Origin of the sequence: Rhodococcus sp. NPDC060176, assembly GCF_042728675.1 — a bacterium.
In the GTDB taxonomy this organism is placed as follows: domain Bacteria; phylum Actinomycetota; class Actinomycetes; order Mycobacteriales; family Mycobacteriaceae; genus Rhodococcus_F.
This window is the reverse complement of the sequence record NZ_JBHWYS010000007.1, coordinates 57,672-288,357: the sequence shown is the minus strand read 5'-3', so window position 1 is coordinate 288,357 and position 230,686 is coordinate 57,672. Positions and strand designations below refer to the sequence as shown.

The window sequence follows — 230,686 nt, the reverse complement described above, 5'->3', positions numbered from 1 at the left end:
CAGCGTCGCGCCGGGCAGGTTGGGTGGCCGTGACGAGTACGACGGCGTTAGCCACCTGGGCCGTGCTCGGCGGGACGTCGCTCGCACGCACCGGCGACGACATGGCCGCGAGGTTGGATGCCTCACGCGTCGATGGCGACCTGACGGCAGCGCGTGAGCTTCTCCCTTCACTGTGTGGACGTGATCCCTCGGTGCTTGGCGAAGAGGGCCTCACACGAGCTGCACTGGAGTCGGTCGCCGAGAACACATCCGATGCGAGCGTCGGCGCATTGTTCTGGGGCGCAATTGCGGGCGTGCCAGGTCTGTTCGCGTACCGCGCCGCCAACACACTCGACGCGATGATCGGTTACCGCTCCGAGAAGTACCTCAGATTCGGGTGGGCCGCGGCGAGGTTCGACGACTTGGTCAACATCGTCCCCGCTCGGCTCACGGGAGCGCTGACGGCCGCGTGTGCACCGGTGGTGGGCGGCTCGGTGCGGGAATCACTGACAGCGTGGAAACGCGACGCAGCGGCTCATCCAAGCCCCAATGCGGGCGTCGCGGAAGCGTCGGCGGCAGGGGCATTGGGCATTTCGCTGGGAGGTCGGACCGAGTACGCGCACGGCGTGGAGATGCGGCCTGTCCTCGGCGGTGGGCCTGCGCCTGCGCCGAACGATCTGCGCCGCGCGTCGAGGCTTTCGTCGGCGGTGCAGATCAGTGCAGCAGTGGTGGCAGCGGGTATTTCAGCGGGTATTGCCGTATCGATCGGCAAGTTTGGCTTCCTGCGCCGTCAGCGGCACTGACTCCGGTTCCGGCTTCTTACGGCGGGTGAAGGTACGAGCCGGTTCAGCGGGGGGTGCGGCAGGCGCGGACGCCGTTGCCTCTGGGGTCTTCTCGGTAGCGGCGTCGTCGGTCGCAAAGCCCTCGACAGCTGCTTGAGCTGCCTTCTCCTTGCGACGTTCGCGCCACTCCGCGCGAATGAAGTAGGCCAGTCCGAGCGGCGCCATGATGCCGAAAGCCAACCATTGGAACCCATACGAGAGGTAGGGACCCGCGTCGAGTTGGGGGAGCGGAATCGTGCCGAGACCGCCGGGCTGGTCGGGTTCGAGCTGGATGTACGCGTCGATCAGGTCCGTTCCGATGAACTCGCCGATAGGTTGTGCGTCGATGGAGTAGACCTGCTTCGCGCCGTCCTCGAACATCGGAACTCTGCCGGGCGCAGTACCTTCCGAGAGGCGCACGCGGCCGTTGAGCGTCACCGGATCGGTCGGCGGCGCAGCGATGGGAGGTGCCTCGGCGCCGTTGATCGGCCGAACGTATCCGCGATTGACGAGGATCGTGCGACCGTCGTCCAGGCGGAAAGGCGTCAGGATCTCGTACGAAGGCGCGCCCTCGATGGACTGCAGGCGGACGAGAATGTCGGCGTCGGGCAGATAGGAACCTGCCGCGGTGATGTTTCGCCATTCGTCGTCCGGTGCGATCGTCGAATCGGAGATGACATCACCGATCGGCACGGTTTCCGCGTTGATCGAGTTCGAGATCAGATCATTGCGATGCTCGGTCTTGGTGTTCTTGCCGAGCTGCCACGGAGCGAGCACGGTGAAGCACAGGTAGGCGAAGAGCCCGACCACAGCTGCCAGTACCAACCAACCGGGCCGCAACAGGAATTTCAGTCTTCGCACACGTCCACGGTATCCGTTGCCCGAACGGGAGTGAATTTTGCTCCGGGTTCAGGCCCGCTGGCGGATCCAGTCGAGTATGTCGGGAATGGCCGCTTCGATCTGGTCTCGAACCAGTTCGAAGTCCTCCTGATCCCCGTAGTACGGGTCTGGGACAGATTCTCCGTCCGCCTCGGGGTCGAACGATCGCAGTAGCCGCCGCCGCTCGGTGGGCACGCCGAGATGAGCAAGCTCACGTTCGTGGCCGGTGTCGAGGGCGACGACCAGATCGGCCGCCAGATGATCTGCATTGACCTGCGCGGCGCTGTGGCCCGTCGGATATCCGGCCGCGCGGAGCACGACGTTGGTCCGCTCGTCGGCCTCGCTACCGGTGTGAAACCCCTCGGTACCGGCGCTGCTCACACGAACCCTGTCAGCGAGACCTTCACGGCCCAGATGCGCGAGCAAGATCTTCTCTGCCATCGGAGACCGGCAGATATTGCCGGTGCACACGAAAGTCACATGGAGCGGTTCAGGCGCGGCCATCGAGTAGTCCTCCCAGTTCGGATGCCGACGATACGGAGCAAAGAGCTTGCCGCGCTTCCTCGGCGGAACCGTAGCCCCATTCGACGACGACGGTGGGAATGCCGTATTTCGCGGCGCCGAGTACGTCGTGATCACGATCGCCGATCATGAGCACGTCGGGGGTTCCGCCGTCGGCGGCGAGGACGGGAGTGATCCCGAGTGAGGTCAGCGAGTGCGCGATCACGTCCGGCTTCGCCCGGCGGGTTCCGTCGTCGCTCGCCCCGCCGATGAACTCGAAGTGCTCGGCCAGGCCGAAATGTTCGAGGATGCGAATGGCGAACCGTTCCGACTTCGAGGTGGCGACGGCGAGCCGGGTCCCGTTCGCGCGAGCCTTGCCCAGGACGACGTCCATGCCCTCGTACACCGAGTTCTCCTGCCACCCGGTCGCGTCGTATCGCTCGATGTACGCGGCGATCGCCCGGTCGACGTCGGCCGGGGTCATGCCGAGTGATCTGAAGGTGTCGACCATCGGCGGGCCGATGACCGATGCCAGCATCTCCTCCGTCGGCTCCGGATGGCCGACACTTGCCAACGCATGTCGGAAGCCGCCGTGAATGCCGGGAGCGGAATCGGTGATGGTTCCGTCCAGATCGAACAGAACTACCGGAAAACGGTCGAGGGGTGATGTCGTCACGGCACTCATTGTCCCGGACGGCGGGGGTGATGTCCGCGCGCAGTGCCCGACCGTAGGCTGGCCGGGTGAGTACCGGAACGGTTGACCTGGAGAGCTTGCGACATCACGGAGATGTCGAAGCCGAGCCCGGGTTGCTCGATTTTGCCGTCAACGTTCAAGGCGCCGGCCCACCGCAGTGGCTGCGGGATCGGTTGGCGGCGCGGCTGTCGACGCTCGGTTCCTATCCGTCGGCTGCAGCGGAACTGAAGGCCCGCGAAACCGTCGCGCAGCGGCACGGGCGCCGACCCGAAGAAGTCTTGCTGCTCTCTGGCGGTGCCGAGGGTTTTGCGATGTTGCCGCGCCTGAATTCTCGCTCGGCAGCACTGATCCATCCGTCATTCACCGAGCCGGAACTGGCGCTGCGAGAGGCCGGTGTACCGGTGACGCAGGTGATTCTGGAGCCGCCTTTCGAGCTTCGGGCTGCGCAGGTACCGGAATCCGCGGACCTTGTCGTTCTGGGTAATCCGACCAATCCGACGTCCGTGCTTCACCCCGAGGCCGATGTGTTGGCACTGCGTCGGCCCGGCCGGATCCTGGTGGTGGACGAAGCCTTCGGCGACGCGGTCCCCGGCGAAACGGAGAGCGTCGCGGGTGTCGAGTCGGCGGATGTACTCGTGCTTCGCAGCCTGACAAAGACGTGGGCGCTCGCCGGATTGCGGTGTGGGTACGCGATCGGCTCTCCGGATCTTCTGGCTCGATTGGCGCACGGTCGAGCGCACTGGCCACTGGGCAGTCTGCAGATCGAAGCCATCACGGCGTGCTGCGAACCGTTCGCGGTCGAGCAGTCGAGGATCAAAGCCGAAGCGATTGCCGCAGACCGCCGAGACATGGCCCGGCGACTGACCGAGATCGGGGTTGCCGTGCACGAACCCGCTGCGGGGCCGTTCGTGCTCATCGACCTCTGCGACGGTGCCGCGATGCGAGAGCACCTGCGTGCCCGCGGTATCGCCGTCCGCCGGTGCGACACCTTTCCCGGGCTCGGGCCGGATCAGTTGCGTGTGGCGGTCCGTCCAGCCGAGCAGGTCTCGGTTCTGATCGAAGCGATGAAGGAGATCTTGTGAGCGGCCCAACTCTTGCGGACGTCATAGCCGTGCTGGAATCCGCCTATCCGCCTGCCCTGGCGGAATCGTGGGATTCGGTCGGCCTGGTCTGCGGCGATCCGGCCGACGCCGTCACGAGAGTGGTTTTTGCGGTGGACCCGACCGAGGCCGTGGTCGACGACGCCATCGCCTCCGGCGCCGACCTTCTCATTGTTCACCATCCACTGTTGCTGCGTGGGGTGGATACCGTCGGTGCTCACACCCCCAAGGGCGCGTTGGTCCACAAGCTCATCAAGGCCGGGTGTGCGCTGTTCTCGGCGCACACCAATGCGGACTCCGCCGACCCCGGAGTATCCGACGCTCTGGCGCAGGCTCTGGGCCTGACCGTGCTGCGCCCGATCGAACCAAAGCCGACGCAGCCGCTCGACAAGTGGGTCGTCATGGTTCCGGTGGAGAATGCGCCGGTCGTGCAGGACGCACTTTTCGAGGCGGGGGCGGGCCGGATAGGTGACTACAGCCAGTGCAGTTGGACCGTCACGGGTACGGGTCAGTTCCTTCCGGCCGACGGTGCGAATCCGACGATCGGGACTGTCGGCGCTGTGGAGCAGGTTCGCGAGGATCGGGTGGAAGTGATTGCCCCGCGCGGAAAGCGAAGCGCGGTGCTGGGCGCACTGCGGACTGCCCACCCGTACGAGGAACCGGCCTTCGACGTCTTCGAACTTGCAGCGTTCCCCAGTTCGCTCGGTCTGGGTCGGGTAGGTGAGCTCGAGCACCCCGAAACTTTGCGGGAGTTCACTGCGCGAGTGGCGCGCTCACTGCCCTCGACCGAGTGGGGCGTTCGCGCCGCTGGAGATCCAGACGCGACCGTTCGTAAGGTGGCGGTCTGCGGCGGTTCCGGCGACTCGTATCTGGACGTGGTGGCGGGACTGGGCGCCGACGTCTACGTCACTGCGGACCTGCGGCATCATCCCGCGGACGAGCATCTTCGCGCCGGTGGCCCGGCACTGGTCGACGTCGCACACTGGGCGAGCGAATACCCCTGGTGTGCGCAGGCGAAATCTGTGCTCGACGCCGCGTTTGCCGACAATCCGGGGTGGGAAAGCCGGGTTTCGACAATTCGCACCGATCCGTGGTGTTTGAGTGCGCATTAGTGCAGGGCTGTGCAAGGTACGGTTGCACGAACAATTCAAGAGCAGTTCTTCGAGAGCCGTCCTTCGCGAGCACTGCCGACATCGGACTTACAGCAGGAGTTATACAGCGTGAACGTCGAACCACAGGTGCAATCCAAGCTTCTCGACCTCGCCGGGGTGGATGCTGAGCTCACTCGGATCACCCACCGACGCGGAGCGCTTCCCGAGCAGCAGGAAGTCGAACGTCTCGAGGCCGAGCGAATCAGCCGCAAGGATGCGTCCGTAGCCGTCGAGATCCAGATCGACGACATCGATCGCGACATCCGCAAGCTCGAGGGCGAGGTCGACGCTGTTCGTCAGCGCGAGGACCGTGACCGCACGCTTTTGCAGAGCGGGTCGGTCGGGGCGAAGCAGCTCACCGAACTCGAACACGAACTCGGCAGCCTGGTTCGGCGCCAAGGACTCCTCGAAGACGAGTTGCTCGAAGTGATGGAGCAGCGTGAGGCGTTGCAGGCCGATCACGATCACGCCGGTGCCCAGCTCTCTCAGGCCGAAGAAGAACTGATCGACGCCAAGCGTCGCCGCGACGATGCCGTCGCTGATCTGGACAAGGCGCAGGAGCGTTGCGCCGCCGATCGTGAACGACTCGTCGGCGAATTTCCCGCCGATTTCCTCGCGGTGTACGAGAAGCAGCGCACCCTGGGCGGACCGGGCGCAGCACTTCTGCAGGCCCGCCGATGCGGCGCTTGCCGGATCGAGATCGACCGCGGTGAGATCTCCCGAATCGCCGCGACGCCGGCCGACGTCGTCGTTCGTTGCCCAGAGTGCAATGCAATCATGGTGCGTACCAAGGAGTCCGGTCTGTGAGTCTCTCGCAGGTCATCGTCGAGGCCGACGGTGGATCGCGGGGCAATCCCGGTCCGGCCGGCTACGGAGCTGTGGTGTTCGACGCCTCGCGCTCGGTGTTGGCCGAACGCAAGGAAAGCATCGGAATCGCGACCAACAACGTCGCCGAGTACCGCGGACTGATCGCCGGGTTGACCGCTGCCGGTGAACTCGGCGCGTCGACGGTCGACGTCCGTATGGACTCGAAGTTGGTCGTCGAGCAGATGTCCGGGCGCTGGAAGGTCAAGCACCCGGACATGATTCCGCTGCAGCGACGTGCGGCCGAGTTGGCGACGCAGTTCTCACGAGTGACCTACACGTGGATTCCGCGCGGCGAGAATTCTCATGCCGATCGTCTTGCCAACGAGGCGATGGACGCGGCTGCCGGCATCGAAACCGGCCCAGTCGCACCTTCGGCCCCCGCACCTGCTGGACCCGCCGCGCCGTCCGAAGATACGTCGGAGCCGCAGATCGCCGGCTCGCCGGGATGGATCGCTACCACCGGCAAGCCCACACGAATGTTGTTGCTGCGTCACGGCCAGACAGCGATGTCGGTCGATCGCCGCTACTCCGGTCGCGGCAATCCGGAGCTCACGGAACTGGGCCGAGCGCAGGCCGCCGGCGCTGCCGGACGCTTCGGAAACCGCGGCGGTATCGACGCCATCGTCTGCTCACCCCTCGGCCGAACCCGCGAGACGGCAGAGGCATCAGCCCGCGTGCTCGGCCTACCCGTCATCGAGCACAAGGGTTTGATCGAAACCGATTTCGGTGACTGGGACGGACTCACGTTCCGTGAGGCAGCCGAGCGTGACCCGGAGCTGCATCGCGAATGGCTCTCGGACACTTCGGTGCGCCCACCGGGCGGCGAGAGCTTCGACGAGGTGCGAGAACGAGTCCTCGCCGCGCGCGACGACCTGATCGCGACCTACGGCGGCGCAACGCTGTTGGTCGTCTCTCACGTCACCCCGATCAAGACTTTGGTGCAGTTGGCTCTCGACGCCGGGCCGTCGTTGCTCTACCGGTTGCATCTGGATCTGGCGTCGCTGAGCATCACCGAGTTCTATCCCGACGGGGGAGCATCGGTGCGGTTGGTCAACGACACGTCACACCTGCGCTGAAAAGCCCAGACGGCTGATCAGCTGCAGATCAGATCACCAACCACAGGGCACTCACCGCGGCGAGCAGCGTCAGCGGCGTCGTGATGACCCCAAGGAGGGTGAACGTCGCCAGCGTGGGCGGTGCGCCCGCGCTGGTGGCAACTCGTCGCCAGAGCATCGTTGCCAGTGAACCCACGTAGGTGAGGTTGGGGCCGAGGTTGACGCCGATCAACATCGCAAGCACCAGAGCTGGAGGTGCCGCCGTCCCGAGCGCGGCGATCATCAGCAGCGTCGCCGGCAGGTTGTTGACGAGATTGGACGCAACCGCCGCTACCGCGGCGACAAAGAGCAGTGAACCGTAGCTGGTGTCACTGGGGAGGATCTGCGCAATCCATTCGCCCACGGGCCCGTTCGCGACTCCGGCGACGATGATTCCGAGAACGAGGACAAACGCGCAGAACCAGAGGTCGGCAGCGTAGACCATCTTGGCGGCGGTCGTACGGTGCCGAGCCAGAGCGATCGCTCCCAGAACACCGGCGCCCACCACAGCGATCCAGGCGGGTTCGATCCCGAAGAAACCTGAAACCGCGAAACCGAGAAGCGTCATAGCGATCACCGTCAGCGGCAGAATCGGCGCGGGCGAGGAACTTTTACTTGCCGGTGGCTCTGTGTTTTCGGAGCGGACGAGTTCGGATCGGAAGAACAGTCGGAAGATCAGATATTCGACAGCGATCGTCACGACCCACGGCAACGTCATCAACGCGGTGAAGTGCAAGAACGTCAAACCTGTTGCGGCAAATGCGATGAGGTTGGTCAGGTTGGACACCGGCAGCAGGGTCGACGCCGAATTCGACAGGTGCGCACTGGCATAGGAATGCGGCCGGGGACTTGCTCCGATGGATCGTGCGGCCGCGATCACCGCGGGTGTCAGCAGCACGACGGTGGCGTCGAGGCTCAGGACCGCCGTGGTCAGGGCGGCGGCGCCGAACACATAGATCAGCAACCGGTGCGGATCGGCGAGGGATTTTTGCTGCAGGACCTGGCTGACCCAGCGGAAGACACCGAGAGCGTCCGCGGCGTGAGCGAGAACCAGCACGGCAACGAGGAACACGACGGTAGGCGCCATGCTCGTCAGTTCTTCGCGGGCTTCGTCGAGAGTGACGACACCGGTCAGGAGCACGATCACGGCTGCTGGGCCGGCAACGGTGATTTCGGGAAGTCCGCGTGGACGCACTATCGCAAAGACGAGTACGGCGGCGACGAGCAGGATGGGAAGAAGAGTCACGCGGTTGTGCTCCGCGTCGGGGCGAGCGTCATTTGAGCAGTTTGTAGAGCGTGTTCAGGTTTCGGGTTGTCGTGAACGCCTTGAACTTCGGTTTGCCGGTGTTCTTGCCGAACGCGCTCTTGACAGTCTGGCCCTTCTCGACCTCCCAATACAGGACCCCGTCGCCGGCCGCGACCCGTTCGACCGAGGCATCGAGTTGCGCTGCCGCAGCGCTCAATTCCTCGAGGACTGCCGGCTCGGAGGCAACCATCGCGTACGCGTGCCAACCTTCGCGTTCGCGCTCGAACGGATAGTTGTCCACGATCGCCTGCAGTGCCGGGATGTCGAGGACGAATACCCAAGCCTCGTAGCCGAACTCACGGGCCAGGGCGGATTCGATCTGCTTCTTCAGTGAAAGTATCTCGGTGCTCGGACTGTCGAACAGCACGTTGCCGGAGGCCAGGACGGTTTTCACGCCTTCGAATCCGAGGTCGGTGAAGACTCTCGCGAGGTCCACCATCTTGATGTTGATGCCGCCCACGTTGATACCGCGTAGCAGGGCCACGTACCGAGTCATAAGGTGACCATAGTGCCGGCCGCCGACAGGCGCCCGGTAGCATACGGGGGCGGACGAGTTGGCCGGGCGGCCGCGGCTTCTGGAACCAGCGCGTACCGCGCACAGGCCTGGGGCCGAGGAAAGTCCGGACTCCACAGAGCAGGGCGGTTGTTAACGGCAACCCGAGGCAACTCGCGGGACAGTGCCACAGAAAACAGACCGCCTGCCTTTCGAGGCAGGTAAGGGTGAAACGGTGCGGTAAGAGCGCACCAGCACCTCGGGTGACCGGGGTGGCTAGGTAAACCCCGCCCGGAGCAAGGTTGAAGGTCGCATCGCTCGCGGTGCGGCTGCGCAGGTGTTCGAGGGCTGCTCGCCCGAGCCTGCGGGTGAACCGCTCGAGGCACCCGGCGACGGTGTGCCCAGATGGATGGTCGCCACTCGGCACTTCGGTGCCGCAGGACAGGATCCGGCTTACACGCCGACTCGTCCGCCCGCGATCTGCACAGTGAGAAAAAGAAGACCCCCACCGGATCGGTGGGGGGTCTTCTTTGTTCGAAAAGCTGTCAGACAGGCTTGATGACCAGCAGCGTAGCCCAGTACGTTGCCGCGTCATGGCCCATGAGCGGGAGGAGGTAATCGTAAAGAATTGCGGACATGCGCACTCCATTTTCTGTTCGTAGCTTGTGTTGGGCATTCAAGCAGAACTCACCGTTCGAATGTCCGGTTCTCACCTGCCAGGCCAAGTAGAAAGAATATCAGTCTCACAGCGATCTACAAGCTTCTATCTCACTCTGATGTCACACTGTGGATATGACTGATGAAGATCGACTCTGGTACTTCGACGTGTCCGACGGTTCTGTCACGCAGGGAAAGGGTGCGTCCTCGCTGACGAGGATGGGGCCGTACCCTGATCGGGACTCTGCCGAGCACGCTTTGAAGATCGCTGCCGAACGCAACAAGGCGGCCGATCGGGCAGACGAAGACTGGAACAACTGAGCCTGGAACAACTGGGACCGGTACAGCTGCTACACCGGCCCGAACCGATCATGGAGGATGCGTGCCCGCAAGTCGAATGATGGTGCAGGGAATCGACTTCGGAGTGGTTCGGGCGGAGTTCGATTTGCCAGGAGCATTCTCGGCCCCGGCGCAAGCCGAGGCCGAGAATGCCGTGGATCGTTTCGGCGACGGGCGTGTCGACGAAACGGCAATTGCCTTCGTGACCATCGACCCGCCCGGATCGATGGATCTCGACCAGGCAGTGCACATCGAGAAGACTTCGACGGGTTTTGTGGTGCACTACGCGATCGCGGATGTCGCGGCAGTAGTGACGCCGGGCGGCGCCCTCGACATCGAAACCCGCAAGCGGGGCCAAACTTTCTATCTCCCGGACGGTTCCGTCCCGCTGCATCCTCGTGCGTTGTCCGAGGGTTCTGCGAGTCTGCTGCCGGACGTGGTTCGCCCCGCCGCGCTGTGGCGGATCGAACTCGACGCGCAGGCCGAGCCGACGTCGTGGCAGGTGAGACGCGCTTTGGTGAAATCGGTGGCACGTCTGGACTATTCGACCGTGCAGCGCGATGCCGACGCGGGAACCTTGCATCCGTCGATCACGGCGTTGCCCGAGTTCGGCCGTCTCCGTAGTGCCTCCGCGATTGCCAGGGGAGCAATCGAGCTGAAATTGCCCGAACAGTCAGTGGTTCGGGAGCAGCCCGAGGACGAGTCTTCGGGCCGCTGGCGGATCGAGTTGGAGCCGCGCACCGAAGCTGACGACTGGAACGCCGAAGTCTCGCTGCTCACGGGCATGTGCGCCGGGCGCATGATGATCGACGCAGGTATCGGGTTGCTTCGCACCCTGCCGCCGGCCGAGGAGTCCGCGGTTCGGACCCTGCGGAGAACTGCAGTGGCGCTGGGTATCACGTGGCCGGAGGGTCACAGCGTCGGGCAGATTCTTGCCGGCCTCGATTCGAGTGAGCCGTCGACGATGGCGCTGATGTCGGTTGCGCCGTCGTTGCTGCGCGGGGCAGATTACGCGGCCTTCGACGGCCAACTACCGGAGTTGACGGTGCATGCGGGGATCGGCGCGCCCTACGCTCACGTGACTGCTCCGCTGCGCCGCTTGTCCGATCGCTTCAGCACCGAGGTGTGTCTGGCGATCACAGCTGGTACGCCGGTACCGGAATGGGTGCGCGCTGCCCTTCCCGAGTTGCCCGACATCATGAGTGGGTCCGACTCACTGGCGAACAAGGTCGACCGCGCGTGCATCGATCTCACCGAATCCACCTTGCTCGACGGCCGGATCGGCGAGGTTTTCGACGCGGTGGTGATGCGCGCCAAGGACGGAAAGCGCTCGGCGGAAGTATTTGTCCCGTCGGTCGCGGTGATCGCGAAATGCGTCGGAACGCCCGACGACGGTGAGCGCGCGAAGGTGCGGCTCACCGCCGTCGACACTCTCAAAAGGACGGTGGAATTCACGTTCCCGGCGTAGGGAGTTACCGGTAAGAATCGGTGGCTTCCACCAGGTGATGCACGATGCCGGGCTCCATGGCGGAATGTCCGGCGTCGTCGACGATCACGAGCTTGGATTCGGGCCACGCCTTGTGCAGCGCCCAGGCGCTGGTGGCCGGGCAGACGACGTCGTAGCGGCCCTGGACGATGGTCCCCGGAATGCCCTGCAGTGCGGAGCTTTTGCGTAGGAGTTGGTTCTCGTCGAAGAACCCGCCGTTGACGAAGTAGTGGTTCTCGATGCGGGCGAAGGCCAAGGCGAACCTGGTCTCGGAGTTCTGTTCGATCTTGTCTGCCTGTGGGTACAGGTAGCTTGTCGATCCTTCCCAGGCAGACCAGGCGATGGCTGCGCGGGCCGCGACGTCGGGGTCTTCGGAATGGAGCAGTTGGTGATAGACCGCGACGAGGTCTTCGCCGCGCTGCGCCTCGGGTACCGGTTCGAGGAATTTGTCCCAGCGCTCCGGAAAGATGTTTCCCGCGCCGCCGTTGTAATACCAGTCGATCTCGCTGCGACGCAGGAGGAATATCCCGCGGAGGACGAGTTCGGTGACACGCGTGGGAAACGCCTCGGCGTAGGCGATGGACAGTGTGGAACCCCAGGACCCGCCGAAGACCATCCACTTGTCGATCGAAAGATGTTCGCGCAGCGCTTCGATGTCGCCCAGCAGCTTGTCCGTCGTGTTCACCGACAGATCGGCGCCGTCGGCCACATGCGGGGTGGATCGACCGCAGCCGCGCTGGTCGAGCAGAACGATGCGGTAGGCGGCCGGATCGAAGAACTGCCGTACCGCCGGTTGCGCGCCGCCGCCGGGACCGCCGTGCAGGAACACCACCGGCTTGCCGTCTGGATTTCCGCTGACTTCCCAGTACATGCTCTGGCCGTCACCGACGTCGAGGAAACCGGTCACAAACGGCTCGATCGGAGGATAGAGATTCCGAAGAGCAGACGGCTGTGCTGATGTTTCGGTCATCAGAAGCCCACCAGGCCGGAGGCGAGATCGGGGATCTCGAGTGCGGAAATCGCGCCGGTACGGACGTCGGGGCACGCGGCCGAGGTTGCCGCGTCGATACTTTCGCGGTTCTGGGCGAGATCGAGCAGGTTGATGCCGTTCTGCGTCGCCCACGTGATGACGATCGTGTTCAGTCCGCCCTTGCCGAGCGTCGGGGTGACGGTACGCCAGTTCTGCAGCTGCCCTTCCATATCCGAGCACAACTGCTGGACCTGCGCGTCGGTGAAGGTGGTGCCGGACGCGGACGTTGTTGCCGGCGCCGTCGTGGTGGAACTCGCGGGCGTAGTACTGCTGGGCGCGGGAGAGTTGGTGGACCCTCCCGCGCATCCGCTCAGCACCGTGACGAGAGCTGCCGCGCCGACTACAGCTGCGGCAGTAGAACTTCGACGGTTACCGATCATTGAACGCACCCCTGGCTGGTTGAGAGACAGGCGGCGTTCGCCGGTCTCGGATCAGAAACTGTGTTCTGCGGCCGGGAATGCGCCTGTGCGAACTTCTGATGCATAGGCTGCGGCTGCGGAACGCAGTTCGTCACCGACGTTACCGAAACGCTTGACGAACTTGGCTGTCTTACCGCTCGTGTAACCCGCCATGTCCTGCCAGACGAGTACCTGAGCGTCGCATTCGGAACCGGCCCCGATGCCGACGGTGGGGATGGTGAGTTTGCGGCTGACCTGGCCTGCGATCTCGGCCGGGACCATTTCCATGACGACGGAGAACGCTCCGGCTTCCTGGACTGCAATGGCGTCCGCCACAAGCTGCTCGGCCGCGTCGCCGCGACCCTGGACGCGGAAACCGCCGAGCGAGTTCACGGACTGCGGGGTGAATCCGACGTGAGCCATGACGGGGATGCCGGCCGAGGTGATAGCCGCGATCTGCTTGCTCATCCGTTCGCCGCCCTCGAGCTTGACGGCGTGTGCGAGGCCTTCCTTCATGAATCGCGTCGCAGTCGCCAGGGCTTGCTCGGCCGAACCTTCGTACGTGCCGAACGGGAGATCGGCGACGACGAGTGCGTGCGGAGCGCCGCGCACGACGCCGCGAACGAGCGGAAGCAGTTCGTCGACGGTGATCGGCACGGTGGTGTCGTAGCCGTAGACGACGTTGGCGGCAGAGTCGCCGACCAGCAGCACCGGGATGCCTGCGTCTTCGAAGATGCGTGCCGTCGAGTAGTCGTAAGCGGTGAGCATCGACCAGCGTTCGCCGTTCTGCTTCATCTCGGCGAGGTGGTGAATGCGCGTCTTACGCTTCGGTGCATCGGTAGAGCTTGCAGTGGGTACAGAACCATAGAGAGGTGTTTCGGACATCGTTGTCCCTTTCTGGCCTCGAGGCCCTGAGCGTTGATCGCCTTCGGGTCCCCGGGTGTGGGTGATGACGTGTTCAGTCTGCCACCGGACGTCGCCGACACGAATAGCTGACAGGGTGCAATGGGTCACATCACCGCGCGCGTACCAGGTATGCGCCGAAACGAGGCGAACCGCTGGCTACCGAGGTTTCCTGGCACCATCAATGGCATGTCGAAGTTCGTTCGCCTCTCCGGTGCCCTCGCCGGAAGCGCAGCAGTGCTCGTGTTGGTTGTCGGTTGCACCAGTTCGGAAGGCGCGTCCGAATCAGTGGAATCTGCTGGTTCTGCCGCGTCCGCGGTGCCGTCCGGCCTCGAGAAATTCTACGAGCAGACGCTCGACTGGGGATCGTGCGACAAATTCGTCGAAGAAGGAACGGCGCCGCTGGGGCGTGGGGTCGACTGCGCCGAGGTGAGCGTTCCCGTCGACTACGCGAATCCGAACGGCGACACCGCGAAGGTAGTGATCTCGCGTTCGAAGGCCACCGGTGACCGCATCGGTTCGCTGTTGCTGAACCCGGGCGGACCGGGTGGGTCCGGACTGTCGATGGCGACGTCGGGTTCGGGCACCGAATTGCAGGAACGCTTCGACATGATCGGTTTCGATCCGCGGGGAATCGGTGCGTCGACCCCGCAGGTGCGGTGTCTGACGCCGGAGGAGATCGATGCGGAGCGTGCAGAGGTCAACGTCGACATGACGCCGGAAGGTATCGCCCTCGCCGAGGCGGACAGCAAGGACTACGCCGCCAAGTGTGCCGAGCGGACGGGTAGGGAGTTCCTCGCCCACGTCGGTACCTACGAGGTAGTGCGGGACATGGACGTCATTCGGGGCGTTCTCGGTGATCCGAAGATGAACTACCTCGGGTTCTCGTACGGCACCCGGCTCGGATCCACTTACGCCGAGACCTTTCCGCAGAACGTTCGAGCGATGGTCCTCGACGGCGCGCTCGATCCCGAGCAGGATCCGATCGACGAGGTGGTCTTGCAGGGGCAGGGTTTCCAGGGCGCATTCGACGCCTTTGTCGCCGACTGTGTCTCGCGAACGGACTGCCCGTTGGGTGACGATCCGGCGCAGGCGCAGGCACGCTTCCAGGCACTCGTCGATCCGCTGATCGAGAAGCCGGCGGAGACCACCGATCCACGCGGGCTGAGCTATTCCGACGCGATCACCGGCGTCCAACAGGCCCTGTATTCGCCGCAGTTGTGGACTCCGTTGCGTGGAGGTCTGTCGAGTCTGGCCGACGGACGCGGCGACTCGCTGCTCAATCTCGCGGACATGTATGAAGGCCGTGAAGACGACGGCAGCTACTCCAACATCAACGACGCGTTCAACGCCATTCGCTGCGTGGACGATCCGGCAACCACCGACCGCGCCGAAGCCGGCGAATCCGACACTCGGTACCGCGAGGCGGCGCCGTTCCTCGACGACGGACGGGGGACCGGTCAAGCACCGCTCGACCTGTGCGCGTTCTGGCCCGTTCCGGCAACCGGCAGCCCCCACGCGCTCGACCCCCAGGCGCTCGCTGACGCCGGTCTGCCGCAGCTGGTCGTCGTATCCACGACGCAGGATCCGGCGACCCCGTATCAGGCCGGAGTGGATCTCGCGAAGCAGTTGGGCGCCGCCCTCATCACGTTCGACGGAACCCAGCACACGGTGGTTCTGGACGGAAACTCCTGCGTCGACGATGCCGTCGTCGACTACTTCGTTTACTTGAAGGCTCCGGAAGAAGGTCTCACATGTTAGCCGGCGCGAGGCCGTACGCTGCGCCTATTCGATGGTGACCAATCACTCTGTTAACCGGGACCACTGATGTAACACAGATTTAACGTGGCTTGCTTAGTCTCGCGTGCATGGATCGCCAAAAAGAATTCGTGCTTCGTACCCTGGAAGAGCGCGACATTCGGTTTGTCCGCTTGTGGTTCACCGATGTTCTCGGGTACCTCAAATCGGTGGCGATCGCCCCCGCCGAACTCGAAGGTGCCTTCGAGGAGGGAATCGGATTCGACGGTTCCGCCATCGAGGGATTCTCGCGAGTCTCCGAAGCCGACACCGTCGCCCGACCCGACGCTTCGACATTCCAGATCCTGCCGTGGGCCCACAAGGACGGTGCGCAGCATTCCGCGCGCATGTTCTGTGACATCACGATGCCCGACGGTTCACCGTCGTGGGCAGATCCGCGCCACGTCCTGCGTCGCCAGTTGAGCAAGGCCAGCGATTTGGGCTTCAGCTGCTACGTTCACCCGGAAATCGAGTTCTTCCTGCTGGAAAACGGTCCGATCGACGGCACCCCGCCGATCCCGGCCGACTCGGGTGGATACTTCGATCAGGCCGTCCACGATTCGGCTCCGAACTTCCGCCGCCATGCCATCGACGCACTCGAGTCGATGGGCATCTCGGTCGAGTTCAGCCACCACGAGGCCGCGCCGGGGCAGCAGGAGATCGATCTGCGCTACGCCGACGCACTCTCGATGGCCGACAACGTCATGACGTTCCGGTACGTCGTGAAGGAGGTCGCGATCGGTGAAGGCGTGCGGGCGAGTTTCATGCCCAAGCCGTTCAGTGATCAGGCCGGCTCCGCGATGCACACCCACATGAGCTTGTTCGAAGGCGATACCAACGCCTTTCACAATCCTGACGATCCGATGCAGCTCTCCGAGACCGGCAAGGCATTCATCGCCGGCATCCTCGAGCACGCCAACGAGATCAGTGCGGTCACGAACCAGTGGGTCAACTCGTACAAGCGGCTCGTTCACGGGGGAGAGGCTCCCACCGCCGCGTCGTGGGGCCCGTCCAACCGATCGGCTCTCATCCGCGTCCCGATGTACACGCCCAACAAGGCGTCCTCGCGCCGCGTCGAGATCCGTAGCCCAGACTCGGCTTGCAACCCGTATCTGACCTTCGCGGTCCTGCTTGCTGCCGGTCTTCGCGGCATCGAGAAGGGCTACACCTTGCCGCCCGAGGCAGAAGACGACGTGTGGTCGTTGACCTCCGCCGAGCGTCGCGCCATGGGTTACAAGGAACTGCCGAGCAACTTGGACAGCGCTCTGCGCGAGATGGAGAAGTCGGAACTGGTGGCCGAAGCACTCGGCGAGCACGTCTTCGATTTCTTCCTGCGCAACAAGCGTCGTGAGTGGGAGGAATACCGCAGCCACGTGACGCCGTTCGAGCTCAAGACCTACCTCGGTCTGTGACGGTGAAACCGCCCGCTGCGAGATCAGCAGTTCCAGGACCGGGTCGTCTCGGGCTGGTCGAGCCCACCGCCGCCGACGAGTTGCGTCAGCTCGGTTGGGTCGACGCCGAGAGCATCGAACTCTTGTGGTCGCTTTCGCGTGCCGCGAACGCCGATCTAGCTCTGCGCACTCTTGTGCGGATCAAGGACGGGCTCGGCGACGGGTGGCGTGAACTCGATCAGGCATTGCGCAAGGACAAGAGCCTGCGCGGCCGTTTGTTCGCGCTGGTGGGTGCGTCGTCGGCATTCGGCGATCACCTGGCGGCGGATCCGATCGGTTGGAAACTGCTCGACGGCACCGCTCTGCCGACCAAGGACGAGGCGACTGCGGCCTTGCTCGAGGCCGTGGGTGCCACGCTCGACGAAGGCGCCACCGAAGGCTCATTAACCTACCGTGCCTCCGTGACCGGACCGGAAGCTGTTGTGGCTCTGCGTAAGAGCTACAAGGATCAGCTGATGCTTCTGGCCGCGGCTGATCTTGCAGCGACCGTCGAGAACGAACCGGTGGTGCCGTATCAGACTGTGGGGCATCAGCTTTCCGACCTGGCTGACGCTGCGCTGACCGCTGCACTCGCGGTAGCCATTGCAACGGTGTGCCCTGAGGGTAGTTGTCCGATCCGGCTCGCAGTGATCGCCATGGGCAAATGTGGAGCGCGCGAGCTGAACTACGTCTCCGACGTCGACGTCGTGTTCGTCGCCGAACCGGCCGACGCGACGGCAAGCCGCGTTGCCGGTGAGATGATGCGTATCGGAACCTCCGCATTCTTCGAGGTCGACGCTGCGCTGCGTCCCGAAGGTAAGCGCGGAGAACTGGTTCGCTCGCTCGAATCCCACATCACGTACTACAAGCGTTGGGCCAAGACCTGGGAGTTCCAAGCGCTGCTCAAGGCTCGTCCGATGACGGGCGACATGGAGTTGGGCCGCCAGTACTCCGAGGCGATGAGCCCGATGGTGTGGATCGCCTCCGAGCGCGAGGACTTCGTCCCCGAAGTTCAAGCCATGCGTCGACGCGTCGAGGAAATGGTTCCCCCCGAACTACGTGAGCGTGAACTCAAACTCGGCCGCGGAAGCCTGCGCGACGTCGAATTTGCCGTCCAGCTCCTGCAATTGGTGCACGGACGGGCCGACAGTTCGTTGCACGTGCAGAGCACTGTCGATGCACTGACCGCCTTGGCCGCGGGTGGATACGTCGGCCGCGACGACGCCGCGAACCTGACCGCGTCGTACGAATTCCTGCGTCTGCTCGAGCACCGTCTGCAGTTGCAGAAGCTCAAGCGCACGCACACTCTGCCGCCGCCGGACGACGAGGAAGCGCTGCGCTGGTTGGCGCGCGCCGCACACATGCGACCCGACGGTCGGCTGGATTCCCTCGGAGTCCTGCGCGCCGAGATCAAGCGGAATTCGCATCGTATTCGCCGCCTGCATGCCAAATTGTTCTACCGCCCGCTTCTCGAATCGGTAGCGCGGATGGACAAGGAAGCGCTGGTCCTGGGGCCCGAAGCCGCGGTGAGGCAGTTGGCCGCTCTCGGTTACACGGCGCCCGAGCATGCACTCGGACATCTGACCGCACTGACCAGTGGCGCTTCGCGCAAGGGTCGGATTCAAGCGCTCCTGCTGCCGACGCTGCTCGAATCCCTCGCGGACACACCTGATCCCGACGCCGGTCTGCTCGCCTACCGCAGGCTCTCGGATGCGCTCGTCGACCAGACGTGGTTCCTGCGCCTGCTCCGTGACGAGGCTGCGGTCGCCGAGCGTCTGATGACCGTGCTGGGCTCGTCCGCGTACCTACCCGACCTGCTCATCAAGGCTCCCGACGTGATCCGCTTGTTCGCGGATTCACCGAGTGGACCGCGCCTGGTCGAGCCGAAGCCAGAGGATGTCGCTCGCGGGATCCTCACCGCCTCCGGTCGACACAGTGATCCGAATCGCGCTGTTGCCGCGGCCCGCTCGCTGCGCCGACACGAACTTGCCCGCATCGCTTCGGCCGACATCCTCGGCATGCTCGATGTTCCCGCGGTCTGTAAGGCGCTGTCCTCGGTCTGGGCTGCGGTGCTCAACGCGTCGCTCTCCGCTGTGATCAAGGCCAGCGTCACCGAACTCGGGACCGAGGCTCCCGCCAGTTTCTCCGTCATCGGCATGGGCCGATTGGGCGGCGGGGAACTCGGCTACGGATCCGATGCGGACGTTCTGTTCGTGTGCGAACCCCGCGAGGGCGTCGACGAGACCGTTGCGGTCAAGTGGGCCAACAGCATTGCCGACAAGGTGCGCAAGCTTCTCGGGGCTCCGAGTACAGATCCACCACTCGAGGTCGACACCGGGCTGCGCCCGGAAGGTCGCAACGGACCGATGGTACGAACCCTGGAGTCTTACGACGCGTACTACGCGAAGTGGGCTCAGGCGTGGGAGATTCAAGCACTCCTTCGTGCGCACCCGGTGGCCGGTGATCCTGAATTGGGACTGCGGTTCCTGCACATGATCGACAAGACCCGCTACCCCGAAGGCGGCGTCAGTGACGCGGCGGTGCGCGAGATCCGGCGCATCAAGGCGCGCGTCGATTCCGAAAGGCTTCCTCGCGGAGCCGATCCGGCAACGCACACCAAACTGGGTCGCGGCGGTCTGGCCGACATCGAGTGGACTGTGCAGTTGCTGCAGCTGCGGCACGCCGACCAGATCGAGACGCTGCACAACACGTCGACGCTGGAGACTCTCGACGCCATCGGCGCCGCGGAACTGCTCAGCGAAGGCGACGTCGAACTGCTACGTGACGCCTGGATCACCGCAACGAAGGCACGCAACTGCCTCGTTCTGGTCCGCGGTAAGCCGACCGATCAGCTTCCCGGTCCCGGACGCGTCCTCGCGGCCGTGGCGCAGGTCGCCGGATACGGCGACGACGCAGGGGAGTTCCTCGACAATTATCTGCGCATCACGCGTCGAGCAAAAGCTGTGGTGGAGAGGGTGTTCGGCGGCGAGTAGCGCTCTCGCTCAGTCCTGCCGGATCGACGCGTTCGCGGCGAACTTACGCACTTCGGCGTCCTGCCACACGTGGGCGGGAACGCCGCCGCCGAGGAGCTCGCGCGCGAGCGCTGGTTGCCCGCCGATCGGTGCGTCGCTGCCCGCGATGATCATGTTGCCGTAGCGGCGACCCTTGAGCATTGCGGGATCAGCAATGATCGCCATGTGTTCGAACTGTGCGCCGATGGTCGCGGCCTCGGTCCGAGCGCCCTGCAGATCCGGGGTGTCGCCGCAGTTGACGATGTAGATACCGCCCGGGGCAAGTATGCGTCGTACGTGGGTGGTGAATTGAGCCGTCGTCAGCGGAGTCGGAGTTGTGCTGCCGGCGAAGACATCTCGTATCACGATGTCGCGGGTGGACTCGGTGAGAGTTTCCGTGACGGCGCGGGCCTCGCCGACGCGAATGCGCAGCAGTGGTGCGCGCGGAAGGTCGAACCAATCGCGCACGAGTTCTGCCAGAGCGCCGTCGATTTCGACCACCACTTGTCGTGCGTCGGGGTAAGTGGCGGCGAAGTACCTGGCCATGGAGCAGGCACCGCCGCCGAGATGCAGGACCCGCAGACGCTCGGCCTTGTCACGTTCGGAATCGACCAGATGCGCGATCCACCGCATGTATTCGAAATCGAGCACCGTGGGATCCGCGACGTTCACGTGGGAACTGGGCACTCCGTTGATCTGGATGATCCAACTGTCGTCGGAGTACTGATCGCGGACAAGCTCGCACGTCCCGGTATCGATGGGGAAAGTGCCGGCGACGGGACCGGACTCGCCTCGCTCGGGAGCACTGCTGCGAGTTCTGGTCTTGCGAGTTCCCTTGGCCACTGTGTCCATGTTAGCCGTGCGCCTTTTTGCTAGCGCCCACTACCAAAAAGGCGCACAGACCGGCAGTATTCTCGAGCTACTTCAGGCACACTCGTACCTGGAGTGTGATCGGTGACACAAATGCCGGCGCGTTCTTTCGTCGTCCGTGCATCACGAAGAATTTCGAGGAGTGCAGGTGAAGGTCAAGGCAGCGGTAGTCAAGGCGCCAGGTCAGGCATGGGAGATCGAAGAGGTCGAGCTGGGCGACCCGGTCTCGGGTGAGGTACAGGTCCGACTCGCCGCATCGGGACTGTGCCATTCGGACGAACATTTGCGCACGGGCGCCAGCCCGTTGCCCTTCTTCCCGGCCTTGGGCGGCCACGAAGGCGCCGGAGTGGTGACGAAGGTCGGCCCGGGTGTCACGAGCGTCGAAGAAGGCGACCACGTGGTTCTCGCCTTCATCCCGGCGTGTGGACGTTGTCCGTCTTGCGCGAAGGGTCTACAGAACATCTGCGACGAGGGAGCCGGCCTGTTGACCGGGCAGGCGATCTCCGACAAGACGTACCGCGTCACCCTTAACGACGAGCCGGTCATCCAGATGTGCCTGCTCGGAACATTCTCGCCGTACGTGACCGTCAACGAGGCGTCGGTGATCAAGATCGAGAAGGACATCCCGCTCGACAAGGCGGCCTTGCTCGGCTGCGGTGTCGCCACCGGCTGGGGATCGGCCACCGCGATCGGTGGAGCCAAGGTCGGCGACACGGTGGTGGTCGTCGGCGTCGGCGGCGTCGGAATCAACTCGGTGCAGGGTGCGGCGTCCGCCGGAGCACGATTTGTGATCGCGATCGATCCCGTCGAGTTCAAACGCGACAAGGCAAAGGAATTCGGCGCCACACATACGTTTGCCTCACTCGAGGAAGCGCTACCGGTGATCGGCGAGATCACCTGGGGCAAGATGGCCGACGTCACCGTGATCACCGTGGGCGAGATTCACGGCGACATCATTCAGCCCGCGCTCAGTGCGACGGGCAAGGGTGGCCAGGTTGTTGTCGTCGGAATGGGGCATTACGCGGATTCGCAGGTGACGCTCAGTCTCTTCGAGCTGACCCTTCTGCAGAAGCGTTTGCAGGGAGCCATCTTCGGCGGGGTCGGGCCACGGTCCCAGATTCCCAAGTTGCTCGATCACTACCGAAGCGGCGCACTCAAACTCGACGAGTTGGTGACCAAGACCTACAAGCTCGAGGAGATCAACGAGGGTTACGCCGACATGCTGGAGGGAAAGAACCTGCGCGGCATGATCGTCTACACGGAGGACGATTACTGATCGTTTCCCTTTGCCTGAAGGCTCCGGCCCGGCACCACGCTTCGTGGTGTCGGGCCGGAGCCTTCTGCCCCCACGCACATTTCTGTCGATCGATGCGTCGATCGCGCCCGTAGTGGGCACTCGCAGGGTGAGGAAGTCGGGCAGCGTGTCCGGGCCTCAGTCCACGACTCGACAGAGAAGAGCAGAACATGCCCTACATCACCACCTCCGACGGAACCGAGATCTATTACACCGAGCACGGCACCGGCCGGCCGATCGTCCTGAGTCACGGGTGGCCGCTGAGTTCCGACGCATGGCAGGTCGAGATGAAGCTGTTCGCCGACGCAGGCTACCGGACAATTGCCCACGATCGTCGAGGACACGGTCGCTCCTCGAAGACGTACACCGGCAACGACATGGATACCTATGCCAAGGACCTGGCTGAGCTGATCGACACCCTCGACCTGAAAGACCTGATCCTGGTTGGCCATTCGACCGGCGGCGGAGAAGTGGTCCGTTACGCGGCGCAGCACGGCAAAGGGCGCGTCGCCAAGGTGGTCACTGCCGGCGCCGTTCCACCGATCATGGTCCAGTCGGACAGCAACCCCGAAGGCACACCGATCGAGGTGTTCGACGGAATCCGCAAGGGCGTGCTTGGGGACCGATCGCAGTTCTACAAGGACCTCAGCGAGAGCTTTTACGGCGCGAACCGCGAAGGCTCCGATGTCTCGCAGGGAGCGAAGGACGACTTCTGGCGACAAGGGATGTTGGTTAACCTCGCCGCGGCCTACGACTGCGTCAAGGCATTTTCGGAGACTGACCAGACTGCCGATCTCGAATCCATCGACGTTCCGATCTTCATCGCTCAGGGGGACGACGATCAGATCGTGCCGATCGGCGCGGCGGCGGAGAAAGCAATCAAGCTGGTGAAGAACGGCACGCTGAAGGTATATCCGGGTGCACCGCATGGGATCTACGGCTCGTATCAGGAGACCCTCGACCAGGACATTCTCGCCTTCATCGAGGACTGACGTCAGCGAGGCGGAAGGACCGGAGTCGGAAGGAGCGGAGTCGGAAGGACCACAGTCGGAAGGATCAAATTGCCATGACCACACACGTTGCTTCGCTTCGCCATGGTCCCAGCGTCTTCGAGAACGAACTCGGCTCGATCTCGCAGCTCGACACGAGTTCGTTGCCGATCCTGTCCGGTCTGTCGATCAAACGAATTGTTCTCGGCCCCGGCGCGATCCGCGAACCACAATGGAACGTCAACGCGAACCAGATCGCCTACGTCACGAGCGGAACTGTCCTTGTCTCGATGTTGGGCAATGCCGACGAGTTCGCAAGTTTCGTGGTGCGAGCGGGGCAGATGTATCACGTCGAATCCGGCGCGATTTATCACATCGAGAATGTCGGCGAGGGGGAGGCGGAGATCATCGCTGCCCTGCGTAGTTCTCTGCCGCAGCACTTTTCGTTGCAGAGTAGCGTCAGCGCAATGTCGAACGCGGTGCTCGGCAACACGTACGATCTCGCCGCATCAGCCTTCGATGTCTTCGGTAGAGCCGATGCATCCCAGATAGTTCGGCGGGACGGCCCCGCCGTCGTTCCCGATACCGCCGGCCTTCCCAACGTGCATCTCTTCGATCTCGAAGGCCAGATCGCCCCTCTCGCCTATGCGTACGGACAGGCGAAGGTGGCGCGCAAGCAGTATTGGGCGGCGCTGGAGGATCTTTCGATGTACTCGTTGACTATTCGCGAGAGTGGGATGCGTGAGCCACACTGGCATCCCGTCACTGCCGAGATGGGATACGTGCATCGTGGTCATGGACGGATGACGGTTCTCGATCCCGACGGGTCACTCGACACCTACCTACTGGCGCCCGGTCAGGTGTATTTCGTTCCGCGTGCCTATCCCCACCACATCGAGGTTCTAGGCGACGAGGAAATCAACTTCCTCATCTTCTTCGACCAGCCGACGCCGGGCGACATAGGCTACCGTGCAACGGCTTCCGCGTTCTCACGCAGCGTTCTCTCGGCCTCCTTCGGCGTTCCGGAACGCGATCTGCCGCAATTTCCTTTCACCCCGATCGATCCGCTCATCGTCTCGCGGAACAATCCGATCGACCAGGACTGACCGGCAAGGACGCCCATCATGACCAGCACGCTCACCGTGACCGATCACGGGACGACGCTCGACTTCACGTACGAGGATGCCCTCCGCTATCACGGTCCGCAGGCCCCGGGCGGCGTGGCGCATGCCTACAAGGTTCTCGAGCGCGCTCTCGGTGTGTTCGGTGGGGAAGGCTCCGTCGAGCGTCGCGAGCTGGTCGTCACCACCGCACACGGCGGACCAGGAGTGCGCGATGCGTTCGAGTTGGTCACGCGCGCGGTGACAGAAGGGAGGTACACCGTCGACAGTTCCCTGGCCAGACCTGAACGTGGAAATGCACTCGCACTGTATGTATTTCGGGTCGACTACCGCGGCGCGAGCGTCACGCTGACTGTTCGGGAGGGATTTGTCGTCGAAGAGTTCATCACTCTCGCCCGCAAAGGTGACCGGACGGTCGAAGACGAGGCGCGGCTGACAGTGCTCAAGCAGGAGATGGCGGACCGAGTGATGTCGAGCCCGGCCGAGAGCGTGTACGACGTCGAGGACACGCTCTCGGTCTGACCGGCATGCTCAGGTGTGGTCCACCCATCGCAGTAGTGCGTAGAGGAAACGCGTCGACCCGGGCATGAAGTTATTTCCGTGGTGATAGGTCGGATCGAGCGTCGTCGCGATGATCCGGCCTGCGGTCGAGGTGGTGTCTTCGAAGAGCATCATTCCGGCGTCGTGCGGGTTGCCGTTGTCGTCGCTCTCCTCCGAGACCAACAGGGGAACGACGTCGGAGTCGGTGTGCAGAAGCCCGTGGTGGTGCCAGATCACGGATTTTGTGGTCAGGTACTTCCATGATGTGTGATCGTGGCTGCGAGTGCGGATCATTGGATCTTCTCCGGTTCGCCACCACCAGAAGTTAGTCGGGCGAGGGGTCCACGTCACACCGGGAAGCCAAGTGTGGGCGGCATTTTCACCGAGGACGACGAGGGTCCCACCGCGATCTGCCACGCTCAGGAACTCGTCGGCATGCGCGCGGAGCAACTCGGGATGCAGACGGTCGGAGAGAATCAGCGTCTGCACCTCGTCGAGATCACCCGGCCCTAGGTCGGGGAGGTAGTGGAAGTCCGGTTGGTAGGCGACCACCGCTGGATCCTTGATGGTCTGCAGGTGAAAATGCGATCCGCCGTGCACGATCGCGAGCCCGCGAGTCGAGAGGGGAGCGCGATCGGTGCGGTTGAAGGCTTCGAGTGTGGTCATCGGAGATCCGTTCCGTCGCCTTGGGCAAGCCAGGCGAGTAGCTGGGGGAAGACGCGTGACGAAGTGTTGGGATCATACTGGTAGACACTGAGATCGATACCGCCATGGACCAGCACTTCGCCGCGGCCGAGGCGGTAGACGTAGTCGACCGGGAGACCGGCTCTGCCGATGTAGTTGGTGACTATTGCCGTGTCCGGCAGGTTCTGGCTGTACCCGCGGCCGTAGAAGCCGGACACCTCGCGCCGGAAACTGAGATCGACGGGATCGACACCCTCCCACACGGGGTGGGGGCTTCCGGCGGAGATGGCAAGGTCCTTCGGTCCCGAATACTGGAGTTTGCGCCACTGACCGAGGTCCGGCAGGAAATCGGTGAGCGGATGACCCATCACAGCGATGCGGCCGCCATTGGCGACGAAGTCCGTGAGAATCTCGCGTCGACGTTCGAGGTAGATCTGATCACAATTGCCGTTCACGATCAGTCCTCGGACACGCGAGAGGTTCAGTGAGTCGAGTGAGTAGACATCGACATCGGCGATGATCGCGGTGGTGTCGGTACCGCCGGCCATGCCGGCATTGGAACCCATCACCAAGTGAAGTACAGGGGTGGTGACTGGGTCTGTGACCGTGTCACTTTCGGTAGTCATGCCAGTGAGCTTCCTTCGAGGTGTGAGTCATTGATGACTTTCGCAAAATTGTCGTAGCGGGTGTAGACCACGGTGCGTGGGGAGTCGCGGTCGAGGACAACCTCTGTGGCAACGTCGATACCGTAGAGACGGGTCAAGTTCTTTCCTGTCACCAGTTCCGTCACCTCGCCGCGTACGATTTCGTCCGGGCCGTACATGATCACGGCGTCTCCGCCGAGGTGCAGCGCATGCTCGGGATGGTGTGTGGTCAGCAGGATTCCCATGCCCTCGGCCGCGAGCTCACGGAGAAGTCCGAGAACCTGTGCCTGATTTCTCAGGTCCAGCGCCGAGACGGGCTCGTCGAGAATCATGAACGTGCAGTCCGTGGCGAGCGCACGGGCGATGAGTACCAATTGGCGCTGACCTCCGGACAGTTCGGTTAACCTCGCGGAAGCCAGGTGTTCGATTCCCACCCTCTCGAGGACTCGGCGAGTGAACACGAGGTCCGATTTGCTGGGTGTTCCGAAGGTAGAGACCTTCTTTGCGCGTCCCATCAGAACCATGTCGAAGACTGAGTAGGCGAAGGTTGACGGGCTTGCTTGAGGCACGTATCCGATGTTTGGGTCGCGCAGAACGCGACCCTCCTCGGGGCGCGTCAATCCGGCGATGCATCGAAGGAGCGTCGTCTTGCCCTTACCGTTCGGTCCGAGGATCGAGGTGATCGAACCCGAGGCGATGGTGAGATCGGTGTGGCGGAACACCCAGTCTCGCTGAGGAAATCGGAATCCGAGGTCCTGGAGTTCAAGCATTAACGAACCCCTGTCTGCTCGACTTGCGGAGGAGGACGACAAATACCGGTGCACCGATGATGGCCGTGAGAATCCCCAGCGGGATCTCACCTGGACTGATAGTGCGCGAAAGCGTGTCGATCACCGTCAGGTAGGCAGCGCCGAGAACAAACGTCGTCGGCATCGAGATGCGATGGTCCGGCCCCACCCACAGCCGGGCAAGATGCGGTACGACCAGGCCGACCCATCCGATCACGCCGGAGACGGCTACTGCTCCCGCGGTCATGAACGCAACCATGACCAGCAGCAGCATGCGTAGACGGTGGGGTTTGACGCCCAAGGAGGCAGCGTCGTCGTCGCCGAGGGAGAGTATGTTTACTCGCCACCGCAGACCCAAAATGACGGCGCTTCCGAGAAGGATGGGAATTGCGGCGATCACTACTTTTCCCATATCGGCTGTGGCGAGAGAACCCATGAGCCAGAAGACGATCGAGGGCAAAGTGCTGTACGGGTCGGCCAGATAGGTGATCAGTGAAACCAGTGCGGAGAAGAACGCGCTGGTGACCACCCCGCCCAGGACGATCATGAGAATTGAACTTCCGGAACGCGTTTTGCCGATTGCGGAGACCATGAGAAGCGCCGCGATACCGAACAGGAATGCTCCACCGACAAGAAACGTGGAACCGAGGCCTAGCATGAGAACCAGTACCCCACCGAACGAAGCACCGGAAGAGACACCGAGCACCTGGGGACTGACCAAAGGGTTTCGGAACACAGCTTGTAGGGCGGATCCGCCGAGCGCGAGGCCCCCTCCGACGAGCATTCCGAGGAGCAATCTAGGAAATCGCACGCCGAGAACAACTTGAGCCTCGACGTCGGTCCACGTTTGCTCGAGCGGAATGACGCGATCGATGAGGATTCGAGCTACCTCGTTGACCGGGATCGTGTACCGGCCCAGCGCCAATGCGCAAAGCCCGACGACAAGAATCCCGACGGTCAGGACGATGGGAACAAGAAAAGCCTTGTGATTGCGTTCTTTTCGCGGCATTTGTGCGGGCAGCGTGCCCTCAAGAGCGGAACGCGTCATAACCGTCGCTCACCGAGTTGGCTTCGAGGTGCAGAATACGATCGATCTCGATATCGGTGACCGTGTAGGCGTACAACGCGGAATACGTGGCGCGAATGCGACTGCGGAGGTCGAGATCCAGACTGGAGTCGGGGTAGAAGATCTGCGCTACCCACAGCCACATCAGATTGGATTCGTTGCACGGCGGGTCCCACGAGAATCCGCCGATCGGAGCCTTGTATACCCGCTTGTTCTTCACTGCGGTCAACGATGCCCAGTTGGGGTCGTCGTAGACGTCCTGAGGAGTCGCGGCATCGAAGTTGCCGAGTACCAGTACTTCCGGATCCCAGGTCAGAATCTGCTCTTTGGTGACGGCGACGCTTGTTCCCTTACCTGCGCCTCGGGCGACGTTCTTTCCTCCGGCAAGGGTGATCCAGAAGTCCATGTACGTGTTGTCGGCGGAAACTTTGGTTTCGGGGGTGCTGTAGAAGTACATCGCGCGCGGAGCCTTGGCCGAGTTCGCTGTCGCAATCGATTCGACGGTCTTGCGGTCGTTCGACATCGAGGCGAGGATCGCCCGCGCTTCTTCCTTCTTGTCGAGCAGATCGCCGAAGATGTTGATCCAGGCTTCGAGGTCCTCTTGCGTTCCGTATTTGAGCAGGATGACCTTCAGTCCGGCGTTGCGTAGCGGAGCAACGATGTCGTCGCCCTTGTCGCCCCACTGGATGACGACATCGGGGTTCAACGACAGTATCTGTTCGACGTTCGGAACGAAGTCGGGTCCGGAAACTACTGGTGTATTGAGGAATTCGGGGAACATCGTAGCGAGCATGCCGTTCTTGGCAAGTGAGATGGCGCTCGAATTGACACCGACGTTGCGTGATATCGATTGATCGGAGCCCGCGATCATCGACGGCACCGGGATGATGGCCGACGCGATTCTTCCGACCGGAGTGTCGAAGGTGATGGTGTTCTGGTACTGGTCGACGACCGTGAACGGACTGGACGTGCCCTCGGTCTCGGATGCCGAGTCGACCGGGGTTCGGTTCGAGCACGCCGTGGCACCGAAAGCGCCGAGCGCGGCCGCTGCCACGCCCATCGATCTGATCAGTTGGCGGCGCGTCAAGGCGCTTCCGAGTGGGGACGAGTTCTGCAACGCACGCATGCTTTCTCCGAAAAGTATTGTCACGGTGATGGATACCGAAAACTGAAATCAATTCCTAGATTCAGTTAGGCTAGCATACGTTTACTAAGGCTTGACTACCCTAATGCGTGTTTTGGGCGACATGCGAAAGCCCGCACGACTTCCATTGTGGGGAGTCGTGCGGGCTCGACTGTCTGAGGTCAGCGGCCGGCGAACATCCTTATCCGCTGGTCGCGGCTGCGCTCGAGATGGTTGCGCATCTGTCCACGTGCGGATGACTCGTCCCTCGCGCGGATGGCGTTCAGGATCTCTTGATGCTCCGAATTGAGCAGGTCCGGTTCGCCGTAGTTCGACGGCGGTCCGCTGTCGTAGATTCGCAATTGGGTGGTGAGGCGGATCAGCAGTGAGGTGATCGTGGAATTGTGGGCGGCCTGCCAGAGGGCTTCGTGGAACTTGAAGTTCCCGGACCGAACCTCGGTGCCTTCTGTTGCAGTGCAGCAGAACTCGTGCAATCCGTCCAGGCGGGCAAGGTCGAGATCGCTGTGACGGAGTGCGGCCGCGCCGGCGGCTTCCGATTCGAGGGCTACCCGCGCCGCGTAGATCTCGATGACGTCTTCGGGCGTGCCGGAGCGGACCCGAAAACCGCGGGCGGCTCGTTCGAGTAGGCCGTCGTGTGCGAGCCAGTTGAGTGCCTCACGGATCGGGGTGCGGGATGCGCCGTACGATTCGCACAATTGAGTCTCGTGCAGCGGAGCGCCCTGGGGGAACTTGCCGGCCAGGATGTCGGCACGCAGGCGCAGGTACTGCCGCGAGGTCTGATCGGACCGCCCGAGCGCAGCCTCCGGCACCAGTAGATCGGTGGTGCTCGTATCGGCGTCGAGATCCATGTGTCCCCATTCCTGTGCATGCAAGTAGAGCGCGTTCGATTATGCCATCGACGACGAGTGAGTACTTGCGTATACGCTAGTACTCATTTAGGTTCGTGATTGTTCGTTTCCGAGGGAGAGGGTCCGAAGTGGCTGGAGAGACCGCGTCGCCGCTGGTGGGTGCCGCTGAACTCGACGCGATGCTGCGTGAGGGAGGCGTTTCTGTGCTCGACGCGACGGTTCATTTTCCTCCCGCACGATTCGATGGCGACTACCGACCTGAATCCGGCTACGACGGCTGGGTCTCCACGCACATCCCGGGTTCCCGGCACGTCGACCTCATGGACGTCTTCTCCGATAGGGAAGCGGCGCTGCATTTCACGCGTCCGTCACCGGAGCAGTTGGTTACCGATCTTCAATCGAGCGGTATCGAGCCGGGTGCGGCAATCGTGATCTACGACCAGGGATCGACCACCTGGGCATCACGGCTCTGGTGGGTGTTTCGCAACGCCGGCATCGAAGCAAGAGTCCTCGACGGTGGCCTCGCCGACTGGACGCGACTCGGCTTTGCTCTCGTGAGCGGCGACGACGTAACCCACACGTCGGCGTCGGCGCGTTGGAGCGTGACGGATCTCGGACTGTGGGTCGATCTACCGCGGGTTGCCTCACTGTCCTCCGGAGAAGAAGCCGGAACGCTGGTGTGCGCCCTGGCAGCTGAGCAGTACGAGGGAACGGAGAAGACGCGATACTCGCGACGCGGACATATTCCGTCAAGTGTGAATCTGTCCGCGAAGAGCCTTCTCGACGCCGACGCCCGGATGCTTCCGGTGGACGAAGTTTTGTCGAGATCGGCCGACGTTCTGCCAGCCGTCACCGAGCAAGTCGTGATCTATTGCGGCGGTGGAGTTTCGGCGTGCTTGACCGCACTTGCACTGATTCGAAGCGGCCACGAGGATGTCAAAGTCTACGACGGCTCGTTGGAGGAATGGACTGCAGATCCGACCCTGTCGATGGTTGTCGGCAGTGAGCCCGGTGGCGCGATTGCGGATGTTCGATGTCCGCGGTCCTGAATCGCCGCAGTCCCCAATTACTTCCCGTCCTGAAGGAATTCTCATGTCTGACACTGTCTCTGTCGAAACCGTCGCGTCGGCGATCGACGCACTCCGCGATCAGGTACCGCTCGTTCAATCGCTGACGAACATCGTTTCGGCAAACTTCTTGACCAACGTCCTGCTCGCTGCCGGCGCAAGCAATGCTCACATCGACAATGTCCACGAAGCGGGTGGGTTCGCTGCCGTCGCCGGGGGAGTTCTGGTCAACCTCGGAACGCCGGACGACGGGACTGCCGAAGCCTTCCTGATAGCCGCAGAAGCGGCCCGAACTGCCGGTACGCCATGGGTTTTGGATCCCGTCGGTGTAGGCGGACTGCCCTGGCGGAGCGGTATCGCTGTGGACCTGCTGCGCTTTCACCCCAACGCCATCCGAGGGAACGCGTCGGAGATCATCGCGCTTGCCGGACTCGGTGGCGACACTCGCGGCGTCGACAGTGCCTCGGACTCCGTCGATGCCGTGCCGGCCGCACTGTCTCTTCTGAAGCATGCCGACGCAGTGTCGGCATCAGGACCGGTCGACTACATCGTCGGACGTGATGCGGGCGGTGACACCCGGGGCATCCGAGTCTCCGGTGGCAGCGCACTGTTGCCGCGCGTGACCAGTACCGGTTGCTCTCTGGGCGGACTTGTCGCCGCCTACCTCGCCGTGACGCCGACCGCGCTGGACGGATTGGTTGCTGCGCACACGCATGTTGCCGTGGCATCGGAGATCGCCGAGGAGAATGCCTCAGGCCCAGGGTCTTTTGCAGTCGCATACCTCGATGCGCTCTACACCGTGAATGCGGACACCATCCGCTCACGTGCCCGAATCGAATCGTTCGACCTGCCGGCTGGAGTGCAGAACTGATGGGCGTCAAGACATTTTGGTATCTCACCCAGGCCGACGGGGACTACCCGTGGAGCCCTGGCGGACTGTATCCCGTGGACGGGGCCAGGCAGATCGAGCTCGCGAAGACCATCGACGACGGCGGATTCGAAGGTGCTCTGGTTGCCACCTGGCCGAACGATCCGTTCATCTCGGCGACCTGGGCCGCAGCGCACACCACGCGCATGAAGTTCCTCGTCGCTGTCTACGCGAACATGACTCCGGCGCGCCTGCTGGCGGAGAAGGCATTGACCTTCGACGCCTTCAGCGGTGGCCGACTGTTGATCAACTCGGTCAACGGACGCGAGAACATCCTGACCAAGTACGACATGAACGTGCCCCACGACGAGCGTTACGAGTTGGGGGAGCAGTACTGGGCAGACTTCCGCCGCATCTACTCCGAAGGGACCGAGTCGAACTTTCCCAACACGCCGCTGCGTATCGATGCGCCCGTAGGGCATCAGGTTCCGCTGTGGGGTACCGGTGATTCGCCTGCAGGCCTGGCGAATTCAGGCAAGGTTCTCGATACCTACTTGGCGATGCTGCGCGAAACTTCGTTCATCGAGGACAAGTTCTCTGCCGCACGGGTGGCGGCGGAGGCCGCCGGACGCGAATTCACCGACTTCGGTGCGCTCACCGGAGTGATCGTTCGCTCCACCAAGGCGCAGGCGCACGACCGGTTCCGCTCCTTGTTCGAGAAAACAGGCGTCGAGCAGATCGCCCATGTCTTGGACAACGCAGTGCGTCGTCGTACTCAGGGGAAACAGGACCTCAAAACTTTCACTGCTCGCGACGCACAGCGACAGGGCTGGGCGGACAAGATTGCAGCCGGCCGACTTCCGGAACCGGAGGAGTTGTACGTCGGTGACGGTCTGTACGCGGGTATCACGGCGTGGTCGCCGCTCGACATCTTCGGCACCGGGTCGTCGGCGGTGTACTACGTCGGTGATCCGGATTCGATCACGGACTCGGTGCGCACGCTTCGCAGCCGAACCGGTTTGACTGCACTGATTCTGGCGGGCTGGCCGCTGATCGAGGAAGCGAAGTGGGTTGCGGAGTATCTTGTTCCGCGATTCGACGAACTCAGCTGACAGCGCGTTGCAGGATCGTGGCACCGAGACCTAACGTGTCACGGAGAAATGCTGCAGCAGTGTCAATTTCATCCGCAGTGCATTCGAGAAGGATTTTGACTTCCACGTCCTTCTTGACGATGTCGGCAATAACAGCCACGGCAACAACGCCGGTTCCGACGGCCGAGCCTCGGAACAGATCGATCCCGTCGCCGTCCGCGCTGACCGTGCCGTCGAGATAGCCGTAATCGAGCGGATAGATCGCCGTAGGGTACCGCGGGTGTGCCGACCCGCGGGGCCGTTCGATCACGACGGTCGACGTGGCAGCCAGGTGATCGAGGGCCGAGAACAGATCTTCGTTCATCCCTACCGGTGCTCGCGCAGTAGCTGAGTCGGCGTCAGACCGGCCAGCGCTCGCGTATCGCGCGCGAGGTGGGCTTGGTCGGCGTATCCGGCGCGGCAGGCCAGCGAGGACAACGTGAGATCTGCGCTGCGGCTGAGAGCTAGTGCATTCTGCATGCGTTGTACCTTCTGAATCAGCTTGGGGGACAGCCCGACCGACGACGTGATCGAGCGTCGAAAATGACGTTCGGAAACACCGAGGTCTGCGGCGATCTCGCGGACCGGGGTCGTAGGTGAGGCGATGAGCGCGCAATAGCCTCGTTCGATTCCGTAGTCCGGTTCCAGTCCCCGCCACAGCTGGTCCAGCAGATTGGCGTCGACTGCCTCGTGGCGAAGGGCGTCGGCAAGCACCCGAGCTTGTCGGGAAGTCAGGATGTCGTCGAAGGCGATCTTCGAATCCTGCACCGCGTCGGCCGCGGCGCCGAGCAGGCTCCGCAGAGCGGGTGGTTTGATGCGGATGCCCCACATCGTCGTACCGGCGGCGACCGAAACCAGATCGGCACCGGTGGCCGGTCCGACGAGCCACGACCTTCCGTCGCTGTCGACGATGAAGTCGGCGCAGAGATCGGGAAGAATGCGCTTTGCCTGCGTGGACGTATCGGATTCGGTAGTGCTCTTCCACGTGCAGCTGAAGAGGTCGGTCGAACCGGTGATCCGATTCTCGACATAGGTGTGGCCGTTTTGTTCAAGACTCGACGCTGCCGTCCGACTACCGTCACGAGGGAAGGTGTCAGTGCCGGTCATCAGATCATCGTCACACACTCGCCGATCACTTCTCGACCCGAAACAGGAGAAATACCGTGTCCGTCTCTCCGAGACTCGATCTCGTCGGAATCGTCACCAACGATCTCGCTCGTTCCCTCGCGTTCTACCGAACCCTCGGGCTCGACATTCCGGAAACACCCGCGGATGCTCCCCATGTGGAGTTCACGTTCGACAGTGGGCTTCGGCTGGCGTGGGACGCGCTGTCCACCATCGCAAGCTTCGATCCTGACTTTGCTGTCGGGGAGGGGCGACACCCTGTCGCGTTGGCGTTCGATTTCGGCACCCCCGCTGCCGTCGACGAGGCGTATCAGCGCATCGCAGCCGACTTCCCAGGACACAAGGCGCCGTTCGATGCCGTGTGGGGGCAGCGTTACGCCGTTCTTCTCGATCCCGACGGCAATACGGTGGATCTCTTTGCCGCGCTCTGATTTCGAACGACGCAGGCCTCGACCGAATATCGGTCGAGGCCTGCGGTTGTCGGTGATCGAGTAGTTGTCAGTTCACCAAGCGTTCAGGGTGTCGAGGATCTGGCCTCGGGCCTTCCACAGTTCTGCACCCCAGTACGGCCACGAATGAGTGCCGTTGGCCGGGAAGCTGTATGTTGCCGGAATTCCCAGGGAGTTCATGCGCAGTTGGAATGCCCGTGAGTTCATCAAGGCAAGGGCCTCGAGCCCGATGGCACTACCGGTATTCACGAAGTCGACGGGCCGACGCGGTTGATCGAACTGCCCGGGCAGGCCGCTCGCGGCGGAGATGTACAGCGAGAGCCCAGCCAGATCGGGTGCAAACACGAAGGGGTCGTTGCGGAGCCAAGCGGGGTTCCATGGCGGTCCCCACATGGCATCGACATTGAAGGACCCTGCGCTGACCATGGCCACGCGGATTGCTTCACGCATGCCTGGAGCCGAGATGTTGAGGTATCCCGAGAGCGATCCGGCGAACTTGAACTGATCGCGGTGATAGGCGGCGAGCGTCAGTGCCGCGCTGCCACCCATGGACAATCCGAGCACACCGTTGTTGGTTCGGGAGACTCCGCGCGATTCCAGATAGGCGGGAAGTTCCTGGGTGAGGAAGGTTTCCCATTTGTACGTGACCGGTTGGCGATTCAAATTGCTGTTCGCATACCAGTCGGAGTAAAAGCTGGACTGCCCGCCGACCGGCATGACCAGGGTGACGTTGTCGCCGCGATACTGCTCGAGAGCGTTGGTCTCGAAACTCCATGCGTTTCGGTCGTCGCGTGCACGCAAACCGTCGAGAAGGTAGAGAGCCGCGTTGCCGCCGCGCGAAGCCCACTGGATCTGAACCTTGATCGGGCCCATCGAGGAGTCGACGAATACGTCCTCGTAACCACCGGCCGGGGCGGTCCGAGCAGGTGCCGCGCTTGCTACTGATCCGCTGATCAGGCCTGCGGTCAGGGGGAGCGCGAGTGCTGTCGCTGCGAGGCCGAGGATCCGACGCCTGATTCGTTTCGAAATTCGCTTCTTCGAAGAATCTCGGTTGTTTGCAAGATCCCTGCGTACCTCGTGCATAAATCACTCCCGCCCCAAAGGTGCTTGCACACCGAAATCCGACCGAGCCCCCCGAGGCACGGAATTCCTGATGACACTAAGTGGTCAGTATTGGCCCCGACGGCTCCGTTATCGGTTCGTTATCAAACTGGTCCGATTTACGAAGTGCCGTCAGGAGTCGTCTACCGGAGGTTGAGCGTCGATTTTCCAACCTCCTCGAATCAGATGTTCCCGTACCCGAGCGACATCCGATTCGTGCGGCATGTCGTCGGTGACTTTGGTGATGAGGACGCCGATGTCGATCGGATCGACCGGAATCGGAAAGTCGATCGGATCGACAGGGACCGGAAACTCGGCGACGAGATCGTCGGCAAGAACGGCGATCTCTGCGTCGGACAACTGCCGCCGGAGCAGGGCCATCAATGGGACGTAGTCCTGCTCCGGCACACCGTTCGGATACCCGGCACGCAGCCAGCCGAGTATCGAAGCCAGAAGTGGTGGAAGGCTCAACGGAGCGAGCTTCAGTCGTTGTCGAGATCAGCGAGTGGCCACCCGGCGGCAGCCAGGACCGAGGCAACGCGCGCGATGTCCTCGTCCGAGGGCGTCTGGCTCGTCAGATCTGCGATCTGAGCGCTGATCTCGTCGCTCGAGATCACCTGGTCGCTGTTGACGTCGCTCAGTTCTGCGAGTGCAGCGCCGATGGCAATGTCTCGAATTTGCGCGTCCGAGAGCTTGCGTCGTAGCAATGCGACCAGCGGAATGCGGTCCTTGGGCGGTATGCCTTCGGGGTAGCCGGCGCGAAGCCATTCCAGAATGGATTGAGGAAGGGATGGAGTCGGTGCAGTCACGGTGATGTCTTTCCGCTCGTGAGGTCGCACGGGATCAGAAGATCTCGATGCCGAATGTGTGGCTGAGGAAGCCCTGCATGATGAAGAGGATTCCGGTGACGATCGCGATGAGCACTACCGCGAAGCACACCACTGCGCCTGCCACGGCCAACGGACTGCGAGCCGTGACTGCAGTGCTCCCGCCCCCACTGCCACGTTGCCCGGCGTCGAGGGATTTCAGGCCGATCGCGAAGATCGCCGGGAGTCCGGCGCCCAGCAAGAGGCCGACTAGTACGACCTGCCAGAGCGAGTCGACGGTGTTTTTCAAGATATCCATGTCGATTCCCTCTTTCAGGCTTTGACGTCGGTGGTGACGCGGGCGTCCGGACCGGGGACCTCTGCGGGTACCAGGCCACCGTCCCATTCGGCGTTGACATTGCTCGGATCGATGGGTTCCTTGCGGGAGCGCACGTACATCCAGCCGGCCAACGCGATGAGCACGGCGAAGACGACCAGGACACCGGGTAGGCCGCCGACGATGTCGGCCAGTCCCCAGCACAGAGCGCCGACGATCGCAGCGGACGGGAGAGTGATCAACCAGGCGACCGCCATACGTCCGGCGACGCCCCAACGAACTTCGGCGCCCTTGCGTCCCAGACCGGTTCCCATGATGGAACCCGTCGCCACATGGGTGGTGGAGAGAGGAAGACCTAGGTGGCTGGACGTGAGAATGATTGCAGCAGAGGACGCTTCGGCTGCCATTCCCTGCGGTGCAGCGATCTCGACAAGTCCCTTGCCTAGTGTGCGGATAACTCGCCAACCACCGAGGTAGGTTCCGGCAGCGATCGCGAGCGCGCAGGTGAGCTTGACCCAGAACGGCATGTCCGCGTCGGCGGAAATGGTTCCGTGGGCGACTAGGGCGAGGAAGATGACGCCCATGGTCTTCTGAGCATCGTTGGTGCCGTGGGCGAGGGAAACGAGCGAAGCCGAACCGATCTGGCCGAGTCGGAAACCTTTGTCCTTGGTTTCCTCACCGACGTTGGAGGTGATGCGGTAGATGAGCCAGGTTCCGGCCGCGGCAACCAAGCCGGCTACGACGGGGGCGAGAACTGCGGGGATGACAACCTTGCTGAGGACGCCGCTCCAGGCGACACCGCTCATTCCGAGAGATGCGATGGCGGCGCCGATCAGACCGCCGAACAGCGCATGCGAGGAACTCGAGGGGATACCGAGCAACCACGTTGCCAGGTTCCAGATGATGCCGCCGACAAGGCCGGCGAAGACGATGGTGAGCAGCGCTTGGCCACCCACATTTCCGAGGTTCACCACGCCCTTGGCCACGGTGGCAGCAACCTCTACCGAGAGGAAAGCTCCGACCAGGTTCAAGGAAGCAGACAGAGCGACTGCCACCTTGGGCTTGAGGGCTCCGGTTGCAATCGACGTGGCCATAGCGTTGCCAGTGTCATGAAAACCGTTGGTGAAGTCGAACCCCAGAGCGGTTACGACGACGACGAGGAGAACGATGAGTTCCGCATTCACGAGAAGTCATGTTCCAACATCGGCGGGCCGCAAATCGACCTGAGATGGGGTCGTTCCGCGACATTTCCACCACTCGGCACTTGTTGTTCATCTTCGTCCGGATAATTGTCCGTTTTGAAACTCCTGGGGTAGAGAAAATTCATTCGCGTGCATGGTCGTGGAGTTTCTGGAGGCATACGCCAATTGTCGGACGGACGTATTGGGTTCTGGACTTCCTCGAAATCGGGTAAGGCGAAGCGGCTGCGGAACAACACACGGGTTACCGTCGTGCCATGCAACAATCGCGGGAAGGTTGTCGACGGCACTTCGCCGGTCGCCGGGACCGCGCAGTTGGTGAGCGGTGGAGCAGAATTCGACGAGATCCGCAGCAAAGTCAAGGCGAAATACGGTGTGATGGTGCCTATTTCGAAATTCTTCAACACTCTCGGTCACATCGGTAATGGCCCGTTCCCGTATGGCGATACCGGCGTGATCATTTCCGTCGATGCATAGTCGGCGTTGTGCACCGGAGTAGCCTGAAGGTATGGAACCCACGACCGGGCGCCTCTGCCTGGCGGTTCCACGAATCCTCCGTCAAGGAGCCTCGTCATGGCGCACATCAGCACTCTCGACTATGCAAGGGAAGCGCCGCAGCGCCATATCGGGCAACATTTCCCTTCGCCGACGCGGACCCCGCGGTTCCTGCTTCGCGGGCAAGGTGCCGTCAAGGCACCTGTGGACGGCGCGTGGTTCCCGTGGACCACGAACGTCACGGCGGAGCTTCACGATCTGATATCCGCACTTTCGTTGCGGCTGGGGCCGATCGCGAGGGTTGCGTTCGACTGGAACACGATTAGTAGCGCGCAGCGACGTATCGACGAAGTCGACGGACTGGAAGTGCGGGGTCCCTACCCTGGCCAGCCCCACGATTTGATGTATCTCGACGACATCTATGGTCGTCAGCTCGTTTTGATGATGATTCCGCCGTACACGGATCCGGACCGCGCGTACGAGGTCATGCGGCGGTTGGTGGATCCTTGCCGCAGCGAAATTTATCGGGTGCAGTGAGATCTTTCTGAAGGGCGGAGTCGAATTCTTCGATTCCTGAACATGCGTCCAGTTTGTCTGATTTGATGGTTCTCGTAACCACAGACTCAGGCGCATTCCTTCCGGTCAGCGCTTGGGCGCGGCAGCTTGACTCCCTGCCGTGTCGTCGGTCCGGCATGTCCACCGCCCTCCCGCTGTGTGTGAGCGCCGGACCGAAGGAAGCCCCACCCTCCCCACGGGGGTGGGGCTTCCTCCCTGTTCGGGCTGAACTGCGTTCGTATCGCCGAGTCCGCCGGGTTGTTCGGCAGTTCGGGACGCACCGGTCCGTAGCATCGCCACTGTGAACATTTCCCTACTCGGTGCAGCTGGGCTTCAGGACTGCGCCGACAGTGGAATGGACTGCATGGACGGATTCGGGGCATTGGTTCTTCTGTACGGCGGCGGATTTATTCTCGCCTCGATATGGATTTCCCGTGCCTTGTCGGAACGGCCGATGTGATCATCGCCGGGTTGAGTGCATGGCTTGCTTACCGACGCTCTCGTCAAATCTCGAAAAAAGGTCGGTCCGGATCCAGCCCCCTACTGGACCTGAATGAGACTGACATTTTCACTGAGACCGCACGAAGCCTTGAAACTATGTGGCATCCTGCCGTTCCAGCCAGTTCAAGATCGCTTGGTTGGTCTCATCGGGTCTTTCTTGCTGGATCCAATGACCGCAGTCGAGATTGACTACTTCCACATTGGGCACGAACTCTGTCAGGTTCTCTGCCCTCGCGATCGCGTCACGGTCGCCGTAGATCATCAGTGCGGGCTGTTGGATGATCGGGTCCACCTCCGCCAACAAAAGCCAGTTGCGGTCAAGGTTCCTGTACCAGTTCACACTGCCCGTGAATCCTGTCGATTCGAAGGCGGAGACGAAAACGGCCAATTCGCTCTCGCTCATCAGAGGCTCACCGAGTGGCGTCTCTGCTCTGGCGAGATCGATCAGAGCCATACCCGGCTGAGGCTCCTGGAGGGGTTCGTCTTTCCGGTACAGGTTGCGGAGGAACCGGAAGGTGTTGTCTTCGAACACGGCGTCCGCGACGCCCGGCTGTCGATTGAAGTGAACGAAGTAGAAGTCACCGCCAAGCACGGCTTCCATGAACTCGATCCAGGGCTGCTCTCCGCGATCCTGGTAGGGCAGGCTCAGGTTGATCACTTTGTTTACCCGGTCCGGGTGCAACAGGGTCAGGCCCCACACGACAAAGGCGCCCCAATCGTGACCGACAAAGGTGGCATCTTCGTAGCCGTAGTGATCGAGCAGTGCGATGAGATCTCCCGCCAAATGTTCAATGTCATAGTCCGTCACGTCGGTCGGACGTGATGAGTTGCCGTAGCCGCGCTGGTTCGGGACGATGACGTGGTAGCCCGCCTCGACGAGGGCGGGCACCTGGTATCGCCAAGAATAGGCGTGCTCTGGCCATCCGTGACACAGCACGATGGGTTTCCCGGCATTGTGTCGCCCTGCTTCGAAGACTTCGAGTTCCACGCCGTTGAGCGGGATAAGGACGGGCCTGGGGAAGTCGGATGGATTCACGGATGCTCCTTCGAGTTGAGTACCGATCTTGTGTCTGGATCGACCGGTTGCTCAGACGATAGGGAGCATCGTGGACACATAATGTCCTAGATCGCTGGCAATCTGAAGATATGCGGAACGATCCCACAGGCCGAGCACTGCAACTGCTCTCGCTCCTTCAGACCCATCGTTTCTGGCACTGTGCCGAACTTGCCGCACGACTCGATGTCACGCAGCGGACCGTGCGCCGCGACATCGATCGCCTACGGGACCTTGGCTATCCGGTCGATTCCACGTCCGGAAAATACGGGGGCTACCGACTTGCGACGGGGGCGCACGTGCCGCCCCTGATCCTCGACGATGACGAGTCCGTGGCGGTTGCCGTCGGACTGCGCTACGCCACCGAGGCCGCCATCGGAGGCATCGAAGAATCGTCGCTGCGCGCGCTGACGAAGATCGAGACACTCCTGCCCCATCGATTACGCCGACGTGTGTCGGCACTGCATTCGAGCGTCAGTTCCGTGCGGCGGGCAGATGACGACGTCGTCGACCCCGAAGCACTCAGTGTGCTCGCTGCGGCATGTCGCGACCATGAGCACGTTCGCTTCGACTATCGGCGAGGTGATGGCGAGAGCAGCAGACGGCTCGTCGAGCCGCACCGCCTTGTCACGGCGGGACGTCGTTGGTATCTCGTAGCGTGGGACCACCATCGTGCAGACTGGCGAACCTTTCGACTGGACCGGCTCTCGGAGCCCTGGCTGGCAGGCAGTCATTTCACGCCACGTGAGATCCCGGGCGGTGACGCGGCAGGCTTCGTCGCGAGATCAGTCGGCTCGCCGCCTCGTCACCACGATGCAAAACTCGCCATCGAAGCCACGTTCGCCGACCTCGAGGGCGTACTCAGATGGATTGACCACACACCGATCGAGGTGGCAGCGGACCGCTGCCTTGTCCAGATCCGCAGCGAAGATCTCGGCAGGCTTGCCATGACGGTTGCGCGCATTGCGCTCACCGCCCCAGTGGTGGTCATCGAACCAACCGAGCTCGCCGACACCGTCAGTCGGCTCGCCCGTCACCTCAGGGTCTCGCCACCATGACAGAAGAGGATTGCGCGACAAGACCATTCATGCCCGGACTGCCGCGGGGACGTGCTCCCTGCGCAGGCCCCTCGTCTACCGAGACACGTATCCGTTTCCCTCTGAGCTTGGAGAGTAAGTGACCGATTCGAAATCATCGCCACCGGCTTCCGTCCACCCCCCAACGTGGAAGTTCGACTACCCGATCATTCACGCCGAGACTCGGGAACAGTGGCGAACCTGGTTGACGGACAATCACACGTCAGCCCGAGGTGTGTGGTTGTGCTCCTGGCGTACCACCACCAGCCGACCACGCTGCCCCTACCCTCAGGCCGTCGAGGAAGCCATCTGCTTTGGTTGGATTGATTCCACCAACACCATTTTCGACGAAGAGCGCAATTTGCAACTGTTCACGCCGCGTAGACGCAAGAGTTCCTGGACCCGACTCAACCGCGAACGCGCAGCCGAGATGGAGGCGCATGGCCTCATGACCGCTGCTGGTCGCCGTGCCATTGTCGCCGCGAAATCCACCGGTTGGTGGACGATTCTCGACCAAGTCGAAGACCTCGAGGAACCACTTGACTTGCACGCGGCGCTGGACCGAGACCCGCAAGCTCGAAGCAACTGGGACAGTTTTCCGCCCAGCGCCCGCAAACAGATGCTGTGGTGGATCGTCAGCGCCGCTCGAGACGCAACAGGGGCAGGTCGAATCGCCCATATCGTCAACAGAGCGGCGATCGGTCAACGCGCCCGCGGCTGATCCGCGATTCGCCCGCGTCCGGTATGAAGGCCGGTCATCATTTGCCCGAGAGGGTCTACATCGGCGCAGAATCCAGCCACAGACGTTCTCTGGGCTGGCGAGGTCGATATCTGGTTCTCGATCATCACACTCTGAGCCGGCGGCGAGCTTTTGTGCGCTCCTCAGAATCCTGTCCGTGCTCTTGCCACCTAACTCAGGGTCAAGCAAGTGGATTCCTCGACCACCGTGTGGCGGACACATTTGATCGGACCGAAACAAGTGCACCCGCCCCACAGACGCGGGACGGGTGCACTCGGTATTCGCAGGTCTGACTTACGTCAGGATGCGGATCACACGTCGTAGTAGAGCTCGAACTCGTACGGGTGCGGACGCAGGTTGACCGGAGCGATTTCCTGCTCACGCTTGAGCGAGATCCAGGTCTCGATCAGGTCGGTGGTGAAGACGCCACCCTCGGTCAGGTACTCGTGATCGGCTTCGAGGCGGTTGATGACCGTCTCGAGGCTGGTCGGAGCCTGCGGGATGTTGCGAGCCTCCTCCGGGGGAAGCTCGTAGAGGTCCTTGTCGACCGGAGCCATCGGCTCGATCTTGTTCTTGATGCCGTCCAGGCCGGCCATCATCTGTGCAGCGAAGTTGAGGTACGGGTTACCCGAGGAGTCGGGTGCGCGGAACTCGAGACGCTTTGCCTTCGGGTTGTTGCCCGTGATCGGGATACGGACAGCTGCCGAGCGGTTGCGCTGGCTGTAGACGAGGTTGATGGGGGCTTCGTAGCCTGGCACCAGACGGTGGTACGAGTTGATCGTCGGGTTGGTGAAGGCCAACAGCGACGGAGCGTGGTGCAGGATACCGCCGATGTAGTGGCGAGCCATGTCCGAGAGGCCTGCGTAGCCGGACTCGTCGTGGAAGAGGGGCTTGCCGTCCTTCCACAGGGACTGGTGGACATGCATGCCCGAGCCGTTGTCACCGAAGAGCGGCTTCGGCATGAAGGTCGCGGACTTGCCGTGCTGCCAGCAGGTGTTCTTGACGATGTACTTGAACAGCTGCAGGTCGTCGGCCGCTGCGAGCAGCGTGTTGAACTTGTAGTTGATCTCCTGCTGTCCGCCGGTGCCGACCTCGTGGTGGCCGCGCTCGAGCTCGAAGCCCGCGTTGGTCAGGTTGGTGGAGATCTCGTCGCGCAGGTCCACGTAGTGGTCGTACGGAGCGACGGGGAAGTAGCCGCCCTTGGCGCGAACCTTGTAGCCGAGGTTCGGGGAGCCGTCGGCGTTGGTCTCTGCGCCGGTGTTCCAGGAACCGGAGATGGAATCCAGCTCGTAGAAAGCGGAGTTCATGCCGGAGTCGTAGCGAACCGAGTCGAAGATGTAGAACTCGGCCTCGGCGCCGAAGAATGCGGTGTCCGCGATGCCGGTGCTGACCAAGTACTCCTCGGCCTTGCGGGCAACGTTGCGCGGGTCGCGGCTGTAGGACTCACGGGTGAACGGGTCGTGCACGAAGAAGTTGATGTTGAGGGTCTTCGCCTTGCGGAAGGGATCGATCTGCGCCGTGGTGACGTCGGGAAGCAACATCATGTCGGACTCGTGGATCGACTGGAATCCGCGGACCGAAGATCCGTCGAATGCGAGGCCGTCCTCGAACACGTCCTGGTTGAAAGCAGACGCCGGGATCGAGAAGTGCTGCTGGACGCCGGGCAGGTCGCTGAACCGAATGTCGACGTACTCGATGTTCTCGTCCGCGATGTACTTGATGACCTCTTCGGCCGTGGTGAACGCCACGCTTGTGCTCCTTAAGTCGCTTCAGCCAAGTGATGTCGGTTGAATCCGTCGAGGCAGACGGTAGGGAGCTGGTGTTGCCCGCTCGTCAACCCTTTGTTTCGGCAGTGTTACGCGTCGCAGCATCCTGGGGATTTCCGAAGTCCATGTGACCGGCCACACAGTTAAAACCCGGCAAATCTGGACTACGGTGCTGCGACGCCTATCCTGGACAGCATGGCACGAATCACCGGAACTTGGCTCTCTGGGCCTGAAGCAGCTTTGCCGAAGAATGCGGACGGTCGTGAGCAGTCTTATCGCGGCGAGTTTCTCGGCTTCCCCCAGGAGGGCCCCGGATCGCTGGTCGGTTCGGGCCGTCGTATCGCCGCACTGTTGGTGGATTGGGTTATGGCCGTGGGAGTGGCCTCGCTCATCACCGGCGACTTCTTCGACGGTATGACCTCCACGATCACGTTGATGGTGTGGTTCGCCGTCGGCGTCGTCACCGTGGCGCTGTTCAACTTCACACCGGGGCAATTCGTACTCGGACTTCAAGTTGCGCGAATCGAAGGCCCGATCCGAGTGGGCTTCGTGCGCGCGCTCGGGCGTCAGGCACTTCTCGTGTTCGTGATTCCCGCGACGATCACCGACATCGACGGTCGCGGTATGCAGGACCGCGCGACCGGCACTCTGCTCGTGAAGTCGCGCTGACACGAACTTCTCGAACGAAGAAAGACCCGGGTCCCTATGGGCCCGGGTCTTTCGTTTTGCTGTGGGGGAGTGTCAGCGACGACGAATGGTTCGCTGCATTCCCTTCATCTTCGCGCCTCCGGGCATCGGGCCCTTGGGAAGCGCTGCTCCGCCGCCGCGTGCGCTGAGCGCAGCGAGGCGACCTTCGATGTTGTCCATGCGCTTGGTGTCGATGTTGCGCGGCAGCTTGTTCAGGTAACGCTGGAGCTGCGAGAGCGGAACCTGGCCTTCGTCGTTGCCGATGATGATGTCGTAGATCGGGGTGTCGCCGATGAGGCGCGCAGTCTTCTTCTTCTCCTGCGCGAGGAGGCCCTTGACGCGTTGCGGCGAGCCCTCTGCGACGAGGATGACACCCGGTCGTCCGACGACGCGGTGAACGGCGTCGAGCTGGGTGGTGCCGGCGACGGCGTTCGTGACGCGCCACGCGCCCTGCATGTTGTCGAGTGCCCACGCGGCGGCGCCGGCCTGGCCCTCAGCCTTCTTGTACACCGATTTCTGGACGCGGCGACCGAAGATGATGAAGGCGCCGAGGAGGCCGAGAACGATGCCGATCGGCAGCAGGAACCACTGAAGGCCCCAGATGAGACCGACCAGGAAGAAGACCAGAGCCGCACCCACCAGGGTGCCGATCATCAGCGGCAGAAGGAGCTTGTCGTCCTTGCGCTGCATCTGGAACGCCTGCCAGAGCTGAGTTCTGCGTTCCTTGGAAGCCTGCTTGCGGGCAGCCTTCGCTGCAGCCTTTGCCTCTTTGGTGGGTTTGCCCTTACCGGATTTGCTGCCGTTCGCCATGTACCCAGGATACGTCCATTGCTGTGCGCCTTTACTAACCGCCCGCGGTTAATAAAGGCGCACAGCAAAAAGTGGATCAGCGATTCAGGCGCGCCATGAGTGAGCTGGCTTCCTGGGAAGCGTCGCCGCCTTCGGTGAGATGGCGCTGTGCCTCGGGAAGTTCGCGGCCGTGATGTGCCATGGCCTGCGCATACAGGCGGCCGGCGCGGTACGACGAGCGAACCAACGGACCGGCCATGACGCCGGCGAAGCCCATCTCTTCTGCAGCCTTCGAGTGTGCGACGAACTCCTCGGGCTTGACCCACCGCTCGACGGGGTGGTGCCGGGGTGAGGGGCGCAGGTACTGGGTGATGGTGAGGATGTCGCAGCCGGCGGCGTGGAGATCGACCATCGCCTCGGTGACTTCTTCCGGGGTTTCGCCCATGCCGAGGATCAGGTTGGACTTGGTGACCAGTCCGTACTCTCGTGCCGCAGTGATGACGTCGAGGCTGCGCTGGTACCGGAAAGCGGGACGGATCCGCTTGAAGATGCGGGGAACGGTCTCGAGGTTGTGTGCGAGCACCTCGGGACGAGAGGCGAAGACCTCGTCGAGCAATTCAGGCTTGCCGTTGAAGTCGGGAACCAGGTTCTCGACGCCGGTGCCCGGGTTGAGTTCGTGGATCTTGCGGACGGTTTCGGCGTAGAGCCAGGCGCCGCCGTCGGGGAGGTCGTCGCGGGCGACGCCGGTGATCGTGGAGTACCGAAGTCCCATGGCCTGAACGCTTTCGGCGACGCGACGGGGCTCGTCGCGGTCGAGGGCTTCGGGCTTGCCGGTGTCGATCTGGCAGAAGTCGCAGCGGCGTGTGCACTGCTCGCCGCCGATCAGGAAGGTGGCTTCGCGGTCTTCCCAGCATTCGTAGATGTTGGGGCAGCCCGCTTCCTCGCAGACGGTGTGCAAACCTTCACGCTTGACCAGGCCCTTGAGCTCTGAGTATTCGGGGCCCATCTTTGCTCGGGTCTTGATCCAGTTGGGTTTGCGTTCGATGGGCGTCTCCGCGTTTCGGATCTCGAGACGGAGCAGCTTACGTCCTTCTGGGGCGATAGTCACGACAGTGATCCTACGCCCGGTGATTACTGCAACGGGGTTCGGGCGAGCCCGTCAGCTGTACTGAACGGTAGTAAAAGTCGGAGTAGGCGAGGCGCTTTCGAAGGTGACGCGCTCGACGTTGCATTCGGTGACGGGCATGGTTCCGTCGAGAGCAGCGATCACGGCCATGGTGACGGCGGGAGTGACCTCGTCCACTGTGACGTCGCGACCGAGTTCGTGTGACAGCGTCGTCACCCCCGCGTCACGGATTCCGCAGGGAATGATGTTGTCGAATCCGGTCAGCACCGAATTGCAGTTCAGGGCGAAACCGTGCAGCGCGACACCACGTTGAACGCGAACGCCGATGGCTGACACCTTGCGTTCGGGCTTCCATTGCCCGTTGGCGAGTTCGGCAGGCAGCCAGACACCCGAGCGGCCGTCGATCCGCCCGCAGTTCAGGCCGAGGTCCGTGCACACCGTGATCAGTGCTTCCTCGATGCGTCGTACGTATCGCACCACGTCGATGGGCTCGGCCAACTTCACGATCGGATACCCGACCAGTTGACCGGGGCCGTGCCAGGTGATCTTCCCGCCGCGGTCGACATCGATGACCGGTGTGCCGTCGACGGGTCGATCTTCCGGTTCCGTGCGTCGCCCAGCCGTGTACACCGGGGGATGTTCGAGGAGGAGGAGCGTGTCTGATCCGATGTCGTCTGCCCGCATTGCCGCGAGCTCACGCTGACGGTCCCACGCGGTGTTGTAGTCGATCGATCCGAGTTGCTCGACGGCGATCGGCAGTTTCGAGAACCGGGCGGAGACGGCAGCGCTGCTCATGGAAGTAGAGATTACGCCCGACTTCGGACTCAACCCAGTGCGGCCGCCAGCGCTTCGCCGATCGTGTTGTGGCGGAAGGAGAATCCCGCCTTTTCCAAAGCTGCGGGAATGGCGCGCTGGCCACCGAGGATGCCGCTCTTGGCGAATTCTCCGATCAAGGCTTCGAGAGCGAACCCGGGCACGATCCACGGCGCCGGACGGTGAACTGCGCGGGACATGGCGTCGTTGAACTGGGCGTTGGTGACAGGCGCCGGGCCGGTCAGGTTGACGGGACCGGAGAGTTCGGGATTGGTGAGCGCGAACTTGATCGCGTCGCACTCGTCCTCGAGTGAGATCCACGGAAAGTACTGACGACCGTTGCCCAGTCGCCCACCGAGACCGAACGAATAGATCCGCCGAAGTCGACCGAGCATGCCGCCGTGGGGTGAAATCACGACGCCCGAGCGCAGATTGACGACGCGAGCACCCGCCCTGCACGCGGGCTCGGTGGCAAGCTCCCAGTCTCGACACGTCGTGGCGAGAAAGTCGGTGCCTGCCGGCGAATCCTCGTCGACGATCTTGTCGCCGGTGTCGCCGTAATAGCCGACGGCGCTGGCGTTGGCGAGGACGGGAACCTTCTGGCTCGCGACAGCTTCGGCCAAGACATCGGTGGCAACTATGCGGCTGTCACGGATCGCTTGCTTGTAAGAACCCGACCACCGTTTGTCGCCGATGCCGACACCACAAAGGTTCACGACGGCGTCAGCGCCTTGCAGGACGGAGAGGTCCAGACGGTCGTGGTCCGGGTCCCAACGCGATTCGTCGGGGCCGGCGGTCGACCGTCGCACCAGACGTACCACGTCGTGGTTGTCGGAGCGCAACGATGACACCAAGGCCGTTCCGATCAAACCGGACGAGCCGGCGATGACTACTCGCATTCGGAAAGCCTCCTTCGATTCAGCCTGCTTCGATATCCGAACGTATATCTCCGACCGTACTGAAAAAGCCGGGGCGCCACCTCCTGATGGAGATGACGCCCCGGCTGGAAGAGCAGTTGCTTACAGGCCCAGATCAGCTTCGAACGAGGCTTCTTCCAACCGCTGCTTCACGGTGGTGAGGAATCGGCCGGCGTCGGCGCCGTCGACGAGACGGTGATCGTAGGTCAGCGGCAAGTAGATCATCGAACGAACGCCGATGGACTCGTTGCCGTTCTCGTCGGTGACCACCATCGGACGCTTGACAATAGCGCCGGTTCCGAGCATGGCCGCCTGCGGCGGTACCAGGATCGGGGTGTCGAACAGCGCGCCCTGGCTGCCGATGTTGGTGATGGTGAAGGTGCCACCCGAGAGCTCGTCCGGCTTCAGGCCACCCGAGCGTGCACGCTTGGCGATGTCGGCGATGGCGCGGGCCAAGCCGGCCAGGCCGAGATCGCCGGCGTTGTGGATGACGGGGGAGAGCAAGCCCTGATCGGTGTCCACTGCGATGCCGAGATGCTCGGCGTCGTAGTAGGTGATCTGCTTGGCAGCTTCGTCGTAGCTGGCGTTGATGTTCGGGTGCGACTTCAGTGCCTCGACGACTGCCTTGGCGAAGAACGGGAGGAACGTCAGGTTGACGCCTTCGCGCTCGATGAAGCCGGCCTTGGCACGGGCCCGCAGGGCGACGATCTTGGTGACGTCCACCTCGAAGGTCTGCGTGAGCTGAGCGGTGTTCTGCAGCGACTCGCGCGTCTTGGTGGCCGTGATCTGCCGAATACGGTTGGCCTTCTGCGTGGTTCCGCGCAGGTGTGCCAGTTCCGGTCGGACGCCGGCAGCTGCGGATGCAGCCGGTGCGGCCGCGGGAGCAGCAGGAGCAGCGGCTGCGGGTGCGGGTGCCTTCTTGGCCTCCGCAGCGGCGAGCACATCCTGCTTGCGGATACGGCCGCCGACGCCGGTGCCGGTGACGGTGGCGAGGTCGACGCCGTTGTCCGTTGCGAGCTTGCGCACGAGCGGGGTGACGTAGGGGCTGCTGTCACCCGAAGCTGCGGGTGCAGCCGCCGGTGCGGGAGCCGCAGCGGGCTTCGGTGCGGGTGCGGCCGCAGGCTTGGGTGCTTCAGCCTTCGGGGCCTCAGCCTTCGGGGCCTCAGCCTTAGGTGCTTCGGCCTTCGGGGCCTCGGCCTTGGGAGCGGGCGGTGCTGCGGGCGCGGCGGGAGCAGCCTTGGGTGCCGGAGCCGCGGCGGGTGCGCCGGATCCGACGACGGCCAGCTGGCCACCGATCTCGACAGTGTCGTCTTCCTGCGCATTGATCTCGAGCAGGATTCCGGCGACGGGCGACGGGATTTCGGTGTCGACCTTGTCGGTCGAGACTTCGAGCAGCGCCTCGTCGACGGCAACTTCGTCGCCGACGGCCTTGAGCCAGCGGGTGACGGTGCCTTCGGTGACGGACTCGCCGAGGGCGGGCATCGTCACGGCGGTACCTTCAGCGGAACCGCCGGAAGCAGCGGGTGCCTCGGCGGCGGGAGCTTCCTCGACGGGAGCTTCGGCAGCCGGAGCTTCCTCGGCGGGAGCTTCTTCTGCGGCCGGGGCGGGTGCCTCTGCCGCGGGAGCTGCGGCTTCGCCGGCCTCACCGATCTGGGCGAGCTCGCCACCGATTTCCACGGTGTCGTCTTCCTGCGCGACGATCTTGGTCAGGACGCCGGCGACGGGAGACGGAATCTCGGTGTCGACCTTGTCCGTGGAGACTTCGAGCAAGGGTTCGTCGACTTCGACCGTGTCTCCTTCCTGCTTGAGCCACCGTGTGACAGTTCCCTCGGTGACGCTCTCACCTAGGGCTGGCATCTGGACGGAGAAGGCCATGTCTTTTGACTCCTCGACAGTTGTGTTCGGGTTGTTGAATTTTGTCGACTTGTGGTCGTAATGCATTGTGCTCGAGTGGCGCGCGACGTGCGGCTACTTGTAGCTATTTTGCCGATGTCGACGCGCGGACGCGGCGTCACCGTCGTTCATCTTTCCATTGATACGCCGGGCGTGTCCGATGAGGGGGATGCCGTCCGTTTCGGGTGTGTCGGCTACTGGCGAGTAGGTATGCGTCGGGGGTCCGGCTGTAACGTCGTAAGCGGACCAAACGGTATGTCGTGCGCAGGCACAACGGACATTGCCTGGCAAACTTGACATATCGCCGGGGTGCATCCGCGGCGTCGGTACCGAGGAGCGTACGACCGTGGGACTGTTCGATCGTTTCAAGCGTCCGCCGAGTGCGGCTCAGGCCGCAGCACAAAGTGATGCGGATCATCTGGCGAACTGGGCGCACTCACATGAAGGCGTCGAGGCGTACGTGGAACCTCAGACGACGGTGACCGAGGTGACCGTCGTCCTCGTCGCGAAGGACGGGGAGTGGACTCGTCGTCGTGTCGGCGGCGAACGCGGTGCCCGCAAATTGGGACAGGACTTGAAGATCCCGGTCTACGACGTCCGAAAAACGGGATATCCGCAGCGTATGCGTGATCACGACGAGCGTAAGCGAATCGAACGCAAGCGTGCCCGCGAGCAGGAATTGCGCGACGGCGCCTGAACTGCTGTGCGCCTTTATTAACCGCGGGGGGTTAATAAAGGCGCACAGCAAGGGTCAGCCGTTGACCGCAATGTCCTCCAGGACCGAGATCATCGTGCGAACCGGAACTCCGGTGCCGCCCTTGCCGGTGTAACCCCACGGTCCTGACGTGTTGTACGCCGGACCCGCGACGTCGATGTGCGCCCACTGGACACCCTCGGGAACGAATTCCTTGAGGTAATGAGCTGCGACCAGCATGCCGCCCCAGCGGTGCGGGGTGACATTGGCCATGTCGGCGACCTTGGAGTCGAGATCTCCACGCAGTTCCTCGGGCAGCGGCATGGCCCAGCCGTTCTCGCCCACGTTCTGCGAGATGGATGCGACGCGGTCACGGAACTCGTCCGTGCCCATGACGCCGGGCGTGCGGTTGCCGAGCGCCACCATCTGTGCACCGGTCAGGGTGGCGGTGTCGATCATGTAGTCGGGGTTGTCCTCACCCGCGCGAACCATCGCGTCGGCAAGGATCAAACGGCCCTCGGCGTCCGTGTTGACGACCTCGATGGTGATTCCGCCGTACTGGGTCAACACGTCGCCGGGACGCTGCGCGGTCGCGGACGGCATGTTCTCGGCCATCGGTACGTATGCGACGACGTTGACGGGCAGGCCGAGTTTGGCGGCAAGCACGACGGTGGAGATGACGGCTGCGGCGCCGCCCATGTCCGAGGTCATGTTCTCCATTCCGGCGGCGGGCTTGATGGAGATTCCGCCGGTGTCGAAGGTGATGCCCTTACCCACCAGTGCGACCTTGCGGGCGCCACGCTTCTTCGACGCGTATTCGAGGCGGACGAGACGCGGCTGGCGTGACGAGCCCTTGCCGACGCCGATGATTCCGCCGTAGCCACCCTTTTCGAGTGCCTTCTCGTCGAGAACCTGGACGGTGAGCCCGGCCTCGACGCCCAGTGCCTTGGCACGCGCGGCGAACTCGGCGGGGTAGAGGTGGCTCGGGGGAGTGTTGACGAACTCGCGTGCGGTGGCGACGGCCTCGGCGATGGCAGCCGACCGTGCCAACGTTGCCTTGGTCTCCTTGGCGCGCGGCGACGGCACCAGAAGTTCGACTCGGGCAAGTGGCTGCGAATCGGGACCGGGAGCCGTCATGGACGACTTGAATTCGGTGAAGCTGTACGCGCCCAACGCAAATCCCTCGGCGGTTGCACCGAGATCGAGGATCGAGAGCGTGGTTGCGACGGTGTCGATGCCGGACAGCGAGCGAGCTGCGGCGCCGGCGGACTTGCGGATCTGCTCACTGCCGAGCTTGTCGGCGGAGCCGAGTCCGACGGCGAGGACGCTGGTGACAGACAGTGCGCTCGGTGCCGGGACGCGGGTGAGCTGCTCGGGCTTGCCGGTGGCGCCGACGGCGATGAGGCTGTCGAGGATCTCGGCGAGCACGTCTTCGGCGACGATGCCTTCGCTGAGTGCGATTTCGGGGCCGTCCGGACCCGACGTCAGGCCGACAACCAATATCTCTGCGCGCTTGGCGACTGTGCCGGCGAGAACGAGGTCGGGTCCCAACGATCGGGCTGTGCGAGTGCTCAAGGTGTCTCCTGTGAGGTGAGTGCGATGCGTCCGGTTCTGGCGGATGCCTGAGTCGATGTTAGGCCCTTGGCGGATTCCGGACGGGGGATCGTCGCGGCCAGGTGAGCTCTCACTGCGGACATGTTTCGATCGGCGAAGTCCGATAGGTTGTGGGCCATGACCGACGAACAACTGTTGCAGGGCCCGATCCACCCCGTCCACGTCGAACTCGGCGCGACGTTCGCGCCGTTCGGGGGGTGGCAGATGCCGGTTTCGTACGCGGGCGTCGTGGCCGAACACACCTCTGTGCGTGAGAATGTCGGACTCTTCGACGTCAGTCACCTCGGCAAGGCCGTCGTGCGTGGGGCGGGCGCCGCGGAATTCGTGAACTCCGCACTCACCAACGATCTGAACAAGATCGGACCGGGTAAGGCTCAGTACACGTTGTGCTGCAACGAGTCCGGTGGCGTCATCGACGACCTCATCGCGTACTACGTCAGCGACGACGAGATCTTCCTCGTCCCGAATGCGGCCAACACCGCGGACGTCGTTGCGGCTCTGGTCGCCGTCGCACCCGACGGAATCACCGTCGAGGATCAGCATCGTGCGTACGGAGTGCTGGCGGTGCAGGGTCCGAAATCGGTGGCGGTTCTGACGGCTCTCGGGCTTCCCACCGAGATCGAGTACATGGCGTACGAAGACGCGGAATGGAACGGAGTGCCCGTGCGTGTGTGCCGCAGTGGTTACACCGGTGAGGTCGGCTACGAACTCCTGCCGCGCTGGGAGGACAGCGAGCCGTTGTTCCGCGCGCTTCTCGAGGCAGTCCGCGCCGAGGGTGGGCAGGCCGCCGGGCTCGGAGCCCGCGACACTCTTCGTACCGAGATGGGCTATCCGCTGCACGGGCACGAGCTTTCGCTCGAGATTTCCCCGCTCGAAGCGCGCTGCGGATGGGCGATCGGTTGGAAGAAGCCGACATTCTGGGGCAAAGAGACCCTGACCGACGAGAAGGCCGCCGGTCCGGCCCGCAAACTCTGGGGGATCAAGGCTCTCGACCGCGGTGTGCTGCGGGCCGGCCTCGGTGTTCTGCGTGACGGCGAGGCAATCGGCGAGACCACCTCCGGAACGTTCTCACCGTCGCTCAAAGTGGGAATTGCGTTGGCGCTCCTGGATTCCGGCGCCAATATCGCAGCCGGCGACGAGATCGAAGTCGACGTCCGTGGTCGTGCTCTTCGGTGCGTCGTGGTGTCTCCTCCTTTCGTGGAGACCAACACCAAGTAGAGAGCTTTTTCACGTTCGATAGGATTGCGCCCATGACAGGTGCCGCCGATTTCGTTCGTGTTCAGAGCTCGTCCCCGAAGTCCGACGCCGAGCGCCGTGACATTCTGGCGGCGCCCGGCTTCGGGCGGCACTTCACCGACCACATGGTCTCGATCGACTACACCGCGGGCAAGGGCTGGCACGACGCCCAGGTGTTGCCGTACGGAAACATCGAGCTCGATCCGGCCGCAATGGTTTTGCACTACGGACAGGCCATCTTCGAGGGCCTCAAGGCATACCGTCAGCCGGGTGGCGAGATCAGTTCGTTCCGCGTCGAGGCCAACGCCGAGCGTTTCGCGGCATCTGCGCGCCGTCTGGCCATGCCCGAACTGCCGGCACAGATGTTCGTCGATTCCATCACCGAACTGATCGACGTCGATCTCGACTGGGTTCCCGCTGCCGGCGGCGAGGACGCGCTCTACCTCCGTCCGTTCATGTTCTCCACCGAAGCCGGACTCGGTGTCCGTCCCGCTGACGAGTACCGCTACCTGCTGATCGCATCGCCCGCCGGCGCGTACTTCCCGCGCGGCGTCAAGCCGGTCAGCGTGTGGCTGTCCACCGAATACGTTCGCGCGGCCCCCGGTGGCACCGGCGCGGCCAAGTTCGCCGGCAACTACGCCGCTTCACTCCTCGCCCAGGCGCAAGCCGCCGACGAGGGTTGCGACCAGGTGGTGTGGCTCGACGCCATCGAGCGCACGTACGTCGAGGAAATGGGTGGAATGAACCTGTTCTTCGTCTTCGGCTCCGGTCCCGACGCTCGCCTCGTGACGCCGTCGCTGTCCGGATCATTGCTGCCCGGCATCACGCGCAACTCGCTGCTCGCCCTCGCCGCCGATTCCGGCTTCTCCGTCGAAGAGCGCAAGATCAGCACCGACGAATGGCGCACCAAGTGCAAGAGCGGTGAAATCACCGAGGTCTTCGCTTGCGGCACAGCAGCAGTCATCACTCCTGTCGGACGCGTCAAGTCCGCCGAGGGCGAGTTCACCATCGCAGACGGCGAGCCGGGTGAAGTGACGATGGCACTGCGCGACACCCTCACGGGTATCCAGCGCGGCACCTTCGCCGACACCCACGGCTGGATGACCAAGCTTCACTGATCGCTGGTTCGTTCAGCGAGCAACCGCTCGCAGAAGAACTGCAGAATCTCGTCTCGTGCGACGGTGGTGGGTGATCCGGCCTCGTCGACGAGGTGCGCTGTCACCACGCTGTGTGGATTGGCAATGACGTGTTCGAAGAACGGTGACGTTGCCGCGTTGGCCGCTTCGTCGGGCAGAACCTTCCCGACGAAGCGCTTACCCAAGGCCGCCCTGTAGGCCGCGAATCGTTGTGCGCGGCAGAACGGGTCGCCTTGAAAGCGGTAGGCAAGCACCGTGAGGTCTTCGGCCTCGAGTCTCGAGCGCACGGCGTCGAGTTCTTTGGGCCCGCTGTCGGTTTCGCCTGGTCGATCGAGCGGTAACGACGGTTGGGCGAGAACCGGCGCAATGACCGAGGGTTCGAGCATCATTGACAGCGCGAAGTTACCGGTGAAGCACATCCCGATCACACCGACTCCAGGGCCACCGCGCTCCTCGTGGGCCGAAGCGGCGAGTGAACGCAGCCAACGGACCGCTGGACTCGGTTCGTCGGCAGCGAGAGCGCGGAACTCTGCGCTGACGCAGGCTCTCTTGAAAACGGAGACTCCCTCGTCCACTGTGGGAACCGCGCCGTCTCGGCCGAAAAGCGACGGAACAAAGACCGTGAAACCGGCGTCGCGCACCCAGCGGGCGAATCGCGCAACATGCGGGCTGATGCCCGGCATTTCCGGCATGACGATTACTGCGGGTCCGGTGCCAGCCACGTACACGGACTTCGACACCGCGTCGATCGTGATGGTTCGCCGGTCGAAGTCTTCGAGCGGATCATCTTTTGTCATGCTTCGGTTCGGCACGGCGGGCCCTCTCAATTGGTCGAAGTTTCTCCTCTGCACAGTCTTTCGGTGCGGGATCAACTACAGAAGAGGGCGGTTCGCCACGTTTTCGGGCGGGCTCGCCACACGCGACTTATCCAGTGCCGCCGTCGCGGAACCGCTTTCGGTAGTCCGCCGGGCTGATTCCGACACGGTCGGCGAACATTCGACGGAAGGTTCCAGGATCCTGATAACCGATGTGTCCCAAAATCTTTCCGAGTGACCAATCGGTGGATTCCAAGAGGCGTTTGGCCTTTCGCACCCGTGCACGCTGCAGGTAGGCGCGCGGCGATTCCCCGGTCTCGTCGTTGAACTTCCGAAGCATTGTTCGGGTGCTCACGCGAAAAGCAGCCGACAGCAGATCCAAGTCGTAAGGCTCCGCTATCCGTTCGACCAACCAGCTTCCGACGGCCTCGGCAAACTGGGTGTGCTTCACGGGCAGCATCGAGTCGACAACGTACGGAGATTGACTGGTTCGGTTCTCCGGCGCCAGAGTAATTTTTGCCGTCGTTCGCGCAATCTTGTCGCCGAGATGCTCGCGCACGAGTGCTGTGGCGAGGTCGAGCGCTGCAGTGAACGCCGCAGTGGTGGTGACGCCGTCGTCATCGACGATCAGCGAATCGGTTCGAACCGTCGCATCGGGATATCGACTCGCGAGGTCGGCACCGTACAGCCACGACGTAGTAGCGCGGCGCCCGTCGAGAAGTCCGGCCTCGCCCAGCAGATATGCGCCGACGCACACTGACGACACACGAACGCCCCGCGCCTCGCAGGCACGGATGAACTCGATTTCTCTGTCCCACAGCGACAAGCGCGTCGCGGGATCTTCGGACGGTACAAGTTCGAACCCCGGCACCACCAGGTGATCGATGTCGTGATGCCCCTCCTGTGCGCCGATCGAAAATCCGCCCGCCGCAACGACGGGCGAGCCGGACGCGGCGATGACCGACACCTCGAATGGGTCGGTGGACGCTCCATCGGCGACGCGATTGGCGATCAGCAGAAGATCCGTGAAAACGAAGATCTCGGCCGCCAGGCAACCCTCGTACGCCAGGACTCCGACTCGCACGACGTCAGATCACAGTCCGAGAGTGAGGCCGACGGCCGTCAGCGTCACCGTGAGTTCGAGCGCGAATCCGAGAACATCGCCGTTGAGTCCGCCGAATCTCCGGACGCAGTGACGCACACACAGCACACTGATCAGCAGCGCCGACGTGGTGACGAGAGGGCCGAGCCACCACCGGTCAGTGGCAAAAGCAGAAACGGCGATCAGCGGAACCGACCATACGAGCGCGGCCCACAGCGGCTGCGAATCGGCGACGAGCGCACCGAATCCGCTCGGGCTCGACGCGAGAACGCCTCGGCGGCAGGCAAAAACGACGGCGACTCGGCCTGCAGCGACAGATACGAGGACCGCGATCCACTGCGTGGGGGAGTCGGCAACAGCAAGGACGCCGAAGGAGACCGATTGCAGACCAAGGAAGATGAACAGTGCGGCGACCCCGAAGGGTCCGGCGCCGCCGCTGTGCATGACTTCGCGGGCGCGCTCCGGTGGACCGTAGCAACCCAATCCGTCGACGGAGTCCGCCAGTCCGTCGACGTGCATCCCGCGGGTTCCGAGAGCGAGTGCGCCGACCGTCAGTAAGCCCGCGAGGAAGGGATTCAGGCCGATGCTGGTTGCGCCCCAGAGTAGAAACGTAGCGGCAATGCCGAGAGCGATTCCGGTCAGCGGAGCGGCGGTGATGGCGCGACGGCCGGCAGTTCGATCGATGTCGGAGGGGCCACGAACCGGAACGACCGTCAGCCACGAGAAGGCCAGCGGCACTCCGGACAGCGGGCCCGCCACGCTCACTCCGCCGTATCGGTCTTGGTCAGGTCGATCGACTCCGGTTCGTCGGCAGGTGCGCTGCCCTGAGTGCTGACACCGGCTTCGGAGAATGTCGCCATCTTGCTCAGGATTGCCACTGCGCCCTGAAGAATCGGGAGAGCTGTGACTGCGCCTGACCCTTCGCCGAGTCGCATGTCGAACTCGACGATCGGTTCGAGACCCATTCGCGTCAACGCGATGGTGTGTGCGGGTTCCGTGGAGCGGTGCCCGGCGACCCACCATTCACGTGCGCCGAAAGCCAGCTCGTCGGCGACCATGGCGGCTGCGGTGACGACGACGCCGTCGAGGATCACCGGCGTACGACGCGACGCTGCCTGGGCCAGGAAGCCGGCCATCGCTGCGAGGTCGGCACCCGAAGACGTGCGCAGCAGCGCGACTGTGTCGCGAACGTGCGGACGAGCGCGTCGGAGAGCATCGCGAATCGCGGCAGTCTTGCGGATCCACCCGGCGTCGTCGATACCGGTACCTCGCCCCACGACCGCCACGGGTTCGCTGTCCGTCAGGGCGGCGATGAGCACGGTAGCGGGTGTGGTGTTGCCGATGCCCATGTCGCCGGCGATGAGAAGGTCTGCGCCCCCGTCGATTTCCTCGTCCGCGATCGCTCGGCCGGCAGCGATGGCCTGGAGGGTTTCCTCGTTCGACATGGCGTCTTCGCGGTCGATGGACCCGGAAGACCTGCGTACCTTGTGGTTCGAGACGGCCGGATCGGTATCGCCGTCCACCGCGATGTCGACGACGCGAACGGTGGCGCCGGCAACCTCGGAGAGGACGTTGACTGCCGCGCCGCCCCCGAGGAAGTTGGCGACCATCTGTGCGGTCACTTCCGGGGGATAGGCGGAGACACCGTTGCGGGCGATTCCGTGATCACCGGCGAAGACGACGACGCGAGGCCGAGCGAAAGCATGTGGAGGACAAACTCCTTGGCATGCCGATGCCCAACCGGCGAGAGCCTCCAGGCGGCCCAGTGAGCCGGCCGGCTTGGTCAGGTCACGCTGACGTGCGTCGGCCTGCGCGCGCACGTCGCGGTCGGGCGGGGTGACAGGTTCGAAGTCGGCGCTACTGGCAGGCGCGACGTCAGGGTTGGATTCTGGGTCGGCAACTGGATTCGCCCCTGAATTGGCCCCTGAATTGGCGTCGGTACTCACATCGTGCCTTCCGGTTGTGCAGCAGTATCTTTCAAGACGAGCGGTAACCCTGCAACCACTAGTACGACACGATCGCACACCGCGGCGATACGAGCGTTGAGAGTGCCGATCTCGTCGCGGAACAATCGTCCTGACCGGGTCTCGGGAATCACGGCCAACCCCACTTCGGGGCTGACCAGTACCAAGGATCCGCGGTAGTTCTCGACGCCGGCGACAAGGCTGTCCGCAGCGGGCGTGATGGTGCCGCGCGGTGCGTCCCAGGCGCTCTGACGGTCCAGTTCCGTGGTCAGCCACGTTCCCAGATCGTCGACCAACGTCGCTGTGTGTGAATCGCTTTCGAGCTGCGCCGCGAGGTCACCTGCATCCGCGGTCTCGACGGTCGACCAGTGAGAAGGCCGTCTGCTCCGGTGCTGATCGATCCGGCTTTCCCAGTCGGCGTCGGAGTTATCGCGCTTCGCTGTCGCCAGGTACCGGATCGGTGCCGAATCTTCGGGTAACTGGCCTGCACAAACCAAATCCTCGGCGTGCGCGGACTTACCAGACCGCGCGCCGCCGAGGACCAAAGTTCTATACGTGTTCGTCACACTCAGATTGCGTCGCCCGGCCCCACGCGAGGCTTCGGTGCGCGCAGCTTACGGATCTGCGACGCGCGAACGAACGCGTACCAGCCGAGCTTGAATCCGCCGTCGGTGCTGTCGGGGAAGCGCTCGGCGACGCGGTTGTTGATCATGCGTCCGAGCCAGATGCCTTCACCGACCATGAAGAGCATCATCACGAGCATTGCCAGCGTGACGATCTGCTGGAGCGCGGGCGTGACGAACATTGTCATGATGAGGATCAATGCGAGCGGCATGAACAGCCCGACGAGGTTGCGGCGAGCATCGATGAAGTCACGGACGTAGGCGCGAACCGGGCCCTTGTCGCGGGGGAGCAGGTACTTGTCCTCGCCGGCGAGCATGCGGGCGCGGCGGTCTGCGGACGATGCGCGACGCTCGGCGGCTTCGGCCTTGCGGTCCTCCTTGGAGCCGCGGGTCGCCTTGCGGCGGGCGCGGGCTTCCTTCGCGGTCAGCGGGGCAGGCGCAACCGGGCCACGCCTCTTCGCCTCGGCGTCACGACGCTTGGGTGTTGGGCGGCCCTTGCCCACCTGCTCGATGGGCGCCTCTTCGGAGGCCGAGGATGCCTCAGTGCCCTCGACGTCACGTTTGTCGGAGTTGTCTGAGTCACCGCGGCGTAGCAATTTCACACCTCCAGGCTATTGGATAAGTGCACGGTCTGGGAAACCGACCTCGGTCTTTCTGAAAATCACAATCGCGCAAGACGCTTAAACGCTCGAGAAACCGAAACATCGGGGTCATTCGGCACTCTTAGACTTCGGTTATGCGAGTAATAGTTGCTCCAGATTCATTCGGCGAGACCCTGACCGCCGTCGAGGCGGCCGAGTCCATTTCTGCCGGTTGGCGACGCGGCCGACCCGATGACGACATCGTCACCGCTCCACAATCGGACGGGGGACCGGGATTTGTCGACGTCTTGGCCGCGGCGGGGGGCGACATCCGGTCCGCGCGAGTATCCGGACCGCTGACCGCGGGCGTCGACGCGAAGTGGCTGCTCGATTCGGGCACGGCGTACATCGAGTCGGCCGAAGCAGTCGGGCTCGGCCGACTCGGAGGTCCGCCGACGCGTGCGAGCGCACTCGCCGCGCACAGTCGCGGTGTCGGAGAACTGATCGCGGCTGCGCTCGAGGAAGGCGTGAAGACGATCGTCGTCGGACTTGGTGGGAGTTGCTGCACAGACGGGGGACGTGGACTGGTGGAGGCGCTGGGCGGCCTGGAGGCTGCAACGGCGGCTGCGGCGGGCGTTCAGTTGGTCGCGGCCACCGACGTCGAACACGTACTTCTCGGCGAGCACGGTGCGGCAGCGGTGTTCGGCCCGCAAAAAGGCGCCGACGCCGAGGCAATCGCCGTCCTCGAAGCGAGAAATGCGATGTGGGCAGAACAGTTGGAGTCCATCAGCGGGAAGGGAGTGTCGGATCTTCCTGGCGCCGGCGCCGCAGGTGGTATCGGTGCTGCGCTGTTCGCGCTCGGTGCGCAGCGGGGATCCGGGGCCGACGTCGTCGCCGATCGGACCGGGCAGGCAGCGCTATTGGAGTCTGCCGACCTGGTGATCACCGGCGAAGGCAAGTTCGACCACCAATCGCTGCGAGGCAAACTCGTCACAACGCTCGCTTCGGCCGGGGCAGCGCACGGCGTTCCGACGCTCGTTTTTGCCGGCCAGGTGACGCTCGACGAGCCGGACTATGCGTCGACCTCGATCGTCGAGGCGAAATCGGTGACAGAGTTCGCGGGTTCGGTGGAACGTGCGATGAACGAAGCGTCGGCGTGTCTCGAGGGACTCGCCGAACATACGGCGCGCGAGTGGAACATCTGGCGCGGTCAACAGAGCGCAGAATCCACCAGCGTCGACGCGCCGTTGCCGTGACGGGAAGACCGGATAGGATGAAGACGAATCGCACCCGGTAAGGACTGGCGGGAATAAGTCGGCAGCGGCGTACCGTTGAAGCGTTCACGGGTTGGTACGAACATTAGGGAGAGCCCATGACTGTGCAGAACGAGACCGCCACCCACGGCGTCAAGATGACCGAGGCCGCATCCGCCAAGGCGAAGGCACTCTTCGATCAGGAGGGTCGCGACGACCTCGCGCTGCGTATCGCAGTGCAGCCCGGCGGCTGTGCCGGACTGAAGTACCAGCTGTTCTTCGACGACCGCACGCTCGACGGTGACCTCACCGTCGACTTCAACGGCGTCAACCTGGTTGTCGACCGGATGAGCGCGCCGTACGTCGAAGGTGCGTCCATCGACTTCCTCGACACCATCGAGCAGCAGGGCTTCTCGATCGACAACCCCAACGCAACAGGCTCCTGCGCCTGCGGTGACTCGTTCAACTGAGTCCGTCGATCACAACTCAATTCGCAAACAACTGACGCGGAACCGACATTCGGTTTCGCGTCAGTTGTTTGTGGTGACTCGTACCCAGGCGGTTCCGATCTGACGGCTCGGGTGCCAAAGACGGCGCTACGGGCAGTAACGTGAACTTTTGCTCCTCTTTCATTCTTGTACTCACTTCGCTGAAAGGCCACGATCCGTGACTATTGCGGTAACCGGTTCCATTGCCACCGACCACTTGATGCGCTTTCCCGGCCGCTTCGCCGATCAGCTCCTCGCCGATCAGCTCGCCCACATTTCGCTGAGCTTCCTGGTGGACGACCTCGTGATCCGCCGCGGCGGCGTCGGCGGCAACATCGCCTACGCAATGGGCGTGCTCGGTGGATCGCCGTTGCTCGTCGGTGCGGTCGGCGCGGACTTTGCCGAATACCGCACCTGGCTCGAGGACAACGGCGTCGATTGCAGCGCGGTCCGCATCTCGGACAAGGCACACACCGCGCGTTTCGTGTGCACCACCGACGAGGACATGGCGCAGATCGCGTCGTTCTACCCCGGCGCGATGAGCGAGGCCCGCGAGATCGAACTCGCAGCAGTGGCCAAGACCGCGGGTGCGCTGGATCTTGTGCTGGTCGGCGCAAACGACCCCGAAGCAATGGTTCGCCATACCGACGAATGCCGCCTGCTCGGAATTCCGTTCGCAGCTGATCCGTCGCAGCAGCTTGCCCGCCTGTCCGGTGACGAGGCCAAGGCGCTCATCCACGGTGCGAAGTACTTGTTCACCAACGAGTACGAGTGGGGTCTGCTTCAGCAGAAGACGGGTCTGAGTGAGGAAGAGATCCGCGCACAGGTCGGCATCCGCGTCACCACCCTCGGCTCCAAGGGTGTGGAAATTGTTGATGCCGAAGGTAATTGGGTGCGCGTCGACGTAGTGCCCGAGACGGGCAAGGTTGATCCGACGGGTGTTGGCGACGGCTTCCGTGCCGGCTTCCTGCTCGCACACGGCGCTGGTCTGAGCTTCGAGCGTGCCGCCCAGCTGGGATCGCTGGTCGCTGTGTTGATCCTCGAGACCGTCGGAACCCAGGAGTGGGTGTTCAACCGCGACGAGGCCCTCAAGCGTCTCACCGAGGCGTACGGCAGCGCGGCAGCGGACGAGATCGCAACGATTCTGCCCTAGGGGGCTGCGCCCCGTGAGTGGTTGAGGAGTCCGGAGACTCCCTAACCGCTCACGGGGCCGAAGGCCTAGATATTGACCGGGTACACCGGTTCCTGGATCTGCGGCACGATGCGCTTCTCCACGAAGATTCCGTGCCAGACCATGAAGGTCAGGACGGTCCACAGGCGTCGGCTGTGGTCCGAAACGCCCTCGCGGTGATCGTTGAGCATCTTCACGACGGCCTGCTTGTCGAAGATGTGGTCGGTTCCCGACTCTTCGATCTGCAGATGTGCCCAGTCGAAGAGTTCGGTGCCGCGAAGCCAGTGGCGCAGGGGAACCGGGAATCCGAGCTTGGCGCGGTGCAGAACATGGTGCGGCACAATACCTTCCAGGGCCTGACGCAGCGCGTACTTGGTTGTGTCCTTCGTGATCTTCTGATCGAGCGGAACGCGTGAGGCGACGTCGAAGACCTCGGGATCGAGGAACGGCACACGCAGTTCCAGCGAGTTGGCCATCGTCATCTTGTCGGCCTTGACAAGGATGTCGCCTCGCAGCCACGTGAACAAGTCGAGATGCTGCATCCGGGCAACCGGATCCCAGTCCCGAGACTGCGCGTAGATCGGTGCGGTGACGTCCCGGTGAGTCCACTCGGGTCGGAAATCGCGCAGGACGGCGCGAAGCTGAGCGTCGTTGAAGCTACGAGCGTTGCCGTAGTAGCGCTCCTCGAGCGTCAAGGAACCGCGGTTGAGCAGACTCTTGCCGCGAGTGCCGTCCGGGATGCGTTCGGACAACTTGCCCGCGGCCCGACGCAATCCCTTGGGGAGGTACTCGAAAGGCTTGAGCGACAACGGTTCACGGTAGATCGTGTAGCCGCCGAACAGCTCGTCGGCGCCCTCGCCGGACAGCACCACCTTGACGTGCTTGCGAGCTTCCTTCGCGATGAACCACAGTGGAATCAATGCCGGATCGGCCACCGGGTCGTCGAGGTACCAGACGATCTCGGGAATGGCGGCGGCGAACTCGGCGGGGGAGACCACCTTGACGACGTGCTTCGCGCCGATCGCTTCGGCGGATTCTGCAGCAACGTCGACCTCGGAATAGCCCTCTCGTTCGAAACCGGTCGTGAAAGTGATCAGGTTGGGGTTGTGACGCATCGCCAGCGCCGCGATGGCAGTGGAGTCGATACCGCCGGACAGGAACGAACCGACGGTGACGTCGGCGCGCATGTGCTTGGCAACCGAATCCTCGAGTGCCTCGGCGATTTCCTGGTAGCGCGCCTTCTCCGTGCCCGGCGCAAAAGGCTTGGCCGGGAACTTCGGCGTGAAGTACCGCGTGAACGTGGGCTCCTCGCCCGGACGCACCCGCGCGAAGCTGCCCGATTCCAGGCGTCGGATCTGCTTGTGCAGTGTTTCCGGCTCCGGTACGTACTGCAGAACGGTGTAGTGCTCGATGGCGCGCGGATCCAGTTCGGTACCGATGCCGATCAGGTCGGTGAGTTCGAGCAGGCTCTTCTTTTCGCTGCCGAACGCGGTGCCGCCGCCGCCGGTCGCGATGAACAACGGCTTGATACCGAACGGATCGCGCGCGATGAACAGCTCACGTGTGTCGGTGTCCCAGATCGCGAACGCGAACATTCCGCGCAGGCGCCGGACTGCATCTTCACCCCAGTAGTGGAATGCAGCGACGATGGCTTCCGAGTCACCCTCGGTGAAGAACTTCGCGTCGTGGTCCTTGACCAGCTCGGCGCGGATCTCCAGATAGTTGTAGATCTCGCCGTTGAACGTGAGCGCGTAACGCTCCGGATTCTCCGGCGGGCCCCAACGCAGCGGCTGGTGGGAATGAGCGATGTCGATGATCGCCAGGCGGTTGAACCCGAAGACGAGGTGGTCGTCATTCCACGTCCCGTGTTCGTCCGGCCCGCGGTGACGAAGGCAATGCATCGCCTGGTCGACCCGCGAGACGGCGTCCTCGCTGGTTCCGCCAGATGTCAGTAGCCCGAGCAGTCCACACACAGCGTCCGGTTCCTCGATTCAGAATTTTTCGTACAGAAGGCTCCCGGACACGAGTGTCGGGGAGAGGTCAACGAACTCTTGTCGAAAGTATGCCGCAGATCGACGTCTCTGCCGATCGCGGCGGAATGAATCGACGTGATGTGCGTCGCCCAAACGACCTGAGCCGTTCCTGAGCAGCACCTGAGAGAGCTGTGTGACGTCCGCCGCGACACGGGCGAGGACCCGAGGATGGATAGCGCCCGGCTTTGGTCTACGCTGCGTAGTAATTGGGCCTTCCCTCCGGGCATGCCCTAGTTGAATTTTGTGGCGATCAGGAAGGCGTGAACGTGGCGCAAGGTCGGATCCTTCGGCGAGCGGGGCTGGCAGTATCTCTGGGCATTGCTGCCTTGCTGCTGTCGGGTTGCTCCATCGACAACGAAGTGCTTCGTTTCGGGTGGCCTTCGGGCATCACCCCAGAGGCGACGCGCATGCGTGAGCTGTGGACGTGGTCGGTTGTAGCCGCCCTCGTCATGGGTGTGCTGGTGTGGGGGTTGGTCTTCTGGGCCGTCATCTTCCACCGTAAGAAGAAGGACTCGCCGGAATTCCCGCGTCAGACGGCATACAACGTGCCGCTCGAACTCGGTTACACGGCAGTTCCCTTCGTCATCATCGCGGTTCTCTTCTACTTCACCGTCATCGTTCAGAACCATGTTCTGGACAAGACGGACAACCCTGACGTCGTCGTAGACGTCACGGCCTTCCAGTGGAACTGGAAGTTCGGCTACCGCTCCATCGAGTTCGGTGACGGTTCCGCCAAGTACAACGGAATCGACGTCGAGGCCGAAGAGGCTGCCAAGACCGAGGGCTCCACCGTGAACGAACACGGCGAAGAAGTTCCCGGCCCGATCCACGGCAACAGCACCGAGGACCTGAGCTACCTGCACTACGACAAGATCGAGACCGTCGGCTCCAGCCAGGAGATCCCGATCCTCGTTCTGCCCACCGGCAAGCGAATCCAGTTCGAACTCGCTTCCTCGGACGTCATCCACGCATTCTGGGTGCCCGAGTTCCTGTTCAAGCGCGACGTTCTCCCGAACCCCAAGGAGAACCACTCGGACAACATCTTCCAGATCAGTGAGATCGAGAAGGAAGGCGCGTTCGTCGGGCGTTGTGCAGAAATGTGTGGCACGTTCCACGCGATGATGAACTTCGAGGTTCGTGCGGTTTCGCCGGAGGACTTCGCCAAGTACATCGAACTGCGCAAGGGTGACGCGGAGGGCAAGGGTGGTCTGACGACCGCTGAGGCTCTGCAGGCAATCGGTCAGTCGCCGGTGGCTACGTCGACCACGCCGTTCAACACCGACCGCGAGTACCGTCAGGCAACCGTCGCCACTGCAGGCAACTGAGCCGGCCAGCCTCTTCACTGAACAAGGACAAGTGCTGATATGAAGATCGAAGCCAAGCTCTTCGAGATCCTGACGATGTTCTTCATTCTCGTCGCGATCATCTACGGAGTGTTCACCGCTCTGTCACGCACAGGTATCGAGTGGGCCGGACTGACGGCCATCGTCCTGTCTGCAGGTCTGACGCTCATCGTGGGTACCTACTTCCGCTTCGTTGCTCGTCGTCTGGATACCCGTCCAGAGGACTACGACGACGCTGAAATCTCGGACGGTGCAGGAGAACTGGGCTTCTTCAGCCCGGGTAGCTTCTGGCCGATCCTGCTGGCCGCCGCTGCTGCTCTGGCGGCAGTGTCGCTGGCGTACTTCCAGCCGTGGCTCATCGCAGTCGCAGTTGTGTGTGTGCTGGCCGCTGCTGCCGGCCTGGTGTTCGAGTACTACACCGGACCCGAGAAGCACTAGTTTCACCTGCACTCGAACAGAGGCGCCGAATCCATCCGGATTCGGCGCCTCTGTTGTCGTTGATGCAGGGTTGTCGTTGATGCAGGTGTAGGGCGGACAAGCTTGCCGAGTATCAACGGCTGTCGGTCAGACGTGGAGTAGGTACTCGAGGTCGTAGCGGTGTAGACCATCGACGACCTCGAGCTCGAGAGTGCCCGAGATACACTTCAATTCGCCGGTTCCGGACCCCGGCACGATCTCGTACAGGAGCTCCTGCGTTCCGTCGATCATCTGACCGAACTGCTGCAGGGCGAACGACCCCACCGCTTCGTCGACTTGCCCGGTGACAACCTCCAATGCGACGTACCCGGCTTCACCGTGTGTCGGGTCGCCCGCGGACAGCATGAGGCCGGACGACGTACCTTCGATGCCGCCGACGAATGTCTTGTCGAACTCGAAGCGGCCGACGCGTCCGGCGAGCTCAGGATCGGCAGGGCGGAGATCGATCTCGAAGGTGCCGCGCGCATGGGATGTCATGGTCCGAGTATCTCACCAGGCGGCAACGCCTCGTGGGGACTCTCGAGAACGTGCGACACTTCGCCTATGATCCTCGAACATGCCGTCCTGCAGGTCGATCCGGCGCAGTCAGCGCAATTCGAGTCCGCGTTCGACGTGGCCCGCGCCATCATCTCCGAGGTTCCCGGATTCATCAGGCTGCGGCTCTCGCGCTGCGTGGAAGCGCCGGAACGGTACCTCCTGCTCGTCGAGTGGGAGGACTTGGAGTCTCACACCATCGGGTTCCGTCAGTCCGCGGGATACGAGAAGTGGCGAGAACTTCTCCATCACTTCTACGAACCGTTCCCGACGGTCGAGCACTATTCGTCCGTCTTCGAGGTCTGAGATTGGGCGTACTGCCCTTCACACCGGCCGCATACGGCGAACCGGGGGAGTGGCAGAACACCTGGTGGTTCTTCGAACTGAATCGCTCAGAGAACGAGTGAGGCCCCGAACCGGAATCCGGTTCGGGGCCTCACTGGTCAGCTGTCGTTCTTAGTGGAGTTCTCCACTGGAACCGTTGGTCTTGCCGTTGGTTCGGTTCTGGTAGTCCAGAAGGATCTGAAGCTGCTCGTGCTCAGCTTCGTGATGAGCGGCTTCGAGAGCCTCGCTCTCCTCGACCGGGTCAGCGGTGATGAGGCTACCGCTACCGGGCTTACCGGCGAGGCCGAGCTTGTTCATCTTCTTCGGGACAGCTGCACCCTGGTACTCGAGCGGGATCGGGTGTCCGTGCTCGTCGACGGGGCCGAGCGGCTGGTGGATCTCGATGTACTGGCCGTTCGGCATCCGCTTGATGATGCCGGTCTCGATGCCGTGCTCGAGGACTGCACGGTCACTGCGTTGCAGGCCGATGCAGAACCGGTACGTCACGAAGTACGCAATGGGCGGAAGGATGACCATGCCGATACGGCCGATCCACGTCATTGCATTCAGCGAGATGTGCAGGTGGTACGCGATGATGTCGTTGATGCAGGAGATCGTGAGCACCAGGTAGAACGCGATGGACATTGCACCGATAGCGGTACGGACCGGCACGTCGCGCGGGCGCTGCAAGATGTTGTGGTGAGCGTCGTCTCCGGTGAGGCGCTTCTCGATCCACGGGTACGCGATCAACAGTGCGAACACGAGACCCATGATCAGGGCGACGGCGAACACAGCGGGGATCGTGTAGCGGTTGAACAGGTAGATCTCCCACGCCGGCCACAGTCGAGCAAGGCCGTCCGTCCACATCATGTAGATATCGGGCTGGGAACCAGCCGAGACCTGAGACGGGTTGTACGGACCGATGTTCCACACGGGGTTGATCTGGAACAGACCGCCGAGCAGTGCGAGCACGCCGAAGGTCATGGCGAAGAACGCGCCACCCTTCATCGCGAAGACCGGGAGAATACGAACGCCGACGACGTTCTGTTCCGTACGGCCGGGGCCGGGGAACTGCGTGTGCTTCTGGTACCAGACCAACGCGAGGTGGCCGGCGATCAGGGCCAAGATGATGCCCGGGAACAGCAGCACGTGCGCGACGTAGAGGCGCGGAATGATGAGGTCGCCGGGGAAGTCGCCGTCGAAGATCAGCCAGTGCATCCAGGTACCGACGATCGGGATACTCATCGTGATACCACCGAAGGCGGCGCGGAGGCCGGTGCCCGAGAGCAGGTCGTCGGGGATGGTGTAACCGAAGAAGCCTTCGAACATCGCCAGGATGAGCAGCAGGCAGCCGATGACCCAGTTCGCTTCACGCGGGCGGCGGAATGCGCCGGTGAAGAAGATGCGAGCGAGGTGAACGATGATCGACGCCGCGAACATCAGTGCAGCCCAGTGGTGAATCTGGCGAACGAAGAGACCGCCGCGCACCTCGAAGGAGATGTTCAGGGTCGTCTCGTAGGCGCGAGACATCGTCACACCGCGTAGCGGCTGGTATGCGCCCTGGTAGACGACGTGTGCCATCGACGGATCGAAGAACAGCGTCAGGAACACACCGGAGATCAGCAGGATCACGAAGCTGTACAGCGCGATCTCGCCGAGCATGAAGGACCAGTGCGTCGGGAAGACCTTGTTGATCTGCCTGCGCATGCCTGCAGCGAGGTGGTAGCGGGAGTCCATAGCCTCCGCGTGTCCAGCCGCTGCCGCGCTGATCTTGGACGGTTTGGTTGTTGTTGTGGTCACGGTCGACGCTCCCAAAATGCCGGGCCGAGTGCTTCGATGAAGTCACCGTCGGCGACCAGGAAGCCCTCTTCGTTCACTGTAATAGGCAACTGCGGAAGTGCGCGAGCAGCGGGACCGAAGATCGGCTTGCCGTAGGTCAGTGCGTCGAACTGCGACTGGTGGCAGGGGCACAGAATACGGTTGCTCTGCTGTTCGTAGAGCGAGGTGGGGCAACCCAGGTGGGTGCAGATCTTCGAGTAGGCGAAGTAGTCGCCGTAGTTGAAGCTTTCCTGGCCCTTGCGCTTGGTGACACGCGCGGTGTCTTCCGTGCGCAGGCGGATGAGCATCACCGAGTTGCGAATGCCGCGCAGTGCTGCGAGCAGAGCATGCTCGTCGCCACGGTCGGACTCGCGGAACGGGAAGACCGTTTCCATCGATCCGGCATCGAGATCTTCCGGGCGAACGAGGACGATGTCCTCGGGACGGCCGGTGTCACGACGCAGGTAGATGGTCTCGCCCGGGTAGTTGGGGGTCCAGCCGGACACCCACAGGGGTGAGTCGTCGCCCTTGGCCCACGGGTTCTTGATGAGTCCGCCGAGAGGCATGACCATCATGACGCCGAGTGCGCCACCACCGAACATCAAGCTGCGCTTGATGGCCTTGCGGCGGGGGAGGGTGGACGTATCGAGGGTGTCACCGAGTTCGGCAACGATCGTGCGACGATCGACCTCTGTGGAACCACCGTCGTGGCGATCCTGGATCGAAACCTCTTCGGGGATGAACTTCTTCGTGAACTGAACGGCACCGATACCGACGCCGAGGATCGCCAGACCCATGGTCAGGCCGATCAGCGGGGTGTACAGGCTGTACTTGCCGTAGTTCTCGTCACCGGCACCGGCGTACTCCCAGGGCCAGAACAGGTAGATCGCGATGAACGCGATCGCCGAAACGCCGGCGAGGCCGAACCAGAAGGCGACGTTGCGCTCTGCGCGCTTCTCCGCCCTGGTGCCCTTTACCGACCAACGATCACGGCGGTAGACGACGTCGACGCCATCGAGATTGGTACCCAGCTTGACCAGGTCGTCGCGTGACATCGCGTCGAGCTCTTCATCTGTGTACTTCTTAGGCGTATCGCCGCCATGCTGGCCAGCGTCGCTCATGACCTTGCTCCGATCCACAATGCTGCACCGACGACAGCGATGATTCCGACGGCCCACATGGCGAGACCCTCAGAGGCCGGACCGAGGCCACCGAGCCCGTACCCACCGGGGTCCTTCGACTCGCCCGACGACTTGACGTAGGCGATGATGTCCTTCTTCTCCTCGATCGTCAGCTGACGATCCGAGAACTTCGGCATGTTCTGGGGGCCGGTAACCATGGCAGCGTAGATCTGCTGCTCGCTGGCCGGATCCAGGACCGGGGCGTACTTGCCCGAGGACAGTGCGCCGCCGCGGCCGGTGAAGTTGTGGCAGGAAGCGCAGTTGAGCCGGAAGAGCTCACTGCCGCGTCCGATGTCGCCACCGCGCAGCGAGGACTGGGCGATTTCGCCGTTCTCGTCGCGGATGAGCGTCGGGCCGCCGCCGTTGGCCTGGATGAAAGCGCCGAGGGCGTCGGTCTGCGCAGCATCGAACTTGGGGTCCTTGCGTGCAGCCTGGGCCTCGTTGCGAGCTGCGGGCATACGACCAGAGGAGACCTGGAAGTACACGGCTGCTTCGCCGACGCCGATGAGGCTGGGACCGCGGTCCTGCACGCCCTGCAAGTTCGCGCCGTGGCACGTGATGCATGACGTGTCGTAGAGCTGCTTGCCTTCACGAATCAGGGCTGCTGAATCGTCACTGGCGGTCGCAACCTGCGGAGCTGGTGTCAACGCCGAAGCGAGGAAACCTGCGCTGATCAATCCCATCATCAATACGAGCGCGCCGGTAACGCGCCGGCGGATTTTCCGCTGGCGACGCGACTTCGCGGCATTCGCTGAGTTATCGGATGCGGGAGGGGGGGATGAACTCATCTGTATCCCTTTGGTATGTCGGGACGGAACTGGACGTCAGGGGCTGCCTGGGGCGTACAGCTGATTAACGGATGAAATAAATCGTGGCAAACAGCGCGATCCACACGATGTCGACAAAGTGCCAGTAGTACGAAACAACGATCGCGGCGGTGGCCTGGGCGGGCGTGAACTTGCTGACCCGGGTACGTGCGATCAAGAAGACGAAGGCGATGAGACCGCCGATGACGTGCAAACCGTGGAAGCCGGTGGTCATGTAGAACACCGAGCCGTACACGCTGCTCGAAATCGTGGTGCCCTCGTGCACAAGGTGGTAGTACTCGTAACCCTGGCCGGAGACGAAGAACGCCCCCATGATCAAGGTGATGGTGTACCAGCGACGAAGTCCGAAGACGTCGCCACGCTCAGCCGCGAAGACACCCATCTGGCAGGTGAACGAAGATGCGATCAGCACCAAGGTCACCGGCACGGCCAGATACAGGTTCAATTCGGTTGGCTCCGGCGGCCAATTTCCGTTCGCCTGAGCTCGTGCCACGAAGTACATGGCAAAGAGTCCTGCGAAGAACATGAGCTCACTTGACAACCACACGATGGTGCCAACGCTGACCATATTCGGCCGGTTCAGCGAGTGCACGCGTTGGGTGATTGCCGATCCTGAAGTCCCTACTGCGCTCGTCACAGACAGAAGTATGACGCTTCGTCGTAAGAGACGACCACTCGGGTCCACCATCGGCGCGTCGCTCGGCTCGAGTTCGCGGGATCGGGCGGCGAACGCGCTGGTGGCGTGGTCGGAATATGCTGGCGCGATGGCAGCTACACACAAGAGTAGACCGTGGTTCCTGAGAATTTTCGGCACAAAGATTCCGACGCCGCTCGACGCGGGGCGGTCGGATCTGGTCGTCGTCGCCGAGGGCTTCGACGACGCCGAGGCGAGTTCGACCGCTCTCGAACGTGCCGGCTCCACCGAGCCGAAGTTCCGGGCGGAGTCCGAAGTGGTTCTGCGGCACCATCTGGACCTGCCGGAGGGTGCGGTTGTCGATGCCGAGAACATCGTCGCCCAGGACGGCTATGTGCGAGGCGTGAGTCGGCCCGAGGACGTGGCTCAGGCGGTCGAGAATTCGGTTCGCGTCATCTTCGAGCGTGTCCAGGTGCTGGACGCCCTGCATTGCTCCCAGGAGCGATCACGAATGGCCGGTCTGGCCCAGCGACTGGGTGGTTCGGTAGCCGGGTGGGATGCGCTTCAGCCCCCACCCCTTGCGGAGGCGACACCCAAGCGCGGCCGCCGAAAGTCCTGAGCGGCCCTATTCGGTGTCCTCGCTACCTCACTGACTAGGCTGCGAGGGTCAGAGACAGCACGTAAAGACAGCACGAAATCCAGCCCACATGAACGACAGGGGACCAAGGCACTATGGCCGGCACCGACGCATCCAACGCCGTGAACGTCGATTCGAGTGCAGTGGTGCGGTCCTGGCCGATGATTCTCGGATTGCTCACGGACGGCAGTGACTTGTCGGAGGCGGACTCCCGTTGGGCGATGGGCGAGATCATGTCGGACAACGCCACTTCCGCTCAGATCGCAGCTTTCGGCGTCGGGCTGAAGATGAAGGGCGAAACTCCTGCGGAGTTGGAAGGGCTCGCTGCCGCGATGCTCGAACACTCCCGGCGCGTGCCGGTCGATTCCGACGTCGTCGACATCGTCGGTACGGGCGGTGACCGCTCCAACACCGTCAACATCTCGACGATGGCCTCGATCGTGGTTGCCGCGTCCGGTGTGCGAGTTGTCAAGCACGGCAACCGCGCTGCTTCGTCCAAGAGCGGCGGAGCCGACGTGCTCGAGGCGCTCGGCGTTCGCATCAACCTCGGGCCGGAGCAGGTGGCGAGGTGCGTCGAAGAGGTCGGCATCGGCTTCTGCTTCGCGCCGGTCTTTCATCCCGCACTGCGCTTTGCAGCGGTGCCCCGCAAGGAAATCGGCATCCCGACGGCGTTCAACGTGCTCGGTCCACTGACCAATCCGGCTCGCCCGCGCGCCGGCCTGATCGGGTGCGCATTTCCGAAGCTGATCTCGGTTGTCGCGGGAGTACTTGCGCAGCGCGGCAATTCGGCATTGGTGGTGCGCGGAGACGACGGACTCGACGAGCTGACCACCTCCACGACTTCGACGGTCCACATCGTCGGCGGCGGAAGTGTGCGAACCGTCACGCTGGATCCGCGTGATCTCGGAATCGACCGCGTTCCTCTCGAGGAGTTGCGCGGAGGAGACGCCGAAGTCAACGCCACGGTCGCGCGAACGCTGCTCTCCGGGCAGAAGGGCCCCGTCCGGGACGCGGTCTTGCTGAATGCGGGAGCAGCCATCGCGGCATTCAACGGTGTCGGCGACGACCTCGAGGGTGCGATCTCTGCCGGGATGGACGCCGCCGCTGCCGCGATCGACAGCGGCGCGGGCGCTGAACTGCTTCACAAGTGGGCGGCACTCACCGCCGATCTGGCTGACCAAGCCTGATCGACGTCAGTCGAAGAGGCGTCGATCAGGCTCGGTCGACGGGCTACTCGCCCAGAGAGAAACCGGCTTCGACGTCAGCGCTGGAGAACGACTGGAATGCAATGTGTGTGGCGGTTCGGAGAACACCGGGCACCTTGTTGATTCCTCCGGTGACCACGTCGGCGATCTGGGCGTGGTCACGTACTTTCACGATGGCGATCAAGTCGACGTCACCTGCGCACGAGTAGACCTCGGTCACTCCGGACAGGTCGGCGACGGCCTGAGCGGTTTCCGGGATCCGGGCGGACTCGGCGTGAATCATGACGATGGCGTTGATCATTTCTCTCCTCGATTTCCCGGCGGGTTGTGATGACCCGGTGGTTTCGATCGAGCTTAGGGGTGCCGCCCCGCCGTTACGTCATCGATGTTCGGATTCGGTACCGGCTCGCGCGAGTCGGCACCAGGCTTCCCACTTGCCGGCGCCGCCCACCGGTTCGACGTAGCCGGATGTCGCCGACACGATTCGGACACCGTCCGATCCGAGCCATCTGGCGATCAGTCCCAGTTCTTCGGGCGAGGCGCCGCGAAACGGGGCGTCGTCCGGCAACACGGTTTCGGCGGCTGCTGTGATGGCGTCGACGACGGGCATCGGGTGTGTTCCGCGCCCGGCGAGTCCCGCGGAGGCGAGCCGTCCGGATCGGATCACGGACAGCTCCCAGCCGCCGTCCCCCGTGGGGCGGGCGAGAACGAGTTGTTCGATCGCCGCGACTGCGGCGAGCCGCTGTGTTCGCCGCACTGCGGTAGCGACTGCGACGGTTCGGTCACGCAGACGAGCAGCATTCTCGAACAACGCGTGTGCGGACAGCTCGTCGATCCGCGCCTGCATCTTTTGGAGAGGAGCGTCGTTGGTCCCCCGGAAGAAACCACGCACAGCCTCAGGGGCCGCCGCGTAGTCCTCTGCAGTGATTTCCGGGGCCCAGGAGGCCGGACACGCTCCCAATTCGCGAGCGGGGCAGTCAGGGCCATGGACGGCGCCCCGCCCCAGTCGCTTGGTGCAGGTGCGTAGCCGACTGAACTCTGCGACGGTTTCGGCGACGTCTACTGCATCGGCGCGAGAGGTGAACGGGCCGATCGACTCGGCCGTCGGCGTGCGAACCACGGACAATCTCGGGAATGCCTCGTCCGTCATGGTGATCCACCAACCGCGCTTGGGAAACTTGGAGCGGCGGTTGTACGGCGGCGCATGCGCGCTCAGCAGGCGCAGTTCGCGGACCCCGGCTTCCAAAGCATGCGCGCACTCGACGTGGTCGACGCGAGTGGCCAGCGCGACCATTTCCTTCATACGGCCGCGCGTCTCCGAACCGGTGAAGTAATTGCGGACGCGGCGTCGTAGATCGGTAGCAGTTCCTATATAGAGGGCTTCGTCCGAAGGACCTCGGAAAAGGTAGACGCCGGGGCTTCTCGGCAGGTCGGCGGCAAAGGACCGTTTGGCCCGTTGATGCGACGAAATATTTGGCAGGTAGTCGACGAGTTCGCTGTAACTGTGGACGCCCTGGTTTCCGACCCTGTCGATCAGTCCGTGGAGGACGTCGACGGTCGCACGCGCGTCGTCGAGAGCCCGGTGCGTCGGCTGGGTGGTCACTTGGAAGAGATGGGCGAGTGCGGAGAGCTTCACCGAAGGTGCTTCGTCGCGTGTGAGTACCCGTCGGGCGAGTTTGACGGTGCACAGGACACGGAATGCCGGCCACGGGCGTGCGCTGCGTGACGCCGCTGCTTTGAGGAAGCCGATGTCGAACGGCGCGTTGTGTGCCACCAGCACCGCGCCCTCGGCGAACTCGAGAAATGCAGGCAGGACACGCTCGATCGGCGGTGCGCCGATCAGCATGGCCGTGGTGATTCCGGTCAGCTCGACGATGTACGGCGGAATCGACCGGCCGGGGTCGACGAGTGTGGCCATTTCACCGAGTACCTCGCCGCCCCGGATCTTGACGGCGCCGATCTCGGTGATGGAGTCCTGGTCGGCGCTTCCACCTGTGGTCTCGAGGTCGACGACGACAAACGTTGTCTCGCTCAGCGGTGTGTCCAACTCGTCGAAGCTCAGTTGCCGCCCGACGTCGAATTTCTCCCCGTCGGAGAACGGGGGCGGAGACGGAAATTCTCGGGCCGAGGCGGGACTCACATCGCAGACAGTAGAAGGACCCCCCGACAGGAATTGGCGAGTGCTGACGCGGAATGCGGTTCACTCCGACTTCCATTGGGAAAGCAGCGGATCGACCCCCGACAAAAGTATGAGAGACGAGGATCACACTTGTGGTGGGAACTCGCGAATGCGGCCTTGCGCCTACTTGCCGGTAGGGCGATTCGTGAGGTTGTTGCTACGACGATCAGTCGCCGAAAATGCTGGATTGATCGAAACAGGTTCTAGTTTCAAGTAATCGGCGTTGAACTGCAGGGAAGATCGGATTGTCGGGTTTGGTGACCCTTGCCAGTGGGTATCAAGCGCAGGTTTGCGGGCCAGGTGAGCCTCGCCGAACAGACCTGTTGTTATCTCTTCGTGACCCGTTGGGAGTATCGCGGGCGCGGCAGCACGATTTCCGGCGAATCGGACGCGATTGTCACGAAGCGGTCGACATCGTCGCGATCATTTCGTAACCTTCCTGAGACCTAACGAAGTCTTGCCGGACCAAACAGGACCGGCATCGTCAGGAACCGCCTAATCGGGATCTCCGCGAGGAACCCGAACCGGGAACCCAAGTTTCCACTGGGGTGAATCCCGCCTGGGGTGCAGCACGCACGATCGCTGCAGACCACGCGGGTAGGGCTGATCTTCCCAGCCCGAACCCGTCAGCTAACTCGGTCGGCGGATGAATGGAAGAAATGGAGCACCCCTTAAGTGGCGTCACAGAGTTTCAAGCGTTCAGCGCAGTTGGCAGTAGCCGGCGCGCTTGCAGTCGGTGCATTTGCTGCAACCGCTGCACCTGCCTCGGCAGACCCCATCACGATCCCCGGCGTCGGCACCTTCGAGGTTCCGGGCGTTTCTATTCCTCAGTTGCCGGTCATCCCGGGCATCACCGACATCGCACCGGCCGCACCGGCCGCTCCCATCTCCAGTGTTGGTGAGCAGGCAGTTCGCGCCGCCGAGAGCAAGCTGGGCTCCCCGTACGTGTACGGCGCATCCGGCCCGGACGCATTCGACTGCTCCGGACTGGTCCAGTGGGCATACAAGCAGGCCGGCCTGAACCTGCCCCGCACGAGCTACGACCAGGCTGCAGCCGGCGTTGCCGTTGCGCAGTCCGATCTCCAGGTCGGCGACGTGATCTCCTTCTACGGCGGATCGCACTCGGGCATCTACGCCGGCAACGGCAATGTCATCCACGCGTCGACCGCTGGTCAGCCCGTGAAGCTCGCACCGGTGTCCTCGATGCCGTACGACGGTGCGCGCCGTTACTGATTTCTGATCACGCTCGACGGCTGTCTCCGGTAGGCAGTCGGAACGATCCGCCGCTGCAAGGCGGCGGAGCTCGGGGGAGCTCCGGATCTTCGAATGTGGGCCTCGAATCTTCTGATTCGAGGCCCACATTTTTGGTTTCTCGACAATCCGCCAGTACTTCACCCCGACACGCCTACCGGCGAGTAGACACAAACGTATGCCGTTCCGTAACCTTACCGAGACATTGCGCGGCCGAGACAGGTACTGTGGATAGTTGACAGCCAGCTAACAGATCGTCGACCGGTCCCGGTCGACGTCGCTTCATCGAGACGGAGAGTTGCATTCCGTGGTTTCATCGAAAAACAACAGTCGAGTACGCGCCGCATTGACAGTGGGAGTGCTGGCGTTCGGACTCGTCGCAGGGCCTTCGATGCAGGCCGGTGCCGACCCCGTCATCACCAATCCGACCGAGGCACTCGACAAGCTGGGTGAGCTCTCCCGGGTATCCGAGCAGACCAACGAAGCGCTGCACAACGCGCAGATCGATCTCGACGCGAAGCTGGGCGTCGCGAACGATGCGGACGCGCGATCGGCAGCCGATCAAGGCCTTCTCGACGCGGCTTCGGCACGCGTCGCCGAGTTCGCTCCGGCGGTAAACCGCATTGCCACAGCCAATTACCAGGGTGCGCGGACCAATCGCCTCTTCGCTTTGATGGTGAGCGATTCGCCGCAGCAGTTGCTCGACCAGATGTCCGCGCTCGACGTGATCTCCAACGACGCCGCAGTGCAGGTCTCCCAGTTCAACCAAGCTACTGCCGATGCGCGTGCTGCCTCGGAAGCGTCGAAGCGATCGGCCGAAGAGGCTCGCACCGCCGCCGATCAAGCCCGTGCACTCAGTGACGACTTGCAGCGCAAGCAGAGTGAACTGCAGACGCAGATCGCCGATGTGACCAAGGCATTCCAGAACCTCACCGATGCCGAGCGTAACCAACTGAGCGGTACGCCTTTCCCGCCGGACGTCGATCTCAGCAAAATTCTAGCTAACTTGACGCCAGGTTCTGGCGCCGCGGCGCTCCAGGCAGGCCTGACCCGTATCGGTGATCCGTACGTCTGGGGCGCAACCGGCCCGAACGAGTTCGACTGCTCAGGTCTGGTGGTCTGGGCCTACAAGCAGATCGGGAAGTCTCTGCCCCGTTCGAGCCAAGCGCAGGCGCAGGGCGGTGTTCCGGTCTCGAGGGACCAACTACAGCCCGGTGACGTCGTGACTTTCTACAGCGACAACTCGCATGTCGGTATCTACGCCGGCGACGGAAACATTCTGCATGCGTCGACGTTCGGCGTACCGGTAAAGGTTCAGTCGATGGCAGGCATGGAGTTTTCCACTGCGCGTCGTTACTGACGGCTTGCTACGTCCGGGCGACGTGTGGCCAGCCGCCGTGAAGCGTCGAGTCGAGTTCTCCTACACTCGGCACCGTGCCGACTGAACCGATGACGACGCCCGACGTCGGCGCAGATCGAAAACGCCGTTGGGAGTACCCAGCTCTCGTGGCACTCGGTGTTGCCGTGGTGCTCGTTCTCGGATTGACGATCTTCCTGACGAACAGGTCCGATTCCGACGAAAATGCAGCCAGCGAACAGGATGCCGAACGAACCGCTCAGGTACAGGCCTTTCTCGATGCCTGGGCTGCGGCGCAGATGTCCGACGATCCGTCAGGGCTGGCGAAGTTCGTCGACGATGCCGCCGCACCCGGTGTGCTCGAAGCGGAAATTCGACGAGCCACCGCAGCGGGAGCGCTCGACTTCTCCGACTGGGGATACGAGATTCCCAGCGGCGGCCTGACTCCGGCGCCGCGAACCGGTGCGCCGGACGGAGACGTCGAAGTATGGAATGCGCAAGTCCTGTTGCGGTACGCCCTCGACGGCGTCGATGCGTTACCCACTCGCAAGGGCGTGTCCATGACGCTGGCGAAACGCGCTGATCAGTGGTCGGTTCTTGCTGACGGGGCGATCGTCGGGCTGGACGGAGCCCGAACGACGGGCGAATCCTGGAACGGCCCTTGGGACTTCGGCCCGCTGGCCGTCGCCGAAAATTCTGCGGGTAACGCGCTGGTGATCGGGCATCCGGGTCAGCAGGCGTTTGTCGATGCCTTGGCGTCCGATGTGGACTCGGCCATCGAGAACACGACGCAATTGTGGGGTCCATGGTGGTCCGAGCGAGCGGTGCTCATGGTGGCTGGGTCGGCGGAGGAATTCACCGCGCTGGTCGGCTCCCATCACGACGGCGCTTCGATTGCCGCAGTGTCGGTCGCGGATGCGACGGCGGACGGGTCTTCCGACGTGAGCGGCCAGCGGGTGGTTTTCTCGCCTGCCGCGGCTTCGAGGTTGACCGACATCACCAGGCGAACGGTGTTGCGCCACGAACTCATGCACATAGCCGCCCGATCGAAAACCCGTGACGGGTCACCGATGTGGGTGTTGGAAGGGTTCGCCGAATACGCGGGCAACCGCGGCTCCTCGCGGGCCTGGGGCGAGATCGCGCCGACTCTGGCAGCAGCGGTACGCGCCGGCGATACTCCTACCGAGTTTCCGGACGACACGCAGTTCGGCGGTGTACCGGTCGTGAGTTCACTGGCGTACGAATCGGCGTGGTCGATCAACGCGTACATCGCTGATCGATTCGGAGAGGCCAAGCTGACCGACCTCTTTCGGGCCCTGGCCTCCGGAAAGATGACGGCCGAAGACCTCGACTCGCGGATCAGAGCGGTGCTCGGCGTCGGAACCGAGGAACTACGAACCGGATGGGTCGACTGGACCAACAGCCATCTGGGCTGAGTAGTCGGCGGTACGGTCGTTCGCGGCTGGGTCGTTCGTAACTGCGAGGTGACCTTGTCACGTCTCCACGAACCGGGTGCCCTACGGTGGACGGATGCGCCGGACCCTCTTGGTGACCAATGATTTTCCTCCCCGCCCCGGAGGTATCCAGTCTTATCTCCACACGTTCGCAGGGCATCTGCCGGCGGACAAGTTGGTGGTGTACGCGCCGCGGTGGCGGGGCGACTCCCACAAGAAGTTCGACGCGGCACAGCCTTTCGAGGTCGTTCGGCACCCGACGACGCTGATGCTGCCCTCGCCTTTTGTCGCTCGTCGGGCCGCGAAGCTGGTCAAGAAGCACGACTGTGAGTCGGTCTGGTTCGGTGCGGCGGCGCCGTTGGCATTGTTGGCGCCGGTTGTTCGGCGCGCGGGAGCGAGCCGAGTGATCGCTAGTACCCACGGCCATGAGGTCGGATGGTCGATGATTCCCGGTGCGCGGCAGTCGTTGCGCGTGATCGGTGATCACACGGATGCTGTGACGTTTGTCAGCAAGTACACCCGTGGACGGTTCTCGGCGGCTTTCGGCCCGCAAGCGGCACTCGAGCACTTGCCGTCGGGCGTCGACACGTCGGTATTCCACCCGGACTCGGTCGCCCGCGCAGAACTGCGCAAGCGATATGGGCTGGGGGAGCGGCCCACGATCTTGTGCTTGTCGCGGCTCGTGCCCCGCAAGGGCCAGGACATGCTCATCAAGGCGCTTCCGGCCATTCGCAAGAGCATCGACGGGGCGGTACTGGTGATAGTCGGCGGTGGGCCCTACGAAGACCACCTCCGTCAACTGGCGCGTAAAACCGGGATGGACGATCACGTCGTCTTCACCGGCACGGTGCCCGCCGCGGAGTTGTCGGCTCACCACACGATTGCCGACGTGTTTGCGATGCCGTGTCGTACGCGAGGCGCCGGCTTGGACGTCGAAGGATTGGGAATCGTCTACCTCGAGGCTTCGGCGACCGGCGTTCCAGTCATCGCCGGGCGCAGTGGTGGCGCTCCGGAAACGGTGCAGCAGAACAAGACCGGGCTCGTGGTCGACGGCACCTCGGTTCGTGACGTGGCCGAATCGGTGATCGAGGTTCTGTCCGATCGTGATCGAGCGGCCGCGATGGGAGCAGCCGGCCGGGCGTGGGTTGCCGAAGAATGGAAGTGGGACACGCTCGCTTCGAAGCTGCGTAATCTCCTCGGCTGAGCTACTGCGGACTCGAACGCCAACGGCCCGCACCGAATTCGGTGCGGGCCGTTCACTGCGGCGGAGACCTAACTGTCGAAAAACTACTTGGCGTAGATCTTTTCGATGTCCGCGGCAAAGCTCTCGTGCACGACGTTGCGCTTGAGCTTCATCGTGGGCGTGAGTTCGCCTGTGTCCTCGGAGAAGTCGACCGGAAGAATGCGGAACTTCTTGATCGCCTCGGCGTGTGAGACGAGCTTGTTGGCCTCGTCGATGGCGTCCTGGATTTCACCGACCAGTTCGCCGTCCGAGACCAGGTCGGCAGCTGTGGTTCCCGCGGCCTTGTTGTTGCGCTCGTTCCAGGCGGGGAGAGCCTCGGCGTCGATGGTGATGAGAGCGCCGATGAAGGGCTTCTGGTCGCCGACCACGATGGCCTGGCTGATCAGCGGATGGGCACGAAGGGAATCTTCGAGCTGAGCGGGAGAGACGTTCTTGCCGCCTGCCGTGACGATGATTTCCTTCTTGCGTCCGGTGATGGTGATGTAGCCGTCCTTGTCGACGGTGCCCAGGTCGCCGGTGTGGAACCAGCCGTCCTCGATCGACTCGGCGGTCGCCTTCTCGTTGCGCCAGTAACCGGTGAAGACCACGGGTCCCGAGAGGAGGATCTCGCCGTCTTCGGCAACGCGAACGGAGTTGCCGGCCAAGGGCTTTCCGACGGAGCCGACCTTCTGGGCGCCGATGGTGTTGACGGCGAACGCTGCGGTGGTTTCGGTCAGTCCGTAGCCCTCGTAGATCGTGACGCCGATACCTCGGAAGAAGTGGCCGAGTCGAGCGCCGAGAGGTGCGCCACCGGAAATGGCCAGCTGGCACTGTCCGCCGAGTGCAGCGCGCAGCTTCGAGTAGACGAGCTTGTCGAAGAGGGCGTGCTTGGCTTTGAGGACGATGCCGGCGCCGCCCTTGTCCTGGGCCTCGCTCCAGGCAACCGCAGTGTCTGCGGCCGCGTCGAAGATCTTGCCCTTGCCGTCGCCGTGCGCCTTGGCACGTGCGCTGTTGTAGACCTTCTCGAATACACGCGGCACCGAGAGGATGAAGTCGGGCTTGAACTCACCGAACGTCGGAACGAGGTTCGGGATGTCGCTCGTGTGCCCCAGCGTTGCACCGGCATCGAACGACGCGATGCTCACTGCGCGAGCGAGAACGTGCGCGAGCGGCAAGAACATCAGGGTGCGAACACCGGGAGTCTTGAGCAGCGTGCCGAGGTTGGAGTCGAGGATGCCTTTCGACTCGGCAATGAGGTTGGAGTGCGTCAGCTGGCAACCCTTGGGTCGGCCTGTGGTGCCCGAGGTATAGATCAGGGTTGCGGGATCGGAGGCCTTCAGTGCAGCGACGCGGGCGCGGACGTCCTCGTCGGAGATGTCGACGCCCAGTGCTGTCAGTTCCTCGACAACACCTTTACCGCCCGCCGCGGCATCGATCTGGTAAACCGAGCGGAGCGCGGGTGCGGCTGCAGCGACGTCCTTCACGGTCGCGGCGTGCGTGTCGTTCTCGACGATGAGGTCGATTGCCTCGGAGTCCTCGAGAATCCAACGAACCTGCTCGGCTGCGGAGGTTTCGTAGATCGGAACCGTCACGCCACCGGCTGCCCAGATTGCGTAGTCGACGAGCGGCCATTCGAAGCGAGTCGCCGACATGAGGCCGACGCGGTCGCCCTGCTTGACGCCGATCGCGATGAGCCCCTTGGCGACGGCGGTCACCTGAGCGGCGAAATCGCCTGCAGTGACATCGACCCATGCGTTTCCGACTTTGCGCTTGTAGACAACCGCCGCCGGCTTCGTCTTCGCGAAGGCGAAGACCGAGTCGACCGCGGAGGCATCCTCGGGAATGGTGAACGTCTGGGGTGCGCTGAACTCAGGCACGAAATACCTCCGACACTGCGAAATACTGACGAGTAGGGTTTTCGTCTCCTACTGTAGTCGCATGTCCGACGCAGTTGTGGCCAGGCTTACAGTCTGTCCGGTATGTAGTGGTGCGACACCCCTCGACGCTTCGCCGACGCGATATGTGAAGCTACTTCGGTGAGCAGCATTCAGGTCGCAGACCAGACTTTCATCGCCGCCCCGCCCGAGCGGGTCGCCGAACTGTTGTCCTCGCGTGCGCGGTGGCGTCGCTGGTTCAGTGATATTGCGCTCGAAGTCCGGGAAGATCGTGGCCCCGCAGGATTTCGCTGGGGAGTGTCCGGTCAGCTGGTCGGCACCATGGAGGTGTGGCTCGAACCGGTCATGGACGGGACGATCGCGCACTACTTCCTGCACTGTGAGCCGGTCGGCGTATCACCGTCCGATCTGGCGACCCTCGACCTCGCCGGGATGAACCGAAAGCGTCGGGTCGACGGCAAGGTCATGTCCTTCGAGCTCAAGCGCGAACTCGAAGCAGGACGTGCCGCCGGAGTGGCACCGGCCTGATAATCGAAGCAGTGCAGGTTCTGGACTCTTGACGAAGGAAGGTAGCGCAGTCGTATGGCCGAGAAGACCAAGGGGTTGATCAGCATCGACGCCCCTGCCGACGCCGTGATGAACGTCATCGCCGATTTCGCGCAGTACCCCGAATGGGTGGCCGCGGCGAAGTCCGTCGAGGTGACGGCGCCGGGGCAGGGCGGCCGCGCGGACCGAGTACGTTTTGTCCTCGACGCGGGAATGGTGAAGGACACCTACGAACTGCAGTATTCGTGGGCGCCGGACGGTATGGCGGTGAGCTGGGAGCTGATCTCGGGTGAGATCCAGAAGTCCCAATTCGGTTCGTACACACTCGAACCCGGCCCGAATGGCACCACCTCGGTCACCTACGAGTTGACGGTCGACCTGACGATTCCGATGATCGGGCTGTTCAAGCGCAAGGCCGAGAAGATCATCACCGACACAGCTCTGAAAGAACTGAAGAAGCGAGTCGAGGGCTGAGTGCCGGAGCAACGATCGCGCGTCCAACTGTTCGTCGGTAAAGGCGGAGTAGGCACGACGACGCTTGCCGCAGCGACTGCTGTGTCGGCTGCGGCCGACGGGGCGAGAGTGCTGCTCGTGTCGATCGATCAGGCGGGTTCTCTTGCAGACGTCCTGGGCGTGCCGAATCCGCGAACGACCACATCTCTCACCGAGCGTCTCGATGTCCGGCAACTCGACACGTCAGCGCTCCTCGAGGACAAGTTCCGAGGATTGTCGGGGTTGATCGACGCTGCAGGAACTTTCGGAGCGGGAGATCACGAACACGGTTCGTCGTTCGAGGGCTTGGAACCGGAAGAGTTGACGGGATCCCTGGGCGTCCAGGACATACTCGGGCTCTCCGAGATCGTCGACTTCTCGGACAGCGGCGACTACGACCTGGTGATCGTGGACTGCCCGGCCGCAGCCGAAGCGCTGCGGATCCTCGGGTCGCCGTCGATGGTGTCGGAGTACCTCGAGCGAGTGTGGCCGCGGCACAGGCGGATGGTCGCCGTGACGGGCACGGACATGCGATTGCTGTTGCTCGTGTCCGTCATCGAACGGGTGCTCGCGTCGGTGGATCGAATCGCAGTGCATCTCACGGATCGGGAGAACACCAGCGTCCGTGTGGTGACGTCGGCGGATGGCGTGTCGGTCGCGGCGACTCGTCGGACGTTGTCAGGGCTGGCTCTCGCAGGTTTGCGAGTGGACGCGATTGTGGTCAACAACCTTGTCCCGCAGTTCAACTCGCCAGTTGCAAAGAGTGTCGACGATTCGCCAGCAGCGCAGTGGCTCGCTTCGATCCGGGCGTCACAAGAACTCGTCGTCGACGAATTTCGTGGATCAACCGATGGAATGTCCGTCACAACGGTCGAACGCGCCCGCGTCGAACCGGTAGGGTTGGCGGCTCTGGGCGAGATCGCGGCCACCTTCGAGGGTGAAACGGGCACTTTCGACACCGTCGATACCGCGGACAACATCGTGGTCTCGTTGGAGTCGGGGGCCGGAGTCGATTCGGTGTACGTGATGCGGATGTACCTTCCGCTCGTGGATCCGTCGTCGTTGTCGTTGGGCCGGGTGGAGGACGATGTGCTGGTGGGAGCAGACGGCGTACGACGCAGAGTTCGTTTGGCGTCGGTGCTGCGTCGTTGTGTCGTGAACGGGGCGGAGTTGGACGGCAGTTATCTGATCATCCGGTTCAGCCCGGATCCCGCGGTGTGGCCGGTATGAGCGAAGAGCACGAGCGCCTCGTCGCGGAATTTCGCGCGCTGGCGGATACCGTTCTGACACGGCTGGAACCGATGTTGCAGAAGGCTGCCGCAGCAACGGCCGACGTTGCGAGTGACTCGGCGTCCACGGACACGCAGCCGGTGTTCACCGGCTGCAGTTGGTGCCCGGTGTGCGCCCTCGCTGCACTGGTTCGCGGTGAGCACCACGAACTGCTGGCATTTCTCGCGGGTCAGGCAGCAGCGTTCCTTGCGTTGCTGCGCGAGATTCTCGACGAATTTCTCGGGGGGCCGTCCGGCCCGGATCGTGGACCTGACAGTGGTGCGACGACATCAGGGGCCGAGCGAACTCGGACGGCAGCATTTGTCCCGATCAACGTGACGGTCAAGGACTGACTTAGTACCCCGGGTAGAACGAACGGCTCGCGTTGAGCACAATCGACACAATGGTCACCGACGCACGAGGCACCGATACCGGGTGCGCACTCCAGCGGGCGCCGCTCGCGCGGGAATTGTCGCGATGAGCGCGCGCCGCTTGAAAGCGGTCTCCGACTCCTCCATGGACGACATCTTGACGGTCGGCATCGACGTCGGCGGGACGAGCATCAGGGCCTCCGTCGTGGACGTGGACGGACAAGTGCTCGAGATGATTCAAGCTCCGACTCCGCAGTCGGCGAGAGCTCTCGAAGACGGTCTTGATCGCGTCGTGCGAGAGTTGGTCACCAGGCACGAGGTATCGGCCGTGGGGTTGGCGGTCGCCGGGTTCATCACGTCCGATCGAAGCTCGGTACGCTTCGCGCCGCACTTGCCGTGGGTGGACGCCCCTGTCGGAAGCGACTTGAGCAAGCGACTCGGACTGCCGGTCGTTCTCGAGCACGACGCCAACGCAGCAGCATTCGCCGAACATCGATTCGGCGCGGCCGCAGGGGGCCGCAATGTCGTGATGGTGGCAATCGGGACCGGAATCGGCGGCGCGCTCCTGATCAACGGCGAGCTGTACCGGGGGAGTCACGGCGTCGCCCCCGAACTCGGCCACATCCAGGTCGTGCCAGGCGGGCGGCAATGCGCGTGTGGCAAACGTGGGTGCTGGGAGCGCTATTGCAGCGGAACGGCGCTCGTGGACACGGCAATCGAACTGCTTGCCGCCGACCCGGCCGCGTCGACGGTTCTGGCGCGTGAGGTAGCGGTGGATCCGGGTTCCCTCACCGGTCGCCGGATCGCGAACGCCGCGCAGGACGGTGACCCACTCGCGCTGGCGACCATCGCCGAGTTCACCCGTTGGCTGGCCGTCGGATTGGCGATGGTCGGCGACGTCTACGACCCCGATCTGGTGGTGATCGCCGGCGGCGTCGCAAGTTCGGCCCCACTGTTTCTCGACGACGCCCGTGAGCAGTACGCGACATTGTTGACGGGCGCGAAGCACCGCCCGCTGGCACGAATCCGTTCGGCTCAGCTGGGCGAAGCCGCGGGGATGGTCGGCGCCGCAGCCTTGGCTCGCTCGGTAGTGCCTCAGGATCTCGGTGGGGTCGACGGCGCTGGAACCACATCTGCCGGACTGTGATCGGCGCGATCCTGCAGGGGCGTGTGTAGCGGGGGTTACGGGTCGGCAGTAAGGTCGTACTCAGCGAAATTCAGTTGTGAATGGGAGGGACGCCGTGTGGTATTGGCTCTTCAAGTATGTGTTGCTGGGGCCGATTCTCTGGCTGCTCGGGCGTCCGACGGTCAAGGGTCACGAGAACATTCCGACTGACGGAGCGGCCATCCTGGCCAGTAATCACCAGGCGGTTCTGGACTCGTTCTACCTTCCGCTTCGCGTCAACCGCCGCATCACGTTCCTTGCCAAGAGCGAGTACTTCACCGGTTCCGGCCTGAAGGGCGCTTTTCAGAAGTGGTTCTTCACCGCGGTCGGTCAGGTCCCCATCGACCGAACCGGCGCGGACGCCGCGCAGGATGCGCTCAACGCCGGTCTCAAGGTTCTCGGTTCGGGCAGTCTGCTGGGTATCTACCCCGAGGGAACGCGCTCGCCTGACGGTCGCCTCTACAAGGGCAAGACCGGAATGGCGCGCCTCGCGCTCGAATCGGGTGTCAAGGTGATCCCGGTTGCGATGGTCGGTACCGACAAGATGAATCCGATCGGCTCACGGATGTGGCGCCCCGCCAAGGTCACCGTGATTGTCGGCGAACCCATCGATTTCTCCCGCTTCGAAGGCATGGGCGGAAACCGCTTCGTCGAGCGCGCTGTGACCGACGAGGTGATGTACAAGCTGATGAAACTCTCCGGCCAGGAGTACGTGGACATCTACGCGGCGAGCCTGAAAAACCAGGCGCCCACGAAACCCGAAGTTGCCGTCGACGTTTCGTCGGAAAACGGTGAGTCGGTTGTTGATCTCGTGACCTCGGCGGAGTCGAAGGAAGCCTCGAAGACCGACAAGGATTCGGTCCGGGACGCACAGGCCAGCTAGAGATTTCCCACATCTGCCGCACGCGCATTGGCTCCAGGGCCTGCGCGTGCGGCATAGTTTTCGGACGTGCGCTACTTCTACGACTGTGAATTCATCGAAGACGGTCGAACCATCGATCTCGTGTCCATCGGCGTTGTCTGCGAGGACGGCCGGGAGTACTACGCGGTCTCGACGGAGTTCGATCCCGCCCGCGCCGGTAGTTGGGTGCGCAAGAACGTGCTTCCGAAGTTGCCGCAGCCGTCGTCGCCGCTATGGAAATCACGCGAGAAGATCCGCGACGACCTACTGAAATTCTTCGTTCCGCGGCCGATGGTCGTTCCGGAACTTTGGGCGTGGGTCGCCGCCTACGACCACGTCGCGCTGTGCCAACTGTGGGGCGATATGACCGAACTACCGCAGTCGATGCCGCGCTACACCCGCGAACTGCGACAGTTCTGGGAAGACAACGGCAGTCCTGTCCTCCCGTCAGCGCCTGCCGACGCACACGACGCACTTGCCGACGCCAGGCACAACCTCGTGAAGTTCGACGCGATTTCGGCAGCACGTTCACTTCGCTGACCGAGGTTTCGGTGCGCGAGAAGTGTCCCGATTGGGCTGCGATCGAGAGCCTGTGTGACGCGCCGACGGGCGAGCGAATATCCTGTAGAGGTGAACTGGACTGTCGACGTGCCGATCGACCGCTTGCCCGAACTCCCGCCGCTGCCTGCCGGACTGCGTAAGCAGCTCGACGAGGCGCTCGCGAAGCCCGCTGCTCAGCAGCCCTCGTGGCCCGCTGACCAGGCCGCCGCCATGCGGACTGTGCTCGAGAGCGTGCCTCCCATCACGGTGGCCAGCGAAGTCGAGGCGCTGCAAGAGCGTCTCGCGCAGGTCGCGCGTGGCGAGGCATTCCTGCTCCAGGGCGGTGACTGCGCCGAGACCTTCGCGGACAACACCGAGCCGCACATCAAGGGAAACATCCGCACGTTGCTGCAGATGGCCGTCGTGCTCACCTACGGTTCCTCGATGCCGGTCGTCAAGGTCGCTCGCATCGCCGGTCAGTACGCCAAGCCGCGTTCCGCCGACATCGACTCGCTGGGTCTGAAGTCCTACCGCGGTGACATGATCAATTCGCTCGTCGCCGACGAGGCAGTCCGCGCGCACGATCCTTCACGTCTGGTGCGTGCATACGCCAACGCCAGCGCCGCGATGAACCTGGTTCGCGCACTCACCGGCGCCGGCATGGCCGACCTGCACAAGGTGCACGACTGGAACCGTGAGTTCGTCGCAGCGTCTCCCGCCGGCGCACGCTACGAGCAACTCGCTGCCGAGATCGACCGCGGCTTGCAGTTCATGAACGCGTGTGGCGTCACCGATCCGAGCCTGCACCAGGCACAGATCTTCGCCAGCCACGAGGCTCTGGTTCTGGACTACGAGCGCGCGATGCTGCGTCTCGACAACGACAGCGATCACCCCAAGCTCTACGACCTGTCGGCTCACTTCCTCTGGATCGGTGACCGCACCCGTCAGCTCGACGGCGCGCACATCGCCTTCGCCGAGTTGGTGTCCAACCCGATCGGTCTCAAGATCGGTCCGAGCACGACGCCGGAAATGGCGGTGGAATACGTCGAGCGCCTCGACCCCACCAACAAACCGGGTCGACTGACCTTGATCTCGCGCATGGGTAACGGCAAGGTCCGCGACCTGCTGCCCGCGATCATCGAGAAGGTCCAGGCCACCGGCCACCAGGTCATCTGGCAGTGCGATCCGATGCACGGCAACACGCACGAAGCCTCCACCGGATACAAGACGCGCCACTTCGACCGCATCGTCGACGAGGTTCAGGGCTTCTTCGAGGTCCACAACGGTCTCGGCACGCATCCGGGTGGCATCCACGTCGAGCTGACCGGCGAGAACGTCACCGAGTGCCTCGGCGGCGCACAGGACATCTCCGACCTCGATCTCGGCGGTCGCTACGAGACGGCGTGCGATCCGCGACTGAACACGCAGCAGTCGTTGGAGCTCGCCTTCCTCGTGGCGGAGATGCTGCGAGGCTGACACCTCGCCCGTACTGATTCGCCGGTAAACGCCCTCACCCGCTCGCGCAGGTGGGGGCGTTCGCTATTTCGTGAATCGCGTGACAAATCGGCGCTGCCACGGCATTTCGACGGCGCGAGGTGAGTAGTGCGCGCGAACGTACGCGGTGGCGTCCTGACTCGGCACGCCGTCCACGACGGCGAGAGCGGCCAATGCTGTTCCGGTGCGGCCGTATCCACCACCGCACGCGATCTCGACTCGTTCGGTTTCCGAACGCACCCACGCTTCCTGCAGGGCGCTGCGCAGCGCAGCCGGATCGCTCGGCAACCAGAAATCCCGCCAGCGGACCCACACCGAATCCCACTCGGTAGCGGGAGGTTCCTTACCGGTCAGGTAGACGCCGAAGGTGGGGAGAGGTCCGGAAGGAAGTGGATTGCGGAGTCCTCGACCCCGGATCGATCGTCCCGACGGCAGGTCGAGTATCCCTAAGCTCTCGGGTTCCCATGTGACCATGAATTCAGACTAGGCCGAAGCGAACTGTCAGGGAATTGCGACGACGCTGATGTCGGTGCCCTTGGCAACGAGGTCGTTCTTGACGCTCTGGCTGATGATGACCGAGCTGTCGTTCTGAGTGAGCTGACGCACGGTGATCTCGAGGCCGAGGCGGCCGAGTTCTTCGCGTGCGGAGGAGACGGAGCGGCCGATCAGCGAGGGAACCTTGACGGAGTCGGAGATCAGGAGAACAACGGAGGTGCCGGCGTTGACGGAGGACCCGCCAGCGGGATCGGTGCCGATCACGTTGCCGCCCTCGACGGCGTCGTCGAATGTTGTTCTGGTGGTGCTGACGGAGATGCCAACCTTGTCGAGGGCGGCGCGTGCGGCGTTCTCGGACATGCCCTTCACATCGGGAATGTCGACTGGCGGTGACCCTTTGGACGTGATGACCTTGACCGAGGAGCCAACGGCAACTTCAGTTCCCGGTGCCGGGTCGAGGGCTGCCACGCCGCCGATCGGGATCTTGGAACTGAAGGTGTCCCCGCCGTCGACCGCCACGAGGGTGCGGTCGGAGAGTTGTGCGCCCAACGCCGTGACGTCGCCGCCGGCCGGAATGGGTGGGACCGTCGGACGCCCGAGCGAAGTCAGGAGCGCGACGGTCGAGCCTTTGGTGACCCTGGATCCGGAGGCCGGATCTGTCCCGAACACCGTGTCGATGGGTTGGGCATCGGAGTACTGACCCTGGACGTCGGGAGTGAGCCCGGCGTCCTGCAGGGCGGTGACCGCAGTGTCCTTGGTCAGCCCGTCGATCGAAGGAACGGCTGTGTAGCGGCCCGAGCCCATCCACCATCCGCCGAAGCCCAATGCAAGCGCGAGGACCGCGATGACGAGTAGCCAGATCAGGGTGGCTCGCCGCGATTTGCGTCGTGCCTCGACAAAATGAGCATGTGGATCGTGGGGCTCCAGTTGGTCGTCGCCGAAATCGGAACCGTCGTCGAAATCCGAGTCGCCGTCGACCGTCGCCGGACGAGCAGTTTGAGCGGTGACCGCGCGAGTGTGCTGGATGCCGCCGGGGGGAGGGGAGCCCGTGCCGAGCGCCGTCGTGGCTGCGGCAGCAGGGGCAACGCCGGACGCCAACACCGTCGTGGCAGCAGAGTTCGGGTGCGCAGCAGCGTTCGGGCGCGCATCCGTGGGGGGCGCCGGCGCCGGTTGTGGCCGAGCCGGGGCAACCTGTGCGCTTTGGTGCTGGGCGCTTCGGCGCGGCGCCGGAACGCGATACGACGGAAGCTCCAGTTGTTCGCTCACGCTGCGAAGTGCAGCTGCCATCTCACCGGCGTCGGCGAAACGATGTGCCGGCTCGCGATGAGTGGCTTCGGCAACCAGGCGATCGAACTGCGCCGGTACACCGGGGATGCGGGAACCGGGGCGCGGGACATCGTCGTGGATGCGTTGGTAAGCGATGGAGAGCGACGTATCTCCGGTGAAAGGGGTTGTACCGGTGAGAAGTTCGAACATCAACACGCCGGTGGAGTAGACGTCGCTTCGAGTGTCGGCAATTCCGGACGTCACCTGTTCCGGCGACAGATAGGCCGCGGTGCCGAGGATCACGCTGTTGGATGTGGTGGTTGCTGCCGCGGCCGCACGCACCAATCCGAAGTCGGCGATTTTCACTTCACCGGTGTCGGAGATGAGGATGTTCTCCGGTTTGACGTCACGGTGAACCAGTCCCGCTCGGTGCGCGACCGCCAGCGCGTCCAGGACAGGCGCTACGACCGCTGCAACGGCGTGAGGCGGCATCGGTCCGCGCTCACGGAGGAGTTCGCGCAAAGTTCCACCGTCGACGAGTTCCATCACGAGGAACACGTGATTGCGATCGCTGCCCTGGTCGTAGACGGCCACCAGGGCCGGATGCTTGAGCCGGGCCACGGCCCTGGCCTCGAACTCGAAACGAGTCAGGAACGCTGGATCACCGGCGAACTGCGGGTCCATCACCTTGATCGCGACAGGTCGATCCAACCGTGTATCGAGGCCTCGATACACGGTCGACATACCGCCGCGCGCGATCGGTGCGTCCACTCGATAGCGGCGCTCGAGCATTTCGCCGATCAACCCTCGACCTCCGTAATGACTGTTCCTCCGTATTTACGATCTGCGTGTGTACGATCTGCGTGTTTACGATCTGTGTGGTGGCTATCGGCAAGTAAGTGGTTGTATGCGGCGCAATGGCCCCCGCCGTACGGGCGCCGATTCACGGTCACCGCGCATTCCCGGTTACTGATACGCCGCATCCCGTCCATCGTAGCCAGCGATACCGACGCGGAAGTCTCGAGAACGTCACAGAGCGTATTGACCGAACCGGAGCGACGGTTTCGAGCACGCCGCCGGGCGGTACACAGCGGGCACGCCGGACCGGATAAACTTCCCGCGGTGAGCGCGATTCCTTATTGTGATGATGTCCTGGATTCTTCGGTTTCCCTGTTTCAGCTGGTGGATGTGGCGAAGAACGTCGGGTTGCCGGTGAGCAAGGTTCACCAGTTGCTTCGCGATCACAAGATCGTCGCAGTCAAGCGTCACGGTGTCCTCGGTGTTCCCGAAGTGTTCTTCGGCGAGGACGGCCAGATCGTCAAGTGGCTGCCCGGTCTCCTGGCGGTGCTGCACGACGGCGGCTACACCGACATCGAAATCCTTCGCTGGTTGTTCTTGGCCGACGACTCCCTGCCGGGCCGCCCGGTAGACGCGCTGCACGGTCATCTCGCGCGTGAGGTCATCCGCCGCGCGCAGGCGATGGCTTTCTAACTTGCCGGCTTTCTGACAACTCACCCACTGCGCATTCAACCGCGCCGGATTTTCGCCGCGTACGTAGCCGACCGGACGAGACCGGGCGCCGCGACCCGAAGCCGCGTGCGTCCGGGAACGGATACTCGTCGATGCAGGATCCGGAAGTCGGCGCGCTCGACCTGATCGAGAATTGCTCCGTACAACACGAAAGCTGTGTGAATCGACGGCTGGACTCGCCGGTCGAGCATCGGGATTCCGGATTCGGCAGACCGATACCGTCCTCGCGTCACGGCAATGAAGTGTGCCAGTGCACGCTTGACGCGAACGTCCACCGTGCCGGTTCTGCGCCCGTGCTCGAGCATCTCGATGTCGACGCCGAATGCGGCGAACTCGCTTGCCGGTAGATACAGGCGTCCGCGGTCGAGGTCTTCGCCGACGTCGCGGATGAAGTTGGTCAGCTGAAACGCCTCACCGAGATTCGACGCGGGCACCACTGCTTCCTGCTGCGGAACGCTCACTCCGAGAATCGGGAGCATCTGCAAACCGATGACGACGGCCGAGCCGTACATGTACTCGCCCAATTCGTCCATGGTGTTGTAAACGGGTCGAAACTTCGCCATGTCGGGGGCGTCCATCCGCATGGACTCGAAGAAGGCTTCGAAATATGTACGAGGAATGTCGAACGTCTTCACGGCGTCGGCGAAGGCCGGCAGTACCCGGTTCAGGTCCGCGGGAACCGTCGCCGGGAGGTCACGGATTCCGGTGGCGTGCAGTGCCGTGAACGTCGCGCGTTCGACGTCAGCGAGGACAGTGCCGCGTTCATGTGGACCCGACGGCTCGTCCACGATGTCGTCGACGACGCGAGCAAATGCGTAGAGGGCATGAACTGCGCGGCGTCGTGGCTCGGGTAGCAACCGGGCGGCCAGAAAGTATGTGCGGCCGTGTTCCTTCGTCACGCCCTCGCAGAATCCGTAGGACGCGGACAGTGCGTTCATGACAAGTGGATCGCGCGGATCAAGGCGCCGAGGTCGCCGAGGCTGGTGTAGAGACTTCGGCCGGTTTTTCATGACGGCGACCACGAAGTCGGAGTGGGTCTTCCGTCTGCAAGGACATCGCCGCGATCACGGCGGCGAAGACGGCCAGAGCCACATGCGGGAAGGTGTACAGGCCGATGGATCCGTCCGGCTGGAACACGAGCATCAGCCAGGTGGACAGGCCGGTGAGTACAGCGAGGGTGGTCGGCGACATTGCGAAACCGGCCGCTACTGCCAGCGGCCAGGAGTAGTACCAGGGGAGTGCGGCGGGGGAGAGAACGACGATGGCGACCATCACGATCACGATGCCCATGACGGCGTCGCGCTCGGTCTTGCGGTAGCGCCACCACACGGCGGCGATGATCGCGATCAACACGACTGCCGAGATGGTCCGGGAGACTTCGAGGATGTCGTTGAAATGGTCGCCGGCGAACCAGGAGGTGGCCATGGTTCCGATGTGCGCCACGATCGTGGGCAGCGAGAGCCAGTTGATGATCTTTGCCGAGCCGGAGAGCGCTGTTGTCCAGCCGAGGCCGACGCCGGCAATCAGTGAGGTGGATCCCAGTACTGCCACGAACACCGCGAAACCGGCACCGGCCGTCTTGACGAACGACCGGATCGGTGACGCCGGTTCGCGGCCGGCGGCCGCGGCATCCTCCCGCTCGTGGATCATCCAGATCCAGACGATGAACGGAAGCGCGACGCCCGCGGTTGCCTTGATCGCGACGGCGAGTGCAATCAACCCTATTCCGAACAGATGCTTACGTTCGAGAGCGAGCGCGATGCCTGCGGCCATGAGGCCGACCATGAGCATCTCGTTGTGAACGCCGCCGATCAGGTGGATCAGGACGAGGGGATTGAGTACTGCGAGCCACAGAGCGATCGAGGTGTTTCCGCCGAGCTTCGTCGCGAGATGGGGGACGGCCCACATCATCAGGGCGAGTCCGGGGAGCATCGTGATCCGCAACAGCATCGTGCCCGCGATGACGTTCTCACCGGTCAGACGAACAATGGCGTCGGCGAGGAGAAGGTGAACCGGCCCGTACGGAGTAGTAGTCGTCGTCCACACGTTGGAGACGTTGTCGAGCAGGATGCCCGGATTGACGACGGGCCCGACGGCGTACGGGTCGAAGCCGTTGCGCAACAAGGCGCCTTGTGCCAGGTAGGAGTAGGCGTCGCGGCTGAACATGGGAACCGCGAACAGCAGCGGAAACGTCCAGACCGGGACGACGTAGCGCAGACCGCGCAGCGAGACTTCACCGCGCAGGGTCGAGCGGCCCAGTCGAACCCAGGCGCCGATCATGCAGAGAACACCGATCCACACGATTGCCGCCGACAGGATCGATCCGTGTCCGAAACGTAGCCAGGACAGATGCATCGACTCGAGCAGCGGATCCTGGCGCCGGACGCTACCGGCGCCGAATCCACCGAAAGTGATCATGACTGCGCCGAAGAAACCGAGCAGTGCACTGTGACCTTCGGGAGTCCGAAGGAAATTGGCGGCCCTTAGGTGCCACGGTATTTCAGTGGCTGCGGCAGAGGACGTCATCGGTGCAGGTTCCTCCCCCGAGGAGATCGGTGTCGATCGGCGCGTGCAGCGCCCGAGTCGGTGAATCGTGGATGAATGGTCGGTTACGAGGGGCTAGTTTAGTTGCTCGCACGAGTGCCCACCGCGCTGGCTCGCTCGCGTGTACCGGTAATACGTTCGGCGGCGAGCCGACCGGACAGCAGAACGGTCGGTACTCCTACCCCCGGAACGGTTCCCGACCCGGCGAGAACGACGTTGTCGAAGCCGCGGGCGAGGTTCTTGCGTCGGAACGGCCCCGTCTGGGTGAAGGTGTGTGCCGCCGCGAACGGACTACCGGCGGCCATGCCCTTCGCGAGCCAGGTCTGCGGGGTGTCGACGTGATCGATCTCGAACGACTCGACCAGTCCCGTGTAACCGCGTTCCTGCAGCGTAAGGAGGATTTCGCGAACGTAGGGCATGCCGAGAGTCGACCAGTCGAGCGGCGCACTGTCCAGATTCGGGCACGGCGCGAGGACTGACAACGGTTCACGGATCCGGCCGTCTCGCGAGAAGGCCAAGCCCGGATCGGTCTGTGCCGGTCGGGTGACGAGCAGTGACGGATCACTCATCAGTTGCCCGCGGCCGCGGCGTGCCGTGATCTCGGCGAAGGTACGCTTCCACGCCTCGCCGAAGTCGATCATGTGGTGTCGCTGCGCGGGCCATCCGTCGGCGACCGCAGAGGAAACAGTGCCATGAATCACGACCGCGGACGGCGATGTACGCACTCGGCGCGGGCGGAATCGGGTATGTGGGCGCAAGAGCGAGTCCGTGACGGCCATGTCGGGAGTGAGGACAGCGGCGTCACAGTGGAAGCGCTCACCGTCGCGTGTGTGAACGGCTTGCACGCGCCGATCGCTCACTTCGAGGCGTTCGACAGTGCGGCCGAGATGCAGAATTCCACCGGCCTCGGTGAAGGCGTCGGCCATGGACTCGGCGATCGTGCGCATCCCGCCCTCGGGGAAGTAGACGCCGAGCGAGGTATCCATGTGCGCGATCGCCCCGTACACCGCGAGGGCTCGAGACGGAGCAACGCCGGCATACAGCGCTTGGAAGGTGAAGATCCGCCGAAGGCGAGGGTCGCGGATCTTGCGATCCACCTGCCCACCCAGTTTCCCGAATCCTCCCAGCGCGACGAGTCGGCTCAGATCCTTGACCGCGGCACGCGAATTGACCAGTCCGAGGGGAGAATCGAAGTCGGCGTCCATGAAGCGATCGAATTCGGCGTCGAAGATTCGGTTCAGCCATCGGCGCAGCACTCGATATCGCTGCGCTTCTTCCGGCCCGCAGACGCGGGCTACTTCGGCAGCCATGTCTTCGGGATCGGCGTGAACGTCGAGAGCGGTGCCGTCCGCGAATCGCGCGTGGTACGTCGGATCGAGCTTGTGCACAACGAATTTGGGGTTCGTCGAGTCGGGGTCGGCGCCGACGGCGGCAAGGGCGTCTTCGACGAGTTCGGGCATCGTCAGCACGGTGGCGCCGTTGTCGATGCTGTAGTCACTGCCTTCGTAGATGCCGACTCGTCCACCGACCGAACTGTTGCTCTCGAGAATCGTGACTTCGCGCCCGGCGCCCCGCAGATACAACCCTGCAGACAGTCCGGCGAGTCCGGCGCCGACGATCACGACCCGATCGGTCGGCGAGCTGACAGTTCGAGTGCGGTGCACGTCTGCCACGGTCAGTAGCTTCGCTTCGTGGCCGCGACCGCCATGTCGGTGAGACGAGCCTTGGCCTGCGCCGTTGCTGTGCTTGCACCGAGAGCGTTCGACGCTGCCTCGACGAGAGTGTCGATCTGCGTCTCGACGTCGGTGACGGCGCCGAGATCGGTCATCACCTCGCGCAGGGTGTCCACTTCGTTGTCGGTCAGGTCGGTGCCGATTCCGTTGCGAAGTAGTTCGGCCGCCGCCGGGTCCTCGGCGTCGGCGCGGGCGAGTGCCATCGCGAACAGCACAGTGCGCTTGCCTGCAATGAGATCGTCGCCCGAGGGTTTGCCCGTGACGGACGGGTCTCCGAACACTCCGAGTAAGTCGTCGCGAAGTTGGAACGCGATACCGATGTCCGTTCCGAACGTGCGGTAAGCGTCGATCAGCTCGGCGTCAGCACCGAACAGTGCGGCGCCGAGGTGCAGTGGGCGTTCGATCGTGTACGCGGCGGTTTTGTAGCGGTTGACCCGCATGGCCGCCTCGACGGTTTCGTCACCGCGGGCTTCGTTGCTGATGTCGAGGAACTGGCCACCGAGCACCTCGGTGCGCATTGCCGACCAGACCGGGCTGACCCTTGCGGCCGCCTCGGGGCTGATCCCGGATTCTCGGATCATGTCGTCCGCCCAGGCCAACGCCAGGTCGCCGAGCAGAATGGCGACGGCCTCGCCGAAGTGCGCGGAGTCGCCGCTCCACTTCTCGCCGCGGTGCTGGTCCTCGAATTCGACGTGAACGGTCGGGAAGCCGCGCCTGGTCGTTGATGCGTCGATGATGTCGTCGTGGACGAGCGCGCAGGCCTGAACCAGTTCGAGGGCCGCGCACGCACGAATCACCGCGTCCGCGTCGCTCCCGTTCGGGTCGCCTCCGGCGCCGAGCCAACCCGTCCAGGCGAACGACGGCCGGACCCGCTTTCCCCCACGCAGGACAAAGGCCTCGAGGGTATCGACGGCCTTCTCGTATCCACCGCCGATGTTCGAGACGAGTTCGCGGCGTGAAGCGAAGAAGTCGCGGAGCGCTCCTTCGAACAGGCCTGGCAGTTCGAGTGAGGTCGGATGCGGTGCGGTGTTGGTCGAACTCTGTCCAACGCGCGCGGTTCCTGCGGACAGGGTGGCCTCCAAGATCGGTATGTTCTCGCGCCGGAGGGTTACACGGAAGCGAGCTTGGAGCCCAGCTTAGTGGGGGTTGGAATCAACGGCGGGTCGGGCCGTGAACTGCGTGATCCTGACATTCGGGATGCGCAGTCCTGGGCGATGAGCTTGTTTGCGGCTGGAAAACATATGCTTGACCGGTGACATTCGATCCAGTCAGGGGCCGCTCCAGCGAGGGGTGGGCCACCCGAACACCGTCGATCGTCGATCGGATCGCTTCCTCGACAGGTAGCCGCATTCCGTTCTCGGTCGAGTTTTCGCCGCCACGCGACGCCGACGCCGAAGCGCGCCTGTGGCGTGCGGTGCGTACCTTCGAGCGGCTCGGACCGGCATTCGTCTCGATGACGTACGGCGCAGGCGGGTCGACGCGCGATCGAACAGTGCGCGTCACCGGTGAACTGGCCGAAGAGACGACCCTGCTGCCGGTCGCTCACCTGACTGCGGTGTCGCACAGCACCGACGAACTTCGTGCCATGGTCGGTGCCTACGCCGATCGTGGGATCAGCAACATCCTCGTGTTGCGCGGCGATCCGCCCGGCGATCCGCTCGGCGAGTGGAAGAAGCATCCCGAGGGCGTCGAGTACGCCGAGGAACTCGTGCGGATGGTCCGTGACCTGGGCGACTTCCACGTGGGTGTGGCGTCGTTCCCCGAGGGCCACTACCGCGCTCCGGACTTGGCATACGACACGAAGTACCTGGTGTCGAAGCTGCGTGCCGGCGCGGAGTACTCGATCACGCAGATGTTCTTCGACGTGGAGGACTACCTGCGTCTTCGTGACCGGGTCAGTGCGTACGACGCGGAACAGGGCGCCAAGCCGATCATCCCGGAGATCATGCCGGTGACCTCGCTGCGTTCGGTGAGGCGCATGCTCGAACTGTCGGGCTCGTCGCTGCCTCCCGCCCTCGAACGTCGATTCGACGCCGCGGCTGGAAGCGGTCCGGAAGAGAACCGTGCAGCGGTCCGTGAACTCGGTATCGATCTGGCCACCGAGATGGGTGAGCGGTTGATCGCCGAAGGCGCTCCGTGCCTGCACTTCATCACGTTGAACTTCGCGCGTGCCACCAGCGAGGTCCTCGATCGCCTCGGTCTCACCCCCGACACCTCGGTCGGGACAGCACAAGCCGTCTGATCTCCGATTGCCACGCTCGACGACAATCGAGCGGGGCAATCGCCAGGCGTTACTTCGCGGTGTTCTTCGGATTCTTGTTGTCTGCTTGCTTCGTGCCAGGCGTCTTCATGGCCGGTGCTTTCGCGGCGGGCGCGCGCTTGATCGGTGCTCGATTGCGCGCCATCCAGGCCATCGCACCGACGATAATCGCGACACCGAGCGCCAGCCCGGCCATGATTCCTGCCCACCCGGCGAAGCTTCGGGTGCTGGGGTCCGCGTAGTTGACCTCGGCGCGCATCGTGGACACCTCGCCGGCGGGCAAGGTCCACGACACCCGGGAATCGCCGTCTCGTGTTCCGTTGGTCGTGCCGACCCGTGCCGGGAAGGCGATGCTGACCTGGACGTCGGCGCCCTGAGTTGGAACCGTCTTCAGGTCTGCCTTGCCGTCGAGTGTGACGGTGTCCCCGGATCGCTTGAGGGTGATCTGGAACGACCCGGACCCCTCGGCGTACATGGAGCCCAGTTGGGCGACGTCACCGAAGGACAGATCGCTGAAGAACGCCTGGCTGCCGACGTATCCGTCCTTCTTGTACTCCTGAACCCGTATCTTGTCCTCCAGTGACGAAGGTGGGGTCAGCTGCGGACCCTTGTCCGCCTCGTTCGCCGGAATAGCAGCAGCTACCACCTGTCCGGTCACACGATCGTTCGCGGACACTCCCATCGACACCTGCACGCGGATGCACCCGGCAAGCAAGGGAACAAGCATCAGGGCGAGCGCGGCAACCGTCAGGAAACGTTTCCGACTGGTCGGCTTGGCGGCGGGATCGGTGGACTGTTGCACAGTGGTCATCGTGCCAGCCGTGGCGTAGCCAGTCATCGAGGCGGGGGCGTGTCGGCGGATGAAGTTCGGCGGGTGACCTTCACGACCTGCTCGAACGACGCATCCAACGACCAGTCGCACCCCGGCGGCTGTCCGACAGTGCGATTCGAGCGGCACTGCGACCACTGGCTCCGGACACCCCACCACCGGGATGCGTCGACGCACCGGTCAGATACAACCCGTCTGCTCCCGGAACGCGATGCCCGGACAGTTCCGGAAGCGGTCGCCACAACATCATCTGATCGAGTGACATCTCGACGTGCATGACATTTCCACCGATCATCCCCAATTCCGACTCGATGTCGCGGGGAGTCTGAATGAAGCGGTCGAGGACGGAATCAGCGAATCCGGGCGCGACGGCCTCCAACTCGCCGACGATCCGGTCGGCCTCCGCCTCCGCGACCGACGCCCAATCACGACGTCCGCTGAGGCGATACGGTTGCCACTGTGACCACAGTGTCACCTGATGTCGGCCGGACGGGGAGATCGTGGGATCGATTCCGCTGAAACTCATTCCGAGAACCGCAGGGCGGGGAGGAAGTTCCCCCGCCAGCGCTGCGCCGTGTGCAGTGCGCAAGTGGGCGCGATCGGAAACGAGCAATTGCAATCCCGACGTGCTTTCCTGCGTCGTGGCATCGCCGCGGTAGGACGGAAGCGCCGATGTTGCCAGTCGCAGTACCGCGCCGATACCGGGGCCTACCCTGATGCGGCGACGCCATCGTTCGAGCGTCTCGCCGTCGAAGCCGCCGCGGCCCAGGAGTTCGAGCGTGGTGAGGATGTGGCACCCGGCAATTACCTTGCGAGCGTGAATCTCTCGACCGTTCTCGGTCGTGGCGGTCCAGTGATTCGAGTTAGGGCGGATCGACGCCACACCGTCACCGAGTGAGATTGCGGCGCCGTCGACAGCCATGCGGGAGGCCAACGCAGCACTCAGCGCGCCACTCCCGCCGACTGCCCGCCCGGGAGGCAAGACGTGCATGAGGGCCGCGAAGCCGACCATCGGAGCGGTTCCCGGTTCCGACATCGGAGGCCCGGACTGGGCGCCGAACCACGCCAATGCAGCCTTGAGTGCCTCGCTGTCGAAATACTCGTCCAGCAGTGCGTCGCCGGGCGCGAGGAACTGCCGCGAGAGTTCGCTGTTGCCGCGTGCGGTGGCGAGACCTCCGAACGCACCGATCAGGTTCGATCCCGTGGGCGGCGCCGAAAACGCTTTCATGACGTGTCGACTGCGCTCCGACCAGACTGCGACGAACCGTCGATACGAGTCGGCGTCCTTTGTCCCGCAAGCTCGTTCGATGGACCGGCAGGTTGCGTCGAGGTCGCGGTGAAACACGATGCCCGGCCCGTCGGTGCCCGGCGCAGGCGGCGCGAACGCCCACGGGTCACAGTCGATGTAGCGCAGCCCGTGCGCGGCGAGTCCGAGCTCCTCGATGATGCCGCTGTGTCGAATCATGAGGTGCGCCGACGACCCCCGGTCCACCTTGTATCCGGGAAATCGTTCGACGGTCGAGACGGCGCCGCCGAGAACCGTGTCCTTCTCGAGCACCTCGACCGACCAACCCTCGCGTGCGAGGTAGGCGGCCGAAACGAGGGCGTTGTGTCCGGAGCCGACGACGACGGCGTCGAGAAGTGCGCTCACAGCGGCAGTCCGCGGCCGAGGACCGCGAACGGTCGGTTGTCGCCGGCAAAACGAAATCTGCGGAGCACGTCACGAAAGCCGAGGCGACGGTACAGCCGCCAGGCACGGTTGTCCTCTTCGTACACCTCGGGGGTCGACAACAGAACACTGCGTTCGGGTCGCTCGGCGAGGAGGTGGCGCAAGAGCGATTCGCCCAACCGGTGACCTTGTCCGTTCGGATGCACGTGAAGTTCGGTGAGTTCGAAGTAGTCGCTCAGAATCGCATCGATCTCGCTCTGGGGGCGACCCGAGCGCCGAAGCCCGTGCAGAACCTGCTGATGCCACCACTGGTCCGGGCTCCCGCGATACCCGTAAGCGATGCCCACCAGTGGCAGATTTTCGTGCGACGGTTGCTGGGGAACGGCCAATGCGCCGACGGCTTTCCAGCCAGGCCGGTTCGCATGCTCCTGCCACATCGGTGCGCGATGGAACTCGGTTCCTCGCGGATAGTCCATCGCTGTGACGTACACGGCCAGTGCCTCGTGGAGTCGACTCGCGAATTCTTCGCGGTCGAGGTCGACCGTATGTGGTGTCCAGGCGATCTGCGGGTCGACCGGTCTCACCTCTTCTCTTGACGGCGTGTCGGTGGGTGCAGTTATATTGAATAGGTCGAACAGATGTTCGATGTGGGTGATCCGGAGATGCCCGAAGGGAAGCGGGCATCTCCGGCCCACCTGGTCTTGGATCCTTACGGTGCAGGAGGTGCCCCGATGTCCGAGCGTGTGAAGCCTGAACGTGTGAAATCCGTACGAACTCTTCCTGCCGAGTTGTCGAGTCCGTCGGAGGCCGCAATCTCTCGATTGCCTATGTCGGCGCGGCGGTCGTTCGGTGCGACGGCCACCAGCCACGGCACTGCTCAAGTGGGAAAGTCCGGTGTGGCATGGGGACTGCTTCGGAAGGCGGATGCGCTTCTGGAGGAAGCGATCGGGGCGGGCGATCCTGCCGACCGGTTCCGGTGTGCTTACCTGGCGGCGCTGCGTGGTGCCGGGGCCGTGTTGGCAGCGGCTCCCGCCGGTGCCGGCTCGAAGCGTAAGCGAACTGGAAACGCGTGGGTCCTGATGGACGCCGCGGCGCCCGCGTTCGGTGCGTGGTCGAAGTTCTTCGCGGGGTGGTCCGCTACGCGTGCGGCCGTGGAAACCGGTGTGTCGATCGTGATCACAGACTCCGATTCCGACGCATTTTTTGCCGAGGTCGGTCGTTTTCTCACAGCCGTCGAAGATTTCATCGGTCAGGACACGTCCGCGCATTTGCAAGCGTCGTGAACAAATGGTCCGTCCCGGCAGTCATTTCCGGGGAAGTTCCTGGTCTGCGCGGGCAAATGGAGCCGAATCGGGGTCCTTCGGCACGAATACGTACGCTTGTGGCGGAACTCGTACCCGGAGTTGGTGGTCCGAGACCTAAACTGCTCGTATTATGAAAACAGGTAATCGTCCAAGTTGATTACCCGCCGCCTCACACCGTGAGGTGGTTGCCAAACTTCCAGTGCCGGGGGAGGTACCGTGCCACTCTCCGAGCACGAGCAGCGCATGCTCGATCAGATCGAGAGCGCTCTCTATGCCGAAGACCCCAAGTTCGCCTCCAATGTGAGGGGCGGCCGTATGCGGGCGCCGTCGAGTAGACGGCGATTCCAAGCAGCGGCTCTATTCGTGCTGGGTCTGGTCCTGCTGATCGCGGGGGTTGCCCTCCCGCTCAAGCCGGGCGGTTTTCCGATCATCAGCCTGTTCGGTTTCTTGTTCATGTTCGGCGCAGGGGTGTTGTTCCTCTGGGGTGGTGGACGTAAGTCCGCAGCAGCTGCCGACCCCGCTTCCGAAGGCGGCAATCATCCGTCCGGTCCGCCGGGCAGGGGTGCTGCCGGTGGTTCCGGACGGGGACGCGGCCGGAAGTCCGGCGGCGGATTCTCGTCGCGGATGGAAGATCGATTCAAACGCAGGTTCGAGCAGGACTAGCTCTCCCACCCTTCTTCGGGGCGTACTTCGAGAGTGATGCAGTTCGGACATGACGCCCTTTGCAGGGCACGAACGACCACACGTGTGGCGGTCGGCAACCAAGGTTGCCGACCGCCACACGCGTTGGTGTGGGTGTTGTCGTGCGCGCTGGCGGGGTTGCCGGCGAATCAGTGACGCGCGAGCGAATCACTCGCCACCCTGGCTGCCCAACAGGCACGCCCACGGGCATCCTCCACTTCGCTCCACCCGGCCCTCCACTTTCCTCCACCCTGGTCGAACTGCGACGCACGACCAGACCTCGTCCAGCTCACGCCTATTCGAAAACCGTGCTTGTACTGCGATTATGTCTGGGGGAGCGTCAAATCGTGGCGTGAAGGGTCGATATGACGGTGGTGTGGGCCGGGACACGGTTGCAAATTTCCCCCACGTCTCCCCACCTGCGCTGACCTGCTATTTATCAGCAAATGATGCTGAATAGGGACCATGTGCTCCTTGTTTGTGGGGGAAAGTGGGGTACTGTGGGTTCGGGCGGAGAGCTGAAGCACGATCCGCTCGATAGGGAGGGTTTCAGCGCAAGCTCGCAGGAGGTGTCGAGTGTTCCTCGGTACCTTCACGCCGAAGCTCGACGACAAAGGTCGGCTCACGTTGCCGGCAAAGTTCCGAGACGAACTGGCAGGAGGATTGATGATCACCAAGAGTCAAGATCACAGCCTCGCCATTTACCCCCGGGACGAGTTCGTCAAGCTCGCTCGAAAGGCAGCGGCAGCTCCACGCAATGATCCGGCAGCTCGGGCGTATGTACGTGCCCTGGCCGCCGGCACAGATGAACAGCACGCCGATGCCCAGGGGCGAATCACCCTCTCGGCTGATCATCGGCGTTACGCAAACCTGTCGAAGGAATGCGTAGTGACCGGCTCCGTCGATTACCTCGAGATCTGGGATCTAGCAGCCTGGGAGAGGTATCTCGGAGACAACGAAGAGGACTACTCGCAGGCAACAGGCGAATCTCTCAGCGAGATCGTCTAGGCGAAGAGCCCCCGGCGAATGCCGCGAGGCCTCTGCCCGGAAAGACCCTGACGCACTTCCCCAGCGCCAGGTTCTCCTTCGGGCAGGGACCTCGAAGCATTCGCCTTCTCGAACAGTCATCGCCTTCTCGGAAAGTCAGCACCTTTTCGAAAAGTCATCGGAAATCATGAAAGTAGGAGCCGGAGCAATCATGGTGGATCACGAGGTGAACGAACCCTCGGATGCCGATGGCTTCGCGCACGTCCCTGTACTTCTGCACCGCGCCGACGATCTTCTCGGCCCTGCCATCACCGCCGTCGGTGACGGTGGAGCGGGCGCATACATGATCGATGCGACGTTGGGGCTCGGTGGCCACTCCGAATTCTTCCTGGGCAAGTACCCGGGCCTTCACCTCATCGGTCTCGATCGCGACACCAACGCACTCCGGATCGCTTCCGAGCGTCTGGCGCCATTCGCGGACCGAACGACGTTCGTGCACACCACGTATGACGGGATCGAAGACGCGCTCGAACAGGCCGGTCTGCCGTCGACGGAGTCGGTTCACGCGATCCTCTTCGATCTGGGTGTGTCGTCGATGCAGCTGGACGAAGCCGACAGAGGTTTTGCGTACTCGATCGACGCCCCTCTCGACATGCGAATGGATCAGACGGTCGGGCTGACCGCGGCAGAGGTTCTCAACACCTACAGCCACGGCGACCTTGCTCGCATTCTGAGCACGTACGGCGAAGAGAGATTCGCCGGAAAGATTGCGTCCGAGGTCCTTCGGCAGCGTGAGCGTGAACCTTTCACCACCAGTGCAGCTCTGGTCGAGTTGCTGTACCGGACAATCCCGGCAGCCACGCGACGTACCGGTGGACACCCGGCCAAGCGCACCTTCCAAGCGCTGCGGATCGAAGTCAATGCCGAGTTGGACTCGCTTCGTGCAGCGGTGCCTGCCGGGCTCGACGCACTGGCAGTCGGTGGACGAGTGGTGTTCATGTCCTACCAGTCGCTCGAGGATCGAGTTGTGAAGGCGGAGTTGGTTCCCCGCTCCAAGTCCACCAGTCCTGAGGGTCTGCCGGTCGAGTTGCCGGGAATGGGCCCGGAGTTCCGCATTCTCACCCGTGGCGCAGAACGTGCGTCCGAGCAGGAAATCGAAGAGAACCCACGATCAGCTCCGGTGCGTTTGCGTGCCGCAGAACGCATTTCCAGGAGGCGAGCATGAGTGGTCAGGGCAAATCCGGTGCAGCGCAACGCGCATACGAGAAGCGCACCGCACGGGCGGCCGGTCGGACCGGAACTGCCGCTGCTGCCGGCCCGTCGATCTCTCCTCGGGCGATGCTCAAGGGACGAGTACCGTTCGTGGCCTCCGTCATCGGACTGCTGTCGATCGGTCTTGCGATGACCCTGCTGCTGACCACTCGCGCTGCTGAGGATTCGTACCAACTCAGTGATGCGCGTGCTTACAACCAGTCTTTGGTCGAGCAGAAAGCAGCGCTCGAACGTGACTTCCAGTCGCGTAACTCGGCTCCGGAGTTGGCAAATCAGGCCAGCGCTCTCGGCATGGTCCCGGCCAAGGATCCTGCACGCCTGGTGGTGCATCCGGATGGTTCGGTCGAGGTCGTCGGAACGCCGACGCCCGCGACTGCCGGAGCTATGCCACCGCTCGATGCGCCCACGTCGGTCCCCGCACCGACCTCGACGCCACCGCGCACCACGCCGCCGGTAGTCCCGGGAGCCACGCCGAGCGTTCCTAATAACACGCGAAACCTCGCGCAGAGTGAACAATTGGTTCCTGTGATCCCCACGACGACAGCACCCGCCACCACGACGGCGGTGCCTGCTCCGCCTGAGGAACGTCGGTGAGTCAGAACTCCCGTAACAACCCCGGTCGGCGTCCGCGCCGCTCGGCTACCGCCTCCTTCCCGTTTCGCCAGCGAGTCGGTCGTATCACCATGTGTGGTGCGCTCGCCGTTGCGGCATTGCAGCTCTTGTGGATTCAGGGCATCGATGCGCCGAGTCTGGCCGCGGAATCCGCTAATCAACGAACCACGACGCAGGTTGATCCCGCCGTACGCGGCTCGATTACCGACCGCAACGGAAATCCTCTCGCGTTCACCATGGAAGCCAAGGCGCTGACCTTCCAGCCGGTGCGGGTACGCAAGGAACTGGAGGAAGCGCGCGCCAAGAGCATCGAGCAGGGCGTCGAGGGCGCCAAGCAGGCGCCGGAAGTGAGCGATCGCCTCGCTGAGATCGCAGCCGGAATCCACGCCAAGCTCGGCGATACCGTTCCGGAAAAAGATCTGCTTCAGAAAATGAACAGCAACGAGACCTTCACCTACCTCGCGCGCAGCGTGGACCCGGCAGTTGCAGCCGAGATCTCGGACAAGTTTCGGGAGGTCGGGCTCGAGCGTCAGGACATCCGCGAGTACCCCGGTGGCTCTCTGGCCGCGAATCTCGTCGGCGCGACCGGTTGGGACGGGCACGGGTTGCTCGGCCTCGAAGATTCGATGGACTCCACACTCGCCGGAACCGATGGATCCGAGACCTACGACCGCGGTTCGGACGGGGCAGTGATCCCCGGTAGCTGGCGTGACAAGCAACCGGCCGTCAACGGTTCGGGTGTCGAACTGACCATCGATTCGGATCTCCAGTTCTACGTTCAGCAGCAGGTTCAGATTGCCAAGGACAAGTCAGGCGCAAAGAACGCTTCGGTTGTGGTCATGGACTCCAAGACGGGGCAGGTGTTGGCCATGTCCAACGACAGCACCTTCAACCCCGCGATCGGCATCGACAAGAACGCGCCGACAGTCGAAATGGGCAATCCGTCGGTCAGCACACCGTTCGAACCTGGATCGGTGAACAAGATCGTCACCGCTGCAGCGGCCATCGAGGACGGTAAGACAACTCCGGACGAAGTTCTGCAGGTCCCGGGCAGCATCACGATGGCCGGTGCCACAGTCAAGGATGCGTGGGATCACGGTGTGGCTCCGTACACCTCTACAGGCGTGTTCGGAAAGTCCTCGAACGTCGGTACCTTGATGCTCGCTCAGCGAGTGGGCGAGGATCGCTACGCAGACATGCTGAACAGGTTCGGCCTCGGACAACGCACCGACGTCGGACTTCCCGGCGAGAGCGCGGGCAGCGTTCCGAGTCGCGACCAGTGGTCCGGCGGAACCTTCGCGAACTTGCCGATCGGTCAGGGTCTGTCGATGACAACCTTGCAGATGACGGGGATGTATCAGGCTATTGCCAACGACGGTGTGCGAATTCCGCCGCGGATCGTGAAGTCGACTGTCGATTCTTCCGGCGCTCGAACCGAGACGCCGCAACCCGAGGGCGTCGAGGTGGTCAGCGCCCAGACAGCCTCGACGGTTCGGGACATGTTCCGATCGGTCACTCAGGAAGACACCGGCAACCAACGAGGAACGGGTGTTGCCGCGGGCGTCGAGGGATATCAGGTCAGCGGCAAGACGGGCACCGCGCAGCAGGTGGATCCCGCGTGCAAGTGCTACTCCAACTCCAACTACTGGATCACCTTCGCGGGAATCGCGCCCGCGGACAACCCTCGATTCGTGATCGGAATCATGCTCGACGCCCCGGTTCGCGGCGTGGACGGCGGGGGCGGTCAATCGGCAGCGCCGTTGTTTCACAACATCGCCTCGTGGATGTTGCAGCGTGACAGTGTTCCGATGTCGCCGGACCCCGGTCGCAAGTTGGTGTTGCAGGCGGACTGATTGCGGGGTGTGGGGTTCGACACGGTCTTCGGGTTAATCCCGGACACGGTAATCTCAAACGCCGCAGTAATCTCATTCATTGCAGTGCGCCCTACCTTGCTTGCGCTGCGATCGCCATAGACCGACGACCGACCAACGACCGCCGTAGACCAACGACAATTCCCAGGAGTCGAGTGACAGTGCCGAATCGTTTGCAATCGTCGAACTCGGACGGCGCTCCCGGGACGCGTCCGACACAACCGGTTGCTACCGCGGTCACGGCGCTGTCCGAACTGTCCGGGGCTCGCCTCGAATGGGTCGGACAACCGGGATCACAGTCACCGGAGGTGGTCGTCAAGGGTGTCGACCTGCGTGCGCAGGGAATCGTGACCGATGACCTCTTCGCTGCTCTGCCCGGTGCCAGGACGCATGGCGCTCAGTTCGCCGTCGACGCTCTGGGGCGCGGTGCGACCGCGATCTTGACCGACGAGGCCGGCCTGGAATTGATAGAGGCCGCTGACAAGGCGCCCGACCGTCCCGTTCCGGTTCTGGTTCATCCGAATCCGCGGGACGTGCTCGGCGAGATCTCAGCGGAAATCTACGGCCGACCTTCAGAGAAGATGCAGGTCGTCGGCATCACCGGCACGTCCGGCAAGACCACGACGTCGTACCTGCTCGAAGCAGCGATTGCCGGAGCCGGCCGCAAGCCCGGCCTGGTGGGCACCATCGAGACTCGCATCGACGGCCGCCGGGTCCCCAGCGCGCTGACCACGCCGGAAGCTCCGCAACTGCATGCTCTGTTCGCCGTGATGGCGGAGCAGGGGATCGACACCGTCGTCATGGAGGTGTCCAGTCACGCGCTCGCTCTCGGACGCGTCGACGGCATCCGCTTCGACATCGGCGCTTTCACCAATCTTTCGCAGGACCACCTCGATTTCCATCGGGACTTCGAGGAGTACTTCCAGGCCAAGGCTCGGTTGTTCGATCCCGAGTCGACGGTGCGAGCCGAGCATGCCGTCGTCTGCGTCGACGACGTATGGGGTCGACGGATGGCCGAGTTGGCCGCGACCGACGCGAGCGATGCAGTGACCACGGTCTCGACCTCGACGGCCGAGGCCGAATGGAAAGTCGGTGCGGTCGAGGTTGCCGAGGACGGCTCACAGACTTTCGAGTTGGTCGGGCCCGACGGACAATCATGGCCGGTCTCGCTTCGCCTCCCCGGGCGATACAACGTGGCCAACGCTGCGCTGGCGTTGACCGTCAGTTTTGCTGCCGGCCTCGACCCGGACGCCGCTGTTCGGGCGCTCGGCACTGTGGATGTCCCCGGACGAGTTCAGCGGATCGACCGTGGACAGAGCTTTCTCGCTGTGGTCGACTACGCGCACAAGCCGGCAGCGCTCGAAGCCGTGATCGCCACGCTGCGCAACCAGGTTCCCGGCCGAGTTGCGGTGGTGGTCGGTGCGGGCGGAGATCGCGACGCCGGCAAACGGGCTCTCATGGGTGAAGCGGGTGCGCGAGGTGCAGACCTGCTGATCGTCACCGACGACAACCCACGTTCCGAGGATCCGGCGAAGATTCGTGCTTCGGTGATGCAGGGCGCCATGGACGTGCCCGAATCGGAACGCGGCGAGGTTCGTGAAGTGGGGGACCGGGCGACCGCGATCGAGCAAGCGGTCCGGTGGGCAGAGCCAGGAGATGTCGTCCTGGTTGCAGGCAAAGGCCACGAAGTAGGTCAAGAAATCGACGGGGTCAAGCACCCGTTCGACGACCGCGAGGTGTTGGGCGAAATGATCGGCCGATTCGCGATCAACACAGCACATGGAGGCAAGTAATGATCCCGATGACGCTCTCTCGGATCGCCGAGATCGTCGGAGGAACCCTGCACGACGTCGACGATTCGTCGACGCAGGTGACTGGAACCGTCGAATTCGATTCGCGCAAGGTCAGTCCAGGTGGGCTTTTCCTCGCACTACCCGGCGCACGTGTCGACGGCCATGATCACGCGGAAGCTGCGGTGGCGGCAGGCGCCGTCGCGGTACTCGCGGCGCGGCCGGTCGGAGTGCCGGCGATCGTCGTTCCTTCGGTGCCGAACGACGGTCCCAGTGCGGTGATGCTGCTCGAACACGACACCGACGGATCCGGGGCCGCAGTCCTGCACGCCCTCGGTCTTTTGGCCCGAGCAGTCGTCGACGAACTGGCAACTGATGGAACAGCAACTGATGGTGGGCTGACGCTGGTCGGTGTCACCGGTTCTGCGGGCAAGACCTCGACCAAGGACCTGATTGCAGCGCTGTTGCGCGAGCGCGGTGAGGTGGTTGCGCCGCCCGGATCGTTCAACAACGAACTGGGTTTGCCGTGGACGGTCCTCCGCGCGGACGCGAAGACTCGCTTCCTGGTCCTCGAGATGTCGGCACGCGGGGTCGGCCACGTCGGCGAGCTGACCGAGATTGCGCCGCCGAAGATCGGCGTCGTTCTCAACGTGGGTACCGCTCACCTCGGTGAATTCGGTTCGCGTGAAGCGATCGCTGTCGCCAAAGGTGAACTGGTGGAAGCACTCCCGTCGGCAGCCGACGGTGGCGTCGCGGTCCTCAACGCCGACGACCGCATGGTCGCCGCAATGGCGAGCCGGACCAAAGCCCGGATCGTATTCGTCGGCCAGTCGGAAGACTGCGACGTTCGGGCGACCGACGTGGTCGTCGACGACCAGGCGCGGGCTTCCTTCACACTGAACTGTTCGCAGGGTTCGGCGCGTATTCGTCTGGCCGTGCACGGCGAACATCACGTGAGCAATGCTCTTGCCGCTGCGGCTGTCGCGCTCGAGAACGGCCTCGCGGTTGAAGACATCGCGCGTGTCCTCGAGGGCACGAAGGCAGCGTCCGCGAGGCGAATGGAAGTTACCGAGCGCGCCGACGGCGTCACCGTTGTCAACGACAGTTACAACGCCAATCCCGATTCCATGCGCGCCGCCCTCAAGGCGTTGGTGTCCATGGCACGATCGGATCGGCACTTCGGGCGTCGAAGCTGGGCTGTGCTCGGTGAGATGGGTGAACTCGGGCCGGAGTCGGTGGTCGAGCACGACGCGATCGGTCGCCTTGCCGTCAGGCTCGACGTCAGCAAGTTGATCGTCGTCGGAACGGGCCGCACCTCGCGTGCGATGCATCAAGGAGCGGTGATGGAGGGGTCGTGGGGTGACGAGTCCGTCGTCGTGCCCGACGCAGCTGCGGCAATTGCCATCCTCGAAGCAGAACTCGAACCCGGCGATCTCGTACTGGTGAAGGCGTCCAAGTCGGTTGAACTGTGGACGGTCGCCGAAGCGATTCTGGCCGCAACGACAGGCGCCGACGGCGAGAACACCGGCAGCGAGAACCACACTGGTGACGAGAACACTGACGGCGAGAACAGCGGGGATTCGCAGTGATCCAGATTCTTCTCGCCGCAGGCATCGCGCTCGCGGTCTCCATCATGCTCACGCCAATCCTGATCAAGGCGTTCTCGAAACAAGGTTTCGGGCAGGAGATCCGAACCGAAGGTCCGGCCAGTCACCAGGCCAAGCGCGGCACCCCCACCATGGGCGGCGTCGCGATCCTGACCGGAATCTGGGCCGGCTATCTCGGCTCGCACCTCATCGGTCTCGGCATGGACAACGCGGAGGGGCCATCGGCGTCCGGGCTCCTCGTTCTGGGTCTGACCACAGCTCTCGGCGGAGTCGGTTTCCTCGACGACTTCATCAAGATCCGCAAGCAGCGCAATCTCGGACTGAACAAGACAGCGAAGCTGGTCGGACAGTTCGTCGCAGCAATTGCCTTCGGTATCTTGGCCCTTCAGTTCCGCGGTGACGACGGGCTGACTCCGGGCAGTGTTCATCTGTCGTACGTTCGTGACATCGCCACCGTCTCACTCGGTTCCGTGGTCTTCATCGCGTTCTGCTACCTACTGGTCAGCGCCTGGTCCAATGCCGTCAACCTGACCGACGGCCTGGACGGTCTGGCCGCCGGGGCGATGAGTTTCGTTCTCGGCGCCTACGTCATCATCACGTTCTGGCAGTTCCGCTACTCGTGTGAGACCAACCCGGGCAAGGGTTGCTACGACGTCCGCGATCCACTCGATCTTGCGGTGCTCTGCGCGGCCGGCGCCGGCGCGTGCATCGGTTTCCTGTGGTGGAACGCCGCACCTGCCAAGATCTTCATGGGCGACACCGGTTCTCTTGCCCTCGGCGGCATGCTCGCGGGGTTGTCGATCACCACCAGCACGGAACTGCTGATGGTTGTCATCGGCGCACTGTTCGTCGCGGAGGCCGCGTCGGTGGTGATCCAGGTAGCGGTGTTCCGGTCCAGCCGACGGCGGGTGTTCCGAATGGCACCGTTCCATCACCACTTCGAACTCGCCGGGTGGGCTGAAACCACGGTGATCATCAGATTCTGGTTGCTGGCGGCTATCGCGTCGGCAATCGGATTGGCACTCTTCTACAGCGAATACCTCGCAGCGCTCGGAGGCTGAAAACCATGACCAGCTCAGCGGATTCCGAGAACGATCTGTCCTGGCTCCGCGGTACGCGAGTGCTGGTCGCCGGTGGGCGGGTGTCCGGTCAAGCCACCATCGAGCCTCTTGTCGCACTCGGCGCCGTCGTGACGGTTGCCGATTCGACTCTGGACTTCGCGGAGCGCTGCGCCGAACTCGGCGCGGACATGGTGACCACCACCTCGATCGAGGATGCCCCGGATTCGATCACCGACTACGGGCTCGTTGTCACCAGTCCCGGCTTTCGTCCGGATGCACCGATCCTGGCAGCCGCCGCCGGTCACGGGATTCCCATTTGGGGAGACGTCGAGTTCTCCTGGCGCGTCGACCACAGCGGGCACTTCGGCTCGCCGCGCAAGTGGCTCGTCGTGACGGGGACCAACGGAAAGACCACGACGACGTCGATGCTGGCCTCGATTCTCGACGCCGCCGGAGTTGTCGGCCGCGCCTGCGGGAACATCGGGCTGCCGATTCTCGACGCGCTCGCCGAGACGTCGCCGCGCGTGGAGTACCTCGCTGTCGAACTGTCCTCGTTCCAACTGCACTGGGCGCCTTCGGTGCGTCCGGATGCCGGCGTGGTCCTCAACGTCGCCGAGGATCACCTCGACTGGCACGGCGGAATGAGTGCGTACGCCGAGGCCAAGTCGCGGGCATTGAGTGGAAAGGTCGCGGTGGTCGGCCTCGATGACGCAATCGCGTCCGAGCTGGGAACTCGCGCCACTGCAGACAAAGTCACCGGGTTCAGATTGGGTGAACCGGGCGAAGGAGAACTCGGTGTCGACGGGGGATACCTCGTCGACAATGCGTTCGGCGATCACGTCCGCTTGGCCGAAGCGGCGTCCATAGATCCGGCCGGCCCCGCCGGCGTCATGGACGCGCTGGCCGCCGCCGCCTTGGCACGGGCACTCGGATTCGACGCAGGCGTCGTCGAGCGCGGTCTGGCCGCACACAAGGTCGGCCCACACCGCGGGGCGCTGGTCGGTCGTGTGGGGTCCGTTGTGTACATCGACGATTCCAAGGCCACCAATCCGCACGCGGCCAGACCGTCGATACTCGCGCACGATCGCGTCGTCTGGGTTGCAGGCGGTCTACTCAAGGGAGCAAGCGTCGACCAGTTGGTGAGCGAAGTCGGCCCGAGACTCTCCGGCGCTGTCCTTCTCGGCCGTGACGCTGGTGTGATCGAGGACGCGCTCGCGCGACACGCGCCCGATGTTCCCGTGGTGCACGTGATGTCGGGGGACGATGCATTGGTGAGCGAAAACAGCAGCAACTCGACTCTCACCATCCGGCTGCCGTCGGGTGCCGACGCGGATGCCGTCATGGCCGCAGTGGTCGTCGAAGCTGCCGAATTGGCATCCCCAGGTGACGCCGTCGTACTCGCGCCGGCCGCCGCCTCTTTGGACATGTTTGTCAGTTACGGGCATCGCGGTGACAGCTTCGCCGCCGCAGTAGCCGCGCTGCCCGATCCGTATACAGATTCGCCTGGCGAAGCCGGGAACCTGCGATGACCAAGGGTCCCAAGACCCGAATCGGTGCCTGGTTGGCGCGGCCGTTGGCGTCGTTCCACCTGGTGGTGACGATTGCCACGATGTTGACTGTCTTGGGGCTCGTGATGGTTCTGTCGGCGTCGAGCGTCGAGCAGTACGTGTCCGGCGGCTCGGCATATTCGTTGTTCACCCAGCAGTTGATCTTCGCGATTCTCGGGGCGGTGCTCTTCTACGTCGCGCTGCGGATTCCGGCGAGAGTGCTCCGGCAGTATTCGTTTCCGCTGTTCGTCGTCGTGCTGATCATGCTGGTACTCGTCCTGATTCCGGGAATCGGCACCGAAGCGCAGGGCGCGCGTCGCTGGTTCAACGTCGGCGGATTCTCGGTGCAGCCCTCGGAAATCATGAAGGTCGCGTTGGCGATCTGGGGCGCCCATCTGTTGGCCTCGAGGCGAGCGGACGACCGATCCGTGAAGTCGATCCTGATTCCGCTCGTACCCGCCGCGATGCTGGTCTTCGCGCTGGTCGTCGCGCAGCCGAACCTCAGTACGACCATCGCATTGGGAATCATCGTCGGGGCCTTGCTGTGGTTCGGTGGGCTGCCACTGAAGCTCTTCGGCTCGATCGCGGTGACGGGCGTTGTCGTGGCAGGCGTGCTGGCCATGACGGCCGGTTATCGTTCCGATCGAGTTCAGGCCTTCTTCAACAAGAGCGATGACCTGCAGGGCAACAACTACCAGGCCAAGCAGGCTCTGTATTCCCTCGCCGACGGAGGCTTGCTCGGACGCGGACTCGGGCAGAGCGTCGCCAAATGGAACTACCTGCCGAACGCTCACAACGACTTCATCTTCGCGATCATCGGCGAAGAGCTGGGATTTGTCGGCTGTGCGGTCGTGATCGGGTTGTTCGCCGTATTCGTCTACACGGGATTGCGCATCGCAGCCCGCAGCATCGATCCGTTCTGGCGGCTCCTGTCCGCCACCGCAACTACCTGGATCGTCGGCCAGGCAATGATCAACATCGGTTACGTCATCGGACTGCTGCCGGTGACCGGACTCCAGTTGCCCTTGGTCTCCGCCGGCGGTTCGTCCTTGGCGATCACGTTGTTCATGTTCGGTGTCATCGCCAATGCAGCGCGCCACGAGCCCGAAGCAGTTGCTGCTCTGAACTCCGGGCAGGACGGCAAGATCTCGAAGTTGCTCAGACTGCCGAAGCCCGTGCTGTACCACCCGCCTTCAGGGGGCCGGCCGATCCGTCGACCGAAGCCCGCACGGCAGATCGAACCGGCACGCGGACGCGACGGCCGGCGCGCGATCGAGACGGGCGATCGACGCAAGCGGGCAGATCAAGGCGCTCGTGCTTCCGCGGATTCCACCCGAGGTGCGGCCGCTAGGTCACGGAAGCGCACCGCGGGAGGGCAGAATGGTCAGCGTCGGCAGGCGCCGACACGTAGGGCACAAGATCCACGAGAAGTTCGAGAGCGAGGAATTCGTAGGTGAGCGGCAACAAATCGGCTCTGTCGGTAGTGGTGGCAGGGGGAGGCACGGCTGGTCACATCGAACCCGCTCTTGCGGTCGCGGACGCGGTCAAGGCCGCTGCGCCCGACACCAGGATCACGGCACTCGGGACTGCGCGTGGTCTCGAAACCACCTTGGTGCCTGCCCGCGGCTACACACTCGAGCTCATTCCGCCGGTTCCGCTTCCTCGTAAGCCCACGATGGATCTCGTCAAACTTCCGACACGCATCCTCGCGTCGGTGCGCAAGACCCGCGAGGTACTCGATTCCGTCGACGCCGACGTGATCGTCGGCTTCGGTGGCTACGTCGCGCTTCCGGCGTACCTTGCCGCCCGTGGTGGTGTTCTTCGGCGCCGACGCAAGATTCCGATCGTCATCCACGAAGCAAACGCCAGTGCCGGAATCGCGAACAAGATCGGTGCTCGCCTGGCGACGCGCGTGCTTGCCGCCGTTCCGGGGTCGGGTGTGAAGAACCGCGGCGATCAGGACGCCGAGATCGTCGGCATTCCGGTCCGGGCGTCGATCGCCAATTTCGATCGAGCGGGACTTCGTTCGCAAGCGCGCGAGTACTTCGGACTGCCGCAGGACGGTCCCGTTCTACTCGTCTTCGGCGGATCGCAGGGCGCGAAGTCGCTCAACGACGCGGTCTCCGGCGCTGCCCAGGAACTCGCGAAAGCGGGAATCTCGGTGTTGCACGCACACGGACCCAAGAACTCCCTCGAGGTCACGCAGTACTCGGAGACGGCACCGTACGTGGCTGTTCCTTATCTTTCGCGGATGGATCTCGCGTATGCGGCAGCCGACGCGACCATCTGTCGTTCTGGTGCGATGACGGTCGCCGAGGTCTCGGCGGTCGGGCTTCCGGCCGTTTACGTTCCGCTGCCGCACGGCAACGGTGAGCAGGAGCTCAACGCGAAACCCGTTGTCGCAGCAGGCGGCGCGATCATCGTCTCCGACACCGACCTCACGCCGACGTTTGTCGCCGGTACCGTCGTCCCGATGCTCAGTGACAGCGCGCGCCTCGAAAAGATGAGCAGTGGCGCTGCCAACGTCGGACACCGTACGGCGGCAACCGAGATCGCACGGATCGTGCTCGACATCGCGGCAAAGGAAAACGCCGTCCAGGAAAACGCAAGGGGAAACCGATGACCGCGCTGCCCGCCCACCTCGAGCGAGTACACATGGTCGGAATCGGCGGTGCCGGCATGTCCGGCATCGCGCGAATCCTGCTTTCCCGCGGAGGCCTCGTCTCGGGTTCGGACGCGAAGGAGAGCCGTGGAGTCCTGGCGCTTCGTGCACGCGGGGCGCAGGTCCGGATCGGTCATGACGCCGATGCTCTCGACCTGCTACCAGGCGGACCGACCGTCGTCGTCACGACTCACGCGGCCATCCCGAAGGACAACCCGGAACTCGTCGAGGCCGCTCGCCGCGGAATCCCGGTGATCCTTCGGCCGGCCGTCCTTGCATCACTGATGCAGGGCAATCGCACCTTCCTGGTTTCGGGTACACACGGCAAGACGTCGACGACCTCGATGCTCGTGGTCGCCCTGCAGCACTGTGGTTTCGACCCCTCGTTTGCCGTTGGCGGAGAGCTCAACGAAGCGGGAACGAATGCCCATCACGGCAGCGGTGACGTCTTTGTCGCCGAGGCGGACGAAAGTGACGGGTCGCTCCTGCAGTACGACCCCAACGTCATCGTCGTGACCAACATCGAGGCCGATCACCTCGACTACTTCGGCAGCGTCGAAGCGTATGTGCAGGTGTTCGACGATTTTGTCGACAAGCTACGCCCGGGCGGGCTCCTGATTGTCTGCCTCGACGATCCAGGATCGGCGGATCTCGCGAAGCGAATCGTGGCCTCGGGTCGTTCGGACATCCGGGTACTCGGTTACGGGTCCGCGGATACGCAGGAAGTGGAGGCGGGCACTGCCTTCGAGCCTGTCGACGGTGTCGAGGTCGGAGTCCGACTGCTGGGCTTCCACGCACACGACGTCGGCGGAGTCCTGCAGTTCCACCTGGCGGGGGAGAGCGCTGCGCGAACCGTGCGGATGGCAGTGCCGGGTCGGCACATGGCGCTCAACGCGCTGGCCGCTCTGCTGGCCGCCCGTGACGCCGGCGCCGAGACGGAGGAAATCGTCGAAGGGCTCGCAGGATTCGGTGGTGTCCACCGCCGGTTCCAGTTCACCGGTCGCGAGCGTGGTGTCCGGGTGTTCGACGACTACGCCCACCATCCGACCGAAGTTCGCGCGGTCCTCGGCGCGGCCGCGGATCTGGTTCGACCGGAAGACGATTCGTCGTCGACCAATTCGGCAGCCGGGCGTGTAATCGTGGTATTCCAACCTCACCTCTATTCGCGCACAGCCGCGTTCGCCGAGGAGTTCGCGCAGGCACTGGACTTGGCCGACGAGGTAGTTGTTCTCGACGTGTACGGCGCTCGCGAAGAGCCGATGCCGGGCGTCAGCGGTGCGCTGGTCGCTCAATCGGTCACCAAACCTGTTCACTATCAACCTGATCTGTCCCAGGCGCCGAAGCAGGTCGCGGCGTTGGCTCACCCCGGCGACATCGTCATCACGATGGGTGCCGGTGATGTGACCATGCTCGGCAAACAGATCCTCGATGCTTTGCGTTCGGCGCCGCATCCCGCGCCGCGATGACACCCGACGCACGAAGTCGGCGCGGGCGTCGAGATCCTCGAGCCAGACAAGCCACCAGTACGCGTCGGCGCAGTACTCGCACCGAATCGCGATACTCGACGCGGTCGACGGAGCCGGCTCCCGAACCCACACCGACTCGTAAGTGGTTCAAGCGACCGCTGATCATGGCACCGCTGGCAATCGTGCTGGTGGTGGGAATTGCGCTGACGGCCTGGTTGTCTCCGGTGCTCTCGGTCCGGGGCACCGAAGTTCTCGGTGCGACGACCGTCAGTGAGGAACAGATCCTTTCACTCCTGGCCGTACCGACCGGTCAGCCGTTGATGCGGGTCGATACCGGCGCAGCTGCCGCACGTGTCGCGACGATTCCGAAGGTGGCCTCGGCCCGGGTGCAGCGGATGTATCCGTCGACCATCCGCGTCACGGTCACCGAACGGGTACCGGTCGTCTTCGTCGACTCACCCGAGGGCGCACACCTGCTGGACGAGAAGGGCGTCGACTTCGAGATGGGCGTCCCACCGCCTGGGGTTCCGCGTCTGGTGACGCCGACACCCGGGTGGAACGACGAGCCGACGCTCGCCGCACTCGAGGTGTTGTCGGTGTTGCCGCCGGATCTGAGGTTTCAGGTGGGAGAGGTTGCCGCTCGGTCGATTTCGAGTGTCTCGCTGACCCTGCTCGACGGTCGCGTCGTAAACTGGGGCGGTGTCGAGCACTCGGATCGTAAGGCTGCCGTGACGCTTCCGCTGTTGACCCAGCCGGGGCAGACGTACGACGTGTCCAGTCCCGATCTTCCGACGGTGCGATAGCGCACGGTGCGCTCGTGCGTCAGTGCGTGGCAAATACTTCGGTGTGTCTCGGCGCGCCTAATGGCGGAACGCGACGACGGTGCATAGCGTTTCGTTTCAGATCGAATACTTGACATAACTCTAACCCTGTGGTTGAGGTTTAGGGTTTATCTCGAACAGTAACAAAGCCCCAGCAGTAAAAAGACAGCAGCTCTGACAAGCAGCGTGAAACACGACACGGAAGGCGAGAGCCGATGACGCCCCCGCACAACTACCTCGCCGTAATCAAGGTCGTCGGCATCGGCGGCGGCGGCGTGAACGCAGTCAACCGCATGATCGAACAAGGACTCAAGGGAGTCGAGTTCATCGCGGTCAACACGGACGCGCAAGCCCTTCTGATGAGTGACGCCGACGTCAAGCTCGACGTCGGTCGTGAATTGACCCGTGGCCTCGGCGCCGGTGCTGATCCCGAAGTGGGTCGCAAGGCAGCCGAGGATCACAAGGACGAGATCGAAGAGGTCATCAAGGGCGCCGACATGGTGTTCGTGACCGCAGGCGAGGGTGGTGGCACCGGAACCGGTGGTGCCCCTGTCGTGGCAAGCATCGCCCGGAAGCTGGGCGCACTCACCGTCGGTGTCGTGACACGGCCGTTCTCCTTCGAGGGCAAGCGTCGTGGGGGACAGGCGGATACCGGAATTCAGGCGCTCCGCGAGTCCTGCGACACGCTGATCGTCATTCCCAACGATCGCCTGCTTCAGTTGGGTGATGCCGCAGTCAGCCTGATGGACGCGTTCCGCAGCGCCGACGAGGTTCTCCTCAACGGCGTCCAGGGCATCACCGACCTCATCACCACCCCGGGTCTGATCAACGTCGACTTCGCGGACGTCAAGGGTGTCATGTCCGGTGCCGGCAGTGCATTGATGGGCATCGGTTCCTCCCGTGGTGAGGGGCGCGCGATCAAGGCGGCGGAATCCGCGATCAATTCGCCTCTCCTCGAAGCATCGATGGAAGGCGCCCGCGGCGTTCTGCTCTCGATCGCCGGTGGCAGCGATCTCGGCCTCTTCGAGATCAACGAGGCGGCGTCGCTGGTGCAGGAAGCTGCCCACATCGACGCCAACATCATCTTCGGAACGGTCATCGACGATTCGCTCGGTGACGAGGTTCGTGTGACGGTCATCGCTGCGGGATTCGACGGTGGAGCTCCGGCTCGTCGTCCCGTGGAGTCGACCGCGCAGGGACGTGGAGCGATCGGCGCGGGGCGTGCAGGTGAGGTCGGCCGGTCACCGGTTGCCGCCGAACCTGCTGGCGAGCAGCCGATTTCCGCAGCGCGCGAGACCATCGGTTCGGGCAGCTTGCCTCCGATCGGTGGCCCACGCCATGCGCCGGTCCAGGAAGACGAGGGCGACGACGACGTCGACGTGCCCGTCTTCATGCGTCGCTGACGTAGGGCTACAAACAGTTTCGAGAACAGGGTGCCCGGAATTTCTGGGTACCCTGTTCTTGACTGGATGTCCGGTCACGTCTGAGCCGGACGACACTTTCGACGTTTGTGAGCACACTTATCTTGAGTACCGAGAAGTCGACCACCCGCACCCGCATTCGCCGCGTCGTGACCAGCCGAGCCGGTGGTGTTTCCGCGTCGCCGTACGAGTCGTTCAATCTCGGCGATCACGTCGGAGACGATCCGGCAGCCGTCGATGCGAATCGCCGTCGTCTGGCACGCGAAATAGGCGTCGAGCCTGACCATCTCGTGTGGATGGAACAAATCCATTCGCGCAATGTCACCGTAGTGACGGAACCGACCGACGAGGTCGTTCCGGTGACGGATGCTCTCGTCACCACCGTTCCCGGCCTGGCGCTCGCCACTCTCAGCGCAGACTGTGTTCCTGTACTTCTTTCCGACGAGGAGGCCGGTGTCATCGCGGCTGTTCATGCCGGACGGATCGGTGCCCGCATCGGTATCGTCCCGCGCGTCCTCGCGGAGATGGTGCGACAGGGCGCGGACGTCTCGCGTATCGGCGCCTTCCTCGGTCCGGCGGCGAGCGGACGCCAGTACGAGGTTCCCGCCGCGATGCGTGCCGACGTGGAAAAGCACTTGCCGGGCAGCGCAACTCGCACCGAGAAGGGCACACCGGGACTCGATCTGCGTGCGGGACTGCGTAAGCAGTTGCTCGCCGCGGGTGTGTCCGGTGTCGCCGAGGACCCGCGATGCACGATCGAGGACCGCGCGCTGTTCAGTCATCGCCGAGAATCACTGACCGGACGTCAAGCTGCAGTGATCTGGATGGAAGCGCCCGCAGCGCAGGAAACCGTCTAGGCAGAAAATGCGACAGACGGAAATGCGGCTGACAGAAATATCGACGGCACTCGACTCGGTGAGGGCGCGACTGGCCGCCGCGTGCCTTGCCGCCGGTCGCGAAGTTTCCGACGTCGCACTGCTGCCAGTTACCAAGTTCTTTCCGGCGTCCGACGCCCGGATCCTGTACGAACTTGGCTGCCGTGAATTCGGTGAGTCTCGTGAGCAGGAAGCAGTGGAGAAGGTCGCGGGTTTCGACGGCGCTGCTCGCAACGGTGCGATCGACGATCCGGTTCGCTGGCACATGATCGGGCAGTTGCAGCGCAACAAAGCTCGGTCGGTAGCGAAGTGGGCCTACGCAATTCACTCGGTCGACAGTGCGCGGTTGGCTGATGCACTCGATCGGGCGGCGCTCGGCGCTTTGGCCGACGGCGAGCGCAAGGCGCCGCTGCGGGTGCTCATCCAGGTAAGTCTCGACGGAGACCCTGCGCGTGGCGGAGTTCCGACGGGGGAGTTAACCCCTCTTGCCGAGCGGATCGAATCAGCCGAAGGTCTCGAATTCGCGGGACTGATGGCCGTCCCGCCACTTGGATCAAATCCGGACGAGCAGTTCGAAATCCTCCGCAGGGCACATCTTTTGATTCTCGAATCGCATCCACGGGCAACCGAACTCTCCGCCGGTATGACCGGCGATCTGGAGGCTGCAGTGCGCCACGGTTCCACGTGCGTGCGTGTCGGAACCGCACTGCTCGGCTCACGACCAGTAATCTCGAGGTGATCGCTCAGGTGATCGCCCAACCCGTCCACACCGCTGCGACCGGTCGCAGTCGGATTGATTCCGCCGCGCCAAGGAAGGTCGATCAATGAGCAACCTGCATAAGTTCAAGGCTTACTTCGGCATGGTTCCCCTCGATGACTACGAGGACGAATACGTGGAGGAGCCCGATCAGGCTCGCCGCGCACCCCGTCGTAGTCACGACGGCTATGCCGAGCGCGACGACCGCGAGTTCGTCGAACCTGCCTTCTCGAAGGCGAGCTACGCGCCCAGTCGTCGTGACGAAGAGGACGCGGAGTTCGATCGTTACGATTCCCGGCCCCGCGTCGACACCGTTCCAAGTCGCAGTAGCCGCCCGGCGATGGCGCCGCGTCCGGCCAGCCGCGGCAACCTTGCGGTCGACGCGCGCGCCGAGCGACCCGAAGCGCGACGTGCGCCGGTTGTCGACGACGGCGGCCCGCTCGCCAAGATCACGACACTGCGTCCGCAGAGCTACGCAGAGGCCCGCACCATCGGTGAGCGTTTCCGCGACGGCACGCCCGTCATCATGGATCTGGTCGACATGAGCAACGCCGACGCGAAGCGTCTGGTCGATTTCGCGGCCGGCTTGGCGTTCGCATTGCGTGGTTCTTTCGACAAGGTAGCCACCAAAGTGTTTCTTCTCTCACCGGCTGACATCGACGTTTCCGCTGAGGAACGTCGTCGGATCGCCGAGACGGGTTTCTACAGCCAGAAATGATGGTCTCGACCGCAGTCCGGCCCCTGAGCAGGGGTGACGTGAGCACATTCGAACGGCGGCCCGTCTCGGCGGGCGCCGCATTCGGACCCATCGCCGGCCGTTACAAGACGGACTCGATGCGGACCGGTTCCGGAATTGCTGCGGTGTGTCTGTTTTGGACACAACGCAGAAGTCAGGCAGAGTGAGGGTGTGGACGCGCTTCTCTCTGTGATCTATCTGGTGCTGGTTGTCTTCTGGCTGTTGCTGATCGGCAGAGTGATCGTCGAGTTCGTTCGTTCGTTTGCCAGAGATTGGCGACCGACCGGATTGGTCGCAGTCATTCTCGAAACCATTTTTACGATCACCGATCCTCCGGTGAAACTGCTCCGCAGATTGATCCCCCCGATCAACCTCGGTGGAGTTCGCTTGGATCTATCCATCATGGTCTTGCTTTTCATCGTCATCATCCTGATGTCGGTTGTTCGCTGAGCGCAGTCCGAGTGTGTGGTGTGCCAGAATGGAACCCATAACTCATACGGTGGTTCGCCACTACGTAGACTGTGTTGCAACTGAATGCTTGCTAGACCGCCAAATGACGCGTGAAGGGATCCTTCCATGCCGCAACTGACTCCAGCTGACGTGCACAACGTTGCGTTCAGCAAGCCGCCTATCGGCAAGCGTGGCTACAACGAGGACGAGGTCGACGCATTCCTCGACCTCGTCGAACAGGCGCTGTCGCAGCTCATCGAAGAGAATGCGGACCTGCGCCAGCGCGTGGGTGAGCTGGATCAGGAGCTCGCGTCTGCCAAGAAGTCGCCGGCACCTGCTCAGCAGGCAGCACCCGTCGCAGCGCAGCCCAAGCCTGAGCCCGCTCGGGTCGTCGAACCGCCCAAGCCTGCACCCGTTGCAGCTCCGGTTCCCGCCGCCGCTGCCGTTGCAGCGCCGCAGAGTGGCGACACCCACATGCAGGCCGCAAAGGTCCTCGGACTGGCTCAGGAGATGGCGGATCGCCTCACCAACGATGCCAAGACCGAGTCCGAGCAGCTGCTCGGCAGTGCTCGCACCAACTCCGAGCAGCTCATGAGCGAGGCTCGCAGCAAGGCCGACGGCATGATCGCGGATGCGCGCAACAAGTCGGAGGCAATGCTCACCGACGCTCAGACTCGCTCCGAGACCCAGCTTCGCCAGGCTCAGGAGAAGGCAGACGCTCTCAAGGCGGACGCCGAGAAGAAGCACACCGAAATCATGGCGACCATCAACCAGCAGCGTTCGGTCCTCGAAGGCCGTATCGAGCAGCTCAAGACGTTCGAACGTGAGTACCGGGTGCGCCTGAAGTCCTACCTGGAATCGCAGCTCGAAGAGCTCGAACAGCGTGGCTCGGCCGTTCCGGTCGACGGTGGACAGGATTCCTACAGTCCGTCCTTCGCCAAGGGAAACAGCTGACCGAGAGCGCCCCGTCGGCTCAGCTATCGGACCGGACAAAGGTTGATACGTGCTGGTCGTGACGTTGGTTCTCGCGGGAGTTGGCTTCGCGCTCCTGATCGTTGCCCTGACCACAGGGTCGCTGATCTGGGCGTGGGCATGTATCGCGATTTGTGTAGCAGGTGCCGTCCTCCTGCTGGTCAGTGCGCTGACCAGCAGGAAGGCGGTTCCTTCGTTGGATGACCCGGTATCGGGTAGCGGGATGTCGTCGCCTTACGGCCGAGCCGAGAGTTCCTCGGATTCCTCTACCGGTGATGCAGCCGCTGCCAACGATGACAATCCGGGCAACCATGGCGAATCGTCGGGCGGCAAGTCCTAGGCCCTACCGGTAAGTGCTAGGCAGTACCGACACGTCCCAGGGCAAGTATTAGACTGTCGATCACGAATACCTGGCTTTGATCCGGCAATCACCGGGGAGCTTTCGGAAGAACGGTTCTCTACGCTTTCACGCGTGCCGAGAACCCAGTAGAACCGAACGGGTGAGCCCGTCACAGCTCGATCGAGTGGCACCTCGAGATCCAAGCGCGGATCTGCGGGGTGCAAACGGGGTGGTACCGCGGTGTCGGCGCACAAGCGCCACGTCGTCCCCGTGCCGAGTCCGACTGGCACGAGGAGATCGCCATGGCGAGTAACGGGTATCCCAAAGTCGACTACGGTGTCCCCGCCGACACCGGGGTCAAGTTCCCCGATCTGGAACAGAAGGTCCTGAAACAGTGGGACGACGACGACACCTTCCGGGCATCGGTTTCCAATCGCGACGGTAGCGAAGAGTTCGTTTTCTACGACGGACCGCCATTCGCCAATGGTTTGCCGCATTACGGCCACCTGCTGACGGGGTACGTCAAGGATCTGGTGCCGCGCTTCCAGACCATGCGTGGACGCAAGGTCGAACGACGCTTCGGCTGGGATTGCCACGGCCTTCCCGCAGAACTCGAAGCGGAGAAGCAGCTCGGAATCAAGGACAAAGCCGAGATCGAAGTCATGGGTCTGGCCAAGTTCAACGAGTACTGCAAGGCCTCGGTGCTCAAGTACACCGACGAGTGGCGCGACTACGTCACCCGCCAGGCACGTTGGGTCGACTTCGACAACGACTACAAGACCCTGGACGTCGACTTCATGGAGTCCGTCATGTGGGCCTTCAAGGAGCTGCACGACAAGGGCCTGATCTATCAGGGCTTCCGCGTGCTGCCCTACAGCTGGTACGAGCAGACTCCGCTGTCCAACCAGGAGACTCGCCTCGACGACGCGTACAAGATGCGTCAGGATCCCGCCGTCACGGTCGACATGCCGCTGGTCGCTCCCGGTTCACCACTCGACGGCGCAAACGCGATCATCTGGACCACGACTCCGTGGACGCTGCCGTCCAACTTGGCCACTGCGGTGCACCCCGAGGTCGACTACGTCCAGGTGCTCGGCGAGGACGGAAAGCGGTACGTACTCGCCGAAGCGCGGTTGGGTCATTACGCTCGCGAGCTGGGGGAGGACCCCGAGGTCGTTTCCCGTCACAAGGGCGCCGAGTTGGTCGGACTGTCGTACACACCGCCGTTCGACTTCTTCCTCGGACATCCGAACGCGCACGTCGTGCTCTCGGCCGACTACGTGACAACCGATTCCGGAACCGGAATCGTCCACCTCGCACCGGCTTTCGGTGAAGAGGATATGGACGTGGCCACAGCCAACGGTATCGAGGTCGTGCAGCCACTCGATCCGGGTGGAAAGTTCACCTCGATGGTTCCGCCGTACGAAGGCCTGATGGTGTTCGACGCCAACCCGGTCATCATCAAGGACCTCAAGGCCGCTGGAAAGCTGCTGCGGCACGAGACGATCGAGCACTCCTACCCGCACAGTTGGCGCAGTGGGCAGCCGCTCATCTACATGGCGGTTCCCTCGTGGTTCGTCGCGGTCACCAAGTTCCGCGATCGCATGGTCGAGCTGAACAAGGACATCACGTGGGTGCCCGAGCACATCCGTGACGGCCAGTTCGGCAAGTGGCTCGAAGGTGCACGCGATTGGAACATCAGCCGAAACCGCTACTGGGGCAGCCCGATCCCGGTGTGGGTGTCGGACGATCCGCAGTACCCGCGCACAGACGTGTACGGTTCGCTCGACCAGTTGGAGGCAGACTTCGGTGTGCGTCCGACCGATCTGCATCGCCCGATGATCGACGACCTGGTCCGCCCGAACCCGGACGACCCGACCGGGAAGTCGATGATGCGCCGCGTTCCCGAGGTGCTCGACTGCTGGTTCGAATCCGGTTCGATGCCGTATGCGCAGGTGCATTACCCATTCGAGAACCGTGAATGGTTCGAGGGTCATTTCCCGGGCGATTTCATCGTCGAGTACAACGGGCAGACTCGCGGCTGGTTCTACACGCTGCACGTACTGGCCACCGCACTCTTCGATCGTCCGGCGTTCAAAACCGTTGCCGCACACGGAATCGTGCTCGGTGACGACGGACTGAAGATGAGCAAGTCCAAGGGCAACTACCCGGACGTGAAGGAGGTGTTCAACCGCGACGGCAGCGATGCGATGCGATGGTTCCTGATGTCCTCGCCGATCCTGCGTGGTGGAAACCTCATCGTGACCGAGCAGGGCATCCGTGAAGGCGTACGTCAGGCTTTGCTCCCGCTGTGGAACGCCTGGAGCTTCCTGCAGTTGTACGCGCCGGAATCCGGTGTGTGGCGTACCGATTCGGAGAACATCCTCGATCAGTACATTCTCGCCAAGCTCGCCACAACCCGCGACGTGATCACCGAGGCACTCGAGGTCAACGACATCGCCGGCGCGTGCGACGAGCTTCGGTTGTTCTGTGACGCGCTCACCAACTGGTATGTGCGACGGTCTCGTTCGCGGTTCTGGGATGAGGATCGCGACGCAATCGACACCCTGCACACCGTGCTCGAAGTCGTGACGCGACTCGCTGCGCCGCTGTTGCCGCTGGTGTCCGAGGTGATCTGGCGCGGACTGACCGGGGAACGCTCGGTTCACCTGGCTGATTGGCCGGAGGAGTCGGAGCTCCCCGCGAACCCCGAGTTGGTAGCGGCGATGGACGACGTACGGACCGTGTGCTCGACGGTGCTGAGCCTGCGCAAGGCGCAGAATCTGCGTGTTCGTCTTCCGTTGCCCGAGGTCACGGTTGCGGCGCCCGACGCCGAGCGTCTGCGTCCGTTCCTCGGACTGATCGCCGACGAGGTCAACGTCAAGAAGGTCGATCTGACCGATGACGTCGACGTGCACGGGCGCTTCGAAATCGCGGTGAATGCGCGTGCTGCCGGCCCGCGTCTGGGCAAGTCCGTTCAGACCGTCATCAAGGCGGTCAAGGCGGGTGACTGGACCGAGAACGCGGACGGCGTCGTGGTTGCGGCCGGCATCGAACTGCTGCCCGAGGAGTACACGCAGAAACTGGTTGCGGCCGAGCCGGATTCGACAGCTGCACTGCCGGACGGTGCGGGACTCGTCGTACTCGATTCCGTCGTGACGGAAGAACTCGAAGCCGAGGGTTGGGCGAAGGACCGTATCCGTCAACTGCAGGACGCACGCCGCGCCGCCGGTTTGGATGTCTCGGACCGGATCAAGGTCGTGCTCGAGGTTCCGCAGGACTGCAAGGAGTGGGCCGAGCGTCATCGGGAATTGATCGCCGGTGAGGTTCTGGCAACCTCGTTCTCGGTGGGCGAAGCGGGAGATGACGCCGTCGATCTCGGCGACGGTATCCGCGCTGCGATCACGAAGGTCTAGTACCGACTCAACTACTCCGGTTCCCCGATGAATATCTACATGTCGGGGTGCCGGAGTAGTTTGCTCTCATGGGTACGAGCAAGGAAACCGTGGCGCGCATTCTCGAGCAGTTGGAACCGCTCGACGTGCGGGCAAGGGCGATGTTCGGCGAGTACGGATTGTATTGCGACGAGAAGATCGTGGGCTTGATCTGCGCAGACGCACTGTTCGTCAAACCTACCGAGGTCAGCGCTGAGTTCGGATCAGAGAGCGATCTGGCTCCGCCGTATCCGGGGGCGAAGGATTACTACCGGGTTCAGGAAGAAAAGCTGCAGGACATCGATCATCTGCACGCCTTCATCCAACGGACAGCCGACGTATTACCCCTGCCGAAGAAGAAGACGCCCAAGAAAAAGGCACGGACTTAAATTCGGCGCCCACTTCTGAGAGAACCGTAACTCCCGATGAATCAAGATGACCCCACACGAAGTCGCAGGTGGGTGCTGCATCTCGACATGGACGCGTTTTTCGCCTCCGCAGAGCAGTTGACCCGTCCCACGCTGCGAGGTCGCCCGGTGCTGGTCGGCGGCTTGGGCGGGCGCGGGGTGGTGGCCGGGGCAAGTTACGAAGCGAGAGTTTTCGGTGCGCGATCGGCAATGCCGATGCACCAGGCGCGCCGCATGGTCGGCGGCGGAGCGGTGGTATTGCCGCCACGGATGTCGTTGTATTCAGTTCTCAGCAAACGCACGTTCGACGCGTTGCGCCTTCGAATGCCGATCCTCGAGCAACTGTCGGTGGACGAGGCTTTCGGGGAACCGGTGGAGTTGGCCGGTGTCGGGGCCGACGAGGTCCGCGCGTTTTGCGAGGATTTGCGGGAGTTGATCAAAGCCGAGACCGGGTTGGTCGCCTCGATCGGCGCCGGCGCAGGCAAGCAGGTGGCCAAGATTGCGTCGGGACTGGCAAAGCCCGACGGCGTCGCAGTGATTCCTCCCGGGATGCAGCACGAGTTGCTCGATCCGCTTCCCGTGCGAAAGCTGTGGGGGATCGGCCCCGTCGCCGAGGAAAAACTCAAGCGTCTCGGCATCGAAACCATCGGTGGGTTTGCCCGCACACCCATAGCGGAGGTGGCGTCGATACTCGGAACCACTGTCGGTCCGGGGTTGCATCGGCTTGCGCAGGGGATCGACGACCGGCCGGTCGCCGAGCGTGCCGAATCAAAGCAGATCAGTGCGGAATCCACGTTCGCCGCCGACATCGTCACGATGGCGCAACTGCGCGCGGCCGTCGAAAGTAGTGGTCGTGCAGCATTTTCCAGGCTGGAGAAGGACGGAAGAGCCGCCCGTACCGTCGTACTGAAGCTCAAGAAGTCCGACATGAGCATCCTGACTCGGTCCGTGACGTTGCCGTTTGCCACCATCGACCGCCAAATCCTTGTCGCCACCGCGCAGAAACAGGTCATCGACCCGCAGGAGTTGGGGCCGATTCGCCTGGTCGGTGTGGGATTCGCCGGTTTGTCCACGGTTCGCCAAGGATCACTTTTTCCCGAGTTGGATCAGGACGTTCCCGGCTATCCGGTCGAGACTCTCACCGGCGCTCTCGATGAGGCCGAACTCGACGCTCCGGTGGCCGCACGTGTCCCTCAGCGCTACTGGCACCCCGGTTTGGACGTCAAGCATCCAGAATACGGACACGGTTGGGTGCAAGGCGCGGGGCACGGTGTGGTGACGGTTCGCTTCGAAACCCGTTCCAGCGGAACGGGAATCGCCAAGACCTTCGCCGAATCCGATGAGGTGCTCGAGGTTGCAGATGCGGTCGACAGCCTTCTCTGAGGATGTCCTTAGACTTTTTCCGCTTACCGTTGGGTAATGTTGTCGACGATCCTCGAGCAAGCACGTTGTTCGACTGACGCTCGAATGTGAACACCCGAATGGATAGGACTGAGAAGTTGAAGCTTCAGAAGATGACCGTTGCAGCCGTGGCGATCGCAGCAGCCCTGACGATGACCGCGTGTGGCTCCGACGACAAGGAGGCCTCACCCACCACGACGTCGAAGACGACGACCACCACCTCGGCACCTTCGACCACCGTTGAACTGCCGACGTCTGCTGAGCTCAACGGCAAGGTCGCTCAGGCACTCGACGAGAGCGTTCCGGCCGCAGACAAGGTCAACCTCGTCCAGGGCGCCGAGCAGGATCCCGAGCTGATCAACCAGGTCGCCGCTGCCGCCAAGGCTGCCGGCGCGCAGGTCGAGATCCTCGACCCGGTCACCGACACAGGCAGCGAGACGGCAGCCGCTTCGCTGAACATCGTCGTCAACGGCCAGCCGCTGCAGCAGGGCCTGCAGGCCTCGTTCGTCTACGAGGACGGCGTCTGGAAGCTCTCGAAGACCACCGCTTGCCAGATCGTCGGCGTTGCAGGTCTGACCTCGCCGGCTTGCGCTGCTTGATCTCTCGGTAGCACCTGAAACACAGAGCGGCCGTCGACTTCCGAAAGGGAGTCGACGGCCGCTCGTTTGTGCGATGAGCGACGTCAGTGATGGAATCCCTCGGTTACGCGCGGCCGCGGCATCGGGCTGTCCAACTCGTCGAGGAACGCGGTTTCCTCCTCGATGATGCGCAGCAGATTGGCCGCCAGGTCCATGCTCAGCCCGTTACGAACCACGATGCGCTGCACTGTCAGATCCGCGAGATCATCGGGCATGGGATAGGCCGGCACCAACCAGCCCTTGCCGCGGAGTCGGTCCGACAGGTCGTACAGCGTCCAGTTGGACGTGTGCCCCTCGGCGAGGCGCCACGCGAAGACCGGGATGTCGGACCCGTCGTTCCACAGCTCGAAGGCGTCGAGTTTCCCGATCCCTTCGGCGAGGAACTTCGCCACCTCTTGCGAGGACTGCTGGATCGCGCGATAGCCGTCGTGACCGAGACGCAGGAACAAGTAGAACTGCAGAATTACTTGAGCGCCGGGGCGCGAGAAGTTCAGTGCGAAGGTCGGCATGCTGCCGCCGAGGTAGCTCACTTTGAAGACGAGGTCGTCGGGAAGTAGATCCTGTGATCGCCAGACCACCCATCCGAGGCCCGGGTAGACGAGTCCGTACTTGTGCGCCGAGGTATTGATGGAATGCACGCGCGGTAGTCGGAAATCCCATTCGAGTTCGGGCTGGAGGAACGGTGCGATCATCGCACCGGAAGCGCCGTCGACGTGGATGGGGACGTCGAGGCCGGTTTTCTCCTGGATGGCGTCGAGCGCCTTCGAGATTTCCAGGACAGGCTCGTACATACCGGTGTAGGTGACACCCATGATCGCGACGACACCGATGGTGTTCTCGTCGACGTACTTGTCCAGATCATGACCGTCGAGGGTCCGATGTTCTTCGCTGATGGGTACGTAGCGCGCTTCGACGTCCCAGTAGTTGCAGAACTTCTCCCAACACACCTGTACGGCGGAACTCATGATCAGATTGGGTTTCTCCGTGGACTTACCCGCGGCCTTTCGCGCGTGCTGCCAGCGTCGTTTCATCGCGAGGCCACCCAGCATGCAGGCTTCGGACGAACCGATCGTCGAAGTGCCGATTGCGTCCTTGGGAGAGGGTGAGTGCCAGAGATCGGCAAGGATGCGCCAGCAATAGGTTTCGATCGCGGCGGTTTGCGGATACTCGTCCTTGTCGATCATATTCTTGTCGAACGACTCGGTATACAGCTTGGTTGCGTGGTCGTCCATCCACGTGCTTACAAACGTCGCGAGATTGAGTCGCGCGTTGCCGTCGAGCATCGTTTCGTCGTGGACGATCTGATAGGCGGTCTCGGGAAGCATGCCGTCGGGTTCGAGTGTGTATTTCGACGCAACCGAATCCTCGCCTGGCCTCGAGAAGATCGGATTGACGGCTACGTAATCGGTGTGATCTGACCTTCTGGGTTCCGGCATGAACTCTGGCTCCTCACATCAGTGTGTCGCGTTGGTCTGTTTCGTACCTACTCTCACCGTTCAGTGTGGACGGGCAGTTGTCAAAGGGTCTGTGGTCCCGAATCATTCGCGAGTCGCCCGGACCGGGCAGGGGCCGCTCGCTGCTACGGCGTTTGCGCGCGCAGTCGATCCACAGCAGCCGAGGCCATCGACTGCAGAACGTCGGGTGCGATCGGACTCGGCGCCGTCGCGGACACCTGTGTCAACGTCGTCCCTACGGCTGCGACTATCGCATCGGCCACCAAGGTGAATCCGCCACTCTCCGTGATGATTCGGTAGGCGAAAGATGCGTCACCGACATTCGGCGCCGACGATCCACCGGCGCGATAGGTGATTTTCGTTCCGTCGGCATCTGTTCCCGAATACTCTGTGCACCCGGCCAGAGTCGTCTGCAATTTCTCGAAAGCTGCTGCTGCCGCAGTGCCGTCGGCGTACGAAGCCGAGTCCTGATCGATGCTCGTGAAATCGGGGCCGGTGAACATGTCGGAGAGGTCGGCGACGGATCCGGTGGCCTGGGTGGCTATCGGCGCCAGAACCTGAGCGCACACCGCCGGATCGGTGCTCGACTTGTCCGCCTCCGAACTCTCCGACGCCGGTGCGAGGCCGAGGTCGTCGACCGGATCGGGAACTATGTCGAAGTCCGCGGGTAGTTCGGAGAGGGTGAGCGCTGCGCGTTGCAGGCCGTCACGGTCGAGGGGTGCCCCGCTCAGTGGTGCGGCCGGAGCAACCGTGAACGGCGCCAAGCCGACCTGGGGTGCGGAAACCTGCGTAGTCGTATCGCTGCTGGGGGATTCGTCCGAGCCGCAGCCGGTCACGACGAACAGTGCTGCCGTCGCCGTCAGGCCCAGTGAGAGAAGCGATCGACTGTTCACGATTCCCACCGAATGCTGTTCGAGATGGTCTGCCGGATCACCGAGGAACTGTCCGGATCGCCGTACGCCTGGTCTCCGCCGACGGTCATCTGTCCGTCGATCGGCAAGGGGAGTGCGAGGTCGACGGTGAGGTTTCCGGCGCCGGCCATGACGTACTGATCGATGTTCAGCGTTCCGGCGTCACCGGCCAGGTTCCAGACCGGGCTCTGCGGGGTCTGCGATACGTCCACGGCGAGCGAGAGCCGATTGCCCTCGCGTGCGGTGAGAGTGACGGTGGTTGTCTGGTCGAGCAGGATTTCACTGCTGACTTGCTGGCGAACCACCCAACGCGCGCCGACACCGACGGGAGCGTCGGGAAGTGCAACGGTCCGGTACACCGCTTGGCCGAGCGCCTGCTCGATCGCGGCGCGGGCGGCATTGGCCGAGTTTGCGGACGGCTTCAGCCGTAGGGCGGTGATGGCGCCCGAATCCGTGACGGACAACCCGGCCGCAGATCCGTCCGCTCCGCTCAGTGCTGCCTGCAATGTTGCATCCGGCGAAGTCATCGACGACAGCGTCAGGTCTACGACCGCGGTGGGATCGTCGGCTGTCACGTTTGCCGAGAGCGGAATCGTGATCTCCGGTGACGAGAAATCCTGCGCCGGCTGTTGATCGATCTGCTGACTCACGACGGCCTGGGTGACGAGCGTCGCCGTCTGCGTGGTGCCGACAGGCAAGTTCGTACGCAATACCTCGCGCGGCTCGCTTCCCGCATCGAGTACTTCGACCGTCGCGGCGGTCACCGGAACAGTGACTTCACTCGGCGAGGAGGTCGGAGTGTTCGGGGGTTGATCCGAGTCGCCGCAAGCGGTGAGAACGGTGGTGAGAGCGAGGGCAGCGAGGGCGAACGGAACGCGTCGGCCGGTCGTGGACAGCAGTGGCACGCGCTCCAGGCTAGCCGCAGTTGCAGAGTGCGTGACCCGGTGCGGTGAACATGAGGGATGATGGTTGCGTGAGTACAGACCACCCAGACCGAGATGTCAACGCGGAGGATCAGCCGATTACCGAAATCTCGAAGGCCGACGAGCCCGAAACCGTGAAACCGGAAGCCGCGAAATCGGAAGACGGTGACCTGGCGGTTGCGCCGGTCGCAAAGCCCCGCCGGCTGACCATGCTCATTGCCATCGCCGCTGTCATTCTGCTCTCGGACATTCTCACGAAGGTGTGGGCTGTCGCCGCGGTCAAGCCGGGGCAGCCGATCGAAATCATCGGTGACGTGGTCACATTCACGATGGTGCGCAATCCGGGGGCAGCGTTCTCGATGGCGACGTCGATGACGTGGATTCTCACCCTCGTCGCAATCGGTGTGGTCATCGGTGTGATCAAGATCGGTCGCACGCTCCGATCACCGTGGTGGGCGCTCGGTCTCGGCCTGGTTCTCGGTGGCGCGCTGGGTAACCTCGTCGACCGATTCTTCCGCTCTCCCGGAATCATGCGCGGACATGTGGTGGACTTCGTCTCCGTCGGCTGGTGGCCGGTGTTCAACATCGCGGATTCCGCGATCGTCTGTGGCGCGATCCTGCTCGTCGTCCTGACACTGTTCGGCTTCGAACCCAACGGTGAACGTCTGCGTGATCACAAGACGGACGACAAGAAGCTCACCGATTCGAAGGCAGCAGCCGAGGGGGAAACCAAGTGAGGGAATCCCGTTCGATGCCAGTGCCCGACGGCCTCGACGCCATGCGCGTCGACGCGGGCTTGGCGCGCCTCCTCGGACTCTCGCGCACCGTGGTCGCGACACTCGCGGAGGAAGGCTCGGTACTCGTCGACGGTGTCGCTGTCGGCAAGTCCGATCGTCTGACCGCTGGGTCATGGCTCGAGGTCGTCTTGCCCGAACCACCGCGGCCCTTGACCATCGAGGCGACGCCGGTCGAGGGGATGGAGATCCTCTACGCCGACGACGACGTCGTGGCAGTCGACAAGCCCGTCGGAGTTGCTGCGCACGCCAGCGTCGGTTGGACAGGACCGACCGTCATCGGTGGACTCGCCGCGGCCGGTTTCCGCATCTCGACGTCCGGTGCCCACGAGCGCCAGGGAATCGTCCACCGTCTGGACGTCGGTACGTCGGGCGTCATGGTGGTTGCCACGTCCGAGCGCGCGTACACGCTGCTCAAGCGGGCATTCAAGCAGCGGACAATCGACAAGCGCTACCACGCTCTCGTGCAGGGACACCCCGACCCGAGCAGCGGAACCATCGACGCCCCGATCGGACGCCACCACGGTAACGACTGGCGGTTCACGGTCACGGCCGACGGCAAGCCCAGCGTCACGCACTACGACACCATCGAGGCGTTCCAGGCCGCGAGTCTGCTGGACGTGCACCTCGAGACCGGTCGTACACACCAGATTCGCGTGCACTTCTCGGCATTGCGCCATCCGTGCTGCGGCGACCTGACGTACGGCGCGGACCCTCGACTTGCCGAAAGGCTCGGCCTCGAGCGCCAGTGGCTGCACGCCGTGTCTCTAGGATTCGCACATCCGGCGGACGGTCGCTGGGTCGAGATCAAGAGCAAGTACCCGAAGGATCTCGAACACGCACTCGAAGTTCTCCGGTCCTCATGACACCGCGCGGGCTTGTTCCCGCGTTGGCCGTCGTCGCAGTCGTGGCGGTGGTCGGTGTGGGGTTTGCGAATCCCACACCGACCCCGCCGATCAGGACGGACACTCTCGGTCCGGACAGTGGGGAAGCTGTGCCGGACTACCTCGATCGAGCGCGAGATTCTGTTGCGTCGGCCGACGGGCCGGTGTGGGCCTTGATCTCGTTCACGAAGGCACTCACCGTCGACGAGGTCATCACGACGACCAGCAGCTCTCAGGTTTCGAGTGTTCGCGTGTCCGATGTTCGGGTGGCGAGGGTCATGTTTCGAGTACCGATCGAGCGCGTCCAGACGCCGCTCATGTCCGTGCCCGTTCCCGACAACGACGAGGCAGTGCGCAGATCGCCCGGTGTTGCAGCTACGCGATTGGTCGCGCTCGGCGGCGACACCGATCGCCAGCAACAGGTGGCGCTCGCGTCGGCGAAGCAATTGTCCGCCGGATGCGCCTGCGCGGTGGGTGTGCTGGTGCGAGCTACTCCCGAAGGACTTGAAGCGATCGGACGTGAGTCGAATGTCCGTGCAGTGGAGGCATTGCCGTCCGACGCCTCGCCGTGGTTCGCGGCTGTTCGCCCCTTGCTGCCGGAGTACGTGGACGTCGTTGCTCCCGGCCCCGACGACGGCCCGGTCCCGTGAGCGAGGACAAACGCGGTAGATCCGGTTCGTCCTCGGGGATCTTCTACGGAGTAGCGGCTTTCCTGTTGTGGGGAACGTTCCCGGCTTTCTTCGGGCTTCTCGACTTCGCAGATCCGGTCGAGATCCTGGCGCACCGAGTGGTGTGGACCCTTCTGCTGATGCTGATCGTGTTGGCCTGCGCCGGCCGCCTCGGGTCACTTCGCGGAATCAGCGCACGCACCTGGCTCCTGGTCACTGCCGCCTCAGCGGCAATCGCGGTGAATTGGGGGACGTACATCTATGCCGTGGTGTCCGGCCGCGTCGTGGAGGCCGCCCTCGGGTACTTCATCAACCCGCTGGTTACCGTTCTGCTCGGCGTCGTGATTTTCCGCGAAAGATTGCGCCGCGCTCAGATCGCCGCCCTGGTCCTCGCCGCGACGGCAGTAGTCGTGATCACGGTCGACTTCGGTAAACCGCCGATCGTCGCATTGGTGCTCGCCGGTTCGTTTGCCACCTACGGGTTGGTCAAGAAGGTCGTTCCGCTCGATCCTCGAACCAGTTTGACCGCCGAGGGAGTTGTAGCCGCACCCTTCGCGGTCGGGTACCTCGTTTTTCTCGGCCTGACCGGAGCCGGCGCCTTCATCAGCAGCGGCGCCGGACACAGCCTGTTGCTGCTCGCGGCCGGCCCGGTCACCGCGCTGCCACTGCTCCTTTTCGGTGTCGCCGCTCAGCGAGTTCCGTTGGCGACGATGGGCATGCTGCAGTACCTCACCCCGGCGCTGCAGATGGCGTGGGGCGTGGCCGTCATGCACGAGGACATGCCGGCGTCACGGTGGATCGGCTTCGTTCTGATCTGGGCCGCGCTGGTGATCTTCACGACAGACACCTTCGTCGCAAGTCGGCGTTCTCGGCGTTCGATGAGGTCGAGCGTCGAACCTGAGGTTCCGGTCACGTGATCCGAGGCGGCACGCTGCGACTCCACGATGGCGGTCGCCGAACGTGTCGGCAGCGCGGCATACACTCGATCTCGCTCCCAGACCTTCAGAGAGGCGCACGTGGCTGACTCGTTCGTACATCTTCACAATCACACCGAGTACTCGATGCTCGACGGTGCGGCCAAGGTCGGCGCCATGTTCGAGGAGGCCGCTCGTCTCGAAATGACCGCTGTCGGCATGACCGACCACGGAAACATGTACGGCGCCAGCCAGTTCTACAACGAAGCCAAGAGCGCCGGCATCAAGCCGATCATCGGCATCGAGGCCTACATCGCGCCGGAATCCCGCTTCAACACCAAGCGAGTTCTGTGGGGAGACCGCAGCCAGAAGTCCGACGACGTCTCCGGTAGCGGCGCGTACACCCACATGACGATGGTGGCCGAGAACGCGACCGGGCTCCGGAACCTCTTCAAGCTGTCCTCGCTCGCGTCCATCGAAGGCCAGCTCGGCAAGTGGCCCCGCATGGACGAGGAGCTCATCGCATCGCACGCCGAGGGCATCATCGCCACCACCGGTTGCCCGTCGGGTGAGATCCAGACGCGTCTTCGTCTCGGTCACGATCGCGAAGCTCTCGAAGCTGCCGCGAAGTGGCAGGAGATCTGGGGACCGGACAACTTCTTCCTCGAACTGATGGACCACGGTCTCTCGATCGAGCGCCGTGTGCGCGAGGGCCTGCTCGACATCGGCAAGCAACTCGGTATCCCGCCGCTTGCCACCAACGACTGCCACTACGTCACCAAGGACGCCGCCGAGAACCACGAGGCGCTGCTCTGCATCCAGACCGGCAAGACGCTCTCGGATCCGACGCGCTTCAAGTTCGACGGCGACGGCTACTACCTCAAGTCCGCTGCCGAGATGCGCGCCATCTGGGACAACGAAGTTCCGGGGGCATGCGACAACACCGTTGCCATCGGCGAGCGCGTGCAGTCGTACGAGGACGTCTGGGCGTTCCACGACCGCATGCCGATCTTCCCGGTCCCGGAGGGCCACACGCAGCAGACCTTCCTGCGCGCCGAGGTGATGCGCGGGCTGGACCGCCGCTTCCCGAGCGGACCTCCGCAGGAGTACCTCGCCCGCGCCGATTACGAGATCGGCGTCATCAACGAAATGGGCTTCCCGGCATACTTCCTCGTGGTCGGCGACCTGATCAACCACGCCAAGGACGTCGGGATTCGCGTCGGACCCGGTCGAGGGTCGGCTGCCGGTTCGTTGGTGGCCTACGCGATGGGTATCACCAACATCGACCCCATCCCGTACGGGTTGCTGTTCGAGCGATTCCTCAATCCCGAGCGCGTGTCCATGCCCGATATCGATATCGACTTCGATGATCGCCGTCGCGGCGAGATGGTTCGCTACGCGACGGACAAGTGGGGCAACGACAAGGTCGCCCAGGTCATCACCTTCGGCACCATCAAGACCAAGGCAGCCATCAAGGACTCGGCTCGCGTCCAGTTCGGCAAGCCGGGCTTTGCCATCGCCGATCAGATCACCAAGGCACTGCCGCCGCCAATCATGGCCAAGGACATCTCGGTTTCCGGTATCACCGATCCGAAGCACGAGCGGTACAAGGAGGCCGTCGAGGTTCGGGCGCTCATCGACTCCAGCCCGGACGTCGCGAAGATCTACAAGACAGCGGTGGGTCTGGAAGGGCTGATCCGTAACGCCGGTGTGCACGCCTGCGCGGTCATCATGTCGTCCGAACCGCTCACCGACGCTATCCCGGTGTGGAAGCGCGCCCAGGACGGCGCCATCATCACCGGTTGGGACTACCCCTCGTGTGAAGCCATCGGTCTGCTCAAGATGGACTTCCTCGGCCTGCGAAACCTCACGGTCATCGGTGACACCCTCGAGAACATCAAAGCCAACCGCGGCATCGACCTCGACCTCGACACGTTGCCGATGGACGATGCGGCAACCTACGAACTGCTCGCCCGCGGTGACACTCTCGGTGTGTTCCAGCTCGACGGCGGCGGTATGCGCGAGTTGCTGAAACTGATGCAGCCCACCGGATTCGGCGACATCGTGGCCGCATTGGCGCTGTATCGACCGGGACCGATGGGTGTGGACGCCCACATCTCGTACGCCAAGCGCAAGAACGCCCTGGAAGACGTCAAGCCGATTCACCCCGAGTTGGAGGAGCCGCTCGCGGAGATTCTCTCGGAGACGTACGGCCTGATCATCTACCAGGAGCAGATCATGCAACTGGCGCAGAAGGTGGCCGGCTACACCCTGGGGCAGGCCGACTTGCTGCGTCGCGCCATGGGTAAGAAGAAGCTGTCCGAACTGGAAAAGGCCTACGCCGGGTTCCGTCAGGGAATGTTGGACAACAACTTCAGTGAGGCGGCCATCAAGGCGCTGTGGGACACCGTCCTTCCCTTCGCCGGCTACGCGTTCAACAAGTCGCACTCCGCCGGATACGGTCTCGTGTCGTACTGGACTGCGTACCTCAAGGCGAACTACCCGGCCGAGTACATGGCCGGTCTGCTCACCTCTGTCGGTGACGACAAGGACAAGTCCGCGATCTACCTCGCCGACTGCCGCAAGTTGGGCATCACCGTGCTTCCGCCGGACGTCAACGAATCGCGAGTCGACTTCGCGACCGTCGGCGACGACATCCGTTTCGGCATGGGGTCGGTGCGCAACGTCGGCGCCAACGTCGTGGCCTCGATCATCAAGGCGCGTACCGAGAAGTCGAAGTTCACCGATTTCTCCGACTACCTCGGCAAGATCGACGCGATGGCCTGCAACAAGAAGGTCACCGAATCTCTCATCAAGGCCGGTGCTTTCGACTCGTTGGGTCATCCGCGCAAGGGTCTGATGTTGGTTCATGCCGACGCCATCGATTCCGTGATGAGCACCAAGAAGGCGGAGGCGATCGGCCAGTTCGACCTCTTCGGCGGGGCTGAGGCCGACGAGTCGATCACGTCGGTGTTCGACGTCAAGATTCCCGAGGAAGAGTGGGACTCCAAGCATCGCCTGGCACTCGAACGAGAGATGTTGGGGCTGTACGTCTCCGGCCATCCGCTCAACGGCGTCGAGCACATTCTTCGGCAGCAGTCCGACACGTCCATCGCCGCGATACTCGAAGGCGGCGTTCAGGACGGCGCCCAGGTCACTCTCGGCGGCATCATCGCCTCGGTGGATCGCCGGGTCAACAAGAACGGTCTGACCTGGTGCATCGTGCAACTCGAAGATCTCGTGGGTGGAATCGAGGTGCTGTTCTTCCCGCAGGCGTACGCCGTGTACGGAATGGACATCGCCGAGGATGCCATCGTGTTGGTCAAGGCTCGCGTCTCGATCCGTGACGATCGGATGTCGCTGATCGGCAACGACCTTGCGGTGCCTGATATCTCGGCGATCGGGGTCGCGCGTCCGCTGTCGGTCTCGTTGCCGCTACGACAATGCACCAAGGACAAGCTCAGTGCTCTCAAGCAGGTGCTGACCAGGCATCCGGGAACGTCCGACGTACATGTCCGGCTGATCGGAGGAACCGAAATCAGCTTGTGGAAGGTCGACGACGTCCTTCGGGTCGAACCGTCCTCAGCGCTGATGGGTGACCTGAAGGCATTGCTCGGACCGAGCTGTCTGACGGTCTGACCGCCGACCGAGCGGACCTGAATCGAACGAAGGGGCCTTGCTGCTGATGCGGCAAGGCCCCTTCGTGGTCCGCCAGAGATCGGGGAGTGCGGTGATCAGGTGGTGCGTGAGTAGTGAACACGTCGCGTCCACCAGGTGATCACCGTTGCTGTTGCGGCAGTCAGTACGGCCACCTGCATCGACTGCGTGACGGCACCTGCGCCGACGAACAGCACGAAACCGACTACGAGAGCTTCGATCTTGTACAGCGGCCACCGAGTCCCGGCCAGATCGACGCAATGGTCGGGTGAGGGGCGGGATTCGCGAGTGGAGATATCTGCGGTGGTCATCTCGTCCCTTTCCCGGTGCAGTCTTTTTCACGAAGTGGCGCGGCTAGCTGATACGGCTGTTCGAAGCTGTGGTTTCAGAGTAGCCAGAGATGAGAGTTCGGGCAAGCGAACTTTATTGATCGGCCGCTCACTTAATCGATCAACCAGGGGAGTGCGCCGACGACGGACCTGGTCGGCGTGGTTCGGTGGCCAAGGCAGTCGAGTGGGTGTTCACTGGTACACATGCCAATCACAGGTGAGTACGAACCCAGTCCAGCGTCGTGGGCCGCCGATCAGGTCGCACGCATCGAGAACTCCGGCGGCACCGAGGGAAACGACATGAACGGCATGCCCGTCGTTGTTCTCACGACCATCGGGGCAAAGTCCGGCAAGGTCAGGAAGACGCCGCTGATGCGCGTCGAGCACGACGGTTCGTATGCCGTAGTGGCTTCGCTTGGTGGCGCCCCGAAGAATCCGGTCTGGTACTACAACGTCATAGCGAATCCGCACGTCACGCTGCGTGACGCGACGCAGGTCTTCGACCTCGTAGCTCGTGAAGTCACCGGAGAAGAGAAGGCGGTCTGGTGGGAGCGCGCTGTCGCTGCGTACCCCGACTATGCCGATTATCAGACGAAGACCGATCGTGAGATCCCGGTGTTCGTGCTCGAACCCAAGTAACGCAGTCCTCACGAAACGGCAGTCCACAAGAAGCACTGCATAAATCACAAGTAAATCGTCACTCGCGGGGTCGGCGATCCCGACGCCCGTGAGTGTGTCATGGAGGTCTGATGAGTCCGAAAACCGTTGCAGATCAATTGGTTCAGCAGCTCGTCGACGCGGGTGTCAGTCGGATCTACGGAATTGTCGGTGACAGTCTCAATCCCATCGTCGATGCGGTTCGTCGCACCGGTGGTTCCGAAAAGGGCGGAATCGACTGGATACACGTCCGTCATGAGGAAGCAGCCGCATTTGCCGCCGCAGCAGATGCCCAGATCACCGGAAAGCTCGCCGTGTGTGCAGGATCCTGCGGCCCCGGAAACCTTCACCTGATCAACGGCCTGTACGACGCTCATCGTTCGGGCGCCCCGGTCCTCGCGATCGCCTCACACATCCCCAGTGCGCAGATCGGTATGGGCTACTTCCAGGAGACGCATCCCGAGCGGATCTTCATCGAATGTTCGAGTTACACCGAACTCGTCAGCACGCCAGTGCAATCACCCCGCGTGGTGCAGTCCGCCATTCAGCATTCGGTCGCTCGAAACGGCGTCTCGGTGATCGTGCTTCCCGGCGACATTGCCGACTGCCCAGCCGAAGGCGCCCCGCCGACACTCGTCGAAACGCGAAGGCCGACAGTCGTTCCGGATGCCGGTGATGTGAAGGCGTTGGCAGATGTGATCAACGGCTCGCGCAAAGTCGCGATCTTCGCCGGCGCCGGTGTTCGAGACGCACGCGCAGAAGTATTGGCGCTGGCCGAAACCGTCGGCGCTCCCATCGGGCATTCACTGCGTGGCAAGGAATGGATCCAGTACGACAACCCGTACGACGTCGGGATGACCGGATTACTGGGTTACGGTGCGGCGCACGACGGTATCCACGGCGCCGATCTCCTGCTCCTGATCGGTACGGACTTTCCCTACGATCAGTTCTTGCCCGACGACGTTCGCACTGCTCAAATCGACATCGCGGCGGAGCGGTTGGGGCGTCGAACCAGCCTGGACCTGGCCGTGCACGGTGACGTCGCGAGTACTTTGAGTGCACTCATTCCGCAGCTCGATCGAAAGGCCGACCGCGGATTCCTCGAGGACACGCTCGCCAAGCACAACACTCTGATGACCAAAGTGGTTGGTGCATACACGGATCCGGTCAAGCAGCGCACGCCGATTCACCCCGAGTATGCGGCCTCGATCCTCGACGATCTGGCTGCGGACGACGCAATCTTCACCGCCGACACCGGCATGTGCAATGTGTGGACGGCACGCTACCTCAATCCGAACGGATCGAGACGTTTCATCTCGTCGGCACTGCACGGATCCATGTCCAATGCACTCCCGCATGCGATGGGTGCAGCATGGTCCAGCCCGGGGCGACAGGTCATCTCGGTGTCGGGCGACGGTGGATTGTCGATGCTGCTCGGTGAGTTGGTCACCGTCGCCATGTACAAGTTGCCGGTCAAGATCGTGGTGTTCAACAACTCGACGCTCGGAATGGTCAAGCTCGAGATGCTGGTCGACGGCCTTCCGGATTTCGGGGTCGACGTGCCCGCGGTCGACTACGCGGCGGTCGCCGCTGCGCTCGGAATCTTCTCGCGGCGCATCGAGAATCCTGCCGACATCGAATCCGGTCTGCGCGCGGCGCTCGATCACGACGGCCCGGCCCTCGTGGATCTGGTGACCGATCCGCTGGCATTGTCGTTGCCGCCCACCATCACCGGCGGTCAGATGAAGGGCTTCGCCTTGGCGATGTCGAAGATGGTGATGAACGGCGGCGTCGGCGAGGCAGTACAGATGGCCAAGTCGAATCTGCGGAACGTGCCACGTCCCTCGCAGTTGGATCCGCGCGGCTGACCTGCCCCCCGCCCTGCCTCGCCGACGATGCGGGGCGGGGTGGTGGGAAGGTTGATCCCCGACGTGCGAAAATGGCGGAGTGTCTAACTCGCCCGATGTCGTAGTAACGAAGTCCACCGTCCCCGCGCTCGACGCGCGGGAGATCGACGCGGCCATCGAGCGAATTCAGCACGTCATTGCGGCGACACCCTTGCAGTACAGCGACCGTCTGTCGGCGTTGACCGGCGCACACGTGTACCTCAAGCGTGAGGACCTCCAAGGCGTTCGTTCGTACAAGATTCGCGGCGCGTACAACCTGATCGCGCAGCTCAACGAGGCCGAGCGCGCGGCAGGCGTCGTGACCGCCAGTGCCGGCAACCATGCACAGGGCGTTGCCTTCGCTTGCCGAACCATGCAGATCAAGGGTCGGATCTACGTGCCGGCCAACACGCCCAAGCAGAAGCGTGATCGCATCCGCGCTCACGGCGGAGCGTTTGTCGAACTGTTCATGATCGGTGAGACCTATGACGCCGCCGCCGCTGCGGCCGCAGAGGACGTAGCCGAAACCGGTGCAACCATGGTTCCGCCGTTCGACGACGTGCGCACCGCTGCGGGGCAAGGAACCATCGCAGCCGAGATCCTCACGCAACTCGACGCACCTCTCGACACGATTGTCGTGCCGGTCGGTGGGGGCGGTTGCATCGCGGGCATAGCCACCTACCTGCACGAGCGGTCGCCGAAGACGTCGATCGTCGGGATCGAGCCGTCCGGGGCCGCGTCCATGACGGCCGCGCTTGTTGCCGGCGGCCCGGTGACCCTTCCCGACGTCGATCCGTTCGTCGATGGTGCCGCCGTCAAGCGCATCGGTGACGTTCCCTACGAGGTCGTCTCACGTCTGGGTGCTGCCGTCGTGTCACACGCGTCGTTGCCGCTCGTCGCTCGTCAACTTCAGACGCGGTCCGGTTCGGGATCGTTTGTCGTCAATCAGATCGACGAAGGCGCTATCTGCACGGCGATGCTCGAGCTGTACCAGAGCGAGGGCATCATTGCCGAACCTGCGGGCGCGCTTTCCGTTGCGGCACTGCAGAATCTGACGTTCGAGCCGGGCTCGACTGTCGTGTGCCTGATCTCCGGTGGCAACAACGACGTCTCCCGTTACGGCGAAATCCTCGAGCGTTCGCTCGTTCACCTCGGGCTCAAGCACTACTTCCTGGTCGACTTTCCGCAGGAACCGGGAGCGTTGCGCCGGTTTCTCTCGGACGTGCTGGGGCCGGACGACGACATCGCGCTCTTCGAGTACGTCAAGCGAAACAATCGCGAAACGGGTGCCGCGTTGGTGGGTATCGAACTCGGTTCCGCCGACGGTTTGGCGTCGTTGCTCGAGCGGATGGAGCACGCGCCGATGCAGTCCGAGAGGCTGGAGCCGGGAAGCCCGGCGTACCGCTATCTGACGTAAGGGACGCCCCCGGTCAGGGCCGCAGTCGCTCGACCACCTGTCGATGCAGTTCGGGGTCCGGCTGGGGGAGTCCGAGCATGGCTGCCAGATACAGGCCGTCACCGACGAGTCGGATGATCTCGGCCTGCACCGGGTCGGCGATCTCGGTCTGAAGGCCCTTGTCCCAGCTTCGCATCACATGGGTGACGGCCTTCTGGATTTCGTCGTGTTGTCCGTCGACTGTTCGGAGCGCGGCAATGATCGAGCGAAAGAGCGAGAGTTCTTCGCTTTCGTTCGCATCGGGGATCTGCAGGTAGAACTCGGTGACCGTGGTACCGCCGGCTACGGCGTCGTCGAGTTGCTGATCCGAGCGTTCCCCGAGTCTGCGGACCATGGCCGCGAGGAGGGCTTCCTTGCTGGGGAAGTGATAGAGAAGTCCGCCCTTGGAAACCCCGGCTTCGGCGGCAACGCCTTCGAGCGTGACTTGGGCGACGCCGCTGACCAGCAGCAGCTTCTCCAGTGCGTCGAGAATTCGATCGCGAGTGTCGGCAGCCATGTGATGTGACCCTACCCGGAAATAACTTTACCGCTCAGACGGTTCACTGTTACCGTAGACCTACTGTACCGGCTGGACGGTGCAGTGAATTTTTTTCGGAGAGAACTCAGAGAAAGTCGCAGGGGAGCAATGTCAGTGTCGGCAGATCACACGTCTGCAATCAATCCCGACGAGGTTCGGGCGACAAAGCGTGACTGGGCGGGCTTGATAGTCCTTGCCTTTGCTGTGTTGCTCATCGCAGTCGACGGCACGGTGCTCGATCTTGCGCTTCCGTTCATCAGCGCCGACCTCGAACCGAGCAGCACGCAGTTGCTGTGGATCATCGACGTCTATTCGTTCGTGCTCGCCGGTCTGCTCATCACCATGGGTACGCTCGGCGACCGGATCGGTAGGCGGAAACTGCTCCTGATCGGCGCAGTCGGCTTCGGTCTCGCCTCGATCATCGCCGCTCTCGCTGTCAGTCCCGAGATGCTCATTGCCGCCCGCGTGCTGCAAGGTATCTCCGGTGCAACGCTGATGCCGGCCACCCTCGGTCTGATCCGCACGATCTTCGTCAACCCGCGTCAGCGCACCGAGGCGATCGGCGTCTGGGGCGCGATGGCAGGTGGCGGTACCGCGGCCGGCCCGTTGGTCGGTGGTTGGTTGCTCGAGCACTTCTGGTGGGGCTCGGTCTTCTTGATCAACATCCCGGTCATGATCGCGCTGGTCGTGCTCGGCCCGATCTTGATTCCGGAGTCGAAGGACCCCAATCCGGGTCGATTCGACCTCGTCAGCGCTGGTCTGTCGATGGCGACCATGCTGCCGTTGGTGTACGCGGTCAAGGAATCCGTGGTGCACGGCGTCAGTATCACGTTGCTGGTGATCGGCCTTGTGGGTCTCGCGGCCGGCTACGTGTTCGTGCGTCGTCAGCGGATGCTGAAGGATCCGATGTTGGATCTGAAACTGTTTGCCAACGCGTCGTTCTCCACCGCCGTCATCACCAACCTGCTCTCGATCTTCGCGCTGGCAGGTGTCCTGTTCTTCGGTTCGCAGTACCTGCAGTTGGTGCTGGGTAACTCGGCGCTCGACGCCGGGTTGCTGATGCTCCCGGGTATGTTGCTCAGCGCATTCACCGCGGTTGCGGCGGCTTGGTTGATTCGCCGGTGGTCGGTGTCTCACGTGCTCAGCGCAGGCCTCGCGGTTGCCGGTATCGGCGCTGTGATGCTGCTCGCCCTCGGGGTGGACAGCGGGCCGTTGATGTTCGTGATCGGCTTCGGTCTGGCCGGTGCTGGTGTCGGTGTCGCGTTGACGTTGACATCGGATCTCGTGGTCAGCTCGGTGGAACCCGAACGCGCCGGCGCTGCGTCCGCTGTGTCGGAGACCGCGTACGAACTTGGCATCGCGCTCGGCGTGGCGATCCTGGGCAGCGTGGTGATGGCGATCTTCCGCAAGGGAATCGACACCTCGATGCTCGAAGCAGATCAGGCGCACGCTGCACAGGGCACACTCGGCGGTGCCCTGCAGGAGGCAACGTACCTACCGGGTGAACTCGGTTCGGTGCTTGCCGATTCCGCGAAGTCGGCGTTTGTCGACGGTATGCACGTTGCTGCCGGTGCAACAGCTTTGGTTCTGTTCGTCAGTGCCGCATTGGTGTTGCGGATGCTGCGGAGTACACCAGAGAACGCGAAGCGTTAGCGCGTGAAACAGTAGAACGCGAAGCGTTAATACCGGAATCTCGAGAGTTAGTCAGCTTTCGAGTACGACGAACGAGTGCCCAGGCACGACGGTTGCGGACGCGGTCTCGTCCTGTGTCGGCGGATCCCACCAGAGGATGGGGGTTCCGCCGGCCGGGACCGAGGCCGCGTCCGTTCCCAGATTGCACACGATCTGTAAAGCGCCGCGGCGTAGGGTGATCCACTGTTTGTCCTCGTCGTAGTCGACGTGCAGGTTCCCGAGCCAAGGGTCGGTGATCTCGATTCGCTTCTTGCGCAGGGCCAGTAGATCGCGATAGCACGCGAGGACGCGCGCGGGCGTCTCGTCGGTTCGCTCGCTCCAGTCCAGTTTCGACCGCAGAAATGTCTGGGGGTCTTGTGGATCCGGAATGTCGTCGCTGTTCCAACCGTGGGCTGCGAACTCAGCCTTGCGGCCCTTGGCGGTGGCCTCCCCGAGTTCCGGTTCCGGATGCGAGGTGAAGAACTGGAACGGGGTAGTGGCTCCCCATTCTTCGCCCATGAACAGCATCGGCGTGTACGGCGAGAGCAGGACCAGCGCCGCCTTGATCGCCAACTGTCCTGGCGTCAGATAGGCGCTGGGGCGGTCACCGATCGCGCGGTTGCCGATCTGATCGTGGGTGCACGTGTATGCGAGCAGAGCGCTGGCCGGCTGATGGGTGATGTCGATCGGACGGCCGTGAACCCGCCCACGAAATGAAGAATACGTTCCGGCGTGGAAGAAACCGCGCCGCAATGTATTTGCCAGGGATTCCAAAGATCCGAAGTCGGCGTAGTAACCCTGGCGTTCGCCAGACACGGCCGTGTGAATGGTGTGGTGGACGTCGTCGTCCCACTGCGCGTCCAAGCCGAACCCGCCCGCCGCGCGCGGCGTGATGAGAGTGGCGTCGTTGAGGTCGCTTTCGGCAATCAGCGTGAGCGGTCGACCCAGATGGGCCGACAGTGTTTCCGTTCGGACCGCGAGTTCCTCGAGGATGTGCGTTCCGGTGTGGTCGACCAATGCATGGACGGCATCGAGACGTAGGCCGTCGATGTGGAAGTCGCGCATCCATCGCAAGGCATTGCCGATGATGTACTCGCGAACCTCGCCCGACGCAGGACCACCGATGTTGATCGTTCGGCCCCACGTGTTCGCGCCGTCCGCGATGTAGGGACCGAATCGTTCGAGATAGTTGCCCGACGGGCCCAGATGGTTGTAGACCACGTCCAAGATCACGCCGAGCCCGCGTTCGTGGGCCGCATTCACCAAGCGTTGCAATCCGTCCGGACCACCGTAGATCTCGTGGACCGTGTACCAGAGCACACCGTCGTAGCCCCAGTTGTGAGTTCCGTTGAAGCCGTTGACCGGCATGATCTCCACGAACCCGACGCCGAGGTCCACCAGGTGATCGAGACGTTCGATCGCGGCGTCGAAAGTTCCTTCGGTGGTGAACGTTCCGATGTGCAGTTCATAGACGGACGATCCTGGGAGCTGCCGCCCGGTCCACTGAGAGTCGGTCCAGGACGCCTCGTGCAGTTGGTGCAGTTGGGAGAGAAGGTGCACGCCTTCGGGCTGGCGTGGTGACCGCGGATCCGGAAGGATGTCGCCGTCGACGACAAATCCGTAGCGAGCCTGGTTGTCGCAGTCGACCTCGGCTCGCCACCATCCGTCGTCCGTGCGGTCCATGTCGTGAGTGATGCCGTTGACTTCGACCCGGACCGATTCCGGTGTGGGCGCCCAGACCTCGAAAGTATGCACACGATCAGCATGCCTTGTTCGGTCGGATGTGGCAGCCCAGCAGAGTCGAATCCGTCCTGCTCGTAGCCCGTCGTCGCGAAGAAGGTGGGTGCGAGGCCCTGACTTTTCATACCTGTCGAGTACTCGCCCGTCTCCGGATGACGAGAGGCAGCGCCGTATTTCCGAGCCGGATCATTCGTCGGCGGGCTCGATGTGTTCGGCACCGATGACCGAAAGCCGGTATTCCTGTGCATCCTGCTCGGTTTCGAAATCCTTCTCTTCGAGAAGATTTCGATCAGCGTCGAGGTATCGGTAGGTCGTCATCCCTCCACCGTGCCACTGTTGTCCGATTCGTGCTCGGATACCGGGTAACTTTCGTCGACGACCGTTTGAATGAGTCTCCCGTAGTGCCGGACCAGATCTTTCGACGACAACGAGTCCTCTCCGAGGAGGTCGAGAGTCCGCATACCCGTGGCCAGCCCGAGCATCAGTGAAGCAACCAGTTGGCTGCGCACCAGATCGGGCGATGTGTCACCGATGTGTCGTGCAATCCCGTGTACGTAGCGTTCCTTGATCTCGGCCCGGGCGGCGTCCGGGTCCGGGGCTTCGTGCACGAGTATGGCGAGCATCGCCCATGGATCAGTTTCGTCGGCTTCCCTGCGGCCGACGAGCTTCTCGACCAATCGGTAGCCGACGTCAGCGGAGGAATCGGCGTTCGGGGCCTCGTCCATCGGAGGTGTGGATGGAATTGCTGCCGAATACAACCGAGCTTTGCTGCCGTATATCTTCATGACCAAGGCAGGGGAGTAGCCGGCCGCGGCTGCGACGTCCTTGATCTTCGTCGATGAGTATCCGCGTTCTGCGAACAGTGCTTTCGCTGCTGTGAGGATGGTGTCTTCGGCGGTACTCATGTCGGGATCTTCTCATGGCTGGATGTTCGTACGGTCGGATGTTCGTGCGGTCGGTTTCCTCATGCGGTCGTCAGTGGCTCCGCGTCGACGGGAACGTCGAAGTCGATGACGGTGGACTGTGCGATAACGGCGATCTGACGTGCCAGTGTGCCGTGTCCGCTCTCGGTCAAGGCGGTCAGGATGTATCGACCGGAAGTGGGGAGCGCGATTTCGTAGTGTCCAGTTCCGTCGGTGACTGTGGAAGCGACGAACTCGCCAGTGGGTTTCGTCAGGGTGACGACGGTTCCCGAAGTCGTTCGGCCACCAACGCTTACGCTGCCGGCGATTGTGAGCCTCTCGCCGAGCTCTACGGTGTGCGTCGATTGCGAGTTGTCGAAGCAGATCACCTGTGACCTCGGGGACCAGCCGTCAGCGCTCGTCACCACCAGGTACCGGCCGGGCTGAGGTAGCGCGAGGGAGAAGCTGCCCTCGTTGTCGGCACGACTCCAATCGATCGGTCGCCCTTCCAAGTCCATCACGGTGACAACTGCCTGCCGGATCGGTCGGCTGTCCGCTCGAACGACGCGACCGGCGACCACGATTTCGGTATCGCTCGCCGCAGCGTCCGGAAGTTCGAAACCTTCGGGGGTTACCGGGCGAAGTGCCGTTTCGGGTTTTGCACCGCGACGCGGAATGAATGCGGCCGCAGCGGTCGCCGCCACTGCTGCGAGGGCGGCGAACCAGAATATGTTCTTGAAGGCGTCGATCGACGGAAGTCCTTCACCAGGTCCGGACGAGATGACCATCGAGGTGAGCATGGCGGCCACCACGGCGCTCGAGACCGAGGTGCCGACCGAGCGAAGGAGTGAGTTGAGGCCGTTTGCCGACGCGGTTTCGGTGATCGGGACCGAGCGCATGATCAACATCGGCATCGCGGAGTAGGCGATCGCAGTTCCGATACTGACCACCGCCGCGCTGATCACGATCAATGCGATCGACCCGGTCAGGAACACTCGCGCGATGTACGCGAGCGCGAGCACCGTGCCGCCGACGATCAGAGTGATCTTGGCGCCGAATCGTTTGGTGACGTTCGCGGACACCGGAGCGAAGAAGACCATAGCGAGGCCTGCCGGAATCATGCACAGCCCAGCTGCCATCACTCCCAGCTCGAAGCCGTACCCGGAGATTTTCGGCATCTGCAGCTGTTGAGTGGTCGAGAGGTTGTTCGCGTACATCGAGAAGCCCACGAGAATAGAGGCGACGTTGGTCAGTAGAACCGGCCGCTTGGCCGACGTCCGCAAGTCGACCATCGGTTGGGTAACCCGGAGCTCGTAAGGGAACCACAGCGCGAGCGTCACGATCCCGATGACGAACATCAGCAACGTCGGTTCACTGGTCCATCCCCAGCGGGCGCCCTTGGAAATGGCCAGAAGAAGTGCGGCAAGTGAAACCGAGAGCATGACCGCGCCGACGAAGTCGAACTTGCCACGGGTACGAACACTTGATTCCGGGACTACGACCGCTACGGCGATAGTGAGGACGATGCCCACGATTGCCGAGAGCCAGAAGATGGCCGGCCATCCGAGATGCTCGTAGATCAACCCGGCGAGCGGGAGTCCGAATGCCGCGCCGACCCCGAGAGTGGCACTCATCAACGCGGTCGCCGACGCCACCTTCTCCTTGGGGAGTTCGTCGCGCATGATGCTGATCCCGACCGGAATCATCGAAATTGCAAAACCTTGAAGCCCGCGCCCGATGAGCAACGCAACGAAGTTGCCGCCGATCGCTGCGACCAGTGATCCGATCACAATTGTCGTCATCGAGACCAACATCATGCGTCGTTTGCCGAACATGTCTGCCAACCGGGTCACGATCGGGGTGGCCACAGCACTGGTCAGCAGGGTGACGGTGACAAGCCACGAAGCGTCGTCGGTGCTGACGCCGAAAATCTTCGGAAATTCAGGCAACAGTGGAATGAACATCGTTTGTTGCAGTGCGACCACGGTGCCGGACAGACAGAGGATTGCGGTGATGAGCCGACTCGAACGGCGAGGGGTTGGAGACGAGTGCAATGCCAACAGTCTTGTCCTTCACGAGGAGTGGGGTGAACGAGAATTCACCCCAGAGTGAACCACTGTTCACCCTAAAATGTCACGTCGGCAGATTGTGTCTTCGGTCACGGCGATGGCGTCGCAGGTGGTTTCCTTGCCGGTTTCGCGGGAACAACGGAAGTGGTGTTCTGTGCCTGCGCTGGGCGGGCGGCAAGGAGGAGTGATGCGTGCCGAAGTTGGTGACCGCCTTCATGTTCAAGGGCGAGTTGTCGGTCAGTCCGAAGTGACCGCCGAGGTCCTCGAAGTTCACGGCGATGACGGGGGTCCGCCGTATCTGGTGAGATACGACAACGGGCACGAGGCGCTCGTGTTTCCCGGTAGTGACGGTTGGATCGACCATCCCGGAAAAAGCTCCTGATCTGCATAGTTCTTTCCCTGCATGGCTGTTGCATCGAATGCGGCTAGAGTGTGCGCAATGGAGGGCAAACGCCAATATCACTCCCGTGTGCGCGAGGCCTCGGCGCAGCGAACCCGAGAACTCATTCGTGATGCGGCACAGGCTCTGTTTGTGCGAGACGGGTACGTCAGCGCCACTGTCAAACAGATTGCCGACGCCGCCGGCGTGGCCAATCGGACCGTGTTCACAGCGTTCCCCGGTGGAAAGCTCGAGATCTTCGAAGCGGCGCTAGCCGAGGCTCTCGACGCCGATCCGGTTCCTCTCGGCGCGCCGAGTTCGGCCTCGGACCCTGACGACGTTCGGCGGATCGTCTCCCAGATCGTGGCGCAGGGCATCGGGCTGCTCGAACGCGCCGGTGCGCTCATGATGGTCACAGTGGAATCCTCCGGTGCCGATTCCGATATGCGTCGTCTGTCCGAGGAATCAGCCGAGCAATCGGCAGTCAACGCGATGTCGATAGCGGAGGGCCTGTCGGAGCACGGTTTGCTGAGGCCGGAGATTTCGCTCGACAAGGCTGCCGGAATCCTTGCCGCCTTCGTCTCGCCTCAGCTTCACCAGCAATTGCGTCGTGTCAGCGGTTGGGACGTCGACGCGTATCGAACGTGGCTCGAGTTCAACATTCGTCAGAATCTAATGTACTAATCGGTCTGTTTTAGTTAGCATGGCGAGGGTTTTTTATACTCGGGAGGAATCGCCAGCGTGCCCTATGCCTTGTTCGGCCTCATTACGATGCTGCTCTGGATCTTTTGCATCGTCGACGCGATCACGAGAGACGACGCTTATATCCAGTACCTACCCAAGGTCGTCTGGATTCTGATCATCATCTTCCTTCCCACGCTGGGTTCGGTGTTGTGGCTGGTGGTCGGTCGCGCGCAGAACGCACCGCGTGGGTACGTCGGCCCAACCGGTTACGGCGAATACGAGCGTCCGGGACGCGCGGTGGCCCAAGATCCCGCGGCGGACGAAGCCTTCCTGCGTCAGTGCCGCGAGCGGGCGGAGGAGCAGCGGCGAATCGCCAAGCAGCAGCAGAGGCGCGACGGCGACGCCGATCGGATTTGAGTTACCGGTACGTCATGAGCTGGTCCAGTACGAGACGAAGTGGCGGCCATGATGTTCGGCCACGACGGGTCACCGCATAGGCAGTGAGGGTGACAGGCGGATCGATGAGTGGTTCGACGTGCACGCCTTCGCGAGTCTTGCGTTCGAGAGGCATCAGTCCGACGCCGTAACCGCTGAGGATCAAGAGTTCGACCAAGTCGAGACTGTCGATCTGGTGAGTGATCCGAGGGGTGAATCCCGCAAGCGATGCGAGAGTTCGGACGGCTCGCTCGTCTGCAGTGTTTCGTGAGTTCACTATCCACGGCGTGTCTGCGAAGGCGCGGAGATCGATCCCGGATCCCCCGGACTCGTCGGGAGTGTTCGCGTTGTCGGGAACGCACAGTCCCCACGGCGTAGACCAGAGCGGAATTGCTTCGAGTAGAGGGCTAGGCGACGCGGGGGCGAGGTTGTAGTCGTAGGTCAGTGCGAGGTCGAGGTCGTCGCGTTCGAGGAGTGCAAAGGCCTCAACTGGTTCGTATTCGGAGATCCTCACGTCCACCTGCGGATGGCTGTGTTTCAGGCTTAGCGCAACCGGGAGCATCGCCGTTCGGATGGCAGTCGCGAACCCGCCGACTCGCAAAGTTCCCACCGGTTCTGCGTCCGGATCGAGGTCCAGCCGGGCGGCGTCGAGAGCGGCCAGGATCGTGACGGCATGATCGGCAAGTCGTTGCCCGGCAGGCGTGAGGCGGACGCGTCGGCCTTCCGGCTCGATCAACGCAGTGCCGGTTTCCGTAGTCAGGGCCGCGAGCTGTTGGGACACCGTCGACGTCGTGAGGTTGTGAGCTTCGGCGACGGCGCGCATCGAACCAAGACGCGAGAGTTCGAGGAGGAGATGGAGTCGACGGGTTTCCATCCTTCAATCATTCACTAATCGTGAACATTATGTGGGTCAAAATCGCGTGGACGCGAACGGTCGCTGTCCCGTTCAATTCAGCTATGGAAACGAGAGCGCGAGCCGGCGTCGGCCTGGCTGTTCTGGCGATGTTGTGCGTGCAGCTCGGCCTCGCTGTGTCGGTGGGTCTGATCGATCAGCTCGGCGCGGATGGGGCGGCGTGGGTGCGCCTTGCCTGGGCGGGCATCATTCTTCTGATCATCGTCAGGCCCCGGCCGTCCGCGTTCACCCGCAAGGCGTTTCTGGCCTGCGTGGTCCTCGGTGTGGTCACCGCGGGGATGACGCTCCTGTTCATGGCGGCCGTGGAGCGCCTTCCGCTGGGAACGGCAAGCGCGTTGGAGTTCTTGGGTCCGCTGACAGTTGCATTGCTGCGGGGGCGTGGCCGCGTTCTGTGGCCGGTTCTGGCCGGCGCCGGAGTAGTGCTTCTGACCGAGCCGTGGGCGGGAACGGTCGACCTGGTCGGCGTGGCTTGTGCACTCGGCGCCGCACTCTGCTGGGCGATGTACATTCTGCTCACCCAGCGTGTCGGCGACGAGGTTGCCGGTATCAACGGGCTGGCGGTGTCGATGGCGGTTGCCGGACTGGCAGCGACAATTGCCGTGGGGCACTCGGCTATTGGGCGACTGACCCCGCACCTGATTCTCGTGGGACTCGGGCTCGCGATTTTGCTGCCCGTCGTCCCCTTCGTCTTGGAGATGGTCTCGTTGCGCCGGCTCTCCACGGCGGCGTTCGGCACGCTGATGAGTCTCGAACCTGCGTTCGCTCAGCTCATCGGTTTGGTTGTGCTGCACCAGGTCCCGAGCATTCTGGCGGTGGCCGGTATTGCTTGCGTCGTCGTCGCCGGTGTGGGCGCGGCCCGAGGTGGTGCTCGAGGTGGTGCTCGGGACGGGGCTCAGAAGCCGGCTGACCCACCCTCCGATTCCGAGCGAACGTACCTTTCGGCGCCTTCATGAGACCGAGAGTGCCGTTCGCTCAGCGGGAGTTCGCCGCCTCGATCGCGCCATCGAACAGGTCGGCGACCTCGCCGAGGGAGTCGAGAATCGGCTGACCTGATTGTTCGACGCGAGCCCGAACCAGCGAACCCTCGAGCGCCGACACCGCCAGGACGGCAAGGCGCTCCGCTCGGGTGCGCGCGACACCGGACCCGATCAGTGAGTCGCGCAGTAGCGATGACCACTGTCGGTAGACCGCCTGCCCGGCGGTGGTGACGCTCTCCGAATCGGGGGCGAGCTCCAGGAGCACCGTCGTGATCGGTGAGCCTTCGTGGAATTCGGATTTGCTCACCCATTCGACTAGTAACCGCGCGTACTCGCGTAGAAGCGACCCGGCGTCCGGTTGGCTGTCGGCGAGTTCTGTCAGAGTATCGGTTACCAACTGCCCGCCGACGCGAACGACCTCCGCGCCGATCTGCTCTTTTCCGCCGGGAAAATAGTGGTAGAGCGAACCTTTCGGGGCTCCACTCGACTTGAGGATCTCGTTGAGTCCTGTTGCCGCATACCCCTGGCGGCGAAAAAGATCGGCCGCTGCTCGGACCAGCGCTTCGCGGTGTTTCGGGGGAGTTGCCACGAGTTGGAGCTTAAACACCCCGGTGATCCACCACAATCTATGTAGACTGGTCTACATGGAAAATTCTGAAATGCTCGAACAGTTGCGCGCGGTCAACGCCTCGGCGGCTTTCAACCGTTGGGCCGGATTCGAAGTCACGGAGGCAGAACCGGGTCGCGTCTGTCTGCGGCTCGAATGGCGTGAGGATCTGGGCCAGTACTCGGGACACCTGCACGCTGCGCTCGTGGCGGGACTCGTCGACACCGCGTGCGGATTTGCTGCTTTCACCCAGGTAGGTGTCGTGGCGGCGTCCAACTGCGCGGTCAATTTCGTGAGTCCGGGCGTCGGAACCGCATTTGTCGCCACGGCGCGCTCGGTCAAGGCCGGGCGCAAGCAGGTGTTCGTCACTGCCGAGGTACATGCCGAACGCGAAGGCGAATCGGTGCTCGTCGCGTTCGGCACCACCCTGTTGGTTCCACTCGCCCTTAAGGCCTAGGCAAGACAGAGCTGAAGGTCACGGAACGAGGATGAACTTGCCGGCGGGGTGCGAACTCTGCAACTCGGTGTGAGCGAGTGCCACGTCCGCGAGCGGGAAGGTCTTGGCGATCTTCACGATGAGGTGTCCGGAACCGGCTTGTTCGACAAGTTCGGATCGTGCCTTCAACCGGGCTTCGGCGCTCGCCGGATTACCGCCGCCGACGGAAGCGAAGCCGTCGGTCTGAGCTCGCCCGAACGCGACAATGGTGACGATGCGACTCCTGTCGGTGACCAAAGCCAGAGATGCATCGACGGCTTCGTCCGTTCCGGCGGTGTCGAACGCCGCATCGACGCCATTCGGTGCGAGTTCACGAACACGCGCTTCGAGTCCTTCGCCGTAGAGCACCGGCGTCGCGCCGAGTGAACGCACGTAGTCCTGATTGGAGGCTCCCGCGGTGCCGATCACGGTGGCTCCACGAGCCACTGCCAACTGAACGGCAATCGCGCCCACACCGCCGGACGCGCCGTGGATGAGGACGGTGTCCCCGGAGCCGACTCGAATGGTGTCGAGGGCGTCGACTGCAGTTCCGCCGACAAGAAGGAGGCCGGCCGCCTGTTCCCAGCTGATGCCGGCGGGCTTCGCGGTGATCGAGGAGACCGGCACGACTACCTGTTCGGCGTAAAGACCGTTGCCAGGGCTGACGATCACCTCGTCGCCGACGGCTACGTCGGTGACACCGTCACCGACGGCCGAGACGACACCCGCAGCCTCGCCGCCGAGGTGGATCGGAAGTTTCTCGGGGTCGGTGCCGAAAGCGCCGCTGTAGAGCTTGAAGTCGAAGGGGTTCACGCCGATCGCTTTGACATCGACCAGGACTTCTCCTGATCCAGGCGACGGTAGATCCACGTCAACGAGCTTCAGGACCTCGGGCGTTCCGTATGTCTGCGCTACAACAGTTTTGGTCATGTGTCGCGCAACCGTCCTCGGGGAAGCGATATTCCCCGAGGACGGGAAAAACTCGAGAAGATTCGATCAGCGGATCAGCGTTCCCAGATCCAGTGGCATCGCGATCCCCGTGATGTGGTGGGCTTCGTCGGAACCGAGGAACGCTACGGCGGCGGCAATGTCCTCGGGCTGGCTGACGGGATCGGGCAAGGTTTGCATGAAGATCGGGCCGAGCGTGTGAGCGTGTGCGTCGATGAGTGGCCTCATGTCGGTCATCTGCATACCGGTTTCCACGCCGTGCGGGTGAATCGTGTTGACCCGAATGTTGTACTGCCCCAACTCCGAGGCCATCGTCTTCGCCAGGCCGGTGATGCCGTGTTTGCTCGCGACGTAGTGGGCGAGGAAGGGGAGCCCGCGCAGGCCCGCCACGGAACTGGTGAAGATGATCGAGCCGCCGGTGCCCTGTTCGATCAGGTGCGGGATTGCTGCCTTTGCGGTGTGGAAGACGCCGGTCAGGTTGACGTCGAGCGTTTCCTGCCACTGCTCGGGCGTGATTTCCCACGACATGTTGGCCGAGCAGATTCCGGCGTTCGCGACGACGACGTCGAGGCGCCCCAATTCGTTGATGCCGGCTTCGAGCGCCGCCGACAGCGCAGCGAAGTCGCGGACGTCTGTTTTGGTGGCGACAATTCGACGGTCCAGTGCCTTGACCAGTTCGACCGTTTCGGCAAGGTCGTCTTCGGTGGCGCCGGCATACGAGGTGGATTCGAACTGAACACACGCATCGACGGCGATGATGTCTGCGCCCTCTTCTGCCAGACGGACCGCTTCAGCGCGCCCCTGACCGCGGGCTGCCCCGGTGATGAAGGCGACTTTCCCGGTGAATCGACTGGCAGTCATGCTCAAACCTCCGAATAGTGGTGACAATCTGCTCTTCGGAAGTTAGCGCGACGAAGTTCTTTTCGGGCGGGAATGTCCAGTCAGCGGAAATCGCTCAGCGCGCTCCGGTCAACAGCGCACAGGGCCCGGCGGCGAAAATGTCCCGCGCATCCGCGGACGTGACGGGCCGTCCGCTCAAAGCATCGACCCAGTCGCCATCTGGCAGGTCGACTCGCGTATCTCGCCAACCATGCGCCGAGAGTCCGAGTGAATGCCGCGTCGCCAGAGCAATGACTCTGGCCGATTCGCCGACGGGGCCGCGCGAGAACCCGACCAGATGACCGGACGCGGAACCCGAAGCGAATATCGGCCGATATTCACCGCGGTCGAACCACGAGGGATTCGCGCGCCGCAGAGTCAGCGCCGTGCGAACGAGGTGCAACTTTGCGGCTCCCGTCGCGTCGATCGTCGCGGCGTCGGCTTCGAGGAGTGATCGCCTCGCTCCGTAGTCGACAAGGCGCCGGTTGTCCGGATCGACCAACGAGTCTTCCCACAGCTCAGTGCCCTGATAGACGTCGGGAACGCCCGGCCCGAGGAGTTGGAGCAGCTTTTGGCCCAAAGAGTCCGACCAGCCGTGACGAGCGATCCGGCCGACGAACTCGCTGACCGAATCGCCGACCGGACCGTCGATCACCTCGTCGATCCACCTGTGCACCTCCGATTCGAAGCCGGCGTCCGGATCGTTCCAGGAAGTCTTCGCGCCGGATTCGCGGACAGCCTTCTCCGCATAGGCGTGTATACGCTCGCGCAACTCGGGAACCGAGGCCGCGGAACGACCGTCGGCCGGCCACACGCCGATGATGTTCTGCCACAAGAACAATCCGGTCAGTGGATCAGGGCTGGGGCAGACGTCTTCCCAGTCGCGAAGAAGCCGGGACCACAGGGTCGGCACCTGGGACAGAACACCGATTCGCGCCCGCACGTCCTCGCCGCGTTTGGTGTCATGAGTGGACAGACTCGTCATCGCACGCGGCCACTGCTTCGCTCGGTCTGCGTTGTGGAGATGGAATTCGGCGACGGAGACAGCAAGCGATGCCGGGTTGCCGCCGACTTCCTGACGCGAGACCAGGCGCGCCGTTCGATAGAAGAGTCGATCTTCGACGGACTTGGCCATGACAGCGCCGCACACCTGCTGGAAACGAACCGCTGCTTCACCGCCGTTGACCAGCGCTTGCGCCAACACGTTGAACGCTGCTTCATGCCCAGGGGCCAACTCGTGCATGTCGCCGACGATACGAGCGGCCAAACCGGCAAGGGGACTGTAGTCGGATCGATACACCGGCATCCGGGCGATCGCGACGACAACTGCGTCGTTCAGTTCGGTCTCACTGCAACGACTTCCGGTTTCGCGCTGGATTGCGCGCACGAGCCTGCGAACCTCGGGTGCCAGGTCACCGCGCCCGGTGTCGCGTTTGAACTGACGTTCGGTGTGATGCAACCATGCGCCGTCCCCGTCGTCGCCGGTCAAATCTGCAGAGAGTTCGGTCAATTCGAGTTCGGCGGCGGGATCGACGAAGATGCCGCCCAGTTGATTGAGGGCGTCGTATCCGGTGGTGCCGTCGATCGGGAGCAGCGGATCGAGTGGTTCCGTGTGGCCGAGGATCTTCTCGATCACAAGCCACTGCTCTGGTCCGAGCAGTGCCCGCAGACGCCCCAGATACTCTGCCGGATCGGCGAGTCCGTCCGGGTGATCGATGCGAACTCCGTCGATCAGTCCTTCGTCGACCCACGACTTCAGTTCCCGATGGCAGAGTTCGAAGACTCGGGGATCCTCCTGGCGCAGGGCAGCGAGTTCGTTGACGGCAAAGAACCGTCGGTAGTTGATGATTCCGGCGTTCCACGGGACGAGTCGGTACGACTGCCTGGCGTGGACCTCCTGTGGGGATCCGAATTCGGTACCGGCCGCGACAGGGAAGCGGTGCTCGTAGAACGCGAGAAGTGTTTCCTCGCCATCTTTTTCGACAGTCAGGGCTTCGAGATCGTCTTGGCTGCCCAGTATCGGGAGCGAAAGTTTTCCGTCGGCTCCGTCGGCTCCGTTGTCCTCGGCCCAGTCGATGTCGAAGAAATCCGCGTACTCCGACCCCCGTCCATGCGTGAGAACGTCCCACCACCAGGCATTTTCGCGTGGTTTGGCAACCCCGACATGGTTGGGGACGAGATCGACGATCAGGCCCATTCCGTGTGCCCGGGCCGCGTGCGACAACTCCACCAAGGCCTCGCGGCCGCCGAGTCCAGCGGACACGGTTGTCGGATCCGTGACGTCGTAGCCGTGCGTCGACCCGGACGTTGCCGTGAGGATGGGGGAGAGATAAAGATGCGAGACCCCCAACCCCTCGAAGTAGTCCACCAGTGCGGCCGCATCACGAAGGGTGAACGCGTCCGGGCGCAACTGCAGTCGGTAGGTGCTGGTTATCGGGGCCATGTGCACGTCTCCCTCAGGCGGTTCTACGAAGTACCGTCAATGCTCGCGCTTTTACATCCAGTGTTGTGCCGGCTTTGATCACGGTGTCGCTCTCACCGGTCGGGATCGACGTGTCGAGCACGACAGTCCACTCCGACGCGTAGTCCGCGTTGGGGGTGGAGAATTCGAGATCCTCGTAGTGGGCGTTGAAACAGAGGAGGAACGAATCGCCGGTGACGCGCTCGCCGCGGTAGTTCGGTTCCGGGATCGCGTCGCCGTTGAGAAAGACAGCTAACGACTTGCCGAAACCGCTGTCCCAGTCGGCCGGAGTCATTTCCTCGCCCGACGGCGTGAGCCAGGCGATGTCGCGACTCTGATCGCCACTTCGAATGGGTCGGCCCTCGAAGAATCGACGACGCCGGAATACCGGGTTCTTGGCGCGCAAGGCAATTGCGCGCTTGGTGAACTCGACGAGGTCCGCGTTGGTTTCCGCGAGAGTCCAATCCATCCAGGACAGTTCCGAATCCTGGCAGTAGACGTTGTTGTTCCCCTGCTGAGTTCGACCCATCTCGTCGCCGTGAGCCAGCATCGGGGTGCCTTGACTGAGCATCAGCGTTGCGAGAATGTTCCGGCTCTGGCGTCCGCGCAGTTCGAGGATCTCCGGGTCGTCGGTGGGGCCTTCGACGCCGCAGTTCCAGGATCGGTTGTGTGACTCGCCGTCGTTGTTGTTCTCGCCGTTGGCTTCGTTGTGCTTCTCGTTGTACGAGACGAGGTCGTGCAGGGTGAAACCGTCGTGGGCGATGACAAAATTGATGCTCGCGCCGGGGCGTCGTCCGGTTGCCTCGTAGAGATCAGAGGAACCGGTGAGGCGGGAAGCGAACTCGCCCAGGGTTGCCGGCTCACCGCGCCAGTAGTCGCGGACGGTATCGCGGTACTTGCCGTTCCACTCGGTCCACAGGCCGGGGAAGTTGCCGACCTGGTAACCGCCTTCGCCGACGTCCCACGGCTCGGCGATCAGCTTCACCTGACTGACGATCGGATCCTGTTGCACCAGATCGAAGAAGGCGGAGAGTCGGTCCACGTCATGCAGTTCACGGGCGAGTGTGGAGGCGAGGTCGAAGCGGAAACCGTCGACATGCATTTCCGTGACCCAGTACCGCAGCGAGTCCATGATCAGCTGCAGAGTGTGCGGATGACGGGCGTTGAGGCTGTTGCCCGTTCCGGTGTAGTCCATGTAGAGCGCTTCGTCACCGTCGACCAGGCGGTAGTAGGCGGCGTTGTCGATACCGCGGAAGCTGATGGTCGGCCCCATGTGGTTGCCCTCGGCGGTGTGGTTGTAGACCACGTCGAGGATCACTTCGATACCCGCCTGGTGGAAGCTACGCACCATGGCCTTGAATTCCGCTACGGCCGCATCGGGTTTTGCCGCCGAGGAGTAGTCGGTGTGCGGGGCGAGGAAGCCGAAGGTGTTGTAACCCCAATAGTTTCGCAGCCCCTGGTCGAGCAGCACCTGGTCGTGCATGAACTGGTGGACCGGCATCAGTTCGATCGCCGTGACACCCAGATTGGTGAGGTGCTCGATGATCACCGGATGCGCGAGTCCGGCGTAGGTGCCACGCAACTCCTCCGGAACTCCGGGGTGCGTCGCGGTCATGCCCTTGACGTGCGCTTCGTAGATGACCGTCTCGTGGTACGGACGCTTCGGTGAGCGGTCGGATGCCCAGTCGAAGAACGGATTGATGACGACGGTCGACATCGTGTGACCGAGCGAATCATGTTGGGGGAAAGGGATGGTGGCGGGTTCGTCGACCAGCGGTTCCGGGTCGAAGGGTTCGGGGTCGGAGCCCAGGGCCTCGTCCGACTCTTGATCGCCGGTGGAGCCCTCGTCTTCGTCCTCGAGGTCCACCTCGGTCGATGTAGCTTCAGTCGACACGCCTTCAGTCGACACACCTTCAGTCGGTTCAGCTTCGGCCGATTCGGCTTCCGAACTCGTCTCGTCGGTAACTTCTTCCGACTCCACCGCAGGAGTGTCGTCGTCCGCTGAAGGTTCGGGATCACCCGCCGACTCGACGTCGTAGGAGAACAGTGAACGATCTCCGTCGAAATCTCCGTCGAACGCTTTTCCGTACGGGTCCAGCAGGAGCTTGCTCGGATCGCATCGCAGACCTGCCGCCGGATCGTACGGCCCGTGCACGCGGTAGCCGTATCGCTGACCGGGGGATACCGACGGAAGGTACGCATGCCAGACGTATCCGTCGACCTCGTCCATCCTGACGCGGGTTTCGGTTCCGTCCTTGGCGATCAGGCACAGTTCGACAGCTTCGGCGACCTCGGAGAAGAGCGAGAAATTTGTTCCCGCGCCGTCGTAGGTTGCACCGAGTGGGTACGCACTGCCAGGCCATACCGGGATGGGAGTGGCTGAGGGCGCGCTCGGCGGTTGATCCATGAATCAGACCCTATCGGGTGCAGCCGATCGAATCTCGTCGACTGTCTACGCCGCTGATCACCGTTTTGCCTGGCTGCGGGCGGTTGCAAGCATTCCGGCTGTGATCTGTTCCACCTCTGCCTCCGAACAGAGGTAGGGCGGCATCGCGTAGACGAGGTTTCGGAACGGTCGTAGCCAGACGCCGGCGTCGACGGCTGCATCGGTCGCGCTCTGCATGTCGACCGGCTGCTCGAGTTCGATCACTCCGATTCCGCCTTTGACGCGGACGTCGACGACCCCGGCAATGGTGACCGCTTCGGCGAGGCCGCGAGCGAGACCATGTTCGAGGGCAGCGACGTCACGCCGCCAGTCCATCGCGAGCAGGAGTTCGGTCGACGCGACCGCGACGGCGCACGCAAGTGGATTGCCCATGAAGGTGGGGCCGTGCATCAGCCCGCCGCCCTCACCGGCGGTGATGGTCTCCGCTACCTCCGTGGTGCACAGCGTTGCCGCCAGACTCATGTACCCGCCGGTCAGTGCCTTGCCGACGCACATGACGTCGGGACTGACGCCGGCGTGATCGGCGGCGAACAGTTCTCCGGTGCGTCCGAATCCGGTGGCGATCTCGTCGAAGACCAAGAGGACTTGGTACTTGTCGCAGAGGTTACGTAGGTCGATCAGGTACGCGGGGTCGTGGAAGCGCATTCCGCCGGCGCCTTGGACTACCGGTTCGACGATCACTGCGGCCAGCTCGTCGTGATGCTCGGCCAGTAGCGCTTCCAACTCCTGCACGTACTCGGGGAGATAGTCCCCCGGGGGTGTCTGGGCGAAGACCTGAGGGCGAAGGACGTCGGTCCAGAGAGAGTGCATGCCGCCGTCGGGATCGCAGACGCTCATGGGGGTGAATGTGTCACCGTGGTATCCGCCGCGCCAGGTCATCAAACGATTTTTCGACGGCTTTCCGAGGCTCCGCCAGTACTGCAGGCACATCTTGACTGCGACTTCGACGGCCACCGAACCGGAATCGGAGAGGAACACCTTGTCGAGGTGAGGTGGTGTGATGTCGACGAGCATTCGCCCGAGGCGAGCGGCGGGTTCGTGCGTCAGTCCGCCGAACATGACATGGCTCATCTTGCCCAGCTGCCGCGCGGCGGCGGCGTCGAGTACGGGATTGCGGTAGCCGTGAATGGCGGCCCACCACGAGCTCATCCCGTCGACGAGTCGCCGGCCGTCGGAGAGCGTGAGGGTGGCCCCCTGGGCAGAGTCGACGATCAGCGGACGAGTCGACGCGGGAAACGATCCGTACGGGTGCCAGAGGACATCGGCATCGATGGCGGAGACGTCATGGGGATCAAGTCCGGTTGTGAGCACGGATGCACCCTAACCATTGAGTTGAACGGTGTTCAAGTATGGTCGGAAAAGTGAACACCTCGCTGAATTGGCTCACTGCCGTCGAAGCGGACCGTAGGGCCGCTGGACTGCGCCGCGAACTCCGTCCGCGCACGGTCGACTCCCCGCTGATCGACCTGGCGTCGAACGACTACCTCGGACTCGTGCGGCACCCCGACGTGATCGAGGGCGCAACGGCGGCGCTGCGCCGTTGGGGCGCAGGCGCCACGGGTTCGCGTCTGGTCACCGGCACCACCACCGAACACGAACTGCTCGAAGTCGAACTGGCCGAGTTCGTCGGGGCGGACTCCGGTCTCGTGTTCTCCTCCGGATACACCGCCAATCTCGGCGCGGTGACGGCCCTCTCGGGGCCCGGGTCGTTGATCGTCTCCGACGCAGGATCACACGCCTCGCTCGTGGATGCCTGCCGACTCTCACGCGCGCGGATAGCAGTTGCCCCGCATTCGGACGTGAACTTTCTCGCCGACACGCTGCGCACCAGATCCGAACAGCGAGCGCTGGTCGTCACCGATTCGGTCTTCAGTGCCGACGGAGATCTCGCTCCGCTGCGGGAGATGCATCAGGTGTGCCGCGAACACAGTGCGATTCTGCTGGTCGACGAGGCGCACGGCATCGGTGTGCGCGGTGCCGGTGGACGCGGACTCGTTCACGAGTCGGGCCTGGCCGGTGAACCCGACATCGTCGTGACGGCGACGTTGTCGAAGTCGCTCGCCAGCCAGGGCGGAGTTGTACTCGGCGACAACAAGATCCGCGCGCATCTCATCGACGCGGCAAGAACGTTCATCTTCGACACCGGTCTCGCACCGGCTGCCGTCGGCGCGGCCAGGGCTGCACTCGCCGTCCTCCAGCGCGAGCCGACGCGAGCGCTCGACGTCCTTGCCCGGGCGACCGAACTCGCCGACGTCACCGGGGCCCCATCGCCTGAATCTGCCGTCGTCTCGGTCGTTCTCGGTGATCCGCAACGGGCGTTCGATGCCGCGTCGGCGTGCCGGGACCAGGGGCTGCATGTCGGATGCTTCCGGCCACCGTCGGTTCCGGAAGGAACGTCGCGCTTGCGCCTGACTGCACGAGCAACGCTGTCCGCTGCCGAAATGGAGCAGATCTCACTCGTACTGCGCGAAGTATTGGCAGGTGCCCGCGCATGAGCATTCTCGTAGTGACCGGAACGTCGACCGACGTGGGGAAAACAGTGGTGACGGCAGCACTGGCCTCGGTGGCCCTGCAGTCCGGAAAGTCGGTCGCTGTGCTCAAACCGGCGCAGACCGGCGTCGACGTCGACGGTGCGGGTGATCTGGCCGAGGTCGACCGTCTGACCGGTGGCGGTGTGACGCTGGTCGAGTTGGCGCGGTATCCCGAACCTTTGGCGCCCGATACTGCTGCGCGTAGAAGTGGTCTCCCGTTGTTGGCGCTCGACGACGTGGTCCGGGTCGCTTCCGACCTGGACGCCACTCACGACCTGACTCTGATCGAAGGCGCCGGCGGCTTGCTGGTCCGGTTGGGGACGGACGGATTCACCGCGCGTGATCTTGCCGCCGCTTTGTCAGCGCCGGTCTTGCTGGTGGTTGCCTCCGGCCTGGGCACGCTTAATCACACTGCTCTGACAGTGGAAGCGCTCGGGGCATCCGGCGTGGACTGCGCCGGGTTGGTGATCGGTTCGTGGCCGCAGGAACCGGACCTGGCCGAGAGGTGTAATCGCGAGGATCTGGTCTCGGTCAGCGGCGTCCCCCTTGTCGGAGCAATGCCGGCCGGTAGCGGCAGCGTGAGTGCCCGAGAGTTTGCTCAGACAGCTTGGGCCGCGCTCGGCAAGTCTCATTTGGCCAACTAGAGCCGTAACGTCCGATTTGTCTGCATCGATAGCCAAGGCACAGCGGGGCGCCTTGAATTCGGCGTCCCTCGCGTACGATTCCGGTCGGTATATTTCGGCCGGCGTCTTGGGCGACCCAGAGTCCTGGGCCCGAGTCACCCGATCGTGGTTGTCGAATTGTGAGTTGGTCAGTCGAATGTAGGTGGTGAGTACGGTCGGAAGATTATCGTCATCGGCCGTACGCCGCGCAGTGCTCATCGGTGTTGTCGTCTTCGTCTCGTGCCTGGTCGGAATTCTGAGCCGCCAACCCGGCACGCTTGCTGTCTTCTGGCCGGCCAACGCGCTGCTGCTCGGGATTCTCTTTCGGTCACCGCGTTCCGCGACACCGCTCACCTGGATCTGCGCAGTGGCAAGTTATGTCGGAGCCGACCTGATCACCGGCGGGGCGTGGGAGTCCACGGTGTGGCTCAACGCGGCCAACGTCGTCGGGGTCGCGAGCGCCTTCTACGCCTTTCGCTGGGTTGACGGTGAGGACCGTCGTCTGACCAGTATTCAGTCTGTCGGATATCTCGTGTCGATGACGGTCGTCGGCGCGTCGATGGCAGCGCTCGTCGGCGGAATCGCAAACCGCGTGCTGTTCGGCGGACAGTGGTGGGACGGCTGGTTGCTCTGGTTCTCGAGTGAGTTCGTCAACTACATGACCATCGTCCCACTGGTGCTGACGTTCCCCTCGCTTCGGCGAGTTGATCGAGACCCGAAAGCCGTTGCCGCACTTGTGCGTCGATCAATCGTTCCGACAGCGCTCCTGGCGGTCTGCATCATTTTGGAGTGGGTGATCGGCGGCGCCGGAGCGATCGCGTTCGCCATGCCGGCGCTCGTGACTGCAGCCTTGCTCACCAATGTTTTTGTCACGTCGATGCTCACAGCCGTATCAACTGCCTGGACGTTGGTGCTGACGGCCGACGGTCATCTCGGATTGTCCAGCGAAGGCCTCTCGCCCGTCAGCGCGTCGGTCCAGATCGGATTGTCGCTGCTGGCGGTAGCGCCGATCGCGGTGGCATGTGTGATCCTCGAGCGCCGCCGCGCGCTCGAAGCGCTGACGCAAGCCGTGACCCACGACGATCTCACCGGTGCGTTGCGTCGGGACGAGTTCTTCCGGCGAGGCGGCGGCGTGACGGGTGCGACCGATCCGCGTCGACGCTCCGGACGTCCGGTCAGCGTCCTGATGATGGATCTGGATCACTTCAAGCTGGTGAACGACAACCTCGGTCACCGCGCCGGCGACACCGCGTTGGTGAGTTTTGCCGATCAGGTCCGGCGGCACCTCGACGACAAGCATCTGTTCGCCCGCTTGGGCGGCGAGGAGTTCGTCGTTTTGATGACAGGTGTCGATCTGGAAGGTGCAACCGCAACGGCCGAGATGATTCGACGCGCGCAGGCGGAGAATTCGTCAGCTGTGTTGGGCGACTTCGGGCCGACCGTCAGCATCGGTGTCGCGTGTTCACCTCACGGCGACGCAGATCTGACGCAATTGGTCGACGGCGCCGACGAAGCCTTGTACGAAGCGAAGAAACTCGACCGGAATCGAACGGTCTCGCTGACGCTCGGAGAAGTCACGTAACCCGTGCGGACCCGCAGTGTTTGCAGGTCCGCACGGGCTGGTGGTGTCGAGCGATTCAGAAGAGGTTGATCAGTGCCGGAACGCTGAACAGGGCGACGTAGTAACCCATGAACAGGACACCGCCGTGAATCTTGAACAGACGCCCGAGAAGGCCACCGACCAAGCCGACGGTCACGGTGATCAGGAGGCCCAGGATGCCGCCCTCCCAGATGCTGATGACGACGACGAGTCCCGTGAACACCGCGATCACAGCTTCGTGACTGATGTGCTTGACCACCGCTGACGCAGCGCGGTACGCGTAGTTCATGGCAAACGGATATGCGATGACTGTTGCCGTGACCACTGCCAGCAGGCCGTAGAGCAGGAACTCCCACTGCGTCAGGTACGTGGAGAGATTGTTGATCACTCCGGTTTCCTGATTGGTCTCGAAGACCGGCGGAGCGTTGAAGAGAGGTGCCGCGGGTCCTGCCGCGAGCGGGCTGAGCGGAAGGCCGAACGCCACGAGCGGGATGAGGGTTTCCGCGATGTAGGTGGATTCCGTCGTACCGTTTTTCGCCGAGACCATCGTGGTCAGTCGGTGATAGCCGTTCTTGATTCGCGCACCTACCAGCTCACCCATCAGAACGGTCATGGCGACGGGGCTGAAGACGAACGTTGCGCTCGATACCGTGGAAGCGGCTGCGGTGTAACCGATCTGCTTGCGATCGAGGACCTTCAGGGGATTGGGGAAGTACCCCTTCCATCCCTTGATGTCCGGGGCCAGTGCAACAGTTTTGGGTTCACTGCGCTCCATGTCCTTACGGGTCGACGGACCCAAGGTCAGTGCGAGGTCCGCGATCAGCGGCCCGACTGCGATGGCAAGGAAGTAGCTGATGTTGAGCGACACATCGTAATTCGACGTCAACGCGCGGGCACCGAGGATCAAGATCACGAAGGGAACGAGAGCGACGACCCCGGCCCAGCGGCCCGGCGAGGCGTAGGCGATACCGATGGCGGCGACCAGGAACAGCCAGGGTGCTATCGACTGAACAGTGTCGGCGAACGGCGCGAGGATAGTCGCGAACAGCACGGCAACCGGCACAGCGACGAACGCCGAGATCACTGCTCCCGAGATCGCCTTGCGGAGTGCGATGTGCGGGATGCCGAGTGAGCGCATCATCTGCGCCTCCGGCAAAAGCGGAATCGCCATCGTGTCACCGGGAATGCCCAGCAGCATCGTCGGCACCGCGTGCGTCATGTGTTTGGCGATCGCGCCGGAGAGGAAGAACGTGAACACCGCGGCCGGGGGAGCGCCGAGCAGGATCACGAGCAGCGTCAGTGGCGCGATGGTGGCGGTCTCGTCCGTGCCGGAAATCAATCCGATGAACGTGAATGCGACCGCGCCGATGATGCCGAAGAGAACGGCAATCAGAATTTCGTTGGTCAGGACCGAACTCATGCGCGCCCACCGTCCTTCGGTGCGTTCGAGGCCGGTGCGTGCTCGGCCGGTGCGTGCTTGGCCTCGGCGGCGGCGAAATGGTCGTACAGACCGAGTTCGCGAAGTTCCTGTTGGCTCTGTTCCGGGATGTCGGCGAGAGTGCCCAGGCCCTGGCGCTGTTCACCCATCATCGTGATGACGCCGTCGATCGACTCCGCGTCGGCGGCCGCCAACGCGACTATCCTCTTCGGCTTGATGAAGATTCCGCAGACGACGCCGGCGAGCAGGCAGGCCGCGATGCCGACCAGCAGGCTGTACGCCTGGGCCAACGACGGTTCACCGACGACCCGTTCGAACAGTGCCTGGGCCGCGAGAAGGGCCGAAGCGCCGACGACACTGCCGACCAGGACGGAGATCGCGAGGTGTCGACCGTTGACGGTGTCGCCCCAGACTTCGAGGTACGTCTGCTGCTCGGTCGGTTCGGTGGTGGTGGTCGGCGTCGTTGCCGACTGCGGTGGTGACATCAGTTTTCTCCAGTGTCATGCATGGCGAGAGGCTTGCGAGGTGGGGGACTTGCGAGATGAGGGGCTTGCGCGACGAGTGTCAGGTGCGTGCTGCGCGGAGGGCGCTGACAACTCGGGACGGACTCGGGTGTCCGATCTGTTCCGCCATCCAACTGCTTGTGTCGGTAAGGGAATCCAGGTCGATGCCGGTGTCGATCCCGAGGCCGTGGAGCATCCACACCAAGTCCTCGGTGGCGAGATTTCCGGTCGCGCCCTTGGCATACGGGCACCGTCCGAGACCGCCTGCGGAACTGTCGAATTCGGAGACACCCGCAGTCAGCGACGCGTAGACGTTCGGCAGTGCCTGGCCGTACGTATCGTGAAAGTGCATCGCGATCTGCGAAGTGGGGATGCCACGTTCGCGGATCGCACCGAGTAAGGCGAGCACATGGCCAGGCGTGCCGACGCCGATGGTGTCGCCGAGAGAGAGCGACGTGGCACCGCAGTCGATCAAGGCTTTCGCGATGTCGGCGACACGCTCGACGGGCACGGCGCCTTCCCAGGGGTCGCCGAAGCACATCGAGATGTACCCGCGGACGGGAAGTCCCAGGGCTCGCGCGGCGGCAGTGACCTCGGCGGCCGCGGCGATTGCGCCGTCCACCGTAGAGTTGAGGTTGCGTCTCGCGAATTCTTCTGTGGCGCTGACGAATACGGCAAACTCGCTCGCTCCGGCGGCAACGGCCCGCTCGAGACCTTTCCGGTTCGGGACAAGGACGACCGTGCGTACCGAGTCCGGCAGGTGCAGCCGACCCATCAATTCTTCCGCGTCGGCAAGTTGCGGGATCCATCGAGGCGAGACGAAGCTCGTCAATTCGACGGTGCGGGAACCGGCCGCGACCAGGCGTTCGATGAACTGGGCCTTCGTCTCGGTCGGGATCACTGCCGTTTCGGCTTGAAGTCCGTCGCGTGGTCCGACTTCGTAGACCCGGACCGCGGTCGGTAGACCCGTCGCCGACACTCGATGAGGCGCCGGCTTCCACACTGGTGATCCTGCAACTGTTTCGGTCATCGTGGTCAGTTTCCGCCGCGGATCTCGGCGAGAACCTTCTCGGCATGTTCGACGCGAATGCTTTTGTCCGCGATCAGGCGTGCAACCACGGCGTCGATCTCGCTCTTCTGGGCTCCGGCGGTGGCAGCGATGTTGCGGGCGTGTAGTCCCATGTGCCCGCGCTGGACACCCTCACTGGCGAGAACGCGGACAGCAGCCAGGTTCTGTGCGAGGCCAACTGCCAGAATGATGCCGGCGAGTTCTTCGGCGCTCTCGACGCCGAGCATCTTGATTGCGGCCTGTGCTACCGGGTGCACCTTGGTGGCGCCGCCGACGAGGCCGACCGGCATGGGTAGCTCGAGGGTACCGACGATGTTGCCGTCGGCATTCTTCTCGAAATGCGAGAGTGAGGAGTAGATTCCGTCGGCGTTGACTGCATGGGAATGGCACCCGGCTTCGACTGCGCGCGTGTCGTTTCCAGTCGCCAACACCACGGCGCTGACGCCGTTCATGATGCCCTTGTTGTGTGTCGCGGCGCGGTAGGGATCCAGCTCTGCCAAGCGTGCGGCATGGATCAGGTTGTCCACTACCTCTGCACCGCCGATCAATTCGGCGTCGAACACGGCACGAACGCGCGTCAGCCGCAGATCTGCCTTGTTGGTGAGAATGCGAAGAACGACGTGCCCGCCGCCGATCTCGGCTACTCGATCCGCGATTGCCTCTGCCATCGTGTTGACAGCGTTGGCGCCCATCGCATCTCGTACGTCGACGTGAAGGTGGAGGACGACGTAGGCGGCCTTGTCCGAGGACACGATGCGAACCGAAATGTCCTTCACGCCACCGCCGACGCTGACCAGCTTCGGGTCCTGCTCGTTGGCGAGTGCAATGATTTCTTCACGTGCCTCGAGGAGTCGGATGCGGGCAGCTGCCGGATCCACGACGTCGACGAGTTGAATCTGGGCTTGCATGATCGGCTGGGTGCTCGAGACGTGAAAGCCCCCGAGTCCGCGTGCGATGCGAGCAGCGTTACTCGCGGCGGCGACCACCGACGGCTCCTCGGTGGCGAGGGGGATCAGGTAGTCCGTGCCGTTGATCGTGAAGTTGGTGGCCACGCCGACCGGGATGCCGATGACGCCGAGGACGTTTTCGACCATGCGATCGGCCTGATCGATGGTGAGGCCGTCGGCAGCGTCGTAGACCGCGATGTCTGCTTCGGTCAAGTCGGTCTGGCGAACGATCTCGGCGCGCCGTGCGGCGACGTCGTAGGACCGGAAATCGGCGATGCGGCTGTTGGTTGATCGGCTGTTGGTTGATCGGCTGTTGGTTGATCGGCTGTTGGTTGATGACACGGGGGGTCGTCCTCCTGAAGTGGTTCTGTGCTCCGCTTCACAGTAGGGAGGTTGATGCCTGCCAGACCACGTGCTCACAACACATCGATCGGTCGAAATTGTAGTGTCATGCACCATCGTCGCCGTCGTTGATGTCGCTTCCACCCTCTTCGGCTCCCACTTCTCGAAGTTCGTCGAGCCTCGTCGCCATGGACACGCGAAAGAAGTTCTCGTCTTCACGCCAGGAGTGACCGAGGAGCGTTCGGATGCGGTCGAGTCGCTGAACGACGGTGTTCGGGTGGTAGTTGAGTGCGCGGGCAGCCTTGGTCGGGCTCCCGTCGTTTCGGACCAGAGCCCGAAGGGTCGCCGTGAGATCGGTGTCCTTGTCACGGTCGTAGGCGAGTACCGGGCCGATTACTTCGTCGACGAATTGATGGAGTGATTCCGGATTCTCCCCGAACAGAACGGTGTACGGCAGGTACGACGCAGTCGTGACCGCGCCGTCGGTCTTGCCCAACGCCGATAGCAGGCGGGCGGTGCGCAGCGCAGAGGTGAAGCGCGCCGGGAGTTCTTCGGGGCGCTCCGCCGTTGCCGGCGCAATCACTACAGCGTGGGGTCCTACCGAACCGGTGATCTGGCGGTGAACGACGGTCGCCGCGGCTGCAGGGTTCCCCGAGCGCGAGACCACCGCGATCAATCCGGCGTGCTGCGACGCCAAAGCTCCGGCCGGCAGACTCTGCCCGATTGCACGGAGCGCCGCGGTGCGGAGTTCCGGAGCGACCGACACCACGAGGACGGTGTCGAGTTCGCCGAGGGAGATACCGAGGTTGCGGGTCCGACGTTCGAGATCGCGCCTCCGCTCGGGCGCAGTGCTCAACAGGTCGGCGACCAGTTCGTCACGTGCGCGCCGATCCGCTGCCGCTGCCGCCGAGTGTTGCAACACGAGAATCGCTGTAACCTGAGCTGCCCGTTCCACGGTCCTGAGTTCGACGGGTCCGATCGGCGCATCCGATCGATTCAGCAAGATCGCCCCGAGGAATGATTCTCCGGCGGTGACGGCGCTGACGAGTTGGATCACGGTCTCGCTGTTATCGGCGACAAACGTGCATCGGCCACTGCGGCGACTCTGGTCGATGGCATCGGACACGGCGCGAGGTAGCGACAACGGCGCCGTCGTGATCTGCTCACCCGACGATGTGACGAGAGGGCGTAGCTCGTTGTCGACGACGACGGTGCTGCGCTCGAGTGCGCTGCTGAGAGTTCGTGCAACCTGGGCGTAGCCACCGCCGCGGAGAACGGCATGGATCAGATCCTGGTGGACGATGTTCGATTTGTCCCGCGCGGACACGTGCTCGCGCAGCTCGTCGAGTGCTCGCCCGGTCTCGGCGGCGGATTCCTCGGCGCGGTCCAGCGCCCGTGCGGTTTGCAGGACTACCGAGGCGTGATCGGCGAGAGCAGAGAGCAGGGCGATCTGATCTGCGGTAAATCGTCGTTCCCGGCGGTCGGCGGCAAACAGGACGCCGAGGATCTGGCCGTCCGAGAGCATCGGCACACCGAGAATCGCCACCAGGCCCTCGGCGACTATCGCGGCATCGACCACCTCGTCGTGCCGCGACTGCGTGTATTCGCTGTAGTTCTGGACCCACTGGGCCGCACGAGATTCGGCAATCGCGCTGACCAAGCCGGCGCCCGCAGGAACCTGCAGATGCTGGAGTTCCGGCGAGACCGCGCCGGCCGTCTTTCGAACATTCAGGTCGCGCGTGATCACGTCGAACTCGGACAGGTACGTGACGTCGGTACCCATGATGTCGTGTGCGCGGTTGACCAGTCTCTGCAGCAGTGTGTCGACGTCGCGAACCTGCGCAAGCTCGCGCGCACTCGAATAGAGGACCGCCAATTCGTTCTCGCGGCGGCGCAGTCGACGAAATTCCGACCGACTGGCCCGGATGCGGGCCGCGGTCTCCGTGATCTCCGTTGTGCCAAGGCCGAATTCGGAAAGTGCCTGTTCGACGTGTTCGTCTCCGACAGCGTCGGATGTCACGTCGAACAGTGCGGCAATCTCGTTGGGGTCCGAGTCGGAGTCTGAATCAGGGGCGGTCACACCGAACAAACTACAGACCGGTGGAACCGCCGAATTCGTCGAGCGCCGAGGATTTGTGATTGTTGTTCATCCTTAACGTATTTCGATCCGTTCTCGTCTCTCCCGTCTCCGTGCGCAGTGTGTCGAGTTCCTTCTCGAGCGCGCTGACTTTTGTCTCGAGGGCGCCTATTTTGCGGTTCAAGGCTTGGATGCTCGCCATGCACACGCCATTCGCATCGACAGCCGAGATACGACGGGTGTTGGATCCCAAGCCGAAAATCGCCGCAAAATCCTGCGCCATCGGACCCAGATGACGGATCGACTTGTGGTCGAAACCGTAACTCCACGTGCTTATTCGAAGGGCTGTCAACCTGTCGAGCACATCCTGGGCGCTGGTCGGAACAACCGCGTCCGTGTGCACGCCCCGTCGTCGCGTGGCCCGTGAGAACACCCAGTGCGCGGGATGGCGCATCGCGGCGTTCACTCGAGTGCTGACTCCAACGCCGAGGTATTCAGTGCGCTCGCCGTTTTCAGTGCGCTCGCCCTCGTCAGGCGGTGAGTTCACGTCGTGCGGTTTTGACGGTCTTGTCGCTCAGCAGAATTCCCGCTCCTGCGCCGAGCAGTCCGAGGCCGATTCCGACAGCAGCGCTGCCGAGGCCCAAAGCAATTCCCAACATGATTCCTCCAAAAATTGTGCGGTGAATTGAGGGGCCAGGTGTCCGACGAAAGTGCTGCCGACCTGCTCCGCGCTCATCTTTCACATTGCTCCGCTGTGCGGTCGATGACAACCCGTCTGGACCGAATTTCTCGTGGAAAACACAGGCGTGCAAGACTGGGTGAAGAACTGCTGAGTCATCGGCGTCTTGTCGGCGCCGTACGGGCGGCAGTATTTAAGTAGCCATCGACCGATCTCTAACGCAGGTTTATCTGCGCGCGGCAACGATGACCAGGCAAAAGGGTGGCATGTGAACGAATCGAACAGTGGCTTGTTTTCCGACCTCAGTGCGTCGGAGCCCGTTGTCGACGCAAAAAGCGCCGAGCAATTGGCGGCCGAGCGTGAAACTGCGGCAGCGGAACGCTCCAATACCGACACCGCTGAACAGCGGCAGTCACAGCTGTTCAGCGGTTAAGCGCGTCAGGACTCCTTGATTACCGACAGAACATTGCCGGCGGGGTCGGTGAACCACGCGATATCGGGGCCGTTGCCACGCATGATGCCTCGCGCATCCTGGGGGAATCCGTCGTATTTCAGAAACTCCACACCACGTGCGGTCAGTTGATCGACCGTTGTGTCGATGTCGTCGACGACGAAGTTGAGGATCGTGTACGTCGCCGCTTCGTGATTCGGTTTCGGATAAACCAGGATCTCGGTTCCGCCTGCAAGATGTAGGCGAATGAGTCCCATGTCTTCGTCGGTCACTTTCAGCCCGAGTGTTTCGCCGTAGAACTTCTTTGCAGCGTCGATGTCAGTCACCGAAAATCCGCTGAATGCTTTCGTGTCTGCAAGCATGACTATCTCCGTTCCCAGCGGTTGCCGGACTAGGTGGTGTGGGAATCCGTCATTCCGGATTCCATCTCGGCCCTGGCTTCCTCGCTGAACTCGATGATCTGAACGTAGTTTCCGTCGGGATCGATAGCGGTGGCGAACAAACTGCCCCCGCGGTCTTCGAGTGGGGCGAACCAGTTTCCGCCGAGTGCATCGATGCGCTGCGCGATCGACCGGGCGTCGTCGGTCTCGACATTGAGGAACATTCGGCCGGGCTGCGGGTTGGTATCGCCGACGTCGTCGCGTCGGTCGAGCATCACGTAGAAACCGTTGAAGTCGAGGACGTCGTAGCCGGGTTCGCCTGGGGTGCGGTCGACTTTCGGGGCGAACGCCTCGGCGTACCAGTCGCGCAAGCGTTCGGGGTTGGTGCTCGAGAGCAAAATGCTGCTGATGCTGGATCCGGACATGTGTCCTCCTGCTGTTAGTCGTTACGGGCGTCGGTGATCGAGGCGCTGGCCACATCACCTTGCAGATACAGACTTCCCGCAGCGACGAAACTCATCGGTGAAACTGATCGAGGCTCAGGTGTGCTCCGAAACCATGATCGCCGTCGTGCCTGGTTCGAGTGCCCGAAAGATGTGCTCCTCGTCGCCGGGATAAGCGAGGTAGTCGCCCGGTCCGAGCTCGATCGGATCTGCGGTCGGCCCGACCTCGGCCCGACCCGTACCGATCACAACGTGTTCGGTGGTGCCGCGGGCATGCGGAGTCGAAATGCGCGGCTCGCCCGGCTCGGCGACGATCCGATACAGATCGCGGCGTGCGTTCGGTGGGCTGGGCGCCAGGAGAGTCGCGATGTACGACGCGTTTGCCGACGCAATCGCGGGCCCTTCTCCGGCTCGAATCAACTGAACGGTCTGTGCCTGCGAGTCGACGAGTTGTGAGAATGGCACACCCAATGCGTTGCCGAGTGCCCACAGTGTTTCGAGGCTCGGGTTTCCGAGGCCGGATTCGAGTTGGGAGAGTGTGGATTTGGCGATGTCGGCGCGCCGGGCGACCTCCGAGAGGCTCAATCCCGCTCGGGTGCGCTCGCGTTTGAGCGCGACGGCCACCAGCTTCTGAGGGCTCTGATCCGTGCCGGTTTCACCACTATCCATCGTTCGATTCTCCGATCGATCGTTTTTCTTGACGAACAGTTCCATTTCGTTCAACATAGAATACATGCGTTCTTTATGGCGAACAGTTGATCGCGACACAATCCGGGTGAGTGTGCTGATCTGTCTCTCCGTGGCCATCGTCGGCGTGTCCTACGGTGTGACGGCAGGATCAGCTGGATTCTCGCTGTGGCAGCTGCTTGCCTTGGCTGTGCTCGTTCTGGGTGCCTCGTCGGAGTTCCTGTTCATCGGAATCATCGCGGCCGGAGGCGGCGCCCTCGCTGCAGTTGTAGCCGGCTTGCTGATCAACTCTCGAAACTTCGCCTACGGACTGGCAGCGGGATCTTTTCTCGGCGAGGCTCGTCACACGGATTCAGGCTGGCGCAGGTGCTCGGGTTGGCGCAAGTTGGTCGGCGCGCACCTGGTCAACGACGAAAGCGTCGCGGTTGCCATGGCGCAGGGCTCGGTGAAGCAGAAGCGGGCGGCTTTCTGGTTCTGTGGGATCGGGATCGCGGTGTCGTGGCCGATCGGAGCTCTCCTGGGCGGGCTGCTCGGCAGCGTCGTCCAAGATCCGGCCGCGTTGGGATTGGATGCCGCTTTTCCGGTCGTCATTCTGGCCCTTGTCCTGCCCGCGCTGAGGGAAAAGGTGACATTGCTTGCCGCTGTGATCGGTGCAGCGGTTGCAGTGGCCACGTCACCGTTCCTGCCGTCGGGTACCGCGCCGCTCGTAGCTCTGCTGAGTATCGCGGTGACGATACCGTTCCGGGGGAAGGTTCGATGAATGCTGCATCGGTCTGGATCGGCATTGTCGTGTTCGCTTGCGGCTCTTACGCTTTGCGAGTCAGTGGTGTTCTGCTCCGAGTTCGGGTGACGCTCTCCGGCTTCGCCGAGAAGACCCTCGATCGTGCTGTCGTGGTGCTGTTGCTTGCAGTGGTTGCGACCTCGACGATCTTCACCGGACATGACGTTGCGGGTCCGGCGCGGATGCTCGGCGTGGTGGCCGGAGGTATCTGCGCCTGGTTCAAGGCCCCGTTGGTGGTCGTGGTGATTGTCGCGGCCGGCGCTACTGCATTGCTGCGACTGTCAGGAGTGTCGTAGAACCGATTCGGTGTGGGCTGAATTCAGGGTCGAATTCAGGCGAGTGCGAATGCCGTCGATGAAGAGGTCCAGGCCGAACTGGAATCGCACTGTCGGATCGCCGTCGAGGAGGTCCTCGTCGGAACCGCCGCCGATGACCTCGGGAGAGTCGGGGGAGATGGGAGCCCGGGTGAGTGCCCCCATTTCTTCCATCTGCGCCCGGGACTGCTCGTCGACGGTGTGGCCGAGTACGTAATACAGCAGGGCATACGCCGCGAGTTGGGCGTGCTCGCGTGAGAGGCCGGATTCTAGCCCGGCCTGCACGAAGTGCTCGCGCACCTTGCTGCTTGTCATCCGTGAGGCGAAGGTGGCGCTGACCAACTCGGCGCCGTCGCGGTGCGCCAGCAGGGCAGACCGAAGTCTGTGTGCCAGTTCGGAATACGCCTCCTGCCACGTGTCCGCGTCAACGGGTGCGTCGAGGTCTTCGAGGATCTTGTCGACGACTGCGCCGAGCAAGGTCTGTTTGTTCGGGAAATGCCAGTAGAGAGCGCCGGGTTGGACGCCAAGCGAGGTTGCGAGCCTACGCATCGTGAGGTCGGCAAGCCCGAACTCGTCGAGTATCGCCATGGCGCCGTCCAGCACGTCGCCGCGTCGCAACTGCACTTGTTGTTCCCCTCGTTTCGCCTCGCTGTTGACCGCTCGCGATCAGATGTCGATCGGACCCGCCTTTGACAGTATTCCACCACGTCTCTAACGTGAACACCGTTCAACTTGTACGGTGTTCAATTTTGCTGGTTCTGAAGGAGACGTCTGTGACCCCGCCCCCGATTAGCACGGCCCCTGCGACGGTCGACATCCTCGACCAGGCGCGCGAGCAAGTTCTCGAAAGAGGAGTTGGCCTGACCGAAAGCCAGGTGCTCGACGTACTCCGACTCGGCGACGACAGGCTCGAAGACCTGCTGGCTCTCGCCCACGATGTGCGTATGAAGTGGTGTGGACCGGAGGTCGAGGTCGAGGGCATCATCAGCCTCAAGACGGGCGGCTGCCCGGAGGACTGCCATTTCTGCTCGCAGTCCGGACTCTTCCAGTCGCCGGTTCGCGCGGCCTGGTTGGACATCCCGAGCCTGGTGGAAGCTGCCAAGCAGACTGCGAAGTCGGGCGCTACCGAGTTCTGCATCGTGGCCGCCGTCCGCGGACCCGACGCCCGGTTGCTCGCTCAGGTCGCCGCCGGCATCGAGGCGATCCGCAACGAGGTCGACATTCAGATCGCCTGCTCGCTCGGCATGCTGACCCAAGAACAGGTCGACCAACTGGCCGCCATGGGTGTGCACCGGTACAACCACAACTTGGAAACCTCGAAGTCGCATTTCCCGAACGTCGTTACCACGCACTCGTGGGAAGAGCGTTGGAACACCCTGCGGATGGTTCGCGAAGCAGGCATGGAAGTGTGCTGCGGCGGAATCCTGGGCATGGGCGAATCGCTGGAGCAGCGCGCAGAATTCGCGGCCAACCTGGCTGAACTCGAGCCGGACGAGGTCCCGCTCAACTTCCTCAACCCGCGTCCGGGCACCCCGTTCGGTGATCTGGACGTGCTGCCCGCCAGCGAGGCGCTCAAGTCCGTGGCGGCATTCCGTCTCGCGCTGCCCCGCACGATCCTGCGCTTCGCCGGCGGACGCGAGATCACTCTCGGCGACCTCGGTGCCAAGCAGGGCATCCTCGGCGGAATCAACGCCGTCATCGTCGGCAACTACCTGACGACCCTCGGGCGTCCCGCCGAGAAGGATCTCGATCTGTTGGTCGATCTGCAGATGCCGATCAAAGCACTGAACGACACTCTGTGAGCACTCCGGTGACCGAGGAGCGGTACAACCCGTTCACCGGGCGTCGGATCGTCGACGGTGTCGACGATCCGACGCCGACTGCGGCGTCGATGGGTCTCGAGCCTCCTCGCTTCTGCGAGCAGTGCGGGCGTCGCATGATCGTTCAGGTCAGTCCTGACGGATGGTGGGCGAAATGCTCCCGTCACGGTGTCGTCCACTCGATCGACGCCGCCCGCAGGTAGCGTCACTCTGTGTGATCTCTCTTCGGCAGACTCGTCTGCGTACCGCGATCGTGATCGCCGCAACCACTGCGGGCGTGAGCGTGCTCGTTGGTGTGCTGTGGGCGTTCTTGGCTCCGGCAGAGCACCTGTTGGTGGTGTCCGAGGGGCGCGGCGTCGCGTTGACGGGTGAGAGTCTTCACCAGTTCGACGCGAGCGCAGTATTCATCTGGCTGGCACTGATCGTCGGTGTGCTGTCGGCGGTGGCTGCCTGGCTGGCACGTCTGAGTCGAGGCCCGTATGCCCTGGGCGGGTTGATCGTCGGCTCAGCGGTAGGAGCGGGCCTGATGGCACTCGTGGGTTCGGGTGTGACCAAACTGCGATTCCCCACGGCCGACAATCCGGCGGTCGGGGAGATCATCGCGCGGGCGCCGAACATCGGCACCTTGCTCGTCCTTCTGTTTCAACCGCTCGCGGCGTGCGTCGTGACTTTGGTTCTCGCAGTGCTCAATCCGTACGACGACCTCGGTGTGGGCGACCATCCGGAATCTGGGGATCCAGAATCTGCGGATCCGGCCACCGAGACCGAACAGGCCGAAGACGAGATCCAGCCGAAGCTCCCGTAGTTGTTACATCGCTACGCCGGCGACGTCGACGAGCGCTTCGCTTCGGACTTCATTCGCACGTCACCTAGCAGTCGGCCCGAAATCAGCGCCCCCAACCGGCGGGTTGCGAAACGAGTGCTGATCGAGGATACCCAGTTCGGCAGTCCTGACACGACGGTCGGCGGCGCGTTGCGTCGATCCAGTGCCCGGAAAGCGGTGTCCACCACCTGAGTTGCCGTCTGCATTCGCCCGACCGCTGCGTCTTCGGAGCCGACTACGTCGAAGAACTCGGTGCGCGTCGGACCGGGGCATACTGCCAATACGGTCAATCCGCTACCGCGAGCTTCTGCCCAGAGCGCGTCGGTGAAGTTGAGTACAAAGGCCTTTGATGCGCCGTAGACCGCCATGCCCGGTGTCGGCTGGAAGGACGCGGTGCTGGCGATGTTGACCAGTGCTCCGCGGCCGGTGAGAAGGTCGGGCAGGAATGTGTGCGTCAGTTCGACGAGTGTGGCGATGTTGAGCTGAATTTCGGACGTGACGCGCTCGAGGTTTTCGTCCACGAATGCTCCGTGTGTTCCGAATCCGGCGTTGTTTATCAGGGATGTGACCGTGATGTCGCGACTGGCGAGTTCTTGGTGCAGGGTCGCGCCGACGCCGGGTGCGGCCAGGTCGGCGGGCAGGACTGTCACGGTGATGCCGTGGGCGCCACGGAGTTCGGTGGCGAGTGCCTCGAGGCGGTCTGCCCGCCTGGCGACCAGAACGAGGTGTGCGCCGCGAGCGGCAAAGCGATGAGCGAATTCCACTCCGAGCCCAGCGCTGGCTCCGGTGATGAGGACGGTGGTTCCGGCTACGTCGATGGCCATTGTGGCTCCTTCGGTTCGGGTGATTCCAAATGTAGGCACTGACACCATAGTTGTCAATGACAACATTTTGATATGGTGCCACCATGCCCGCCCACGAACAGCCGTACCATCACGGCAGCCTGCGACAGGAACTCCTGGCGTCGGCCGAAGCAACACTCGAACGAGATGGAGTCGACAAGTTGTCGCTGAGGCAACTCGCGCGTGAGGCGGGCGTGAGCCACGCGGCTCCGGGCAAGCACTTTCGTGATCGCCAGGCTTTGCTCGATGCCTTGGCCGAAAGTGGATTCCATCGGATGACCGGTGCGCTCGAGCGGGCGGTCGCCGATGCTCCACGGACCGCGAGGGCCCGGTTCTCCTCGCTCGCGAATGCCTACGTGGATTTTGCGCTGGACCATCCCGGACTTTTGTCGTTGATGTACAGCAACAAGCATGCACCGGGCGCCGCCGAGACTGTCGTCAACGCGGGGCACGCGACGATGGACCTGACCGTCCGGCTCGTATCGGAGGCTCAGGCCTCGGGTGATATTGCCGCCGGTGATCCGGAAAGTATTGCGCTGGTTGCCTTTGCGACGTTCCATGGCGTCGCGACGCTTGCTGCGGGCGGAATGTTGGGCGACGCACCGGTCGGCGATGTGGTGAACGCGGCCTCGACGGTCTTCTGGGCGGGGCTTTCTCGATCTGTCTGAGGTGGGGCGCGCGCAATTCCCCAGAGTTCTCACAGAACCAGCACAAGGGAAGCACAAGATTGTGGACTTACATAGGAGTCAAGAAGTTTGATTCCGACTGGAGGTTCCGCAATGAGTGTTTCAGAGATCGCCCCGAACAGGGGAGTTGTACTTGTCACGGACATCGGATTCGAGCACGGTGCCCGCACTGCCGCCGAGTTTCTCGACGCTGGTTGGAGCGTGGCAGTCACGGCGCGGACGGTCACCGAATTGGTGCGCATCATGGCGGGCAAACCCGCCCATCGCTTCTTCGCGATTGTCGCCGATCCGACGGATCGTTGGCAGGCCGACCGGATTCTCGAGCGGGTGACGGCGCGGTTCGGTGCAATCAACCGGGTCATCGATCCGGCCGGCGCCGTGACCTCGGTGTGGTTGCAACGGGGAAATCTCGAAGCCGTTGCCTGACATTGTGATCGGTTTCAGCTCGGGGGCCGTAGTGCGGCAAATTCGTCGGTGACCCGCAAGGTGGAGTCGGTGAAACGGTACAGCGCCGGTGGACGTCCACCCGACTTGCCGGACGGTGCGGTGTTGCCGGTGGGAGTCAGAACGCCTCGACGCCCCAGTACGCGTTGCAAGTTGGTGGCATCGACTTGGTAACCGAGTGCAGCGCAGTAGATTTCGCGAAGCGTCGACATCGCGAACTCTTCGGGCGCCAGCCCGAATGCGATGTTGGTATAGGAGAGTTTTGCAGCCAGTCGATTGCGCGCGTGCCGAACGACAGTTCCGTGGTCGAACGACATCTCCGGCAATTTCGAAACCGGGTGCCAGGCAGTGTCCGGTGGAAGTTGTGGATCGGCACTGAGGGGAACGAGTCCGAGGAAGGTCGACGCGATGCGGCGCGGGCCCGGCACTCGTTGTGGATCACTGAAGACGGAGAGTTGTTCGAGGTGGGCGACCTTTCGTAGGTCGACCTTCTCGGCGAGGAGACGTCGAGCGGACGTCGTCAGGTCCTCGTCGTCGCGCAAAGTGCCCCCGGGCAGGGACCACGTGCCCTTCTGCGGGTTGAGTGCACGCTGCCACAGCAGCACGGCCAACTCTTCACGTCCTTGTGGGCAGTGATCGCCGTCACCTGCGGCGATGCTTGCGGGGAAGGTGCGAACTTGGAACACCGCTGCAAGCACTTCGTGGGTGGTGTTACTATTGGGCACGTTTTCGATCCTAAGTCGAAAACCTCGAATACGGAAATCCGGGCCAGCCCGTCCGGATTTGAACTGGGTGACGAGCCCGGGTTCACGGTGAAGGAGAACGCCATGACGACCACGACGTTATGGGAGGGATCGGCCTCGCAGATTCACGACGGCCCCGGCGGATACAACGGAGTCGAAGCGACCCCCGAGTGGGCCGCTGAGATCAAACGTCTGGCTCGCGAACGCGGCGCGACGATTCTTGCGCACAACTACCAGCTGCCTGCGATTCAGGACGTCGCCGATCACGTCGGAGATTCCCTGGCGCTCTCGCGAATCGCAGCCGAGGCACCCGAGGACACGATTGTCTTCTGTGGTGTGCACTTCATGGCCGAGACCGCGAAGATTCTGTCGCCGTCCAAGACCGTGCTGATCCCGGACGAGCGGGCCGGCTGCTCGCTGGCCGACTCGATCAATGCCGAGCAGCTTCGTGAGTGGAAGGCCGACAACCCGAACGCGCTCGTGGTGTCGTACGTGAACACCACGGCAGAGGTGAAGGGACTCACCGACATCTGCTGCACCTCGTCCAATGCCGTCGACGTGGTCAACTCGATCGATGCCGACCGCGAGGTGCTGTTCCTGCCGGACCAGTTCCTGGGAGCTCACGTCAAGCGCGTGACCGGCCGTACCAACATGCAGATCTGGGCGGGCGAGTGCCACGTGCACGCCGGCATCAACGGTGACGAGCTAACGGCCAAGTCCAAGTCACACCCCGACGCCGAGCTGTTCGTTCACCCTGAATGCGGTTGCGCCACTTCGGCTCTGTACCTCGCCGGCGAAGGCGCGGTCCCCGCGGACAAGGTCAAGATCCTCTCCACCGGCGGAATGCTCGACGCTGCCCGCGTCACCAAGAGCAAGCAGGTTCTGGTCGCGACCGAGATCGGGATGCTGCACCAGTTGCGCAAGGCAGCGCCCGACGTCGATTTCCAGGCCGTCAACGACCGCGCATCGTGCCCGTACATGAAGATGATCACGCCTGCCGCGTTGCTTCGCTGCCTTCTCGAGGGCAAGGACGAGGTCCACGTCGATCTCGAGATGGCCAAGCGTGCGCAGAAATCGGTGCAGCGCATGATCGAGATCGGTAATCCGGGCGGCGGCGAGTGACCAGCCCTGCCGGGCGTTTCGCCTGGGATGCCCATGCCGACCTGGTCGTCGTGGGAGGCGGTGTTGCCGGCCTCACCGCAGCGCGCACCGCTTCTCTGCGGGGACTGAAAGTACTCACTGTCAGCAAGGGTGGTCCGACGGACACCTCGACTCAGTACGCGCAGGGTGGCATCGCGGTCGTCGACGATCTGAATACGGATTCCGTCGAATCGCACGTTGCGGATACGTGTGAGGCCGGCGTCGGTTTGTGCGACGAGGAAGCCGTCTATTCCATCGTAGAAGCTGGTCGCGATGCTGTTGCAGCGCTGGCCGCGTTGGGAGCGGTCTTCGATCGCGGGCGAGACGGCGAGGTGTCGCGCACCCGCGAGGGTGGGCACAGCACACGTCGGATCATCCACGCCGGCGGCGACGCCACGGGCGCGGAAGTGCAGCGGGCTCTCAATGCTGCCGGCCTGCCCGTCCTGTTCGGTGCAGCGGCAGTTCAGGTGGTGACCAACCGCCGTGGGGTGTGTGGACTCGTCGTCTCCTCCCCGGAAGGGCTTGGGGTGATCCATGCACCAGCGGTCCTGCTCGCTACCGGCGGACTCGGTCAGCTGTATGCCTGCAGCACAAATCCGCCTGGCGCAACTGCGGACGGAATCGCGTTGGCACTCGAAGCTGGTGCGGCGATTGCGGACCTGGAGTTCGTTCAGTTCCATCCGACGGTGCTCTTCACTCCGGGTGGGGTAGGCCGCCGACCCCTGATCAGTGAGGCGGTCCGCGGCGAGGGTGCGATTCTTGTCGACACCAACGGTGATTCGGTGACCGCAGGCGTTCATCCGCTGGGTGATCTCGCCCCGCGTGATGTGGTTTCGCGGGCAATCGCAGCACGCCTACGAGATCTCGGCACCGATCACGTCTATCTCGACGCACGAAAGCTCGACGGTTTCGATTCGAGATTCCCGACCATCACCGCGTCCTGCCTCGAAGCCGGTATCGATCCACGCACCCAATTGATTCCGGTCGCTCCGGCTGCGCACTATTCGTGCGGGGGAGTCGCCACCGACGTCCATGGACGAACGGGAGTGCCTGGACTCTACGCAGCGGGTGAAGTGGCTCGCACGGGATTGCACGGCGCGAATCGCCTTGCGTCCAACAGCCTTCTCGAGGGTTTGGTAGTCGGGGAGCGTGCAGGAATCGCAGCTGCCGAGCGTCGCGATGTCCATGCCGAAGTGGTCAACGTGGTGCGCAAGCCGATGCCGATCCTGCCGCGAGAGACCGTGCAGTCCGTCATGACGGCACACGCGTCGGTGGTTCGCGACGGAGGCGGTCTCCAGACTGCGCGAGCCGCGCTTGCCGACGCCGAACAGGCAGTGGCGGTGGCCGCTCCGGACCTCGAAGACGCGGCGCTCACACTGACCGCGACTGCATTGGTCGACGTGGCCGTGGCGCGAACCGAGAGCCGTGGCTGCCATACCCGCACCGACTATCCTGAAACAGATCCGAATCAGCGTCGCAGCACTCGGATCAAGATGGGCGCCGATGGAGCGCTCGAAATACCCGACATGTTGTTGACAGGAGTTCATTGATGACCGAGCAGAAGATCCTGCCCGCGCCGCTCGACCGTGACGAGCTGCTCACATTGGTCAGGCTCGCTCTCGACGAGGATCTGCGCTATGGCCCCGATATCACCTCTACCGCAACGGTTCCCGCTGACGCGGTCGCGAAGGCCTCGGTCGTCTCACGCTCATCGGGTACCGTCGCCGGCATCGACGTCGGACTGCTCGTTCTCGACGAGGTGATCGGCGCGGGCAACTACGAGGTAGTCGATCGGGTCTCCGACGGAACTCGGGTTGCGCCAGGTCAATCCGTGCTCACCGTTGTCGCGCCCACCCGCGGACTTCTCACGGCAGAGCGGACGATGCTCAATCTCGTCTGCCATCTCTCGGGGATCGCCACGGCGACATCACAGTGGGTCGACGCCATCGCCGGCACTCATGCCAAAGTGCGCGACAGTCGAAAGACGTTGCCAGGCCTGCGCTCTCTGCAGAAATATGCAGTTCACGTGGGCGGGGGAGTCAACCACCGCATGGGGTTGGGTGACGCCGCATTGATCAAGGACAACCACGTTGCTGCTGCCGGTTCGGTGGTTGCTGCACTTCGCGCTGTCCGCGAACTCGCGCCGGACATCGAATGTGAAGTAGAGGTCGACAATCTCACTCAGCTCGATCAGGTGCTGGCGGAAAAGGTCGAACTTGTTCTGCTGGACAACTTCCCGCTCTGGCAGACGCAGATTGCGGTCCAACGCCGCGACGCTGTTGCTCCCGAAACCAAGCTCGAGTCCTCGGGCGGTCTCACCATCGACGTTGCCGCAGAGTACGCCCGAACCGGCGTCGACTACCTGGCCGTAGGTGCACTGACACACTCGGTGACGGTGCTCGACCTCGGACTCGACATGTAAGTGCCGCTAGTGCTCGGCGTCCAGCAGTAGCGGGACTGCCGAGCGAAGCGCGCTTGTCACGGTTGTGACTGCCGGGTGTGCGTCGGAGCCGGCTCGGTGGGCGATCTTGGTCCGTCGCCGAATAGGCATCGGCGTGAGCCGCACTCCCGGTGGTGGATGACTTGCTCCGAGTTCCGGGACCAGTGAAACTCCCTGTCCCGCAGCAACGAGGGCGAGAACAGTGGCGAACTCGTCGATGTGATGACGCACTTTCGGTGTGAACCCGGCAGCTTGGCACGCGCGAATGGTCATTGCGTGGCAAGCGGTTCCGGGGATCGCGGTAATCCAGGGACGTTCTACGCAGTCGGTCAGCGATGCGACAGCGTTACCGGGATCTGACTCGATGTCACTCGAAGCGAGGTACACGGCTTCGCTGCACAGCGGCAATGTCGTCAGGCCCGGTTCGGTGGGGCGAGGGACGAAGTCGTAGTCGTGAATCAAAGCCAAGTCCAAATTCCCGGCTCGTAGCGCGTCGGCGACGTCGGCTGGGTCGATTTCCGAGACCATCGGTTCCAATCCCGGGTGCTCGTGCGACAGTGCGATCAAGGCCTGAGGGAGGATCGCGCGTGCGGCGGTCGGGAACGTACCAATGCGTAGCGGTCCGGCGAGGCCACGACGAGCGTCGACCAATTCACCCGATGCCTGTTCCAGGCGTTGCAGGATGACTTCGGCGTGACGTGCGAGGTTCTCGCCTGCCGGCGTGAGGCGCACCCGACGCCCCGTGCGTTCCAAAAGAGGAACTCCGGCTTCACGTTCGAGAACGGCCAACTGCTGCGACACGGCAGAGGGACTGAACGACAACGCCTCGGCGACGGCAACGATGGTGCCGCGCAGCGCTAGTTCACGCAAGAGTCTCAGTCGACGAACATCAAGCATCAGCTCAGCTTACGCTCGACGATGGAAACGCGAACTAGACCTACAAGGTTTGTTGGGTGAGGCTGAGTTCTATGACTACTGCACGAATTGACCTCGCCGGAATCCATGTCCCTCTGATCACCCCGTTCGAGAGCGACGGTCGTATCGCAACCGATGCACTCGAACGGCTTGCGCACCAGGTTCTCTCCGATGGTGCGGTCGGACTCGTTGCGCTCGGGACGACGGCGGAGAGCGCAACGCTGACGGAGCAGGAGAGAGTGGCCGTTCTGGACACCTGCGCGAGCGTGTGCCGTGCGCGGGGCGCGACGTTGATCGTCGGCGCCGGCGGTAGCGACACGGTGGGCAGTGCGCGGGCGCTCGACGGTCTGAGTCGGTGGCCGGAGGTCTCGGCGGCGTTGGTTCCGGTTCCCTCATTCACGAGGCCGTCGAAAGCCGGTGTGGTGGCGCATTTTACGTACCTGCAGGAATCGGGCCCGGTACCGCTCGTCGTCTATCACGTGCCGTACCGAACTGCGTGCGATTTGGACGGTCGCACACTGCGGGAGCTGGGAGCGTTGCCCGGGGTTGTTGCTGTGAAGTATGCCGCCGGCAGTATCGACGCAGCTGCCATCGAACTCTTCGCGGATCTTCCGGACGACTTCGCCGTACTGGCCGGGGATGATCTGTTCCTCGCACCGCTCCTGGCCTTGGGCGCGTCCGGCGGCATTTTGGCTTCGGCTCACGTGTCGACTGGTGACTTCGTCCGCTTGGTAAAAGCTTGGGACAGTGGCGATGTGGACAGTGCTCGCGACCTTGGACGACGGTTGTCGAAGCTGTCCGGGGCCCTGTTTTCCGAACCGAACCCGACTGTGATCAAGGGTGTGTTGCATGCGTTGGGGCAGATTCCGACGCCCCAAGTGCGATTGCCGTTGCTACCGGCGAGCGATGAATCGGTGGATCGAGCGCTGGAGATCTATCACTCTTGACTCGAACGCATGTTCGAGTATTGTTGGGGGTGGGGATCGGGGGATTCTATGAGTGTCTTGTTGTCGGATGTGGTGTCTGGTTCTGCGGTGGGGTTACGCGGACATCTGTGGCGGTTGTCTGCTTCTGAGTTGCGTGAGGCTGCGGTGTCGGCGAGTGCGGAGATTCTGCGGCTGGAAGCGGTGCGGGTGGCGGTGGTGGACGAACTGGCGATGCGCCCGGACGATCAGGTGATCGCCAGCCGCGGCGTCGGGTCATGGTTGGCGGCGAACACGATGCTGCAGGTTCGTGACGGGAAGAAGATCGCCGCCCTGGGCGCCGCTTTGCGGCCGTTTCCCGCGGTGGCAGCGAGTTTCGATGTGGGGGATTGCTCGTTCGATCATGCCGTCTTGATCGTGGCGTTCTGTGAATCCCCGCCGAAGGGGATGCCGGAGGAGGCGCTGCCACGATGTATCGATTTGTTGTTGGCGGCTGCGTCGGGGGTGGAGGCGACGACGACGAAGGTGCGGCATGTGATTGCGACGTTGGAGCGGTTGTTCGAATCAGATGAGATTCCACCGGCTGAAGACGTGGATCTCAATGAGTTGCGTATCGCGTCGACGCTCAATGGTCGGGTGGTGGTGCGGGGTGATTTCGACGCCCTCACCGGCGAGATGCTGTTGTCGGCGTTGTCGAATTTGACGATGCCGACCCCAGCACCGGACGGAACGCCGGATGCCCGGTCGGCGGCGAAGCGGACCGCGGACGGGTTCACCGAACTGATCCGCCGGTACCTCGACTGCGCCAAGACCGGTACCGATGGTGGTCAGCGTCCGCATGTGAACGTGCACATCAATGCTCGGGATCTGGCTGAGCATCGGGATTGTGCCGCCGCGCCTTCTGATGGTGGAGAGTCTCTGTCGGATCTTGATGTCGGGCACATGCCGTGGCTGGGACCGTTGTCGGTGTCGCAGACGAGGTTGTTGGGGTGTGATTGTTTCCTGTCGACCGTCCTACTGGACGACCACGGCGCGCCGTTGGATGCGAGACCCGGAAAACGGTTGGTCACCGCCGAACAGAGAGTGGCCCTGATCGCCCGAGACAAGGGCTGCGCCTTCCCCGGCTGCACATGCGTACCGGCCTGGACGGACGCGCACCACATCCGACACTGGGCGAACGGCGGACCGACGGTGATGAACAACCTTGTCCTGCTGTGCCGTTCACATCACCGGCTGATGCACCGTAAAACCGGGTTTGTCGGCAAGTGGGACATCAGAATGGGTGTCGACAACAAACCGTGGTTCATCCCGCCGCCCTCGATCGACCCGCAGCGGCACCCCAGGCCGGCGAACACCACATTCAAAACCTGACCGAGTGGTGGGACCTGTTCAGAGACACAACTTCACGCCGATAGGCTCCATCTCGCAGATGCATCCGAGGCGGAGCCTAGAGGTCGTGCCGCTGTGGGCCGCACCTGTGGTTGGTCGTATCGAGGGGAGGATCATGACCGTGGACGTTGTGCGGGCGATCGCAAGTGATGCGCCAGCGATCTTGGCGCTTCGGCATGGGGCGGAAGACTGGTTGGCGGAACGTGGAATCGCTCAGCGGCGTCCTCGCGAAGTGTCTCGCGAGCAGATCGAGGCCCAGATTTCGCGAGGGGAGTTCTATGTCGCGCGAGACCAGGGGCAGTCGAGGATCGTCGGTGCGCTGAGGTTGATCTGGTCAGACCCTCAGGTTTGGCGCGATTCGGATGAACCTGCAGGCTACGTGCACGGATTGGTTGTCGATCGAGCATTTTCGGGCGACTCGATGGGTGAACGCTTACTGCGCTGGGCGTGTCGACGGTCTGTAGAGGAGGGCGCGCAGTACCTGCGGCTCGATTGTGTGGAAACGAACGTGCGATTGCGTCGCTACTACTTGGACGCCGGTTTTACCGAGGTCGGGCGTCGTGACTTCGGAGATGATGCCGACAACGGTTGGTTCAGTGTCGTGCTGTTCGAGCGCACTCTGACCTGATCCATTCACAGCAACCTTCCAGCCGGGTCCCAGTGACGCCAGAGTTGGAGACGCGATCGTTGGCAGGACAGTAACTCGTGAAGGGACTTCCTGATGACCGCCGTTCTGCATCCGGCCCCACCTCAGCGGCCGGCACCGACTGCCCATCGAGCGGAGCCCTCGCCGTCGTGGTTCCGCACTCGCCGTACAGGATTGGCGCTGAAGACCCTGTTGGCGGCAACGGCGGTCCTGTATCTGTGGAATCTGACCGCGAGTGGATACGCCAATACGTTCTACGCTGCGGCTGCGCAGGCCGGCTCACAAGATTGGAAAGCGTGGTTCTTCGGGTCCCTCGATACCTCGAATTTCATCACGGTCGACAAACCGCCCGCTTCGTTGTGGGTCATGGGTCTGTCCGGACGGATCTTCGGATTTTCGAGTGCCAGCCTTCTAGTTCCGCAGGCATTGATGGGCGTCGGATCGGTTGCGATCGTGTATGCGGCCGTCAAACGAGTGGCGTCGCCCGCTGCGGGTCTTGTTGCGGGAGCTGTGTTGGCAGCTACACCGGCTGCTGCCCTGATGTTCAAGTTCGACAATCCTGATGCACTGTTGGTTCTGCTCATGACTCTCGCCGGCTACTTCGTGATTCGGGCAATGGGCACTGCGATGGGTCGACGAGCCGCGATGTGGGTAGCCCTCGCCGGTGTTGCGCTGGGGTTCGCTTTTCTCACCAAGATGTTGCAGGGGTTGATGGTATTACCTGCATTCGGAGGTGCGTATGTGATTGCCGGACAGGCACGTCTGCGAGCTCGCTTGGTCCACTTGGCGATCGGAGCCACGGCCGTTGTCGTATCGGCCGGTTGGTGGGTATTGGCAGTGTGGCTGTGGCCTGCGGATTCTCGCCCGTACATCGGTGGGTCGACCAACAACAGCGTCATGGACTTGGTGTTGGGATACAACGGATTGGGTCGACTTTTCGGTAACACCGGTGGCGGTGGTGGAATGAACGGTGGCAGTGCAGGTTCGAGCTTCGGGGGGAGTACCGGGCTGGAGCGGCTGTTCGGCAGCGAGATGGGTATACAGATTTCCTGGCTGATTCCTGCGGCACTGATCGCAGTGGTGTTCGGACTGCTCGCTCGGGGACGCGCACCACGCACAGATCTTCTCCGCGCGTCGTTGATCCTCTGGGGTGGTTGGTTTCTCGTTACCGGCCTGATCTTCAGCTACATGTCCGGCACGATCCACCCCTACTACACAGTTGCGCTTGCACCCGCCGTCGCGGGGATGATCGGGACCGGTGGATACGCTCTGTGGTTGGTCCGTGCCCGTTGGATCGGACGTTGCGGCCTGGCTGCGATGATGCTGGCCGCAGGAATCTGGAGTTGGGTGTTGTTGCACCGCAATGCCGACTGGCTGCCGATGCTGAAGTGGATTCTGTTGGTAGGCACGATCGTCGGCGCGATTCTGGTTATGGTGGGGGCGAAGGATCGATTCCGAAAGCTTGCTGTCGCTGGATTGATCATCGGCTCGTTGGCAGGGATAGCAGGTTCGGCGTCTTACGCGATTGCCACTGCCGCAGCCGCGCACGGCGGATCCATTCCGACAGCCGGACCAGCCGGTGCGGTGTCCGATTCCGGAATGGGCGGGGGAGGAGGTACGGGTGGGGGCCCTGAGCTTCGAAACGGTGACGCTCCGCCGAATTCTTCTGACGCGACTGTAAATCCGACGTCGAACGGGCAAGAACTGAGTAGCGGCAGCGAAAGTGCTTCCGAGTTGACGGCAATGCTGGTCAATGCGGGCACCACGTGGTCGGCCGCGACCAACGGTTCGCAAAGCGCAGCAACTAACGAGTTGGCGAGCAATACCGCGGTGATGGCGATCGGCGGTTGGAGTTCCGATCCCGCACCGACATTGGATCAATTCATCCAGTACGTGGCAGACGGAAAAATTCACTACTACATTGCCGGTGGCCAGGGCGGAAGCCAGAGAGAGGGCCAAAGCGGGGACAGCACGTCGAGTGCCATCCAGGAATGGGTCGAAGCCAATTTCGGATCGACGACAGTGGGAAATTCCACGGTGTACGACCTCACTGGGTATGTCGGATAGTGACGTAGTTGTTGCCGTAGGCAATGATCGAGAAATGTCTGGGCACACCGCACACGAGTCGAACCGTCGTCGCGAGCAATGGACCTGGCGCGACGGGCTGGTGATCGTCTCGATCGTCGCATTGGGAACTGTTGTCGCGGCGGTGACGAACGAGGACACAGGCACGTCGATTCCTGGCTGCGATTCGGTTGAATCGCCGGGTCCGCCGGTACGATTCAACTACGGTTCCGCGGGCGAGCCTGGCTATGACGATCCGGACTATCCGTGGTTCTCGGGGCCGAAGGCCACCGCCATGAGCGACGCGTTACTCCAATCGTTGCCTTCCGATGTCGACGTAGTATTTGCGAGTCCGTCGAAATCGTTCGAGTTTGCGCCGATCCAGAATTTCCGGGGTGCCTCGTTTCCTGACGGGGTCGACCCGATCGAGTTCAGCGGTTCGACGAGGGCAAGCGGGGCGGTAAGTCGTGGCGTGCAGACGGCCGATATCTCGGTTCAGGTTCGTGCATGGGATCAGCCGGTGCCGCCGTGCTTGGAGGGAATTGTGGATCGGCGGGAGCATCTCGCGAACGGAACAGTGCTGGACATTGCCGATTTCGAGGACGAAGTCGCTTCGGATGTCGGGGGTGAGCGTGGTGTCGTCGCGTATCTCGGCGACGGATCCCGGGTTGTTGCCAGCATCGACACGTCGACGGAGACTTCGACGGATACTGGTCCGCTTTTGACGATGGACGAACTGATCGCGCTCGCAACCGCGCCGGGGCTTGCGGTGACTGCGCCGGTTCCAGACTCGACGCCGCCGCCGATGGCATCCTGCTACACCGATTCTGTGAATGCCGGCCCACCTGCGACGCGCATGGATGTCGACCGACTGAATCAGTTGCTCGATACGCGGTGGACAGACCTCGGCGCGGCAGGCGTCACCTTGGAACGCCCGCTCGGTTCGTTGGTTCCAGATGACTACGGACAGGGGGGAGTGTGCGAGCGGATCGTCGCTTCGACAGCGGACGGCAGCAGCGATGTCGAAGTATCGGTTGGTACCGCCGTGCCGGAACCGGGTGAGACACTCACGTTGCCGGGCTCCACCGCCGTGACTCGCCAGGTCGATCCTTATGGCAAGGGCGACGACACGGTCCGGGTTGTCCACCCCTCCGGCGAAACCGTCGTGGTGACCCAGTTCGTGAAATCGGCTGGCTCCACAACAGCACCACCCTTGACGACCGAACAACTCGAGTTCATTGCAACCACTCCAGGACTGATGCTTTCGGTTCAGTGAGTGTGGTGCTGGCACAATAGTGACGAATTGTTCGGACCCAGTTTGTTCGGACCGGTTTAGTTCGTACTCAGTTTTGTTCGTACTCAGTGACGTCGGAGGCTCAACGAATGGGCGATGCCAGCCCTGCTCGCGGTGACGATTTCTCCACCTGGTTCATCGACCAGTTCTCCGTGTACTGGCAGTCCGGTGGTGGGGCTCGTATCGAAGGTCGGATTACGGGCTATCTGTTGATCAGCGAGTCGCCAGGGGTCAGTGCCGAAGAGTTGGCGCAGGCACTCGGAGCAAGTCGCGGATCGGTGTCCACCTACATTCGCCGGTTGATCGACCGGGGCTTCGTCAAACGCACACGCAAGCCTCGGGATCGGACTCACTACTACGTCATGGATTCCGACGTGTGGGGCGGATTCCTCGAAACAGAGCACGTGTATCTCGAGAATCAACGCAAGCTTGCGACCGAGGCGCTGCAATACGCAAACCCCAACGGCCCCGCGTACATTCGTGTGCTCAACATGCGCGACTACATGGGGTGGATCATCGACAATCGCATGCTGAGCAGTGAGTGGATGCGATTCAAGAGCGAACGTGACGGCAAGAAGCCCGCATCCGAATAGGACGCGGGCTTCTCGATCGCACGGTGCGTATCTACATCACTTGTTCAGCTTCGCGATTGCCTCGTCGATCATCGGTACGTAACGCTCGAGCGACCAGGGCACGGTCAGTGGGTTGATCATCGAGGAACCCGTGACGAAGGGCTGTTCGGTCGGAGCGATCACAGTTCCCCGAGCCACGGCGGGGATGGCTTGGTAGGCGGGCTGCGCTTCGATCTCGGCCCGATTGGCCGGGTCCGAGTAGAAGGTGAAGAGCAGGTCGGACTTGTCGAGGAGGTTTGCGTTCTCCAGGCCGATGACGGCTGAGTCTGTTCCTTCCGATTCCGTCAAGGTGTAGACGACGGGATCCACCTGCAAGCCGAGTGCGCGGACCATGGCCACACGCTGCTCTTCGGCGAAGAAGACGCCGAGCGTTCCCGGGCCCGTGTTGTAGATGAAGGAGAAGCTGACGTCGGCGTAGTTCGGATGTGCTGCAGTCGATTCCGCGAACTGCGACTTGATCTTGTCGATTTCGGCCGTTGCCTTCTCGGATTCACCCATGGCTTTGCCGATGACGTTGATCTGCTCTTCCCACGTGATGGTCCACGGGCTCTCTGCGTAGGCGACGGTCGGCGCGAATGCGTTGAGTGAGTCGAACTGCTGCTGAGTGATGCCGGACCAGGGGGCGAGGATCAGGTCTGGTTCGAGAGCGATGATCGCTTCGATGTTGAGGTCGGTTCCGCCGGTGAACTGCTCGGGCAGTTCGCCACCTTGCTTCGTGACCGCTTCGTGGACCCACGGCAGATATCCGGTGTCGTCGCTGCCCCATGCGTACTTTTCGACGCCGACCGGGATCGTGCCGAGCGCGATCACAGTCTCAGCCGATCCCATGCCGAGGGTCACGATTCGCTCGGGCTTTTCCGTGATGACGGCGTTTCCGAGTGCACTTTCGATGGTGACGGTGTCGAAGTCGCTGTTGCCTGATTCGGTTTCAGCGTTGTTGTTGCTGCATCCACCGACCACTAGGGCGGCAATGACCAATCCACTCAGCGCCACAGTTCGGCGAAGTGAGCGCACACGGGCGTATCGCATGAGGAACCTTCCGTTGTCGATGCGCCGAGGAGTGAGACTCCGACGGATCGCAGCCGACGGCCGGTTCCAGGCGCGTCAGGAAGCATAGGCTAGCCTTCGCCAAAGTTTCAAATCTGTTGAAAGTTCATCGAGGGCTGCCGAAAGACGCTGATCGGCAAACGTCCGCTCGGAAGGGGAGCGATAGACGTTTGCCGATCACGTTCAGCAGGTAGGCACGTCGACCGTGATCCTCGGTTCGTCGACCAGCGGCTGGACCGGTACGCGCGCCTCGCCCTCGGCTGTGGGCTCGGTCAGATCGAACTTCAGTTCAACAGTCTGTCCTCGCGGAATGACGGCCCTCGTCATGTAGGCCGGGTGACCCTGCTCTGATCCGTTGACGGCAAACGAAATCTGCCCGCCCACCGAGACCGCGTCGAGTTTTGCTCCGGTCGTTGCCAGCAGGGTGACTGCGGCCACGTTGGTGCCCTTGGGCAGTCGTCCGGGGTTGTCGACGATCCCGCTGACGTATTCGGTCAGGTCGGCGTCGGGTGCGTTGTTTGTCAGTCGAACGGTGACCGTTGTCTTTCGGGTGTCGCCGGTGCACGTCTGCGCTGTGTAGTCGATTTCTCTTGTGAGGTAGTAGTCGAGCTTGTTGCCGGCTTGGTTGTTGATCACCACACCGGCATACGGCGCCGAATCTCCGGGGATGGTATGACCGAGGACCGTGTCGGCGAGCACCGATTGTTCGTCGGGGTGCGAGCTCCACACCGCGATTCTGCCCTCGCTGACGCCCTTGCCCAGTGCTTCCAGCAGTGCGCTCGGGGACTTGATGTTCCCGGTCATCTTCTCGACGACGCGGGCCGCGATCGTCTGCAGATACTGCTTTCGTGCCTTGTTGTCGGAAGGGAAGCGTGCATACGCGGTCGACTCGGTCAGTTCCACGACGTTGTCGGCCGTCACCGACTCCCCGTCGGGCATCTTGATCGGCCCTACCGCTTTCAGAATGTAACTCAGGGCTATCGGATCGGTCGCTATCGCACCGTCGACCATCTCACCCCCGGACTCCTGTGACCACAGGGACTGCCAGATCTGTGCCGCGTAGGGAAAGTGTGAGCTTAGGTTGCTGTTGCGAGAATCGGTGGTCGGGCGACTTGTTCCGTACAGCTGGTTGAAGTCAGGACCAAGGTCTATCGGTTGATTGTCCAGTGTTAGTTCGGAGTTGGGGGAGAGTGTGTCCACCCTAGCGGCGCCGTCGTCGACTCGGACGATGCCGTATCCGCCCAAGAGGCCACCGGTTCCGCGGGCTTCCGCATTGGTCTGGAAACCGATGAAGTAATTGCGCGGTCCGTCGGTGCCGAGCATCGCCGGTGCGATGCGAGCCGCTGTGGCGGTGTTCGTCAACAGGGTAGCCAGTTCGCTTGTCTGCGACTGCAATTCTGCTCGGGCATCGTTAACTCGGCCCAGGTACTTCGATTCGGGAACTTCCTGTGCCTGCGACGACAGCAATTCCGCGGCGATAGCTGTTTCGGCCAGTTTCGGTTCTGCTTCGCGTAACGGTGCGAGTGCCAAGCGTCCGCCGGGCTGCACCAATTCCGTTGGTGCGAGTGAAGTTCCGACAGTGACAGCAGGACTGAGAACGTCACGCGTGAGTCCCTGAACGACCTCGGTCATCTGGCGCGTCGAGTCGAAGGGCGACCCGATGACCGGAACAGCGGCGGCGATGTTCCAGGGAAGCGAATGGGTGTTGTCATAGGCGGTCGACGCCGCGAGTTCGGCTTCCGCCGCGGCGGACTCTGCGACCCCCGTATCCCCGGCAAGGAGTGCACTCTTTGCCGATTGTGCATGGTCGCGAGCCGCTTCCAGGTTGCCCTGCGCCTCGTATGCCGTGTACCCGAGCCAGGCCACAAAACCGCCCACGACCAGTGTCGATGCCGTGATCGCGACTGCAGTTCGGTGGCTTCGGAGAAATGCAGCCGACCCCTTGGATTCGCGCTCCGGACCGCTCGGCGGGATGTTGTCGGAGCCGATCGGTTCAGCCCCGGAATCGTCGTCGGACTTTGGTCCCACCGTGTCGTTGTTCATCCGCTGAAGCTCCTGACGTTTGAGTGCGTGAAAGCTGCGTCGACATGTCTAGCAGTGTTGGCCCGGTGGTGAAAACTTAGACAAGACAGTAGGGTTCGGTTCGGCCGTTCGTGGTGTTCGCTCCCATGGATTCACGTGATCAGCCACCGAATGTTCGTGAATAACAAGGCTGGTGAAATGTGAGGTGACGGGTTGAGTGCTTTTCCGTTGTCTCGGGCTCAGCTCGCGCTGTGGTTCGCGCAGCAACTGAGTCCGTCAACTCCGTTCGTGGTGGCTCAGTACGTGGAACTACGAGGACCGGTTGACGTCGACGCGCTGATCGAGGCAACGAATACGGCATGTCATGAAGTGGAGTCGGCGTTCGTTCGCCTCGTCGCTACTGATGCCGAGCCGCTTCAGGTCGTCGATCACTCCATCGTCGACGATCTCGAATACCTCGACCTCCGCGGCGATGACGATCCAGTTCAGCGCGCGAACGAGTGGATGACAGCGGAATACTCACGGCCACTTGACGTGATGTCGGATCGCTTGATCTCGGCGACCTTGCTGCACCTGGCAGACAATCACTACTTCTGGTATTCGCATGCCCATCACCTCGTGCTCGACGGGTATGCGGCGATGACACTCACCACGCGAGTGGCCGAGCGCTATTCCCATCTTGTTCACGGCAAGAAGCTGACTCCTTTCGGTGGTGCGGGGGTACGTGCGCTGCACGACCTCGATGTCGACTACCGATCCTCGGCGCGGTATCGATCGGACGAGCAGTACTGGACGGAGATGTCCGAGGGCCTGCCTCGCCCGGTTCGCCTCGCCGACGGCGCCGGGCTGACGTCTATGCCGCAGCGCATGATGGTGCAGACCTTGGATCCGACTCTTGCAAAACAGCTTTCGGATGTCTCGACGGAGTGGACTACGTCCGAGGTGGCGATCCTCGTCGGCGCGTTCGCGTCCTATCTCGGTCGGATGACTGATTCCGACGACGTCGTCCTCAGCCTGCCGGTGTCCGGCCGCACCACGGCAAAGTCGAGACGTTCGGGCGGAATGCTGTCCAACATCGTGCCTGTTCGCGCGCAACTTGATCGGGATCTGTCGCCACAAGAGTTGGTGCGTCAGATCTCGGTGCAGATGACCGGCGCACTGCGGCACCAGCGATTCCGCTACGAGGACATGGGTTTCCAGGGAGATCAAGGCGGATCCCGCGACTCGGCGGGCCCGGCAGTCAACGTCATGATGTTTCACGAAGCGATTCGACTCGGTGACGTCGTCGGTGAATTTCACGTCCTCACATCCGGACCCACCGAAGATCTGTTCTTCAGCATCTATCCGTCGATCGCGGGAGAAAACGTTCGGCTGTCCTTCGAAGCCAATCCGCGCCTGTACAGCGAACGTGACCTGGCGATGCACCATCGTCAGTTCGTTCGGCTACTCGAGGGATTCCTCGACTCGGCCACCAGGGGGCTCGGTGACCTCCTTGTCCTCTCGGCGGACGAACTGAATGATCTGGTCCCCGCGCTGGGTGCGCGGACGGACGAATTCGCGACGCTCGATTCGGTCATCAGAGACGGGGCAGGGCGGGGGAGTGCCGTCGCGATCCGCGACCAAGGTGTGTACGTCACCTACGATCAACTCGGCGCTCGCGCGGATGCACTGTGCGCCTTGCTCGTAGAGAACGGTGTCGGCCGAGGTGACGTCGTCGGGATCCTCTCCCCGCGGTCGACCGATTCCGTAGTTGCATTTCATGCGGTAGCGCGGGCCGGTGCGGCTCTTCTTTTCGTGGATCCTCAAACACCCTCCGAGCGTGTCGCTTTCATTCTCGACGATGCCAACGTGTCCGTTGTGGTTGGTGACGATCCGGCAGGCGTGCCGGCTTGGGTCTGCGTCGTCAGTCCCAGAAGCGACGAAACTGTCGATGGGCCGATCGATCGAACTGCGGGGGCCGGTTCATCTATCGCCCGCGTGTCCCTGGACGATACCGCCTACGTGGTCTACACCTCGGGGTCGAGCGGACGGCCGAAGGGCGTCTCGGTCACGCACCGAGGCATTTTGCCGTTGCTGCGTTCTCACGCACGGCGACTGGACATCGATAGTTCCTCCCGAGTCGCGCTCCTGGCATCCACGTCGTTCGACGTGGCGATCCTCGAGATTCTGCTTGCTCACGGCTGCGGTGCGACTGCCGTGATCGTTCCTCCCGGATTGATCGGCGGAGTGGACCTCGAAGACTATGTGCGGCTCGAGGGTGTCACGCATTTGATCTCGACACCATCGGTTCCGCTGACGATGGATCCTCGGGAACTGCCGGATCTTCGAGTATTGAACGTGGGCGGCGAGCGACCGCCGGGGACGCTCGTGGATGCGTGGTCGAGTCACGTGGACATCGTGAATTCGTACGGCCCTAGTGAAGCAACCGTCGCGGCATTCATGAGCGAGCCGCTGGTGCCTGGCGGTGATACACCGATCGGGCGCCCGATCGACGGCGTTGCCGCTGTCGTGTTGGATTCGTGGTTGCGTCCCACTCCGGTCGGCGCCGCGGGTGAGCTGTACGTGATGGGACAAGGACTGGCGCGTGGGTACCTTTCGCCGGCGCTGACGGCGGAGCGTTTTGTCGCGGCGCCAATAGGTACGGCCGACGCTGGTGCGCGCATGTACCGCACCGGGGACGTGGTGCGGTGGAACGATGCCGGTCAACTCGAGTTCTTGGGCCGCACCGATCAACAGGTGAAGATCCGTGGAGTACGCGTCGAACTGGGCGAGATCGAAGCTGTGCTCCTGTCGAATCCTGGCGTCTCGCAGGCAGCAGTGGTGGAGCGATCCGGGTCGATTGCAGCGTATGTGACCGTGAGCGAAGACGGAGATGACCGACCTCGTCCGTTGAGTCAGGAGGCGGTGCTCGACCATCTGGCTTCATTACTTCCGCGTTCGATGCTTCCGAGTTCGGTGACGATTCTGGCAGCGTTGCCCGTTACAAACCATGGAAAGACAGACCGTGCAGCGCTCCCTGAACCGACGACGGCCGCTGCCGCCGAGCAACGCTCGGCGGTAAGCCGCCCGATCGAGTACGACGAGGAATTGATTGCTTCGGTGATGGCCGAGGTCCTCGGCGTCGGAGTTCTCGGACCGCACTCCGACTTGTTCGCCTGGGGCGGTAGTTCTCTCGACGCCGTGTACGTCGCCGCGCGCGTGAGTTCCGCCTTCGGAAGAAGGATTGGTGTCAGGGACGTGTTCGGTGCCCCGACGCCGGCGCAGCTGGCCCGGAAGATCCGCGAGGGTCGGGCGGAGTGGGTGGTGGAACCCCAGCGCATTTCGGACGACGTCACCGTGGAAATCGCTCCGGCACAACAACGTCTGTGGCTGCTCAATCGTCTGGATCCGCAGTCGTCGGCGTACAACATTGCGTTCGAGGTCTCGTTCAATGGTCTTCTGGATGCAGAGGCGATGAGGGAGTCGGTAGTTGACCTGACCGAGCGCCATCCCGTCCTGCGCACGGTGTTCTCGTTCGACCAGAACCGCGACACGTGGCCGATCCAGGCTGCGTCTGCGACGTCCGTGACCCTGATCGAGGTTCTGTCCGAAGAATACGACTCTGCGTCAGCGGATTTGGTTGCGGCCGGGTTCGACCTGGCGACCGAATTGCCCTTTCGGTTGATCCTCACCTCGGACGGCGATGCCGACCATCGCATGACCGTGGTCGCCCATCACATCGCCCTGGACGGTCTTTCGTTCGCGACGATCGTCTCGGACCTTGTTGCGGCGTACGACGCCCGCGCCGCTGGGAGTTCGCCGATCTGGCCTTCGCCCTCGCTCGACTATCGCGACTATTCCGCTTGGCACAGAACCGTTCTCGGTGATCCTACGGATTCGCAGAGCCTAGCTGGCCGTCAGTTGGAATTCTGGGAAACAGCTCTCGCCGGCGTTGATCCGACTCTGGCGCTTCCCGCGGACAGATCCCGCCGGCCGGACCAACCGTCGTCGGCGCGGGACGTGACGTTCGAACTGTCCTCGCCCGTCCACGCGGCGCTGAACGAAATTGCCAGAGCACACGACTGCACGACCTTCATGGTGCTGCACGCTTGCCTTGCGATCGCGCTGAGCAAGATCACCGGTGCGCCCGATATCGTCATCGGAACCCCGACGTCCGGTCGAACACACCCCTCGTTCGACGGCACCGTCGGTATGTTCGTCGGAACCGTGGCGCTGCGAACGCTCCTGCTCGATGGAGACACCTTCGGTGAGTTCTTGACTCGCGTACGCGACGTCGACGTGGCGGCTCTGTCCAATGCCGACGTCCCGTTCGACTGGGTAGTGGAGCGGGCGGTCGGTGGGGCCGCAGGCGAGAAGAATTCCTTCGTGCACGTGGTTCTTGCCGTCGATCCGGTAGCTTCGGTTCCCGAGATCGCCGTGGGAACGATGACGGCTCGAGGAATTCCGTTGCCTCCCGAGCACCCGCGGTTCGATCTCGAAGTGACTGTGCGCGAAGATCGTACGGTTGACGGAGGTGCGAGCGGCATTTGCGGCACCTTCCGATATGCCGCCGATCTGTTCGATGCGGCCACCGTGGGCGGTTGGGTTGAGCGACTACGTCGAGTGTGCGACTCGGTCACCGAGAACTCGTCAATTATGTTGCGTGACATCGATGTTCTCAGCGTCGACGAGCGCGAAAAACTGCAGGTGCACGTGCCGGCGCCAGCACTTGGTGCGAACTCACTGTCCGACCTGTTCGCCGGGGTCGCGACGAAGCGGTCGAACGCAATCGCCGTGACGAGTGAAAATTCTCGGGTCACCTACGCAGAGTTGCACGTTCGTTCGGAGGCGCTCGCAGCCGCCTTGATCGATCGAGGAATTCGAGTGGGGGATCGGGTGGCCGTCGGCCTCCCTCGCTCGATCGACCTGGTAGTTGCGATTCTCGCGGTCGTTCGGGCGGGCGCCGCGTACGTCCCGATCGACCTGCAGTATCCCGACGCTCGCATCCGATACGTACTCGCCGATGCGCGTCCGAAAGCGATTCTGTCGACGCCCAGTTACGCTCCGCGTTTCGGTGAGTACGAACATGCCGTCGTATCCGTCGACGAGACGGCTGACGCGGCGCAATGCTGGCCACTTGCGCCCTTGGAGTCCGCCGCTTACGTGATCTACACCTCCGGATCAACCGGCGCCCCCAAAGGCGTGGTGGTATCTCAGGGCAACGTGTTGGCTCTGCTCGCCTCGACTCGAGAGATCTTCGACTTCGGGCCCGAAGATGTGTGGACGATGTTTCATTCGTACGCCTTCGACTTCTCGGTATGGGAGATGTGGGGTGCGCTGACCACTGGCGGATCTTTGGTGATCGTGGACGGTGACGTCGCGCGCTCACCCGAAAGGTTCGTGGATCTGATTGTGCGGGAACAAGTGACCGTTCTGAATCAGACCCCGGCTGCCTTCTACGCGTTGGCGGAAGTCACGCAGGAAATGCTGCTTCCGCTCCGGTCGATTGTTTTCGGCGGTGATCGCCTCGACGTGGGGCGTGTGGACGCCTGGTTCGATCGGCACCCTGATGTGCGGGGCGTCAACATGTTCGGAATCACCGAAACCACCGTTCACGTCACCAGTGTCGAACTGTCAGCCGGCGACGGAGCTGCCTCGCCGATCGGATCTCCGCTACCGGGCTTGCGCAGCTACGTACTGGACACCGCGCTCGCGCCCGTCCCTCCCGGATCTGTCGGCGAACTGTACGTTGCCGGTCCACAGGTGGCCGCAGGCTACTTGGGTCAACCCGGGATGACGTCTTCACGATTTGTGCCTGAACCGGGATTCGACGGATCGAGGATGTACCGCAGCGGCGATCTGGTCCGTTGGCGAGCCGGTCGACTCGAATATGTTCGCCGCGCCGACGGTCAGATGGCCCTGCGCGGTTACCGCGTCGAACCGGGCGAGGTCGAGACCGCGCTACTGGCTCACAGTTCGGTGGAGCAGGCCGCGGTGGTGGTGCGAGAACTCGACAGCGGGCCGACATTGGTCGGTTACATCACCCCGGAGAAGGGACACGACCTCGACGGCGTCTTACGCACTGCCCGTTCGTTGTTGCCCGGGTACATGGTGCCATCGGCTTTGATGCCGCTTGCGTCATTGCCGGTCACGATCAACGGCAAGGTCGACCGTGCGTCGCTGCCGACCCCGGTGTCTCTCACGCAGCCCTCTCGGCAGTCACGAGACTTCTTCGAGCAGACAGTCGCAGCCATCCTGAGCGATTTGATGGACGTTCCGAATGTCGATCCGGTTCGGAATTTTTTCGATCAAGGGGCCAATTCCTTGATCGCCACTCGACTCTCGTCGCGACTGAACGCCATCCTGGGCTGCAACCTCGACGTCCGCGATGTCTTCGAGCACCCATTCGTCGATCAGCTGGCGGGAATTGCTGCTGCCAGAATCGGTGTAGGGCAAAACGGCACGGGGCCGGTGTCCTTGGTGCCTCTGTCTTTGGCTCCGCGTTCGGACAATACAGAAGTGCAGCTGTCAGCTTCGCAACACCGAATGTGGATTCTGAATCAGTTGGATACAGAGTCCGCCGGCTACAACATTCCGATCGTGTTGCGCCTGACGGGTGAATTGGACGTAGTTGCAGCCGAACTGGCAATTCGTGACCTGATCGATCACCATCGCACCCTGCGGACCGTGTACCCGGTTGTCGGTGAGCGCCCGGTTCAGAAGGTGCTCGACGTCAGGGAGGCAAGTCCGCCGCTTCAGCTCGCGGCGCTCGCGGGCGAGGACGCCGAGAATCGCGTCGCAGAACTCGTGGGTTCGGGATTCGATGTCACCACGGATCCGCCTGTACGGGTGGCCCTTTTCGAGGTTTCACCCGACGAGCACGTCCTGGCCGTCGTTGTCCATCACATTGCCGCCGACGCTCGATCGCTGGAAGTGCTGATACGTGACTTCACTGCCGCGTACATCGCTCGCGCGGAGCAGCAAGCTCCGCAGTGGTCGCCGCTCGCGCTCGAGTACTCCGATTACACTGCATGGCAGAGAGAATCGGGGATTCCAGACACGGTATCCAACTACTGGAAGCAGGCTCTCGAAGGCCTTCCCGAGCAGGTGACGCTACCCCTGGACTGCCCACGCTCGACGTCCGCTCGCGCGTCGAGCTGTCGAGTGGTGATCTCAGGTTCCGTACGGACGGGCCTGCAAGCGGTGGCACGATCGAACAACGCGACCATGTTCATGGTTGTCCACGCTGCTCTCGCGGCGCTGATGGCGAGGCACACCGGCAGCAGTGACGTGGTTGTCGGCACTGTCGTGTCCGGACGCACCGCACCTGAACTCGATGAGCTCGTCGGTATGTTTGCCGGCACGATTGTTCTCCGAACCGAAGTTGATCCGTCGGAGTCCTTCGGCCAGTTGGTCGAGCAGGTTCGTCAGCGCGACGTATCGGCGTTCGCGCATGCAGAGATGCCTTTCGAATCGCTGGTTGATCTGATCGACCCACCGCGATCGCGCTCGCGGCACCCGTTGTTCCAGGTGGCGCTCTCGTTCCAAACAGTGCATCCCACCACCTGGTCCGTGCCGGGGTTGTCCGTCACACAGATTGCTCCTGATGTCAGGCACGCAAATTTCGATCTGCAGCTCAACGTCGCGGATTCGGGGATCGGCGGCGGTCTCGCCCTCGAATTCGTCTACAACGCTGATCTATTCGACGATCTGACGGTATCGAGCTTTGCGGGCCGGTTCGAGCGCTTCCTGGGTCAAGTGTCGATCGATTCGACGGTCGCCGTAGGGGGAATCGACCTGTTGGACAGTGCGGAACGAGCTCTTCTCGTCCCCGCACACGGCGCGGCCGACCGGTCTGGTCGATCTCGACGTTCCGGTACGACGCTTGCCTCGATGCTGCGCTTCGGCGTCGAATCCGCCCCGGATGCTGTGGCGGTCGAGGGCGAGGGCAACGCACTGACTTATCGGGAAGTCGATGCCCAGTCGAATGTCGCAGCCGACGAGTTGCGCGCCCGGGGAATCGGAGTCGACCAGGTCGTTGCCTGGACTGCAGATCGGTCCGTTGCGTCGATCGTGCAATTGTGGGCAATCGCGAAGGTCGGGGCAGCTCCGGCGTTGGTGGATGCGGAACAGCCGCAGGCACGACTACGCGGTGTCCTCGAAACACTGGGCGAAGGCACGATCGGCGGCCGCAACGCTGGTGGTGAGAAGGTCTCAGACTCGGCGCGCGAACATTCCGACAGCCTTGCGGCATACGTAGTCTTTACTTCGGGTACGAGCGGAACCCCGAAGGCTGTAATCGTGACCAACGGCGGGCTCGACGTCATCGCCGAAGACCTGCCGGGTAGGTTCTCGGCTGGACCAGGTTCTCGCGTATTCCATCGCGGAGCACCAGGATTCGACATGACGATGCTCGAGGTGCTCATCGCGAGTACGTCCGGGGCGACGCTCGTCCTGGCGAAGGACGACGAACTGTTCGGTTCGGGACTCGCATCAGCGCTGAGGCGCGAGCGTATTACTCATCTCTGCGCCACACCTACCGTCGTCGCCTCGATCGGTACTCCGTCGCTGCCGGACCTTGCAACGGTGATGTTCGGAGGCGAGCGGCTCAGCGGTGCGTTGGCGAAGCGTTGGCACGCCGGACGCAGAGTGATAAACGGATACGGACCCGCTGAGTCGACGATGTATTCGCTTGCTACCGAGCCCCTGTCGATTGAACACTTGTCGACCGACAGTCACGACGGGTCCGTCGGACATCCGCTGGCCGGTGTCGACGCGGTGGTGCTCGATGATCGACTCGAACCGGTGCCGCCGGGAGTTGCCGGAGAACTTTATCTCGCAGGTCGAATGCTCGCACGCGGGTACGCCGGCCAACCTGCCCGAACTGCGGAGCGATTCGTGGCAACCAGTTCAGGCGCCAGGATGTACCGGACCGGTGACCTGGTGATGTGGAGGCCTGACATCTCCGAACCGGCAACCCAGAAGCCTGAAGGCAATAATTATCGCCTGCACTATCTCGGACGAACCGACGCGCAGGTGAAGGTCAACGGTGTCCGGATCGAGCCGGGTGAGATCGAAGCAGTCATCCAGTCTGTCGCTGACGTCGATTTCTGCGTCGCCGGGGTACGGACCCCCGAAGGTGGAAGTCCGCTGTTGGTCGCCTACGTGAGAAGTTCAGGCGCCGAGAGAGTTGACACGGGTCGACTTCGCGCCACCGTCGCAGAAGTTCTTCCGACGTACATGGTTCCGCATGTCATCGTCTACATCGAGGGCGACCTTCCGATGCGGAACGGCAAGGTCGACTTCGCCGGTCTACCGTTGCCGGCACTCGATGCTTCCCGCACGGAGGGCCCGGACACTGACACTGAGCACCTGGTTGCTGCAGCTTTTGTCGCCGTTCTGGGCGGAGACGGGGACGATCGTGACGCAGACTTCTTCTCGCTCGGGGGCAACTCGCTCTCGGCCGCGGAGGTCACGTCACTCTTGAGTAGTTCTCTGGGACAGGTTGTTCCGCTGAGGACCGTATTCGAGCATCCGACGGTTGCGGCGTTGGCAGCCCGGCTCGATTCGCTCGAGCAGAACGACTCGGTGACCGACGTCGTCCGGCTGGAACCGCGCCGCGATCCCACGCCCACACCCCTGTCACGAAACCAGCGTGCGATGTGGGTACTCAATCAGCGGAACACAGCGAGCGGTGCGTACAACCTGCCGATCTGCATCGAGATCGACGGTGAACTCGACGTGTCCGCGCTGCGTCAATCCGCGACCGATCTTGTCGGCCGGCATGAGGTCCTCAGAACCCGGTATCCGGGCACTCCACCGGTTCAGGTCGTAGATCCTCCGTCTTCGGTGGCAGTGGAAACGCGACTGGTCGGCGACGTCGAGGTCGAAGTGCTGCTGCGAGAGTTCGGCTCGCGCGGTTTCGACGTGGCCGCAGACCTGCCGGTGCGCTGGATGCTGCTCCAACTGTCGCCGGTCAGACATGTTCTGGCGGTAAGTTTTCACCACATCGCAGTCGACGGGGTGTCGATGCGAACTGTGGTCGGCGACCTCCTGACCGCTTACGGCAAGCGCCGAGCCGGACTGGATCCGCAGTGGCCTCCGCTGCCGATCCAGTACGGGGATTTTGCCGCGTGGGAGGCAGCGAGTGACGTTTCCCCTGTCGTCGAAGAGTTCTGGCGCCGAGCACTCGACGGCGTGACGTCTGTGTCTCCGCTGACGGTGGATCACACTGACGACGGACCGATTTCCGCGGCGCAGCGAGTGAACTTTTTGATACCAGCCGTCGTCACCTCGGCACTGCAGGCGCGAGCAAACCGGTTGAAGGTCTCGCTGTTCGCGGTGGTTCATGCGGCGCTGTCCGTGGTGCTTGCGAAGCTGAGCGGGAATCCCGACGTCGTGATCGCGACCGCGGTCGACGGACGGCGTACGCCCCAACTCGACGGCGTGGTCGGAATGTTCGTGGATACGGTGCCTCTGCGCCTGCGGATCGACGGGGACATGCCGATTGATCTTCTGTTGGCTACAGCTTTCGATGCTGACGTGGCAGCGTTCGAATACAGTTCTGTTCCTGCCGAATTGGTTGGTGAGTTGCTCGGTGGACGAACTCCCCAGGTTGCGCTGGGTCTGCAGAATTTTGCGGTCCCTGCCGTGGAGGTGGCCGGTCTCACGATCGAGGCTCGTGAAATCGAGACCGCAACAACGAAGTTCCCCATGCATGTCTCGCTCGCACCCGCTGTCGACGGATCATTGACCGGCGCTGTCGTCTATGCCGCGAGCGCGTTCGATCCGTCGAGCGCCGACGCGGTTACTCGACATCTGTCGAGAGTGCTCACCTCGATTGCCGAGGATGTGCCAGTACTCGTTTCGGATCTCGCGGTGGGCGCGGCGCCCAGTTGGACTGCTGTCGAGGTCGATTCGTCTCGGACACTCACCGAGATCTTTGCCTCCACAGCGGCGCGATTCCCGAACAACATTGCTCTCGACGACGGACAGAGCACGGTGACGTATGCCGAACTCGACTCTGCCTCGGATGCTCAAGCCTGGGAACTGGTAGCTCGGGGAGCAGGGCCGGGCGCTGTATACGAGATTCCGGCAGTGCGAACTATCGCTTACCTGGTCCGAATGTTGGCCATCACGAAAACGGGCGCGGCATTCGTGCCGATCGACCCTGACCTGCCGACGGCACGGTTGAAGCAGCTACGCACAGTGCTCTCCGACCGCAGCGTCGTTCCCGGCCGGCAGTATCCGGATTCAGTTGCGTACGTCGTTCACACGTCCGGGTCGACCGGTGAACCGAAAGGCGTTGCAGTCACCCACAGAGGACTGGGCCTTCTGACCGACGACGCAATCCGGAAGTACGGGGTGACTTCGGACTCGGTTGTGCTGCACGGATACAAACCGACGTTCGATGCAGCGATCCTCGAGATGATGCTGGCGATCGGCGCCGGGGCTACCTTGGCGGTCGCGCCTCGTGAGGCTTTCGGCGGAAGAGCACTCGAAGAGTTTGTCGCAGAACGCGGCGTTACCCACATGTTGTCGACTCCGGCCGTACTCGACACCATGGCACCGGAGCGGTTCGACTCGCTCGAGGTAGTGGCAGTCGGTGGCGATGTGCTCTCACCTTCCACCGCGCGCGCGTGGAGTCGCCGTGCGCGAATGCTCAATGCGTACGGACCGACTGAATGCACCGTGGTCACGACTGTCGCCGAGGTGGATCATCGGGTCACCATCGGAGTTCCGCTCACCGGAATCGGTGCAGAGGTACTGGATACGCGACTGCATCCGGTGCCGTGGGCCGGGATCGGTGAGTTGTACGTCAGCGGACCCGGGCTGGCGATGGGCTACGCCGGAGATCCCGCCGGCACCGCCAGTTCGTTTGTCGCCGCACCAGGTGGGCGCCGCCGTTATCGGACCGGTGATCTGGTTCACCGCCGCACCGATGACACGCTCGGATTCGTCGGACGCTCCGATCGCCAGATGAGTGTGCGAGGAATCCGCGTCGAGCCTGCCGAGATCGAATCGGCCCTGCGTCGGTGCCTCGGCGTCGAGGCCGCTGCGGTCGTCCTCGTCGACGAGATCGCTGTGGCATGTGCGGTTGGTGAGTCATTGGAGTCGGATCAGCTGACAATCGAGTTGGCAGCGATGTTGCCTGCATATCTGATGCCCGGCCGAGTAGTCGTGCTGGAGTCGATCCCGCTCACGTCGAACGGAAAGCTGGACGCAGACGCGTTGCGGCGCCATGTGTTCGAGAGCCAGGTACCCGACGCAGCAGTGACGGTTTCGGAGGAACTCGTCACCGCTGTCATGTCGGAACACGTGTCCGGAAGCTTCGGCGCTCTGCACAACCTGTTCGAATCGGGTGGCGATTCGTTGGCCGCGGCCGCGGTGGCAGGTCGACTCGCCTCGATCTTCGCCCGGGACGTGCCTGTTCGAGCCGTCTTCGACAATCCGTCACCGCGAGCGATGTCTCAATGGCTTTCGTCGAGCGCATCCGACGGCACGCGCCGCGAATTGACTCGACGCGATCCCGGGACGCCCGCGCCGCTGGCGCCCTCTCAACAGCGACTCTGGCTGATCAATCAGCTGCAGCCGGAATCGACCGCGTACAACCTGACGTTTGCAGTAATCCTGGCAGACGGCATCGATCGGTCGGTCTTGAGCAGCGCACTCGGTGACGTCGTCGATCGCCACGCCGTACTGCGAACTGTGTTGGTTCCAGGTGAATTCGGTCCACAACAGGTCGAAATAGATTCTGTTGCATTCGATCTCACCCCGGTGCAGGTCGACGATATCCGTGCGAGCGCTCGAGCCTTCGCGAATGTGCAGTTCGATCTCGAACGAGACCTTCCGTTCCGAGTGCGTGTATTCACCGAGGATGCAGGAGTCGTCTCTGCAGGACCGACTGTCCTGGTCATCGTTGTTCACCACATCGCAATCGACGGTGCCTCGATGGGCCCGATCCTGGCCGATTTCGCGGCAGCCTTCGAGGCCAGGGCAGTTGGAAGAGAATGGGATCGCTCCGCCGACGGGATCAGCTACGGCGATTACAGTCTGTGGGCGAGAGAGAGTTTGGGTGATCCCGAGGATTCTCTCAGCGTGGCTCACCGGCAGCTCGACTACTGGTCGAACGTCCTTCGTGGGGTCGAGGATGTGTTGGCTCTACCCGTCGACACACCCCGGAGTCCGCTGTCCTCACGATCCGACGAAATGGTGACGGAAGTCCTCGACGGCACCACCTACGACGCGTTGTCGGCGTTGGCCCGCTCGCACGGCGTCACGGTATTTATGGTCGTCCACAGCGTGATTGCCGTGCTGCTCGCTCGTGAGTGCGTCACGGATGATGTCGTTGTGGGAGCAGCGGTGAGTCTGCGCAACGATCCGGCGCTTCTGAATGTCGCCGGCATGATGGTGGGCACCGTCGCGTTGCGCACGAGGATCAACTCCGCCGACCACTTCACGGCAGTCTTGGACGAGGTTCGCCGCGTCGATCTGGAAGCGATGGCGAACGCGGACGTTTCGTTCGACGATGTAGTCGCAAAAGTCGATCCACCGCGCAGGATGAACGAGCATCCACTGTTCACGGTCATGCTGGCATATCGACGAGCGCTCGAGTTGCCGCAGATCGACGGGGTATCTGTCTTCGACCTCGACATCGCTGGGGCATCGACGGGCTACGACTTGACGTGGGATCTGGTCGACGCCGGTGACAGTCTGACCATTCGATTGTTGTACGCCACGGACAAGTTCCGGAAGTCGACCGCGGAACTGTTCATGCAGCGGGTGACACGTATCGCCGAATCGGTGACAGCCGAACCCGAGATAGTGGTCGGGGAGATCGAATTGTTGTCCGGATTCGAACGCTCGGCGTTGACCGTTGCGAATCCCCGCAACGTCGATCCCTTGACGATTGCCGACATTTTCGAACGTGCTCTGCGTCAGGCACCCGACGCAGTAGCGCTGGAAGAGAACGGCCGACTCTGGACTTACCGCGACCTGCACGAGGCGTCGTCGCACTGGACGCGCGAGTTGGTGGGCCGGGGAATCGGGCCTGACGACGTCGTCGCCGTTGCGCTCGGTCGCGGACATCTGTGGATCGTTGCGTTGTGGGCAGTGGCGCGGGCAGGCGCAGCGTGGCTGTCGCTCGATCCGGCGCTGCCGACAGTGCGCCGTCAGACGATGGTCGAGGAGTGCGGTTCGGTTGTCGGTTTGACAGCAGAAGGTGCAGTCGAGAGTTTGCCCGATTGCGTCGAGTGGTTGTCGATGGATGAATCACGCACTGCGAGTGAGGCTACCGAGGTATCGGCAACGCCGGCTCGTCCTGACAACCTTGCCTATGTCATCTACACGTCGGGTTCGACGGGAAGACCCAAGGGCGTCGAGGTTTCACATCGCGGAATCATGAATGTCTACACCGCGCACGCCGAGATCGCCCAGCTCGATCGCGGCCCCCGTGTCCTGCAATTGGCGTCGTCGACCTTCGATGCGTCGGTGATAGAGATTCTTCTGGCGGCTGCGGGGTGTGGAACGTTGATTCTGGCTCCCGACTTCGTCTACGGGGGAGAGGAACTCACGAGTCTGCTGGTGACTGCCGACGTCACGCATTTGATCGTGACGCCGACCGTCCTGGCCACGGTCGATCCGAATTCAGTGCAACCGTTGATCGTCGAATCGATGGGTGAGCCGCTCTCTGCCCGCCTTGCGTCGGCCTGGTCGAGCCGACATCACATCGTCAACGGGTACGGACCGACCGAATCAACGGTCGCGGCATCGATTTCGCACCCGATCATCGATGGAGACGTCACTGTCGGCACTCCGGTACCTGGTACGACGGCACTTGTTCTCGACCAGAGGCTACGTCCGGTTCCGGATGGCGTGACGGGAGAACTCTTCCTCTCCGGTGAGAATTTGGCGCGGGGGTATGTCAACTCCCCAGGTTTGACCGCTGATCGTTTCGTGGCCAATCCCTTTGTTACAAATCCCGCGGCGGTGGGGACTCGGATGTATCGCACGGGTGACCTCGTTCGTCGTCGGCGTCACGACCGAGCGCTCGAGTATCTGGGCCGCAACGACGCACAGGTGAAGGTCCGGGGTGTTCGCGTGGAACCGGCGGAGGTCGACGCGGCTCTGTCAAGCCATGGAGCAGTGACCTTCTCGGCTACCGTTGTCACCGACGACGGGCGCGGGCCCGCTGAGCTTCGGTCGTATGTAACTCTGGCAGAGAACAATTCGGTGACGGAAAGGGAGCTGCGCGATTTTGTCTCCGGCTCGCTGCCGAAACACCTGCTGCCTTCGTCGATAACGGTGGTGGACCGGGTCCCGTTGCTCGCATCGGGGAAAATCGACGTCGCGGCTCTTCCTGCTCCTGCACCGCACGTAGGGTCGAGTGCGGATCGACCCGTCTCGGCTACCGAACGTCAAGTGGCACAGGCATTCGAGAGTGTCACAGGCGCGGTATCGGTGGGCCGTCATGACGACTTCTTCGAACTCGGCGGTACGTCCATGGGAGCCGTTCAGGTGGCTTCGCGAGTGCGTGAGGCCCTGAACAGGGAATTCCCTGTTCAATGGATTTTCACCGAACGAACTGTGGCCGAGCTTGCCTCTCGGTTGGATCTCGATCATGCCGATATCTTGGAGGGTGATTCGTCTCGTTCGGATCCGCTGGACACGATCGTCATGTTGGGCGGCAATCCTGACGACGTACGGCCGCCGTTGTTCTGCGTGCATCCGGTCAGTGGAATTGCCTGGTGCTACGCCGGACTCGTCGGTCGGCTCGAAGGTCGACGGGTGTACGGCATCCAGGCAACGGGAGCAGGTGAGCTACCCGGCACGGTGGCGGAGTTGGCGTCGGGGTATGTCGATGCCGTACGGATGGTGCAACCGTCGGGTGAATACCATCTGCTGGGGTGGTCTGCGGGCGGAACGATCGCGCTCGAGATGGCGAGCCAGCTCGAAGAGGCCGGCGACCTGGTCGGTTCGGTTGCAATGCTCGACGCACTGCTGCCGGAGATGATGCCGTCGGTACAAGCGGCCCCGGAGCCTTCCGAACTGTTCGCGCAGATCGGGCTGACTGAGGTTGAAACGGCGACTGCAGCAGTGACTTTCGTGGACGTCGCAGCGGAAATCCGAAGGCAGACCGGAATGGATTTCCTCACCGATACGGTTCTCGAATCGGTAGTGGGCCGGGTGGAAAAACTGTCGCGAATCGTCCGGGATCACCGGCCGAGATCATTTTCGGGGTCAGTGGAACTCTTTGTGGCGCAGCATGATCTGCCTGAACATCGTCACTTGGTCGAAAAGTGGTCTGAACTGGTGGGCCCGTTGCGAACGTACCTGGTCGACTGCTCTCACTCGGGAATGTCGAGCATGGAGGTTTTGGCGAGCGTCGCGAAAGTTCTCGTCGACAATCGCCGAAGCGTCGAATCCGAAGCGGGGGAGCGCAATCATACTGGGGTGCAGTAGATCTGCGGCGCCGGGACTTTGGTCCGGAGTTGTCACACCCGGGGTCCTCCATCCTTCCGTTCCGCAAGTAGAACCCGTAGCATTTTCCTTGTGGCAGTAAGCCATTCAGAAACTATCTCCGGAGGATCGTATGTTGGGTTCCCTTTTTTCCATCAGCTCTGAAATCGGTGTCCCGTCCGTCGACGCGCTTTTCGAGGCTGCTCGGACCATCATCGGCGCGATCTTCGGCCTGAGCTGACACATCGCAGCGACCTTCCCCCGCGGTGAAGAAGTCCCTGTTCTCCGACGAGGAGAACAGGGACTTTCGTGCAGCCTGCAGGTGAGCGTTTGCGTGGCGGTGAGTGGGTGACCTACCGGCCGTTCTGTTGATACGCGATCGCTGTCAGCGATCCGACTTCGACGTTCACGTCTGCGGTGCTGGTGAGCCCGATCTTGTGGGTCGACTGCCCGGGAGCCTTGGCCGGCACAAGAAGTTCGGATTCGGGGGCCTCGACAAAACGTAGTCCGAGGTCGACTCGGGCCTTGGTGGCCGCTGCGATGGCAGCAAATTGGCGAGCGCGAACAAAGGGCGTGTATGTTCCGCGACCTTTGACTCGAACATCGGTTCCGAGCTCTTCGATCAGACGTCGGGCTGCATCGAAGATGGGTCGCAGTGCCGCCTTCGGGCCGCTGTACTGCTGGTCGATGTATTGCTCGACGGTCGGCTCCACCCATCCGGACTGTTTGGCAGTCTCGAATGCAATTGCCCACTGCGAGTTCTGCGGTACACCGTGCTCTGCTTTCAGCCACTTGCGGACTTCGTTCTGATCGAGCGGGTCGACCCCCGACGTCCGCACAGCCGCAACCCATTCTTCGAGGGTGCGCCCGGTACGGTCGCGCATGGACGAGGTGGCTGCGGCCATCATGTCGGAGGGTTCCATGTGTCTGTTCTACCGGTTGTCACTGTGCACGGGTAGCTCGCTCAGTCGATGCCGAGCATCGTCGTGAACGCGCGCACGCCGGTCACTTCGACGGGATACGGCGGTGCGACAAAATCTTCGCGGCTGAGGGTGAAGAGACGACGCACGGTCATTCGGCCGTCGGCAGCCAACTCCTCTATCGTGCCGTCTGCGCGGTACCCGACTCTGGTCGACACCGTGATCGAGGCGGGGTTGTCGGTGAACGCCGACGACACGACGCTGCGTGCGCCCAAAGAGTCGAATGCGAATGCGCAGATTGCGTGTCGGGCGAGAGTGCCGATACCCCGGCCTTGGAACTCACGCCCGATCCACGAGCCGGTTTCACCGGTACGACTGTTGGGGAAGTCCGTCGCGGCAAACGCCTGACAGCCGACGATTTCTCCGTCGACAACGATGGCTGTTTCGAATTTCCAGTCGGTCATGGTCATCGCTCCGCGGACCGACCAGTGATACTGGATGAACCTTCGCGACACCTCGTCAGGCGTGCCCACTGTCCAGGGGACAAGAAAAGGCATCTGTTCGGCAGGGTGAATGCCTGCTCGAACCAGCGCGTCGAGTTCGGGGAAATGGTCGTCGCGCACAGCGGTCAAGGTGACGGGCCCACACGTGATCGTTACTCCGTACGGAGGCCAGATCTCGCTCAGTGGATCAACCATCGTGCTCAGACTTTCGTTCGTGTGCGAATCGGGTCACAGTCTGGCATGCCCGGACTGTCCGAGTAGGCGACTTCTGGTCATCGAGATTCTTTTGCCCTCGCGGTACGGAGCCGTGACATTAGTGTGTGGACGGTGACTACAGACAAACCGGTACGTCTTCGTGAAGGTAGATCGCCCGACAGGCTTTCGCGTGGTGTGGTGGCCGGATACGCAGCGGGAAGTGTCGGTACGGGTGGATTCGGTGTTCTGCCAGGTCTGGTACTGGCGTACTACCTGACCGACACCCTCGGGGTTGCCGCGGCGCTCGCGTCGCTCGTGGTCATCGTTCCGAAAATCGCCGATGTCCTGATCGACCCGCTGATCGGGTCGATCAGCGATCGTGGCTCTCACCGAACTGGTACGCGAGTGCCACTCATGCTCGCAGGTGCTCTGGCTTTGCCCTTGCTCTTCATTCTCACGTTCTCGGCTCCCGTGTCTGCCGGCCCTGGGGTCGGGGCGTTGTGGGTGCTCGCCTTCTTCCTGCTCGCGGCCAGTGCCTACAGTCTCTTTCAGGTTCCGTACATCGCGTTGCCGACCGAGTTGACCGGCGACTATCACGAGCGCACCCGCTTGGTATCGGTTCGAATTGCTGTGTTGGCCCTGACAATTCTGGTCATCGGTGCCGGCGGCCCCGAGCTCCGCGATGCCGCCGGGGGCGGGGCGCGCGGCTATCTCGTCATGGCGATCGGGGTGTCGGCGTTGATGTGCGGGGCAATGATCTGGGCAGTTCGCGGAGCAGCGCGCCACACGGTGACTCACGCGGATGCCCCGACCGGCTCGTTGCTCTCGCAGTATCGGGACGGGTTCGACGCGATACGACAGACACGCGCGTTCCGATTGCTGGTCATCGTGTTCGTGCTCCAAGCTCTTGCGACCGCGGTGATGTTGGCAGGTGCGCAATACCTGGCGACGTATGTGATGGGCAACGAAGGTGCACTCACCGGGCTGTTCGTCGCACTCGTCGGACCGGCCCTCGTCGTGATGCCGCTGTGGTATCGGTTCTCTCATCGGTACGGAAAGCTTCGCGGTTACGTAGTGGCTTCGGTTCTGTTTGTCGTGGCGACGGCGTTGTTGACGCTCGCTGCGCTCGACGCCGGCCCGTGGATTTACGGCGCCGTGGCCCTTGCCGGTGTTGCCTATGCCGGGATGCAGGTGTTCCCGCTGGCGATGCTCCCGGACGTCATCGAAGACGACGCGCGAATCGGTGGTCGCCAGCGTGGTGGCTCGCTCAGTGGTATCTGGACCGCCTCGGAAACCGCGGGTCTGGCCCTCGGACCCGCGGTGTTCTTGGGTGTTCTCGCAGTTACCGGCTTTGTCTCGAAAACAGCGGGGGAGAGCGTCGTACAACCTGAATCGGCGCTCACCGGTATCGCCTTGGGGTTCTCGATCGTGCCGGCAATTCTGGTTGCGATAAGCCTGGTCGTACTACGGAATTACCACACCGAACAAGAATCCACTCACGAGAACGCAGGTGAACGATGAGTTCCACTCAGTCCGAGGCACTTCAGGGCAAAATCCTCGAGAGCTCGAACCTCGAGAGCCGAGCCGCTGACATCTTGGGCCGGTTGCGTTCGCTCCGTGAACAGGATGCTCCGACGCACGGCGGCCGGGTTCTGTCGTACGTGTACGACAGCGGCCTCGCAGCCCTTGACGAGTTGGCAGCGGACGCAGCTCGATTGGTTCAGCCCGTCAACGGTCTCGATCCGACGGTGTTTCCCTCCACTGCGGTCATGGAGCGTGAGTTGGTGGCGTTCGCGCGCGATTTCCTCCATGGAACTTCGGACACGGCGACGGATACAGACGCAGAAGCAGGAGGGGTGGTAGTCGGCAATGTCACCAGCGGCGGAACGGAAAGTTGTGTGTTGGCCGTCAAGGCTGCTCGCGACTTCCGCGGTCTCCCGCCGGGGGAGGGCTCGCTGGTTCTTCCGACCACCGCGCATGCTGCTTTCCACAAGGCGGCGCACTTGCTCGGGCTGGAACTGATCCTGGTGCCGGTGGATCCCACGTCGGGGCGCGTCGACGCACAAGGTATTGCGGCAGCGGTGCGGGACGACACGGTATTGATCGTCGTCTCTGCGCCCAATTACCCGTTCGCGGCGCTCGATCCGATCGCCGAAGTCGCGGAAGTTGCTCGTGCACGGTCTATTCCATTGCATGTCGACGCCTGCATCGGCGGACTTGCGTTGCCGTGGTGGGGTGATCTGCCGCCCTGGGATTTCCGGGTGGCCGGTGTCACCAGCATGTCGGTCGACTTCCACAAGTACGGATACTCACCCAAAGGCGTCTCCGTTTTGCTGCACCGTGGGCGCGATCTGCATCGCAAGCAGTATTTCGGACTCACGGACTGGCCGGGCTATCCGGTGGTCAATCCCACTCTTCTCGGTTCCAAATCCGTTGCTGCCCTGGCCGGGGCGTGGGCGATTTCGCAAGTCCTCGGTCAACCCGGGTATGCCGAATTGGTGTCCCGGGCGCAGTGGGCGACTCGTGCGCTCATCGACACGGTCCAGAGCGTCGACGGGCTTCGCATCGTGGGCTCGCCGGTGGGACCGCTGTTCGCGGTCGCTACCGACGATTCCGTGCCGCTCGAACGCCGAGTGGATCCGCATCGCTGGGTGAGCGCCGTCGGTGCCCGGGGTTTCGTCCTTCAAGGGCAGCCGGCGTCGACGCAATCCGACGGGACGACGTTGCCTCGAACAACCCACCTCACCGTCACCCCGGTAACGGAGTCTGTGCTCGGTGAGTTGACCAGCGCGCTCGTCCTCGGTGCCGACGACGTTCGCGGCCTGGCGGCAGCGCAGGCACCGCCGGCCCTGGCAGAGTTGGCCGGAGCATTCGAACGTGGCGATGTCACCGTCGCCGATGTACTCGCTTTGCCCAGTGACGCCGTTGCGGCAGCTTTGACGTCGGCGGGGCTGGATCCGCGGGGCTCTTCTGATTCTCCGCTGGACATGGCGGCGGTGCTGGCGGCAGTGGAATCGCTGCCACGCGAGGTAACCAAGCGGTTGTTGGTGGAGTTTCTCGCCGGACTGGTGGAGCCCTGAACTCAGCGACGAATACCGAAACCGTGATGAACACTGCCTAAAACTCGGACAAATGGCGCGAAAGTTTCGCGCATCGGGCGTAAGTTTTCTGTCATCGGCTAACCATCTTTTGTCGGAGGGTTGATTTGTGACTGGCGCCGCGACCAAGATTCTGACAGTTTTCGAGGACATGATCGGGGTTCCGCTTCCGATTCGAGTGCGTTGTTGGGACGGTTCCGAGGCGGGCCCGCCGGACGCCGCTGCACAGGTGCATTTCCGGAATCGGCGTGCATTGCGGCGAGTCCTGTACTCTCCCAACGAATTGGGGTTGGCGAGGGCGTACGTGTCCGGGGATCTTGACGTCGACGGCGATATCTTTGCGCTCCTCGACGTCCCGGACCTCGTCACGCGGCTCGGTGAGAATCGATTGTCGGCGTTGCCGTTGCGCTCGATCGTGCGCGCCGCCGGTACTTTTGCCGGCTTGGGGGCGCTGGGTCTACCGCCATCACCCCCGTCGATCGAGATGCGTCGTAAGCGAGGCAAACGGCACAGCAAATCGCGCGATTCTGCGACTGTCTCCCATCACTACGACGTCGGGAATCGCTTCTACGAACTGTTTCTCGGGTCGAGCATGGTCTATTCGTGCGGATACTGGCCGGAGGGGGTCGAATCCCTCGAAGCCGCTCAGTTCGCGAAGCTGGACCTGATTTGCCGCAAGCTCGATCTGAAGCCGGGAATGCGACTGCTCGACGTCGGCTGTGGTTGGGGATCGATGGCACTGCACGCTGCCCAGAACTACGGGGTCGATGTCGTCGGGGTGTCACTGAGTAACGAGCAGGTCGAGTACGCCAAAGGGCGAGTTGCCGATGCAGGTTTGACCGACCGCATCGAGATTCGGGTGCAGGACTACCGCGACGTCGATGACGGCCCGTACGACGCGATTTCGAGTATCGGGATGTCCGAGCATGTGGGCCTGGTCAATTTGCCGGTGTACACGGCAAAACTCTACGACCTTCTCGTGCCGCAGGGGCGTCTGCTCAATCACGCCATCGCAGCGGTGAAGTCGTTGTCGGACAAGGCCGAAGACGGACCCAGTTTCATCGACAGCTACATCTTCCCGGACGGCGAGATACTTCCGCTGAGTAAAACCATTGATGCGCTGGAACTTTCAGGTTTCGAGACACGTGACAGCGAAGCGTTGCGTGAGCATTACGCACTGACGTTGCGCGCGTGGGTGCAGAACCTTCGCGAGAACTGGGACGCGGCAGTCCTACAGGTCGGTGCTCCCCGGGTGCGAACCTGGTTGCTGTACCTCGCTGCCAGTGCGCTGGGTTTCGAGGAGCCACACAGGCTTACGATTCATCAGGTTCTGGCCGTGAAACCAGGGGATCGGGGGGCCAGCGGTATGGCCCGCTCGCGTAAGAGTTGGTACCGATCGATTGAAGTCCCGCAGATCGAAACCGGTCCGCACATCGACTGAGGCCTATACGTTGGATTTCCATGAGCACCCGAAAGGTCGTCCTCGCGGCAGTGAAGATTTCGGCCGTGGCGATCTCGGCACTGTTGCCCACGTCGCTGCTGTTCACGCCGATATCGAATGCCGAACCGGTGAGCGATTTCTACGACGCGAGTCCAGACGACGTCGGTGATCCGGGATCGGTGATCCGGACGGAACCCCTTCCGCTTGCCGGCGCCGTCGGCGCAGTGCCTGGTGTGGGGACTCGGATCCTGTACGCGAGTACCGACACCCACGGATCCAAGGTGGCCGTGTCGGGTTCGTATCTGGAACCGGCCGCCCCGTGGTCAGGGGCGGGGCCGCGCCCGACAGTCGTGATCGGTCCGGGCACGCAAGGCCAAGGTGATCAGTGCGCACCGTCGAGGATGTTCCCCACTGCCGGTCAGCTCCGCCTGGCGGAGCCCGGGAATCCGTCGAACTACGGTGCCGGGGTGGACAGTGTCGGTGTCAACTACGAGTCCGCCTTCGCATTCGCTTTCCTCGCCCAGGGCGTTCGCGTGTTTGTCACCGACTACATCGGACTCGGAACGCCAGGCGTCCACACCTACGTCAATCGCGCCGAGGAAGCCCACGCGATGTTGGACGGTGCACGCGCTGCCCGAACCCTGGCGAAGGCAGGGGCGGACGATCCGATAGCGCTCTGGGGGCATTCTCAGGGCGGCGGGGCCACTGCCGCAGCAACCGAACTGGCGCCCGAATACGCGCCTGAGGTGAATCTGGTCGGGAGCTACGCGAGCGCGCCCCCGGCCGACCTGGCAAGCGTTCTGCGTCATATCGACGGTACCGGTCTGATGGCCGCGATCGGCTACACGATCAACGGCGTCCTCGACCGCTATCCAGCCGCCCGAGAACCGATCGAATCTCGACTGAACGACTACGGCCGGTCCGTGCTCGCAGATGTAGCTGGGCAATGCCTCATCGATTCCCGAACCAAGTACGGGAAGCAGTCGACGGCGTCTTGGACCACGGACGGACGACCCCTTGCCGACGTGGTGGAGTCGGTACCGGAGATCCAGCAGGTGATCGAGGAACAACGCATCGGGCGTCGAACCCCGGCCTCGCCGATCCTTGTCAACGGAGCGCTCAACGACGATTTCATCCCGTACGAGCAAACCCGGCGCCTGGTTCAGGACTGGAGTGCGCGTGGGGCCGAGGCGACGTTGTTCACCGACACCCTGCCCGCGGTGAATCCGGGGAGCGGCAACAATCATCTCGCACCGGCGGTGGCGGATTTCGGCGTCGGATTGCAGTACGTGCTGGACAGATTCAACGGCAAGCCGATAGTCGGCGCGTGCAACGCCTGAGTCGCCGTGTCACCTAACCACCGTCTCACTTCTAACAGTGGTTGACTGAGCCCGTGAACGATCGACCGCACGACCTTCCGATCAAGCCGGTTCCGCGGAGCGCCCTGGGTGCCGGGCCGGCGCTGAGAGTGTCGACGGGTCTGCTGCTCGGTGTGGCCGCAGGTGTCGTCACGGCGTTGGTCGGCTATCCCCGGTTCGCGTTTCTGATCGGCTGGGATGTGGCGGCGATGGTGTTCACGGTGTGGACGTGGATTCTGGTCTGGCCCTTCGACGCGACGCTCACAGCAAGCCACGCAACGCGCGAAGAGCCGGCCCGCAATGTCGCGCACCTGCTGATTCTCGGCGCCGCCGTCGCGAGTTTGGTCGGTATTGCGTTCCTGCTCTTGGCGGCACCCGACGGACATCACTACCAAGTCGTGGCGGCATCGGTTGCAGTCGGCAGCGTTGTGATCTCGTGGTTGGCGGTCCACACGCTCTTCGCCCTCGGATATGCACGGCTTTACTACTCCGGCCCCGACGGCGGAATCGATTTCAATCAGGAAGAACCGCCGAGGTACAGCGATTTCGCCTACGTGGCGTACACGGTCGGGATGAGCTTCGCGATTTCCGACACCAACTTGAAGTCGTCGGACATGCGTGCGATGGCGCTCGGGCACGCATTGCTGTCGTACCTGTTCGGTTCGGTGATCGTGGCGTCCGTCGTCAACTTGATTGCGGGCCTGTGATCGATCAAGCCGTGTGACCGATCAAGCCGCCGCACGGCCGATGCTCGAGAGAAAGCCTGCAGCGCCGAAGAACAGACCGGCGAACACTCGATTGGTGGTTCGCTGCTGTTTGGGGGAGCGCATCAAGGTGAGCACCCGTGCGGCCAGCCCGGTGTACCCGGTCATCACGATCACGTCGACGGCGCACATGGTTGCAGCGATGATCAGATACTGCGGCAGGAGCGGCGCCGACGGATCGAGGAACTGCGGGAGCACTGCGAGCATGAAAACGACGGCTTTCGGGTTGCTCGCGTTCACGAGAAATCCGCGAAGCATCATCATCGGACCGGAACTGCTCGCGGCGGCTTCGTCGGTCTCCACCTCGGTGGGCGCCGATCGCCACTGCCTGATCCCCAGGTAGACGAGGTATGCGACACCGAACCACTTGATCAAGGAAAAGGCCACGGTCGAACTGGCGAGAACGGCGCCGACGCCGGCCGCGACAATTCCGATCTGCAACAACAAACCCAACTGCAGCCCGAAAATGTTCCAATATCCGCGCCGCAGACCGTAGGCAAGCCCCGACGACATCGACGCAATGGCACCGGCCCCTGGTGACAGGCTGATCACCCAACTTGCTCCGAAGAACGCCAACCAGACGTGCCAACTCATGTCGAAAGTCCTTTGATTCGTGAATGCTCCCGATACACCAGCCACGTACGGGATCAGAAAAGTGTAGACGGACTGCCCTGCTCACGGCTCGCGACAGTGCAATGATCGGGAGATGACGTCGTATCCCGTGCTCGACCTGACACCCGACGAATTACTGACCACAACGCGAACGGTTCGAAAGCGTCTGGATCTGACCCGTCCGGTGCCCTTGGATCTGGTGAAGGAGTGTCTTCAGATCGCCCTGCAAGCGCCTTCCGGTTCGAATCGCCAGGGGTGGCAGTGGATGGTTGTGACAGATCCGGCGCTGCGAGCAGCAGTTGGGCAGATCTACAAGGAAGTCACCGACGAGTACCTTGCTTCTCACGGTTCGGCGGCAAAGCTCTTCGCCGACGACCCCGATCGCGCGCCGATCCAACAGCGAGTAGGCACGAGCGTCGCGTGGCTCGGTGAGCACATGGGCGAGGTACCGGTTCTCCTCATTCCGTGCATCAAGGCGGGTAAGACGTTGCCGGAGGGGAACCAGGCGGGTCTGTGGGGTTCGCTACTGCCGGCCGCGTGGAGTTACGCGCTGGCAGCGCGGGCACGTGGACTCGGTACGGCCTGGACAACGTTGCACCTGCAGCGTGAGGCGGAAGTTGCCGAGCTGCTGGGCATTCCGGCCGGATTCCATCAGGCGGCTCTGATCCCGACGGCGTACTTCACCGGCGAGACGTTCAAACCTGCCGCGCGCGAACCCGTCGACAACGTGCTGCACGTGGACCGATGGTGAGCCTGATCTACTCGGCGATCTGCTCGATCGACGGGTACGTGGCGGACAGGGACGGGAACTTCGACTGGGCTGTTCCCGACGCGCAGGTCCATTCGTTTGTCAACGAGCTCGAGAGGGGAGTCGGCACGTACCTGCTCGGGCGCCGGATGTACGAGACGATGATTCCCTGGGAAACAATGGCAGCCGAGGACCTCGGGCGTTCGTCAGTGCCAGGAGGTTCGTCGGTTCCGGACGAGTTTGCAGGTATCGAGGCGGCGACCGTCGAGTTCGCTCAGATCTGGCGTGGAATCGACAAGATCGTGTACTCCACGACACTGAACGAGGTGTCGACTGCGCGCACCAGGATCGTCCCGCGCTTCGATGAAGACTCCATCCGTTTGCTCAAGAGTGAAGCGGTACAAGATATCTCGATCGGTGGACCGACGGTTGCGGTTAGTGCTTTCGCGGCGGGTTTGGTCGATGAAGTGAGACTGTTTCTGTGTCCGGTCATTATCGGCGGCGGATTGCGAGCTCTCCCGGAAAGGCGGCTTGACCTGCAGCTGCTCGAGGAGAAAACCTTCGACGGCGGCGTGATCTACCTGCGGTACGCCGTTCGCTAGGCCGCGGCCATCACTGCCGTGACGACGCAGAGTAGAGCGATGTACGCGCCGGCATGGACGCGGTCCGGAATAGCACCGACTAGTCGCCGGCTCAGCACAATCGCAGGCAGAGAGCCGGCGAGAAGCGCGCAGACGGCCGGAAGGTCGACGGCGCCGACTCTGCCCGCCGACAGATCCGAAGCAGAGATGTGTCCGGATGCCGCCGCGTACACCGCAGTCGCGACGACGGCGACAGGCAGGCTCAACGGGTTGGCGCTCGCGGCGGCGTCGGCCATTTGAACTCCGCCGCGTCGCATCATCGGCACCGTCATGACGCTGCCGCCCACGCCGAGGAAACTTGCGACGGCACCGATTCCGATCCCGACTGTGCGGACCCCGTTGGGGCCGAGACGGTCGTCAGGTTCGGGAGGCGTCAGAAACCCTTGCCGCAGAAGGCTGTCGAGGATCGTCACGACGAGATAGAGGACAAACAGGATTCGGACGATGCTGTCGTCGACGTGGCCCGCCGCAACCGCTCCGAGCGCTGCTCCGACTGCGACGGGTCCGATCAGAGGTCGGATGTACTCCGTCCGAAGTCGTCCTGATTTCCTGAATGCCACTGTGGCACTGAGTGAATTGACCACCATCACGGCCGCTGAGGACGCGACGGCGACGTGCACCGGATCGGTGACCTCCGGCCGAAGTGCGGACGCAGCGTAAACGACTGGGACGGTGACGAACCCGCCACCGAATCCGAACAGAACAGTGGTGACTCCGGTCAGAGCGCCGAAAGCGAGCAGGATGAGGGCGTAGTGAAGCACGTGATGAACGGTAGCGATTTCCCCGCTGGCTCACATTCGAAGGTTCGCCAGATTCCATTGTCAATCGGACACCGACTCGGTAGGTTCTCTCGGGTGCGCAACATTCCGATCAACGACGTCGATCGCTCACCTCGCAGTGTTCTCGCCATCGGAACCGACTACCCGCGCGGCCACGCGCTGGCTGCCCACGATCATCGGCGAGCCCAGTTCCTTTTCGCTGTGAACGGTGCGATGAACGTCGAAACCGACGACGGTGAGTGGACGGTTCTGCCGTCCAATGCGGTCATGATTCCCGCCGGTGTCGTTCATGCGGTGACGATGGACGGCGTCAGCACACGAAGCCTCTACATCGAACCGTCCGCAGTTCCCTGGTTTCCGGTCAGGTGCCGAGTGGTCGCGGTCTCGCCGCTACTACGCGAGCTACTTGTCGCTGCAGTCGACATGGATGTCGAATTGAACGTGGAGGACGACTTCTCTGCTCACGGACGTGAGACCGCAGTAGTTCAGCTGATCCTCCACGAACTTCGCGATCTTGCACCCCTACCTGTGGAACTCCCACTGCCTCGGCACCCGGGATTGCGGGCATTGTGCACGCGGTATCTCGCAGGCCCGTCGATTCACGACTCCCCCGCGCGGTGGGCCGGGCGACTCCACATCAGTGAACGAACGCTGCACCGCTTGCTGATCTCGGAAACGGGGATGAGCGCGTCGTCGTGGATGCAGCGTGCCTGCATTCTTCATGCGCTTCCGAAACTCTCCGCCGGCGTCAGTGTGACGTCCGTTGCGTCTGAACTCGGATACTCGACGCCGGCTGCCTTCGCGGCGATGTGCACCCGAGTCTCGGGTGCACCGCCCAGCAGCTATCGGGCGCGCGTCACGACACCGACACCGGGATGATGTCGGCGACGACGTCGTGGATGAGACCATCACGGACTTCGAAGGTTTCACGAATCTCCACGGTCATGAGGCGAGTGCCGCCGATTCCCGCGTCCAGCAGGTAGGTGGTCGAGACGATGTCCCCGGCCTCCGACATCTCGAGGTCTCGGACGCCCTGGATAACGCGGTATTGGGTGCCGTTTTCGAGGTCGGCGGACATCTGTGGTCCGGAGAACCCCGTCTTGAGTCCGGCTTCGACGCGGGTCGCATCCGGGGCGAAATGAACATCGGAGACGTCATGGGAGACGAGGGCGTCGATGTAGGCGCGTGCTTGCGCCTCGCGGGGTGAATCGGCCGGGTTCGGGGCTGCCGTCGCAGCGCCTCCCGCAGCCAGGATCAGGGCAGCAGTGGCAGCAGCAGTTCCGGCGATCTTTTGCAGTGTTCGCATGGGGCATCCTAACGACGAGGAGTGGTGGAAATTCGGAAAACGGCTGTCATCGAGTAGCCGTGCAGCTGCGTGGAGGGTCGACGAGCGAGCAGAAAGCCGGGGCCATGACGGGCACGTAGTCGGCGCCGACGCCGTTGTCGCGAATGATCCGGCGGTAGGTGTCGACTCCGTCGGTCGGGATTCGGGTCGCGGTGGGATCGCCGAGAACATCTACGGTGTAGAGGCCGAATCGAGGTCGGTACGAACCCCATTCGTAGTTGTCGGTGATGGACCAGTAGTTGTAGCCGATCACGTCGGCACCGTCTTCTCGGGCGCGTTCCATCCAATAGATGTGATCGCGTAGGTGATTCGAGCGTGTGTATCCGTCGGCGCGCGGCGCTCCGTTGTCGGTGGGCATGCCGTTCTCGACGATGTAGAGGGGGAGTTCGGGATACTTGCCCGAGTAACGCATCAACGCGTCGTACAGGCCTTCGGGTTGAGGTGTGACGTTGTAGAACTCGTCGAGTGCGGCGTACGCGGCAGTCGGATTGTTCAGGGCCACACCGTAGTAGTAGTCGATCCCGAGAAAGTCGAGCTTGTCGCGCACTCGATCCGTGAACACCGAATCTATCGCCTCGGACACGCCGGGAATGAAGGAGAAATTACTGCTCACACGCGCGCCGGGATCGAGAACGTGTATCCGGTCGTAGATCGCCCGGTGAACCCGAACCAATGAGTCGAACATCGACGGTGCCTGGGTGAGAGCGATTCCGCCGTAGGTCAATTCGCGCTGAACATACACAGTCGGCTCGTTGATCGTGATCCAGAGCGCCCCGATTCCGGAGTACCGCTCGACTACCTTCTCTGCGTTGACCAGCCAATCGGCTTCCGTCTTCGGATTTGTCCATCCGCCTTGATCGACAACCCATCCCGGATACACCCAGTGGTCGAGCGTGATCATCGGAGTCATGCCCCGCGCGCGGATGTGCGTCACCACGTCGTCGTAGTACGCGAATTCGGTCTCGTTCCAGTTTCCCGGGGTGGGCTGAACCCGAGCCCACTCGACGCCGAAGCGGAAAACCTTCGACCCCAGATCGGCCGCCCGGTCGATGTCCTCGGCGTAGCGATGGCGGAAGTCGACCGAATCGCCGATCTTGTCGTGGGTTCGTCCGGAGTCGGAATATCGAGACCAGTTGCTGTCCGGCGACGATCCTTCCGACTGGAATCCGGAGGTGGCAACGCCCCAGAGGAAGTCATCCGGGACCTCAGCCGAGGCGGGAGTGGGGAGGGTGAGCGCCCCGAGCAGGCACGTCAGTGCCATCAGCGCGGGCGCGATAGACCGTGACAGGGCTCCCATGCCTGGGAGACTAAGTCATACAAGTGTCCAGTCGCAGGCGTTTCGTCCGATCCGCCCGCGACTGGACCGCGTCACTCAGTCACGCTGCCGCTCAGAAAACCATGGTCATCGATCCCGGGTTCCACGTCCCGGAGCGCTGAACGGTCGCTTCGTCGATCTGGGCAGGCACTGCGCTCGGATCGATCGGTGTGTACTTCTCGATCGAACCCCAGTCGCGAGCCCAGTCGTTGTCGAGGTACGACGGAATGGTCTGAGCGCTGAGCAGCAGATCGATCCACCCCAACGGTCCACCGCCGTAGTGGTCCTGCCATGCGCTCGTCACGAGCGCGCCGGAATGGTCGGGAAGGATCCGGTACTCGGGGACCTCGGCGATTCCGACCCGGTGATCGAAGGGGCGTTGGCACGGGAATGCCAGGCCGACAGCCCAATCCAGCATGACGGGCGCCTGCGAGCCGACGACGTCGTTGAGCTTCTGGGTCTTCGGAACGCGCGGCGGGGTAACGGCCACCCATTGGTCGGCCTTGCTGTCGTAATCGCTGACGACAAGTCGAATGCTGTTGGCTTCGACGGGAATCTGATCCAGTGGCACTCGCAGGTTCCGCCATGACGGTGCCGGCCCGATGTCGAGGGGCGCGATTTTTCCGAGTGTCTCCACATCGTCTGCTTCCGCTGCGTCGACGCCGCGTGCTGTGCCGTACTCGACCTCCACGTTCTGGCCGTAGGTGACGATCCCATCCTTGTCGACGGATCGAACACGACCAGCTGTTGCAATCGAGATGATGTCGCCACGGGTTGCGTTCTCACCCACGTCGGGGAGTTCGTACCAGTCGCTGATCAGAGTGCCTGGGGAGGGCTGACCGAAACTACCCATGACCGGTGTTGTCGCCGGGTCGAGACCGAATGGCAACGCGACCGAACTGCCGTTGACTCCGGTCTGTCCGGCGCCACCACCGGTTCCGGCCGAGTTACCGGCGGTGTCCTCGGAGGTGTCGACGGTGTTCGCGCCGCCGGTAGCCGTGGCTTCCTTGTCGGCTCGAAGGTCGGAGGCGACACCGTTCGGATCGAATCCTGTCGCCCCACCTGCGGAGAGCGCCGTGGCCACATTGCCGGAGAGTGGGGTCAGCATCGACGCGTTCGGATCGGTTTCGAGCAGAACGTCGTTGGCGAGTCCGCAGTGTTGGCCGAGAACGGCGTCGACGTTCGCGCGGCCCACCGAATAGGCCGGGTATTGGGTGATCACGCCTTTAGACATGGACAGCACCTCGAAGAGGACCATGGCGCCTGCGGCGATCGTCAGTGGCGAGATGGCAAGCAGTCGAGCGTGCTTCGCGGACGGTTCCTTCCCGGCGCTGTACGGCTCACGGAAGAAGTACCACGCGGCGACGCCGAGCATCAGCACGGTCAATCCGAGGAGGACGGTGCTCGCACCGAGTCCGCCGATCGACACCGGCTTGTCC

At 63.1% G+C, this 230,686-nt stretch carries 211 protein-coding genes, 1 other RNA gene and 1 riboswitch (2 of these 213 only partly in view); of the genes, 119 read left to right on the top strand and 93 right to left on the bottom strand.

What is annotated here, in order from left to right; genetic code table 11:
- Window positions 1-782, top strand: partial view of a cobalamin biosynthesis protein gene (locus tag ACFWEM_RS27365; protein ID WP_378538896.1) — the 3' portion only. 238 nt of this gene lie to the left of the window's left edge; the window shows 782 of its 1,020 coding nt (coding positions 239-1,020); the start codon falls outside the window, past its left edge; it ends in the stop codon at window positions 780-782.
- On the opposite strand, the gene ACFWEM_RS27360 is transcribed toward ACFWEM_RS27365, so the two are convergent.
- The 3 genes from ACFWEM_RS27360 to ACFWEM_RS27350 are packed head-to-tail and all read right to left on the bottom strand — an operon-like array spanning window position 723 to window position 2,865.
- On the bottom strand, window positions 723-1,661 hold the full coding sequence (locus ACFWEM_RS27360; protein WP_378447941.1) for an SURF1 family protein: 939 nt from the start codon (window positions 1,659-1,661) through the stop codon (window positions 723-725). The two genes, ACFWEM_RS27365 and ACFWEM_RS27360, sit on opposite strands and share 60 nt — an antisense overlap.
- A gap of 48 nt (window positions 1,662-1,709) precedes the next feature.
- The gene (locus tag ACFWEM_RS27355) at window positions 1,710-2,183 is read right to left on the bottom strand and encodes a low molecular weight protein-tyrosine-phosphatase (protein ID WP_378538895.1); all 474 of its coding nucleotides are present in this window, start codon (window positions 2,181-2,183) and stop codon (window positions 1,710-1,712) included.
- Window positions 2,170-2,865, bottom strand: coding sequence for an HAD hydrolase-like protein (locus ACFWEM_RS27350; RefSeq protein WP_378538894.1), 696 nt, complete (start codon window positions 2,863-2,865; stop codon window positions 2,170-2,172). The genes ACFWEM_RS27355 and ACFWEM_RS27350 overlap by 14 nt, the downstream gene beginning before the upstream one ends.
- 56 nt (window positions 2,866-2,921) lie before the next feature.
- Between ACFWEM_RS27350 and cobC the strand changes: the two genes are divergently transcribed.
- From cobC to ACFWEM_RS27330, 4 genes are all read left to right on the top strand, one after another.
- Window positions 2,922-3,956 carry an Rv2231c family pyridoxal phosphate-dependent protein CobC gene (gene cobC / locus ACFWEM_RS27345; RefSeq protein WP_378538893.1) on the top strand — a complete coding sequence of 345 codons (1,035 nt, stop codon included), beginning with the start codon at window positions 2,922-2,924 and terminating at the stop codon, window positions 3,954-3,956.
- Window positions 3,953-5,086 carry a Nif3-like dinuclear metal center hexameric protein gene (locus ACFWEM_RS27340; RefSeq protein ID WP_378538892.1) on the top strand — a complete coding sequence of 378 codons (1,134 nt, stop codon included), beginning with the start codon at window positions 3,953-3,955 and terminating at the stop codon, window positions 5,084-5,086. The genes cobC and ACFWEM_RS27340 overlap by 4 nt, the downstream gene beginning before the upstream one ends.
- A gap of 108 nt (window positions 5,087-5,194) precedes the next feature.
- A complete protein-coding gene (locus ACFWEM_RS27335; RefSeq protein ID WP_019748955.1) occupies window positions 5,195-5,932 on the top strand; it encodes a zinc ribbon domain-containing protein in 738 nt (245 codons plus the stop codon).
- Window positions 5,929-7,068: a bifunctional RNase H/acid phosphatase gene (locus ACFWEM_RS27330; protein ID WP_378538891.1), complete on the top strand. Its 1,140-nt coding sequence runs from the start codon at window positions 5,929-5,931 to the stop codon at window positions 7,066-7,068. The genes ACFWEM_RS27335 and ACFWEM_RS27330 overlap by 4 nt, the downstream gene beginning before the upstream one ends.
- Window positions 7,069-7,096: 28 nt before the next feature.
- On the opposite strand, the gene ACFWEM_RS27325 is transcribed toward ACFWEM_RS27330, so the two are convergent.
- Window positions 7,097-8,332 (bottom strand): SLC13 family permease, encoded by a 1,236-nt coding sequence (locus tag ACFWEM_RS27325; RefSeq protein WP_378538890.1) that lies wholly within the window; start codon window positions 8,330-8,332, stop codon window positions 7,097-7,099.
- Between the two features lie 28 nt (window positions 8,333-8,360).
- Complete coding sequence (locus ACFWEM_RS27320; RefSeq protein WP_378538889.1) at window positions 8,361-8,888, bottom strand: DUF1697 domain-containing protein; 528 nt, start codon at window positions 8,886-8,888, stop codon at window positions 8,361-8,363.
- Window positions 8,889-8,942: 54 nt separating this feature from the next.
- On the opposite strand from ACFWEM_RS27320, the gene rnpB reads away from it, so the two are divergent.
- From rnpB to ACFWEM_RS27305, 3 genes are all read left to right on the top strand, one after another.
- An RNA gene (gene rnpB, locus ACFWEM_RS27315) (RNase P RNA component class A) lies at window positions 8,943-9,357 on the top strand.
- A gap of 320 nt (window positions 9,358-9,677) precedes the next feature.
- On the top strand, window positions 9,678-9,863 hold the full coding sequence (locus ACFWEM_RS27310; RefSeq protein WP_007735457.1) for a hypothetical protein: 186 nt from the start codon (window positions 9,678-9,680) through the stop codon (window positions 9,861-9,863).
- Between the two features lie 76 nt (window positions 9,864-9,939).
- Window positions 9,940-11,349, top strand: coding sequence for an RNB domain-containing ribonuclease (locus ACFWEM_RS27305; protein WP_378538908.1), 1,410 nt, complete (start codon window positions 9,940-9,942; stop codon window positions 11,347-11,349).
- A 4-nt stretch (window positions 11,350-11,353) separates the two neighbouring features.
- Here the strand turns inward: ACFWEM_RS27305 and pip are convergent, their stop codons facing one another.
- From pip to panB, 3 genes are read right to left on the bottom strand one after another with little or no spacing between them, the layout of a single operon-like run.
- Entirely contained in the window at window positions 11,354-12,337 is a 984-nt protein-coding gene (pip, locus tag ACFWEM_RS27300) for a prolyl aminopeptidase (RefSeq protein ID WP_378538888.1), read from the bottom strand.
- Window positions 12,337-12,777 carry a hypothetical protein gene (locus ACFWEM_RS27295; RefSeq protein ID WP_230813774.1) on the bottom strand — a complete coding sequence of 147 codons (441 nt, stop codon included), beginning with the start codon at window positions 12,775-12,777 and terminating at the stop codon, window positions 12,337-12,339. The genes pip and ACFWEM_RS27295 overlap by 1 nt, the downstream gene beginning before the upstream one ends.
- Window positions 12,778-12,828: 51 nt before the next feature.
- Entirely contained in the window at window positions 12,829-13,680 is an 852-nt protein-coding gene (gene panB, locus ACFWEM_RS27290) for a 3-methyl-2-oxobutanoate hydroxymethyltransferase (RefSeq protein WP_003941624.1), read from the bottom strand.
- Window positions 13,681-13,887: 207 nt separating this feature from the next.
- Between panB and ACFWEM_RS27285 the strand changes: the two genes are divergently transcribed.
- The 3 genes from ACFWEM_RS27285 (at window position 13,888) to ACFWEM_RS27275 (ending at window position 19,918) form a co-directional block, all read left to right on the top strand.
- Complete coding sequence (locus ACFWEM_RS27285; RefSeq protein WP_378538887.1) at window positions 13,888-15,459, top strand: alpha/beta hydrolase; 1,572 nt, start codon at window positions 13,888-13,890, stop codon at window positions 15,457-15,459.
- Window positions 15,460-15,566: 107 nt separating this feature from the next.
- Complete coding sequence (locus ACFWEM_RS27280; RefSeq protein WP_003941637.1) at window positions 15,567-16,907, top strand: glutamine synthetase family protein; 1,341 nt, start codon at window positions 15,567-15,569, stop codon at window positions 16,905-16,907.
- Window positions 16,904-19,918, top strand: coding sequence for a bifunctional [glutamine synthetase] adenylyltransferase/[glutamine synthetase]-adenylyl-L-tyrosine phosphorylase (locus ACFWEM_RS27275; RefSeq protein ID WP_378538886.1), 3,015 nt, complete (start codon window positions 16,904-16,906; stop codon window positions 19,916-19,918). Before ACFWEM_RS27280 ends, ACFWEM_RS27275 begins: the two co-directional genes overlap by 4 nt.
- 9 nt (window positions 19,919-19,927) lie before the next feature.
- On the opposite strand, the gene ACFWEM_RS27270 is transcribed toward ACFWEM_RS27275, so the two are convergent.
- Complete coding sequence (locus tag ACFWEM_RS27270) at window positions 19,928-20,788, bottom strand: spermidine synthase (RefSeq protein WP_378538885.1); 861 nt, start codon at window positions 20,786-20,788, stop codon at window positions 19,928-19,930.
- A gap of 166 nt (window positions 20,789-20,954) precedes the next feature.
- On the opposite strand from ACFWEM_RS27270, the gene ACFWEM_RS27265 reads away from it, so the two are divergent.
- The 4 genes from ACFWEM_RS27265 to ACFWEM_RS27250 all read left to right on the top strand — a co-directional run bounded on the left by ACFWEM_RS27265 (window position 20,955) and on the right by ACFWEM_RS27250 (window position 24,732).
- Window positions 20,955-22,082: an NDMA-dependent alcohol dehydrogenase gene (locus ACFWEM_RS27265; protein ID WP_095969992.1), complete on the top strand. Its 1,128-nt coding sequence runs from the start codon at window positions 20,955-20,957 to the stop codon at window positions 22,080-22,082.
- A gap of 188 nt (window positions 22,083-22,270) precedes the next feature.
- The gene (locus tag ACFWEM_RS27260) at window positions 22,271-23,092 is read left to right on the top strand and encodes an alpha/beta fold hydrolase (protein ID WP_378538884.1); all 822 of its coding nucleotides are present in this window, start codon (window positions 22,271-22,273) and stop codon (window positions 23,090-23,092) included.
- A gap of 74 nt (window positions 23,093-23,166) precedes the next feature.
- Window positions 23,167-24,195 (top strand): cupin domain-containing protein, encoded by a 1,029-nt coding sequence (locus tag ACFWEM_RS27255; RefSeq protein WP_378538883.1) that lies wholly within the window; start codon window positions 23,167-23,169, stop codon window positions 24,193-24,195.
- 18 nt (window positions 24,196-24,213) lie between these two features.
- Window positions 24,214-24,732, top strand: a complete 519-nt coding sequence (locus ACFWEM_RS27250) for a hypothetical protein (RefSeq protein ID WP_378538882.1) — start codon at window positions 24,214-24,216, stop codon at window positions 24,730-24,732.
- 9 nt (window positions 24,733-24,741) lie between these two features.
- Here ACFWEM_RS27250 and ACFWEM_RS27245 read toward each other — a convergent pair whose 3' ends face one another.
- The 6 genes from ACFWEM_RS27245 to ACFWEM_RS27220 all read right to left on the bottom strand — a co-directional run bounded on the left by ACFWEM_RS27245 (window position 24,742) and on the right by ACFWEM_RS27220 (window position 29,924).
- Window positions 24,742-25,416: a hypothetical protein gene (locus tag ACFWEM_RS27245; RefSeq protein ID WP_378538881.1), complete on the bottom strand. Its 675-nt coding sequence runs from the start codon at window positions 25,414-25,416 to the stop codon at window positions 24,742-24,744.
- Entirely contained in the window at window positions 25,413-26,060 is a 648-nt protein-coding gene (locus ACFWEM_RS27240; RefSeq protein ID WP_378538880.1) for a hypothetical protein, read from the bottom strand. The genes ACFWEM_RS27245 and ACFWEM_RS27240 overlap by 4 nt, the downstream gene beginning before the upstream one ends.
- Entirely contained in the window at window positions 26,057-26,848 is a 792-nt protein-coding gene (locus tag ACFWEM_RS27235) for an ABC transporter ATP-binding protein (protein ID WP_378538879.1), read from the bottom strand. The genes ACFWEM_RS27240 and ACFWEM_RS27235 overlap by 4 nt, the downstream gene beginning before the upstream one ends.
- A complete protein-coding gene (locus ACFWEM_RS27230) occupies window positions 26,841-27,875 on the bottom strand; it encodes a FecCD family ABC transporter permease (RefSeq protein ID WP_378538878.1) in 1,035 nt (344 codons plus the stop codon). Before ACFWEM_RS27230 ends, ACFWEM_RS27235 begins: the two co-directional genes overlap by 8 nt.
- Window positions 27,876-27,894: 19 nt before the next feature.
- Window positions 27,895-29,058 carry an ABC transporter substrate-binding protein gene (locus ACFWEM_RS27225; RefSeq protein ID WP_378538877.1) on the bottom strand — a complete coding sequence of 388 codons (1,164 nt, stop codon included), beginning with the start codon at window positions 29,056-29,058 and terminating at the stop codon, window positions 27,895-27,897.
- A gap of 179 nt (window positions 29,059-29,237) precedes the next feature.
- Window positions 29,238-29,924 (bottom strand): GntR family transcriptional regulator, encoded by a 687-nt coding sequence (locus ACFWEM_RS27220; protein ID WP_378538876.1) that lies wholly within the window; start codon window positions 29,922-29,924, stop codon window positions 29,238-29,240.
- A 128-nt stretch (window positions 29,925-30,052) separates the two neighbouring features.
- Between ACFWEM_RS27220 and ACFWEM_RS27215 the strand changes: the two genes are divergently transcribed.
- From ACFWEM_RS27215 to ACFWEM_RS27205, 3 genes are read left to right on the top strand one after another with little or no spacing between them, the layout of a single operon-like run.
- Window positions 30,053-30,973, top strand: a complete 921-nt coding sequence (locus tag ACFWEM_RS27215; protein ID WP_378538875.1) for a sulfurtransferase — start codon at window positions 30,053-30,055, stop codon at window positions 30,971-30,973.
- Window positions 30,974-31,016: 43 nt separating this feature from the next.
- On the top strand, window positions 31,017-31,862 hold the full coding sequence (gene thiM, locus ACFWEM_RS27210; protein ID WP_378538874.1) for a hydroxyethylthiazole kinase: 846 nt from the start codon (window positions 31,017-31,019) through the stop codon (window positions 31,860-31,862).
- Entirely contained in the window at window positions 31,862-32,971 is a 1,110-nt protein-coding gene (locus tag ACFWEM_RS27205; protein ID WP_378538873.1) for an LLM class flavin-dependent oxidoreductase, read from the top strand. Before thiM ends, ACFWEM_RS27205 begins: the two co-directional genes overlap by 1 nt.
- Here the strand turns inward: ACFWEM_RS27205 and ACFWEM_RS27200 are convergent.
- Together ACFWEM_RS27200 and ACFWEM_RS27195 are read right to left on the bottom strand one after the other, a co-directional pair.
- The gene (locus ACFWEM_RS27200) at window positions 32,964-33,314 is read right to left on the bottom strand and encodes an inorganic pyrophosphatase (RefSeq protein WP_378538872.1); all 351 of its coding nucleotides are present in this window, start codon (window positions 33,312-33,314) and stop codon (window positions 32,964-32,966) included. The two genes, ACFWEM_RS27205 and ACFWEM_RS27200, sit on opposite strands and share 8 nt — an antisense overlap.
- 2 nt (window positions 33,315-33,316) lie before the next feature.
- A complete protein-coding gene (locus ACFWEM_RS27195) occupies window positions 33,317-34,096 on the bottom strand; it encodes a helix-turn-helix domain-containing protein (RefSeq protein WP_378538871.1) in 780 nt (259 codons plus the stop codon).
- Between the two features lie 56 nt (window positions 34,097-34,152).
- On the opposite strand from ACFWEM_RS27195, the gene ACFWEM_RS27190 reads away from it, so the two are divergent.
- The gene (locus tag ACFWEM_RS27190; RefSeq protein WP_378538870.1) at window positions 34,153-34,545 is read left to right on the top strand and encodes a VOC family protein; all 393 of its coding nucleotides are present in this window, start codon (window positions 34,153-34,155) and stop codon (window positions 34,543-34,545) included.
- A gap of 72 nt (window positions 34,546-34,617) precedes the next feature.
- Here ACFWEM_RS27190 and ACFWEM_RS27185 read toward each other — a convergent pair whose 3' ends face one another.
- The 5 genes from ACFWEM_RS27185 to ACFWEM_RS27165 form a co-directional block, all read right to left on the bottom strand.
- Window positions 34,618-35,646, bottom strand: a complete 1,029-nt coding sequence (locus ACFWEM_RS27185) for an alpha/beta hydrolase (RefSeq protein WP_378538869.1) — start codon at window positions 35,644-35,646, stop codon at window positions 34,618-34,620.
- Window positions 35,647-35,796: 150 nt separating this feature from the next.
- Window positions 35,797-36,135, bottom strand: coding sequence for a DUF3349 domain-containing protein (locus tag ACFWEM_RS27180; protein ID WP_378538868.1), 339 nt, complete (start codon window positions 36,133-36,135; stop codon window positions 35,797-35,799).
- 11 nt (window positions 36,136-36,146) lie between these two features.
- Window positions 36,147-36,473 (bottom strand): DUF3349 domain-containing protein, encoded by a 327-nt coding sequence (locus tag ACFWEM_RS27175; protein WP_020908123.1) that lies wholly within the window; start codon window positions 36,471-36,473, stop codon window positions 36,147-36,149.
- A 34-nt stretch (window positions 36,474-36,507) separates the two neighbouring features.
- Window positions 36,508-36,789: a hypothetical protein gene (locus ACFWEM_RS27170; protein ID WP_378538867.1), complete on the bottom strand. Its 282-nt coding sequence runs from the start codon at window positions 36,787-36,789 to the stop codon at window positions 36,508-36,510.
- 14 nt (window positions 36,790-36,803) lie between these two features.
- On the bottom strand, window positions 36,804-37,991 hold the full coding sequence (locus ACFWEM_RS27165; protein ID WP_378538866.1) for an anion permease: 1,188 nt from the start codon (window positions 37,989-37,991) through the stop codon (window positions 36,804-36,806).
- A 267-nt stretch (window positions 37,992-38,258) separates the two neighbouring features.
- Between ACFWEM_RS27165 and ACFWEM_RS27160 the strand changes: the two genes are divergently transcribed.
- From ACFWEM_RS27160 to ACFWEM_RS27150, 3 genes are all read left to right on the top strand, one after another.
- Window positions 38,259-38,483 carry a F420-dependent protein gene (locus tag ACFWEM_RS27160; protein ID WP_378538865.1) on the top strand — a complete coding sequence of 75 codons (225 nt, stop codon included), beginning with the start codon at window positions 38,259-38,261 and terminating at the stop codon, window positions 38,481-38,483.
- A 96-nt stretch (window positions 38,484-38,579) separates the two neighbouring features.
- Entirely contained in the window at window positions 38,580-39,038 is a 459-nt protein-coding gene (locus ACFWEM_RS27155) for a DUF5994 family protein (RefSeq protein ID WP_378538864.1), read from the top strand.
- 319 nt (window positions 39,039-39,357) lie between these two features.
- Window positions 39,358-39,516 carry a hypothetical protein gene (locus tag ACFWEM_RS27150; RefSeq protein WP_378538863.1) on the top strand — a complete coding sequence of 53 codons (159 nt, stop codon included), beginning with the start codon at window positions 39,358-39,360 and terminating at the stop codon, window positions 39,514-39,516.
- A gap of 135 nt (window positions 39,517-39,651) precedes the next feature.
- Here the strand turns inward: ACFWEM_RS27150 and ACFWEM_RS27145 are convergent, their stop codons facing one another.
- On the bottom strand, window positions 39,652-40,593 hold the full coding sequence (locus ACFWEM_RS27145; protein ID WP_378538862.1) for an alpha/beta fold hydrolase: 942 nt from the start codon (window positions 40,591-40,593) through the stop codon (window positions 39,652-39,654).
- A 110-nt stretch (window positions 40,594-40,703) separates the two neighbouring features.
- Between ACFWEM_RS27145 and ACFWEM_RS27140 the strand changes: the two genes are divergently transcribed.
- Together ACFWEM_RS27140 and ACFWEM_RS27135 are read left to right on the top strand one after the other, a co-directional pair.
- Window positions 40,704-41,669 carry a helix-turn-helix transcriptional regulator gene (locus tag ACFWEM_RS27140; protein ID WP_378538861.1) on the top strand — a complete coding sequence of 322 codons (966 nt, stop codon included), beginning with the start codon at window positions 40,704-40,706 and terminating at the stop codon, window positions 41,667-41,669.
- 118 nt (window positions 41,670-41,787) lie between these two features.
- Window positions 41,788-42,408, top strand: coding sequence for a YdeI family protein (locus ACFWEM_RS27135; RefSeq protein WP_378538860.1), 621 nt, complete (start codon window positions 41,788-41,790; stop codon window positions 42,406-42,408).
- Between the two features lie 329 nt (window positions 42,409-42,737).
- On the opposite strand, the gene glnA is transcribed toward ACFWEM_RS27135, so the two are convergent.
- Window positions 42,738-44,174 (bottom strand): type I glutamate--ammonia ligase, encoded by a 1,437-nt coding sequence (gene glnA, locus ACFWEM_RS27130; protein WP_003941609.1) that lies wholly within the window; start codon window positions 44,172-44,174, stop codon window positions 42,738-42,740.
- 213 nt (window positions 44,175-44,387) lie between these two features.
- Here glnA and ACFWEM_RS27125 point away from each other — a divergent pair, with 213 nt between their 5' ends.
- Window positions 44,388-44,861, top strand: a complete 474-nt coding sequence (locus tag ACFWEM_RS27125) for an RDD family protein (protein WP_172932084.1) — start codon at window positions 44,388-44,390, stop codon at window positions 44,859-44,861.
- A 72-nt stretch (window positions 44,862-44,933) separates the two neighbouring features.
- On the opposite strand, the gene ACFWEM_RS27120 is transcribed toward ACFWEM_RS27125, so the two are convergent.
- The 5 genes from ACFWEM_RS27120 to sucB all read right to left on the bottom strand — a co-directional run bounded on the left by ACFWEM_RS27120 (window position 44,934) and on the right by sucB (window position 50,399).
- Complete coding sequence (locus ACFWEM_RS27120; RefSeq protein WP_003941625.1) at window positions 44,934-45,689, bottom strand: DUF4191 domain-containing protein; 756 nt, start codon at window positions 45,687-45,689, stop codon at window positions 44,934-44,936.
- 76 nt (window positions 45,690-45,765) lie between these two features.
- On the bottom strand, window positions 45,766-46,776 hold the full coding sequence (gene lipA / locus ACFWEM_RS27115) for a lipoyl synthase (RefSeq protein WP_378538859.1): 1,011 nt from the start codon (window positions 46,774-46,776) through the stop codon (window positions 45,766-45,768).
- 51 nt (window positions 46,777-46,827) lie between these two features.
- Window positions 46,828-47,589, bottom strand: a complete 762-nt coding sequence (gene lipB / locus ACFWEM_RS27110) for a lipoyl(octanoyl) transferase LipB (RefSeq protein WP_378538858.1) — start codon at window positions 47,587-47,589, stop codon at window positions 46,828-46,830.
- Between the two features lie 29 nt (window positions 47,590-47,618).
- Window positions 47,619-48,506 (bottom strand): TIGR01777 family oxidoreductase, encoded by an 888-nt coding sequence (locus ACFWEM_RS27105; protein WP_378538857.1) that lies wholly within the window; start codon window positions 48,504-48,506, stop codon window positions 47,619-47,621.
- 120 nt (window positions 48,507-48,626) lie between these two features.
- Complete coding sequence (gene sucB, locus ACFWEM_RS27100; RefSeq protein ID WP_378538856.1) at window positions 48,627-50,399, bottom strand: 2-oxoglutarate dehydrogenase, E2 component, dihydrolipoamide succinyltransferase; 1,773 nt, start codon at window positions 50,397-50,399, stop codon at window positions 48,627-48,629.
- A gap of 364 nt (window positions 50,400-50,763) precedes the next feature.
- On the opposite strand from sucB, the gene ACFWEM_RS27095 reads away from it, so the two are divergent.
- On the top strand, window positions 50,764-51,114 hold the full coding sequence (locus ACFWEM_RS27095) for a hypothetical protein (protein WP_003941713.1): 351 nt from the start codon (window positions 50,764-50,766) through the stop codon (window positions 51,112-51,114).
- Window positions 51,115-51,168: 54 nt separating this feature from the next.
- On the opposite strand, the gene ACFWEM_RS27090 is transcribed toward ACFWEM_RS27095, so the two are convergent.
- On the bottom strand, window positions 51,169-52,686 hold the full coding sequence (locus tag ACFWEM_RS27090; protein ID WP_378538855.1) for a leucyl aminopeptidase: 1,518 nt from the start codon (window positions 52,684-52,686) through the stop codon (window positions 51,169-51,171).
- Between the two features lie 156 nt (window positions 52,687-52,842).
- Between ACFWEM_RS27090 and gcvT the strand changes: the two genes are divergently transcribed.
- Together gcvT and ACFWEM_RS27080 are read left to right on the top strand one after the other, a co-directional pair.
- Window positions 52,843-53,943 (top strand): glycine cleavage system aminomethyltransferase GcvT, encoded by a 1,101-nt coding sequence (gene gcvT / locus ACFWEM_RS27085; RefSeq protein ID WP_214888016.1) that lies wholly within the window; start codon window positions 52,843-52,845, stop codon window positions 53,941-53,943.
- 32 nt (window positions 53,944-53,975) lie between these two features.
- Window positions 53,976-55,079, top strand: a complete 1,104-nt coding sequence (locus tag ACFWEM_RS27080) for a branched-chain amino acid aminotransferase (protein WP_378538854.1) — start codon at window positions 53,976-53,978, stop codon at window positions 55,077-55,079.
- On the opposite strand, the gene ACFWEM_RS27075 is transcribed toward ACFWEM_RS27080, so the two are convergent.
- The 6 genes from ACFWEM_RS27075 to ACFWEM_RS27050 form a co-directional block, all read right to left on the bottom strand.
- A complete protein-coding gene (locus tag ACFWEM_RS27075) occupies window positions 55,073-55,909 on the bottom strand; it encodes a dienelactone hydrolase family protein (protein WP_378538853.1) in 837 nt (278 codons plus the stop codon). The two genes, ACFWEM_RS27080 and ACFWEM_RS27075, sit on opposite strands and share 7 nt — an antisense overlap.
- 112 nt (window positions 55,910-56,021) lie before the next feature.
- On the bottom strand, window positions 56,022-56,996 hold the full coding sequence (locus ACFWEM_RS27070; RefSeq protein WP_378538852.1) for a GlxA family transcriptional regulator: 975 nt from the start codon (window positions 56,994-56,996) through the stop codon (window positions 56,022-56,024).
- Between the two features lie 9 nt (window positions 56,997-57,005).
- Complete coding sequence (locus ACFWEM_RS27065) at window positions 57,006-57,773, bottom strand: adenosylcobinamide-GDP ribazoletransferase (protein WP_378538851.1); 768 nt, start codon at window positions 57,771-57,773, stop codon at window positions 57,006-57,008.
- A gap of 2 nt (window positions 57,774-57,775) precedes the next feature.
- Window positions 57,776-58,834 carry a nicotinate-nucleotide--dimethylbenzimidazole phosphoribosyltransferase gene (gene cobT / locus ACFWEM_RS27060; protein ID WP_378538907.1) on the bottom strand — a complete coding sequence of 353 codons (1,059 nt, stop codon included), beginning with the start codon at window positions 58,832-58,834 and terminating at the stop codon, window positions 57,776-57,778.
- A 122-nt stretch (window positions 58,835-58,956) separates the two neighbouring features.
- A complete protein-coding gene (gene cobU / locus ACFWEM_RS27055; RefSeq protein WP_378538850.1) occupies window positions 58,957-59,544 on the bottom strand; it encodes a bifunctional adenosylcobinamide kinase/adenosylcobinamide-phosphate guanylyltransferase in 588 nt (195 codons plus the stop codon).
- Between the two features lie 2 nt (window positions 59,545-59,546).
- Window positions 59,547-60,203: a DUF3043 domain-containing protein gene (locus ACFWEM_RS27050; RefSeq protein WP_007730051.1), complete on the bottom strand. Its 657-nt coding sequence runs from the start codon at window positions 60,201-60,203 to the stop codon at window positions 59,547-59,549.
- A gap of 134 nt (window positions 60,204-60,337) precedes the next feature.
- Between ACFWEM_RS27050 and ACFWEM_RS27045 the strand changes: the two genes are divergently transcribed.
- The 3 genes from ACFWEM_RS27045 (at window position 60,338) to ACFWEM_RS27035 (ending at window position 63,076) form a co-directional block, all read left to right on the top strand.
- A complete protein-coding gene (locus ACFWEM_RS27045; RefSeq protein WP_378538849.1) occupies window positions 60,338-61,438 on the top strand; it encodes a glycerate kinase in 1,101 nt (366 codons plus the stop codon).
- 116 nt (window positions 61,439-61,554) lie between these two features.
- Window positions 61,555-61,905, top strand: a complete 351-nt coding sequence (locus ACFWEM_RS27040) for an iron-sulfur cluster assembly accessory protein (RefSeq protein WP_007730053.1) — start codon at window positions 61,555-61,557, stop codon at window positions 61,903-61,905.
- Between the two features lie 196 nt (window positions 61,906-62,101).
- Complete coding sequence (locus ACFWEM_RS27035) at window positions 62,102-63,076, top strand: carbohydrate kinase family protein (RefSeq protein WP_378538848.1); 975 nt, start codon at window positions 62,102-62,104, stop codon at window positions 63,074-63,076.
- Between the two features lie 65 nt (window positions 63,077-63,141).
- Here ACFWEM_RS27035 and asnB read toward each other — a convergent pair whose 3' ends face one another.
- Window positions 63,142-65,067: an asparagine synthase (glutamine-hydrolyzing) gene (asnB, locus tag ACFWEM_RS27030; RefSeq protein WP_378538847.1), complete on the bottom strand. Its 1,926-nt coding sequence runs from the start codon at window positions 65,065-65,067 to the stop codon at window positions 63,142-63,144.
- Window positions 65,068-65,387: 320 nt separating this feature from the next.
- Here asnB and ACFWEM_RS27025 point away from each other — a divergent pair, with 320 nt between their 5' ends.
- Together ACFWEM_RS27025 and ACFWEM_RS27020 are read left to right on the top strand one after the other, a co-directional pair.
- Window positions 65,388-66,452: a cytochrome c oxidase subunit II gene (locus tag ACFWEM_RS27025; protein ID WP_030537048.1), complete on the top strand. Its 1,065-nt coding sequence runs from the start codon at window positions 65,388-65,390 to the stop codon at window positions 66,450-66,452.
- 39 nt (window positions 66,453-66,491) lie between these two features.
- Window positions 66,492-66,908, top strand: coding sequence for a cytochrome c oxidase subunit 4 (locus tag ACFWEM_RS27020; RefSeq protein ID WP_003941723.1), 417 nt, complete (start codon window positions 66,492-66,494; stop codon window positions 66,906-66,908).
- Between the two features lie 126 nt (window positions 66,909-67,034).
- On the opposite strand, the gene ACFWEM_RS27015 is transcribed toward ACFWEM_RS27020, so the two are convergent.
- Window positions 67,035-67,424 carry a DUF3224 domain-containing protein gene (locus tag ACFWEM_RS27015; RefSeq protein WP_378538846.1) on the bottom strand — a complete coding sequence of 130 codons (390 nt, stop codon included), beginning with the start codon at window positions 67,422-67,424 and terminating at the stop codon, window positions 67,035-67,037.
- Between the two features lie 66 nt (window positions 67,425-67,490).
- On the opposite strand from ACFWEM_RS27015, the gene ACFWEM_RS27010 reads away from it, so the two are divergent.
- Window positions 67,491-67,787 carry an antibiotic biosynthesis monooxygenase family protein gene (locus ACFWEM_RS27010; RefSeq protein ID WP_378538845.1) on the top strand — a complete coding sequence of 99 codons (297 nt, stop codon included), beginning with the start codon at window positions 67,491-67,493 and terminating at the stop codon, window positions 67,785-67,787.
- A 150-nt stretch (window positions 67,788-67,937) separates the two neighbouring features.
- Here ACFWEM_RS27010 and ACFWEM_RS27005 read toward each other — a convergent pair whose 3' ends face one another.
- The 4 genes from ACFWEM_RS27005 to ACFWEM_RS26990 form a co-directional block, all read right to left on the bottom strand.
- Entirely contained in the window at window positions 67,938-69,542 is a 1,605-nt protein-coding gene (locus ACFWEM_RS27005) for a cytochrome bc complex cytochrome b subunit (RefSeq protein ID WP_378538906.1), read from the bottom strand.
- A gap of 59 nt (window positions 69,543-69,601) precedes the next feature.
- Window positions 69,602-70,744 carry a ubiquinol-cytochrome c reductase iron-sulfur subunit gene (locus tag ACFWEM_RS27000; protein WP_020908103.1) on the bottom strand — a complete coding sequence of 381 codons (1,143 nt, stop codon included), beginning with the start codon at window positions 70,742-70,744 and terminating at the stop codon, window positions 69,602-69,604.
- Entirely contained in the window at window positions 70,741-71,592 is an 852-nt protein-coding gene (locus ACFWEM_RS26995; protein WP_020908102.1) for a cytochrome c, read from the bottom strand. The genes ACFWEM_RS27000 and ACFWEM_RS26995 overlap by 4 nt, the downstream gene beginning before the upstream one ends.
- 64 nt (window positions 71,593-71,656) lie before the next feature.
- On the bottom strand, window positions 71,657-72,268 hold the full coding sequence (locus tag ACFWEM_RS26990; RefSeq protein WP_020908101.1) for a heme-copper oxidase subunit III: 612 nt from the start codon (window positions 72,266-72,268) through the stop codon (window positions 71,657-71,659).
- A 127-nt stretch (window positions 72,269-72,395) separates the two neighbouring features.
- Between ACFWEM_RS26990 and ACFWEM_RS26985 the strand changes: the two genes are divergently transcribed.
- A complete protein-coding gene (locus ACFWEM_RS26985) occupies window positions 72,396-72,884 on the top strand; it encodes a hypothetical protein (RefSeq protein ID WP_378538844.1) in 489 nt (162 codons plus the stop codon).
- A gap of 113 nt (window positions 72,885-72,997) precedes the next feature.
- On the top strand, window positions 72,998-74,089 hold the full coding sequence (gene trpD / locus ACFWEM_RS26980; protein ID WP_378538843.1) for an anthranilate phosphoribosyltransferase: 1,092 nt from the start codon (window positions 72,998-73,000) through the stop codon (window positions 74,087-74,089).
- Between the two features lie 43 nt (window positions 74,090-74,132).
- On the opposite strand, the gene ACFWEM_RS26975 is transcribed toward trpD, so the two are convergent.
- Together ACFWEM_RS26975 and ACFWEM_RS26970 are read right to left on the bottom strand one after the other, a co-directional pair.
- Window positions 74,133-74,408 (bottom strand): Lrp/AsnC family transcriptional regulator, encoded by a 276-nt coding sequence (locus tag ACFWEM_RS26975; RefSeq protein WP_003941677.1) that lies wholly within the window; start codon window positions 74,406-74,408, stop codon window positions 74,133-74,135.
- Between the two features lie 78 nt (window positions 74,409-74,486).
- Entirely contained in the window at window positions 74,487-76,169 is a 1,683-nt protein-coding gene (locus ACFWEM_RS26970; RefSeq protein WP_378538905.1) for a DEDD exonuclease domain-containing protein, read from the bottom strand.
- A 599-nt stretch (window positions 76,170-76,768) separates the two neighbouring features.
- Window positions 76,769-76,947: riboswitch (cyclic di-AMP (ydaO/yuaA leader) on the top strand.
- Window positions 76,948-76,961: 14 nt separating this feature from the next.
- On the opposite strand from ACFWEM_RS26970, the gene ACFWEM_RS26965 reads away from it, so the two are divergent.
- The 4 genes from ACFWEM_RS26965 to ACFWEM_RS26950 all read left to right on the top strand — a co-directional run bounded on the left by ACFWEM_RS26965 (window position 76,962) and on the right by ACFWEM_RS26950 (window position 81,552).
- A complete protein-coding gene (locus ACFWEM_RS26965; protein ID WP_151531771.1) occupies window positions 76,962-77,519 on the top strand; it encodes a C40 family peptidase in 558 nt (185 codons plus the stop codon).
- Window positions 77,520-77,844: 325 nt separating this feature from the next.
- Complete coding sequence (locus ACFWEM_RS26960; protein WP_378538842.1) at window positions 77,845-78,897, top strand: C40 family peptidase; 1,053 nt, start codon at window positions 77,845-77,847, stop codon at window positions 78,895-78,897.
- A 74-nt stretch (window positions 78,898-78,971) separates the two neighbouring features.
- Window positions 78,972-80,330, top strand: a complete 1,359-nt coding sequence (locus ACFWEM_RS26955) for a peptidase MA family metallohydrolase (RefSeq protein WP_378538841.1) — start codon at window positions 78,972-78,974, stop codon at window positions 80,328-80,330.
- A gap of 94 nt (window positions 80,331-80,424) precedes the next feature.
- On the top strand, window positions 80,425-81,552 hold the full coding sequence (locus ACFWEM_RS26950; protein ID WP_378538840.1) for a glycosyltransferase family 4 protein: 1,128 nt from the start codon (window positions 80,425-80,427) through the stop codon (window positions 81,550-81,552).
- An 83-nt stretch (window positions 81,553-81,635) separates the two neighbouring features.
- Here ACFWEM_RS26950 and ACFWEM_RS26945 read toward each other — a convergent pair whose 3' ends face one another.
- On the bottom strand, window positions 81,636-83,447 hold the full coding sequence (locus tag ACFWEM_RS26945) for an AMP-dependent synthetase/ligase (RefSeq protein ID WP_378538839.1): 1,812 nt from the start codon (window positions 83,445-83,447) through the stop codon (window positions 81,636-81,638).
- A 159-nt stretch (window positions 83,448-83,606) separates the two neighbouring features.
- On the opposite strand from ACFWEM_RS26945, the gene ACFWEM_RS26940 reads away from it, so the two are divergent.
- The 8 genes from ACFWEM_RS26940 (at window position 83,607) to ACFWEM_RS26905 (ending at window position 90,225) form a co-directional block, all read left to right on the top strand.
- Entirely contained in the window at window positions 83,607-83,993 is a 387-nt protein-coding gene (locus tag ACFWEM_RS26940; RefSeq protein ID WP_378538838.1) for a polyketide cyclase / dehydrase and lipid transport, read from the top strand.
- A gap of 54 nt (window positions 83,994-84,047) precedes the next feature.
- Window positions 84,048-84,485, top strand: coding sequence for an SRPBCC family protein (locus ACFWEM_RS26935; RefSeq protein WP_378448008.1), 438 nt, complete (start codon window positions 84,048-84,050; stop codon window positions 84,483-84,485).
- Entirely contained in the window at window positions 84,486-85,733 is a 1,248-nt protein-coding gene (locus tag ACFWEM_RS26930) for an ArsA family ATPase (protein ID WP_378538837.1), read from the top strand.
- Window positions 85,730-86,125, top strand: coding sequence for a hypothetical protein (locus ACFWEM_RS26925; protein ID WP_378538836.1), 396 nt, complete (start codon window positions 85,730-85,732; stop codon window positions 86,123-86,125). The genes ACFWEM_RS26930 and ACFWEM_RS26925 overlap by 4 nt, the downstream gene beginning before the upstream one ends.
- Window positions 86,126-86,249: 124 nt before the next feature.
- Complete coding sequence (locus ACFWEM_RS26920; protein WP_051119159.1) at window positions 86,250-87,290, top strand: ROK family protein; 1,041 nt, start codon at window positions 86,250-86,252, stop codon at window positions 87,288-87,290.
- A 94-nt stretch (window positions 87,291-87,384) separates the two neighbouring features.
- Window positions 87,385-88,191, top strand: coding sequence for a lysophospholipid acyltransferase family protein (locus ACFWEM_RS26915; RefSeq protein ID WP_378538835.1), 807 nt, complete (start codon window positions 87,385-87,387; stop codon window positions 88,189-88,191).
- A gap of 66 nt (window positions 88,192-88,257) precedes the next feature.
- A complete protein-coding gene (locus ACFWEM_RS26910; RefSeq protein WP_378538834.1) occupies window positions 88,258-88,749 on the top strand; it encodes a polyadenylate-specific 3'-exoribonuclease AS in 492 nt (163 codons plus the stop codon).
- Between the two features lie 90 nt (window positions 88,750-88,839).
- Window positions 88,840-90,225 carry a class II 3-deoxy-7-phosphoheptulonate synthase gene (locus ACFWEM_RS26905; RefSeq protein ID WP_007730070.1) on the top strand — a complete coding sequence of 462 codons (1,386 nt, stop codon included), beginning with the start codon at window positions 88,840-88,842 and terminating at the stop codon, window positions 90,223-90,225.
- Window positions 90,226-90,288: 63 nt separating this feature from the next.
- Here the strand turns inward: ACFWEM_RS26905 and ACFWEM_RS26900 are convergent, their stop codons facing one another.
- Together ACFWEM_RS26900 and pknB are read right to left on the bottom strand one after the other, a co-directional pair.
- Window positions 90,289-90,717 (bottom strand): protein phosphatase, encoded by a 429-nt coding sequence (locus ACFWEM_RS26900; RefSeq protein ID WP_378538833.1) that lies wholly within the window; start codon window positions 90,715-90,717, stop codon window positions 90,289-90,291.
- Window positions 90,718-90,744: 27 nt separating this feature from the next.
- Window positions 90,745-92,808 carry a Stk1 family PASTA domain-containing Ser/Thr kinase gene (gene pknB, locus ACFWEM_RS26895; RefSeq protein ID WP_378538832.1) on the bottom strand — a complete coding sequence of 688 codons (2,064 nt, stop codon included), beginning with the start codon at window positions 92,806-92,808 and terminating at the stop codon, window positions 90,745-90,747.
- A gap of 318 nt (window positions 92,809-93,126) precedes the next feature.
- Here pknB and ACFWEM_RS26890 point away from each other — a divergent pair, with 318 nt between their 5' ends.
- Window positions 93,127-93,495 (top strand): Rv2175c family DNA-binding protein, encoded by a 369-nt coding sequence (locus ACFWEM_RS26890; protein ID WP_378538831.1) that lies wholly within the window; start codon window positions 93,127-93,129, stop codon window positions 93,493-93,495.
- A gap of 35 nt (window positions 93,496-93,530) precedes the next feature.
- Here the strand turns inward: ACFWEM_RS26890 and ACFWEM_RS26885 are convergent, their stop codons facing one another.
- The 4 genes from ACFWEM_RS26885 to ACFWEM_RS26870 all read right to left on the bottom strand — a co-directional run bounded on the left by ACFWEM_RS26885 (window position 93,531) and on the right by ACFWEM_RS26870 (window position 98,893).
- A complete protein-coding gene (locus ACFWEM_RS26885) occupies window positions 93,531-94,472 on the bottom strand; it encodes a phytoene/squalene synthase family protein (protein WP_378538830.1) in 942 nt (313 codons plus the stop codon).
- Window positions 94,473-94,491: 19 nt separating this feature from the next.
- A complete protein-coding gene (locus tag ACFWEM_RS26880; protein WP_378538829.1) occupies window positions 94,492-96,060 on the bottom strand; it encodes an alpha-(1->6)-mannopyranosyltransferase A in 1,569 nt (522 codons plus the stop codon).
- A 98-nt stretch (window positions 96,061-96,158) separates the two neighbouring features.
- Window positions 96,159-97,751 (bottom strand): phytoene desaturase family protein, encoded by a 1,593-nt coding sequence (crtI, locus tag ACFWEM_RS26875; RefSeq protein ID WP_378538828.1) that lies wholly within the window; start codon window positions 97,749-97,751, stop codon window positions 96,159-96,161.
- A gap of 2 nt (window positions 97,752-97,753) precedes the next feature.
- The gene (locus ACFWEM_RS26870) at window positions 97,754-98,893 is read right to left on the bottom strand and encodes a polyprenyl synthetase family protein (protein ID WP_378538827.1); all 1,140 of its coding nucleotides are present in this window, start codon (window positions 98,891-98,893) and stop codon (window positions 97,754-97,756) included.
- Between the two features lie 170 nt (window positions 98,894-99,063).
- Between ACFWEM_RS26870 and ACFWEM_RS26865 the strand changes: the two genes are divergently transcribed.
- Complete coding sequence (locus tag ACFWEM_RS26865; protein WP_378538826.1) at window positions 99,064-100,053, top strand: methylenetetrahydrofolate reductase; 990 nt, start codon at window positions 99,064-99,066, stop codon at window positions 100,051-100,053.
- Window positions 100,054-100,102: 49 nt separating this feature from the next.
- Here ACFWEM_RS26865 and ACFWEM_RS26860 read toward each other — a convergent pair whose 3' ends face one another.
- The 3 genes from ACFWEM_RS26860 to ACFWEM_RS26850 all read right to left on the bottom strand — a co-directional run bounded on the left by ACFWEM_RS26860 (window position 100,103) and on the right by ACFWEM_RS26850 (window position 103,153).
- The gene (locus ACFWEM_RS26860) at window positions 100,103-100,882 is read right to left on the bottom strand and encodes an LppM family (lipo)protein (protein WP_378538825.1); all 780 of its coding nucleotides are present in this window, start codon (window positions 100,880-100,882) and stop codon (window positions 100,103-100,105) included.
- A 70-nt stretch (window positions 100,883-100,952) separates the two neighbouring features.
- On the bottom strand, window positions 100,953-102,551 hold the full coding sequence (locus ACFWEM_RS26855; RefSeq protein WP_378538824.1) for a phytoene desaturase family protein: 1,599 nt from the start codon (window positions 102,549-102,551) through the stop codon (window positions 100,953-100,955).
- Complete coding sequence (locus ACFWEM_RS26850) at window positions 102,548-103,153, bottom strand: GNAT family N-acetyltransferase (RefSeq protein ID WP_378538823.1); 606 nt, start codon at window positions 103,151-103,153, stop codon at window positions 102,548-102,550. Before ACFWEM_RS26850 ends, ACFWEM_RS26855 begins: the two co-directional genes overlap by 4 nt.
- A 147-nt stretch (window positions 103,154-103,300) precedes the next feature.
- On the opposite strand from ACFWEM_RS26850, the gene ACFWEM_RS26845 reads away from it, so the two are divergent.
- The 26 genes from ACFWEM_RS26845 to ACFWEM_RS26720 all read left to right on the top strand — a co-directional run bounded on the left by ACFWEM_RS26845 (window position 103,301) and on the right by ACFWEM_RS26720 (window position 131,642).
- Window positions 103,301-103,852, top strand: a complete 552-nt coding sequence (locus ACFWEM_RS26845) for an SAV_6107 family HEPN domain-containing protein (RefSeq protein WP_378538822.1) — start codon at window positions 103,301-103,303, stop codon at window positions 103,850-103,852.
- 237 nt (window positions 103,853-104,089) lie between these two features.
- Window positions 104,090-104,536 carry a DUF3040 domain-containing protein gene (locus ACFWEM_RS26840; RefSeq protein ID WP_378538821.1) on the top strand — a complete coding sequence of 149 codons (447 nt, stop codon included), beginning with the start codon at window positions 104,090-104,092 and terminating at the stop codon, window positions 104,534-104,536.
- Between the two features lie 594 nt (window positions 104,537-105,130).
- Window positions 105,131-105,562, top strand: a complete 432-nt coding sequence (gene mraZ / locus ACFWEM_RS26835) for a division/cell wall cluster transcriptional repressor MraZ (protein WP_003941779.1) — start codon at window positions 105,131-105,133, stop codon at window positions 105,560-105,562.
- Between the two features lie 190 nt (window positions 105,563-105,752).
- The gene (gene rsmH / locus ACFWEM_RS26830; RefSeq protein ID WP_230813526.1) at window positions 105,753-106,766 is read left to right on the top strand and encodes a 16S rRNA (cytosine(1402)-N(4))-methyltransferase RsmH; all 1,014 of its coding nucleotides are present in this window, start codon (window positions 105,753-105,755) and stop codon (window positions 106,764-106,766) included.
- Window positions 106,763-107,407 carry a hypothetical protein gene (locus tag ACFWEM_RS26825; RefSeq protein WP_378538820.1) on the top strand — a complete coding sequence of 215 codons (645 nt, stop codon included), beginning with the start codon at window positions 106,763-106,765 and terminating at the stop codon, window positions 107,405-107,407. Before rsmH ends, ACFWEM_RS26825 begins: the two co-directional genes overlap by 4 nt.
- Window positions 107,404-109,278 carry a peptidoglycan D,D-transpeptidase FtsI family protein gene (locus ACFWEM_RS26820; protein WP_378538819.1) on the top strand — a complete coding sequence of 625 codons (1,875 nt, stop codon included), beginning with the start codon at window positions 107,404-107,406 and terminating at the stop codon, window positions 109,276-109,278. The genes ACFWEM_RS26825 and ACFWEM_RS26820 overlap by 4 nt, the downstream gene beginning before the upstream one ends.
- Before the next feature lie 179 nt (window positions 109,279-109,457).
- Entirely contained in the window at window positions 109,458-111,089 is a 1,632-nt protein-coding gene (locus ACFWEM_RS26815) for a UDP-N-acetylmuramoyl-L-alanyl-D-glutamate--2,6-diaminopimelate ligase (RefSeq protein WP_378538818.1), read from the top strand.
- Complete coding sequence (gene murF, locus ACFWEM_RS26810) at window positions 111,089-112,675, top strand: UDP-N-acetylmuramoyl-tripeptide--D-alanyl-D-alanine ligase (RefSeq protein ID WP_378538817.1); 1,587 nt, start codon at window positions 111,089-111,091, stop codon at window positions 112,673-112,675. The genes ACFWEM_RS26815 and murF overlap by 1 nt, the downstream gene beginning before the upstream one ends.
- Window positions 112,672-113,754 carry a phospho-N-acetylmuramoyl-pentapeptide-transferase gene (mraY, locus tag ACFWEM_RS26805; RefSeq protein WP_003941699.1) on the top strand — a complete coding sequence of 361 codons (1,083 nt, stop codon included), beginning with the start codon at window positions 112,672-112,674 and terminating at the stop codon, window positions 113,752-113,754. The genes murF and mraY overlap by 4 nt, the downstream gene beginning before the upstream one ends.
- Window positions 113,755-113,759: 5 nt before the next feature.
- Window positions 113,760-115,283, top strand: coding sequence for a UDP-N-acetylmuramoyl-L-alanine--D-glutamate ligase (murD, locus tag ACFWEM_RS26800; RefSeq protein ID WP_378538816.1), 1,524 nt, complete (start codon window positions 113,760-113,762; stop codon window positions 115,281-115,283).
- Window positions 115,280-116,758, top strand: a complete 1,479-nt coding sequence (gene ftsW, locus ACFWEM_RS26795) for a putative lipid II flippase FtsW (protein WP_378538815.1) — start codon at window positions 115,280-115,282, stop codon at window positions 116,756-116,758. Before murD ends, ftsW begins: the two co-directional genes overlap by 4 nt.
- Window positions 116,755-117,924 (top strand): undecaprenyldiphospho-muramoylpentapeptide beta-N-acetylglucosaminyltransferase, encoded by a 1,170-nt coding sequence (gene murG, locus ACFWEM_RS26790; RefSeq protein WP_378538814.1) that lies wholly within the window; start codon window positions 116,755-116,757, stop codon window positions 117,922-117,924. Before ftsW ends, murG begins: the two co-directional genes overlap by 4 nt.
- A complete protein-coding gene (gene murC / locus ACFWEM_RS26785; RefSeq protein WP_378538813.1) occupies window positions 117,921-119,429 on the top strand; it encodes a UDP-N-acetylmuramate--L-alanine ligase in 1,509 nt (502 codons plus the stop codon). The genes murG and murC overlap by 4 nt, the downstream gene beginning before the upstream one ends.
- A gap of 164 nt (window positions 119,430-119,593) precedes the next feature.
- Window positions 119,594-120,232 (top strand): cell division protein FtsQ/DivIB, encoded by a 639-nt coding sequence (locus tag ACFWEM_RS26780; protein ID WP_378538904.1) that lies wholly within the window; start codon window positions 119,594-119,596, stop codon window positions 120,230-120,232.
- A 233-nt stretch (window positions 120,233-120,465) separates the two neighbouring features.
- Entirely contained in the window at window positions 120,466-121,653 is a 1,188-nt protein-coding gene (gene ftsZ / locus ACFWEM_RS26775; protein ID WP_230813510.1) for a cell division protein FtsZ, read from the top strand.
- Between the two features lie 107 nt (window positions 121,654-121,760).
- A complete protein-coding gene (gene pgeF, locus ACFWEM_RS26770) occupies window positions 121,761-122,528 on the top strand; it encodes a peptidoglycan editing factor PgeF (protein WP_378448031.1) in 768 nt (255 codons plus the stop codon).
- A 7-nt stretch (window positions 122,529-122,535) separates the two neighbouring features.
- Entirely contained in the window at window positions 122,536-123,285 is a 750-nt protein-coding gene (locus ACFWEM_RS26765; RefSeq protein WP_378538812.1) for a YggS family pyridoxal phosphate-dependent enzyme, read from the top strand.
- An 85-nt stretch (window positions 123,286-123,370) separates the two neighbouring features.
- Window positions 123,371-124,021, top strand: a complete 651-nt coding sequence (locus ACFWEM_RS26760) for a cell division protein SepF (RefSeq protein ID WP_003941752.1) — start codon at window positions 123,371-123,373, stop codon at window positions 124,019-124,021.
- A gap of 38 nt (window positions 124,022-124,059) precedes the next feature.
- The gene (locus tag ACFWEM_RS26755) at window positions 124,060-124,206 is read left to right on the top strand and encodes a hypothetical protein (protein ID WP_378538811.1); all 147 of its coding nucleotides are present in this window, start codon (window positions 124,060-124,062) and stop codon (window positions 124,204-124,206) included.
- Window positions 124,207-124,210: 4 nt separating this feature from the next.
- Window positions 124,211-124,489 carry a YggT family protein gene (locus ACFWEM_RS26750; RefSeq protein WP_003941780.1) on the top strand — a complete coding sequence of 93 codons (279 nt, stop codon included), beginning with the start codon at window positions 124,211-124,213 and terminating at the stop codon, window positions 124,487-124,489.
- Window positions 124,490-124,615: 126 nt separating this feature from the next.
- Complete coding sequence (locus tag ACFWEM_RS26745; RefSeq protein WP_378538810.1) at window positions 124,616-125,443, top strand: DivIVA domain-containing protein; 828 nt, start codon at window positions 124,616-124,618, stop codon at window positions 125,441-125,443.
- 49 nt (window positions 125,444-125,492) lie between these two features.
- Window positions 125,493-125,801 carry a hypothetical protein gene (locus ACFWEM_RS26740; RefSeq protein ID WP_317826362.1) on the top strand — a complete coding sequence of 103 codons (309 nt, stop codon included), beginning with the start codon at window positions 125,493-125,495 and terminating at the stop codon, window positions 125,799-125,801.
- Window positions 125,802-126,103: 302 nt separating this feature from the next.
- Window positions 126,104-129,217, top strand: a complete 3,114-nt coding sequence (gene ileS, locus ACFWEM_RS26735) for an isoleucine--tRNA ligase (protein WP_378448034.1) — start codon at window positions 126,104-126,106, stop codon at window positions 129,215-129,217.
- Between the two features lie 68 nt (window positions 129,218-129,285).
- Complete coding sequence (locus ACFWEM_RS26730) at window positions 129,286-129,624, top strand: TfoX/Sxy family protein (RefSeq protein WP_378538809.1); 339 nt, start codon at window positions 129,286-129,288, stop codon at window positions 129,622-129,624.
- Between the two features lie 36 nt (window positions 129,625-129,660).
- The gene (locus tag ACFWEM_RS26725) at window positions 129,661-131,025 is read left to right on the top strand and encodes a DNA polymerase IV (protein ID WP_378538808.1); all 1,365 of its coding nucleotides are present in this window, start codon (window positions 129,661-129,663) and stop codon (window positions 131,023-131,025) included.
- Between the two features lie 131 nt (window positions 131,026-131,156).
- Window positions 131,157-131,642, top strand: a complete 486-nt coding sequence (locus tag ACFWEM_RS26720) for a hypothetical protein (protein WP_378538807.1) — start codon at window positions 131,157-131,159, stop codon at window positions 131,640-131,642.
- An 83-nt stretch (window positions 131,643-131,725) separates the two neighbouring features.
- Here the strand turns inward: ACFWEM_RS26720 and ACFWEM_RS26715 are convergent, their stop codons facing one another.
- The 3 genes from ACFWEM_RS26715 to ACFWEM_RS26705 form a co-directional block, all read right to left on the bottom strand.
- Window positions 131,726-133,117: a glutamate decarboxylase gene (locus tag ACFWEM_RS26715; protein WP_378538806.1), complete on the bottom strand. Its 1,392-nt coding sequence runs from the start codon at window positions 133,115-133,117 to the stop codon at window positions 131,726-131,728.
- Window positions 133,118-133,260: 143 nt separating this feature from the next.
- Window positions 133,261-134,028 carry a sensor domain-containing protein gene (locus ACFWEM_RS26710; protein WP_378538805.1) on the bottom strand — a complete coding sequence of 256 codons (768 nt, stop codon included), beginning with the start codon at window positions 134,026-134,028 and terminating at the stop codon, window positions 133,261-133,263.
- A complete protein-coding gene (locus ACFWEM_RS26705; protein WP_378538804.1) occupies window positions 134,025-134,951 on the bottom strand; it encodes a hypothetical protein in 927 nt (308 codons plus the stop codon). Before ACFWEM_RS26705 ends, ACFWEM_RS26710 begins: the two co-directional genes overlap by 4 nt.
- 152 nt (window positions 134,952-135,103) lie before the next feature.
- On the opposite strand from ACFWEM_RS26705, the gene lspA reads away from it, so the two are divergent.
- The 5 genes from lspA (at window position 135,104) to dnaE (ending at window position 141,868) form a co-directional block, all read left to right on the top strand.
- Window positions 135,104-135,706, top strand: coding sequence for a signal peptidase II (gene lspA / locus ACFWEM_RS26700; RefSeq protein ID WP_378538903.1), 603 nt, complete (start codon window positions 135,104-135,106; stop codon window positions 135,704-135,706).
- A complete protein-coding gene (locus tag ACFWEM_RS26695) occupies window positions 135,703-136,629 on the top strand; it encodes an RluA family pseudouridine synthase (RefSeq protein WP_007733161.1) in 927 nt (308 codons plus the stop codon). The genes lspA and ACFWEM_RS26695 overlap by 4 nt, the downstream gene beginning before the upstream one ends.
- A complete protein-coding gene (locus tag ACFWEM_RS26690; RefSeq protein ID WP_378538803.1) occupies window positions 136,626-137,297 on the top strand; it encodes a hypothetical protein in 672 nt (223 codons plus the stop codon). The genes ACFWEM_RS26695 and ACFWEM_RS26690 overlap by 4 nt, the downstream gene beginning before the upstream one ends.
- Window positions 137,294-138,232, top strand: coding sequence for an EamA family transporter RarD (gene rarD / locus ACFWEM_RS26685; RefSeq protein ID WP_378538802.1), 939 nt, complete (start codon window positions 137,294-137,296; stop codon window positions 138,230-138,232). The genes ACFWEM_RS26690 and rarD overlap by 4 nt, the downstream gene beginning before the upstream one ends.
- Before the next feature lie 99 nt (window positions 138,233-138,331).
- Window positions 138,332-141,868, top strand: coding sequence for a DNA polymerase III subunit alpha (gene dnaE / locus ACFWEM_RS26680; protein WP_378449653.1), 3,537 nt, complete (start codon window positions 138,332-138,334; stop codon window positions 141,866-141,868).
- A 95-nt stretch (window positions 141,869-141,963) separates the two neighbouring features.
- On the opposite strand, the gene ACFWEM_RS26675 is transcribed toward dnaE, so the two are convergent.
- Window positions 141,964-142,197 carry a hypothetical protein gene (locus ACFWEM_RS26675; RefSeq protein WP_378538801.1) on the bottom strand — a complete coding sequence of 78 codons (234 nt, stop codon included), beginning with the start codon at window positions 142,195-142,197 and terminating at the stop codon, window positions 141,964-141,966.
- Window positions 142,198-142,419: 222 nt separating this feature from the next.
- On the opposite strand from ACFWEM_RS26675, the gene ACFWEM_RS26670 reads away from it, so the two are divergent.
- The 3 genes from ACFWEM_RS26670 to ilvA all read left to right on the top strand — a co-directional run bounded on the left by ACFWEM_RS26670 (window position 142,420) and on the right by ilvA (window position 146,175).
- The gene (locus ACFWEM_RS26670; protein WP_378538800.1) at window positions 142,420-142,854 is read left to right on the top strand and encodes a nitroreductase family deazaflavin-dependent oxidoreductase; all 435 of its coding nucleotides are present in this window, start codon (window positions 142,420-142,422) and stop codon (window positions 142,852-142,854) included.
- A gap of 110 nt (window positions 142,855-142,964) precedes the next feature.
- Window positions 142,965-144,740 carry a pyruvate dehydrogenase gene (locus ACFWEM_RS26665; protein ID WP_378538799.1) on the top strand — a complete coding sequence of 592 codons (1,776 nt, stop codon included), beginning with the start codon at window positions 142,965-142,967 and terminating at the stop codon, window positions 144,738-144,740.
- Between the two features lie 79 nt (window positions 144,741-144,819).
- Window positions 144,820-146,175 (top strand): threonine ammonia-lyase IlvA, encoded by a 1,356-nt coding sequence (gene ilvA, locus ACFWEM_RS26660; RefSeq protein ID WP_378538798.1) that lies wholly within the window; start codon window positions 144,820-144,822, stop codon window positions 146,173-146,175.
- A gap of 13 nt (window positions 146,176-146,188) precedes the next feature.
- Here the strand turns inward: ilvA and ACFWEM_RS26655 are convergent, their stop codons facing one another.
- Window positions 146,189-146,710 (bottom strand): TetR/AcrR family transcriptional regulator, encoded by a 522-nt coding sequence (locus ACFWEM_RS26655; protein ID WP_003941685.1) that lies wholly within the window; start codon window positions 146,708-146,710, stop codon window positions 146,189-146,191.
- 129 nt (window positions 146,711-146,839) lie between these two features.
- On the opposite strand from ACFWEM_RS26655, the gene ACFWEM_RS26650 reads away from it, so the two are divergent.
- Window positions 146,840-148,384 (top strand): MFS transporter, encoded by a 1,545-nt coding sequence (locus tag ACFWEM_RS26650; protein ID WP_378538797.1) that lies wholly within the window; start codon window positions 146,840-146,842, stop codon window positions 148,382-148,384.
- 51 nt (window positions 148,385-148,435) lie between these two features.
- On the opposite strand, the gene treZ is transcribed toward ACFWEM_RS26650, so the two are convergent.
- The 4 genes from treZ to ACFWEM_RS26630 form a co-directional block, all read right to left on the bottom strand.
- Window positions 148,436-150,157 carry a malto-oligosyltrehalose trehalohydrolase gene (gene treZ / locus ACFWEM_RS26645; RefSeq protein WP_378538796.1) on the bottom strand — a complete coding sequence of 574 codons (1,722 nt, stop codon included), beginning with the start codon at window positions 150,155-150,157 and terminating at the stop codon, window positions 148,436-148,438.
- 171 nt (window positions 150,158-150,328) lie between these two features.
- Window positions 150,329-150,460, bottom strand: coding sequence for a hypothetical protein (locus tag ACFWEM_RS26640; protein WP_378538795.1), 132 nt, complete (start codon window positions 150,458-150,460; stop codon window positions 150,329-150,331).
- Window positions 150,457-151,047: a TetR family transcriptional regulator gene (locus tag ACFWEM_RS26635; RefSeq protein WP_378538794.1), complete on the bottom strand. Its 591-nt coding sequence runs from the start codon at window positions 151,045-151,047 to the stop codon at window positions 150,457-150,459. Before ACFWEM_RS26635 ends, ACFWEM_RS26640 begins: the two co-directional genes overlap by 4 nt.
- 59 nt (window positions 151,048-151,106) lie before the next feature.
- Complete coding sequence (locus ACFWEM_RS26630) at window positions 151,107-153,104, bottom strand: MFS transporter (RefSeq protein ID WP_378538793.1); 1,998 nt, start codon at window positions 153,102-153,104, stop codon at window positions 151,107-151,109.
- 196 nt (window positions 153,105-153,300) lie between these two features.
- Between ACFWEM_RS26630 and ACFWEM_RS26625 the strand changes: the two genes are divergently transcribed.
- From ACFWEM_RS26625 to ACFWEM_RS26615, 3 genes are read left to right on the top strand one after another with little or no spacing between them, the layout of a single operon-like run.
- On the top strand, window positions 153,301-153,495 hold the full coding sequence (locus tag ACFWEM_RS26625) for a DUF1918 domain-containing protein (protein ID WP_378538792.1): 195 nt from the start codon (window positions 153,301-153,303) through the stop codon (window positions 153,493-153,495).
- 57 nt (window positions 153,496-153,552) lie between these two features.
- Window positions 153,553-154,176: a TetR/AcrR family transcriptional regulator gene (locus ACFWEM_RS26620; protein WP_378538791.1), complete on the top strand. Its 624-nt coding sequence runs from the start codon at window positions 153,553-153,555 to the stop codon at window positions 154,174-154,176.
- 57 nt (window positions 154,177-154,233) lie between these two features.
- Window positions 154,234-154,593, top strand: coding sequence for a PLD nuclease N-terminal domain-containing protein (locus ACFWEM_RS26615; protein WP_378538790.1), 360 nt, complete (start codon window positions 154,234-154,236; stop codon window positions 154,591-154,593).
- 1 nt (window position 154,594) lies between these two features.
- Here ACFWEM_RS26615 and ACFWEM_RS26610 read toward each other — a convergent pair whose 3' ends face one another.
- A complete protein-coding gene (locus ACFWEM_RS26610; protein WP_378538789.1) occupies window positions 154,595-155,485 on the bottom strand; it encodes a LysR family transcriptional regulator in 891 nt (296 codons plus the stop codon).
- Between the two features lie 83 nt (window positions 155,486-155,568).
- Here ACFWEM_RS26610 and ACFWEM_RS26605 point away from each other — a divergent pair, with 83 nt between their 5' ends.
- Window positions 155,569-156,477 (top strand): DMT family transporter, encoded by a 909-nt coding sequence (locus ACFWEM_RS26605; RefSeq protein WP_378538788.1) that lies wholly within the window; start codon window positions 155,569-155,571, stop codon window positions 156,475-156,477.
- A gap of 19 nt (window positions 156,478-156,496) precedes the next feature.
- Here the strand turns inward: ACFWEM_RS26605 and ACFWEM_RS26600 are convergent, their stop codons facing one another.
- Window positions 156,497-157,090, bottom strand: coding sequence for a TetR/AcrR family transcriptional regulator (locus tag ACFWEM_RS26600; protein WP_378538787.1), 594 nt, complete (start codon window positions 157,088-157,090; stop codon window positions 156,497-156,499).
- Between the two features lie 55 nt (window positions 157,091-157,145).
- On the opposite strand from ACFWEM_RS26600, the gene ACFWEM_RS26595 reads away from it, so the two are divergent.
- The gene (locus ACFWEM_RS26595; RefSeq protein ID WP_378538786.1) at window positions 157,146-157,565 is read left to right on the top strand and encodes a PaaI family thioesterase; all 420 of its coding nucleotides are present in this window, start codon (window positions 157,146-157,148) and stop codon (window positions 157,563-157,565) included.
- 18 nt (window positions 157,566-157,583) lie between these two features.
- Here the strand turns inward: ACFWEM_RS26595 and ACFWEM_RS26590 are convergent, their stop codons facing one another.
- The 5 genes from ACFWEM_RS26590 to ACFWEM_RS26570 all read right to left on the bottom strand — a co-directional run bounded on the left by ACFWEM_RS26590 (window position 157,584) and on the right by ACFWEM_RS26570 (window position 165,628).
- Window positions 157,584-158,513: an NADP-dependent oxidoreductase gene (locus ACFWEM_RS26590; protein ID WP_378538785.1), complete on the bottom strand. Its 930-nt coding sequence runs from the start codon at window positions 158,511-158,513 to the stop codon at window positions 157,584-157,586.
- Between the two features lie 66 nt (window positions 158,514-158,579).
- Complete coding sequence (locus ACFWEM_RS26585) at window positions 158,580-159,392, bottom strand: mycofactocin-coupled SDR family oxidoreductase (RefSeq protein ID WP_378538784.1); 813 nt, start codon at window positions 159,390-159,392, stop codon at window positions 158,580-158,582.
- Window positions 159,393-159,486: 94 nt separating this feature from the next.
- Window positions 159,487-161,853: a malto-oligosyltrehalose synthase gene (gene treY, locus ACFWEM_RS26580; protein WP_378538783.1), complete on the bottom strand. Its 2,367-nt coding sequence runs from the start codon at window positions 161,851-161,853 to the stop codon at window positions 159,487-159,489.
- A gap of 13 nt (window positions 161,854-161,866) precedes the next feature.
- Window positions 161,867-164,278 carry a glycogen debranching protein GlgX gene (gene glgX / locus ACFWEM_RS26575; RefSeq protein ID WP_378538782.1) on the bottom strand — a complete coding sequence of 804 codons (2,412 nt, stop codon included), beginning with the start codon at window positions 164,276-164,278 and terminating at the stop codon, window positions 161,867-161,869.
- Between the two features lie 57 nt (window positions 164,279-164,335).
- Entirely contained in the window at window positions 164,336-165,628 is a 1,293-nt protein-coding gene (locus tag ACFWEM_RS26570; protein ID WP_378538781.1) for an adenosylmethionine--8-amino-7-oxononanoate transaminase, read from the bottom strand.
- A gap of 38 nt (window positions 165,629-165,666) precedes the next feature.
- Between ACFWEM_RS26570 and ACFWEM_RS26565 the strand changes: the two genes are divergently transcribed.
- From ACFWEM_RS26565 to ACFWEM_RS26555, 3 genes are all read left to right on the top strand, one after another.
- A complete protein-coding gene (locus tag ACFWEM_RS26565; protein WP_378538780.1) occupies window positions 165,667-166,812 on the top strand; it encodes an 8-amino-7-oxononanoate synthase in 1,146 nt (381 codons plus the stop codon).
- Window positions 166,809-167,492, top strand: a complete 684-nt coding sequence (gene bioD, locus ACFWEM_RS26560) for a dethiobiotin synthase (protein ID WP_378449627.1) — start codon at window positions 166,809-166,811, stop codon at window positions 167,490-167,492. Before ACFWEM_RS26565 ends, bioD begins: the two co-directional genes overlap by 4 nt.
- Before the next feature lie 184 nt (window positions 167,493-167,676).
- Window positions 167,677-169,092, top strand: a complete 1,416-nt coding sequence (locus ACFWEM_RS26555) for a diguanylate cyclase (RefSeq protein WP_378538779.1) — start codon at window positions 167,677-167,679, stop codon at window positions 169,090-169,092.
- A gap of 55 nt (window positions 169,093-169,147) precedes the next feature.
- On the opposite strand, the gene ACFWEM_RS26550 is transcribed toward ACFWEM_RS26555, so the two are convergent.
- The 7 genes from ACFWEM_RS26550 to ACFWEM_RS26520 all read right to left on the bottom strand — a co-directional run bounded on the left by ACFWEM_RS26550 (window position 169,148) and on the right by ACFWEM_RS26520 (window position 176,145).
- Window positions 169,148-170,530, bottom strand: a complete 1,383-nt coding sequence (locus ACFWEM_RS26550; RefSeq protein ID WP_317826397.1) for a tripartite tricarboxylate transporter permease — start codon at window positions 170,528-170,530, stop codon at window positions 169,148-169,150.
- Window positions 170,527-171,033, bottom strand: coding sequence for a hypothetical protein (locus ACFWEM_RS26545; RefSeq protein WP_378538778.1), 507 nt, complete (start codon window positions 171,031-171,033; stop codon window positions 170,527-170,529). The genes ACFWEM_RS26550 and ACFWEM_RS26545 overlap by 4 nt, the downstream gene beginning before the upstream one ends.
- A gap of 79 nt (window positions 171,034-171,112) precedes the next feature.
- A complete protein-coding gene (locus ACFWEM_RS26540) occupies window positions 171,113-172,081 on the bottom strand; it encodes a hydroxymethylglutaryl-CoA lyase (RefSeq protein ID WP_378538777.1) in 969 nt (322 codons plus the stop codon).
- A 5-nt stretch (window positions 172,082-172,086) separates the two neighbouring features.
- Window positions 172,087-173,409 (bottom strand): hydroxymethylglutaryl-CoA reductase, degradative, encoded by a 1,323-nt coding sequence (locus tag ACFWEM_RS26535; RefSeq protein ID WP_378538776.1) that lies wholly within the window; start codon window positions 173,407-173,409, stop codon window positions 172,087-172,089.
- A gap of 106 nt (window positions 173,410-173,515) precedes the next feature.
- Entirely contained in the window at window positions 173,516-175,489 is a 1,974-nt protein-coding gene (locus ACFWEM_RS26530; RefSeq protein ID WP_378538775.1) for a helix-turn-helix domain-containing protein, read from the bottom strand.
- A 10-nt stretch (window positions 175,490-175,499) separates the two neighbouring features.
- Window positions 175,500-176,033 (bottom strand): tail fiber domain-containing protein, encoded by a 534-nt coding sequence (locus ACFWEM_RS26525; protein ID WP_378538774.1) that lies wholly within the window; start codon window positions 176,031-176,033, stop codon window positions 175,500-175,502.
- Window positions 176,017-176,145, bottom strand: coding sequence for a hypothetical protein (locus ACFWEM_RS26520; RefSeq protein WP_003941742.1), 129 nt, complete (start codon window positions 176,143-176,145; stop codon window positions 176,017-176,019). Before ACFWEM_RS26520 ends, ACFWEM_RS26525 begins: the two co-directional genes overlap by 17 nt.
- Before the next feature lie 288 nt (window positions 176,146-176,433).
- Between ACFWEM_RS26520 and ACFWEM_RS26515 the strand changes: the two genes are divergently transcribed.
- On the top strand, window positions 176,434-176,598 hold the full coding sequence (locus ACFWEM_RS26515; RefSeq protein ID WP_214888215.1) for a hypothetical protein: 165 nt from the start codon (window positions 176,434-176,436) through the stop codon (window positions 176,596-176,598).
- Window positions 176,599-176,603: 5 nt separating this feature from the next.
- On the opposite strand, the gene ACFWEM_RS26510 is transcribed toward ACFWEM_RS26515, so the two are convergent.
- The 3 genes from ACFWEM_RS26510 to ACFWEM_RS26500 all read right to left on the bottom strand — a co-directional run bounded on the left by ACFWEM_RS26510 (window position 176,604) and on the right by ACFWEM_RS26500 (window position 178,108).
- A complete protein-coding gene (locus tag ACFWEM_RS26510) occupies window positions 176,604-176,978 on the bottom strand; it encodes a VOC family protein (protein WP_347872989.1) in 375 nt (124 codons plus the stop codon).
- 29 nt (window positions 176,979-177,007) lie between these two features.
- Window positions 177,008-177,421, bottom strand: coding sequence for a VOC family protein (locus tag ACFWEM_RS26505; RefSeq protein ID WP_378538773.1), 414 nt, complete (start codon window positions 177,419-177,421; stop codon window positions 177,008-177,010).
- Window positions 177,422-177,535: 114 nt separating this feature from the next.
- Window positions 177,536-178,108 (bottom strand): helix-turn-helix domain-containing protein, encoded by a 573-nt coding sequence (locus ACFWEM_RS26500; RefSeq protein WP_378538772.1) that lies wholly within the window; start codon window positions 178,106-178,108, stop codon window positions 177,536-177,538.
- A gap of 106 nt (window positions 178,109-178,214) precedes the next feature.
- On the opposite strand from ACFWEM_RS26500, the gene ACFWEM_RS26495 reads away from it, so the two are divergent.
- Complete coding sequence (locus ACFWEM_RS26495; RefSeq protein ID WP_378538771.1) at window positions 178,215-178,886, top strand: AzlC family ABC transporter permease; 672 nt, start codon at window positions 178,215-178,217, stop codon at window positions 178,884-178,886.
- Complete coding sequence (locus ACFWEM_RS26490; protein WP_378538770.1) at window positions 178,883-179,203, top strand: AzlD domain-containing protein; 321 nt, start codon at window positions 178,883-178,885, stop codon at window positions 179,201-179,203. The genes ACFWEM_RS26495 and ACFWEM_RS26490 overlap by 4 nt, the downstream gene beginning before the upstream one ends.
- Here the strand turns inward: ACFWEM_RS26490 and ACFWEM_RS26485 are convergent.
- Entirely contained in the window at window positions 179,189-179,845 is a 657-nt protein-coding gene (locus ACFWEM_RS26485) for a TetR/AcrR family transcriptional regulator C-terminal domain-containing protein (RefSeq protein ID WP_378538769.1), read from the bottom strand. The two genes, ACFWEM_RS26490 and ACFWEM_RS26485, sit on opposite strands and share 15 nt — an antisense overlap.
- Window positions 179,846-180,009: 164 nt before the next feature.
- Here ACFWEM_RS26485 and bioB point away from each other — a divergent pair, with 164 nt between their 5' ends.
- Genes bioB through ACFWEM_RS26470 form a run of 3 tightly spaced genes read left to right on the top strand, consistent with a single transcriptional unit; the run spans window position 180,010 to window position 181,846 of the window.
- Window positions 180,010-181,023 (top strand): biotin synthase BioB, encoded by a 1,014-nt coding sequence (gene bioB, locus ACFWEM_RS26480; protein ID WP_378538902.1) that lies wholly within the window; start codon window positions 180,010-180,012, stop codon window positions 181,021-181,023.
- Window positions 181,020-181,244, top strand: a complete 225-nt coding sequence (locus ACFWEM_RS26475; protein WP_378538768.1) for a hypothetical protein — start codon at window positions 181,020-181,022, stop codon at window positions 181,242-181,244. The genes bioB and ACFWEM_RS26475 overlap by 4 nt, the downstream gene beginning before the upstream one ends.
- Before the next feature lie 11 nt (window positions 181,245-181,255).
- Window positions 181,256-181,846 (top strand): DUF2567 domain-containing protein, encoded by a 591-nt coding sequence (locus ACFWEM_RS26470; protein WP_378538767.1) that lies wholly within the window; start codon window positions 181,256-181,258, stop codon window positions 181,844-181,846.
- Window positions 181,847-181,857: 11 nt separating this feature from the next.
- Here the strand turns inward: ACFWEM_RS26470 and ACFWEM_RS26465 are convergent, their stop codons facing one another.
- On the bottom strand, window positions 181,858-182,688 hold the full coding sequence (locus ACFWEM_RS26465) for an SDR family NAD(P)-dependent oxidoreductase (protein ID WP_378538766.1): 831 nt from the start codon (window positions 182,686-182,688) through the stop codon (window positions 181,858-181,860).
- Window positions 182,689-182,771: 83 nt separating this feature from the next.
- On the opposite strand from ACFWEM_RS26465, the gene ACFWEM_RS26460 reads away from it, so the two are divergent.
- Together ACFWEM_RS26460 and ACFWEM_RS26455 are read left to right on the top strand one after the other, a co-directional pair.
- Window positions 182,772-183,374, top strand: coding sequence for a TetR/AcrR family transcriptional regulator (locus ACFWEM_RS26460; RefSeq protein WP_378538765.1), 603 nt, complete (start codon window positions 182,772-182,774; stop codon window positions 183,372-183,374).
- A 111-nt stretch (window positions 183,375-183,485) separates the two neighbouring features.
- Entirely contained in the window at window positions 183,486-183,818 is a 333-nt protein-coding gene (locus tag ACFWEM_RS26455; RefSeq protein ID WP_378538764.1) for an SDR family NAD(P)-dependent oxidoreductase, read from the top strand.
- 14 nt (window positions 183,819-183,832) lie between these two features.
- Here the strand turns inward: ACFWEM_RS26455 and ACFWEM_RS26450 are convergent, their stop codons facing one another.
- Window positions 183,833-184,561, bottom strand: coding sequence for an NUDIX domain-containing protein (locus ACFWEM_RS26450; protein WP_007733069.1), 729 nt, complete (start codon window positions 184,559-184,561; stop codon window positions 183,833-183,835).
- Window positions 184,562-184,663: 102 nt separating this feature from the next.
- Between ACFWEM_RS26450 and nadA the strand changes: the two genes are divergently transcribed.
- The 3 genes from nadA to nadC are packed head-to-tail and all read left to right on the top strand — an operon-like array spanning window position 184,664 to window position 188,141.
- Window positions 184,664-185,701, top strand: a complete 1,038-nt coding sequence (nadA, locus tag ACFWEM_RS26445) for a quinolinate synthase NadA (RefSeq protein ID WP_283304452.1) — start codon at window positions 184,664-184,666, stop codon at window positions 185,699-185,701.
- A complete protein-coding gene (locus ACFWEM_RS26440; protein ID WP_378538761.1) occupies window positions 185,698-187,269 on the top strand; it encodes an L-aspartate oxidase in 1,572 nt (523 codons plus the stop codon). The genes nadA and ACFWEM_RS26440 overlap by 4 nt, the downstream gene beginning before the upstream one ends.
- Window positions 187,269-188,141, top strand: coding sequence for a carboxylating nicotinate-nucleotide diphosphorylase (gene nadC / locus ACFWEM_RS26435; protein WP_378538758.1), 873 nt, complete (start codon window positions 187,269-187,271; stop codon window positions 188,139-188,141). Before ACFWEM_RS26440 ends, nadC begins: the two co-directional genes overlap by 1 nt.
- Window positions 188,142-188,147: 6 nt before the next feature.
- Here nadC and ACFWEM_RS26430 read toward each other — a convergent pair whose 3' ends face one another.
- Window positions 188,148-189,056: a LysR substrate-binding domain-containing protein gene (locus ACFWEM_RS26430; protein ID WP_378538756.1), complete on the bottom strand. Its 909-nt coding sequence runs from the start codon at window positions 189,054-189,056 to the stop codon at window positions 188,148-188,150.
- Between the two features lie 71 nt (window positions 189,057-189,127).
- Here ACFWEM_RS26430 and ACFWEM_RS26425 point away from each other — a divergent pair, with 71 nt between their 5' ends.
- The 6 genes from ACFWEM_RS26425 to ACFWEM_RS26400 all read left to right on the top strand — a co-directional run bounded on the left by ACFWEM_RS26425 (window position 189,128) and on the right by ACFWEM_RS26400 (window position 195,983).
- Window positions 189,128-190,021: a 4-hydroxy-tetrahydrodipicolinate synthase family protein gene (locus ACFWEM_RS26425; protein ID WP_378538753.1), complete on the top strand. Its 894-nt coding sequence runs from the start codon at window positions 189,128-189,130 to the stop codon at window positions 190,019-190,021.
- Between the two features lie 48 nt (window positions 190,022-190,069).
- Window positions 190,070-191,368, top strand: a complete 1,299-nt coding sequence (locus ACFWEM_RS26420) for a DUF222 domain-containing protein (RefSeq protein ID WP_378538750.1) — start codon at window positions 190,070-190,072, stop codon at window positions 191,366-191,368.
- A gap of 133 nt (window positions 191,369-191,501) precedes the next feature.
- Window positions 191,502-192,014 (top strand): GNAT family N-acetyltransferase, encoded by a 513-nt coding sequence (locus ACFWEM_RS26415; protein WP_378538747.1) that lies wholly within the window; start codon window positions 191,502-191,504, stop codon window positions 192,012-192,014.
- Between the two features lie 93 nt (window positions 192,015-192,107).
- Window positions 192,108-194,099, top strand: a complete 1,992-nt coding sequence (locus ACFWEM_RS26410; RefSeq protein WP_378538740.1) for an ArnT family glycosyltransferase — start codon at window positions 192,108-192,110, stop codon at window positions 194,097-194,099.
- Window positions 194,100-194,133: 34 nt separating this feature from the next.
- Complete coding sequence (locus ACFWEM_RS26405; protein ID WP_378538736.1) at window positions 194,134-195,372, top strand: hypothetical protein; 1,239 nt, start codon at window positions 194,134-194,136, stop codon at window positions 195,370-195,372.
- Between the two features lie 107 nt (window positions 195,373-195,479).
- Window positions 195,480-195,983 (top strand): GbsR/MarR family transcriptional regulator, encoded by a 504-nt coding sequence (locus ACFWEM_RS26400; RefSeq protein ID WP_378538734.1) that lies wholly within the window; start codon window positions 195,480-195,482, stop codon window positions 195,981-195,983.
- 36 nt (window positions 195,984-196,019) lie between these two features.
- Here ACFWEM_RS26400 and ACFWEM_RS26395 read toward each other — a convergent pair whose 3' ends face one another.
- Both ACFWEM_RS26395 and ACFWEM_RS26390 read right to left on the bottom strand, forming a co-directional pair.
- The gene (locus ACFWEM_RS26395) at window positions 196,020-197,051 is read right to left on the bottom strand and encodes an iron-siderophore ABC transporter substrate-binding protein (protein WP_378538731.1); all 1,032 of its coding nucleotides are present in this window, start codon (window positions 197,049-197,051) and stop codon (window positions 196,020-196,022) included.
- 201 nt (window positions 197,052-197,252) lie between these two features.
- The gene (locus ACFWEM_RS26390; RefSeq protein ID WP_378538728.1) at window positions 197,253-199,112 is read right to left on the bottom strand and encodes a DUF4012 domain-containing protein; all 1,860 of its coding nucleotides are present in this window, start codon (window positions 199,110-199,112) and stop codon (window positions 197,253-197,255) included.
- 192 nt (window positions 199,113-199,304) lie between these two features.
- Between ACFWEM_RS26390 and ACFWEM_RS26385 the strand changes: the two genes are divergently transcribed.
- A complete protein-coding gene (locus ACFWEM_RS26385) occupies window positions 199,305-215,531 on the top strand; it encodes an amino acid adenylation domain-containing protein (RefSeq protein ID WP_378538725.1) in 16,227 nt (5,408 codons plus the stop codon).
- Between the two features lie 350 nt (window positions 215,532-215,881).
- Here the strand turns inward: ACFWEM_RS26385 and ACFWEM_RS26380 are convergent, their stop codons facing one another.
- Both ACFWEM_RS26380 and ACFWEM_RS26375 read right to left on the bottom strand, forming a co-directional pair.
- Window positions 215,882-216,451 carry a DUF5655 domain-containing protein gene (locus tag ACFWEM_RS26380; RefSeq protein WP_378538722.1) on the bottom strand — a complete coding sequence of 190 codons (570 nt, stop codon included), beginning with the start codon at window positions 216,449-216,451 and terminating at the stop codon, window positions 215,882-215,884.
- A gap of 41 nt (window positions 216,452-216,492) precedes the next feature.
- Window positions 216,493-217,146 (bottom strand): GNAT family N-acetyltransferase, encoded by a 654-nt coding sequence (locus ACFWEM_RS26375; protein ID WP_378538719.1) that lies wholly within the window; start codon window positions 217,144-217,146, stop codon window positions 216,493-216,495.
- 123 nt (window positions 217,147-217,269) lie between these two features.
- On the opposite strand from ACFWEM_RS26375, the gene ACFWEM_RS26370 reads away from it, so the two are divergent.
- The 5 genes from ACFWEM_RS26370 (at window position 217,270) to ACFWEM_RS26350 (ending at window position 223,750) form a co-directional block, all read left to right on the top strand.
- The gene (locus tag ACFWEM_RS26370) at window positions 217,270-218,667 is read left to right on the top strand and encodes an MFS transporter (protein WP_378538717.1); all 1,398 of its coding nucleotides are present in this window, start codon (window positions 217,270-217,272) and stop codon (window positions 218,665-218,667) included.
- On the top strand, window positions 218,664-220,226 hold the full coding sequence (locus ACFWEM_RS26365; RefSeq protein WP_378538714.1) for a pyridoxal phosphate-dependent decarboxylase family protein: 1,563 nt from the start codon (window positions 218,664-218,666) through the stop codon (window positions 220,224-220,226). The genes ACFWEM_RS26370 and ACFWEM_RS26365 overlap by 4 nt, the downstream gene beginning before the upstream one ends.
- Before the next feature lie 127 nt (window positions 220,227-220,353).
- Window positions 220,354-221,685 (top strand): class I SAM-dependent methyltransferase, encoded by a 1,332-nt coding sequence (locus ACFWEM_RS26360; protein ID WP_378538712.1) that lies wholly within the window; start codon window positions 220,354-220,356, stop codon window positions 221,683-221,685.
- 20 nt (window positions 221,686-221,705) lie between these two features.
- Window positions 221,706-223,025, top strand: a complete 1,320-nt coding sequence (locus ACFWEM_RS26355) for a lipase family protein (protein WP_378538709.1) — start codon at window positions 221,706-221,708, stop codon at window positions 223,023-223,025.
- A 53-nt stretch (window positions 223,026-223,078) separates the two neighbouring features.
- On the top strand, window positions 223,079-223,750 hold the full coding sequence (locus ACFWEM_RS26350; RefSeq protein WP_378538706.1) for a DUF1345 domain-containing protein: 672 nt from the start codon (window positions 223,079-223,081) through the stop codon (window positions 223,748-223,750).
- A gap of 21 nt (window positions 223,751-223,771) precedes the next feature.
- Here the strand turns inward: ACFWEM_RS26350 and ACFWEM_RS26345 are convergent, their stop codons facing one another.
- The gene (locus tag ACFWEM_RS26345) at window positions 223,772-224,401 is read right to left on the bottom strand and encodes a LysE family transporter (RefSeq protein WP_378449596.1); all 630 of its coding nucleotides are present in this window, start codon (window positions 224,399-224,401) and stop codon (window positions 223,772-223,774) included.
- Window positions 224,402-224,513: 112 nt separating this feature from the next.
- Here ACFWEM_RS26345 and ACFWEM_RS26340 point away from each other — a divergent pair, with 112 nt between their 5' ends.
- On the top strand, window positions 224,514-225,170 hold the full coding sequence (locus tag ACFWEM_RS26340; protein WP_003942413.1) for a nitroreductase family protein: 657 nt from the start codon (window positions 224,514-224,516) through the stop codon (window positions 225,168-225,170).
- The gene (locus ACFWEM_RS26335) at window positions 225,164-225,769 is read left to right on the top strand and encodes a dihydrofolate reductase family protein (RefSeq protein WP_378538702.1); all 606 of its coding nucleotides are present in this window, start codon (window positions 225,164-225,166) and stop codon (window positions 225,767-225,769) included. Before ACFWEM_RS26340 ends, ACFWEM_RS26335 begins: the two co-directional genes overlap by 7 nt.
- Here the strand turns inward: ACFWEM_RS26335 and ACFWEM_RS26330 are convergent.
- The gene (locus ACFWEM_RS26330) at window positions 225,766-226,569 is read right to left on the bottom strand and encodes a sulfite exporter TauE/SafE family protein (protein ID WP_378538700.1); all 804 of its coding nucleotides are present in this window, start codon (window positions 226,567-226,569) and stop codon (window positions 225,766-225,768) included. The two genes, ACFWEM_RS26335 and ACFWEM_RS26330, sit on opposite strands and share 4 nt — an antisense overlap.
- 93 nt (window positions 226,570-226,662) lie before the next feature.
- Here ACFWEM_RS26330 and ACFWEM_RS26325 point away from each other — a divergent pair, with 93 nt between their 5' ends.
- Window positions 226,663-227,466, top strand: coding sequence for an AraC family transcriptional regulator (locus ACFWEM_RS26325; RefSeq protein WP_378538698.1), 804 nt, complete (start codon window positions 226,663-226,665; stop codon window positions 227,464-227,466).
- On the opposite strand, the gene ACFWEM_RS26320 is transcribed toward ACFWEM_RS26325, so the two are convergent.
- From ACFWEM_RS26320 to ACFWEM_RS26310, 3 genes are all read right to left on the bottom strand, one after another.
- On the bottom strand, window positions 227,444-227,893 hold the full coding sequence (locus ACFWEM_RS26320; RefSeq protein WP_378538696.1) for a hypothetical protein: 450 nt from the start codon (window positions 227,891-227,893) through the stop codon (window positions 227,444-227,446). The genes ACFWEM_RS26325 and ACFWEM_RS26320 overlap by 23 nt on opposite strands.
- A 46-nt stretch (window positions 227,894-227,939) precedes the next feature.
- On the bottom strand, window positions 227,940-229,193 hold the full coding sequence (locus tag ACFWEM_RS26315; RefSeq protein ID WP_378538901.1) for a glycoside hydrolase family 1 protein: 1,254 nt from the start codon (window positions 229,191-229,193) through the stop codon (window positions 227,940-227,942).
- A 127-nt stretch (window positions 229,194-229,320) separates the two neighbouring features.
- Window positions 229,321-230,686, bottom strand: partial view of an arabinosyltransferase domain-containing protein gene (locus tag ACFWEM_RS26310; RefSeq protein WP_378538900.1) — the 3' end only. The gene runs 1,889 nt beyond the window's last position; the window shows 1,366 of its 3,255 coding nt (coding positions 1,890-3,255); its start codon lies off the right edge, out of view; the stop codon is at window positions 229,321-229,323.

Coding starts and splice junctions, on each gene's coding strand:
- ACFWEM_RS27355 (WP_378538895.1), bottom strand. CDS start 2,183: ATGGCCGCGCCTGAACCGCTCCATGTGACTTTCGTGTGCACCGGCAAT.
- ACFWEM_RS27350 (WP_378538894.1), bottom strand. CDS start 2,865: ATGAGTGCCGTGACGACATCACCCCTCGACCGTTTTCCGGTAGTTCTG.
- ACFWEM_RS27320 (WP_378538889.1), bottom strand. CDS start 8,888: ATGACTCGGTACGTGGCCCTGCTACGCGGTATCAACGTGGGCGGCATC.
- ACFWEM_RS27310 (WP_007735457.1), top strand. CDS start 9,678: ATGACTGATGAAGATCGACTCTGGTACTTCGACGTGTCCGACGGTTCT.
- ACFWEM_RS27305 (WP_378538908.1), top strand. CDS start 9,940: ATGATGGTGCAGGGAATCGACTTCGGAGTGGTTCGGGCGGAGTTCGAT.
- pip (WP_378538888.1), bottom strand. CDS start 12,337: ATGACCGAAACATCAGCACAGCCGTCTGCTCTTCGGAATCTCTATCCT.
- ACFWEM_RS27295 (WP_230813774.1), bottom strand. CDS start 12,777: ATGATCGGTAACCGTCGAAGTTCTACTGCCGCAGCTGTAGTCGGCGCG.
- panB (WP_003941624.1), bottom strand. CDS start 13,680: ATGTCCGAAACACCTCTCTATGGTTCTGTACCCACTGCAAGCTCTACC.
- ACFWEM_RS27285 (WP_378538887.1), top strand. CDS start 13,888: ATGTCGAAGTTCGTTCGCCTCTCCGGTGCCCTCGCCGGAAGCGCAGCA.
- ACFWEM_RS27280 (WP_003941637.1), top strand. CDS start 15,567: ATGGATCGCCAAAAAGAATTCGTGCTTCGTACCCTGGAAGAGCGCGAC.
- ACFWEM_RS27270 (WP_378538885.1), bottom strand. CDS start 20,788: ATGGACACAGTGGCCAAGGGAACTCGCAAGACCAGAACTCGCAGCAGT.
- ACFWEM_RS27260 (WP_378538884.1), top strand. CDS start 22,271: ATGCCCTACATCACCACCTCCGACGGAACCGAGATCTATTACACCGAG.
- ACFWEM_RS27255 (WP_378538883.1), top strand. CDS start 23,167: ATGACCACACACGTTGCTTCGCTTCGCCATGGTCCCAGCGTCTTCGAG.
- ACFWEM_RS27250 (WP_378538882.1), top strand. CDS start 24,214: ATGACCAGCACGCTCACCGTGACCGATCACGGGACGACGCTCGACTTC.
- ACFWEM_RS27245 (WP_378538881.1), bottom strand. CDS start 25,416: ATGACCACACTCGAAGCCTTCAACCGCACCGATCGCGCTCCCCTCTCG.
- ACFWEM_RS27240 (WP_378538880.1), bottom strand. CDS start 26,060: ATGACTACCGAAAGTGACACGGTCACAGACCCAGTCACCACCCCTGTA.
- ACFWEM_RS27235 (WP_378538879.1), bottom strand. CDS start 26,848: ATGCTTGAACTCCAGGACCTCGGATTCCGATTTCCTCAGCGAGACTGG.
- ACFWEM_RS27230 (WP_378538878.1), bottom strand. CDS start 27,875: ATGCCGCGAAAAGAACGCAATCACAAGGCTTTTCTTGTTCCCATCGTC.
- ACFWEM_RS27225 (WP_378538877.1), bottom strand. CDS start 29,058: ATGCGTGCGTTGCAGAACTCGTCCCCACTCGGAAGCGCCTTGACGCGC.
- ACFWEM_RS27220 (WP_378538876.1), bottom strand. CDS start 29,924: ATGGATCTCGACGCCGATACGAGCACCACCGATCTACTGGTGCCGGAG.
- thiM (WP_378538874.1), top strand. CDS start 31,017: ATGTCTGACACTGTCTCTGTCGAAACCGTCGCGTCGGCGATCGACGCA.
- ACFWEM_RS27205 (WP_378538873.1), top strand. CDS start 31,862: ATGGGCGTCAAGACATTTTGGTATCTCACCCAGGCCGACGGGGACTAC.
- ACFWEM_RS27200 (WP_378538872.1), bottom strand. CDS start 33,314: ATGAACGAAGATCTGTTCTCGGCCCTCGATCACCTGGCTGCCACGTCG.
- ACFWEM_RS27195 (WP_378538871.1), bottom strand. CDS start 34,096: ATGACCGGCACTGACACCTTCCCTCGTGACGGTAGTCGGACGGCAGCG.
- ACFWEM_RS27185 (WP_378538869.1), bottom strand. CDS start 35,646: ATGCACGAGGTACGCAGGGATCTTGCAAACAACCGAGATTCTTCGAAG.
- ACFWEM_RS27170 (WP_378538867.1), bottom strand. CDS start 36,789: ATGGATATCTTGAAAAACACCGTCGACTCGCTCTGGCAGGTCGTACTA.
- ACFWEM_RS27155 (WP_378538864.1), top strand. CDS start 38,580: ATGGCGCACATCAGCACTCTCGACTATGCAAGGGAAGCGCCGCAGCGC.
- ACFWEM_RS27140 (WP_378538861.1), top strand. CDS start 40,704: ATGCGGAACGATCCCACAGGCCGAGCACTGCAACTGCTCTCGCTCCTT.
- ACFWEM_RS27125 (WP_172932084.1), top strand. CDS start 44,388: ATGGCACGAATCACCGGAACTTGGCTCTCTGGGCCTGAAGCAGCTTTG.
- ACFWEM_RS27120 (WP_003941625.1), bottom strand. CDS start 45,689: ATGGCGAACGGCAGCAAATCCGGTAAGGGCAAACCCACCAAAGAGGCA.
- lipB (WP_378538858.1), bottom strand. CDS start 47,589: ATGAGCAGCGCTGCCGTCTCCGCCCGGTTCTCGAAACTGCCGATCGCC.
- ACFWEM_RS27105 (WP_378538857.1), bottom strand. CDS start 48,506: ATGCGAGTAGTCATCGCCGGCTCGTCCGGTTTGATCGGAACGGCCTTG.
- sucB (WP_378538856.1), bottom strand. CDS start 50,399: ATGGCCTTCTCCGTCCAGATGCCAGCCCTAGGTGAGAGCGTCACCGAG.
- gcvT (WP_214888016.1), top strand. CDS start 52,843: ATGACCGACGAACAACTGTTGCAGGGCCCGATCCACCCCGTCCACGTC.
- ACFWEM_RS27080 (WP_378538854.1), top strand. CDS start 53,976: ATGACAGGTGCCGCCGATTTCGTTCGTGTTCAGAGCTCGTCCCCGAAG.
- ACFWEM_RS27045 (WP_378538849.1), top strand. CDS start 60,338: ATGCGAGTAATAGTTGCTCCAGATTCATTCGGCGAGACCCTGACCGCC.
- ACFWEM_RS27040 (WP_007730053.1), top strand. CDS start 61,555: ATGACTGTGCAGAACGAGACCGCCACCCACGGCGTCAAGATGACCGAG.
- ACFWEM_RS27020 (WP_003941723.1), top strand. CDS start 66,492: ATGAAGATCGAAGCCAAGCTCTTCGAGATCCTGACGATGTTCTTCATT.
- ACFWEM_RS27015 (WP_378538846.1), bottom strand. CDS start 67,424: ATGACATCCCATGCGCGCGGCACCTTCGAGATCGATCTCCGCCCTGCC.
- ACFWEM_RS27010 (WP_378538845.1), top strand. CDS start 67,491: ATGATCCTCGAACATGCCGTCCTGCAGGTCGATCCGGCGCAGTCAGCG.
- ACFWEM_RS27005 (WP_378538906.1), bottom strand. CDS start 69,542: ATGGACTCCCGCTACCACCTCGCTGCAGGCATGCGCAGGCAGATCAAC.
- ACFWEM_RS27000 (WP_020908103.1), bottom strand. CDS start 70,744: ATGAGCGACGCTGGCCAGCATGGCGGCGATACGCCTAAGAAGTACACA.
- ACFWEM_RS26995 (WP_020908102.1), bottom strand. CDS start 71,592: ATGAGTTCATCCCCCCCTCCCGCATCCGATAACTCAGCGAATGCCGCG.
- ACFWEM_RS26985 (WP_378538844.1), top strand. CDS start 72,396: ATGGCAGCTACACACAAGAGTAGACCGTGGTTCCTGAGAATTTTCGGC.
- trpD (WP_378538843.1), top strand. CDS start 72,998: ATGGCCGGCACCGACGCATCCAACGCCGTGAACGTCGATTCGAGTGCA.
- ACFWEM_RS26975 (WP_003941677.1), bottom strand. CDS start 74,408: ATGATCAACGCCATCGTCATGATTCACGCCGAGTCCGCCCGGATCCCG.
- ACFWEM_RS26950 (WP_378538840.1), top strand. CDS start 80,425: ATGCGCCGGACCCTCTTGGTGACCAATGATTTTCCTCCCCGCCCCGGA.
- ACFWEM_RS26935 (WP_378448008.1), top strand. CDS start 84,048: ATGGCCGAGAAGACCAAGGGGTTGATCAGCATCGACGCCCCTGCCGAC.
- ACFWEM_RS26925 (WP_378538836.1), top strand. CDS start 85,730: ATGAGCGAAGAGCACGAGCGCCTCGTCGCGGAATTTCGCGCGCTGGCG.
- ACFWEM_RS26920 (WP_051119159.1), top strand. CDS start 86,250: ATGAGCGCGCGCCGCTTGAAAGCGGTCTCCGACTCCTCCATGGACGAC.
- ACFWEM_RS26900 (WP_378538833.1), bottom strand. CDS start 90,717: ATGGTCACATGGGAACCCGAGAGCTTAGGGATACTCGACCTGCCGTCG.
- ACFWEM_RS26885 (WP_378538830.1), bottom strand. CDS start 94,472: ATGAACGCACTGTCCGCGTCCTACGGATTCTGCGAGGGCGTGACGAAG.
- ACFWEM_RS26880 (WP_378538829.1), bottom strand. CDS start 96,060: ATGACGTCCTCTGCCGCAGCCACTGAAATACCGTGGCACCTAAGGGCC.
- ACFWEM_RS26860 (WP_378538825.1), bottom strand. CDS start 100,882: ATGACCACTGTGCAACAGTCCACCGATCCCGCCGCCAAGCCGACCAGT.
- ACFWEM_RS26845 (WP_378538822.1), top strand. CDS start 103,301: ATGTCCGAGCGTGTGAAGCCTGAACGTGTGAAATCCGTACGAACTCTT.
- rsmH (WP_230813526.1), top strand. CDS start 105,753: ATGGTGGATCACGAGGTGAACGAACCCTCGGATGCCGATGGCTTCGCG.
- ACFWEM_RS26825 (WP_378538820.1), top strand. CDS start 106,763: ATGAGTGGTCAGGGCAAATCCGGTGCAGCGCAACGCGCATACGAGAAG.
- murF (WP_378538817.1), top strand. CDS start 111,089: ATGATCCCGATGACGCTCTCTCGGATCGCCGAGATCGTCGGAGGAACC.
- murD (WP_378538816.1), top strand. CDS start 113,760: ATGACCAGCTCAGCGGATTCCGAGAACGATCTGTCCTGGCTCCGCGGT.
- ftsW (WP_378538815.1), top strand. CDS start 115,280: ATGACCAAGGGTCCCAAGACCCGAATCGGTGCCTGGTTGGCGCGGCCG.
- murC (WP_378538813.1), top strand. CDS start 117,921: ATGACCGCGCTGCCCGCCCACCTCGAGCGAGTACACATGGTCGGAATC.
- ACFWEM_RS26780 (WP_378538904.1), top strand. CDS start 119,594: ATGGCACCGCTGGCAATCGTGCTGGTGGTGGGAATTGCGCTGACGGCC.
- ftsZ (WP_230813510.1), top strand. CDS start 120,466: ATGACGCCCCCGCACAACTACCTCGCCGTAATCAAGGTCGTCGGCATC.
- ACFWEM_RS26765 (WP_378538812.1), top strand. CDS start 122,536: ATGCGACAGACGGAAATGCGGCTGACAGAAATATCGACGGCACTCGAC.
- ACFWEM_RS26760 (WP_003941752.1), top strand. CDS start 123,371: ATGAGCAACCTGCATAAGTTCAAGGCTTACTTCGGCATGGTTCCCCTC.
- ACFWEM_RS26745 (WP_378538810.1), top strand. CDS start 124,616: ATGCCGCAACTGACTCCAGCTGACGTGCACAACGTTGCGTTCAGCAAG.
- ileS (WP_378448034.1), top strand. CDS start 126,104: ATGGCGAGTAACGGGTATCCCAAAGTCGACTACGGTGTCCCCGCCGAC.
- ACFWEM_RS26730 (WP_378538809.1), top strand. CDS start 129,286: ATGGGTACGAGCAAGGAAACCGTGGCGCGCATTCTCGAGCAGTTGGAA.
- ACFWEM_RS26725 (WP_378538808.1), top strand. CDS start 129,661: ATGAATCAAGATGACCCCACACGAAGTCGCAGGTGGGTGCTGCATCTC.
- ACFWEM_RS26720 (WP_378538807.1), top strand. CDS start 131,157: ATGACCGTTGCAGCCGTGGCGATCGCAGCAGCCCTGACGATGACCGCG.
- ACFWEM_RS26715 (WP_378538806.1), bottom strand. CDS start 133,117: ATGCCGGAACCCAGAAGGTCAGATCACACCGATTACGTAGCCGTCAAT.
- ACFWEM_RS26690 (WP_378538803.1), top strand. CDS start 136,626: ATGACACCGCGCGGGCTTGTTCCCGCGTTGGCCGTCGTCGCAGTCGTG.
- ACFWEM_RS26675 (WP_378538801.1), bottom strand. CDS start 142,197: ATGACCACCGCAGATATCTCCACTCGCGAATCCCGCCCCTCACCCGAC.
- ACFWEM_RS26670 (WP_378538800.1), top strand. CDS start 142,420: ATGCCAATCACAGGTGAGTACGAACCCAGTCCAGCGTCGTGGGCCGCC.
- ACFWEM_RS26665 (WP_378538799.1), top strand. CDS start 142,965: ATGAGTCCGAAAACCGTTGCAGATCAATTGGTTCAGCAGCTCGTCGAC.
- ACFWEM_RS26655 (WP_003941685.1), bottom strand. CDS start 146,710: ATGGCTGCCGACACTCGCGATCGAATTCTCGACGCACTGGAGAAGCTG.
- ACFWEM_RS26650 (WP_378538797.1), top strand. CDS start 146,840: ATGTCAGTGTCGGCAGATCACACGTCTGCAATCAATCCCGACGAGGTT.
- ACFWEM_RS26640 (WP_378538795.1), bottom strand. CDS start 150,460: ATGACGACCTACCGATACCTCGACGCTGATCGAAATCTTCTCGAAGAG.
- ACFWEM_RS26635 (WP_378538794.1), bottom strand. CDS start 151,047: ATGAGTACCGCCGAAGACACCATCCTCACAGCAGCGAAAGCACTGTTC.
- ACFWEM_RS26625 (WP_378538792.1), top strand. CDS start 153,301: ATGCGTGCCGAAGTTGGTGACCGCCTTCATGTTCAAGGGCGAGTTGTC.
- ACFWEM_RS26620 (WP_378538791.1), top strand. CDS start 153,553: ATGGAGGGCAAACGCCAATATCACTCCCGTGTGCGCGAGGCCTCGGCG.
- ACFWEM_RS26610 (WP_378538789.1), bottom strand. CDS start 155,485: ATGGAAACCCGTCGACTCCATCTCCTCCTCGAACTCTCGCGTCTTGGT.
- ACFWEM_RS26605 (WP_378538788.1), top strand. CDS start 155,569: ATGGAAACGAGAGCGCGAGCCGGCGTCGGCCTGGCTGTTCTGGCGATG.
- ACFWEM_RS26595 (WP_378538786.1), top strand. CDS start 157,146: ATGGAAAATTCTGAAATGCTCGAACAGTTGCGCGCGGTCAACGCCTCG.
- ACFWEM_RS26590 (WP_378538785.1), bottom strand. CDS start 158,513: ATGACCAAAACTGTTGTAGCGCAGACATACGGAACGCCCGAGGTCCTG.
- ACFWEM_RS26585 (WP_378538784.1), bottom strand. CDS start 159,392: ATGACTGCCAGTCGATTCACCGGGAAAGTCGCCTTCATCACCGGGGCA.
- treY (WP_378538783.1), bottom strand. CDS start 161,853: ATGGCCCCGATAACCAGCACCTACCGACTGCAGTTGCGCCCGGACGCG.
- glgX (WP_378538782.1), bottom strand. CDS start 164,278: ATGGATCAACCGCCGAGCGCGCCCTCAGCCACTCCCATCCCGGTATGG.
- ACFWEM_RS26565 (WP_378538780.1), top strand. CDS start 165,667: ATGGTCGGAAAAGTGAACACCTCGCTGAATTGGCTCACTGCCGTCGAA.
- bioD (WP_378449627.1), top strand. CDS start 166,809: ATGAGCATTCTCGTAGTGACCGGAACGTCGACCGACGTGGGGAAAACA.
- ACFWEM_RS26550 (WP_317826397.1), bottom strand. CDS start 170,530: ATGAGTTCGGTCCTGACCAACGAAATTCTGATTGCCGTTCTCTTCGGC.
- ACFWEM_RS26545 (WP_378538778.1), bottom strand. CDS start 171,033: ATGTCACCACCGCAGTCGGCAACGACGCCGACCACCACCACCGAACCG.
- ACFWEM_RS26540 (WP_378538777.1), bottom strand. CDS start 172,081: ATGACCGAAACAGTTGCAGGATCACCAGTGTGGAAGCCGGCGCCTCAT.
- ACFWEM_RS26520 (WP_003941742.1), bottom strand. CDS start 176,145: ATGTTGGGAATTGCTTTGGGCCTCGGCAGCGCTGCTGTCGGAATCGGC.
- ACFWEM_RS26510 (WP_347872989.1), bottom strand. CDS start 176,978: ATGCTTGCAGACACGAAAGCATTCAGCGGATTTTCGGTGACTGACATC.
- ACFWEM_RS26505 (WP_378538773.1), bottom strand. CDS start 177,421: ATGTCCGGATCCAGCATCAGCAGCATTTTGCTCTCGAGCACCAACCCC.
- ACFWEM_RS26500 (WP_378538772.1), bottom strand. CDS start 178,108: ATGGATAGTGGTGAAACCGGCACGGATCAGAGCCCTCAGAAGCTGGTG.
- ACFWEM_RS26490 (WP_378538770.1), top strand. CDS start 178,883: ATGAATGCTGCATCGGTCTGGATCGGCATTGTCGTGTTCGCTTGCGGC.
- ACFWEM_RS26465 (WP_378538766.1), bottom strand. CDS start 182,688: ATGGCCATCGACGTAGCCGGAACCACCGTCCTCATCACCGGAGCCAGC.
- ACFWEM_RS26460 (WP_378538765.1), top strand. CDS start 182,772: ATGCCCGCCCACGAACAGCCGTACCATCACGGCAGCCTGCGACAGGAA.
- ACFWEM_RS26455 (WP_378538764.1), top strand. CDS start 183,486: ATGAGTGTTTCAGAGATCGCCCCGAACAGGGGAGTTGTACTTGTCACG.
- nadA (WP_283304452.1), top strand. CDS start 184,664: ATGACGACCACGACGTTATGGGAGGGATCGGCCTCGCAGATTCACGAC.
- nadC (WP_378538758.1), top strand. CDS start 187,269: ATGACCGAGCAGAAGATCCTGCCCGCGCCGCTCGACCGTGACGAGCTG.
- ACFWEM_RS26430 (WP_378538756.1), bottom strand. CDS start 189,056: ATGCTTGATGTTCGTCGACTGAGACTCTTGCGTGAACTAGCGCTGCGC.
- ACFWEM_RS26425 (WP_378538753.1), top strand. CDS start 189,128: ATGACTACTGCACGAATTGACCTCGCCGGAATCCATGTCCCTCTGATC.
- ACFWEM_RS26420 (WP_378538750.1), top strand. CDS start 190,070: ATGAGTGTCTTGTTGTCGGATGTGGTGTCTGGTTCTGCGGTGGGGTTA.
- ACFWEM_RS26415 (WP_378538747.1), top strand. CDS start 191,502: ATGACCGTGGACGTTGTGCGGGCGATCGCAAGTGATGCGCCAGCGATC.
- ACFWEM_RS26410 (WP_378538740.1), top strand. CDS start 192,108: ATGACCGCCGTTCTGCATCCGGCCCCACCTCAGCGGCCGGCACCGACT.
- ACFWEM_RS26405 (WP_378538736.1), top strand. CDS start 194,134: ATGTCTGGGCACACCGCACACGAGTCGAACCGTCGTCGCGAGCAATGG.
- ACFWEM_RS26400 (WP_378538734.1), top strand. CDS start 195,480: ATGGGCGATGCCAGCCCTGCTCGCGGTGACGATTTCTCCACCTGGTTC.
- ACFWEM_RS26395 (WP_378538731.1), bottom strand. CDS start 197,051: ATGCGATACGCCCGTGTGCGCTCACTTCGCCGAACTGTGGCGCTGAGT.
- ACFWEM_RS26390 (WP_378538728.1), bottom strand. CDS start 199,112: ATGAACAACGACACGGTGGGACCAAAGTCCGACGACGATTCCGGGGCT.
- ACFWEM_RS26380 (WP_378538722.1), bottom strand. CDS start 216,451: ATGGAACCCTCCGACATGATGGCCGCAGCCACCTCGTCCATGCGCGAC.
- ACFWEM_RS26375 (WP_378538719.1), bottom strand. CDS start 217,146: ATGGTTGATCCACTGAGCGAGATCTGGCCTCCGTACGGAGTAACGATC.
- ACFWEM_RS26365 (WP_378538714.1), top strand. CDS start 218,664: ATGAGTTCCACTCAGTCCGAGGCACTTCAGGGCAAAATCCTCGAGAGC.
- ACFWEM_RS26355 (WP_378538709.1), top strand. CDS start 221,706: ATGAGCACCCGAAAGGTCGTCCTCGCGGCAGTGAAGATTTCGGCCGTG.
- ACFWEM_RS26345 (WP_378449596.1), bottom strand. CDS start 224,401: ATGAGTTGGCACGTCTGGTTGGCGTTCTTCGGAGCAAGTTGGGTGATC.
- ACFWEM_RS26340 (WP_003942413.1), top strand. CDS start 224,514: ATGACGTCGTATCCCGTGCTCGACCTGACACCCGACGAATTACTGACC.
- ACFWEM_RS26335 (WP_378538702.1), top strand. CDS start 225,164: ATGGTGAGCCTGATCTACTCGGCGATCTGCTCGATCGACGGGTACGTG.
- ACFWEM_RS26320 (WP_378538696.1), bottom strand. CDS start 227,893: ATGCGAACACTGCAAAAGATCGCCGGAACTGCTGCTGCCACTGCTGCC.
- ACFWEM_RS26315 (WP_378538901.1), bottom strand. CDS start 229,193: ATGGCACTGACGTGCCTGCTCGGGGCGCTCACCCTCCCCACTCCCGCC.